This is a genomic window from Sulfitobacter sp. 1A13368, from assembly GCF_043557275.1.
Classification (GTDB): domain Bacteria; phylum Pseudomonadota; class Alphaproteobacteria; order Rhodobacterales; family Rhodobacteraceae; genus Sulfitobacter; species Sulfitobacter faviae.
The window spans coordinates 221,589-444,909 of record NZ_JBIFFR010000002.1 but is presented as its reverse complement, the minus strand read 5'-3'; the positions used below and the strand labels follow the sequence as shown (position 1 = coordinate 444,909).

The 223,321-nt window shown below is 63.3% G+C and carries 213 protein-coding genes, 3 tRNA genes and 1 riboswitch (2 of these 217 only partly in view); of the genes, 94 read left to right on the top strand and 122 right to left on the bottom strand.

Translation table 11 applies throughout. From position 1 onward, the window contains the following. Together ACGYK4_RS05710 and ACGYK4_RS05705 are read right to left on the bottom strand one after the other, a co-directional pair. Positions 1-814 carry the 5' portion of a lysophospholipid acyltransferase family protein gene (locus ACGYK4_RS05710; protein WP_394431837.1) on the bottom strand. 59 nt of this gene lie to the left of the window's left edge, so the window shows 814 of its 873 coding nt (coding positions 1-814); its start codon is at positions 812-814; the stop codon falls past the left edge of the window. Positions 815-871: 57 nt separating this feature from the next. Continuing rightward, a complete protein-coding gene (locus ACGYK4_RS05705) occupies positions 872-4,288 on the bottom strand; it encodes an indolepyruvate ferredoxin oxidoreductase family protein (protein ID WP_394455528.1) in 3,417 nt (1,138 codons plus the stop codon). A gap of 169 nt (positions 4,289-4,457) precedes the next feature. Here ACGYK4_RS05705 and ACGYK4_RS05700 point away from each other — a divergent pair, with 169 nt between their 5' ends. Further along, the gene (locus tag ACGYK4_RS05700; RefSeq protein ID WP_067260717.1) at positions 4,458-5,369 is read left to right on the top strand and encodes a LysR family transcriptional regulator; all 912 of its coding nucleotides are present in this window, start codon (positions 4,458-4,460) and stop codon (positions 5,367-5,369) included. 283 nt (positions 5,370-5,652) lie between these two features. Further along, the gene (gene purL / locus ACGYK4_RS05695; RefSeq protein ID WP_394455527.1) at positions 5,653-7,812 is read left to right on the top strand and encodes a phosphoribosylformylglycinamidine synthase subunit PurL; all 2,160 of its coding nucleotides are present in this window, start codon (positions 5,653-5,655) and stop codon (positions 7,810-7,812) included. Between the two features lie 211 nt (positions 7,813-8,023). Here purL and ACGYK4_RS05690 read toward each other — a convergent pair whose 3' ends face one another. Beyond that, complete coding sequence (locus ACGYK4_RS05690) at positions 8,024-9,283, bottom strand: VWA domain-containing protein (protein WP_394455525.1); 1,260 nt, start codon at positions 9,281-9,283, stop codon at positions 8,024-8,026. A 5-nt stretch (positions 9,284-9,288) separates the two neighbouring features. After that, complete coding sequence (locus ACGYK4_RS05685; protein WP_394455523.1) at positions 9,289-10,197, bottom strand: AAA family ATPase; 909 nt, start codon at positions 10,195-10,197, stop codon at positions 9,289-9,291. 185 nt (positions 10,198-10,382) lie between these two features. Here ACGYK4_RS05685 and ACGYK4_RS05680 point away from each other — a divergent pair, with 185 nt between their 5' ends. The 8 genes from ACGYK4_RS05680 (at position 10,383) to ACGYK4_RS05645 (ending at position 19,642) form a co-directional block, all read left to right on the top strand. After that, positions 10,383-11,402 (top strand): glycosyltransferase family 2 protein, encoded by a 1,020-nt coding sequence (locus ACGYK4_RS05680; protein ID WP_394455521.1) that lies wholly within the window; start codon positions 10,383-10,385, stop codon positions 11,400-11,402. After that, a complete protein-coding gene (locus ACGYK4_RS05675; RefSeq protein WP_394455519.1) occupies positions 11,399-12,025 on the top strand; it encodes a sulfotransferase in 627 nt (208 codons plus the stop codon). The genes ACGYK4_RS05680 and ACGYK4_RS05675 overlap by 4 nt, the downstream gene beginning before the upstream one ends. Beyond that, positions 12,025-14,379 carry a glycosyltransferase family 2 protein gene (locus ACGYK4_RS05670; protein ID WP_394455517.1) on the top strand — a complete coding sequence of 785 codons (2,355 nt, stop codon included), beginning with the start codon at positions 12,025-12,027 and terminating at the stop codon, positions 14,377-14,379. The genes ACGYK4_RS05675 and ACGYK4_RS05670 overlap by 1 nt, the downstream gene beginning before the upstream one ends. Positions 14,380-14,382: 3 nt before the next feature. Continuing rightward, positions 14,383-15,078, top strand: a complete 696-nt coding sequence (locus ACGYK4_RS05665) for an FkbM family methyltransferase (RefSeq protein ID WP_394455516.1) — start codon at positions 14,383-14,385, stop codon at positions 15,076-15,078. Positions 15,079-15,221: 143 nt separating this feature from the next. Continuing rightward, positions 15,222-16,181 carry a phosphoadenosine phosphosulfate reductase gene (locus ACGYK4_RS05660; protein ID WP_394455514.1) on the top strand — a complete coding sequence of 320 codons (960 nt, stop codon included), beginning with the start codon at positions 15,222-15,224 and terminating at the stop codon, positions 16,179-16,181. A gap of 46 nt (positions 16,182-16,227) precedes the next feature. Next, entirely contained in the window at positions 16,228-17,259 is a 1,032-nt protein-coding gene (pyrC, locus tag ACGYK4_RS05655; protein WP_394455512.1) for a dihydroorotase, read from the top strand. A gap of 55 nt (positions 17,260-17,314) precedes the next feature. Beyond that, on the top strand, positions 17,315-17,992 hold the full coding sequence (locus ACGYK4_RS05650; protein WP_394455511.1) for an orotate phosphoribosyltransferase: 678 nt from the start codon (positions 17,315-17,317) through the stop codon (positions 17,990-17,992). A gap of 150 nt (positions 17,993-18,142) precedes the next feature. Then, on the top strand, positions 18,143-19,642 hold the full coding sequence (locus ACGYK4_RS05645) for a replicative DNA helicase (protein WP_394455510.1): 1,500 nt from the start codon (positions 18,143-18,145) through the stop codon (positions 19,640-19,642). Positions 19,643-20,069: 427 nt separating this feature from the next. On the opposite strand, the gene ACGYK4_RS05640 is transcribed toward ACGYK4_RS05645, so the two are convergent. Further along, complete coding sequence (locus ACGYK4_RS05640) at positions 20,070-21,377, bottom strand: alpha/beta hydrolase family protein (protein WP_394455773.1); 1,308 nt, start codon at positions 21,375-21,377, stop codon at positions 20,070-20,072. A 100-nt stretch (positions 21,378-21,477) separates the two neighbouring features. Then, the gene (locus ACGYK4_RS05635) at positions 21,478-22,203 is read right to left on the bottom strand and encodes a sterol desaturase family protein (RefSeq protein WP_394455508.1); all 726 of its coding nucleotides are present in this window, start codon (positions 22,201-22,203) and stop codon (positions 21,478-21,480) included. Positions 22,204-22,332: 129 nt separating this feature from the next. On the opposite strand from ACGYK4_RS05635, the gene alr reads away from it, so the two are divergent. The 5 genes from alr (at position 22,333) to purF (ending at position 28,229) form a co-directional block, all read left to right on the top strand. Further along, a complete protein-coding gene (gene alr / locus ACGYK4_RS05630) occupies positions 22,333-23,376 on the top strand; it encodes an alanine racemase (RefSeq protein ID WP_394455506.1) in 1,044 nt (347 codons plus the stop codon). Between the two features lie 280 nt (positions 23,377-23,656). Then, on the top strand, positions 23,657-24,454 hold the full coding sequence (locus ACGYK4_RS05625; protein WP_394455504.1) for a DNA repair protein: 798 nt from the start codon (positions 23,657-23,659) through the stop codon (positions 24,452-24,454). 105 nt (positions 24,455-24,559) lie between these two features. Then, entirely contained in the window at positions 24,560-25,927 is a 1,368-nt protein-coding gene (gene radA / locus ACGYK4_RS05620) for a DNA repair protein RadA (RefSeq protein WP_394455502.1), read from the top strand. A gap of 29 nt (positions 25,928-25,956) precedes the next feature. Then, positions 25,957-26,511 carry a CvpA family protein gene (locus ACGYK4_RS05615; protein WP_394455501.1) on the top strand — a complete coding sequence of 185 codons (555 nt, stop codon included), beginning with the start codon at positions 25,957-25,959 and terminating at the stop codon, positions 26,509-26,511. 233 nt (positions 26,512-26,744) lie between these two features. Then, the gene (gene purF, locus ACGYK4_RS05610) at positions 26,745-28,229 is read left to right on the top strand and encodes an amidophosphoribosyltransferase (RefSeq protein WP_209217844.1); all 1,485 of its coding nucleotides are present in this window, start codon (positions 26,745-26,747) and stop codon (positions 28,227-28,229) included. Positions 28,230-28,313: 84 nt separating this feature from the next. On the opposite strand, the gene ACGYK4_RS05605 is transcribed toward purF, so the two are convergent. Then, positions 28,314-28,583: a hypothetical protein gene (locus ACGYK4_RS05605; protein WP_394431809.1), complete on the bottom strand. Its 270-nt coding sequence runs from the start codon at positions 28,581-28,583 to the stop codon at positions 28,314-28,316. 199 nt (positions 28,584-28,782) lie between these two features. On the opposite strand from ACGYK4_RS05605, the gene infC reads away from it, so the two are divergent. After that, positions 28,783-29,331, top strand: a complete 549-nt coding sequence (infC, locus tag ACGYK4_RS05600) for a translation initiation factor IF-3 (protein WP_209217843.1) — start codon at positions 28,783-28,785, stop codon at positions 29,329-29,331. Between the two features lie 112 nt (positions 29,332-29,443). Here the strand turns inward: infC and ACGYK4_RS05595 are convergent, their stop codons facing one another. From ACGYK4_RS05595 to ACGYK4_RS05570, 6 genes are all read right to left on the bottom strand, one after another. Continuing rightward, positions 29,444-31,390: an OmpA family protein gene (locus tag ACGYK4_RS05595; RefSeq protein ID WP_394455499.1), complete on the bottom strand. Its 1,947-nt coding sequence runs from the start codon at positions 31,388-31,390 to the stop codon at positions 29,444-29,446. A 162-nt stretch (positions 31,391-31,552) separates the two neighbouring features. Then, positions 31,553-32,341, bottom strand: coding sequence for an FAD binding domain-containing protein (locus ACGYK4_RS05590; RefSeq protein WP_394408260.1), 789 nt, complete (start codon positions 32,339-32,341; stop codon positions 31,553-31,555). Between the two features lie 65 nt (positions 32,342-32,406). Further along, entirely contained in the window at positions 32,407-34,782 is a 2,376-nt protein-coding gene (locus ACGYK4_RS05585) for a xanthine dehydrogenase family protein molybdopterin-binding subunit (protein ID WP_394455497.1), read from the bottom strand. A 106-nt stretch (positions 34,783-34,888) separates the two neighbouring features. After that, positions 34,889-35,374, bottom strand: coding sequence for a (2Fe-2S)-binding protein (locus ACGYK4_RS05580; protein WP_067268228.1), 486 nt, complete (start codon positions 35,372-35,374; stop codon positions 34,889-34,891). An 86-nt stretch (positions 35,375-35,460) separates the two neighbouring features. After that, entirely contained in the window at positions 35,461-36,462 is a 1,002-nt protein-coding gene (locus tag ACGYK4_RS05575; protein WP_394455496.1) for a molybdopterin-binding protein, read from the bottom strand. After that, positions 36,459-37,418, bottom strand: coding sequence for an XdhC family protein (locus ACGYK4_RS05570; protein ID WP_394455494.1), 960 nt, complete (start codon positions 37,416-37,418; stop codon positions 36,459-36,461). Before ACGYK4_RS05570 ends, ACGYK4_RS05575 begins: the two co-directional genes overlap by 4 nt. A gap of 145 nt (positions 37,419-37,563) precedes the next feature. On the opposite strand from ACGYK4_RS05570, the gene ACGYK4_RS05565 reads away from it, so the two are divergent. Genes ACGYK4_RS05565 through grxD form a run of 3 tightly spaced genes read left to right on the top strand, consistent with a single transcriptional unit; the run spans position 37,564 to position 38,511 of the window. After that, a complete protein-coding gene (locus ACGYK4_RS05565) occupies positions 37,564-37,800 on the top strand; it encodes a BolA family protein (RefSeq protein ID WP_067268222.1) in 237 nt (78 codons plus the stop codon). Positions 37,801-37,802: 2 nt separating this feature from the next. Further along, positions 37,803-38,147, top strand: coding sequence for a hypothetical protein (locus tag ACGYK4_RS05560; RefSeq protein ID WP_394455493.1), 345 nt, complete (start codon positions 37,803-37,805; stop codon positions 38,145-38,147). 1 nt (position 38,148) lies between these two features. Next, positions 38,149-38,511, top strand: coding sequence for a Grx4 family monothiol glutaredoxin (gene grxD, locus ACGYK4_RS05555; RefSeq protein ID WP_209217636.1), 363 nt, complete (start codon positions 38,149-38,151; stop codon positions 38,509-38,511). A gap of 80 nt (positions 38,512-38,591) precedes the next feature. Here grxD and rpiB read toward each other — a convergent pair whose 3' ends face one another. From rpiB to ACGYK4_RS05535, 4 genes are all read right to left on the bottom strand, one after another. Further along, a complete protein-coding gene (gene rpiB / locus ACGYK4_RS05550; protein WP_394431793.1) occupies positions 38,592-39,041 on the bottom strand; it encodes a ribose 5-phosphate isomerase B in 450 nt (149 codons plus the stop codon). 153 nt (positions 39,042-39,194) lie between these two features. Further along, positions 39,195-39,530 carry an MliC family protein gene (locus tag ACGYK4_RS05545; RefSeq protein WP_394431791.1) on the bottom strand — a complete coding sequence of 112 codons (336 nt, stop codon included), beginning with the start codon at positions 39,528-39,530 and terminating at the stop codon, positions 39,195-39,197. Further along, complete coding sequence (locus ACGYK4_RS05540) at positions 39,527-39,919, bottom strand: cell division protein ZapA (RefSeq protein ID WP_168613525.1); 393 nt, start codon at positions 39,917-39,919, stop codon at positions 39,527-39,529. Before ACGYK4_RS05540 ends, ACGYK4_RS05545 begins: the two co-directional genes overlap by 4 nt. Further along, on the bottom strand, positions 39,919-40,506 hold the full coding sequence (locus ACGYK4_RS05535; protein WP_394455491.1) for a hypothetical protein: 588 nt from the start codon (positions 40,504-40,506) through the stop codon (positions 39,919-39,921). The genes ACGYK4_RS05540 and ACGYK4_RS05535 overlap by 1 nt, the downstream gene beginning before the upstream one ends. Before the next feature lie 331 nt (positions 40,507-40,837). Between ACGYK4_RS05535 and tkt the strand changes: the two genes are divergently transcribed. Further along, positions 40,838-42,853, top strand: a complete 2,016-nt coding sequence (gene tkt / locus ACGYK4_RS05530) for a transketolase (protein ID WP_394455490.1) — start codon at positions 40,838-40,840, stop codon at positions 42,851-42,853. A 79-nt stretch (positions 42,854-42,932) separates the two neighbouring features. Here the strand turns inward: tkt and ACGYK4_RS05525 are convergent, their stop codons facing one another. Then, a complete protein-coding gene (locus ACGYK4_RS05525) occupies positions 42,933-43,907 on the bottom strand; it encodes a DUF808 domain-containing protein (RefSeq protein ID WP_394455488.1) in 975 nt (324 codons plus the stop codon). A 219-nt stretch (positions 43,908-44,126) separates the two neighbouring features. On the opposite strand from ACGYK4_RS05525, the gene gap reads away from it, so the two are divergent. Both gap and ACGYK4_RS05515 read left to right on the top strand, forming a co-directional pair. Beyond that, entirely contained in the window at positions 44,127-45,128 is a 1,002-nt protein-coding gene (gene gap / locus ACGYK4_RS05520; RefSeq protein ID WP_271691494.1) for a type I glyceraldehyde-3-phosphate dehydrogenase, read from the top strand. Positions 45,129-45,186: 58 nt separating this feature from the next. Then, positions 45,187-45,330, top strand: a complete 144-nt coding sequence (locus tag ACGYK4_RS05515) for a hypothetical protein (RefSeq protein ID WP_394431782.1) — start codon at positions 45,187-45,189, stop codon at positions 45,328-45,330. Between the two features lie 136 nt (positions 45,331-45,466). Here ACGYK4_RS05515 and coaD read toward each other — a convergent pair whose 3' ends face one another. The 3 genes from coaD to ACGYK4_RS05500 form a co-directional block, all read right to left on the bottom strand. Then, positions 45,467-45,964: a pantetheine-phosphate adenylyltransferase gene (gene coaD, locus ACGYK4_RS05510; RefSeq protein ID WP_067265450.1), complete on the bottom strand. Its 498-nt coding sequence runs from the start codon at positions 45,962-45,964 to the stop codon at positions 45,467-45,469. 124 nt (positions 45,965-46,088) lie between these two features. Then, a complete protein-coding gene (locus tag ACGYK4_RS05505; RefSeq protein ID WP_394431780.1) occupies positions 46,089-46,523 on the bottom strand; it encodes a CBS domain-containing protein in 435 nt (144 codons plus the stop codon). Positions 46,524-46,584: 61 nt separating this feature from the next. Then, positions 46,585-47,505: a LysR family transcriptional regulator gene (locus ACGYK4_RS05500; protein WP_271687086.1), complete on the bottom strand. Its 921-nt coding sequence runs from the start codon at positions 47,503-47,505 to the stop codon at positions 46,585-46,587. Between the two features lie 110 nt (positions 47,506-47,615). On the opposite strand from ACGYK4_RS05500, the gene ACGYK4_RS05495 reads away from it, so the two are divergent. The 5 genes from ACGYK4_RS05495 (at position 47,616) to mmsB (ending at position 53,436) form a co-directional block, all read left to right on the top strand. After that, positions 47,616-49,115: a CoA-acylating methylmalonate-semialdehyde dehydrogenase gene (locus ACGYK4_RS05495; protein ID WP_394455487.1), complete on the top strand. Its 1,500-nt coding sequence runs from the start codon at positions 47,616-47,618 to the stop codon at positions 49,113-49,115. 55 nt (positions 49,116-49,170) lie between these two features. Then, positions 49,171-50,280 (top strand): carboxylate-amine ligase, encoded by a 1,110-nt coding sequence (locus ACGYK4_RS05490; protein WP_394455486.1) that lies wholly within the window; start codon positions 49,171-49,173, stop codon positions 50,278-50,280. Positions 50,281-50,361: 81 nt separating this feature from the next. Beyond that, a complete protein-coding gene (locus ACGYK4_RS05485; RefSeq protein WP_394455484.1) occupies positions 50,362-51,504 on the top strand; it encodes an acyl-CoA dehydrogenase family protein in 1,143 nt (380 codons plus the stop codon). A 7-nt stretch (positions 51,505-51,511) separates the two neighbouring features. After that, the gene (locus ACGYK4_RS05480) at positions 51,512-52,555 is read left to right on the top strand and encodes an enoyl-CoA hydratase/isomerase family protein (RefSeq protein WP_394455483.1); all 1,044 of its coding nucleotides are present in this window, start codon (positions 51,512-51,514) and stop codon (positions 52,553-52,555) included. Next, positions 52,552-53,436: a 3-hydroxyisobutyrate dehydrogenase gene (gene mmsB, locus ACGYK4_RS05475; RefSeq protein WP_394431770.1), complete on the top strand. Its 885-nt coding sequence runs from the start codon at positions 52,552-52,554 to the stop codon at positions 53,434-53,436. The genes ACGYK4_RS05480 and mmsB overlap by 4 nt, the downstream gene beginning before the upstream one ends. Positions 53,437-53,472: 36 nt before the next feature. On the opposite strand, the gene uvrA is transcribed toward mmsB, so the two are convergent. The 8 genes from uvrA to ACGYK4_RS05435 form a co-directional block, all read right to left on the bottom strand. Further along, positions 53,473-56,358: an excinuclease ABC subunit UvrA gene (gene uvrA / locus ACGYK4_RS05470; protein WP_394455482.1), complete on the bottom strand. Its 2,886-nt coding sequence runs from the start codon at positions 56,356-56,358 to the stop codon at positions 53,473-53,475. A gap of 66 nt (positions 56,359-56,424) precedes the next feature. After that, on the bottom strand, positions 56,425-57,600 hold the full coding sequence (locus tag ACGYK4_RS05465; RefSeq protein ID WP_394455481.1) for an MFS transporter: 1,176 nt from the start codon (positions 57,598-57,600) through the stop codon (positions 56,425-56,427). A 6-nt stretch (positions 57,601-57,606) separates the two neighbouring features. Next, the gene (locus tag ACGYK4_RS05460; RefSeq protein WP_394455480.1) at positions 57,607-58,170 is read right to left on the bottom strand and encodes a methyltransferase domain-containing protein; all 564 of its coding nucleotides are present in this window, start codon (positions 58,168-58,170) and stop codon (positions 57,607-57,609) included. A gap of 72 nt (positions 58,171-58,242) precedes the next feature. After that, positions 58,243-59,637, bottom strand: a complete 1,395-nt coding sequence (lpdA, locus tag ACGYK4_RS05455; protein WP_394455479.1) for a dihydrolipoyl dehydrogenase — start codon at positions 59,635-59,637, stop codon at positions 58,243-58,245. A 97-nt stretch (positions 59,638-59,734) separates the two neighbouring features. Next, entirely contained in the window at positions 59,735-60,334 is a 600-nt protein-coding gene (locus tag ACGYK4_RS05450) for a DUF924 family protein (protein ID WP_394455477.1), read from the bottom strand. 65 nt (positions 60,335-60,399) lie between these two features. Beyond that, positions 60,400-61,734 carry an MFS transporter gene (locus tag ACGYK4_RS05445; protein ID WP_394455476.1) on the bottom strand — a complete coding sequence of 445 codons (1,335 nt, stop codon included), beginning with the start codon at positions 61,732-61,734 and terminating at the stop codon, positions 60,400-60,402. A gap of 72 nt (positions 61,735-61,806) precedes the next feature. Next, positions 61,807-62,871, bottom strand: a complete 1,065-nt coding sequence (gene queA / locus ACGYK4_RS05440) for a tRNA preQ1(34) S-adenosylmethionine ribosyltransferase-isomerase QueA (RefSeq protein ID WP_394455474.1) — start codon at positions 62,869-62,871, stop codon at positions 61,807-61,809. Between the two features lie 40 nt (positions 62,872-62,911). Further along, on the bottom strand, positions 62,912-66,241 hold the full coding sequence (locus ACGYK4_RS05435; RefSeq protein ID WP_394455472.1) for a DUF3971 domain-containing protein: 3,330 nt from the start codon (positions 66,239-66,241) through the stop codon (positions 62,912-62,914). 108 nt (positions 66,242-66,349) lie between these two features. On the opposite strand from ACGYK4_RS05435, the gene ACGYK4_RS05430 reads away from it, so the two are divergent. From ACGYK4_RS05430 to ACGYK4_RS05415, 4 genes are all read left to right on the top strand, one after another. Further along, entirely contained in the window at positions 66,350-66,823 is a 474-nt protein-coding gene (locus tag ACGYK4_RS05430; RefSeq protein WP_394455470.1) for a peroxiredoxin, read from the top strand. After that, the gene (locus ACGYK4_RS05425) at positions 66,820-67,638 is read left to right on the top strand and encodes a ferritin-like domain-containing protein (RefSeq protein ID WP_209217615.1); all 819 of its coding nucleotides are present in this window, start codon (positions 66,820-66,822) and stop codon (positions 67,636-67,638) included. Before ACGYK4_RS05430 ends, ACGYK4_RS05425 begins: the two co-directional genes overlap by 4 nt. A gap of 193 nt (positions 67,639-67,831) precedes the next feature. Next, positions 67,832-69,160: a DUF5930 domain-containing protein gene (locus ACGYK4_RS05420; protein ID WP_394431753.1), complete on the top strand. Its 1,329-nt coding sequence runs from the start codon at positions 67,832-67,834 to the stop codon at positions 69,158-69,160. Further along, positions 69,150-69,650, top strand: coding sequence for a polymer-forming cytoskeletal protein (locus ACGYK4_RS05415; RefSeq protein ID WP_394431751.1), 501 nt, complete (start codon positions 69,150-69,152; stop codon positions 69,648-69,650). Before ACGYK4_RS05420 ends, ACGYK4_RS05415 begins: the two co-directional genes overlap by 11 nt. 226 nt (positions 69,651-69,876) lie before the next feature. Here ACGYK4_RS05415 and ACGYK4_RS05410 read toward each other — a convergent pair whose 3' ends face one another. Both ACGYK4_RS05410 and ACGYK4_RS05405 read right to left on the bottom strand, forming a co-directional pair. Further along, positions 69,877-70,431: a peptidylprolyl isomerase gene (locus tag ACGYK4_RS05410; protein WP_394455469.1), complete on the bottom strand. Its 555-nt coding sequence runs from the start codon at positions 70,429-70,431 to the stop codon at positions 69,877-69,879. After that, positions 70,424-70,930: a peptidylprolyl isomerase gene (locus tag ACGYK4_RS05405; RefSeq protein WP_174858656.1), complete on the bottom strand. Its 507-nt coding sequence runs from the start codon at positions 70,928-70,930 to the stop codon at positions 70,424-70,426. The genes ACGYK4_RS05410 and ACGYK4_RS05405 overlap by 8 nt, the downstream gene beginning before the upstream one ends. A 127-nt stretch (positions 70,931-71,057) precedes the next feature. Between ACGYK4_RS05405 and ACGYK4_RS05400 the strand changes: the two genes are divergently transcribed. The 5 genes from ACGYK4_RS05400 (at position 71,058) to ACGYK4_RS05380 (ending at position 76,632) form a co-directional block, all read left to right on the top strand. Then, complete coding sequence (locus ACGYK4_RS05400; RefSeq protein ID WP_394455467.1) at positions 71,058-72,236, top strand: phosphoglycerate kinase; 1,179 nt, start codon at positions 71,058-71,060, stop codon at positions 72,234-72,236. 121 nt (positions 72,237-72,357) lie between these two features. Beyond that, positions 72,358-72,657, top strand: a complete 300-nt coding sequence (locus ACGYK4_RS05395; protein WP_067265383.1) for a septum formation initiator family protein — start codon at positions 72,358-72,360, stop codon at positions 72,655-72,657. A gap of 205 nt (positions 72,658-72,862) precedes the next feature. After that, positions 72,863-73,870, top strand: coding sequence for a pyruvate dehydrogenase (acetyl-transferring) E1 component subunit alpha (gene pdhA, locus ACGYK4_RS05390; RefSeq protein WP_271689898.1), 1,008 nt, complete (start codon positions 72,863-72,865; stop codon positions 73,868-73,870). A gap of 4 nt (positions 73,871-73,874) precedes the next feature. Continuing rightward, positions 73,875-75,266, top strand: a complete 1,392-nt coding sequence (locus tag ACGYK4_RS05385; protein WP_394431744.1) for a pyruvate dehydrogenase complex E1 component subunit beta — start codon at positions 73,875-73,877, stop codon at positions 75,264-75,266. Between the two features lie 10 nt (positions 75,267-75,276). Further along, positions 75,277-76,632 (top strand): pyruvate dehydrogenase complex dihydrolipoamide acetyltransferase, encoded by a 1,356-nt coding sequence (locus ACGYK4_RS05380; protein WP_394431742.1) that lies wholly within the window; start codon positions 75,277-75,279, stop codon positions 76,630-76,632. 71 nt (positions 76,633-76,703) lie between these two features. On the opposite strand, the gene cysE is transcribed toward ACGYK4_RS05380, so the two are convergent. The 24 genes from cysE to fabD form a co-directional block, all read right to left on the bottom strand. Continuing rightward, positions 76,704-77,516 carry a serine O-acetyltransferase gene (cysE, locus tag ACGYK4_RS05375; RefSeq protein WP_209217607.1) on the bottom strand — a complete coding sequence of 271 codons (813 nt, stop codon included), beginning with the start codon at positions 77,514-77,516 and terminating at the stop codon, positions 76,704-76,706. A 98-nt stretch (positions 77,517-77,614) separates the two neighbouring features. Next, positions 77,615-81,544, bottom strand: a complete 3,930-nt coding sequence (locus tag ACGYK4_RS05370; RefSeq protein WP_394455465.1) for a glycoside hydrolase/phage tail family protein — start codon at positions 81,542-81,544, stop codon at positions 77,615-77,617. Next, positions 81,544-81,990, bottom strand: coding sequence for an NlpC/P60 family protein (locus ACGYK4_RS05365; RefSeq protein WP_394455463.1), 447 nt, complete (start codon positions 81,988-81,990; stop codon positions 81,544-81,546). Before ACGYK4_RS05365 ends, ACGYK4_RS05370 begins: the two co-directional genes overlap by 1 nt. Then, positions 81,987-82,874 (bottom strand): DUF2163 domain-containing protein, encoded by an 888-nt coding sequence (locus ACGYK4_RS05360; protein ID WP_394455461.1) that lies wholly within the window; start codon positions 82,872-82,874, stop codon positions 81,987-81,989. Before ACGYK4_RS05360 ends, ACGYK4_RS05365 begins: the two co-directional genes overlap by 4 nt. Beyond that, positions 82,874-83,506 carry a TIGR02217 family protein gene (locus tag ACGYK4_RS05355; RefSeq protein WP_394455459.1) on the bottom strand — a complete coding sequence of 211 codons (633 nt, stop codon included), beginning with the start codon at positions 83,504-83,506 and terminating at the stop codon, positions 82,874-82,876. The genes ACGYK4_RS05360 and ACGYK4_RS05355 overlap by 1 nt, the downstream gene beginning before the upstream one ends. A 27-nt stretch (positions 83,507-83,533) precedes the next feature. Further along, a complete protein-coding gene (locus ACGYK4_RS05350) occupies positions 83,534-84,193 on the bottom strand; it encodes a phage tail tape measure protein (protein ID WP_394455457.1) in 660 nt (219 codons plus the stop codon). Further along, the gene (locus ACGYK4_RS05345) at positions 84,186-84,398 is read right to left on the bottom strand and encodes a rcc01693 family protein (RefSeq protein WP_394408364.1); all 213 of its coding nucleotides are present in this window, start codon (positions 84,396-84,398) and stop codon (positions 84,186-84,188) included. Before ACGYK4_RS05345 ends, ACGYK4_RS05350 begins: the two co-directional genes overlap by 8 nt. Continuing rightward, entirely contained in the window at positions 84,395-84,709 is a 315-nt protein-coding gene (locus ACGYK4_RS05340) for a gene transfer agent family protein (RefSeq protein WP_168612779.1), read from the bottom strand. The genes ACGYK4_RS05345 and ACGYK4_RS05340 overlap by 4 nt, the downstream gene beginning before the upstream one ends. Before the next feature lie 2 nt (positions 84,710-84,711). Continuing rightward, positions 84,712-85,134, bottom strand: coding sequence for a phage major tail protein, TP901-1 family (locus ACGYK4_RS05335; protein ID WP_067263135.1), 423 nt, complete (start codon positions 85,132-85,134; stop codon positions 84,712-84,714). 35 nt (positions 85,135-85,169) lie between these two features. Further along, complete coding sequence (locus ACGYK4_RS05330; RefSeq protein WP_394455455.1) at positions 85,170-85,580, bottom strand: DUF3168 domain-containing protein; 411 nt, start codon at positions 85,578-85,580, stop codon at positions 85,170-85,172. Beyond that, positions 85,577-85,915 (bottom strand): head-tail adaptor protein, encoded by a 339-nt coding sequence (locus ACGYK4_RS05325; protein ID WP_394455454.1) that lies wholly within the window; start codon positions 85,913-85,915, stop codon positions 85,577-85,579. Before ACGYK4_RS05325 ends, ACGYK4_RS05330 begins: the two co-directional genes overlap by 4 nt. Beyond that, positions 85,912-86,511, bottom strand: coding sequence for a head-tail connector protein (locus tag ACGYK4_RS05320; protein WP_394455453.1), 600 nt, complete (start codon positions 86,509-86,511; stop codon positions 85,912-85,914). Before ACGYK4_RS05320 ends, ACGYK4_RS05325 begins: the two co-directional genes overlap by 4 nt. A gap of 166 nt (positions 86,512-86,677) precedes the next feature. After that, positions 86,678-87,856: a phage major capsid protein gene (locus tag ACGYK4_RS05315; protein ID WP_394455451.1), complete on the bottom strand. Its 1,179-nt coding sequence runs from the start codon at positions 87,854-87,856 to the stop codon at positions 86,678-86,680. Positions 87,857-87,891: 35 nt separating this feature from the next. After that, a complete protein-coding gene (locus ACGYK4_RS05310) occupies positions 87,892-88,500 on the bottom strand; it encodes an HK97 family phage prohead protease (protein ID WP_394431720.1) in 609 nt (202 codons plus the stop codon). Between the two features lie 23 nt (positions 88,501-88,523). Beyond that, positions 88,524-88,751 carry a hypothetical protein gene (locus ACGYK4_RS05305; protein WP_394374191.1) on the bottom strand — a complete coding sequence of 76 codons (228 nt, stop codon included), beginning with the start codon at positions 88,749-88,751 and terminating at the stop codon, positions 88,524-88,526. Further along, a complete protein-coding gene (locus ACGYK4_RS05300) occupies positions 88,741-89,919 on the bottom strand; it encodes a phage portal protein (RefSeq protein ID WP_394455449.1) in 1,179 nt (392 codons plus the stop codon). The genes ACGYK4_RS05305 and ACGYK4_RS05300 overlap by 11 nt, the downstream gene beginning before the upstream one ends. 131 nt (positions 89,920-90,050) lie before the next feature. Further along, positions 90,051-91,421 (bottom strand): DNA-packaging protein, encoded by a 1,371-nt coding sequence (locus tag ACGYK4_RS05295; protein WP_394455772.1) that lies wholly within the window; start codon positions 91,419-91,421, stop codon positions 90,051-90,053. After that, the gene (locus ACGYK4_RS05290) at positions 91,330-91,674 is read right to left on the bottom strand and encodes a hypothetical protein (protein ID WP_067261859.1); all 345 of its coding nucleotides are present in this window, start codon (positions 91,672-91,674) and stop codon (positions 91,330-91,332) included. The genes ACGYK4_RS05295 and ACGYK4_RS05290 overlap by 92 nt, the downstream gene beginning before the upstream one ends. A gap of 222 nt (positions 91,675-91,896) precedes the next feature. Further along, positions 91,897-93,081, bottom strand: a complete 1,185-nt coding sequence (mltG, locus tag ACGYK4_RS05285) for an endolytic transglycosylase MltG (RefSeq protein WP_394455447.1) — start codon at positions 93,079-93,081, stop codon at positions 91,897-91,899. Further along, the gene (gene fabF, locus ACGYK4_RS05280; RefSeq protein WP_394455446.1) at positions 93,082-94,341 is read right to left on the bottom strand and encodes a beta-ketoacyl-ACP synthase II; all 1,260 of its coding nucleotides are present in this window, start codon (positions 94,339-94,341) and stop codon (positions 93,082-93,084) included. Positions 94,342-94,483: 142 nt separating this feature from the next. Next, positions 94,484-95,017, bottom strand: a complete 534-nt coding sequence (locus tag ACGYK4_RS05275; protein ID WP_394455444.1) for a GNAT family N-acetyltransferase — start codon at positions 95,015-95,017, stop codon at positions 94,484-94,486. Between the two features lie 159 nt (positions 95,018-95,176). Then, positions 95,177-95,410, bottom strand: coding sequence for an acyl carrier protein (locus tag ACGYK4_RS05270; RefSeq protein ID WP_067261852.1), 234 nt, complete (start codon positions 95,408-95,410; stop codon positions 95,177-95,179). A gap of 202 nt (positions 95,411-95,612) precedes the next feature. Then, a complete protein-coding gene (gene fabG / locus ACGYK4_RS05265) occupies positions 95,613-96,350 on the bottom strand; it encodes a 3-oxoacyl-[acyl-carrier-protein] reductase (RefSeq protein ID WP_394455443.1) in 738 nt (245 codons plus the stop codon). Between the two features lie 69 nt (positions 96,351-96,419). Next, the gene (gene fabD, locus ACGYK4_RS05260; protein WP_394431705.1) at positions 96,420-97,352 is read right to left on the bottom strand and encodes an ACP S-malonyltransferase; all 933 of its coding nucleotides are present in this window, start codon (positions 97,350-97,352) and stop codon (positions 96,420-96,422) included. A gap of 236 nt (positions 97,353-97,588) precedes the next feature. Between fabD and rpsF the strand changes: the two genes are divergently transcribed. The 6 genes from rpsF (at position 97,589) to ACGYK4_RS05230 (ending at position 101,932) form a co-directional block, all read left to right on the top strand. Next, on the top strand, positions 97,589-97,942 hold the full coding sequence (rpsF, locus tag ACGYK4_RS05255) for a 30S ribosomal protein S6 (protein WP_067261847.1): 354 nt from the start codon (positions 97,589-97,591) through the stop codon (positions 97,940-97,942). Between the two features lie 28 nt (positions 97,943-97,970). After that, positions 97,971-98,198 carry a 30S ribosomal protein S18 gene (gene rpsR / locus ACGYK4_RS05250; protein ID WP_005852865.1) on the top strand — a complete coding sequence of 76 codons (228 nt, stop codon included), beginning with the start codon at positions 97,971-97,973 and terminating at the stop codon, positions 98,196-98,198. An 11-nt stretch (positions 98,199-98,209) separates the two neighbouring features. Then, positions 98,210-98,836 carry a 50S ribosomal protein L9 gene (rplI, locus tag ACGYK4_RS05245; RefSeq protein ID WP_067261846.1) on the top strand — a complete coding sequence of 209 codons (627 nt, stop codon included), beginning with the start codon at positions 98,210-98,212 and terminating at the stop codon, positions 98,834-98,836. A 161-nt stretch (positions 98,837-98,997) separates the two neighbouring features. After that, positions 98,998-99,288 (top strand): hypothetical protein, encoded by a 291-nt coding sequence (locus ACGYK4_RS05240; RefSeq protein WP_168612589.1) that lies wholly within the window; start codon positions 98,998-99,000, stop codon positions 99,286-99,288. A 127-nt stretch (positions 99,289-99,415) separates the two neighbouring features. Next, the gene (locus ACGYK4_RS05235) at positions 99,416-99,901 is read left to right on the top strand and encodes a transglycosylase SLT domain-containing protein (RefSeq protein WP_394455441.1); all 486 of its coding nucleotides are present in this window, start codon (positions 99,416-99,418) and stop codon (positions 99,899-99,901) included. Between the two features lie 72 nt (positions 99,902-99,973). Beyond that, complete coding sequence (locus ACGYK4_RS05230) at positions 99,974-101,932, top strand: bifunctional 2',3'-cyclic-nucleotide 2'-phosphodiesterase/3'-nucleotidase (RefSeq protein WP_394455439.1); 1,959 nt, start codon at positions 99,974-99,976, stop codon at positions 101,930-101,932. A gap of 293 nt (positions 101,933-102,225) precedes the next feature. Here the strand turns inward: ACGYK4_RS05230 and tig are convergent, their stop codons facing one another. The 3 genes from tig to ACGYK4_RS05215 form a co-directional block, all read right to left on the bottom strand. Next, positions 102,226-103,557, bottom strand: coding sequence for a trigger factor (tig, locus tag ACGYK4_RS05225; RefSeq protein WP_394455438.1), 1,332 nt, complete (start codon positions 103,555-103,557; stop codon positions 102,226-102,228). Positions 103,558-103,711: 154 nt separating this feature from the next. Further along, on the bottom strand, positions 103,712-104,629 hold the full coding sequence (locus ACGYK4_RS05220) for a calcium/sodium antiporter (RefSeq protein WP_394455436.1): 918 nt from the start codon (positions 104,627-104,629) through the stop codon (positions 103,712-103,714). 129 nt (positions 104,630-104,758) lie between these two features. Beyond that, a complete protein-coding gene (locus ACGYK4_RS05215; RefSeq protein ID WP_067261835.1) occupies positions 104,759-105,043 on the bottom strand; it encodes a DUF2312 domain-containing protein in 285 nt (94 codons plus the stop codon). Between the two features lie 108 nt (positions 105,044-105,151). Here ACGYK4_RS05215 and ACGYK4_RS05210 point away from each other — a divergent pair, with 108 nt between their 5' ends. Further along, positions 105,152-105,391: a hypothetical protein gene (locus ACGYK4_RS05210; protein ID WP_168612596.1), complete on the top strand. Its 240-nt coding sequence runs from the start codon at positions 105,152-105,154 to the stop codon at positions 105,389-105,391. 67 nt (positions 105,392-105,458) lie between these two features. Further along, positions 105,459-105,881, top strand: a complete 423-nt coding sequence (locus tag ACGYK4_RS05205; RefSeq protein ID WP_394408411.1) for a TIGR01244 family sulfur transferase — start codon at positions 105,459-105,461, stop codon at positions 105,879-105,881. A gap of 32 nt (positions 105,882-105,913) precedes the next feature. On the opposite strand, the gene ACGYK4_RS05200 is transcribed toward ACGYK4_RS05205, so the two are convergent. The 4 genes from ACGYK4_RS05200 to ACGYK4_RS05185 form a co-directional block, all read right to left on the bottom strand. After that, positions 105,914-108,613: an ATP-binding protein gene (locus tag ACGYK4_RS05200; protein ID WP_394455434.1), complete on the bottom strand. Its 2,700-nt coding sequence runs from the start codon at positions 108,611-108,613 to the stop codon at positions 105,914-105,916. Continuing rightward, a complete protein-coding gene (locus ACGYK4_RS05195) occupies positions 108,613-108,903 on the bottom strand; it encodes a hypothetical protein (protein WP_394455433.1) in 291 nt (96 codons plus the stop codon). Before ACGYK4_RS05195 ends, ACGYK4_RS05200 begins: the two co-directional genes overlap by 1 nt. 6 nt (positions 108,904-108,909) lie before the next feature. Then, positions 108,910-109,278 carry a response regulator transcription factor gene (locus tag ACGYK4_RS05190; RefSeq protein WP_067261826.1) on the bottom strand — a complete coding sequence of 123 codons (369 nt, stop codon included), beginning with the start codon at positions 109,276-109,278 and terminating at the stop codon, positions 108,910-108,912. 117 nt (positions 109,279-109,395) lie between these two features. Next, complete coding sequence (locus ACGYK4_RS05185) at positions 109,396-110,688, bottom strand: helix-turn-helix domain-containing protein (protein ID WP_394455431.1); 1,293 nt, start codon at positions 110,686-110,688, stop codon at positions 109,396-109,398. A gap of 234 nt (positions 110,689-110,922) precedes the next feature. Between ACGYK4_RS05185 and ACGYK4_RS05180 the strand changes: the two genes are divergently transcribed. The 8 genes from ACGYK4_RS05180 (at position 110,923) to aat (ending at position 118,882) form a co-directional block, all read left to right on the top strand. After that, positions 110,923-112,269, top strand: a complete 1,347-nt coding sequence (locus ACGYK4_RS05180; protein ID WP_394455430.1) for a substrate-binding protein — start codon at positions 110,923-110,925, stop codon at positions 112,267-112,269. Between the two features lie 101 nt (positions 112,270-112,370). Next, entirely contained in the window at positions 112,371-113,399 is a 1,029-nt protein-coding gene (locus ACGYK4_RS05175) for a branched-chain amino acid ABC transporter permease (protein WP_271689857.1), read from the top strand. 3 nt (positions 113,400-113,402) lie between these two features. Next, on the top strand, positions 113,403-114,608 hold the full coding sequence (locus ACGYK4_RS05170; RefSeq protein ID WP_209218747.1) for a branched-chain amino acid ABC transporter permease: 1,206 nt from the start codon (positions 113,403-113,405) through the stop codon (positions 114,606-114,608). A 10-nt stretch (positions 114,609-114,618) separates the two neighbouring features. Next, the gene (locus tag ACGYK4_RS05165) at positions 114,619-115,383 is read left to right on the top strand and encodes an ABC transporter ATP-binding protein (RefSeq protein WP_394431691.1); all 765 of its coding nucleotides are present in this window, start codon (positions 114,619-114,621) and stop codon (positions 115,381-115,383) included. A 33-nt stretch (positions 115,384-115,416) separates the two neighbouring features. Next, complete coding sequence (locus ACGYK4_RS05160) at positions 115,417-116,169, top strand: ABC transporter ATP-binding protein (protein ID WP_067261816.1); 753 nt, start codon at positions 115,417-115,419, stop codon at positions 116,167-116,169. Between the two features lie 196 nt (positions 116,170-116,365). After that, positions 116,366-116,878 carry an acetyl-CoA carboxylase biotin carboxyl carrier protein gene (accB, locus tag ACGYK4_RS05155; RefSeq protein ID WP_394455428.1) on the top strand — a complete coding sequence of 171 codons (513 nt, stop codon included), beginning with the start codon at positions 116,366-116,368 and terminating at the stop codon, positions 116,876-116,878. Between the two features lie 9 nt (positions 116,879-116,887). Further along, positions 116,888-118,240: an acetyl-CoA carboxylase biotin carboxylase subunit gene (accC, locus tag ACGYK4_RS05150; RefSeq protein WP_394455426.1), complete on the top strand. Its 1,353-nt coding sequence runs from the start codon at positions 116,888-116,890 to the stop codon at positions 118,238-118,240. A gap of 6 nt (positions 118,241-118,246) precedes the next feature. Then, on the top strand, positions 118,247-118,882 hold the full coding sequence (gene aat, locus ACGYK4_RS05145; protein ID WP_394431685.1) for a leucyl/phenylalanyl-tRNA--protein transferase: 636 nt from the start codon (positions 118,247-118,249) through the stop codon (positions 118,880-118,882). Here the strand turns inward: aat and ACGYK4_RS05140 are convergent. The 14 genes from ACGYK4_RS05140 to ACGYK4_RS05075 all read right to left on the bottom strand — a co-directional run bounded on the left by ACGYK4_RS05140 (position 118,846) and on the right by ACGYK4_RS05075 (position 130,285). Beyond that, positions 118,846-119,208: a DUF2155 domain-containing protein gene (locus ACGYK4_RS05140; protein ID WP_394431683.1), complete on the bottom strand. Its 363-nt coding sequence runs from the start codon at positions 119,206-119,208 to the stop codon at positions 118,846-118,848. The genes aat and ACGYK4_RS05140 overlap by 37 nt on opposite strands. A 55-nt stretch (positions 119,209-119,263) precedes the next feature. Further along, positions 119,264-119,647, bottom strand: coding sequence for an NADH:ubiquinone oxidoreductase subunit NDUFA12 (locus tag ACGYK4_RS05135; protein WP_394431681.1), 384 nt, complete (start codon positions 119,645-119,647; stop codon positions 119,264-119,266). Between the two features lie 103 nt (positions 119,648-119,750). Next, entirely contained in the window at positions 119,751-120,119 is a 369-nt protein-coding gene (locus ACGYK4_RS05130) for a Rid family hydrolase (RefSeq protein WP_394431679.1), read from the bottom strand. Between the two features lie 67 nt (positions 120,120-120,186). Then, a complete protein-coding gene (gene clpX / locus ACGYK4_RS05125) occupies positions 120,187-121,455 on the bottom strand; it encodes an ATP-dependent Clp protease ATP-binding subunit ClpX (RefSeq protein ID WP_271689851.1) in 1,269 nt (422 codons plus the stop codon). A gap of 124 nt (positions 121,456-121,579) precedes the next feature. Then, positions 121,580-122,236: an ATP-dependent Clp protease proteolytic subunit gene (locus ACGYK4_RS05120; protein ID WP_067267539.1), complete on the bottom strand. Its 657-nt coding sequence runs from the start codon at positions 122,234-122,236 to the stop codon at positions 121,580-121,582. 121 nt (positions 122,237-122,357) lie between these two features. After that, positions 122,358-123,416, bottom strand: a complete 1,059-nt coding sequence (locus ACGYK4_RS05115; protein ID WP_394455424.1) for a c-type cytochrome — start codon at positions 123,414-123,416, stop codon at positions 122,358-122,360. After that, complete coding sequence (soxC, locus tag ACGYK4_RS05110; protein ID WP_394455423.1) at positions 123,400-124,662, bottom strand: sulfite dehydrogenase; 1,263 nt, start codon at positions 124,660-124,662, stop codon at positions 123,400-123,402. The genes ACGYK4_RS05115 and soxC overlap by 17 nt, the downstream gene beginning before the upstream one ends. A gap of 73 nt (positions 124,663-124,735) precedes the next feature. Continuing rightward, positions 124,736-126,436 carry a thiosulfohydrolase SoxB gene (gene soxB / locus ACGYK4_RS05105; protein WP_394455421.1) on the bottom strand — a complete coding sequence of 567 codons (1,701 nt, stop codon included), beginning with the start codon at positions 126,434-126,436 and terminating at the stop codon, positions 124,736-124,738. Between the two features lie 87 nt (positions 126,437-126,523). Beyond that, positions 126,524-127,375, bottom strand: a complete 852-nt coding sequence (gene soxA, locus ACGYK4_RS05100) for a sulfur oxidation c-type cytochrome SoxA (RefSeq protein ID WP_394455420.1) — start codon at positions 127,373-127,375, stop codon at positions 126,524-126,526. Positions 127,376-127,419: 44 nt separating this feature from the next. Further along, entirely contained in the window at positions 127,420-127,749 is a 330-nt protein-coding gene (gene soxZ / locus ACGYK4_RS05095; RefSeq protein ID WP_394455418.1) for a thiosulfate oxidation carrier complex protein SoxZ, read from the bottom strand. Between the two features lie 31 nt (positions 127,750-127,780). Next, complete coding sequence (soxY, locus tag ACGYK4_RS05090) at positions 127,781-128,200, bottom strand: thiosulfate oxidation carrier protein SoxY (protein WP_394455416.1); 420 nt, start codon at positions 128,198-128,200, stop codon at positions 127,781-127,783. Positions 128,201-128,321: 121 nt separating this feature from the next. After that, positions 128,322-128,798, bottom strand: coding sequence for a sulfur oxidation c-type cytochrome SoxX (soxX, locus tag ACGYK4_RS05085; RefSeq protein ID WP_197471006.1), 477 nt, complete (start codon positions 128,796-128,798; stop codon positions 128,322-128,324). Positions 128,799-128,934: 136 nt separating this feature from the next. Continuing rightward, positions 128,935-129,519: a thioredoxin family protein gene (locus ACGYK4_RS05080; RefSeq protein ID WP_394455414.1), complete on the bottom strand. Its 585-nt coding sequence runs from the start codon at positions 129,517-129,519 to the stop codon at positions 128,935-128,937. Positions 129,520-129,547: 28 nt separating this feature from the next. After that, positions 129,548-130,285, bottom strand: coding sequence for a cytochrome c biogenesis CcdA family protein (locus ACGYK4_RS05075; protein WP_394455413.1), 738 nt, complete (start codon positions 130,283-130,285; stop codon positions 129,548-129,550). Between the two features lie 98 nt (positions 130,286-130,383). On the opposite strand from ACGYK4_RS05075, the gene ACGYK4_RS05070 reads away from it, so the two are divergent. The 4 genes from ACGYK4_RS05070 (at position 130,384) to ACGYK4_RS05055 (ending at position 134,228) form a co-directional block, all read left to right on the top strand. After that, positions 130,384-130,755 carry a hypothetical protein gene (locus ACGYK4_RS05070; protein WP_394455411.1) on the top strand — a complete coding sequence of 124 codons (372 nt, stop codon included), beginning with the start codon at positions 130,384-130,386 and terminating at the stop codon, positions 130,753-130,755. Next, positions 130,752-131,090 carry a helix-turn-helix transcriptional regulator gene (locus ACGYK4_RS05065; RefSeq protein WP_271691560.1) on the top strand — a complete coding sequence of 113 codons (339 nt, stop codon included), beginning with the start codon at positions 130,752-130,754 and terminating at the stop codon, positions 131,088-131,090. The genes ACGYK4_RS05070 and ACGYK4_RS05065 overlap by 4 nt, the downstream gene beginning before the upstream one ends. Further along, complete coding sequence (locus tag ACGYK4_RS05060) at positions 131,083-132,141, top strand: YeeE/YedE family protein (RefSeq protein WP_394455409.1); 1,059 nt, start codon at positions 131,083-131,085, stop codon at positions 132,139-132,141. Before ACGYK4_RS05065 ends, ACGYK4_RS05060 begins: the two co-directional genes overlap by 8 nt. Positions 132,142-132,206: 65 nt before the next feature. Continuing rightward, positions 132,207-134,228, top strand: coding sequence for a PhoX family protein (locus ACGYK4_RS05055; RefSeq protein WP_394455407.1), 2,022 nt, complete (start codon positions 132,207-132,209; stop codon positions 134,226-134,228). Between the two features lie 100 nt (positions 134,229-134,328). Here the strand turns inward: ACGYK4_RS05055 and ACGYK4_RS05050 are convergent, their stop codons facing one another. Further along, positions 134,329-135,504 carry a zinc ABC transporter substrate-binding protein gene (locus ACGYK4_RS05050; RefSeq protein WP_394455405.1) on the bottom strand — a complete coding sequence of 392 codons (1,176 nt, stop codon included), beginning with the start codon at positions 135,502-135,504 and terminating at the stop codon, positions 134,329-134,331. An 83-nt stretch (positions 135,505-135,587) separates the two neighbouring features. On the opposite strand from ACGYK4_RS05050, the gene ACGYK4_RS05045 reads away from it, so the two are divergent. The 3 genes from ACGYK4_RS05045 to ACGYK4_RS05035 are packed head-to-tail and all read left to right on the top strand — an operon-like array spanning position 135,588 to position 137,621. Next, a complete protein-coding gene (locus ACGYK4_RS05045; RefSeq protein ID WP_067267520.1) occupies positions 135,588-136,067 on the top strand; it encodes a Fur family transcriptional regulator in 480 nt (159 codons plus the stop codon). Further along, entirely contained in the window at positions 136,064-136,822 is a 759-nt protein-coding gene (locus ACGYK4_RS05040) for a metal ABC transporter ATP-binding protein (protein WP_394455404.1), read from the top strand. Before ACGYK4_RS05045 ends, ACGYK4_RS05040 begins: the two co-directional genes overlap by 4 nt. Further along, positions 136,815-137,621 (top strand): metal ABC transporter permease, encoded by an 807-nt coding sequence (locus tag ACGYK4_RS05035; RefSeq protein ID WP_209218728.1) that lies wholly within the window; start codon positions 136,815-136,817, stop codon positions 137,619-137,621. The genes ACGYK4_RS05040 and ACGYK4_RS05035 overlap by 8 nt, the downstream gene beginning before the upstream one ends. Positions 137,622-137,639: 18 nt before the next feature. Here ACGYK4_RS05035 and ACGYK4_RS05030 read toward each other — a convergent pair whose 3' ends face one another. The 14 genes from ACGYK4_RS05030 to ACGYK4_RS04965 form a co-directional block, all read right to left on the bottom strand. Continuing rightward, the gene (locus ACGYK4_RS05030) at positions 137,640-138,038 is read right to left on the bottom strand and encodes a RidA family protein (RefSeq protein WP_394455402.1); all 399 of its coding nucleotides are present in this window, start codon (positions 138,036-138,038) and stop codon (positions 137,640-137,642) included. A gap of 23 nt (positions 138,039-138,061) precedes the next feature. Beyond that, positions 138,062-138,751: an ABC transporter ATP-binding protein gene (locus ACGYK4_RS05025; RefSeq protein ID WP_394455400.1), complete on the bottom strand. Its 690-nt coding sequence runs from the start codon at positions 138,749-138,751 to the stop codon at positions 138,062-138,064. After that, positions 138,748-139,503 carry an ABC transporter ATP-binding protein gene (locus ACGYK4_RS05020; RefSeq protein ID WP_394455398.1) on the bottom strand — a complete coding sequence of 252 codons (756 nt, stop codon included), beginning with the start codon at positions 139,501-139,503 and terminating at the stop codon, positions 138,748-138,750. The genes ACGYK4_RS05025 and ACGYK4_RS05020 overlap by 4 nt, the downstream gene beginning before the upstream one ends. Then, entirely contained in the window at positions 139,496-140,479 is a 984-nt protein-coding gene (locus tag ACGYK4_RS05015; RefSeq protein WP_394455396.1) for a branched-chain amino acid ABC transporter permease, read from the bottom strand. The genes ACGYK4_RS05020 and ACGYK4_RS05015 overlap by 8 nt, the downstream gene beginning before the upstream one ends. Before the next feature lie 3 nt (positions 140,480-140,482). After that, positions 140,483-141,400: a branched-chain amino acid ABC transporter permease gene (locus ACGYK4_RS05010; RefSeq protein WP_136720382.1), complete on the bottom strand. Its 918-nt coding sequence runs from the start codon at positions 141,398-141,400 to the stop codon at positions 140,483-140,485. 96 nt (positions 141,401-141,496) lie between these two features. Continuing rightward, positions 141,497-142,642: an ABC transporter substrate-binding protein gene (locus ACGYK4_RS05005; RefSeq protein ID WP_394455394.1), complete on the bottom strand. Its 1,146-nt coding sequence runs from the start codon at positions 142,640-142,642 to the stop codon at positions 141,497-141,499. 87 nt (positions 142,643-142,729) lie between these two features. Further along, positions 142,730-143,917, bottom strand: a complete 1,188-nt coding sequence (kynU, locus tag ACGYK4_RS05000) for a kynureninase (protein WP_394455393.1) — start codon at positions 143,915-143,917, stop codon at positions 142,730-142,732. Beyond that, on the bottom strand, positions 143,918-144,745 hold the full coding sequence (locus ACGYK4_RS04995; RefSeq protein ID WP_394455391.1) for a tryptophan 2,3-dioxygenase: 828 nt from the start codon (positions 144,743-144,745) through the stop codon (positions 143,918-143,920). Next, the gene (locus ACGYK4_RS04990) at positions 144,742-146,364 is read right to left on the bottom strand and encodes an AMP-binding protein (RefSeq protein WP_394455389.1); all 1,623 of its coding nucleotides are present in this window, start codon (positions 146,362-146,364) and stop codon (positions 144,742-144,744) included. Before ACGYK4_RS04990 ends, ACGYK4_RS04995 begins: the two co-directional genes overlap by 4 nt. Beyond that, positions 146,361-147,512 (bottom strand): acyl-CoA dehydrogenase family protein, encoded by a 1,152-nt coding sequence (locus ACGYK4_RS04985; protein WP_394455387.1) that lies wholly within the window; start codon positions 147,510-147,512, stop codon positions 146,361-146,363. Before ACGYK4_RS04985 ends, ACGYK4_RS04990 begins: the two co-directional genes overlap by 4 nt. 44 nt (positions 147,513-147,556) lie before the next feature. Then, positions 147,557-148,357, bottom strand: a complete 801-nt coding sequence (locus tag ACGYK4_RS04980; RefSeq protein WP_394455385.1) for an enoyl-CoA hydratase family protein — start codon at positions 148,355-148,357, stop codon at positions 147,557-147,559. Further along, positions 148,347-148,808, bottom strand: coding sequence for a MarR family winged helix-turn-helix transcriptional regulator (locus tag ACGYK4_RS04975; protein WP_394455384.1), 462 nt, complete (start codon positions 148,806-148,808; stop codon positions 148,347-148,349). Before ACGYK4_RS04975 ends, ACGYK4_RS04980 begins: the two co-directional genes overlap by 11 nt. After that, complete coding sequence (locus ACGYK4_RS04970; protein WP_394455382.1) at positions 148,805-149,536, bottom strand: SDR family NAD(P)-dependent oxidoreductase; 732 nt, start codon at positions 149,534-149,536, stop codon at positions 148,805-148,807. Before ACGYK4_RS04970 ends, ACGYK4_RS04975 begins: the two co-directional genes overlap by 4 nt. Next, on the bottom strand, positions 149,533-151,824 hold the full coding sequence (locus ACGYK4_RS04965; protein WP_394455380.1) for a bifunctional salicylyl-CoA 5-hydroxylase/oxidoreductase: 2,292 nt from the start codon (positions 151,822-151,824) through the stop codon (positions 149,533-149,535). Before ACGYK4_RS04965 ends, ACGYK4_RS04970 begins: the two co-directional genes overlap by 4 nt. 90 nt (positions 151,825-151,914) lie before the next feature. Between ACGYK4_RS04965 and ACGYK4_RS04960 the strand changes: the two genes are divergently transcribed. After that, entirely contained in the window at positions 151,915-152,883 is a 969-nt protein-coding gene (locus ACGYK4_RS04960; protein ID WP_394455378.1) for a 2-dehydro-3-deoxygalactonokinase, read from the top strand. Positions 152,884-152,907: 24 nt separating this feature from the next. On the opposite strand, the gene hpaR is transcribed toward ACGYK4_RS04960, so the two are convergent. Continuing rightward, complete coding sequence (gene hpaR / locus ACGYK4_RS04955) at positions 152,908-153,378, bottom strand: homoprotocatechuate degradation operon regulator HpaR (RefSeq protein WP_331710992.1); 471 nt, start codon at positions 153,376-153,378, stop codon at positions 152,908-152,910. A 186-nt stretch (positions 153,379-153,564) separates the two neighbouring features. Between hpaR and ACGYK4_RS04950 the strand changes: the two genes are divergently transcribed. Then, positions 153,565-154,965 carry a pyridoxal phosphate-dependent decarboxylase family protein gene (locus tag ACGYK4_RS04950; RefSeq protein ID WP_394455376.1) on the top strand — a complete coding sequence of 467 codons (1,401 nt, stop codon included), beginning with the start codon at positions 153,565-153,567 and terminating at the stop codon, positions 154,963-154,965. On the opposite strand, the gene ACGYK4_RS04945 is transcribed toward ACGYK4_RS04950, so the two are convergent. Further along, complete coding sequence (locus tag ACGYK4_RS04945; protein WP_394455375.1) at positions 154,962-155,837, bottom strand: hypothetical protein; 876 nt, start codon at positions 155,835-155,837, stop codon at positions 154,962-154,964. The genes ACGYK4_RS04950 and ACGYK4_RS04945 overlap by 4 nt on opposite strands. Before the next feature lie 127 nt (positions 155,838-155,964). On the opposite strand from ACGYK4_RS04945, the gene ACGYK4_RS04940 reads away from it, so the two are divergent. Next, positions 155,965-156,040, top strand: a tRNA-Thr gene (locus ACGYK4_RS04940). A 128-nt stretch (positions 156,041-156,168) separates the two neighbouring features. On the opposite strand, the gene purU is transcribed toward ACGYK4_RS04940, so the two are convergent. Together purU and ACGYK4_RS04930 are read right to left on the bottom strand one after the other, a co-directional pair. Continuing rightward, positions 156,169-157,053: a formyltetrahydrofolate deformylase gene (gene purU, locus ACGYK4_RS04935; protein ID WP_394455373.1), complete on the bottom strand. Its 885-nt coding sequence runs from the start codon at positions 157,051-157,053 to the stop codon at positions 156,169-156,171. 234 nt (positions 157,054-157,287) lie between these two features. Continuing rightward, positions 157,288-162,507 carry a GEVED domain-containing protein gene (locus ACGYK4_RS04930; RefSeq protein ID WP_394455371.1) on the bottom strand — a complete coding sequence of 1,740 codons (5,220 nt, stop codon included), beginning with the start codon at positions 162,505-162,507 and terminating at the stop codon, positions 157,288-157,290. A gap of 271 nt (positions 162,508-162,778) precedes the next feature. Here ACGYK4_RS04930 and ACGYK4_RS04925 point away from each other — a divergent pair, with 271 nt between their 5' ends. Further along, positions 162,779-165,298 (top strand): heavy metal translocating P-type ATPase, encoded by a 2,520-nt coding sequence (locus ACGYK4_RS04925; protein WP_394455369.1) that lies wholly within the window; start codon positions 162,779-162,781, stop codon positions 165,296-165,298. Between the two features lie 9 nt (positions 165,299-165,307). Further along, positions 165,308-165,703, top strand: coding sequence for a Cu(I)-responsive transcriptional regulator (gene cueR, locus ACGYK4_RS04920; RefSeq protein WP_394420094.1), 396 nt, complete (start codon positions 165,308-165,310; stop codon positions 165,701-165,703). A 75-nt stretch (positions 165,704-165,778) separates the two neighbouring features. On the opposite strand, the gene choV is transcribed toward cueR, so the two are convergent. The 14 genes from choV to dctP form a co-directional block, all read right to left on the bottom strand. Next, a complete protein-coding gene (choV, locus tag ACGYK4_RS04915) occupies positions 165,779-166,798 on the bottom strand; it encodes a choline ABC transporter ATP-binding protein (protein WP_394455368.1) in 1,020 nt (339 codons plus the stop codon). Further along, positions 166,795-167,628 (bottom strand): choline ABC transporter permease subunit, encoded by an 834-nt coding sequence (gene choW, locus ACGYK4_RS04910; protein WP_067260944.1) that lies wholly within the window; start codon positions 167,626-167,628, stop codon positions 166,795-166,797. Before choW ends, choV begins: the two co-directional genes overlap by 4 nt. A gap of 87 nt (positions 167,629-167,715) precedes the next feature. Next, entirely contained in the window at positions 167,716-168,636 is a 921-nt protein-coding gene (locus ACGYK4_RS04905) for a choline ABC transporter substrate-binding protein (RefSeq protein ID WP_394455367.1), read from the bottom strand. 128 nt (positions 168,637-168,764) lie between these two features. Further along, positions 168,765-170,381, bottom strand: coding sequence for a caspase family protein (locus ACGYK4_RS04900; RefSeq protein WP_394455365.1), 1,617 nt, complete (start codon positions 170,379-170,381; stop codon positions 168,765-168,767). A 118-nt stretch (positions 170,382-170,499) separates the two neighbouring features. Further along, positions 170,500-170,895, bottom strand: coding sequence for a monovalent cation/H(+) antiporter subunit G (mnhG, locus tag ACGYK4_RS04895; protein ID WP_394455364.1), 396 nt, complete (start codon positions 170,893-170,895; stop codon positions 170,500-170,502). Further along, entirely contained in the window at positions 170,892-171,179 is a 288-nt protein-coding gene (locus tag ACGYK4_RS04890) for a K+/H+ antiporter subunit F (protein ID WP_067630872.1), read from the bottom strand. The genes mnhG and ACGYK4_RS04890 overlap by 4 nt, the downstream gene beginning before the upstream one ends. After that, entirely contained in the window at positions 171,176-171,676 is a 501-nt protein-coding gene (locus ACGYK4_RS04885; protein WP_394455362.1) for a Na+/H+ antiporter subunit E, read from the bottom strand. The genes ACGYK4_RS04890 and ACGYK4_RS04885 overlap by 4 nt, the downstream gene beginning before the upstream one ends. Position 171,677: 1 nt before the next feature. After that, positions 171,678-173,222, bottom strand: coding sequence for a monovalent cation/H+ antiporter subunit D (locus ACGYK4_RS04880; protein ID WP_067260933.1), 1,545 nt, complete (start codon positions 173,220-173,222; stop codon positions 171,678-171,680). Then, positions 173,219-173,566: a Na+/H+ antiporter subunit C gene (locus ACGYK4_RS04875; protein WP_067260931.1), complete on the bottom strand. Its 348-nt coding sequence runs from the start codon at positions 173,564-173,566 to the stop codon at positions 173,219-173,221. Before ACGYK4_RS04875 ends, ACGYK4_RS04880 begins: the two co-directional genes overlap by 4 nt. Before the next feature lies 1 nt (position 173,567). After that, positions 173,568-176,426, bottom strand: a complete 2,859-nt coding sequence (locus ACGYK4_RS04870) for a monovalent cation/H+ antiporter subunit A (RefSeq protein ID WP_394455361.1) — start codon at positions 176,424-176,426, stop codon at positions 173,568-173,570. A 176-nt stretch (positions 176,427-176,602) separates the two neighbouring features. Beyond that, positions 176,603-178,120: a malonyl-CoA synthase gene (locus ACGYK4_RS04865; protein WP_394455360.1), complete on the bottom strand. Its 1,518-nt coding sequence runs from the start codon at positions 178,118-178,120 to the stop codon at positions 176,603-176,605. 175 nt (positions 178,121-178,295) lie between these two features. Next, positions 178,296-179,600, bottom strand: a complete 1,305-nt coding sequence (locus ACGYK4_RS04860) for a TRAP transporter large permease subunit (protein ID WP_394455359.1) — start codon at positions 179,598-179,600, stop codon at positions 178,296-178,298. 13 nt (positions 179,601-179,613) lie between these two features. After that, positions 179,614-180,096: a TRAP transporter small permease gene (locus tag ACGYK4_RS04855; RefSeq protein ID WP_394455357.1), complete on the bottom strand. Its 483-nt coding sequence runs from the start codon at positions 180,094-180,096 to the stop codon at positions 179,614-179,616. 19 nt (positions 180,097-180,115) lie between these two features. Then, positions 180,116-181,087, bottom strand: coding sequence for a TRAP transporter substrate-binding protein DctP (gene dctP, locus ACGYK4_RS04850; RefSeq protein WP_394455356.1), 972 nt, complete (start codon positions 181,085-181,087; stop codon positions 180,116-180,118). A 227-nt stretch (positions 181,088-181,314) separates the two neighbouring features. Here dctP and ACGYK4_RS04845 point away from each other — a divergent pair, with 227 nt between their 5' ends. Further along, the gene (locus ACGYK4_RS04845; protein WP_394455354.1) at positions 181,315-182,550 is read left to right on the top strand and encodes a putative DNA modification/repair radical SAM protein; all 1,236 of its coding nucleotides are present in this window, start codon (positions 181,315-181,317) and stop codon (positions 182,548-182,550) included. Continuing rightward, positions 182,550-183,980 (top strand): UdgX family uracil-DNA binding protein, encoded by a 1,431-nt coding sequence (locus ACGYK4_RS04840; protein ID WP_394455352.1) that lies wholly within the window; start codon positions 182,550-182,552, stop codon positions 183,978-183,980. Before ACGYK4_RS04845 ends, ACGYK4_RS04840 begins: the two co-directional genes overlap by 1 nt. Here the strand turns inward: ACGYK4_RS04840 and ACGYK4_RS04835 are convergent. Next, positions 183,977-184,615 carry an SOS response-associated peptidase gene (locus ACGYK4_RS04835; protein ID WP_394455351.1) on the bottom strand — a complete coding sequence of 213 codons (639 nt, stop codon included), beginning with the start codon at positions 184,613-184,615 and terminating at the stop codon, positions 183,977-183,979. The two genes, ACGYK4_RS04840 and ACGYK4_RS04835, sit on opposite strands and share 4 nt — an antisense overlap. 137 nt (positions 184,616-184,752) lie before the next feature. Between ACGYK4_RS04835 and ACGYK4_RS04830 the strand changes: the two genes are divergently transcribed. The 13 genes from ACGYK4_RS04830 (at position 184,753) to ACGYK4_RS04770 (ending at position 197,952) form a co-directional block, all read left to right on the top strand. Then, positions 184,753-185,487: an ImuA family protein gene (locus ACGYK4_RS04830; RefSeq protein ID WP_394455349.1), complete on the top strand. Its 735-nt coding sequence runs from the start codon at positions 184,753-184,755 to the stop codon at positions 185,485-185,487. Next, positions 185,435-186,922: a Y-family DNA polymerase gene (locus ACGYK4_RS04825; protein WP_394455771.1), complete on the top strand. Its 1,488-nt coding sequence runs from the start codon at positions 185,435-185,437 to the stop codon at positions 186,920-186,922. The genes ACGYK4_RS04830 and ACGYK4_RS04825 overlap by 53 nt, the downstream gene beginning before the upstream one ends. Beyond that, positions 186,922-190,251 (top strand): error-prone DNA polymerase, encoded by a 3,330-nt coding sequence (locus tag ACGYK4_RS04820; protein WP_394455347.1) that lies wholly within the window; start codon positions 186,922-186,924, stop codon positions 190,249-190,251. The genes ACGYK4_RS04825 and ACGYK4_RS04820 overlap by 1 nt, the downstream gene beginning before the upstream one ends. Before the next feature lie 111 nt (positions 190,252-190,362). After that, positions 190,363-190,459: riboswitch (TPP riboswitch) on the top strand. A 67-nt stretch (positions 190,460-190,526) separates the two neighbouring features. Next, a complete protein-coding gene (thiD, locus tag ACGYK4_RS04815; protein WP_394455346.1) occupies positions 190,527-191,330 on the top strand; it encodes a bifunctional hydroxymethylpyrimidine kinase/phosphomethylpyrimidine kinase in 804 nt (267 codons plus the stop codon). Beyond that, positions 191,323-192,303 (top strand): FAD-dependent oxidoreductase, encoded by a 981-nt coding sequence (locus ACGYK4_RS04810; protein ID WP_209218694.1) that lies wholly within the window; start codon positions 191,323-191,325, stop codon positions 192,301-192,303. Before thiD ends, ACGYK4_RS04810 begins: the two co-directional genes overlap by 8 nt. After that, positions 192,293-192,490, top strand: a complete 198-nt coding sequence (gene thiS / locus ACGYK4_RS04805; protein ID WP_394455344.1) for a sulfur carrier protein ThiS — start codon at positions 192,293-192,295, stop codon at positions 192,488-192,490. Before ACGYK4_RS04810 ends, thiS begins: the two co-directional genes overlap by 11 nt. Positions 192,491-192,493: 3 nt before the next feature. Then, positions 192,494-193,255: a thiazole synthase gene (locus ACGYK4_RS04800; protein ID WP_394433015.1), complete on the top strand. Its 762-nt coding sequence runs from the start codon at positions 192,494-192,496 to the stop codon at positions 193,253-193,255. Beyond that, on the top strand, positions 193,252-193,848 hold the full coding sequence (locus tag ACGYK4_RS04795) for a thiamine phosphate synthase (RefSeq protein ID WP_394455343.1): 597 nt from the start codon (positions 193,252-193,254) through the stop codon (positions 193,846-193,848). Before ACGYK4_RS04800 ends, ACGYK4_RS04795 begins: the two co-directional genes overlap by 4 nt. Further along, a complete protein-coding gene (locus ACGYK4_RS04790; protein WP_394455342.1) occupies positions 193,845-194,807 on the top strand; it encodes a ThiF family adenylyltransferase in 963 nt (320 codons plus the stop codon). Before ACGYK4_RS04795 ends, ACGYK4_RS04790 begins: the two co-directional genes overlap by 4 nt. Positions 194,808-194,844: 37 nt before the next feature. Continuing rightward, positions 194,845-195,792 carry an ABC transporter substrate-binding protein gene (locus ACGYK4_RS04785; RefSeq protein WP_394455340.1) on the top strand — a complete coding sequence of 316 codons (948 nt, stop codon included), beginning with the start codon at positions 194,845-194,847 and terminating at the stop codon, positions 195,790-195,792. Then, on the top strand, positions 195,789-196,472 hold the full coding sequence (locus ACGYK4_RS04780) for a TenA family protein (protein ID WP_394455339.1): 684 nt from the start codon (positions 195,789-195,791) through the stop codon (positions 196,470-196,472). Before ACGYK4_RS04785 ends, ACGYK4_RS04780 begins: the two co-directional genes overlap by 4 nt. A gap of 50 nt (positions 196,473-196,522) precedes the next feature. Beyond that, positions 196,523-197,206, top strand: a complete 684-nt coding sequence (locus ACGYK4_RS04775) for an ABC transporter ATP-binding protein (protein WP_394455337.1) — start codon at positions 196,523-196,525, stop codon at positions 197,204-197,206. Then, positions 197,206-197,952, top strand: a complete 747-nt coding sequence (locus ACGYK4_RS04770; RefSeq protein WP_394412804.1) for an ABC transporter permease — start codon at positions 197,206-197,208, stop codon at positions 197,950-197,952. The genes ACGYK4_RS04775 and ACGYK4_RS04770 overlap by 1 nt, the downstream gene beginning before the upstream one ends. 259 nt (positions 197,953-198,211) lie before the next feature. On the opposite strand, the gene ACGYK4_RS04765 is transcribed toward ACGYK4_RS04770, so the two are convergent. Continuing rightward, entirely contained in the window at positions 198,212-198,559 is a 348-nt protein-coding gene (locus ACGYK4_RS04765) for a GNAT family N-acetyltransferase (RefSeq protein WP_394408618.1), read from the bottom strand. A gap of 551 nt (positions 198,560-199,110) precedes the next feature. Between ACGYK4_RS04765 and hemN the strand changes: the two genes are divergently transcribed. From hemN to ACGYK4_RS04745, 4 genes are all read left to right on the top strand, one after another. Continuing rightward, entirely contained in the window at positions 199,111-200,466 is a 1,356-nt protein-coding gene (gene hemN / locus ACGYK4_RS04760; RefSeq protein WP_394455336.1) for an oxygen-independent coproporphyrinogen III oxidase, read from the top strand. A 159-nt stretch (positions 200,467-200,625) separates the two neighbouring features. Beyond that, positions 200,626-200,970, top strand: a complete 345-nt coding sequence (locus ACGYK4_RS04755; protein ID WP_394455334.1) for a DUF3140 domain-containing protein — start codon at positions 200,626-200,628, stop codon at positions 200,968-200,970. A 356-nt stretch (positions 200,971-201,326) separates the two neighbouring features. Next, positions 201,327-202,280 carry a TAXI family TRAP transporter solute-binding subunit gene (locus ACGYK4_RS04750; protein WP_394432995.1) on the top strand — a complete coding sequence of 318 codons (954 nt, stop codon included), beginning with the start codon at positions 201,327-201,329 and terminating at the stop codon, positions 202,278-202,280. Positions 202,281-202,341: 61 nt separating this feature from the next. Further along, positions 202,342-204,126 carry a TRAP transporter permease gene (locus ACGYK4_RS04745; RefSeq protein ID WP_394455332.1) on the top strand — a complete coding sequence of 595 codons (1,785 nt, stop codon included), beginning with the start codon at positions 202,342-202,344 and terminating at the stop codon, positions 204,124-204,126. A gap of 386 nt (positions 204,127-204,512) precedes the next feature. Here the strand turns inward: ACGYK4_RS04745 and ACGYK4_RS04740 are convergent, their stop codons facing one another. The 8 genes from ACGYK4_RS04740 to ACGYK4_RS04705 form a co-directional block, all read right to left on the bottom strand. Then, positions 204,513-206,051: an acyl-CoA synthetase gene (locus tag ACGYK4_RS04740; RefSeq protein WP_394455331.1), complete on the bottom strand. Its 1,539-nt coding sequence runs from the start codon at positions 206,049-206,051 to the stop codon at positions 204,513-204,515. A 1-nt stretch (position 206,052) separates the two neighbouring features. Then, a complete protein-coding gene (locus ACGYK4_RS04735) occupies positions 206,053-207,069 on the bottom strand; it encodes an NAD(P)-dependent alcohol dehydrogenase (RefSeq protein WP_394455330.1) in 1,017 nt (338 codons plus the stop codon). A gap of 3 nt (positions 207,070-207,072) precedes the next feature. After that, a complete protein-coding gene (locus tag ACGYK4_RS04730) occupies positions 207,073-208,194 on the bottom strand; it encodes an acyl-CoA dehydrogenase family protein (RefSeq protein ID WP_394455328.1) in 1,122 nt (373 codons plus the stop codon). Beyond that, positions 208,191-209,144 (bottom strand): branched-chain amino acid ABC transporter permease, encoded by a 954-nt coding sequence (locus ACGYK4_RS04725; RefSeq protein WP_394449869.1) that lies wholly within the window; start codon positions 209,142-209,144, stop codon positions 208,191-208,193. Before ACGYK4_RS04725 ends, ACGYK4_RS04730 begins: the two co-directional genes overlap by 4 nt. Next, the gene (locus ACGYK4_RS04720) at positions 209,144-210,001 is read right to left on the bottom strand and encodes a branched-chain amino acid ABC transporter permease (protein WP_322329523.1); all 858 of its coding nucleotides are present in this window, start codon (positions 209,999-210,001) and stop codon (positions 209,144-209,146) included. Before ACGYK4_RS04720 ends, ACGYK4_RS04725 begins: the two co-directional genes overlap by 1 nt. Positions 210,002-210,075: 74 nt before the next feature. After that, the gene (locus ACGYK4_RS04715) at positions 210,076-211,278 is read right to left on the bottom strand and encodes an ABC transporter substrate-binding protein (protein ID WP_394455327.1); all 1,203 of its coding nucleotides are present in this window, start codon (positions 211,276-211,278) and stop codon (positions 210,076-210,078) included. Positions 211,279-211,306: 28 nt separating this feature from the next. Then, on the bottom strand, positions 211,307-212,008 hold the full coding sequence (locus ACGYK4_RS04710; RefSeq protein WP_394455326.1) for an ABC transporter ATP-binding protein: 702 nt from the start codon (positions 212,006-212,008) through the stop codon (positions 211,307-211,309). Position 212,009: 1 nt separating this feature from the next. Then, entirely contained in the window at positions 212,010-212,777 is a 768-nt protein-coding gene (locus ACGYK4_RS04705; RefSeq protein WP_394455325.1) for an ABC transporter ATP-binding protein, read from the bottom strand. A 147-nt stretch (positions 212,778-212,924) separates the two neighbouring features. Between ACGYK4_RS04705 and ACGYK4_RS04700 the strand changes: the two genes are divergently transcribed. Beyond that, positions 212,925-213,839 (top strand): LysR family transcriptional regulator, encoded by a 915-nt coding sequence (locus ACGYK4_RS04700; RefSeq protein WP_394432977.1) that lies wholly within the window; start codon positions 212,925-212,927, stop codon positions 213,837-213,839. 222 nt (positions 213,840-214,061) lie between these two features. Here ACGYK4_RS04700 and ACGYK4_RS04695 read toward each other — a convergent pair. Further along, positions 214,062-214,151, bottom strand: a tRNA-Ser gene (locus ACGYK4_RS04695). A 247-nt stretch (positions 214,152-214,398) separates the two neighbouring features. On the opposite strand from ACGYK4_RS04695, the gene ACGYK4_RS04690 reads away from it, so the two are divergent. From ACGYK4_RS04690 to ACGYK4_RS04660, 7 genes are all read left to right on the top strand, one after another. Further along, positions 214,399-215,298, top strand: coding sequence for an SPOR domain-containing protein (locus ACGYK4_RS04690; RefSeq protein ID WP_394432975.1), 900 nt, complete (start codon positions 214,399-214,401; stop codon positions 215,296-215,298). Between the two features lie 22 nt (positions 215,299-215,320). Further along, on the top strand, positions 215,321-216,511 hold the full coding sequence (locus tag ACGYK4_RS04685) for a D-alanyl-D-alanine carboxypeptidase family protein (RefSeq protein WP_394408803.1): 1,191 nt from the start codon (positions 215,321-215,323) through the stop codon (positions 216,509-216,511). Then, on the top strand, positions 216,508-217,152 hold the full coding sequence (gene tmk, locus ACGYK4_RS04680; RefSeq protein ID WP_394455324.1) for a dTMP kinase: 645 nt from the start codon (positions 216,508-216,510) through the stop codon (positions 217,150-217,152). The genes ACGYK4_RS04685 and tmk overlap by 4 nt, the downstream gene beginning before the upstream one ends. Positions 217,153-217,204: 52 nt before the next feature. Beyond that, positions 217,205-218,317, top strand: coding sequence for a DNA polymerase III subunit delta' (locus ACGYK4_RS04675; RefSeq protein WP_394455323.1), 1,113 nt, complete (start codon positions 217,205-217,207; stop codon positions 218,315-218,317). 13 nt (positions 218,318-218,330) lie between these two features. Continuing rightward, the gene (locus tag ACGYK4_RS04670) at positions 218,331-219,137 is read left to right on the top strand and encodes a TatD family hydrolase (protein ID WP_394455322.1); all 807 of its coding nucleotides are present in this window, start codon (positions 218,331-218,333) and stop codon (positions 219,135-219,137) included. After that, entirely contained in the window at positions 219,137-219,946 is an 810-nt protein-coding gene (locus tag ACGYK4_RS04665; RefSeq protein ID WP_394455321.1) for an MBL fold metallo-hydrolase, read from the top strand. The genes ACGYK4_RS04670 and ACGYK4_RS04665 overlap by 1 nt, the downstream gene beginning before the upstream one ends. Positions 219,947-220,008: 62 nt before the next feature. Next, a complete protein-coding gene (locus ACGYK4_RS04660; protein ID WP_067266328.1) occupies positions 220,009-220,938 on the top strand; it encodes an AEC family transporter in 930 nt (309 codons plus the stop codon). Between the two features lie 49 nt (positions 220,939-220,987). Here the strand turns inward: ACGYK4_RS04660 and ACGYK4_RS04655 are convergent. Next, positions 220,988-221,071 (bottom strand) — tRNA-Leu (locus ACGYK4_RS04655). Positions 221,072-221,205: 134 nt separating this feature from the next. Here ACGYK4_RS04655 and ACGYK4_RS04650 point away from each other — a divergent pair. Beyond that, a complete protein-coding gene (locus ACGYK4_RS04650) occupies positions 221,206-221,727 on the top strand; it encodes a Hint domain-containing protein (protein WP_067266333.1) in 522 nt (173 codons plus the stop codon). Here the strand turns inward: ACGYK4_RS04650 and ACGYK4_RS04645 are convergent. After that, the gene (locus ACGYK4_RS04645; RefSeq protein ID WP_394455319.1) at positions 221,724-222,578 is read right to left on the bottom strand and encodes an NAD(P)H-hydrate dehydratase; all 855 of its coding nucleotides are present in this window, start codon (positions 222,576-222,578) and stop codon (positions 221,724-221,726) included. The two genes, ACGYK4_RS04650 and ACGYK4_RS04645, sit on opposite strands and share 4 nt — an antisense overlap. 211 nt (positions 222,579-222,789) lie before the next feature. Here ACGYK4_RS04645 and ACGYK4_RS04640 point away from each other — a divergent pair, with 211 nt between their 5' ends. Together ACGYK4_RS04640 and glnA are read left to right on the top strand one after the other, a co-directional pair. Beyond that, on the top strand, positions 222,790-223,128 hold the full coding sequence (locus ACGYK4_RS04640) for a P-II family nitrogen regulator (protein WP_067266338.1): 339 nt from the start codon (positions 222,790-222,792) through the stop codon (positions 223,126-223,128). Positions 223,129-223,177: 49 nt separating this feature from the next. Continuing rightward, positions 223,178-223,321: the beginning of a type I glutamate--ammonia ligase gene (gene glnA, locus ACGYK4_RS04635; RefSeq protein WP_168613076.1), read on the top strand. It continues 1,263 nt past the right edge of the window; 144 of the gene's 1,407 nt are visible here — the first part of the coding sequence; the start codon lies at positions 223,178-223,180; its stop codon lies off the right edge, out of view.

The following is a 223,321-nucleotide window of genomic DNA, read 5'->3' as shown; positions in this document are numbered from 1 at the left end:
GCTTTGGTGACAACTCATAGGTGGCTTTGCGCAGGAAATCCATCATCGCTTTTGCGTCCCCTGCGAGCGGGTCAAGCGCGGCGCGCGGGATCGGCGCGCCGATGACCACGCGCACGGGCGTATCGACGCGGGCGCGGAACTCTTTGATCAGCAGGCCCATGCGCAGGTTGGCGTGCAAATGGCTGGCGATTTGGAACAACCGGCTTGTGTGACCGTCAAAGTAGATCGGCACCACCGTCGCATCAGATTTGGCAATCATCCGCGCGGTAAAACTTCGCCAGCCGGGATCCATCGGCTGCGAGAAGGGCCGCGCGGCGGTGCTGACCGTGCCGCCGGGAAAGATGCCAATCGCTCCGCCCTGCGCCAGATAATTCAACGCGGTCCGGCGGGTGGCGAGGTTCAGCGCCAGTGCCGCGCGATCTTCGTCAAAGCTGATCGGCAACAGATGATGCGCCAGATCCGGCGCTTGGCTGAAAACCGCATTGGCCATGATGCGAAAGTCGCCGCGCGTCTGGCTGAGGATATGGCCCAGCATCAGCCCGTCCAGAATGCCGTAGGGGTGATTGGCGATCAGAATGACCGGCCCCCGCGTCGGGATATCGGCCAAAGCGCCGCGCATCACGTCCAGCGTCAGGCCACAGCGCTGCACCATCGCATCGAAGAACCCAAGCCCCGCGGCCAGATCGTCTTCGTAGCCTTCGGCCCGTTTCAGCAAAGAAACGCGCCCGGTGGTGTTTTCCATCAATCGGATGAGCGCCCTTCCACCCCGGGTTCGGGCGGAATGGGCATAGCTTATGTCACGGGCGTAGGTCACATCTCGGCCTCAGGATCGTCTTGGTGCAGACCTTAAGGCAGAGATGTAACAGCGATATTACTCCGCCGCCTTCGCCGTGGCGGTGCCGCCCGCGCGGATCACCGCCAGCAGTTCCTCGCGGCGTTTTGCGGCCTTGGCCTCATTGGCTTGTTTGACCGGCCCGAATCCACGAATTTGCAGCGGCAGTTCGGCCAGCGCCACGATGGCGTCGCGGGTCTGGTCGGTCAGCTTTGGCAGCACCTCGGCCATATCGGTCTCATACTGCTTGATCAACGCACGCTCCATCTTGCGTTCGGCGGTATAGCCGAAGGGATCGAGCGGCGTGCCGCGCAGCCCTTTGAACTTTGCCATGACCCGCAGCGGCCCTTCCAGCCACTGGCCGAACTCACGCTTCTGCGGGCGGCCATTCGGCCCCATCTTCGAGATCAGCGGCGGCGCCATGTGGAAGGTCATGTTGAAGTCGCCATCGAACTGCGCGCGTGCCTTGTCGCGGCTGGTGATCAGCAGGCGGGCGACCTCGTATTCGTCCTTGTAGCTCAGGAGTTTATGATACCCCAAGGCCACCGCCGCCTTGACGTCGCGGTCCTCGATACCATTAAGCATCTTGGTGTAGCGTTTGGCCAACCCCTTGCCCTGATAGTCGGTCAGGTGGTTCTCACGGAAGGCGATCTTTTCCCCCAGCGATTTGGGCAGTTCGACCACATTATCGGGCTGGCTCACCTTCCGCGCGTCCTCAGGATAGAGCACGGCCCAGCGACCGATCTCGAAGGCGCGCTTGTTGCGCTCCACCGCCGCGCCGTTCATCTCGATCGCCTGCATCAGGCTCTCGAACGTCAGCGGCAGCAGGCCGCGCTGCCACGCGGCACCGAAGATCATCATGTTGGAGAAGATCGAGTCGGCCAAAGTTGCCTTGGCGAGATCAGAGGCATCGAACATCGCCACGTCGTCCTTCAGCCGCGCCTCAAGCGCGAGGCTCAGCCGGTCGTAGGGCATCTGGAACTCGGTGTCGCGGGTGAAGTCGCCGGTGATGATCTGGTGCGAGTTCACCACGGCACCGGTGCGCCCGGCGCGGGTCAGCCCCAGCGTCTTGTGGCCAGCAGAGACCACCAGATCGCCGCCGATCAGCGCATGCGCCTCCCCGGTGGCCACGCGGATCGCGCTGATGTCTTCGGGGCGTTCGGCCAGACGGCAGTGGATATGCACCGCACCGCCCTTCTGGGCGAGGCCCGCCATCTCCATCATGCCCGCGCCCTTGCCGTCCAACTGTGCCGCCTGCGCCAGCAGCGCGCCGATAGTCACGACGCCGGTGCCGCCCACGCCAGTAATAACGACGTTATGGGTGCCGTCGATCTTCGGCAGATCGGGCATCGGCAGGTCGGGAATGCTGAGATCGGTGGTCGGATCTTTGCGGATCTTGGCGCCTTCCAGCATCACGAAAGAGGGGCAGAACCCGTCGAGGCAGGAGAAGTCCTTGTTGCACTGCGACTGGTCGATGGCGCGCTTGCGGCCGAGCTCGGTCTCGTTCGGCACCACGGCCACGCAGTTCGACTGCACGCCGCAATCGCCGCAGCCCTCGCAGACGTCTTCATTGATAAAGACGCGCTTGTCGGGGTCCGGGAACAGCCCGCGTTTGCGGCGGCGGCGCTTCTCGGCAGCGCAGGTCTGGATGTAGACAATAGCGCTGACGCCCTTGTGCTTGCGGTAGGCCTTTTGCACGTTCGGCATCTCGGCCCGTTCGTGGATTTCGACACCCTTGAAGCGTGTCAGGTCTACGTCTTCCTTCTGGTCGTAGACAACCGCGACGTTCTTCACGCCCATCCCCTTCAACTCTTCGACGATGCGGTAGGCGTCAAGGTCGCCTTCGTTGTGCTGCCCGCCGGTCATGGCAACCGCATCGTTGTAGAGAATCTTGTAGGTGATGTTCGTCCCCGCCGCGATGGCAGCACGAATGGCCAGCACGCCGGAGTGGTTGTAGGTGCCGTCACCGAGGTTCTGGAACACATGCTCGGTATTCGAGAACGGCGCCTCCCCGATCCAGTTCGCGCCCTCGCCGCCCATATGGGTAAAGCCCGTGGTCTCCCGGTCCATCCACTGCACCATATAGTGACAGCCGATGCCCGCATAGGCGCGCGAGCCATCGGGCACTTTGGTCGAGGAGTTATGCGGGCAGCCCGCGCAGTAGTACGGCAGGCGCGCGGCGATATCTTCGGCATTGTCCGAACGGCGCGCCTCGTTCAGCGCTTCCAGCCCGGCGCGGATGCCATCGGTCTCGCGCCCCTCTTCCAACAAGATGCCGCCGATCTTCTCGGCAATCAGGATCGGGTCGAGCGCGCCGCGGGTCGGGAACAGTTCTTCGCCATGTTCCATCCCCGCGCCACCCTTGTGCCAGCCGTAAACGCGGCGGTGGGTGTCATTGAAGAGCGCTTCCTTGATCTGGATCTCGATCAGTTTGCGTTTCTCTTCGACGACCACGATCAGGTCCAGACCATCGGCCCAATCGTGGAACCCCTGCATGTCGAGCGGAAAGGTCTGGCCGATCTTGTAGGTCGTGATCCCCAGACGCTCCGCCTCGTTCTCGTCAATGTTCAACAGGCTCAGCGCATGGACCAGATCGAGCCAGTTCTTGCCCGCCGCGGCAAAGCCGATCTTGGCCCCGCGCTTGCCCCAGACACGTTTGTCCATCTTGTTGGCATGAGAGAACGCCTCGGCCGCGAAGCGCTTGTAGTCGATCATCCGCGCTTCTTGCAGGTGCGGCGTGTCGTTCAGACGGATCGAAAGCCCGCCATCAGGCATGTCGAAGTCAGGCGTGATCAGCTTCATCCGGTTGGGATCGCCGTTGACCACGCTGGTCGCTTCCACCGTGTCCTTCATAGTCTTGAGACCGACCCAAAGACCCGAGAAACGGCTGAGCGCCCAGCCGTAAATCCCATAGTCGAGAATTTCCTGCACACCAGCAGGAGACACGACTGGCATATAGGCATCGACCATCGCCCATTCCGACTGGTGCAATACGGTAGAGGATTCGCCGGTATGGTCATCCCCCATGGCCATCAACACACCACCATGGGGCGAAGTGCCCGCCATATTCGCATGGCGCATCACATCGCCGGTGCGGTCCACCCCCGGCCCCTTGCCGTACCACAGGCCATAAACGCCGTCGTATTTGCCCTCCCCGCGCAGTTCCGCCTGCTGGCTGCCCCAAAGCATAGTCGCCGCGAGGTCTTCGTTCAGACCCGGCTCGAAGCGCACGTTGTAGTCAGTCAGGAACTTCTGCGCGCGCTGCATCTGCAGGTCCACGCCCCCCAGCGGGCTGCCGCGGTAGCCGGTCACATAGCCCGCGGTATTGAGCCCCGCCGCCCGGTCGCGCGCCGATTGCATCATCATCAGGCGCACCAGCGCCTGGGTGCCGTTTAGCAGCACCGGGCTCTTGTCGAGGTCGAAACGGTCGTTCAGTGAAATCTTTTGCGTCGTCATGGCGGGCCCTCCCTAGCACGTCAGTCTTGCATGATTGCCCGGATTATAGGTCACAGTTGCTGACCTGTATAGCAGTTATTCCGCAACGGCAGTCCCGCAGGCGACGGTTTGTGCTGTTTTCTCCCGGCTATTAAGGTAGGAGAAAGGCTGGGCAAGGAAAGTACGGGCCATGGATTGGGACAAACTCAGAATTTTTCACGCCGTGGCCGATGCGGGGTCGCTGACCCATGCGGGGGACAAGCTCAACCTGTCGCAATCCGCCGTCAGCCGACAGATTCGCGGGCTGGAAGAGCAGCTTAACACCAACCTCTTTCACCGGCATGCGCGCGGGCTGATCCTGACCGAACAGGGGGAGCTTTTGTTCGACGCAACCTCGGCCATGGCCAAACGCCTTGACGCCGCCGCGGCGCGCATCCGTGACAGCGAAGAAGAGGTTTTTGGCGAGCTGCGCGTCACGACAACGACCGGTTTCGGCACCCTCTGGCTGGCCCCGCGCCTGCCCAAACTCTACGAGCAATATCCCGACCTCAAAGTCGACCTGATGCTCGAAGAACGCGTGCTCGACCTGCCGATGCGGGAGGCCGACGTGGCGATCCGCATGAAGGAACCAAGCCAGGCCGATCTGGTCCGCAAACGGCTGATGTCCGTGCGCATGGGCCTCTACGCCAGCCCGGAATACCTCGAAAAACACGGCACGCCCGCGCGTATGGAGGATATGACCGATCACCGGCTGATCTGTCAGAACACCGACAGCGATCAGGTCGGCGCGGGGCTGCAACTCGTCAAAGAGTTAATGATGTACGACCTGCGCTCGCTCTTGACCGTGAACAACTACTTCGGCGTGCTCCAAGGCGTGGTGCACCATCTTGGCCTCGGCGTGCTGCCCAATTACCTGATCCAAGACTTCCCCCATATCGTGCAGGTCATGCCCGATATCGAATCCGCCGAAGTGCCGGTCTACCTCGCCTACCCAGAAGAACTGCGCCAATCCAAACGCGTCGCCGCCTTCAAGGATTTCGTTCAGGAAGAGATCATCACCTACCGCAAACAATGGCGCGAACGGGTGGAGGGCGAAGGCTAAACCGCAGCTTATGGCCAGCCATGCAATAGGCGCATATCGGCCATGATGACTTGCGATGTTAAATAGCCTTGATTTGGGCAGCCCTGCCTCCTATTTCACCATCATGAAGATTGACAGCCTGAGGGCGCGTCGCTTCATACCTCCCTGTTGGACTTGGCCGAGCTTTTAGCTCGGCCTTTTTTTTGGCCCATCGCCTTCTTTCAGGCCGCAGGCGGCCAAAGCCACTTCCCCCCCGGCACTTCCCCTTGTATGAGGGCGCAAACGCGCCAGCCGGGGAATTTCCATGCAAGATCCAGCCATCACGCCCGACCTTATCGCCAGCCACGGGTTCACCCCCGAGGAATACGCCGAGGTCGTCAACATCCTCGGGCGCGAGCCGAACTACACCGAGATGGGCATTTTCTCGGCCATGTGGAACGAACACTGCTCCTATAAATCCTCCAAGAAATGGCTCCGCACTTTGCCCACCGACGGCCCCCAAGTGATCTGCGGCCCCGGCGAGAACGCGGGCGTGGTCGACATCGGCGATGGCCAAGCGCTGGTTTTCAAGATGGAAAGCCACAATCACCCCTCCTACATCGAACCCTACCAAGGTGCGGCCACCGGCGTCGGCGGCATCCTGCGCGATGTCTTCACCATGGGCGCGCGCCCGATCGCCGCGATGAACGCGCTGAGCTTTGGCCGCCCCGACCACCCCAAGACACGCCAGCTTGTGCACGGTGTCGTCGAAGGCGTCGGCGGCTATGGCAACTGTTTCGGCGTGCCAACCGTCGGCGGCGAAGTGCGTTTCGACAAAGCCTATGACGGCAACTGCCTCGTCAACGCCTTCGCGGCGGGCCTCGCCGATGCCGACAAGATCTTCTACTCCGCCGCCTCCGGCGTGGGCATGCCCGTGGTCTACCTCGGTGCGAAAACCGGCCGCGACGGCGTCGGCGGCGCCACCATGGCCAGTGCCGAATTCGACGACACCATCGAAGAGAAACGCCCAACCGTTCAAGTCGGCGACCCCTTCACCGAAAAGCGCCTGATGGAAGCCACGCTCGAGCTGATGGCCACCGGCGCCGTGATCTCGATCCAAGACATGGGCGCTGCGGGCCTCACCTGCTCTGCCGTAGAAATGGGCGACAAAGGCGGTCTCGGCGTGCGTCTCGACCTTGAAAAGGTTCCGACGCGCGAGCCGCATATGACCGCCTATGAAATGATGCTCAGCGAAAGCCAAGAGCGGATGCTCATGGTCCTGCGCCCCGAGCTTGAGGCCGAAGCCAAAGCCGTCTTCGACAAATGGGACCTCGACTTCGCCATCGTGGGCGAAACCCTCCCCGAAGACCGCTTCCTCATCTGTCTCGATGGTGAGGTCAAAGCCGACCTGCCGCTGTCGAAACTCGCCTCCACCGCGCCCGAATACGACCGCCCTTGGGTGGAAACACCCGCCGCCGCCGCGCTGACCGATGCGCCCAGCATCGACCCGATCGAAGGCCTGCGCGCCCTGATCGGCTCCGTGAACCACGCCTCCAAAGACTGGGTTTACGAACAATACGACACGATGGTCATGGGCGACACGGTCCGCCTGCCCGGCCTCGGCGCAGGCATCGTGCGGGTGCATGGCACCGACAAGGCGCTGGCCTTCACCTCCGACGTGACCCCGCGCTACGTCAAGGCCAACCCCACCGAAGGCGGCAAACAGGCCGTCGCCGAAGCCTACCGCAACCTCTGCGCCGTGGGCGCCAAACCGCTGGCGACGACCGACAACCTCAACTTCGGCAACCCCGAAAAGCCCGAGATCATGGGCCAATTCGTGGGCGCCATCAAAGGCATCGGCGAGGCCGTGGGCGCGCTCGACATGCCCATCGTTTCCGGCAATGTGTCGCTCTATAACGAGACCGACGGCAAGGGCATCCTGCCCACGCCCACCATCGGCGCGGTCGGCCTGATCGACAGCCTCGATCAGGTCATCAGCAACCAATTGCGCGACGGCCATGTGGCTATCCTGATCGGCGCGACTGGCAGCCACCTCGGCCAATCCGCCCTGCTCGCCGAAGCCTTCGACCGGGCCGAGGGCGACGCCCCCCATGTCGACCTCGCCACCGAACGCCGCCACGGCGAATTCATCCGCGCCCAAGCCAGCCAAATCTCCGCCTGCACCGACCTCGGCGACGGCGGCCTCGCCCTCGCGGCCTTTGAGCTGGCTGAAACCGCAGGGATCGGCGTCGAAATCGAAAGCGAAGACACCGCCACCCTCTTCGGCGAAGACCAAGCCCGCTACCTCGTCGCCTGCACCGCCGACGCCGCGGAAACCTTGATCGCCGCGGGCAAGGAAGCGGGCGTAGCGGTCACCGCCGTCGGCGCCTTTGGCGGCGACAAGATCAGCTTCGGCAACACCTCCGCGCTCCTGTCGGACCTGCGCACGATCTACCGGACCACTTTCGCCCAGACCTTCGCCTGAACCTCTGGTTTCGGAGCCGCCCTTGCTTGAGACCAAACGGTCGCGCGCAGGGCGGCGGGGCAAGCTAAATCGCCGAGGGGCCCCTTTAGGGGATACGGCTATTTCGCTTGAACCGACGACAGGCGGGTGACAGGCCGGGATCAATCAGGGGAGGGTCCGAAACCCCTCTGGTTTTGGAGAGACCCGCAGCCCTCCGCCTGCCCCTCATTGGCTAAACCTCTGCGTTCAACCCCGCCAACATCCGCGCCTTCTCCCCCACATCATCGGGGCGCGAGATCGCCTCGGCCAGCGCTTCCAGAGACGCAATCGAATGCCCGGCGCGAAAACTATCGACATGGGGCAGCATCGCACGAATGCCCGCCGCCTTGGCCGCGAAACCGTCCCAACGAAGCAGCGGGTTCAGCCAGATCACCCGCCGCGCGGTCAGCTGCAACCGCTGCATCTGCCGCGCCAATTCCGCCGGGTCGTCCCGGTCCAGCCCGTCGGTGATCAACAAGACCACCGCCCCCTGCCCCATGACCCGCCGCGACCAGTCGCGATTGAAGGCCGCCAGCGCCGCGCCGATGCGCGTGCCGCCCTCCCAGTCCTGCGCCTGCGCCCCCGCCGCGGCAAGCGCCGCATCCACGTCGCGGGTGGCAAGATGGCGGGTGATATTGGTCAGCCGGGTGCCAAAGGTGAAACCGTGCACCTGCGCCCAGCCTTTGCCCTTGCGGTTGGCTACCGCATGCAAAAAATGCAGGATCACCCGGCTGTATTGGCTCATCGAGCCGGAAATATCGCACAGCACGACGAGGTTCGGATAGCGCGCGCGCGGTGTCTTCCGATAAAGCCGGTCCGCCTCTCCCCCCCGCCGCAGCGCCGCTTTCATCGTGCGCGCCACGTCGATCCGCCCCCGCGCCGCCGCCACATTGCGGCGGCTCGGCATCGGCGGCACCGGCAAGTCGAGCTTGGCCAACATCCGTTTCGCCTCAGCCATTTCCGCAAGGCTCATCTGTTCGAAATCCAATGTCCGCAACCGCTCCCGCGCGGACATGGTCAGGCTCGCATCCACCTCGACGAGGGTCTCCTCGGGCTGAGGCGCGTTTTCCCGCTCCGGTGCCTCCGCCCCGTCCAACAGGGCCTCCGCCGCACGTTTCTCGGCTGGCGTGGCGGGGCGATCCTCTTGGACGCCGCGGATCGCAGGCAGCATCGCGGCCATCATATGCTCCAAATACCGCGGGTCACGCCAATAGAGCCGGAATATCTGCGCAAAGACCCGCGCCTGTTCGGGGCGGCTTACGAAACAGGCGTGGAGCGTCCAATAGAAATCGCGGCGGCTGGTGAAGCCCACGGCGGCGACGGCCTCCACCGCCTCTACCACCCGCCCGGGCCCGATTGACAGCCCCGCCCGGCGCAGGGCGCGGGCGAAATGGGTGATATTCCCGGCCAGCTTGGGGTCGTCCGGCAGGTCCAAAGGCAGGTCTTCGGCCATCGCGCTCAGGCAGGCGCCAGCGATGCGCGGGCCTGATCGAGAATGCGCGCCGCCTCAGAGCCTTGCAGCTTGGCGATGTCATCTTGATACTTCAGCACCGCCCCCAGCGTATCGGCGATAACCTCGGGGCTCAGCGTGGTGACATCCAAAGCCAGCAGGCATTTCGCCCAGTCAATCGTCTCCGCCACGCCCGGCTTCTTGAAGAGATCCTCGGTCCGCAAATGCTGGACAAAGGCCACCACCTCGCGGCTAAGCGCCTCTGCCGCCTCAGGCGCACGGGCAGCAAGGATCGCCATCTCGCGCGCCACATCCGGGTAATCGACCCAGTGGTAAAGACAGCGGCGTTTCAGCGCGTCATGCACCTCACGCGTGCGGTTCGAGGTCAGGATCACAATCGGCGGCTCGGGCGCGCGGATCGTGCCAAGCTCGGGGATGGTCACCTGAAAATCGCTCAACGCCTCCAACAAGAACGCCTCGAAAGGCGCATCGGTGCGGTCCAACTCGTCGATCAGCAGCACCGGGGCGCCCTTCTCATCCGGGCGCAGCGCCTGCAACAGCGGGCGTTCGATCAGGTAGTCGTCGCTGAACAACTCCTGCGTCAGCGCCCGCCGGTCCGCACCGCCGCCTGCCTCCGCCGTGCGGATCGCCACCATCTGAGCGGGAAAATTCCATTCGTAAACCGCGCTAGAAGCGTCGAGCCCCTCATAGCATTGCAACCGGATCAACCGCCGCCCCAGACCGGCAGCCAGCGCCTTGGCGATCTCGGTCTTGCCGACGCCCGCCTCGCCCTCCAAAAACAGGGGCCGCCCCAGCGTGAGGCTGAGGAAAACCACGACCCCAAGCGCGCGGTCGCAGACATAGCCCTCAGCGCTCAGCATCTCTTGGACCGCGTCGATCGTATCAATGTTTTTCATGGCCCCAGTGGTGCATTCCCACCCCGCCCCGTCAAGAGGGCAGACCGCGCGGCGGCAGATTGACGGGATTTCCCCGCGCTGGCATAGTCCTGCGCAATAAACGACGGCTTCCGGCAACAAGGGGGCCACAGGGGCGGATATGGGACAGAGCATTATCATCGCGATCCGGCGCGGCGGGGTCTGACATGCGCATCACCGCTGTCACCTGCGTCAAGAATGAAGGCCCGTTTTTGCTGGAATGGATCGCCTTCAACCGGGTGATCGGGGTCACGGATTTCCTATTCTACTCCAACGCTTGTAGTGATGGCACCGATGCCCTGCTCGACGCGCTTGCCCGCCACGGTATCGTCACCCATCTGCCCAACCCGGCCACCAATCGAAACTACCAGATGCAGGCGCTCAAGGATGCGCGGCGTCACCCCATCGTCACGCAGGCCGATTGGGTCTGGATCGCCGATGTGGATGAGTTTCTGAACATTCATGTCGGCGACCACCGCCTGCCCGCCCTGATCACGGCCTGCGGCAACCCGCAGGCGATCTCGCTGCATTTCCAGTTCTTCGCCAATGGCGGGATCGAGGATTTCACCGACGCCCCTGTCATCGCGCAATTCACCCATAGCCATAACCCCGACATCTGCTGTGCCGATACGGCGATTGAGGTTAAGACCTTGGTTCGGCACGACTTTCCCTTGGGCTACTACGGGGCGCACCGGCCTTTCCACGACGACACGAAGCACCAGCCGCATTGGACCGATGGCGCAGGCCGACAGGTGCCTAAGCCCTTCCGCAGTGCCGCCACCAAACGCCGCATCCGCGCCTTTCCCGCCCGCGGCGCACGGCGCTTTGCCACGCTGAACCACTACGCGCTGCGCTCGCTCGACAGCTATCTGGTCAAGAACGACCGTGGCGACGTGAACCGCGAACACCGCGCTTTTGATGACAGCTATTGGCGCGACCGGAACGATGCAGCTTGGGAGGATCGCTCGATCCAGCGCTACCTGCCCGCCTTGCACGCCGAAATCGACCGCCTGAAAGCGCTGCCCGGCGTCGCCGATCTGCATGCCGCTTCCGTGGCCGCCCACCGCGCGCGCCGCGACGCGCTGCTGACCGATCCGAGCTACCGCGAAATGCAGGCCCAACTGCGCGCAGCCAGCCCGTTCTGCGCCGCCGAGGCCCGGATCCGCGCCGAGATCGGCCTCACATGACGGGGCCGCGGATCGTCAACCTCGGCCTGCCCAAGACCGGCACCACCACGCTCACGGATGCGCTGCGCCACGCCGGGCTCAAGGTCGCGGATTGGCGCATTCGCAAGGGCCAAAGCAACTCGCCCGAGATTACCGGCGCGCATGTAGGGCGGATCATCTATGCCGATTACTTCGCCAGCGGCGACCCGCTGGCGCGGCTGCATGAGTTCGACGTGATCAATGAGATGAGCGCCGTGCGCCATGACCGCAGCCTTTGGCCGCAGACCGATTGGGGTGTGCTGAGCGCCATCCAGCACCACCACCCCGAGGTCAAGTTCCTACTCTCGCACCGTGATCCGGCCAGAACGGCCAACAGCATGATGCGCTGGAATAACCTGGGCCGCCGACGCTTGCCACAGGCCGATGTGCCGGGGCTGCCCCGCGGCTTTGGCCGCGACGAGGCCGAGCTTGCCCGGTGGATCGCAGGGCATTTCAGCTTCTGCCGCCGCGTCTTCACCGGCTGTGCCAACTTTCTGGAGTTCGACATCGAAGACCCCGAGGCGCGCAACAAGATCGCAAATTATCTTGAGATCGACTTGCCGTGGTGGGGCCAAAGCAACACCGGCAAGGCGGAGGCCGGGTGATGCGGCTGACCCTCTTCATCGGCCCGACCGAACGCGCTGCCGCCCGGCTGCGCAACATCCTGCAACAGCAAAAGGACGCGCTGCTCAAGCAGGGGGTTCTGGCCGCCGATTGGAACCACGTGCGCCTCTATGCCGCCTGCGCCGCCCCGGAGGCGGTGGGGCTGCTACGGCACCGCCGCGGCTTGGACAGCCCCCTGATCGGCACCACCCTGCGCGATGAATTTCACGCGCTGATCCCCCATGAGCTGGCCGCGACCCGCGCCGATCATGTGGTGCTGAGCGCGGCGCAACTGGGCAATCTGCTGTCCCGGCCCGAGGAGCTGCGCGCCCTACACGATCTGCTGCGCCCCTATTTCGACGACATCCGCGTGGTCGCCCATCTGGATGAACAGGCGCGGACGCTGGTTGCGCATTACGGATTTGCCGTGGCCGAAAGCCGCCGTCATCCGCTAACGCAGGAACTGGCCTTGGCCGAGCGCGACGACTGGTGGCATGGCGCGCTTGCCCAGAGAGAGACCACGCCGGACTTCGGCCTTTTCCCCGAGGTGCAAGCCCCTCCCTTTTGGCTCGATTATAAAGCGCTGCACGCCCATTGGGCCGCCGCCTTCGGCGCAGAGAAGATCACCTTTCGCGCCCTCGACCTGCCCCATCTTATGTCTAAGGCCGGGGCCGGCGAGATCACCGAAAGCCTCGGCCTTTCCACGCCCCTCGGCCCCGTCGATCCCGGCCGCGCCCTCGCAGCCCTGCCCGCGCCTTGGCTGACGCGGATGCGGCAGTTCAACAATGTGCTGATCCGCTACCAACAGGCCCATGACCTCGCCTGTCCGCGCAGCACATGGAGCCAGATGTTGCAAGCGCTGCAAATCGGCGGCCCCGTGATCAAACCGGGGAGCCTCGCCGCGATCTCCGACCATTTCGCCCGCGACAACGCAGCGCTCATCGCCCGTTTTCCCGGGCTGGATCAGGCGCTTACCCCCGACGCGCCGGAGGCCCCGTGGCAAGAAGCCGACCCCCAGTTCGGCTTTCGCGCCACCCAATACCTCGCCGCCTTCGCCCACCGCATCCGCAGTACCGCGACCCCGCTCGCGCAAAAACGCGCTGAGACCGAGGAGGCCCGCCGCTCTGCCGCGAGGTTCGAGGCGCTGTTGCACGATCCCGACGCCCCCGAAGAGACGCGCGCCGCCAATGCCCGGCTCCTCACCCGGCTGAAGGTCAACCACGAAACCATCCTGCGCGGCCCCTTCCGCCCCCACAACGGCGCAGCCCCTGCGGGCGAAGACCAACCCGCGCCCGCCTACACCGCCGTGCCCCCGCGCGCATTGCCGCCCGGCAACAGCGGCAATGTCATCGTCGCCTGCATGAAGAACGAAGCGCCCTATATCGTCGAATGGGTGGCCTATCACCGCGCCGTGGGAATCGATAACTTCCTGATCTACACCAATGATTGCAGCGACGGCACCGATGCCGTTTTGGGACGGCTGCAAGATATGGGCATTCTCCAGCACCGCAACAACGACGATTGGAAAGGCAACTCCCCCCAACAACACGCGCTGAACCAAGCTCTGGAGGAACCGCTCGTCCGTCAGGCGGAATGGATCGCGCATATCGATGTGGACGAATTCGTCAACATCCGCACCGGCAACGGCAGGCTCGAAGACTTCTTCGCCGCCGCCCCCGAGGCCACGAATATCGCGATGACGTGGCGCCTCTTCGGCCACAACGATGTGACCGCCCTGTCGGAGGCCCCCGTGATCGGCCAATTCGACCACTGCGCGCCGAGCTTTTGCCCCAAACCCCATACCGCATGGGGGTTCAAAACGATGTTCCGCAACCTCGGCGCCTATGGCAAACTGTCCTGCCACCGACCAAACAAATTGGACGAGGCCGCGGTATCCGAGGTCAAGTGGGTCAACGGTGCGGGCCACGACATGACGCGCGACGCGCTGCGCAATGGCTGGCGGTCCTCGCGCAGCAACATCGGCTATGACCTGCTACAGTTAAACCATTATGCCCTCCGGTCAGCCGACTCCTTCCTTATCAAACGCCAGCGCGGGCGCGCCCTTCACGTCGACCGCTCCATCGGGGTCAACTATTGGATCCGGATGGACTGGAATGACCACCGCGACCTGTCGATCCAGCGCAACCTGCCCCGCCTGCGCGCCGAGATGAACCACCTCCTCACCGACGCCCAACTCCGCAAACATCACCAAGCGGGCCTCGACTGGCACCGCGCCAAGGCCGAGGAACTGCGCCAGACACCGGAGTTTCGTGATCTCTACCGCCAAGCGCTTAACATCAAGTTAACCGCAACCGAACGCGCTGCCTATGCCCTTGCCCTCGATATGGAAAGCTGACCCGTGACACAGGCCGCGCCCCCGTCTGAACCCAATTTCATCCACTCCCGCGGCATGAAGTTTCCCGACGATCCGGCGATCCTGCACGGGCGGATCCGCAAGCTGCTGCGACAGAACGCCTATGAAGCCAAGGAGAGTGAGGCCGCGCTGCGCGTCGTCCGCGAAGGCGACAGGGTGATCGAACTGGGCGGCGGGGTTGGCTATATGTCGACGCTGGTGGCCAGCAAACGCAATGTCGCCTTGGTCCATAGCTTTGAGGCGAACCCCAACCTCATCCCCTATATCCGGCGGGTCCACGCAGCCAACGGGCTGTCCAACGCCCATGTCACCAACGCGATCCTCGGCCCCGCCCCCGGCAAGGCGGATTTCTATGTGCGCGACCGCATCCTGTCGTCTTCCCTGACCCGTTTCAAAGACGAAGACCCACCTGAAACCCATCAGATCGACGTGCTCGACGCGGCCCAAGTCTTTGCCGATCTCACCCCAAACGTATTGATCTGCGACATCGAAGGGGCCGAGGTCGATCTGATCCCCAATCTGCCCCTCGACACCCTCCGCGCCGCGATCATCGAATTGCACCCGCAATGGATCGGCCCCGAGGGCGTCAACAAGGTCTTCGCCGCCTTCATGCAGGCAGGCATGGCCTATTATCACCGCGGCTCGCACAACAAAGTCGTGGCTTTCCGCCGTAGGTGGTAACGCCCCTCCGACAGCCGCGCCCCCGGAAAACCGTCACATTCTCTTCAATTTCTCACGGATTTTCCGCATTTTCGCCCTAATATCCAGCTACACCCAGCTGAAACGGCGGTTCTGCCCCGCCCCGACAAGCCCGAGGATGCCCGATGCCGCGCGAGACGCCCACGATCGAAAGCTCACTGGCCGATATGCCCAAACGCAAATGGCTGCGCGCGATTGAGGCCGTCGCCGAAGAAGACGGCTATTTCCAATCTCTGGGGAAAAGCCACTTCTCAGCCTTCATCGAGCGTGAGACGACCCTGCTCGTCACCTTCGAGACCTATCAAGGCATGCATGCGCTCTCTGACAAGGCGCAGCCCTTGGGCTGGGACATGGTGCGCAATCATGATTGGTCGCATCTGTGCCTTGCCAGCGACGGAGACACATGGTTCCGCGCCGAAGAGGTCTATGCCTATTTCGACCGGCTGATCGACGACGGCTTCTTCGACGAATTCGATCAAGTGCTCTTCTATGGCGCGGGCCCCTGCGCCTATGCCGCCGCCGCCTATTCCGTGGCCGCCCCCGGCGCGGCGGTGGTGGCGATCCAACCGCAGGCCACGCTGAACCCGCGCATCACCGAATGGGATGACCGGTTCGCCGATATGCGCATCCTCGATTTCACCTCCCGCTATGGCTATGCGCCCGATATGCTCGAAGCCGCCGAACGGGTCTTCGTCCTCTACGATCCGCGCGAGAGGCTCGACGCGATGCATGCGGCGCTCTTCACCCGCGCCAATGTCACCAAATTGCGGATGCCCTTCATGGGCGATGCGCTGCAAACCGACCTGCTAGAGATCGACCAACTTGACCCGCTGCTGCAAGCCGCCGCCGAAGGCACGCTGGACGCAGCCCGCTTCGCCGCCCTCTACCGCGCGCGGCGCGATTACCTACCCTATCTGCGCAACCTCAGCCAAGCGATCAACACCCAAGGGCGCGAACTGCTGCTCGAAGCGCTCTGCGCCAATGTCTCGGCCCGGATGAAAGCCCCCCGCTTTGCCCGCCGCCTCGAACGCATCCGCGCCAGACGCAAGGCCCGCGTGGCCGAGGCCGCGAACGCCACCGGATAGGTTTTCAATCTGGCGCGCGGCCCCGCTCTGTGCTAGCCCCGCGCCCATGACACAAAGCCTCACGATCCGCCGTCCCGATGACTGGCACCTGCACCTGCGCGACGGCGACATGCTGCGCGCCGTGGTCCCGCACAGCGCCCGCGATTTTGCCCGCGCCATCATCATGCCCAATCTCGTGCCCCCCGTGGTGACAGGCACCCAGGCTGCCGCCTACCGCGACCGGATCATGGCCGCCCTGCCCGAGGGCGCGGATTTCACGCCCCTGATGACCCTCTACCTGACCGAGGAGACGGACCCCGACGATGTCGCCCGCGCCCACGCCGAAGGGCTGATCCACGCCGTCAAACTCTATCCCGCAGGCGCCACCACCAACTCCGCCAGCGGCGTGTCGAACTTCGACAATGTCGCGCCGGTGCTCGACCGGATGGCCGAAATCGGCCTGCCCCTTTGCACCCACGGCGAGGTTACCGACAGCGAGGTCGACATCTTCGACCGCGAAGCCGTCTTCATCGACCGTGTGCTCGACCCGATCCGCCGCGCCCACCCCGCGCTGCGCGTGATCATGGAACATATCACCACCGCCGAGGCCGCCGACTACGTCCGCAGCAACGACAGCGGTCTTGCCGCCACGATTACCACGCACCACCTCGTGATCAACCGCAACCACATCCTCGCCGGCGGCATCCGCCCGCATTATTACTGCCTGCCGGTCGCCAAACGCGAGACCCACCGCCGCGCCCTGCGCCAAGCGGCCACCTCCGGCGATCCGCGCTTCTTCCTCGGCACCGACAGCGCGCCCCATACCGATGGCGCCAAGCTGCAGCCCTGCGGCTGCGCGGGCTGTTTCACCGCGCCCAACACACTGTCGATCCTCGCTCAAGTGTTCGAAGAAGACGGCGCGCTCGACAAGCTCGAAGCCTTCACCTCGCTCAACGGCCCTGCCTTCTATGGCCTGCCCCCGAACGAGACACAGATCACCCTGCGCCGCAAAGCGCCCCAACACCTCGACAGCATCGACACGCCCGACGGCCCGGTCACGGTCTTCGACCCCGGTTTCGATCTGCACTGGACCACCTGATCTTCATCCTTTCTTAAATACCGCTCCGACCTCTCCCCACCCAAGGACGCCTGCCATGATCCCCACCAGCCACCCAAGCCCCCAAGAAATGGCCCGCCTCACCGCGCGCATGTTGCTGGAGATCGGCGCGGTGCATTTCAACGCGGAGGAGCCCTTCACGCTGGCCTCGGGTCTGCCATCGCCCACCTATATCGACTGCCGCAAGCTGATCTCTCACCCGCGCATCCGGTCCACGCTGATGGATTTCCTCGCCGTCACCGTCATGCGCGACGCGGGCTTTGAGGCCTTCGACAATATCGCCGGGGGCGAGACGGCGGGCATCCCCTTTGCTGCCATGGTCGCCGAACGGATGGCCCTGCCGATGACCTATGTGCGCAAAAAGCCCAAAGGCTACGGTCGCAACGCGCGGATCGAAGGTGAAATGACGCCGGGGCAACGCGTGCTGCTGGTCGAGGACCTGACCACCGATGGCGGCTCGAAACTCAGTTTCGTCGACGCGATTCGCGAAACCGGGGCGACCTGTGCCCATACGGCGGTGATCTTTCACTACGGCATCTTCCCCCAGACCGAAAAGACCCTTGGCGACCATGGCGTTACGCTCCATGCGCTCTGCACATGGTGGGACGTGCTGGCCGAGGCCCGCGCCCAAGGGGCCTTTGACGCGGCCACGCTGAGCGAGGTCGAAGCCTTCCTGAACGCCCCGCGCGATTGGCAGGAATCCCGCAAAAGTTAACCGAATTTTCGCAAGATGTTGACCGAAGGCCCCACCACAAGGCAAAATGTGGTGGGGCCTTTTGTCGGTAAAGATATCCACAAAAGATACAATTTGCGCCGGACGAACCCACTGGCTATGAGGTCCATCTGGGTAGAAATGGGTGAGGTCATGAACGAGATTACATCGCTGAACGCGAACCAATTGGCCGTGCAGGCACCGGAATCGATGCCGCATTCGATCGAGGCCGAACAGCAGCTTTTGGGCGCGATCCTGACCAACAATGACGTCTACGACCGTGTCGCCTCGGTCATCGGGCCCAAGCACTTCTACGAGCCGGTCCACGCCCGCATCTTCGACATCGCGGCCCAGCGGATCGCCAAGAACAACCTCGCCTCGCCGGTCACGCTCAAGGCCTTCATGGAGGACGATGATGGGCTGAAGGAGCTGGGCGGCCCGGCCTATCTCGCCCGCCTCGCCGGTGCGGCGATCAGCGCCTTCGCCGTACGCGACTACGCGCAGATGATCTACGACCTCGCCGTGCGCCGTGATCTCATCCAACTGGGTCGCGACATCTCGGCCAAGGCAGCACAGGTCGACGTCTCCTCCGAGCCGCGCGAGCAGATCGTCGAGGCCGAGCAGGAGCTTTACAAGCTAGCCGAACAGGGTCAGGTGGAAAGCGGTTTCCAGTCCTTCCTGAAGGCCGTCACCGACGCGGTGAACGTGGCAAATGCCGCCTACCAGCGTGACGGGGGGCTTTCGGGCGTCTCCACCGGTTTGATCGACATGGACAAGAAGCTGGGCGGGTTGCACCGCTCTGACCTTCTGATCCTCGCCGGGCGTCCTTCGATGGGTAAGACCTCGCTCGCCACCAACATCGCCTTCAACGTGGCCAAGGCCTACAAGCGCGGGATGAAGCCCGACGGCACCGAGGGCGCCATCGACGGCGGCGTCGTGGGCTTTTACAGCCTCGAGATGAGCGCCGAACAGCTTGCCTCGCGGATTCTGTCGGAAGCCGCCGAGATCCCCAGCCACCAGATCCGCTCGGGCGACATGACCGAGGCCGAGTTCCGCCGTTTTGTCGACGCCGCCAAGGCGCTCGAGGCCTGCCCGCTGTTCATCGACGACACGCCTGCCCTGCCGATCAGCCAGCTTGCCGCGCGCGCACGGCGCCTGAAGCGGACCCACGGGCTCGACGTGCTGATCATCGACTACCTGCAGCTGGTGCGCGGCACCGGCAAATCCGAGAACCGGGTGAACGAGATTTCCGAGATCACCATGGGTCTCAAGGCCATCGCCAAGGAACTCGACATTCCGGTGATCGCCCTGTCGCAGCTCTCGCGTCAGGTGGAAAGCCGCGACGATAAACGCCCGCAGCTCTCGGACCTTCGGGAATCCGGCTCGATCGAACAGGACGCCGACGTGGTGATGTTCGTGTACCGCGAGGAATACTACAAGGAGCGCGAGAAACCCGGCGATCACGAGCTCGACAAGATGGCGGTCTGGCAGGAAGAGATGGAGCGCCTGCACGGCCGCGCCGAGGTGGTGATCGGCAAGCAGCGTCACGGGCCCATCGGCACGGTGGACCTCAGCTTCGAGGGCAAGTTCACCCGCTTCGGCAACCTCGTGCAGCCTTGGCAGCAGGGCGGCGGGGACGATCAGGAGTTCTGAGGGCTGGCGCCTTCCGTTTCCCCTGACCAGCGATCTTAAAGAACTTAGGGCCATCGCCTGCCCGCGGGTGGGCGATGCAACAGAAGTTCGGTACCACTTTATCCTTCAACCATGATGTGCGTTCCGCGAGGTCTCACCCAGCCTCGCCAAATCGCCTACCCGGTCGCACCAAAGGTGCGCCGATCATAATCCGGCACGCCTCCGGCGTGACAGGGCGGGCAGGCGATGGCCCGGCGCCTGCGGCTTGATTCCGGGCTGCGTGGCAACCTCGACTGGTGCTTTTGCCGCCATGATCGGTCTTAAGGAACGCCATGCCGAACTTCACCTAGTAGCCCCCCTTTCGCCAAGCAGGCTATGGCCCGGCGCCTGCGGCCTGAATCCGGGCCCGGTGGCAAAAGGGCCCGGCAACGCTACCGGGCCACGCGTTTCACTCTGCCGCCGATTTCACCTCATACATCAGCCCCTTGGCGGTCCCCTCCGGAAAACCCTTCCAGTAGCTGTGGTCCTCCTTCTCGGTCCCATCCTCCTCGACCGACCAGACGCCGTCGTTCGAGTTCTCTACCAGATCGAGATAGGCGGCCTTGGCCCCCTCACCCTTCAAATGACTGTCCATCCACGCGGTCACGAAATGCTGCGCGATATTGTTCATCCGCGCCGTGTCCCAGACCGCGTCGGTGTAATGCTCGGAAATGTTGAAGCCCTTGTCCTCGCTAAAGTAATAGGCCTCCTCCGGCGCGGGCATGGGCGCGCCCGCGTTGTGGCCCGCGTTCATGTAGGTCAGCAGCGCGCGGTCTACGTTCGAGGTGTTCTCCCAGATCGCCCGGATGCCGTTCTCGTAGAGCGAGGTATCGTCCTGCGAGCCTGCGATGAACAGCATCGGGATCTTCACGCCCGCCAGCCCCTCTGCATCCCAGAAGCCGCGGTTCATGCCCCAAGGGCCGAAAGCCACGGCGGTCTTGATGCGCGGATCGGGCAGCGCGTCATGCGTCTCCGACCCCGCCTGATGAATGCCCAGCGTTCCAAGCGGACCGCCCCATGTATAGCCAACCGATGCCTCCGTCACCCCGCCCCCGGCGGTGATGATCGCGCCGTAGCCGCCCATGGAATAGCCGATCAACCCAGTGTTCTCGGCGTCATAGAGCCCCGCGAAATCACCGCCCTCCGCGGCCTTCTGCGCCATCTGCTCTAGCACGAAAAGCTGGTCCAGCGAGCGGTTCACCAGCGTCGAGCCAAAGGCCGCCTGCGTGCGGTAGGTGCTGTCGGTATGGTCGATCGAGGCCACGACATAGCCCTTGGAGGCGAGGTTCTCTGCCAGATGCGACATGAGGTACCGGTTGCCCGGATAGCCGTGGCTGATCAGTACCAGCGGGAAGGTCTCGCCCGTCGCCGGATCGACGTCGCGCATGGCCTGCCCCTCAAGCGTGACCTCTGTGGTGCCGTCGCGGAGATAAGTCTTGAAGGAGGTCTCGCCCTCCGCCCCCACGGCGGCGGGGTAATACATCTCAACCGTGAGCGGCCGGTCATAGCGCGGCATCTCCTCAGGCTTGTCGGCGGCGGGGTCGATGGCGAGGATGTCGATCTGGCCTGGGTTGACCATCTCCAAAGTGCGCACCCCCACGGCATGGTCGCCATAAGCCGCAAGTTCGGGCGCATTCGGCAATTGCCGGTCGATCCGGTTTTCCGCCTGCGCCGCGCCAGCGGTAAGGCCCGCGGCAAGCAGGGCTGTGGTGGTCATATGTCGGTGCATGGTTCGTCCTCCCTTGAATTGGGCCAAGCCTACCCGCGCCACGGGGACAGGCAAGCACCCTTCGGGTAACGTCACGGAAGTTTCACACCTACCCCCGCGCGGCTCGGGCCACTTCGGCCTCGCTCAGCCCGTATTTCCCAGCGAACCGCGCTCGGGCGGCCAGCAGTCTTGGATCGTCGGGCTGCATCCCCAAGGTGCGGATAAAAGCCACCCGCTGCTGCTGTTTCAAAGCCTCGGTGTCGATATCGGTGCCCATGGCCCGGTCAATGATCTCCCCGCCCGGGCTGACGTGGAACCACTTGTTGAAGTCGCGAAAGTGATGCTGGTTGTGCAGCCGGGTGACATGCAGCTCCACCGCCGTTTTCGGCACCGTCAGATGCGCCGTCATGTGAAACCACTCATAGCCCAAAAAGGTCAGCACCCCGCCCAAGGGCACGATCGCCGTGGCGATCCAGATGCTGGCCTCAAACCCCAAAAGCGCCGCGATGCCCCAGACCAGAAGGAAATTCCCCACGAGCATCGGCAGCGCGACCCAGACCGGCACGAAGAACAGCCCGTGATTGGTCGGGAAGTCATGGTGCCCGTAATGCGCGCGGTACAGCAGATCGAAGGCCCACTGCCGCTTGGGCGGGGCAAGGTGAAAGACATGCCGGTGCAGGTTATACTCATTAAGCATCTGCGCCGCGACCCCCAGCGGCACCAGCGCCCAGCACCACAGCGGCGCCCCCCAAAGCATCGCAACAAAGGCCACCACAGCGGCCAGCGCCATGAGCGACACGCCCGCATGGCCGAAGATGATCTTGATCCGTGACATCCGTCTGACCTCCCCATCCTGCGCATCCGGTAGGCAAAACTGTAACAAATCCCCCGCCTGCCTGTCGCGCATGACGTTAGGTGCCCTTGGCCGCTTGACCTCCCCCCTCATTCCGGCCCACATCCGCGCATGAGCAAAGCGACCCTGACCATCGACCTACAAGCCATCGCCGACAACTGGCGCGCCCTCGACCGTATGACAAAGGCCGAGACCGCCGCCGTGGTCAAAGCCGACAGCTATGGGCTGGGCGCCGCCCGTGTGGCCAAGACTTTGGCCGAGGCCGGTGCGCGGCAGTTCTTCGTGGCCCTGACCGAAGAGGGCGTGGCCCTGCGCCAAGCCTTGGGCGAAGGCCCGGTGATCAATGTCTTTTCCGGTCATATGCCGGGCGATGCAGAGGCGATTGCCGGTGCCGCGCTGACGCCGATGATCAACTCGACAGAGCAGCTGTTGCGCCAGTTTGAGACCCTTCCCGGCCATGCTTTCGGCATCCAACTCGACAGCGGGATGAACCGGCTGGGGATGGAGCCTGCGGAATGGGCAGCCCTGCGCGACATCGCGCTGAGCCAGAACCCCACGCTCATCATGTCGCATCTGGCCTGCTCGGACGCGCCGGATCATGAAATGAACGATGCGCAACTGCGCAGTTTCAGCGACATGACCCAAGGGGTCGAGGTGCCGCGCTCGCTCTCCGCCACGGGGGGCATTTTGTTGGGGCCGGAGTATCATTTCGACGTCACCCGCCCCGGCATCGGTCTTTACGGCGGGCGCCCTTTCACAGAGGCGCGGCCCGTGGTCACCCTCGACGTACCAGTGATCCAGAGCCGCAGCGTCACCCCCGGGGAGACTGTGGGCTATGGCAACACATGGACGGCGGAGAGCACCGTGACGCTCGCCACCGTGGCCGCGGGCTACGCCGACGGCCTTCTGCGCGCGATGGGCAATGCGACCAGCACCGCCTGCTTCCAGCATGAGAGTGTTACCCTGCCCATCCTCGGGCGCGTCTCAATGGACCTGATCACGGTGGATGTCTCCGCATTGGAGGAGGTGCCCGCGACCTTGCAACTGCTGGGGCAAAGCCAAGGCGTTGACGATTTGGCGGATTGGGCGGGCACGATCGGCTATGAGGTGCTCACCTCTTTGGGCGCAAGATATGCGCGAAACTACGCCGGTTAGGTCGGCGATTTTCCCCGCGTCGCAGCACGCCGCCGCGAAAGATGCTGCGCGACTCACTGCCATTTCCCCATGGTACGCATCGTCCCTGCCCTGCGCTGCCGATCACGAAATTGCACTGCGCAGGCGCAAATAACTTCCGAAAAACCTGCGGTTGTGCCATAATCTTGGCAAAACTACGTTAAATCCTCAGCATAATCCCGCAGGGAATGGGAACAAAGAAGGATAAGGAGGCGTTGGTCGGCAGAAACTTGCTTAGTAGCTCTTCCAGGGGGGAGAAAGTATGTCCCAGCTTCGTTCCTTTGCCTACCTCATCCAATTCGCCTTTCAGCGGCTCGCCGTTGTGGTCTTTGCCCTTGCGGCGATTGCCCTTACCGGTGCCAGCATCATGGCGGCCCTCGGCCTGTGGAATTGGATCAGCCTTGATCTGCAATACGGCGGTGAGCCTGTCGAAAACGCCGGGATGTACGCCCAACTGGCGCTGACCGTCCTTGCTGTGGGCCTGTGCTTTTTCCTGCCCACCAACCGCCGTGTCATGCAGCTTGAGACCTCGCACCGTCAGTTCAATGTCGGCATGCAGGACGTGGCCCGCGCCTATGCCGCCGTGCACGCCGCCGACCGGGCCGAAACCTTTCAGATGAGCTCGGAATTCGATTCGGTGCGCGAGCGTCTGGCCTATCTGCGCGATCATCCCGACCTCGCCACGCTGGAGCCTGCCGTGCTGGAAATGGCCGCTCAGATGAGCCATGTGGCCCGCGATCTGGCCGAAGTCTATTCGGATGAGAAACTGGCCCGCGCCCGCAGCTTCCTCAAGCAGCGTCAAGAAGAAGTCGAGCTTTTCAACAGCCGCCTCGATCAGGCAAAAGCGATTTCGACCGAGATGAAACATTGGCTGCATGAAGTCGAACTCGAAGAAAGCGTCGCCGTGGCCCAGCTTGAGCGTCTGCGCGAGGAAGTGCGTGAGATCATGCCAGAGCTTGGCCTTGAACGTGTGGTCCAGACCGAAACACCCGAGCGCAAGCCTGAGACGACATCGCTCGACAATATCGTGATCGACCTGCCGCCCAAAGCCGCTGAGTAATTCCAGCGGCGGCATCCGGCCCATTGGGTTCCCCCCCCGGGATCATCGCCCAATGGCCGGATGCTTTTCCTTTGACGCCATCGGGCACCTGCGCGAAAAGGGCCCATGGCCAAATCCTCCTCCAGTTTTTCCTGCGCCGAATGCGGCGCGAAACATTCCAAATGGTCCGGGCGCTGTGACGCCTGCGGCGCTTGGAACTCCATCGTCGAAGACAAAGGCATCTCCGCAGGCCCGCCCAGCAAATCCTTGGGCGCAAGGCGCGGCTCTGCCATTGAGCTCACCGATCTTGCCACACAAGAAACCCCGCCCCCGCGTGCACAGTCCGGCATTGCGGAGTTGGACCGCGTGTTGGGCGGCGGGCTGGTGCCTGCTTCGGCGATCCTCGTGGGCGGCGATCCCGGCATCGGGAAATCGACCCTTCTGCTGCAAGCCGCCGCGCATTTCGCCAACTCCGGCCTCAAGACGATCTATGTCAGCGGGGAGGAAGCCAGCGCCCAAGTCCGCATGCGCGCGCAACGTCTGGGGCTTTCCGAAGCGCCGGTGAGACTGGCCGCGGAAACCAACCTGCGCGACATCCTAACCACGCTCGAGGCCGAGCGCCCGCAGCTTGCCATCATCGACTCGATCCAAACCATGTGGGCCGACAACGTCGAAAGCGCGCCCGGATCGGTCAGTCAGGTCCGCGCCGCGGCGCATGAGTTGACCAGTTTCGCCAAACGCCGCGGGGTCGCGGTGATCCTCGTGGGCCATGTCACCAAGGAAGGCCAGATCGCTGGCCCCCGCGTGGTGGAGCATATGGTCGACACCGTGCTCTATTTCGAAGGCGAGCGTGGCCACCAGTTCCGCATCCTGCGCGCGGTGAAAAACCGCTTCGGCCCGGCGGATGAGATCGGCGTCTTCGAGATGACGGGCGGCGGTCTGTCAGAGGTGATCAACCCCTCGGCGCTGTTCTTGTCGGAACGCGGGCAACCCTCCCCCGGTTCGGTTGTCTTTGCGGGCATCGAAGGCACCCGGCCTGTCTTGGTCGAGCTTCAGGCGCTGGTGGCCCCCTCGCCCCATTCTCAAGCACGCCGCACGGTGGTGGGCTGGGATTCGGGGCGTCTGGCGATGATCCTCGCGGTATTGGAAGCGCGGTGCGGAATTCCTTTCGCGGGGCTGGATGTCTACCTCAATGTGGCGGGCGGGATGAAGATCTCCGAACCCGCCGCCGATCTCGCCGTGGCCGCCGCGATCCTCTCGGCGCGGGAAGACGCGGCCCTGCCCGCCGAAACCGTTGTTTTCGGTGAGATTAGCCTCTCCGGTGCGCTGCGCCCCGCCAGCCAGACGGAAAACAGGTTGAAAGAGGCGCAAAAACTTGGTTTTACGAGCGCTATTGCACCGCGCGGCGGCAAGGCTGTGGGTGTGACCGGAATTGCGCTGAATACGATGAGCGATCTGACCGGATTTGTTGGCGAAATTTTCGGGGCGGGCTGATCCCCCCTTAGACGAGGGCGAGAACGCGCATGGACGGTTTTACCATTATTGACGGGGTGGTCGCGGTTGTGATCGTGCTATCGGCTCTGCTGGCCTATGGCCGCGGGCTGGTGCGCGAACTGATGGCGATTGTCGGCTGGATTGCAGCGGCGGTTCTGGCCTTTCTCTTTGCACCGCAGGTCGAACCACTGGTGCGCGAACTGCCCTATGTGGGCGAATTTTTGGCCGATAGCTGCGAATTGTCGGTGATCGGTGCCTTCGCGCTGGTCTTTGCCGCGGCGCTGATCGTGGTCTCGCTCTTCACGCCGCTCTTCTCCTCGCTTGTGCACCGCTCGATGCTGGGTGGCGTGGACCAAGGGCTTGGCTTCATCTTTGGCGTCGTGCGCGGCGTGCTGCTCGTCGCGATTGCCTTTTTTGTCTACGACACGGTCATCACCGGTGAGCGGACCACCATGGTCGAAAACAGCCGCTCCGCCGCCGTATTCTCGCGCTTCACCGGCCAGATCGAAGAAAAAGACCCGCAAGAGGCGCTCGGCTGGATCACCAACCGCTATGAGGCGCTGGTGGGCAAATGTAGCGGCTAAGGCCTTCATAATCTCTTAACACAATCCTTTTAGACAGGCGGCCAGAGCATCATGGCCGCCTGTTTTGCGTTTGGGCTTGGCAGGTTACGGGGGCCGCCTCCTTGGCGGGCAATGCGGCGCTTTATCCTGCCTCATGCCCCCCGCAGGCGACATGCGGGGTGACAGCCGCTTACGAAGCCCCTACATAGGCAGCGACCTCACCCGGATTCGGAGTTGCCCCGTTGTCCAAGCACATGCCGCCCGCCCATCCCTTTGACACTTCCTATCTGCGCGACAGCGGAGATGAGGATAAACTGAAGGAGGAATGCGGCGTCTTTGGCGTGGTTGGCGTTGCCGATGCCGCCACTTTCGTGGCCCTTGGCCTGCACGCCCTCCAGCACCGTGGACAAGAGGCTGGCGGCATCGTCAGCTACGATCCCGCCGCCGGTTTCCAATCGGCCCGCCGCTTTGGCTATGTTCGCGACAACTTCACCTCGCAGGATGTGATGCAGACCCTGCCCGGCGAGCTGTCCATCGGTCACGTCCGCTATTCGACATCCGGTAACAAAGGCCCCACCGCGATCCGCGACGTGCAGCCTTTCTTTGGTGAGTTCGCCATGGGCGGGGCCGCGATTGCCCATAATGGCAATATCACCAATGCCAACGCCCTGCGCCGTGAGTTGATCGAGCGGGGCTCGATCTTCCAATCCTCCTCCGACAGTGAGTGCATCATTCACCTGATGGCCCGATCCTTGCAGCAAAACATCCCCGAGCGGATGGAAGATGCGTTGCGCCGGGTCGAGGGGGCTTTCTCGGTCGTTGCCATGACCCGTACCAAGCTGATCGGCGTGCGCGATCCGCTGGGCGTGCGCCCGCTGGTGCTGGGCCGTGTCGGCGATGGCTGGGCGCTGAGTTCGGAGACCTGCGCGCTCGACATCATCGGCGCGGAATTCGTCCGCGAGATCGAACCGGGCGAGATGGTGGTGATCACCGAGAAAGGGGTCGAAAGCCACTTCCCCTTCCGCCGTGTCGCCTCGCGTTTCTGTATCTTCGAGCATGTCTACTTTAGCCGCCCCGACAGCATTCTCGGCGGTCGCTCGGTCTATGAAACGCGTGAGAATATTGGCCGCGAACTGGCCAAGGAAAGCCCTGTGGAAGCCGACCTCGTCTGTCCCGTGCCTGATAGCGGCACCCCGGCGGCGATTGGCTATAGCCTTGAATCCGGCATTCCCTACGCGATGGGCATCATTCGCAACCAATATATGGGCCGGACCTTCATCGAGCCGACCGAGCAGATCCGCAATATGGGGGTCCGTCTCAAGCTCAACGTCAACCGCGCGCTGATCAAGGGTAAGCGGGTGATCTTGGTCGACGACTCGGTGGTCCGCGGCACAACCTCGCGAAAGATCAAAGAGATGATCCTCGACGCGGGCGCGAAAGAGGTGCACTTCCGGATCGCCTCCCCCCCCACGGCTTGGCCCTGTTTCTACGGCGTCGACACCCCGCAGCGCGAAAAGCTATTGGCGGCGACCATGTCCGAGGATGAGATGCGCGACCACTTGCAGGTCGACAGTCTCAAGTTCATCTCGCTCGACGGTCTCTACCGCGCGGTGGGCGAAGCCGAAGGCCGCAACGCCGACTGCCCGCAGTATTGTGACGCCTGTTTCTCGGGCGACTACCCGGTGACCCCTGCCGATCAGGTTAAGGAAGGTTTCCAGATGAAGCCCGCCGCCGAGTAACCCGCCAGACGGATCAAACCAAAGCAAAGGCCGCGCCCGGTTCCCCGGACGCGGCCTTTGCTTTTCCGCATTGCGCGGAGCCGCTTAATTCTGCGCCGCAGGCTCCGCCGCGTCATTGGCGCTCTCGGTTGCGTCATCCACGGCATCGCTGATCGCCTCCCCGGCGGCATCCACGCTGCCTGCGATTGCATCAGCGGCGTCTTCGGCGGCGTTGGTCATATTATCGGCCACCTCGGGCGCATTGATCGCCTCAGAAGCTTCGATGGCCACTTCCTGCGGCCCCTTGCCGGTGAAAAGCATATAGCCCGCCAGCGCAATCAGCGCCGCCACGACCAACCAGACCAGATTCTTCATTCCATTCCCCTTAATCTACGCCCCGCGAGGTTAAAGATTTCCCCCGGGGCCGCATAGCCGTGAATTGCGCCACAATCGCCCCAGATCAAGGGTAAATCGCCCCAAACCCCACGCATAGCGTGATTTTGCGACTTGAAGATGGCCCCACGCGGGTTTACCTTGCATTCTCGAATTAGGTAACAATCAAAGGACCATCACCATCGCTCGCAGACCTCATAACGCGCCGCCCCAACGTGACACCGGCCCGCGCGTCAACGACAAGATCCGTGCCCCCGAAATCCGCCTGATCGGTGCCGATGGCGAAAACGTCGGCGTTGTCTCGCCGCAGCGTGCCATGGAAATGGCCGATGACGCCGGCCTCGACCTTGTTGAAATTTCGCCCAATGCCAAGCCGCCCGTGTGCAAGATCATGGATTTCGGCAAGTTCAAATATGAACAGCAAAAGCGCGAGAGCGAAGCCCGCAAGAAACAGAAGATCATCGAGATCAAAGAGGTCAAGTTCCGTCCCAATACGGACAAGAACGACTACGATGTGAAGATGCGCAATGTCTTCAAGTTTCTTGAAGGTGGCGACAAGGTGAAGGTTACTCTCCGGTTCCGTGGCCGTGAGATGGCGCACCAGAACCTCGGTCGTGAGCTTTTGGAGCGCGTCGCTGCCGACACCAAAGAGATCGGCCGGGTGGAGAACTTCCCCAAGATGGAAGGCCGCCAAATGGTCATGGTGATCGGGCCCCTGCCCAACAAGTGATCAGGCTCAATCGGGTCCGCATGACGGGTCCGACTGGCACCTTCACCATCCAATAACGCAAAACGCCCCCGGATCGCTCCGGGGGCGTTTTCTGTTTTGGGTGTTAGTCTGCTTAGCGCAGCAGACCTGTAATGTTCCGTACCACGGCACGACGGTTCGCGGGTTCCGCCGACGTGGTCGGCACGCGCAGCTGGCTCTCGCCATAGCCTTGCGTGATCAGATTGGCGGGCGGCACATCGAAGTACTCGGTCAGCGCCAAAGCCACGGTCTCTGCACGGCGGTCCGACAGGGCGAGGTTATAGCTCGCATCGCCAACCGCATCGGTGTGACCTTCGACGAGGATCACGGTGCGCGGGTCCTTCTGGATCAGGTCACGCAGTGTGGTGCCGATATTAGCAAGCGCGCGGGCCTGTTCAGGCTGGATCGCGGCGGAGCCGGTGGGGAAGCGCACGGCATCAAGTTCCAGTTCGGGCGCGAGGGAGCGTACCTCACGGATTTCACGCACCTGACGCAGGGAGAATGTCCGCCCCTGATCGTTGCGCATCTCAGCTTGCAGGGCCTGACGCAGCGCGGCTTCGTCTTGGGTGCTGGCGCGCTGTGCCTGCTGAGTTTGCTGGACCTGCGGCAGATCGTTCACGACAACTTCGCGCTCTTCCACGAGGTCATCGACCAGCACATATTCACGGCCCTGCGCATCAAAATTCGTCCGGCGCAGCACGGTGCCATCGCGCGAGCGGATGGTCTCGACCCGGCTGCCGTCGCTCTTGGTCACGATGGTCCGGGTGGAGCCGTCGTCGAAGGTCTGGGTCTGCACCTCGTCACCGGGGCGGCGGAGTAGAGCGTTGTCATCCTTCAGGACGCGCAACTCGCCCGTGTCGTCTTGCACGACCACACGGTCACCGGAGCGGCTGACGATTTTCTCACCATTGTTCAGAACCGAGCCGACAGCCACGGCCCCAAGGCCGAGCAGCAGCGCTTTTTCGAAGTCCGACATCCCGCTGTCGTCGTCCTCAGCGGCGGCGGCATTGGCGTCACCTGCGGCAGTCACTTCGGTTTCGAAGTCTTCGTCCGAGCTGCGCACGTCTTCTTCGGTAACTTCTTCGGTCACGACTTCGGCGTCCGCATCGCTTTCGGCAGCAGCGGCGGCGGCAGCTTCACGCTCGGCGCGGCGTTGCTCACGGCGCTCTTCGCGGCGTTCGGCACGGCGGGCTTCGCGGCGCTCTTCACGGGCTTGGATCTGCTCTTCGGTCAGACCGGCGTTGTCTTCCTCGCCGACTGCTTCGCCGCTGGTTTCGGATTCCATTTCGGGATCGGCTTCTTCCAAGGTCTCGACGGCAGTCTCATTGGCTTCCGCGTCAGCCGCAGCTTCGGCGTTGTCCTCGGTCGCTACATTCTCGATAGCCTCAGCATCGGCTTCGGCGGTTGCTTCGGCTTCAGCTTCCACGTCCTGCGCGGTCTCAGCCTCTACCTCGGCGTCTTGTTCGATCTCGGCCTCGGCCTCTTCCTCAACCTCGACTTCGCTTTCCTGCTCGGCTTCAACTTCCGCCTCGGTCTCAACCTCTTCCTCGACTTCGACCTCGCTCTCAGCCTCGGCGGTCATTTCGGCTTCGGCCTCGGCGGCTTCTGCTTCCGCTTCGCTTGCGGTTTCCTGTGCCGCCTCGGCTGCGGCTTCAGCCTGGGCCTCTGCTGCATCGGCGGCCTCTTCGGCCTGTTCGGTCACGTCATTCACGGCAGCCGCAGCAGCGTCCCCCGTGGCTTCAACCGCGCCGGCCGCCTGATCCAGTAGCGAACCCGCCTCGGCTTCGGTTTCCGCCTCGGCCTCGACTTCTGCTTCACCTTCCGCTTCGACTTCCGCCTCGGCCTCACCGCTCAGCCCGTCCATAACACGAAGCTCTTCGGCACTTTCTACCGTCTGATCGTCGAATGCGCAGGGGAATTCGGTCGCTTCGCCCACGGGGCCGCATTCATTCAGATTTTGCTCCTGCGCAAAGGCGCCATGCGGGAAAGCCAAGGCAAGGCTCAGACCCAGCGAAGTCGTAGATCTCAGTAGGTTTTTCATGTTCACGTCCTCATCATTACGGGAACGCCGTTCGGGCAGCGCTTGTCACCCAACGCATGATGGGGGCGCTGGTTCCGCTATCCAATATCAAGAGCTTACCCCATGAAAACACCGCGCCCCCTCTGGGGACGCGGCAAAGGTTTACGCTGCTGTTATCGGCTATCAGGCGATGGCGGCCACGGCGCGGCGGGTCATTACGCCGCACAGATGGGCGCGGTAGGCGCCGCTGCCGTGCAGATCGCTGATCATGTCACCCGCGTCGAGGGTCAGCCCCTCCAACGCCTCCGGCGCGAACCGTTCCGACAGGGCAGTTTCGGCTTCACTCCAGCGGAAGACACCGTCGTTCGACGCACCCGTGATCGCCACGCGCACCCCATCGCCGAGGCGCGCGACATAGGCCGCGACCAGCGGGAAGCGCGAGGCGGGCTGAATGAATTTCTCGTAATGTGCGGCCTTAGGAATGGGGAAACGGACGCCGGTGACGATCTCCCCCTCCTCCAACGCGGTGGTGAACATGCCTTGGAAATAGTCATCCGCGGCAATCTCGCGGCGGTCGGTCTCAATCGTCGCGCCACTGGCCAGAGCGCCCGCCGGGTAGCAGGCAGAGGGGTCGTTATTGGCGAGCGATCCGCCGATGGTCCCCCGGTTGCGCACCGCCGGGTCGCCGATCCGTGCGGCGAGGCTGGCGAGCGCCGGGTAGCTCTCCGCCGCCTCGCGCATGACCGTGGCATGGGTCGTGCCGCCACCGATCCACAGCGCGCCATCGCGCATCTCAACCCCTTTGAGCGCATCGATCCCCGCCAGCGACACCAGAACCGAGGGCATCGCCAGCCGCGCCTTCAGCGTGGGGATCAACGTCTGACCGCCGCTGAGCGGTTGCGCATCCTCCTGCCCCAAAGCCTTGACCGCATCCGCCACGCTGCTGGGGCGCTCTACTTCGAAATCATACATCTTTCATCCTTCCCAGAGGCCGCCCGAGCGTCGCCTCTTTTCTCAAACCAATCTTCAGCAGGCCCTTAGCCATTCATCGCCTCCCAGATTCGCGCGGGGCTGACCGGCATGTCAATATGGCCGATGTCCTTCCCGCCCGAGCGCATGGCGTCGAGCACCGCGTTAACCACCGCAGGCGGGGAGCCGATGGCCCCTGCCTCCCCACAGCCTTTCACGCCCAAGGGGTTGTGCGTGCAAGGCGTCTGGCAGGAATGATCCACGTCATAGAACGGCAGATCACTGGCGCGCGGCATGGCGTAATCCATGTAGGACGCGCTGAGGAGTTGGCCGTCTTCATCGTAAGCGCAGTTCTCTAAAAGCGCCTGACCGATGCCTTGGGCCAAACCGCCATGGACTTGGCCGGTCACGATCATCGGGTTCACCACATTGCCGAAATCATCGGCGGCGGTGAAACGTTCGACGGTGACATGGCCGGTCTCGGGGTCCAACTCGACCTCGCAGGCATAGGCCCCCGCCGGATAGGTGAAGTTCGACGGGTCGTAAAAGGCGGTTTCCTCAAGCCCCGGTTCAATCTCTTCCAACGGGTAGTTATGCGGCACATAGGCGGCGAGTGTCACATCGCCCCACGCCACGGATTTATCCGTGCCCGCAACGCTAAAGGCCCCATCCTTCAACTCGATATCCCCTTCCGAGGCCTCGAGCAGGTGGCTTGCGATCTTCTTGGCCTTGGCGATGATCTTTTCGGTTGCGCGCACCATGGCGCTGCCGCCCACCGCGAGCGAGCGCGAGCCATAGGTGCCCATGCCCATCGGCACCTTAGAGGTGTCGCCATGGACGATCTCGACCATATTCTCGTCGATGCCGATCATATCGGCCACCACCTGCGCGAATGAGGTCTCATGCCCCTGCCCGTGGCTGTGGCTGCCGGTCATCACGACCAGCCCGCCGGTGGCGTTGACCCGCACCGTCGCGCTTTCATAGAGCCCCGCGCGCGCGCCGAGTTGGCCCACAAGGTTCGACGGTGCAATGCCGCAGGCCTCGATATAGCAGTTCACGCCAAAGCCGCGCAGCTTGCCCTTCGCCTCACTCTCACGGCGCCGAGCTTCAAAGCCCGCGTGGTCCGCGATCTCTTCGAGCTTGTCCATCGTGGCGTTGTAATCGCCCGTGTCATATTCCACTGCCACCGGTGTGGCATAGGGAAACTCCGTCACGAAGTTTTGGCGGCGCAGCTTGATCGGGTCGACCTGCAACTCATGCGCGGCCTTGTCGATCAAACGCTCCAACTGATAGGTCGCCTCGGGCCGACCGGCCCCGCGATAGGCATCTACTGGCACGGTATTGGTAAAGACCGCCTTAACATTGACATAGATCAGCGGCGTTTTGTAATTCCCCGCCATGAGCGTGCCGTGCAGCCATGTCGGCACCGAGGGCGCGAAGGTCGACAGATAGGCCCCCATATTGGCATAGGTATCGGTGCGCAGGGCGGTGAAGTTGTTCTCTGCATCCAGCGCCAGTTCGATCTTGGTCACATGGTCGCGGCCATGGGCGTCGGACATGAAGGCTTCCGAACGGCTCGAGGTCCATTTCACCGGACGCCCCACCGCCTTGGCCGCGAAGGTGCAAAAGGCCTCTTCCTGATAATGGAAGATCTTGGTCCCGAAACCGCCGCCGACATCGGGGGCCACCACGCGCAGCTTGTGCTCGGGGATACCCAGCACGAAGGCGCCCATCAGCAAGCGGATCACATGCGGGTTCTGGCTGGTGGTATAGAGCGTATGCTCCCCGTCCGAGCGGTTGTAATCGCCGATGGCGACGCGCGGCTCCATCGGGTTGGCGACGAGGCGGTTGTTGACCAGTTCCAACGTGGTGACATGGGCGGCCTCGTCAAAGGCTTTGTTCACCGCCTCCTTATTCTCTTCCACGAAACCCCAGTCGTAGCAGAGGTTGCTGGTCAGGTCGTCATGCACCTTGGGCGCATCGTCTTTCACCGCGTCTTTCATGTTCACCACGGCGGGCAACTCGTCGATATCGACGACAATCGCCTCGGCGGCGTCACGGGCCTGCGCCAACGTCTCGGCCACGACGGCGGCGATGGGCTCGCCCACATGGCGGACCTTTTCATGGGCCAGCACGGGGTGTTTCGGCTCCTGCATGGGTTGGCCGTGTTTGTCGGTGATCTGCCAGCCGCAGGGCATCCCGCCCACTTCGGCGAAATCCGCGCCGGTGAAAATCTTCAGCACGCCGGGCATGTCTTCGGCGGCAGAGGTATCGACCCCGGTCAGCCGCCCATGGGCCACATCCGAGCGCAGGAAAAACACATGGGTCTGGCGGCGCAGGTTGATGTCATCGGTATAGCGCCCCGCCCCGGTGAGAAAGCGCACATCCTCCCGTCTTTTGCTGCTGGCCCCAATACCGCTCGTCGGTTCAAAATCCTTTGGCATAATATCCTCCCGTTTGGTGGCGGTGCGGATGCACCTGATCCGTCACGCGGCCTCCGGTTCTGGCGGTCCTCCCTCCGCCATCACCGGCCTGCCCGGCGTGACGCCGTTACTCTGCCGCCAGCGCGCTGACCTCTTGGCCGCTGGCCGCCATGATCGCTTTGACGATATTGTGGTAGCCGGTGCAGCGGCAGATGTTGCCGTCAAGGTAATGGCGCACCTCGGCCTCCGAAGGTTTCGGGTTTTCCTTGAGCAGCGCCGCTGCCGACATCACCATGCCCGGCGTGCAAAAGCCGCATTGCAACCCGTGGTGATCCTGAAACGCCTGTTGAATGGTGCTGAGCGTGCCATCGGGGGCCGCCTGCCCTTCGATGGTCTCGACCTCGGCGCCATCGGCCTCGACCGCGAACATGGTGCAGGCTTTGACCGCATTGCCGTTCACATGCACCACGCAGGCGCCGCATTGGCTGGTATCGCAGCCCACATGGGTGCCGGTCAGTTCCAGATCATCGCGCAGGAAATGCACCAGCAGCGTGCGGCCCTCGACCTCTCCCGACGCGGGTTTGCCGTTCACGGTCATCTTGACCTGTGTCATGTTCTTCCTCCCAGTCTGACGCTTGTTGAGATCAGTTAAGCACGACAAGCCCTAGTTGAGAACATATATTTTCCTAAGGTTTTGCCTCAGCCGTTGCCCGCGCTTTTGCCGGGGTTGCGCGGCTGCGGGCGCGTTGGGATCTCTTTCAGCAAGCCGCCCACCCCCATAGCCGCGATATCCGCACTGGTGACAGGAATGCCGCAAACCAGCCGCGACAGCACCCAATCGGCCCCGTTGAGCGCGGGCGAACGGGCGCAGCCCGGCAGGCCGATCACCGCGCGGGTGCCAAGCTGGCCGAGAAAAAGCAGATTGCCCGGATCGACCGGCATGCCAAAGCGCGTCACCTCGCCCCCCGCCGCGCGCAGGGCGGAGGGGGCGACGTCATTGATGTCCGACGTGGCGGAGGCGGTGAGGATCAGGACCAGATCGGTCTCTGCCGCCGCAATCGCCTCGGCCAGCGGGGCGCTGCGATGGGGGACGGTTACGACATCGCGAAGGGTCACATTAAGCGCCGTCAGCCGCCCCTCCACCGCGGCGCGGCCCTTGTCACCGGCGCCGCCGGGCACGTCGGTAATAATCAGCGTGGCATCGCGCAGCACAGGCGGCGCGAGGCGCAAGGCGCCCTCTCCCGCCGCCGCGCAGGCGGCCTCGACTGTGCTTTCAGACAGGGCGTAGGAGATGATCTTGATCGTCGCCACCATGCCGTTTTCGCCCATCTGCTGATAGGGTGGCACGGTGGCCAGCGTGATCATCGGGTCCACCGCATTGACCGCCTCAAGCGCCGCGCGGTCCATCACCACCACCCCCGGCCCATCGGCCAGCAGGTTCACCCGCCCGGTGAAGGGTTTTGACATTCGCAGCCCCGCACCGCAGAGGCTTTCGGCCAGCCGCGCAGCGCCTGCGTTCTCGTCAATATCACCGGGGTCGAGCCGGGCAACGATCACCTCTTCGATGCCCGCGCCGTCCAGCGCTGCGATATCCTCTTGGGTCAGCACGCGGCCCTTGCGCAGCCGCCCCTTTTCAACCGCAACGGAATGGGCCAGCGTCGCGCCCAAAGCCGCGCTCAAAGGGACCGGGCCAAACCTCATGGCCGGCGCAGGCTTTGGATCATCTGGGCAAGGATCGACACGGCGATCTCAGCCGGGCTGGCCGCACCGATATCGAGGCCGACCGGCCCGTGGATACGCGCCGCCTGCTCTGCCGCCACACCTGCTTCCGCCAGCCGATCAAGCCTACTGGCCTGCGTCCGGGTCGAGCCGAGCGCGCCGATATAGAAAGCCTCGGACCCGAGCGCCACATGCAGCGCCGGATCGTCGAGTTTCGGGTCATGGGTCAGCAAGACGACGGCGGTGCGCGCATCAACCCCGATCTCGCGCAGGGCGGCATCGGGCCAATCGTTCACCACTTGGCAGTCGGGGAAACGGGCGGGTGAGCCGAAAGCCTTCCGCGGGTCGACGACGATCGGATCGAACCCCGCCTCTGTCGCCATGCGCACCAGATGCTGCGCGATATGCACGGCGCCCACGATCACCAACCGCAGCGGCGGATTGTGGATGGCGATGAACCGCCCTGATTCATCCTCCACACCTGAGCGGTCGCGGCGAAAGCGGTCATCATGCCCCGCCTCTGACAGCCGACGGTCGCTGCCGTCCAACGCCACCTCATAGGCCACCGGCTTACGGGCCGCGCGCCGTGCCACCAACTCGCGCAGCATCTCGAGGCTTAGCGCCTCCGGCCCCACCGGCTCCACCAGCACCTTAATCGTGCCGCCGCAGGCCAGCCCTACGGCAAAGGCATCGCCATCGCTGACGCCATATTCCAACAGCCGCGTGCGGCCGTCCTCCAGGGCCTCCAAAGCCTCAACCACCACGGCCCCTTCGACGCAACCGCCCGAGACGGACCCCATCATCGTGCCATCGCCCGCCACGGCCAGTTGCGCGCCAGCGCGCCGGGGGGCGGAACCCCATGTTTCCACCACCGTGGCAAGGGCCACAGGCTGTCCGGCTTCAGCCCAGTCGAGCGCTTGTTCGGGGATCCGGTCCATCGGTTGTCCTTTCAACGTGAGGGCGCAAAGTGTGTCGCAATAGGGGCAAAGGTCAATGGCCGATCCGGCGTTCGGCTTCGCCTTGCACGCCGTGGCCAGCGGCACTACATCTAGCCTAAGCACTCACAACAGCCGGAGCCACCCCATGCCCATGCAAGCCAGCGAAATCGAAGACCTGATCCGCGCGTCCTTTCCGGATGCCAAGATCACCGTCGAAGGCAATGATGGCGTGCACATGGCGGCCATGGTCGTGGACGAAAGCTTTCGCGGCATGAACCGGGTCCAGCAGCAGCGCGCCGTCTATGCGGCCCTTAAGGGCAAGATGGACGGGTCAAACGGCGAATTGCACGCGCTGGCGCTGACCACCCGGACCCCGGACTAATCATGTGGAGCTGGGTCGCTGCGGCTGTCGTGGGCGGGATCGCCGCCACCGCCTATGCCCAGCACCGCGCCCGGCGCGGCCAGCATGTGCCGCTGTCGCAGCGCCAGCCACCCCGGCCTGAGACCGGCAAGGTGCCGCTGGGGATGGAGGCGCTGGATTTGGATGCCGTGGCCAGCACCGCGCGGCGCAACGAGAGCCTGGAGCGCGGGCATACGAATTGGACCAAGAAGCGGGGCGGCTTTTTCCTTGGCGGGGCCGAGGTTGAGGTCAAACCCTGGGCCGACGACGAAACCTATGCGCGGCGCTATCACGCTGCGTTCAAGAAACCAGATACGAAGGACGAATGACATGAGCGATGCCGCAAGCCAGATTAAGGAACAGATCACCGAGAATGACGTGGTTCTGTTTATGAAGGGCACCAAGGAAATGCCGCAGTGCGGCTTCTCCAGCCGCGTGGCCGGAGTGCTGAACTACATGGGCGTGAACTACAGCGACGTGAACGTGCTGGCGGATGAGAACCTGCGTCAGGGGATCAAAGATTTCTCCGACTGGCCGACCATCCCGCAGCTTTACGTCAAAGGCGAATTTGTCGGCGGCTGCGACATCATCACCGAGATGACGCTGTCGGGCGAATTGGACACCCTGTTCGACGAGAACGGCGTCGCTTTCGACAAGGAAGCCGCCGATAAGATCCGCGAAGCCAACGGCTAAGCCGGGCGCCCGCGTCAAACAAAACACCCCGGAGCGGTTTCGCGCTCCGGGGTGTTTTTGTATGTAAGGCCGGGGGCAGCTCAGTCTTCGATGGCCGTGATCATATCGACACGGCGGCCATGCCGCCCGCCTTCGAATTCGGTGTCGAGAAAGGCATCCACGATCTCAAGCGCCAGACCGCCGCCGATCACCCGCGCGCCCATCGACAGCATATTCGCGTCATTATGCGCCCGGATCATCTTGGCCGAGAAGGTATCGCTGCAAACGCCGCAGCGGATGCCTTTGACCTTGTTGGCGGCCATCATGATGCCCTGCCCCGTGCCGCAGATCAAAATGCCCAGATCGAATTCCCCCGCCGCGATGCGCCGTGCGGCGGCTTCGCCATGTTTGGGGTAGTCGGTGCTTTCCGCCGTCGCGGGACCGATGTCTTCAACCGTGAACCCGCGTTCGGCCACATGGCGCGCGATGTCTTGGCGCAGGGCGATGTCGGCGTGGTCACTTGAGATGATGATGCGGGGTTTGGTGGTCATTCTGAGGGCGTCCTGATTTTGCGTCATGGAGTGTCGCGCCGTAGGGGCGCGTTTGTTGGTCGCCCCGTAGGGGCGCGTTTGGTGGTCGCGCCGAAAGGGGCACTTTTCGCGCCCCCCAGAGCATATTGCAGCTCGCGCCGCAATCCCGCCCCTTCAATCTTGCGGCAAACAGTCAGTGTAGATCGGGGTCACTTCGCCATCGGTCGTTGCCCGCCAAGCCAGCGAAGCGCGGCCCTGATGCTCCCACCACTCATAGCCCGCGCCGTCCGAGGGCCAGCCATAGCGCGCGCCAGAGGCGGACGGCAGGCGGCCCAACTGGATCAATCGCCCCTCGACATAGAGCACCACCACGCCCGGATCGGCACCGGGCACATAGACCACCGGCACCGAAACCCCGCGCTCACAAATGTAGGTAACGGCGGAGGTTTCGGCGCCCGCAGGCGCGGCCCAGAGCAGCGCGCAAAGGGCTGCTCTGAGGACCCGGCTCATTTGCCCGCCTTCTCTTCGATCTCGGCGGCCAGCGCCTCGGCCCGGGCGGCGATTTCGGCGAGGGTGTCTTTCACCCCCTGCGGCACCACCGGCACTTCGATCCGCTCAGGCTCGACCTTGACGTTGCGCAGGCTGGTGAGTTCGGCCTCACGCTCGGCCAGTTCCGCGCGCAACTCTGCGATGCGATCCTCGACGCTTGCGGTCTTGTCGGCCAGAAGCAGGCCCGCCATCAGCAACATCCGCGCCTCGGGCATGCGGCCCACCTGATCGCTCAGCACGCGGGCTTCGTCGTCCAGCATCTTGGCGGCGGATTGCAGATAGCTTTCTTCACCCTCCTGACAGGCGACTTCGAAATGGCGGCCGCCAATGGTGATCCGTACCTCGGGCATCAGTCGGCCCCTCCTGACTTGGGTTCTTCTTCGGCGCCGTCGTCTTGCGCAGCGCACTCAGGCGCGGGCGCTTCGGCTTTGGCCTCTGCCCCCGTTTCATCCGCAGCTTCAACTTCCGGCTCGCCCTCTTCGACCAAGGGGGCCAGCGCGGTCAATACCGCGTCGATCTCGGCCATCTCGATCGCGCGGGTGGCGCGCAGGCTCTCCAACTCTGCAATCACGGCGGTGTCGATCAGCTTGGGATCGGCCAGCCCCTCGGCATTGGCCAGCCGCAACTGCTCACAGGCCGCCGACAGCTGCTCATTCGCCTGACGCAGACGCTGCACGTCCATATCAAGCTGCGTCACCCGGTCGTTGTTGAAGTCCATCTGCGCGCGCAGGTCGTTCAATTCGTCCTGATGGCTTTCCTTCAGCGTCTTGACCCGGTCGGTTAGCTGAGCGTTGGCTTGCCGCTCCTCTTCCAAGGCCTGCACGATATCTTCATCCGGTTCTGCGGGCGCGGCGCTCAGCCGGTCCACCCCCTTGGCCATCTGGTCCATCGCGGCCGTGATGCGGCGCTGATAGTCTTCAAGTTCACTCATCCGCATGAATTCTCCTCACTCGTCCTGCTCTCTCGGCGGCGTTTTCGCCTGCCGTGCCCCGGGCTGCGCCCTGTTGCGGCGGCCCGTCCCGCAGATAGCGCGCGCCCCGCCCAATGTCACGCGCGCGAATCGCCCGTATCAGCCGGTTTTCGCAATCCTAGCCAAAGCGCGCTCAAATTGCGCCCCCCTTTCGTTTCAGCGACTTGAGCCGCCAAGTTCACTCTCGCCCCCGCTACGGGCCGCCCCGGACCCGCCCGCGCACCCCAGTTGTGCTTGAACTTTGCCCCATCGCTGGTATGCACGAGCCCAATCTGCCACAGCCCCAAAGGAAGCCCCCGTGGATCTGACAGCCCTCGCAAGCGCAAACCCCGACCACTGGTCCAAGGCCACCGCCATTCGCGCGCTGACCCTCGACGCCGTGGCCGCCGCCAATTCCGGCCATTCCGGCATGCCGATGGGCATGGCCGATGTCGCCACCGTCCTTTTCGAAAAGCACCTGAAGTTCGACGCGTCCAACCCGCTTTGGCCCGACCGCGACCGCTTCATCTTGTCGGCAGGCCACGGCTCCATGCTGCTTTATTCGCTGCTGCACCTGACGGGCTATGAGCAATTCCCCATCGAAGAGTTGAAGAACTTCCGCCAAATGGGCGCGCGCACCGCGGGCCACCCGGAAAATTTCCTCGCCGATGCGATTGAGACCACCACCGGCCCGCTGGGTCAAGGCATCGCCAACTCCGTCGGTTTCGCCATGGCCGAAGAGATGCTGCGCGCGCAATACGGCGCAAAGGTCGTGGACCATTACACCTATGTCATCGCTGGCGACGGCTGCCTGATGGAAGGCGTCAGCCAAGAGGCAATCACGCTGGCGGGCCGCCACAAGCTGAGCAAGCTCATCGTGATGTGGGACAACAACAACATCACCATCGACGGCCCCGTCACTCTGTCGGACACCACCGATCAGGTCACCCGCTTCAAGGCCGCAGGCTGGCATGTGATTGAGATCGACGGCCACAACCCCGATGAAATCGACGCCGCCCTGACCGAGGCGAAGGCCTCTGACCTGCCCTCGATGATTGCCTGTAAGACGCATATCGCGCTCGGCCACGCCGCGCAGGACACCTCGAAAGGCCACGGCGCGCTGACCGACGCCGAGCAGATGGCCGAAGCCAAAGCCGCCTATGGCTGGACCACCGGCCCCTTCGAAGTGCCTGCTGACGTGAAAGCCGCGTGGGAAAGGATCGGCAAACGCGGCGCCGACGCCCGCCGCGACTGGGAAGAGCGTTTCGACAAGATGCCCCGCGCCAAGCGCGAGACGTTTAACCGCGCCTTGGCTTTGGACGCGCCCAAAAAGATGAGCGCGACCGTCAAAGCCTTCAAAAAGCAGATCACCGAGAGCGCGCCCAAGATGGCGACACGCGCGGCAAGCGAGAAAGCCCTCGAAGTGCTGAACCCGATCCTGCCGGAAACCGTTGGCGGCTCGGCGGACCTGACCGGTTCGAACAACACCAAGACCAGCGATCTCGGCATCTTCGACGTCGACAACCGTGGCGGGCGCTATGTCTACTGGGGCATTCGCGAACACGGCATGGCAGCGGCGATGAACGGCATGGCGCTGCACGGCGGCCTGCGCCCCTATGGCGGCACCTTCATGTGCTTCACCGACTACGCGCGCCCCGCGATGCGTCTGGCGGCCTTGATGCAAATCCCCACGGCCTTCGTCATGACCCATGACAGCATCGGCCTTGGCGAAGATGGTCCGACCCACCAGCCGATCGAGCATCTGGCGATCAGCCGTGCCACGCCCAACACCTACGTCTTCCGCCCCGCCGACGCGGTGGAAACGGCAGAGGCTTGGGAAATCGCCTTCACCGCGAAAACCACACCGTCGGTCCTGTCGCTGACCCGTCAGGGCCTGCCCACCGTGCGCCTGGAGCACAAAAACAACAACCTCACCGAAAAAGGCGCCTATGTGCTGGCTGATGCCGAGGGCAAACGTCAGGTGATCCTGATTGCCACCGGCTCTGAGGTGCATGTCGCATTGGCCGCGCGCGACCTGCTCCAAGCCGAAGGCATCGGCACCCGCGTCGTCTCCATGCCTTGCATGGAACTCTTCGCCGCGCAGGACGAAGCCTACCGCAAGCGCGTCCTGCCAGGTGGCGCCGTGCGCGTCGGGATTGAGGCCGGTGCCCGTCAGGGCTGGGACCAGTGGCTCTTTGGCGAGCGTGGCAAATACGGCAAGGCGGATTTCGTCGGCATGGACCGTTTCGGCGCCTCCGCCCCGGCGGAAGAACTCTTCGAGCGCTTCGGCTTCACCGCAGAGAACGTGGCAGAGAAGGCCAAAGCGCTGCTCTGATCTGCGGGTCATACAATACAAAAAGGGGGGCGACGGTTCATCCGTCGCCCCCTTTTTCATTTCCCAGACAAGGTCGCTCTTAAACGGCGGCCTTATGAAACACCTTGCGCCAGATCGGCGTCACGATCTTCTCACCGATCGGGATCAGCACCAGACCAAGCGCCAAACCAAAGAGCCCGTCGATCCCCGCCGTGGTAATCCATTCAGCCGCTCCTTCGAACTGGGCCGGAACCGCATGGCCCACGGTCACGGCGATGTCGTGAATCCATTTATAGGGGGCGGCAAAGCCCATCTGCTCCAACCCGTGAATGATGATCGACCCGCCGACCCAAAGCATGGCCGCCGTGCCAACGATGGTGAGCAGCTTCAAAAACCCCGGCATCCCGCGCACCAGCGCCCGGCCAATGCTCCGCGTTAGGCCAAAACGCCCCTTGTTCGCCATCACCAGACCCACATCGTCCATTTTGACGATCAGGGCGACAGAGCCATAGACCGCAACGGTGATCATGACCGCCACCGCCGCAAGCGTCGCCGCTTCCATCCAAAAGTTGCTTTCGGGGATCGCAGAAAGGGCAATGGTCATGATCTCCGCCGACAGGATAAAGTCAGTCTTGATCGCGCCTGCGGCCTTCTTCTCCTCCAGCTGCGCAGGGTCTTCGACCACCTTCTCCTTATCGGGATAATCCTCATGCCCATGCCCCCAACCAAGCGCATGGGCGACCTTTTCGGCCCCCTCGAAACACAGGTAGGCCCCGCCCAGCATCAAAAGCGGCGGGATCGCCCATGGCGCAAAATTCGCCAAAAGCAGACCCACGGGCAGCAAATACACAAGCTTGTTGCGTAACGACCCCTTGGTGATCCGCCAGATCACCGGCAATTCACGCTCGGCCTTGAACCCATGCAGATATTTCGGCGTCACGGCGGCATCGTCGATCACCGCGCCCGCGGCCTTGGAGCCCGCCTTGGCCGCCTGCCCGATCACGTCATCCACGCTCGCCGCTGCAACCTTGGCGATCGCCGCCACGTCATCCACAAGTGCCAGTAAACCGCTCATTCCATGCCCCTTTTTGCGTGCTGCTTCCGAAGTAGCATGTGCAGCCCATCTGGCAAGTCCGAAGCCGCTGCGACCTTTACCGCTAACATGCAAGTTTAACGCTAACATATGGAAATCATTTGGTTTTGCCCCTTTCCCCTGACCGCCCCTGCCGGATATAGAACCCGCGACCCCGACATACGGCCCCCCACCCGCGCGGCCCGAGACAAGGAATGCACCATGACCATCAAAGTTGGCATCAACGGATTTGGCCGCATCGGCCGCTGCACGCTCAGCCATATCGCCGCCTCGGGGCGCGATGATATCGAAGTGATCAAGGTCAATGCCACCGGCCCGCTCAGCACCGCGGCGCATCTCATCAAATACGATTCCGTCCATGGCCGCTTCCCGGGCGAGGTGCAGATCGACGACGGCTACATGAACCTTGGCCAAAACGACATCGAGATGATGTCGACCTACAACCTCGAAGAGCTTGACTGGTCCGGCTGCGACGTGGTGCTGGAATGCACCGGCAAGTTCAACGACGGCAACAAAGCAAACGTACACCTCGAAAACGGCGCAAAACGCGTGCTCCTCTCGGCGCCGGGCAAGAACGTCGACAAGACCATCGTCTACGGCGTCAACGACGACCAACTCGAAGTCTCCGACCGGATGATCTCCAACGGGTCCTGCACCACCAACTGCCTCGCGCCGCTGGCCAAGGTGATGCACGAAGCCGTGGGCATCGAAAGCGGCCTGATGACCACGATCCACAGCTACACCGGCGACCAGCCGACGCTCGACCGCCGCCACAACGACCTCTACCGCGCCCGCGCCGCCGCCATGGCGCTGATCCCCACCTCTACCGGCGCCGCCAAGGCCCTGGGCGAAGTGCTGCCGGCGCTGAAAGGCAAGCTCGACGGCACTGCCATGCGCGTGCCCACCCCCAATGTCTCGGCTGTCGACCTCACCTTCCAAGCCAGCCGCGACGTGACCGTCGAGGAAATCAACGCCGCCGCCCGCGCCGCCGCCGACGGCCCGATGAAACGCGTGCTGGCCTATGACCCCGAGCAGAAGGTCAGCATCGACTTCAACCATACCGAAGAAAGCTGCATCTTCGCCCCCGACCAGACCATCGTCGTGGCGGGCCGCACGGTGCGCGTGCTGGGCTGGTACGACAACGAATGGGCCTTCTCCGTGCGCATGGCCGATGTGGCCGTGGCCATGGGCCAGTTGGGCTAAGGCTTGCACGGCGGGGACGTGCCTGTAATATCAGGCCATCCCCGCCCGGAGCCACACCATGACCAATCCCATCGCCATCGTGCTGGCCCTCGTCATTGCCGGGGCGATGATGATTGACCTCTATGTCTATGGGGCCGACCATATGATCTATCTCGGCAAGAAACTCTTCGCGCTGATCGAATGGATGGCCTTCTGGCGGTAACCTCCCCCCAATCGCTCCCGTCACAGAATCCAAAAAAGACGCGGCCGCCATTCAAGCGCCACGCCCCTCCCCTTTCATCCTTTTAAAAATACCTCGCAGAACCGTGCCTCACACGGCCCACTCACCACTCCAGACGCTACCTCTGCGAAAACCGCTCAATCAGCACCTTATTCACCGCCGGCGTCACGAATTTGCTGACATCCCCATCCAACCGCGCGATCTCTTTCACCAATTTGCTGGCAATTGCCTGATGCGTGGCCTCGGCCATCAAAAAGACCGTCTCGATGGAATCGTCCAACTGCCGGTTCATGCCGACCATCTGGAACTCATATTCGAAATCGGACACGGCGCGCAGGCCGCGCACGATGGTCTGGGCCCCGACATCGCGCGCACAGTCGATCAACAGGTTCTCGAACGGATGCACCACGATCTCGACGCCGGTCTCTTCGGCAAGTTGCGCGCATTCCGCTTCGATCAAGGCGACCCGTTCTTCGAGGGTGAACAACGGCCCCTTGTCGCGGTTGATGGCCACGCCGATCACCAGCCGGTCGACCATACGGGCCGCGCGGCGGATGATGTCGATATGCCCCAGCGTGATCGGGTCGAACGTACCAGGGTAAAGGGCTATGCGCATGTAATTGTCCTGCGTATCTGCTGCGTTGCGGCACAGCCAATCATTTCACCGCCCCAAGCGCAAGTCGGTTAGCGGTAGCATTGCCCCGCCGTCAGTCGGCGGGGGCCACAGTTTAAAGGCCGCTTCAGTGGCCCATGATCATGCCTTCAAGGGCCTGTTTCTCCATCGACAGCTCTTGCAATTGTGCTTTGACCACATCGCCGAGGGAGATCAGCCCAACCAGTTCGCCGTTCTCAAGCACCGGCATATGGCGGAACCGTCCATCGGTCATCTTTTGCAGCACCGCATCGGACCGGTCGTCGCGGCTACAGGTCACCAATTTCCGGGTCATGAGGGTTTCGGCCGCCTGCTCCAGACAGCCCGCGCCCGCGCGGCCCAGCTCGCGCACGATGTCCCGCTCGGACAGAATCCCATCCGGCGTCTTACCATCCGCCGAGATCACCAGCGTCCCGATCCGTTTCTCGGCCAGCATCGCCGCCGCCTCGGAGATCGCCAATCCGGGTTTGGCCGTCACCACCTTGTCATCGGGCTTGGTCTTGAGAATCTGCGATACGAGCATCTGGCGCCTCCTTGGGTACAGGGCAAAGTCACCTCCAGCGTCACCGCGAAATCCTTTTCTGTCAAGCTTTTGGCGCAGTCCGGCCCGAGGTCAGCGCCTCCAGCCGCGCGGTCTCGGCCCGCAGTCCGGTGGCCAGCGCCTCGGCAAAGGCCGCCAACCGCGCGTTGCGGCGGTCATCGGCGTGGCGGATCAGATAGAAGGCGCGTTTGAGGCTCACGGCATCGGTAAGGATGCGCCGCACCCCCTGCGTCGCGGCGAGCGAGAAGTCATGCGCGACCCCAATCCCCCCGCCCTGCTGGATCATCCGCACCTGCACGGAGACGGAATTCGACGCCAGCGCCACCCGGCTGATGCCAAGGTCCGCAAGGTAATCCAACTCACGGTCAAAGATCATATCGGGGATATAGCCGACCATCCGATGCCCTTGCAGATCGCCCACGGCGGTCACCTCGGGGTGCTGCGCCAGATAGCTTTCCGCGGCGGCGAGATGGAGGTGGTAGTCCGTCACTTTTTGCACCACCAGCCGCCCCGCCGTGGGCGCACTCACCCCGATGGCCATATCCGCCTCGCGCCTGGACAGGTTGAAGACGCGCGGCAATGCGATGATCTGCACGTCCAGATCGGGGTTCTTCGCGGCAATGGCCGCACAGACCTGCGGTAGCAGATAGTTCGCCGCCCCATCGGGCGCGCCGACACGGATCTGCCCCGAAAGCTGATCGCTTTGCACCTGCACCCCGGCGGTGGCCGCGCGCATCGCCTGTTCGGCCCGCTCTGCCCGTTGCATGAGGTCTCGCCCCGCCTCGGTCAGCATATAGCCCTGTGGCGATTTCACGAAGAGGACGGTTTGCAACGCCTTTTCTAACCGTGCCATGCGGCGGCCCAGCGTCGCTGGATCGAGCCGGAGCAGCTTACCCGCGCCTGACAGGCTTTCCTCTCGTGCGACGGCCAGAAACAGCCGCAGGTCATCCCAATTCTGATCCATCTACCTGCCCTCTTACGTTTTGCAAAAATGCAAGACGGTTTTGCCATCCTTCCTCTGTTCCGGTTCTTTTTGCAAGGCTATCGTGCCGCCAACCATAGAGGAGACCGATCATGCAAGAGATGACGCATTACCTGAACGGCGAACATGTCAAAGGCACCTCCGGGCGCTTTGCCGATGTGATGAACCCCGCCACTGGCGAGGTGCAGGCCAAGGTGCCGCTCGCCAATGGCGACGAGTTGAACAAGGCCGTGGAATACGCCCAAGCCGCGCAGCCGAAATGGGCGGCCACCAACCCGCAGCGTCGCGCCCGCGTGTTGATGAAATTCGTGGCCTTGCTGAACCGCGACATGGACAAGCTGGCCGAGGCGCTGAGCCGCGAGCACGGCAAGACCCTGCCCGACGCCGCCGGCGACGTGCAGCGTGGCCTCGAAGTGGTGGAATACTGCATCGGCGCGCCGGAACTGCTGAAGGGTGATTTCACCGACAGCGCCGGCCCCGGGATCGACATGTACTCCATGCGCCAGCCCTTGGGTGTTACCGCGGGCATCACGCCCTTCAACTTCCCCGCCATGATCCCGATGTGGATGTTCGCGCCCGCCATCGCCTGCGGCAACGCCTTCATCCTCAAACCGTCCGAGCGTGACCCCTCCGTCCCGCTGATGCTGGCCGAACTTCTGGAAGAAGCCGGTCTGCCCAAGGGCATCATCCAGGTCGTCAACGGTGACAAAGAAGCGGTCGACGCGATCCTGCACCATGACGTGATCCAGTCCGTCGGCTTCGTCGGCTCCACCCCGATCGCCGAGTACATCTATGCCACCGGCTGCGCCAACGGCAAACGCGTGCAGTGCTTCGGGGGTGCCAAGAACCACATGATCATCATGCCCGACGCCGACCTCGACCAGGCCGCCGACGCGCTGGTGGGTGCGGGCTACGGTGCCGCGGGCGAACGCTGCATGGCGATCTCGGTCGCAGTGCCGGTGGGCGAGGAAACCGCCGACCGCCTGATCGAGAAGCTGGTGCCGCGCATCGAGAAGCTAAAAGTCGGCCCCTACACCGCGGGCAATGACGTGGACTACGGCCCTGTGGTCACCGCCGCCGCCAAGGCAAACATCGAGCGTCTGGTGCAGACCGGTATCGATCAGGGCGCGGAACTGGTCGTCGATGGGCGCGACTTCAAACTGCAGGGCTACGAGAACGGCTATTTCGTCGGGCCGCACCTGTTCGACCGCGCGACCAAGGACATGGACATCTACAAGCAGGAAATCTTCGGCCCCGTGCTGACCTGCGTCCGCGCCAAGGACTACGAAGAGGCGCTTGGCCTTGCGATGGACCATGAATACGGCAACGGCACGGCGATCTTCACCCGTGACGGCGACGCGGCGCGGGACTTCGCCAACCGCATCAACATCGGCATGGTCGGCGTGAACGTGCCGATCCCGGTGCCGCTGGCCTACCACACCTTCGGCGGCTGGAAGAAATCCGTCTTCGGCGATTTGAACCAGCACGGGCCCGATGCGTTCAAGTTCTACACCCGCACCAAGACCGTGACGGCCCGCTGGCCGTCGGGCATCAAGGAGGGTGGCGAGTTCTCCATCCCCGTGATGGAGTGATCCATCACGCCGGCTGCCCCCGTGGCAGTCGGCTCCAATGAACGAGGCCAGCGCCATGCAAAAAGAATTCACCATCGGTATCGAAGAAGAGTACCTTCTAGTCGACAAGGATTCACTGGCGCTGGCCGACACGCCCGCAGGGCTGATGGAGGATTGCCGCAAAGACCTTGGCGATCAGGTCAGCCCCGAGATGCTGCTCTGTCAGATCGAGATTGGCAGCAAACCCTGCGCCACTGTGGCCGAGGCCCGCGACGATCTGCGCCACTTGCGCAGCACCATTGCCAAACATGCCGCGAAACATAACCTCGCCCCCATCGCCGTGTCCTGCCATCCGTTTTCGGACTGGAAGAACCAAGAGATCACCCACAAGAAACGCTACGCCAAGATCGAGAACGAGTTGGAAAACGTCGCCCGCCGCATGTTGAGCTGCGGGATGCATGTGCATGTGGGGATCGAGGGCGATGACCTGCGTGTCGACCTGATGCCGCAGTTCTCCTATTTCCTGCCGCATCTGCTGGCGCTCTCGGCCTCTTCGCCCTATTGGCAGGGCGAAGACACCGGGCTGGCCTCCTACCGACTTGCGGTGATGGAAAGCATGCCGCGCACCGGCCTGCCGCCTCTGCTCCATAGCTGGGGGGAATATGAACGCAGCACGCAGGCGTTGATCGACCTCGACATCATTCCCGATCAATCGAAAATCTGGTGGGACCTGCGCCCCTCGACCCATTACCCCACGCTGGAAAGCCGCATTTGCGATGTGCAGCCGCGCCTGTCGCATGCGCTTGGGCTGGCGGGTCTGACCCAGTCTATCGCGCGCTTCCTCCTGCGCCTGCGCGACGGCAACCTGCGTTGGCGCGAGTATGACCGTTTCCTGATTGAAGAAAACCGCTGGCGCGCGCAGCGCTACGGGGTGAACGAGACGCTGATCGACTTTGGCGGGCCGACCCTCAAACCCTTCGACCAACTGTTCGAAGAGATCATCGGCCTGATCGCCGAAGACGCTGAGGCGCTCGGGTGTTTGGACGAGGTCTGCGCCCTGCGCGATGTCGTCAAACAGGGCACCTCCGCCGACCGGCAGCGCAAGGTCTGGGCCGACGCCCCCGAGGGCAAAGGCGGCGAAGCGGTCGTGCGCCAGTTGATAGAGGAATACCACGCCGATCTGTGACGCTTGTTGTCGCTCCTTTCGGCTGATAGAATTAAACAAGTGTTCAGTTCCAAGGGCACATGACTTCAGGGAGGAGCCGCGATGGATTTCGCATTGAACGAGGAACAGACCGCCATTTTCGACATGGCCCATGCCTTTGGGCAGGACAATATCGCCCCCCATGCCCATCAGTGGGAAAAGGATGGCACCATCCCCAAGGAGTTGTGGCCGCAGATCGGCGAGCTGGGCTTCGGCGGGCTCTACGTCTCGGAGGAAACCGGCGGCGCGGGTCTCACGCGCCTCGACGCCACGCTGGTCTTCGAGGCGCTCTCGATGGCCTGCCCCTCGGTCGCGGCGTTCCTCTCAATCCATAACATGTGCGCCAAAATGCTCGACACTTTCGCCAGTGACGAGATGAAAGAGCGCGTCATGCCCAAGGTGCTGACCATGGAGACGGTGCTGAGCTACTGCCTGACCGAACCCGGCTCCGGCTCCGACGCGGCGGCGCTGAAGACCCGCTGCGAGCGCAGCAATGAGGGCTACACGCTGAACGGCACCAAGGCCTTTATCTCGGGCGGCGGCTATTCGGATGCCTATGTCACCATGGTGCGCACCTCCGACGACGGCGCGCGCGGGGTTTCGACCGTCTATGTCGAGGACGGCACCCCCGGCCTCAGCTTCGGCGGGTTGGAAGACAAGATGGGTTGGCGCAGCCAGCCGACGGCGCTGGTGCAGTTCGACGATTGCAAGATCGGTGCCGAGAACCTCGTCGGCGAAGAGGGCAAGGGCTTTAAATACGCCATGGCCGGCCTCGACGGCGGGCGGCTCAACATCTCGGCCTGCTCACTGGGGGCCGCGCAGACCGCGCTCAACAAGACGCTGGAATACATGGGCGACCGGAAGGCCTTCGGCCAGACCATCGACCAGTTCCAGGGGCTGCAGTTCCGCCTCGCCGATATGGAGATCGAGTTGCAGGCCGCGCGCACCTTCCTGCGCCAAGCGGCATGGAAGCTCGACACCGGCGCGCCGGACGCCACCAAGTTCTGCGCCATGGCCAAGAAATTCGTGACCGAGACCGGCAGCAAGGTCGTCGACCAATGTCTGCAACTGCACGGCGGCTACGGCTACCTTGCCGATTACGGGATCGAGAAGCTGGTGCGCGACCTGCGCGTGCACCAGATCCTCGAAGGCACCAACGAGATCATGCGCGTGATCGTTGCCCGCGACATGCTCAAGAACCGCTGAGGCCCCCATGAGTGACATCGACATCCGCAAAACGGGGCGCGCGGGCCGCATCACGCTGACCCGGCCCAAAGCGCTGAACGCGCTGAGCTACGACATGTGTATCGCCATCGAGAAGGCCATTGATGCTTGGCGCGACGACCCGGAGGTCGCGGTCGTCGTGTTGGACGCGGAGGGCGAGAAAGCCTTCTGCGCTGGCGGCGACGTCGCGCAACTCTACCAGACCGGCAAGGAGGGCGATTACGATTTCGCCCGGCAGTTCTGGGCCGATGAATACCGGCTCAACAACAAGCTGCATGGCTACCCCAAGCCGGTGATCTCCTTCATGCAGGGCTTCACCATGGGCGGCGGCGTCGGCATCGGTTGCCACGGCTCGCACCGCGTCGTGGGGGAGGCGAGCAAGATCGCCATGCCGGAATGCGGCATCGGACTGGTGCCAGACGTGGGCGGCACGCTGCTGCTGGCGCAAGCGCCGGGGCGGATGGGCGAATACCTCGGCCTCACCGGGGCGCGCATGGGTCCGGCGGATGTGCTGCACGCGGGCTTTGCCGACTACTTCATCCCCGAGGACCAATGGCCCGAGCTAATCGCGCAACTGGAAGAGAACGGCGATCCCTTCATCCTCGACCGCGCGGCGACGACCCCGCCCCCATCTAGACTGGCCGAGGTTCAAGATGAGGTGGATCACCTTTTCGCCCCGGAGAATTTGGAAAAGATCGAAGCCACCTTTTCCATATCGGAAAGCGCCTTCGCCGCCGAGACGCTGAAGACCCTGCGCCGCAGCTCCCCCCTGTCGATGGGCTGCACGCTGGAAATGCTCCGCCGTCTGCGCGGCCCGGGCATCGGCATGGTCCCGGCGCTGCAACAGGAATACCGCTTTACCGCGCGGTCACTGGAGAAAGGCGACTTCATCGAAGGCGTGCGCGCCGCGATCATCGACAAGGATCGCAGCCCCAACTGGCAACATGCCGATTGGAACGTACCGCAGGCCGATGTCGAAGCCATGCTCGCCCCCTTGGGCGACAACGAATTGAAGTTGGAGGAAAATTCATGAGCAAACTCACAATCGGTTTCATCGGACTGGGCAACATGGGCGGCCCGATGGCGGCCAACCTCGCCGCCGCGGGTCATACGGTGCGCGGCAATGACGTGGCTGGCACCACCGCCGAAGGGGTAGCCGAAGCCAAGACCATCGCCGAAGCGGTGACCGACGCCGATGTCGTCATCACCATGCTGCCCAATGGCGCGATCCTGCGCCAAGTTGCCGAAGAAGCTGTCGCCCATATGGCCCCCGGCGCGCTGCTGATCGACTGTTCCACCGTCGATGTGGAAAGCGCGCGTTTCGCGGCAGAGGCGGCGCAGAAAGCCGGGCTGCTTTTCGTCGACGCCCCCGTCTCCGGCGGCATCGGCGGCGCACAGGGCGGCACGCTCACCTTCATGGCAGGCGGTGCGGAGGCGGCCTTCGAGAAAGCCAAACCGCTCTTCGACATCATGGGTCAAAAGGCCGTACACTGCGGCGACGCAGGCGCTGGCCAAGCCGCGAAGATCTGCAACAACATGATCCTCGGCGCCACGATGATCGCCACCTGCGAAGCCTTCGCGCTGGCCGACAAGCTGGGCCTAGATCGGGAGCGGATGTTCGACGTGGTCAGCACGTCCTCCGGCTATTCATGGTCGATGAACGCCTACTGCCCTGCCCCCGGAGTCGGTCCGCAGTCGCCTGCCGACAATGACTACAAACCGGGCTTCGCGGCGGAGTTGATGCTGAAAGACCTTGGCCTCGCGCAGCAAGCCGCTGAAATGGCCAATGCCGACACGCCCATGGGCGCACTGGCGAAAGAGCTCTACACCCGCTTCGTCGAAGAAGAAGGCGGCAAGGGCAAAGATTTCTCCGCCATGCTCCCGCGGTTCGAACAGCGCGGATATAAGGGCTAAGCCCCTAACATAACTGACACGGTGAAGTGGCGGCGGTTATTCCGCCGCCACTTTCGTCTCCTTGCGCAACATGGGCTTGAGGTACTTCCCCGTGTAGCTCTCAGCCACTTCCGCGACCTTTTCGGGCGTACCCGTGGCCACAACACGGCCCCCGCCATCACCGCCCTCGGGACCGATATCGATGATGTGATCCGCGGTTTTCACCACGTCGAGGTTGTGCTCAATCACCACGACGGAGTTGCCCTGATCAACCAATTCATGCAGCACTTCCAAAAGCTTACGCACGTCTTCAAAGTGCAAACCGGTGGTTGGCTCATCCAGAATGTAAAGCGTGCGCCCCGTCGAGCGTTTGCTCAGCTCCTTGCTGAGTTTCACCCGCTGCGCCTCACCGCCCGAAAGCGTCGTCGCCTGTTGACCCACCTTGATATACCCTAGGCCGACCCGCATCAGCGCGTCCATCTTCTCCCGGATCGACGGCACCGCGGCAAAGAAGTTCTGCGCATCTTCCACAGTCATATCAAGGACATCTGCGATGCTCTTGCCCTTGAACTTCACCTCGAGCGTCTCACGGTTATAACGCGCGCCCTTACAGGTCTCGCATTCCACGTAGACATCTGGCAGAAAATGCATCTCAATCTTGATGACCCCATCGCCCTGACAGGCCTCGCAACGCCCCCCTTTGACATTGAAGGAGAAGCGCCCGGGCTTATAGCCGCGCTCCTTGGCCTCCGGCAGACCGGCAAACCAATCGCGGATTGGGGTGAAGGCCCCGGTGTAAGTCGCTGGATTCGAACGCGGAGTTCGCCCAATCGGGCGTTGGTCAATGTCGATGACCTTATCGAGATGCTCCAACCCCTTGATCGTTTGACATGGCGCTGGCGTCTGCCGGGCCCCATTCAGATTCATCGAAGCGGTCTTGAACAAGGTTTCAATCGTCAGGGTCGATTTGCCGCCCCCCGACACGCCCGTCACGCAGACGAATTTCCCCAGCGGAAAGTCCACCGTCACATTCTGCAAGTTGTTGCCGGTGGCCTTTACCACCTGCAACTTCTTCTTATTCCCCTTGCGCCGCTTCGCCGGGACGGAGATTTCGCGAACGCCGGTAAGGTACTGACCCGTAACTGAATTCGGATCGGCTGCAACCTCTTGCGGCGTGCCATGGCTGATAACCTGTCCGCCGTGGACCCCAGCCCCCGGCCCAATATCAAAGACGTAATCCGCCTCGCGGATGGCCTCCTCATCGTGCTCCACCACGATCACGGTGTTCCCCTGATCGCGCAGGTTCTTCAATGTATCGAGCAGACGGTCATTGTCGCGCTGGTGCAAGCCAATCGATGGCTCATCAAGAACATAGAGAACCCCCGTCAGCCCCGAGCCGATCTGGCTCGCCAAACGAATGCGCTGGCTCTCACCGCCACTTAACGTACCACTTGAACGTGACATCGTAAGGTACTCAAGACCAACGTTATTTAGGAAACCAAGACGTTCCCGGATTTCCTTCAAAATGGCCCGGGCAATCTCGTTCTTCTGATCGGTCAGATGGTCTGGCACCGTCTTGCACCAGTCGAAAGCCTCGCGGATCGACATCTCGACCACTTTGCCGATATGCAGCAATTCATCTTCACCACCGTCGCGCGGGCCAATCCGCACCGCCAGCGCTTCGGGCCGCAGGCGATAGCCGCCGCAAGTGCCACAGGGGCGGTTATTCTGGTAGCGTTCGAACTCCTCGCGCACCCAATTACTATCGGTTTCGCGGTAGCGCCGCTGCATGTTGGGGATGACCCCTTCGAAAACCCGCTTCACCTCATAGACGCGGCCGCCCTCATCATAACGGAAGGTGATCTCCTCCTTACCGGAACCATGGAGGAAGACGTTCTGGACCTTTTCAGGCAGGTCTTTCCAACGGGTCTTCTGATCAAAATTATAATGTTTCGCAATGGCTTCGATGGTCTGCTTAAAGTACGGAGACTTCCCCTTACGCCAAGGCGCCAGCGCACCATCATAGATCTTCAGGTTTTGATCCGGCACCACCAAACGTTCATCGAAGAAAAGCTCGACCCCAAGGCCGTCACAAGACGGGCAAGCCCCGAAGGGCGCGTTGAAAGAGAACAGCCGCGGCTCAATCTCGGGGATGGTGAAACCACTGACGGGACAGGCGAATTTCTCGGAGAACGTATGGCGTTCCGGCTCACCTTCGCTGGGGGCCGTCTCTAGCACAGCGATCCCGTCGGCAAGGTCGAGCGCGGTGCGGAGCGAGTCCGCAAGCCGCGTCTCCAAACCCTCGCGCACCACGATCCGGTCGACGACGACGTCGATGTCATGACGGAATTTCTTATCCAAGGTGGGCGGCTCATCCAGATCGTAGAAGTCGCCATTCACCTTGACCCGCTGGAAGCCCTGCTTGCGCAACTCAATGAATTCCTTGCGGTATTCACCTTTCCGGTCGCGGATGATGGGGGCCAGCAGATAGGCCCGCGTGCCCTCTTCCATCGTCATGATCCGGTCGACCATGTCCTGCACCTGCTGGGCCTCGATCGGCTTGCCGGTGGCGGGGCTATAGGGCGTGCCAACGCGGGCGAAGAGCAGACGCAGGTAGTCGTAAATCTCGGTCACCGTGCCGACGGTCGACCTCGGGTTCTTCGACGTTGTCTTTTGTTCGATTGAAATGGCGGGGCTGAGGCCGGAAATGTGATCCACATCCGGCTTTTGCATCATATCAAGGAACTGCCGCGCATAGGCCGAGAGCGATTCCACATAGCGCCGCTGCCCTTCGGCATAGATCGTGTCGAAGGCAAGGCTCGACTTGCCGGAACCAGAAAGCCCGGTGATTACAACCAGTTGGTCCCGTGGAATATCCACGTCGATGTTCTTCAAATTGTGCTCGCGCGCGCCGCGCACTTCAATATTCTTCAGCTCAGCCATCACATGCCCCTCTTAACGATTTGTACATAGGTGCTGATGCAGTGTTTTCCAACGGAAAAGTGAGAACTAAACAGGAACGTGCCGCCTGCGACGTCGGGCCGCACCGAGGAGGAGATGTGCCACAAGCCCCATAACGAAGGCCCCGCCCGCAAGTAACGGCAGCGCCGCGGCGCCGAAACTTGCCAGACCGAAGGCCATGACCGGCGTGCCCAGGCTGTTGCCGAGGTTGCCCATCTGCGCCACCGCGCCGTTGGCCTGCGCCTGCGCGGCAGGGCCGGTGTTCAGCTGCGCCACAGCGGTGAAACTTGCCCCTTGGATCAGCCCCATGGCCCCAGCAAGCGCCAGACAGGCCAGCGGGGTGCCGGGGGCGAGCCAGAGCCAAACCATGGAAAGGGCCGAGAGGCCAAAGCCCGTTTGCACGACGTAGACCGCTGGCAGGCGGCGCAGCAGCGCCACGCCGACGGTCATCGACACCGCGATGCTGGTGAGCGGCATGGCTGCCATGGTAACCGCCCGCCATGCCTCGGGGAGGTAGGGCGGCAAGACAGTGAGGATGGAGACGAAGCTGAATGTATAGAACAGCCAACCCGCCGCCGGGGCGGAGAGGAAGGGTGACCGGTAAATCGCAAGGTGATCGCGGAGTATCTGCGGCAGGGAGAAAGGCGGCTGCGCGCCCTCCTCCGGCAAGCTGCGCAGACTGGCGGAGAGCACCAGCGCGCAGCCCGCCATATAGGCGGCGTGAACGGCGAAAAGCGCTGGCACACCCAAGGTCAAAGCGAGCGGACGGCCAAGAAGCGTCAGGACCGCGAAGGCGACGCCAAAGAAGGTGCCCCAGAGGGTCAGGGTAAACCCGCGGTCTTTCACAGCGCTAAGCTGCGCGATGAGGGTCGGCGCGGCGACGACGATGGCCAGATGTGACAGCCCTTCGACCACCCGGCTGGCCAGCATCCAGCCAAAGCCAGGCAAGAACGCCTGAAAAGCCGACACAACCGCGCCAAGCCAAAGGGCGAAGAGAAGCGCGCGGCGATAGCGGACCCGGGCGACCACCAGCCCCGCCACGACACCAAGGAGGATACCGACACCACCCACCGAGGAGACCAAGAACCCAAGCGCCGCCCCGGCCTGCGGGTAGATATCCGGCAGCAGGTCGAAGATGACACTCATCTTGCCATATTGCGCAGCCGCCCCCAGCCCCGCGGCCCAAAGCGCAAAGACGCGCAGAAAGGAGGTGTGTTCAGCCATCTGCCCTCAAGCCTTCTGGGCCAGCGCCCATGCGCAGAGCGGCATTTCGGGATCATTGGTCAGATCATCTATGGCCTTGTCGAAAGCCGGGGGCCAGTCAGGCTCCAGATTGCGTGCGGCGGCGGCGCGGTTGCCCCATTGTTTGGCGTTGATCCGGTGCGCGTCGAACCCGGCCTCGATCAGCAGGTTCTTCAGGCCCCGGGCGGACCAACGGGAGTTGTCATTTGGGGCCGCATGAAAGGGGATGAAAAACGGCACGGCGATCCAGAAATATCCCCTCGGCCTGAGCATCTGTTGAACATGGCCCAGTGCCGTATAGGGCCGGTCGAGATGCTCCCAAACCTGATTGGCGAGGATCAGATCGAACTGCCGCACGGCACCGCTCGCCGGATCGGTGAAGGGACCTGCGCAGATGTCATAGGTCGGATAGGCGAACTGGGTGTAGCTCTGGAACGTGAACCGTTTGCCGAACTTGCCGGAGATTTCGGCGGCGTCCAGCGTTTCAGGGTTCAAACGGTCAATCATCCGGCGGGTGCTGCGGTGCATGACGACACGGTTTAGGCTGACCACGACATGGCTCCCAACGGTTTGGCCGAAGTGCGACGGGGCAAGGCGCGTTGGGCGCGCCCTGCCCCGCGCGCCTTACATATGGATCACGCGGTCGAAAGCGTCGAGCACGGATTCATGCATCATCTCGCTGAGCGTCGGATGCGGGAAGACGGTGTTCATCAGGTCTTCTTCGGTGGTCTCCAACTGGCGGCCTACGACATAGCCTTGGATCAGTTCCGTCACCTCGGCCCCGACCATATGCGCGCCCAGAAGTTCGCCGGTTTTGGCGTCGAAGATGGTTTTCACCAGCCCCTCAGGCTCCCCCAAAGCCACGGCCTTGCCATTGCCGATGAAGGGGAAGCGCCCGACCTTGATGTCATAGCCCTGCTCTTTGGCCTTCGCCTCGGTCAGCCCAACGGAGGCGACTTGGGGGTGGCAATAGGTGCAGCCGGCGATGCTTTCGGGTTTGACGGGATGGGGTTTCTGGCCCGCGATCAGCTCGGCCACCATGACGCCCTCGTGGCTGGCCTTATGCGCAAGCCAAGGCGCCCCCGCGATGTCGCCGATGGCAAAGAGCCCATCGATCCCGGTGCGGCAATATTCATCCGTCACGACATGGGTGCGGTCAACCTTGACGCCAAGCTCTTCCAGCCCCAGCCCTTCGGTATTGCCGACGATGCCAACGGCTGAGATCACGGTGTCGAACTCAAGCTTCTCGACCTTGCCGTCTCGTTCGATATGGGCGGTGACTTTGTCGTCGGCACGGTCGAGTTTCTTGACCGTGGCCTTCTGCATGATGGTCATGCCCTGTTTTTCGAATGCCTTTTTGGCGAATTTCGAAATCTCTTCATCTTCGACAGGCAGCACGCGGTCCATCACCTCGACCACCGTGGTATCGGCGCCAAGGGTGTTGTAAAAGCTCGCAAATTCGATGCCGATGGCACCGGACCCGATGACCAGCAGTTTCTTGGGGTCGTGCACAGGCTGAAGGGCATGTCGGTAGGTCCAGACGCGTTTGCCGTCCGCCTCTAGCCCCGGCAATTCGCGGGCGCGCGCGCCGGTGGCGAGCACGATATTCTTGGCCGTCAGCTCCTCGCCGCCCTTGTCGGTTTTGACGGAGACCTTCCCCTTCGCGGGGATCGAGGCTTCGCCCATGAAGACTTCGACCTTGTTTTTCTTCAGCAGGTGTTTGACCCCGCCTTCCATCTGTTTGGCAACGCCGCGCGAGCGTTTGACCACGGCGGCAAGATCATAGTCGATCTTATCCGCCGCCAGACCGAAATCCTTGGCACGGTGCATCAGGTGGAACACTTCGGCAGAGCGCAGCAACGCCTTGGTGGGGATGCAGCCCCAGTTCAGGCAGATGCCGCCGAGGTTCTCCCGTTCGACCACCGCGACCTTCAGGCCAAGCTGGGCGCCACGGATCGCGGCGACATAGCCGCCCGGCCCCGCACCGATCACGATCAGATCAAAGGATTTGGCAGCCATGGCAAGGACCTCGCGTTAGGGTTTGCAAATATAGTTTACCGCTAAACCATATTTGCAATCGCCACAACCACGCGTGTTGCCCCGGCCTGCCCAAGGCTCAGGCCGCTTGAAGTTCCGCGCGCAGGTCCTTGACCGTCCGCCCATAGCCGCCCGCGTCGAGATAGGAGGTCTCCTGCGCCGTGAAACTGCGTGACAGCGCCGCGTTGCGATAGGGAAAGCGGCCAAACTGGCGGATCACTTCGCGGTGGGCGCGGGCATGCAACAGGTTGCTGCCGTCGCTTTTCGGCATCCGGTCGCACATCAGACGCACGCAGCGGTCCTGATCGCAGAGGTTCTCGGAATGCATCAGCGGCAGGTAGAAGAACTGCCGCGCGGGCGCCTCAACCCGCATGTCCCAGCCTTTCTCAATCGCCAGTTTTGCCGCCGCCAGCGCGATACGGTCGCTGGAAAACGCCTTGCCCGTGTCGCGGAACATGTTGCGCGGGAATTGATCGGTCAGGATCAGAAAGGCCAGCGCGTAGGTGGGATTGGTCAGCCAATGGTTCAGCTTGCCAGCCTGCGCCTCATCCCAAAGCCCCTCGAAACGCGCGCGGATATCGGCATCCAGCGTTTCGGAACTGTTGTACCATCCGGCCGGACCTACGTCTTCGAGCCAGAAATTCAGTACATCTTGGGGTTCTGCATTTGTGGCAGCCATCCCGCACACTCCTTTGCCGCATCTGGGCCGTTTCGTTAAAGTTAAGAACGTCTTACAGTAAAAGCCTAGTCACGTTTTATGTCATCCGCGACATCGTTATCGCTATCAGGGGCGTTTTTATCCGCTTCGGCGCTTTCTTGGGCAGCCTCTTCGGCGGCTTCCTGTTCCGTTTCAATGATATACTCCTGCGCGATCTCCACAGCCACGGCAGTGGCCGAAGGGTAGATCGGCACGTAGTTGCCTGTCTCGTCGACCGGCACCGCGGCACGCTGTGTCTTACGGTAGGAGGCATAGGCGGCCAGAGCGGCGAAAAGCACGGCGGTGAACAGATAAAAGCCCCCCGGCCCGAGCGCCGTGCCCATCATCCAACCGGTGATCACCGGACCCAGAACCGCGCCCAAGCCGTTGATAAATATCATCCCACCCGAGGCCGAGGCCATGTCCTCATGCTCAAGAAAGTCGTTGGTGTGGGCCATGAGCAGCGAGTAGAGCGGGTTCGACATGCCCCCCACCAGAAAGGCCGTGGCCAGCAGGATCGGGAAGACATGGCCCAGCGTCATACCGATGACCGAGCCGATGCCGCCGAGCGTGGCGACGATGACGATGAGGCTGCGGCGGTCCATGCGGTCCGAGATCCAGCCGATGGGATATTGCAGGATCACGGAGCCGACGAAGAACATGGCCACGAAAAGTGAAATCTGGCCGACGCTCAGCCCGGCTTCGGCGCCGTAAACCGCCGCCATGCCGAACTGGGCCGAGAAGACGCCGCCCAGAAGGAACATGCCGACACAGCCCAAGGGCGAGAAATCCATCAACTCGCGCAGGCTCATCGGCTTGGTGGTATCAAAAGGCGGTGTCGGGCTGATCGACAAAAGGATCGGAGTCACCGCGATGCTCACCAGCACCGAGGGGATGACGAAGAGCACGAAGCCCGAGGGGTCGGCGGTCAGCAAGAGCGCCTGCGCGATCACGATCCCCAGCGTTTGCACGATCATATAGGCCGAGAGCGCCTGCCCTCGGTTTTCGTTCGTGGCGGCGTTGTTGAGCCAGCTTTCCGCTGTGACGTAGACGGCGGAGAAGCAAAAGCCGATCAGCACCCTGCCCAGCGACCAGACGATGGTATTGGGGAAGGTCGGATAGATGATCATCACCGCCGAGATCAGCGAGGCCAATGCCGCGAAGACCCGCACGTGGCCGACCCGGCGGATCATCCCCGGCGCCATGCGCGACCCGCCAAGGAAGCCCACGAAATAGGCCGACATGACGATCGACATCTGGAAGGTCGAAAACCCTTCGATGCCGCCGCGGATACCCAGCAATGTGCCTTGCATGCCGTTGCCGACCATCAACAGGCACATGCCCAGCAAAAGCGCCCATGCGCTTGAAACCACTTGAATCATCAGTCAATTCCTTGTTCGCCCAAGCCCTCCCATGGACGGCAATCGCAGGCTAGTCACCCCCTAGTGCGACATTCAAGCGGGTTTTTGCGCCTCAGGCAGCAGAAGGGAGGAATCGCCGTAGGAGAAAAAGCGATAGCCCTCGCCGATGGCATGGGCATAGATGTCTTTCACCCGCTGCACCCCCATGAGGGCCGAGACCAGCATCATCAGCGTCGATTTAGGCAGGTGGAAATTCGTCATCAGCCCGTCGGCCACGTTGAACTTGAACCCCGGCGTGATGAAGATGTCGGTGTCGCCTTCCCATGCGGTGATCTCACCCTCGCGCGCCGCCGTCTCAATCAGGCGCAGGGCGGTGGTGCCCACGGGGATCACGCGCCCTCCGGCGGCGCGGGTGCCGGCAATCTCTTCAGCGGCCTTTGCGCTAACCCGGCCCCATTCGGCGTGCATCTTGTGTTCCGAGATGTCGTCGACCTTGACCGGCAGGAAAGTGCCCGCGCCGACATGCAGGGTGACATGGCTAAAACTCACGCCCTTCTCGGCCAGTGCTTCGAGCAGCGGCTCGTCGAAATGCAGCGAGGCCGTAGGCGCCGCGACCGCGCCCGCGTGGCGGGCAAAGACGGTTTGGTAATCGGTCATGTCCTGCGCATCGGCGGCGCGTTTGGCGGCGATATAGGGCGGCAGCGGCATCGCCCCCGCGGCATTGAGCGCCGCGTCGAAATCATCGCCCGCGCAGTTGAACCGCAGATGCCCCTGCCCGTCCTCCACCGCCTCCAAGGTGGCGCGCAGATCATCGGAAAAGACGACCTCTTCGCCGATCTTCAGTTTGCGCAGCGGTTTGATCAGCGCCGACCAAGTGCCGTCGCCGCGCGGCTCCAACAGGGTGACCTCGATCTTGGCCTGCACCGCCCCTTGGGCCGAGGTGCGGTGGCGAATGCCGCTCAGCCGCGCGGGGATCACGCGGGTGTCGTTCAGCACCAATCGGTCGCCGGGGCGCAGCCAGTCGGTCAGATCGGTCACGCGCCGGTCGTGCAGAGCGTCGCCCTCGGCCACCAGCAACCGCGCGGAAGAGCGCGGGTTGGCGGGACGTGTAGCGATCAGGGTCTCAGGAAGGTCGAAATCAAAATCGGAAAGCTTCATCGGCGCGGCTCCGGGTCTGGCGGCAGGGTCGCTTCGGCGCTTAGCGTTCCTCCGGCACCCGGGCAACCGGATTCGCTTGGCCCTGCACCTGTGGCGGCTGGGGCGGCGGACGGCGAAACAGCTCGCGGAACATGCCGGGGGTGAGCGCCGAGAGCGGGTTGACCGAAACGCTGGGGTCTTTCGCGGCCCCCGTGAGCCGGTAATTGAACCCGATCAGCCCCTCGCCCTTGCGGGTAAAGAGCGACCCGATCCCGTTGAACATATAGACCGGAGAGATCACCCCTTGCATGTCGATCAATCCGCTATCCAGCGCATAGACCCCATCCATCGACAGGCCCAAGGAAGCGCCCACCGCGCTGGCCTCGGTCAAGGTCAGGCGGTTCGGGGTCAGGCGAAAGTTCGCCTCCACATCGTCAAAGTAAATCCCGTCGCCGTTAAGCTCGTTGATTAGCCCGACGACCGAGATGGCATTGACCAGCGCCGCGATCCCCGGCGCGTCGCGAATGGCGACATCGCTGACCGTAAGCTGCCCGTCAAAGGCGCCGCCCGAACCCACGGGCAGCAGGGTGAGCGACAGGTTCCCCCCGACCACCTGTTTCACCAACCCGGCCGAGCGCAGAACCCCGCCCGCGTCGTCCGAGACCACGCGTACCGCGCTGCGCCCCGCTTGGGGCAGCACCCGCCCCTGCACCGGCGTGCCGCCATTGAGCCGGGCGGTAAAGGCGCCGTCCATCCCCTTGGCGGTGTCGAATGTGCCCGAAAGATCGGTCAGGTAAATCGTGTCGGTGATCTGCAACCGGTCCAGTGCCACGCGCATCGGCGGCCCGGCTTGGCCCCCGGACGCGCCGAACTCGGCCCGGCGCATGTCAAGCGTGCCGCCGCCCAGCACCACCTGCACCGGGTTGCCCTTGCCCTGCCCGATCAGTTGCAACGGGATATCCAACCAGTCGCCCCGCCGCAGCCGGTCGATCCGCACCCGCTCCAATGCGCCGCCGGGGGCAAGGTCGATGGAGCCCGCCACCCGCAGCCCCGGCGCGTTCAATTGAAAGGCGTCGATATTCGGCGTCTCGCCCAAACGCCCTGCCAGTCGCAACTCGCCCTTGGTGCCCGGCGCCTTGCTCCATGACAGTTGCGGGACGGAGACGCCCAAACCCGCCAGATCACTTTGCAGGGTGAAGCGCGGCGCTTCGCCCTTCTTGAGGTCCACGGCAATCTGCCCGCGCCCCTCGCCGCGCAGGCTGCCGGGGGGCAAGGCCACGCCAAAGGCTTCGAGCCCCGCCGGGGTCAGCGCCACCTGCGCGGTCAGGCGGCTTTCATCCGAGCCGGGGCCGATCGCCTGCGACCATTCCCCGTCGAAGCCCACCCCGTCGATACGCCCCGCGCCGCCGATGCTGATGCGTTCATTGTTCGCGGTGATGGACAGTTTGCTGGCCTGAAGGCTGCGGTCTTTGACCAGCGTATCGGTCGAGGGCGCCAGCAGGTCCCCCGCGAAGTGATAGCGCACATCTTCGGGCTTGCCGCCCTTTTTCAACGGCAGCGCCAGCGTGCCTTTCAGCACCGCCTCCCCATCCGCGAGCGTCACGGGCAGCCCGGCCTTTTCCATCACCCGCATCGGCGGCTGGTTCAGCAGCGACAGCGCCGCGGTCAGGGTGGAGCGCGTGTTGAGCCGGATCACCGAGGGGCTGCCGTCTTTCACCCGCACATCGGGAATGATGAAAGAGGACCCATCCAGCGTCACCGCCCCGCCCTGCGGCGCGATGACCTCGCCCGCGTCCACCGTGACGACAAGGCGGTTGTCGAGCAGGCTCATATGGCCGCTGCCATCGGTGATATGCGGCAGGGTCTTCAGAAACCGCACCTCGGCCCCGGCATAGTCGAAGGCGACATAGGTCTGCGGCGCCTGCCCCGGCGCCATGCGCAGCGCCAGATCGAGGTTGCGCATCCGGCCCGCGTGAAGGTTCTCATCCAGCCATTTGCGGGTCTTGGGCTTCACCCCCTCGGGCCAGAGCGCCAGAAGGCGTTCGGGGCTGAGCCGGTCCATCCGCCCATCGAGAGACAGGTTCCAGCCCTCCGCCTCGGCCACCAACGCGCCATCAAGGCGCAGGTTGCGGCCCTGATCGCTGATCTCCAGACGGCCCAGCTTCAGGCGAAACGGATTAAGGCTGAGTTCAAAGTCGATATCCGCCTGATCCAAGGCCACCGTTTCGGGGTAGACCTCCGCCGGATTGGCCCGAAGATCGCGCAGACTGAACTGCCCCACCATCCGCCCCGGAATGCCGCCCGTGACATCGCCCAGTTGCGAGCTGCCGGTGATATTGCCCGAGACCCAAGGGCTGTCGAGCGACATCTCGTCAAAGCGCAACAGCTGGCGCGCGGGGTCGTAGCTGAAATAGCTCTGCGCCCCATCGAAGGGGATCGGCTTGGTCTGCAAGACGCCCTTGCCGATCTGCAAAGAGGCGTTGATCGGCGCGAAACGGCCCGTGCTGTCGATGCCGCTGCGCACCGCGCCCGAGATATTGGTCCGCAGCACTTCGAGCCACGAAAAGGCAGGCCCCTGCGCCGCGATGTCGCGCGCATCGACCCCGTCGAAGGTCACGCCAAAGGTCGCGGCATTCTCACCGATTTGGCTGCTGTAATTGGCGGTGAGCGTGGCCACCCCCGCGCCCCCGCTGAGCACCGCGAGATCGGCGGAGAGGTCAAGCGCATCGCCGCTACGCGACAGGCGCAGCCGCCCGCCATCTCCGGTCCAAGCGCGGCCCGCGCGGGCATCCTCGAACCGCAACGTCAGCGCGCGCAGCTCGACCGAGCGCAGGGCGGATAGCGCGGGGGCGGCCAGCACCTCGTCGATCTGGCCGATGAGTTGCGGCAGGGTCGCCGCCTCCCGCTCGGGTGGCGCAATCCCGGCCCCGGCGCTCAGGCTCACCCGCCCATCCGCCCCGCGGCGCAGGTTGGCCACCACGCCCGAAAGCGAAATCGCCCGCGGCTGCGCCACACCGCGCAGCAGGGACCGCATCGACAGGCTGGCCTTGAACTCATTGAAACTGACGATCTCATCGCCCTCGGGCGTGGTGACAAAGATGTCTTGCAAACGCACGCGGGGGCGCCACCCCTCGTCAACGACGAATTCCATCGCGCCGAAATCCACCCGCGCCTGAGGCAGGGCGCTCGCGATCCGCGCCTCGATCCGTGTCTGCACCCAAAGCGGCGCCGGAATCGGACGCCCGGTGAAATAGACCGCCGCCCCGGTGGCCAGCGCCGCCAAGAGCACCAGCACCACAGCCGAGACGATCCCCGCGCGGCGGCGCGACCGGCGGCGCGGCGGCCCTTCGCCATCTGGCGCAGGGGGGCTGGAAAGGGACGGGTCGCGCATCGGGCTCCGGTTCGGATAGGGCGGCTTTCTGGGGCGGCTTTGACGTTGTCAAATCAGATGCAGTATGACAGCCCTGAACGACCCTTCACAAGCCAAAGGAACCGCCCCATGTCGCAGATCGGACCCCAACCCGGCCAACCGGCCCCGGATTTCACCCTTCCCGTGACCGGCGGTGGCGAGATCACGCTCTCTGCCTTGCGCGGCGAGCCGGTGGTTCTGTTCTTCTACCCGCGCGACGACACGCCCGGCTGCACCAAGGAATCGATCGGCTTTTCCGAGCGTTTGTCTGACTTCGCCGAGGCAGGCGTGCAGGTCTTTGGCATTTCGCGCGACAGTATGGACAAACACGACAAATTCGCCGCCAAACATGCGCTGACGGTGCCGCTTTTGTCTGACACCGACGGCGCGGTGACCGAAGCCTATGAGGTTTGGGTCGAAAAGAACATGTACGGCAAGAAATCCATGGGCATTGAACGCGCGACCTATCTGATCGACGCCGAAGGGCAGATTGCGCAGGTCTGGCGCAAGGTTAAGGTGCCGGGCCATGTGGATGCCGTGCTCGACGCGGTGCGCGGCGCATGATGCCGCTGGCGGAAATGGCCGAGGCGGTGCTGCGCACGGCGGATGGGCGCGAGAAGACGGCGCTGTCGCGGAAATATGCGGCGCAGTGGCTCTCGGCCCGGGAGGCCGGTGAACGCCCCGAGGTGGGCCGCGCCGACCCGCCGCTGCACCCTGCCCGGCCTGCACAGCCCGAGTTGCTCTCGCCCCGCGACGTCCCGCGCCGCCGTCCCGGCACGCCCGAAGGCCGCGCCGCGCTGCTCCATGCCGTGGCGCATATCGAGTTGAACGCCGTTGACCTGCATTGGGATGTGATCGCCCGCTTCTCCCATGTCCCGCTGCCCTTGGGCTTTTATGACGATTGGGTCAAAGCAGCGGATGACGAATCCAAACATTTCAACCTGATGTGCGATTGTCTTGAGGAAATGGGCAGCCATTACGGTGCCATGCCCGCCCATGCCGGCATGTGGCGCGCCGCCGAAGACACGGTGGACGATCTGATGGGCCGCCTCGCCGTGGTGCCGATGGTGCTGGAGGCCCGCGGCCTTGATGTGACCCCCGGCATGATCGAGATTTTCCGCAAAGCAAAGGCCGACAGCGCCGTGGCCGCGCTTGAGACGATCTATGCCGAAGAGGTTGCCCATGTGGCCTATGGCAGCAAGTGGTTTCACTTCCTCTGTGGCCGTCATGACGACGACCCAAAGGACCGTTTTCATGCCCTCGTGCGCAAGTATTTCCACGGCGATCTCAAGCCGCCGTTCAACGAGGAAAAGCGCGCCGAGGCGGGAATCCCGCCCGATTTCTACTGGCCCCTGACCGCGGATGGCGGGCCAAGCTGAACCGGGCCTGACGCAGCAAGTGTTTGGTATCGGCGGATTTTTGCCAATGAAAAAGCGCTTTTTTGGACGAATGGGGGAATGCCGCGCAGGCGCGGGTCAATAGGGTTGCCCCATTCGCGGGCACTGGCTATTGACGTTGGGCGCGGATGGGGCGAGCCCCCCGCGCCGACGGGACGGGACAAAGGACGACAACGTGCGCACACGGATTGCCATCAAGACGCATGCTCTGCTTGAGCATTACTTTCCCGAACGCCGCGTCTTTTTGAAATCCGACAGCGACACCCGTTTCATCCGCCTGCGGCCCGGCACGCAAATCGTTGGGTTGGCAGGATCGGCCTTTCTGGTTTCATGGGCCATCATCGCCACCGCGATCATCTTGATGGATAGCATCGGCTCCGGCAATTTTCGCGAACAGGCCAAACGCGACCAGCGCACCTATCAGGCCCGGCTGAACGAGCTTTCCGCGCAGCGCGACCTGCGCGCCGAAGAGGCGCTTGCCGCCCAAGACCGCTTTAACGCCGCGCTCACGCAGATTTCCGTCATGCAGTCCGAACTGCTGGCCTCTGAAACCCGCCGCCGCGAATTGGAAACCGGGATCGAGGTGATCCAATCCACCCTGCGCGACACGATGAAAGACCGCCAGAAGGCTAGGCTGAAACTGGCCGAACTGGAAGGCAGCCTTGAGAATGGCGAGGCAGGCAGCCTGCGCGCCGATGCCGATCAAGCGCCGGTCGATTTCCTTGCCCAAGCCCTCGCCCGGACCGCGGCGGAGCGCGACAAGGTCGTGGTCGACGCGCAGGATGCGCTGTTGCAGGCCGATGAGATGGCGCAGGAAATCGCGCTGATGCGCGACCAGAACGACGCGATCTTCCGCCAGCTTGAAGAAGCGATGAGCGTCTCTGTCGCCCCGCTTGACAAGATGTTCCGCAGCGCGGGCATGCCGACCGACCGTATCCTCGCCACCGTGCGCCGTGGCTATTCCGGCCAAGGTGGCCCGATGACGCCGCTCTCCTTCACCACCCGCGGCGAAGAACTGAGCCCCGACACGCTGCGCGCGAACAAGCTGCTGGGCCAGATGGACCGGCTGAACCTCTACCGGATCGCCGCCGAAAAGGCGCCCTTCGCGAACCCGGTTAAAAACGCTTTCCGCTTCACCAGCCAGTTCGGCTATCGCCGCGATCCCAAGACCGGTGGCCGCCGCATGCACAAGGGCGTCGACTTTGCCGCCGGGATGGGCACGCCGCTTTATGCGACCGCCGATGGCGTGGTGATTCACGCAGGCTGGTCCTCGGGCTATGGCCGTCTGGTCAAGATCCAGCATGAGTTCGGCATTGAGACCCGTTATGCCCACATGTCCAAGCTGCGCGTGAAAGTTGGTCAAAGAGTCTCGCGCGGGCAACATATCGGTGATATGGGTGCCTCAGGACGGGTCACCGGAGTTCATCTGCACTATGAAGTCCGCGTAGGTGGCAAAGCTGTCAATCCCATGATCTATATCAAGGCTGCAAACGATGTTTTCTAAAAGCAAAATCAACGATCCCGCCCCTCAGGATGCAGATGTGTCCAAACCGGCACCCTCCGGTGCATCCTCGGCCCCCCCGCCCTCTAAGCAGAGCGAATTCAAGGCCAGCGCGCCCAAGGCCAAGCCCCCTGCATCCGTTCTGTCTTCGGACCTGCATGTGACCGGCAACATGAAAACGACGGGCGACGTTCAGGTTGAAGGCACCGTCGAAGGCGACATTCGCGCCCATCTGCTGACCATCGGTGAGACGGCGACGATCAAGGGCGAAGTGGTTGCCGATGACGTGGTGATCAATGGCCGCATCGTGGGCCGCGTGCGTGGCCTCAAGGTGCGCCTGACATCGACCGCGCGGGTCGAGGGCGACATCATCCACAAGACCATCGCGATCGAATCCGGCGCGCATTTCGAAGGCTCCGTGCAGCGTCAGGACGATCCGCTGAACCCCGGCGCGAAATCCGCACCCGCGCAGAAGCCGAACCCCGCGTCCTAAGATTTCGGCAGGCTGAACATTCGCAGGCGTCGCAGACAATGCGGCGCCTGTTTGCTTTTGGGGGGGACAGTCTACGCTGCACCCTGCCCGCTTCGCCAATATCAGTAGTTCGGAATATGCGCTGCGCTGATAGCAGACCACTGGCGAAAACGCTCATTTCATCACGGCCTGAACTGGCCGATGCGTGGGGTGAGCGAAACCACCCCACGCGATGCTAGTCGGGACGTTACTCGGTCACCGTGACCGTTTTCATCACGTCCGGCGTGCCCACGACGGCGCCGTTCGGGCCGGTGCCGCGCTTGATGGCATCGACCACGTCCTGCCCTTCGGTGACCTTGCCGACAACGGTGTACTGACCGTTGAGGAAAGGTGCTTCGTCGAACATGATGAAGAACTGGCTGTTGGCGCTGTCGGGGCTCTGGCTGCGGGCCATGCCGACGACGCCTTTCTCATAGGCGATGTCCGAGAATTCGGCCTTGAGGTCGGGCTTCTCGGAGCCGCCCATGCCCGCGCGGGCAGTGTCGCCATCGGCGCGGCCGAACTGCACGTCACCGGTCTGGGCCATGAAGCCGTCGATCACGCGGTGGAAGACCACCCCGTCATAGGCGCCTTCCTCGGCCAGTTCGGTGATCTGCGCCACGTGGTTGGGCGCGACGTCTTCGAGCAGGTCGATCTTGACGGTGCCATTGGCCTCGCCCGCGACCTCGATGTCGAGCCCGGTGGCCATCGCCGCCGAGCCGAGGAGCGCCAGAAGCGCGCTGGAGGTGGCGATCTTACGCATCGGCGGCCACCTTGACGGAGATCATGCGGTCGGGGTTCGCAGGCGGCTCGCCACGGGTGATCGCATCGACATGCTCCATGCCGGAAATGACCTGCCCGTAAACGGTGTATTGACCGTTGAGGAAGTCATTGTCCTTGAAGTTGATGAAGAACTGGCTGTTGGCGCTGTCGGGATTGGCCGAACGGGCTGCACCGATGGTGCCGCGGGCGTGCGGAACCTTGGAGAATTCTGCGGGCAGGTTCGGCAGGTCCGAGCCGCCAGTGCCCGCCGCGCGCAGGTTGAAGTTGTCTTCCATGTTGCCGTTGGCCACGTCGCCGGTCTGGGCCATAAACCCTTCGATCACGCGGTGGAAGGCGACATTGTCGTATTTCCCGGCGCGGGCCAGTTCCTTCATCCGCTCCACATGTTTGGGCGCAAGGTCGGGCATCAACTCGATGGTGACGGTGCCGCCTTTCAGTTCCATCAGGATGGTGTTCTCGGGGTCTTTGATCTCGGCCATGGGGCAATCCTTTGATTTGTCTTTGCCAGATACCTAAGGAGCTTGGCCGCGATTGCCAAGCCGCGCATTGACCTGAGGCCAGATAACAGCAAAACACAGCGCAAGAGATTGGATTGGGAGAAGACCGATGGGCTGGAAATCACTGGACGATATGGAACTGGACGGCAAGCGCGTGCTCTTGCGGGTCGACATCAACGTGCCGGTCGAAGAGGGCCGCGTCACCGATGCCACGCGGATCGAGCGGATTGCGCCCACGGTGGACGACATCCTGTCGCGCGGCGGCAAGGTGACGCTGCTGGCGCATTTCGGACGGCCCAAGGGCAAGGTCGTCGAGGAAATGTGCCTGCGCCAAGTCCTCCCCGCGCTGGAAAAGGCACTGGGCCGCGACGTGGCATTCCTGCCATCGCTGGACGCCGCAGGCGACGCGCAGGCCGATCTGCAACTCATGGAAAACATCCGCTTCTACCCCGGTGAGGAGGCCAATGACGAAGATTTCGCCCGCCAACTGGCCGCGCTTGGCGATATCTATTGCAACGATGCCTTCTCTGCCGCGCACCGCGCCCATGCCTCGACCGAGGCGCTGGCGCGGCTGCTGCCTGCCTGCGCGGGGCGCTTGATGCAGGCGGAGCTCTCGGCGCTGGAGGCGGCACTTGCCAAGCCCGAACGCCCGGTGGGCGCTGTCGTGGGCGGGGCCAAAGTCTCGACCAAGATCGCGCTTTTGGAAAACCTCGTGAACCGGCTCGACGTTTTGGTCATCGGCGGCGGCATGGCGAACACCTTCCTCGCCGCACTCGGGGCCGATCTGGGCAAATCGTTGGAAGAGCCGGACTACTACGACACGGCCAAGGACATCATGGCGCAGGCCGAGAAGGCGGGCTGCCGGGTCATCCTGCCGGTCGACGGTCTGGTCTCGCGGGAGTTCGCCAAGGGTGCGGCCCATGAGGTCGCCCCGCTTGGCCCCGATGCGAAGCTCGCGACAGATCAGATGGTGCTCGACGCGGGCCCCGAGACCGTCGCATTGGTCGAGACCGCCTTCGCCGAACTGCGTACCCTGATCTGGAACGGCCCCATGGGAGCCTTTGAAATCCCGCCCTTCGACACCGCCACCGTCGCCGCGGCCCAAGCCGCCGCCGCCAAGGCCCGCGAGGGCACGCTGACCTCGGTCGCCGGGGGCGGTGACACGGTCGCGGCGCTGAACCAAGCGGGCGTGGCGGATGACTTCACCTATATCTCCACCGCCGGGGGCGCTTTCCTTGAATGGATGGAAGGCAAGACCCTGCCCGGCGTCGCAGCTTTGGGCGGCTAAGTCGCGCAAAAACGCGATTTACCGCTAAAAACAACGGGTTTCCCGCAATTGTGGGATTCCCATAACGAATCGCCTGTGTCATACTGATGTCACGTCCGCCAAGAGACGCAGAGGCAGAACCATGACACGCAACACCCGACCGGCTTTCGGCACATTGCTGTTCTTCGCAATCGCTTTCGCGCTGAGCCTGTATTTCACCTTCGCCGCCGTGCAGGGGGATTTCGGCCTGTTCCGCCGGACCGAGATCGTGGCCGAGAACCAAAAGCTGAGCGACCGTTTGGCCGAGGTCCGCGCTGAGGTGGCCCGGATGGAAAACCTGACCCGCCGCCTGTCGGACGACTACCTCGACCTTGATCTTCTCGACGAACGTGCGCGCAAAGTGCTGGGCATGGTCCGTACCGATGAGATCGTCATTCGCTAAGCTTTCGCGGCTTATCGTCTATCGGCCCCTGCCCTGCGCCTGCGGCCTTGCAATCACACCAAATCTCTGGCCTCCTTCGCCTTGTCAGCCGTGGTGCGCGCACCACTTCACAAAGTCTCTCGCAATCCATTCTGGAATGCGTTAGGGAATAGTTTAACGCTAAACTACTTTTGGCACCTGACCAAAGCCGACGGAGGAGACGTCCATGGCCGCGAGGAAATCGAGCAAGAAACCCAATGTCTCGGCGGAGGAGCTGACCAGCTACTACCGCGACATGCTGCTGATCCGGCGGTTTGAAGAGAAAGCCGGACAACTTTACGGCATGGGGCTGATCGGGGGGTTCTGTCACCTCTATATCGGACAAGAAGCGGTCGTTGTTGGGCTTGAGGCCGCTGCTGAGGAAGGCGACAAGCGCATCACCTCCTACCGCGACCACGGCCATATGCTGGCCTGCGGCATGGACCCTAACGGCGTCATGGCCGAGCTGACGGGCCGCGAGGGCGGTTATTCCAAAGGCAAGGGCGGCTCAATGCACATGTTCTCGAAAGAGAAGCATTTCTATGGCGGTCACGGCATTGTGGCGGCACAGGTGCCGCTTGGCGCGGGCCTTGCCTTTGCCGATCAATACAAGGGCAACGGGCGCGTCACCTTCACCTATTTCGGCGACGGTGCGGCGAACCAGGGCCAGGTCTACGAGACCTTCAATATGGCCGCTCTGTGGAAACTGCCGGTGATCTTCGTGATCGAGAACAACCAATACGCCATGGGCACCTCGCAGCAGCGCTCGACCTCCTCGGCCGAGATCTGGGAACGTGGCCGCGCCTTCGGCATCCCCGGTGAGGCGGTCGACGGCATGGATGTGCTGGCTGTCAAGGAAGCCGGTCAGAAGGCCGTGGAACACGCCCGCAAGGACGGCCCCTATATTCTGGAGATCAAGACCTACCGCTACCGTGGTCACTCCATGTCCGACCCCGCGAAATACCGCACCCGCGAGGAAGTGCAGAAGATGCGCGACGAACGCGACCCGATTGAGGCCGTGCGCAGCCTGCTGTTAGAGGGCAACCACGCGAGCGAGGAAGATCTCAAGGCCATCGACAAGGAGATCAAGCAGATCGTGAACGAAAGCGCCGATTTCGCCAAGGAGAGCCCGGAGCCCGACCTCGACGAGCTCTGGACCGACATCTACGCAACCGAAGTTCCGCAGGAGGCCTGAAGCAATGGCAACCGAAATTCTCATGCCCGCCCTCAGCCCCACCATGGAAGAAGGCACGCTGGCGAAATGGCTGGTCAAGGAAGGCGACGAAGTCTCCTCCGGTGACATCCTCGCCGAGATCGAAACCGACAAGGCCACGATGGAATTCGAGGCCGTGGACGAAGGCACCATCGGCAAGATCCTGATCGAAGAAGGCACCGAAGGCGTGAAGGTGAACAGCCCCATCGCCGTGCTGCTCGAAGAAGGCGAAAGCGCCGACGACATCGAAACCGCGAAATCCGCCCCCGCCGAGGACAAGGGCGAAGAGGCTAAGCCCGCGCAGGTTAAATCCTCGGACGATGACCGCGAAGCGCCTGCCGAGGGCAAGAAGCAGCCCGAGCCCGACACCAGCCCCGACTGGCCAGAGGGCACCGAGATGAAGCAGCAAACCGTCCGCGAAGCGCTGCGCGACGCCATGGCCGAGGAAATGCGCCGCGACGAGAACGTCTTCCTCATGGGCGAAGAAGTCGCCGAGTACCAAGGCGCCTACAAGATTTCCCAAGGTCTGCTAGACGAATTCGGCGCCAAGCGCGTGATCGACACGCCGATCACTGAACATGGCTTTGCCGGTATCGGCGTCGGCGCGGCCTTCGGCGGTTTGCGCCCCATCGTCGAGTTCATGACCTTCAACTTCGCCATGCAGGCAATGGACCAGATCATCAACTCGGCAGCGAAAACACTCTACATGTCCGGCGGCCAGATGGGCGCGCCCATGGTCTTCCGTGGTCCCAACGGTGCCGCCGCCCGCGTCGGCGCGCAGCACTCGCAAGACTACGCCGCGTGGTTCATGCAGATCCCCGGCCTCAAGGTCGCGATGCCCTATTCGGCTAGCGATTACAAAGGCTTGATGAAGACAGCGATCCGCGATCCGAACCCGGTGATCTTCCTTGAGAACGAAATTCTCTACGGTCGTAGCTTCGATGTGCCGGACCTCGAGGATTACACCGTCCCCTTCGGCAAGGCCCGCATCTGGCGCGAGGGTTCGGATGTCACCATCGTCAGCTTCGGCATCGGCATGACCTATGCGCTGGAAGCGGCCGAGAAACTGGCCGAGGACGGTATCGAGGCCGAGGTCATCGACCTACGCACCCTGCGCCCGATGGACACCGAAACGGTGCTTAAATCCGTGATGAAGACCAACCGCTGCGTGACGGTCGAAGAAGGCTGGCCGCAGGGCTCGGTGGGTGGCTACATCAGCGGCGTGATCATGCAGGAGGCGTTCGACTACCTCGACGCCCCGGTCATCACCTGCACCGGCAAGGACGTGCCCATGCCCTATGCCGCCAACCTCGAAAAACACGCGCTGGTTACCACCGACGAGGTGATCGAAGCCGTGCGCAAAGTCACCTACCGGTAAGGAGCGGATCATGCCCACAGAAATTCTCATGCCCGCCCTTTCGCCCACGATGGAGGAAGGCACGCTCGCCAGATGGCTGGTCAAGGAAGGGGACGAGGTCGCCTCGGGTGACATCCTCGCCGAGATCGAGACCGACAAGGCCACGATGGAGTTCGAAGCCGTCGACGAAGGCACCATCGGCAAAATCCTGATCGAAGAAGGCAGCGAAGGCGTGAAGGTAAACACGCCGATCGCCGTGCTGCTCGAGGAAGGCGAAAGCGCCGACGACATCGACAGCGCCGCCCCGGCCAAAGAAGAGAAACCTCAGGCCGAGGAAGCGCCCAAAGCAGCCGAGGCCGAAACGCCCGAAGCGGGCTATGGCCGCGGTGCGACGGATGCAAATGACGCGCCGACCAACAGCGACGCCAAAGCCCCCGCCGCGCCCAAGGACGACAAGGGCGGGCGCATCTTCGCCTCCCCCCTCGCCCGCCGGATCGCTGCGGACAAGGGGCTGGACCTCACCCAAATCGAAGGCAGCGGCCCGCGTGGTCGGATCGTCAAAGCCGATGTGGAAAGCGCCCAGCAGACGGCTGCCAACACCGACAGCCCCGCCGCCGCCAAGGACGCCGCGCCGGTGACACAGCCTGCTCCCGCCGGCCCCTCCTCCGACGCCGTGCGCAAGATGTACGAGGACCGCGAGGTCGAAGAGGTCAAGCTCGACGGGATGCGCAAGACCATCGCCGCGCGCCTCACCGAGGCCAAGCAGACGGTCCCGCATTTCTACCTGCGCCGCGACATTCAAATCGACGCGCTGCTCTCCTTCCGCAGTGATCTGAACAAGCAACTCGAAGCGCGCGGCGTGAAGCTCTCGGTCAACGATTTTATCATCAAAGCCTGTGCGCTGGCGCTGCAATCGGTGCCGGATGCCAACGCCGTCTGGGCCGGGGATCGTATCCTGAAGCTCAAGCCATCGGACGTGGCCGTGGCCGTGGCCATCGAAGGCGGGCTGTTCACCCCCGTGCTACAGGACGCCGACACCAAGTCGCTCTCGACCCTCTCGGCGCAGATGAAAGACCTTGCCACCCGCGCCCGCGACCGCAAGCTGGCACCGCATGAGTATCAGGGTGGCAGCTTCGCCATCTCCAACCTCGGCATGTTCGGGATCGACAATTTCGACGCGGTCATCAACCCGCCGCATGGCGCAATTCTCGCCGTGGGGGCTGGTGTCAAAAAGCCCATCATCGGCAAGGACGGTGAGATCACGGCGGCAACGGTAATGTCCGTGACCCTCTCGGTCGATCACCGCGTGATCGACGGGGCGCTCGGGGCCCAACTGTTGAATGCGATTGTCGAGAACCTTGAAAATCCGATGATCATGCTGGCCTAAGGGCGGCACCACCCAAACGAAGAAAGCCGGGGCATGCCCCGGCTTTTCTATTGCGATACTGGCATCTGCCGTTATTCGGCGTCTGGCCCGAAAAGATGGTTCATCGACATCGACGGCTGATCGCAGCCCGCCTCCCCAACGATCCGCGCGGGGATCCCGGCGACGGTTTTGCAGGCGGGCACAGGCTCCAGCACAACCGACCCCGCCGCGATGCGGCTGCAATGGCCGATAGAGATATTGCCCAGAACCTTCGCGCCTGCGCCAATCAACACGCCATTGCCGATCTTGGGGTGACGGTCCTCTTCCTCTTTGCCGGTGCCGCCAAGGGTCACCGAATGCAGCATCGAGACGTTGTCGCCCACCACCGCCGTCTCACCGATGACGATGGAATGCGCGTGGTCGATCATGATGCCCTTGCCCATCTTGGCCGCCGGGTGGATATCCACGCCAAAAATCTCGCTCACCCGCATCTGGATGAAATAGGCCAGATCGCGCTTGCCCTTAGCATAGAGGTAATGGCCCACGCGGTAGGCCTGCACCGCCTGATAGCCTTTGAAATACAGAATCGGCTGCAACAACCGGTGGCAGGCCGGGTCTCGGTCATAGATGGCCACCAGATCCGCACGCGCCGCGGCGACGAGATCAGGGTCTTCGGCATAGGCTTCTTCGACCATCTCGCGCACGACCATCATCGACATCTCGTTCGACGAAAGCTTGGCCGCGATGCGATAGGAAAGCGCATTCTCGATAGATTTATGGTGCAGGATACAGGCATGCACAAAGCCGCCGATCAACGGCTCATCACGCACCGCATCCTCAGCCTCTTGCTGAATCTGGTCCCAGACCGGGTCCACTTTCGAGATATTTCTGCGTGTCTGCGCCATGGCACGGGCTCCTTCACTCTGCCGTAAGGGTAGCTCATGCAATAGCGTAGGACCATTTGTAAATCCGCACATGCTCAAAATCGTGATAACGCGCGGGCCTATCCGGGGACGGTCAAACCTGTAGTCGGCCCCGCGCCATATGTGGCCGAGACCTGCGCCACCGTCACGTCAAACGCCCCGCTGACGCCATCCGCCGCCCGTGCCGCAGTGCTATAGATCCACCGCGGCGTATCGATCAGCACCTCCCGCCGCTGCTCGCCGCCTTCGTAAACGCGTAAGAGATAGCGTTCACTTTCCTCGCCAAGCGGCACCTCCGGCCCCTCCCAAGCGTCGCCGTCGATCCGCGTTCGGCGAATCCAGCTAAGGGTGATATCGCCACTGGCCCCAGCCTCGGCCCGCAGATGACAGAGGCTGTAGGGCCGCAGACCATTCCCGTCAAAGGCATGAACCTGATGCAGGTAAGAGGGGTCATCCACCGGTCGCCGCGCAGGCCCGATGCGGTAATGCTGCGCCACGCGGCGCAAGTGCGGGCTCAGCTCGACCTGCTGTGGCGTCCCGTTCATCAGCACAAAGCGCGACCCGGTGGGCCAAACCTCGGGCATCAACCCATCGCTGCCTGCCTGCCCGCGCAAGCGACCCGTCAGCCAATAGGTCATCGGGGCGACAAGCTGCGCCTCCTCAAACTGGAACAACTCCCAACGGTCCGCGCTCCCATCCCCAATGGCGGCAAGGTTCGCCCCATTCAAAAGCGCCTCTCTGCTAACGGACTGAAGGCTGCCGCTGGTTAATTTGACCTCCAGCACCGGCCCCGCGTCAATCAACCCTGGTCGTGCCGCGCTTAGCGGCGTTTGGGTAACGCCCATGATCGACCGGTTCGCCACGATGGCGTTCAGCGCATAATCCGAATCCATGGCAGAGCGGTAGACCGCGACGGACCCCGGCCAAGGGGTCGCCGTCACCGCCAGATGCGGCGCATGGGGCACCTCATCCCCGCGCAAAAGCGGCAGGTCCATGAACTGCGGCAGAACCGGCAGCGGCGGGACGAAGGGGCGCAGCGCTGCAAGTTCTTCATCAAGCGGTGCGGGATCATAGACTTCGGGCTCAATCCGAACGCCGTCGATCAGCAGGGAGCCGGCCTGTTCCACCCGGTCGACGCGGTAGCGCCCCGGCCCCTCCGCCCCATCGCCCGGCAGTTCGATCACATCCCCCGCCCCGACAGCCATCCGCGACGGCGGCAATGCCAGCCGCAGCGTCTCACGCGCGACACGCGCTTCGGTCAGCCAGCGTTCGGCCACCTGCCGCCCCTCGCCCCGGGTCAAGGCCATGTTCAACTCGGTCCCGGTGACCGCATGGGTCGCCTCATCTGCCAGAACCGCCTCTTCGGCAATCGGGTCAAAATCCGCATCGGCCTGAATGAACCGCAGCCGCACACGGCCCGAGACTTCGGCCTCCGCCTCACGCAACTGCTCGGTCAACCCGCTCAGGTCGGGGTGAACCGCCAAGTGATCGGGGTCGAGGGGCAACGCATCCGTCCCGTCACGCATCCGAAACTGCAAGACCCCGTCGCGTTCGATCGCGTCAAACCCATAACGCAGCATCAGCGGTTGCAGCGCGGCCCGCGCCTCGCCAACCTCGGCTACCATATAGCCGCGCACATAGCCGAACAGCGCGGAGGGATCGAAATGCGCCACACCCGCGCGGCGGCAAATCTCTCCCACGACCGAGGCCAGCGACCGCGCCGAGGCGCGCCCGTTCAGCCAGTGGCCCCGGCTGTAATTCTCCCCATCGCTCCAGAGATCGACATCGTTGGGGAAGAAGGGAAACGGCCGCGTGTCCCATGCCCAGACAAAAGCGCGCGTCATATCCAGCATCGGCGCACCATATTCCTCCGAAATCGGATTATGCGCCGGATCGCGCCAGTAATCCGAGATCGCCCGCAGATATTGCATCTGCATCAGATCGTCCCGCGCGCCAGTGGAATAATGCGGCAAGGCGCTTTCCGAGCTCTTCAGATCGAGGAACTTGTTGGGCTGGTTCGCCCCTTTGTCGATGGCCGCGCAGCCGTATTCCGTGAACCAGATCGGTTTCGACATCGGCTGCCATTCCGTTGGAGCGGCTTGCCGCTGCCAGCCGATACGCGGGTGGTGCGGGCTCTCCCACCAACGGCGCAGGTCTTTGTAGCGGTACACCCAAGGCTCATCATGCGCGCCATCGGTGATCGGCGTGCGGATCTGCGCGTCGCGGGCCTCGGGCGAATGGTAGTACCAGTCATAGCCCTCGCCGCCTTCGATGTTGGATCTCAGATAGCCGACATCGTAGATTGCGGACCAGTTCTCGCCGTCCAGATGCCCTTCCTCATCGCGCCAATCGGCTAGCGGCATGTAGTTGTCGATCCCGATGAAATCGATCTGCGGATCGGCCCATAGCGGATCAAGGTGAAAGAAGACATCGCCGCTGTCATCCTGCGGGTGATAGCCGAAATACTCGGACCAATCAGCGGCATAGCTGATCTTAACCTCCGGCCCCAACAAGGCGCGCACCTCTCCGGCCAAGGCCCGCAGCGCGGCCACCGCGGGAAAGCTGTTGCCTGCCGCGCGTATCTGGGTCAGCCCCCGCATTTCGGAGGAAATGTAAAACGCCTCGACCCCGCCTGCCGCGGCGCAAAGCGCGGCATAGTGCAAGATAAAGCGCGACAGGGTCCATTCCTCGGGGCCGTTGTAGATGACCGAGCCTTCGCCCACCGCGAAATCCGCAGCCGTGACGGTTCCGAAAAACGCCGCCACCTCGGCTTCTGCCACCGCCGTACCGTCCGGGCTGCCCGGTCGCCCCGGGGCCACCGAAAGCGTGATCCGCCCACGCCACGGCAAGCGGGGCTGGTCCTCGGCATCGCTATAGGGGTCCGGCAGGCCGTTTCCTTCGGTCTGATCCATCAAGATGAAGGGATAGAACATCACCGCCTTGCCCGCTGCCTTCAGCGCGTGAATGGCCTCAACCACCGCGGCATCGGCTGGCGTGCCGCCGTAGATCGGGCGCGCGTCTTGCTGGGTGATCACCTGTGCCGCGCCACGCGTCACGCCAGAGACCCGCCAAGGCATGTTCTCCCCATCGATATCCGGGTCTTCGACCTTGGGCCGCAGGCGACAGTCGCCGCAGCGCAGATCGCCGCCAAACCACGACACGACGAGAGAGGCCGCTTCCAACCGTGGCAATTCCTCGGTCAGGCTTTCCAAGGACACCGCAAAATCGGTCTTGGCGGCGGGCGAATTCACATTCGCGCTCCACCGGCTGCCGGGGCCGTCGGTGTAATGCACCGGGGTCGTCGCCAGCGCATATTCCCCCGTGCCGGGGATCAGGGCGACGCCCTGTACGCCATAGGCGGGCGCATGCTCCCACCCCGGCGCTTGCGGCTGTTCGGGGCGCATCACCTCGAAAGAGAACTGCGGCACCCGGTTGCCAAATTGCGCAAGCGGGAGGTCTTCCATCACCACATAGGCTGTGCCGCGATAGGCCGGCACCCGGTCCGCGCCCTCGATCGCGGCGATGGTCGGGTCGGGCTGCTGGTCCGCCGCGCCTCGGTAAACGCGCATGTTCAGATCGTCCGGGGCAATCTCCTCCCCATCCGCCCAGATACGCCCGACGCTAGTGATCTCCCCTTCGCAGAGCGCGATGGCAAGGCTGACGGTATAGCTGTACTCGGTGGTCTTTGGCGTCGGCGGGCCGCCCTTGCCGCCGCCGCTGACTTCGGTGACCTCTTGGAACTGCGAGGTCCAGATGACATGCCCCGCCAGTCGCATCCGCCCGTAAAGCTGCGGGATCGCCGCCCCCTCGCCCGAGCCTGTCAGGCGAAAGCGATCAACCTTACCGGTCTCGACCGCCTCTCCGCCTTGGCCCAGCAGGCGTTGATCCACCAATCGCCCAAGGCTCGCTCCCACCGCGCGGCCCACCGCGACCGAAGACAGCCCCGCCAGCGTGCCCCCGATGGAGCCGCCAACCGCCGCCCCCGCTGCCGAAAGAACAATCGTCGCCATCAGGAGACCTCCTCAGGAAATACAAAACGCGCCACGATGCGCCGCTGCCATGGCGGGCTGAGCGGGCTTTCCACCACCCCGTGCCGCGCATAGGCGTGGATGAAACTGGCGCTGGCCCCGACGCGCGCCTGCAGCCCGAGGTGCTTTGCCACCGCACCCTGCCGCATTCGGAAAAGCAGCACGTCACCGGGGGCCGCATCACCGCAGTCTTTCATCGCCATATGACGCAGCCCCGCCGCCCAGAGCCGCTCCTCCCCCTGCGGCTCGGACCAATCCATCGAATAGGGTGGCACCGCCTCAGGCTCCGCGCCCAGCAACTCCCGCCAAAGCCCCCGGATCAGCCCCAGACAATCGCAGCCCGCCCCCTTAGTCGCAGCCTGATGCACATAGGGCGTGCCGATCCATCCGCGCGCGGCCTGCGCCAAGCGCTCTCCCGTAGCACTCATCGGCGTGACCCGCCGCCATTCGCACCGTCCGACCGGGGCACCGCCATCATCCAATCCTCCCCCGGCAAATCGGGAAAGCCCCGATAGTTCAGCAGGTTGTTGAACTTCAGCCGACAGGTCTCCATCCGCTTGTCGCAGCCTGCGGTAAACCGGACACGGGTGCCCGCCGCCACCGCCCCGCGGATCGGCTGCCAAAGCTCGATCACGCGCTGCCCGTCCTCATGGTAGTCACGTTTGACCATGCCCCAAAGCCCCGCCGCGGGCCCCTCCAGCACATCAAGCCGCCCCCGGGCGAACCAACCTTCATCGTAGCCCGGGAACGCGGTCCAACGGAAATACTGCGCCTCCGACACTGTCTCGACCACACGCGTCTCAGCATAGCCGGGCGCGGTGAGATCGAACCGGCAATCGCTATCCCCCAACACCGCCGAACAGGGCTTTTGATAGACCCGCCCCACAGGCCGGTTGAGCGGTTCCGTCAGCCCGCGCAACTCGGCACGAAAGCTGCCCCCCGCGCGGTGCAACTCACCGATTGAGCCGCGAAATTGCAGCCGCCGCTGCGCGGGCTCCGCCCAGTTCACCAGCCACGCCTGCACCTCGGCGCCATCAAAGCGCCCCTGTTCGATTTCATCCTCGCGGATCGCATCATCGCTGAGCGCGCCAAGCGCCTCTGTGTTATCAACCGACAACCCGTTGGTCTGGTCCAGCGCCCTCGCGCTCAGCCCTGTATCGGCGCGAAAGGTGACCCCGTCGAACACCAGCGGCATGTCATGATCGGTAAAGGCAAATACCGCCCCATCCGCGCGCGTCACCTGCCAGCAATGGCAGAGCGTCGTCACACCCTGCGCGATATGGGCTGCAAAGCCTCTGTCCAGCCCCGCCATCAGACCCGCACCTCGATCACCGGCACGTCGGGCACCTGTCCGGCCTGAAAACTCTCGACCGAGACCAGAATGCGGTCGGTATCAAAGCGCACCGGCACGTCGAACTCGAAGCCCGCGAAAATCTCGATCTCAGGATCAGGCGGATGGGCAAAGGTGATGATCCCGCTCTCTGCGTCGACCTCAAATTCGACGCCCTCGCGCAGCTCATCCTGCTCCAGCCCCACGCGCACGGTCCCGGCCACCGGTTTGGTGATCGGACGGCGATAGGATTGCGCCCCCGAGCGGTAGGTCTTGGTCAGTTGAAACGCCGCCTGAACCCCATCCCCATAGCCGATGCTCTGGTCGTCGAAAGCCACCGGAAGCGCCATTTTGCCCGACTTATAATCGGCCCAATCCTTCCAGCGAAACCCGTACATCTGCCCCATGCGCGCCTCAAAAAAGGCGATCAGCACCTGTAGATCGTCGATCGAGCGCATCCCCAACCCGGCATCATAGACCCGCCGCGAATGGGCCCAAGGCGTGTTACGCTCCTCATGGCCGTTGGCCAAGGTGACCACATCTGTCTGCCGTTGCGGCCCCCCGACAGAGCCAAAGCTTAGCGACGGGGGAAATCTGACCTCGTGAAACTGCATGATCTGCTCCTTTATCCGCCGCGCGGCCTATCGGTTGCGGTTGCCGGTGCTGAGGGCACGGCTCAACTGTGCGGCGATCTGGCTTTGGCTGCGCTGAAACCCCTGTACATCGGGGGTAGTGATGTTCATCACGATGGTCGTCGCGCCGCCGCCGTTGCCGCGCACGCCCAGCTTGCCATCCGCCCCCCGCGCCAAGGGCATGATTGCCTCCGGCCCGGCCTCACCCATCAGCCCCGTGCCGCCGCGCATGGGAAAGGCGGTCGCCGAGTTGACCACCCCACCCTGCGCGAAGGGCATGACCTTACCTTGCGAGAAAGGCGCGCCATCGGCGAAGGGCAATATCCCCTCCACAATGCTGCCCACGCCCTCGCTGATCAGCCCGCCGAAATGGTCCGTCACCGGGCGCATCGCGGCATTGTAAGTCGTGCGGATCATCGACTGCGCCAAGTCGCTCAGCGCGTCCGAGAGTTTGGCCCCGTCAAAGACCACCCCATCAAAGGCCCGCCTCAATCCACGGCTGAGCCCTTTCTCAAGGGTCGCCACGTCTTTGCCCGTCGCGGCGAGCGCGCCGCGCATTCGCCGCAGCTCACCGTCGAACCCGGCCACCAAACCGCTGGTCTGCGCCAGCGTCTCATTCAGCCCCTCGGCCCGGCTCTCAAGGTTCTCGAAATCGTCAAAGTCAGCCATCACCGGCCCCTTTCGTCTCATCTGGATAGGCCGCCATCAGCGCGGCGAGACCGTCGCTCAGCAGCGGCGTGGGGCCAGACTTCGGCCCCAGCATCAACTGCAACTCCGCCGGCGTCAGCGCCCAGAATTGATCCGGCAGCAGCCCCAATCGCGACAGCCCCACCCGCAGCAACGCGGGCCAGTCAAGGCCGCTTGCCGCGCTCACGCCTGCACCGTAAAGGCCCGCGCCAGCAATTCCGCCGCCGCCCGCGCCGCCGCCATTGGCCCGCCCTCGATCTGCGCGTGCTCAAGCGTGGCGGCATCCATCTCCGCCCCGCCTCCGCGCAGCCCGGCGAGCAACAGGGCCAAGACATCGCGGCTCGAAAAACGATTGCTTTCAAACCGCTCTACCAGGGCCACAAGGCTGTCGGCCTGCAACGCGGCCTCCAACTCGGCCAAGGCCCCAAGGGTCAGCCGTGCCTCATGACGTTCACCATCAATCACGAGGCTCACCTCGCCGCGCCACGGGTTCGTCATGCTCATACCACCACATCGGGGGTAAAGATCAGCTCCCCCGCCGATTGCAGGCTAAGCTCAAAGGTGGCCTCCCCATTCAGCGACCCCGCGTATTCTAGAGCAGAGACCTGAAACGGCCCCTGCACCACGCCGAAATCCGGAATGATCACCTGAAAATCCGGCGTCAGCCCGTTAAAGAACAACTGCCGCGCCCGTTCATCCGTGCCCGCATCGCGAAACACCCCCGACCCGCTGATCGCGGCCGAGCGGACACCGGCACCCGCCAGCAATTCCCGCCAACCGCCGCTTGAATCGAGCGAGGTCACATCCACCGTTTCGGCGTTGAAACTCACCCGTTTGGCCCTGAGCCCGGCAATCGTCTCGAACTGCCCATCGCTGGTCATATCCACTTTGACCAAAAGGTCCTTGCCCGCTTGAACTGCCATCACTGTCTCCTCGCACCAATCTGAAATCTAAAGTCTTATGCGTCCGCGACCCGGGCGCGGAATTGCAGGTCGATCCGCCGGGCAGAGGCCCCGTCGATCCGCCGCGCCGTCGCTTTGAGAAAGGCCATATCCACCACGCGCCCCCGGCTGAGCGCCGGCTCCGCCCCATGCAGCAGGTCTGAGATCACCGCCGCGCAGCCCTTCGCCGTGCTGAACCCCGGCGCGCTGGTGACCACCGACAGGGTCAGGCGATGCTCCGCCCCCGCGCCCTGCGGGTCCGACAGGTCCTTCGCCACCTCTTGGCCCAAGAGCACATAGGTCTCTGGCAGGCTCCCCCCCGGCACCGCGTCAAAGACCGCGTCACCGATCAGCACGGTGAGGCCCGGATCGCTCTGCAACAGGTCATAAACCGCCGCCTGCAAAGCCCCTGAAAGCGCATAGGTCATACCGCCACCTCCTCATCGGCAAAGCAGATCAGATAGCGCCCGCCCGCATCGCTCTCGGCCACGGCCCGGACCACGAAGACCCGCGTGCCCTCGCGAAACCGCTGCTCGGGGGTTGGTCGCTGCGGGGTACCTTCCGGCGCCGCCCGCACTGTGATCTTGACCCCCATCCGGCTGACGGCCACCCCGCCCTGCGCAGTCTCCCGCCCCGTCCGCGCGCGCACATCGGCCCAGAGAGTGCCCAAGGGCTGCCAGACCTCGCGATGCCCTCCCGCGCCATCGCTCACGCGCTGCGGCGCTTCCAATACAAGGGGCCGGTTCAACTGCGGGCGGCTCATGCCGTCCCCCCAAAGCCGAGGCGCACCCGGCGGTAGCGTTCGATCAGGCTGCTGACACCAAAAGGCATGCACCCTTCGCCAAGCGCCGTGTCGTCGCGGTATTCGTAGTAATGCGCCGCCAGCAGCATCACCGCTTGGGCCAAATCATCCGGCAACCCGCCCCAATCAGCGGACATGCCCGCATCGAAATTGATCAGCGCGGCCCCCGCGCTTGGGATGCGCGGCAGGGCGGCGGTGCTGGCCCGAAGACGCGGCGTTTGCGCATCGCGTTCCAGCCAATAGCGCTCGGGGTCCACCGCCGTCTCCACCCCGTCCCGCGCCACAAGCGCCACCCGCGCGATCTCTTGCACAGGGGCCACGGGCAAGACCTGCGCCGCCGCATCCCGCCAAAAGGTCAGTGACAGGGCAAAACGCCGAATGATCAGCACCTTGCCCGTCCGCGCTTCCACCGCCGCCATCGCCGCGCGCAGGAAGCTGCGCAACACCGGGTCTTGAAGGCCGTCCTGCGCAAAGCCGGTGCCAAGGCGCAGATGCATTCTGAAGGCCTCAACCGGCAAGACCGCATCCGGCACATTTGTCTCTTCGATCAACATCATCGAACGTCTCCAAAAATCGCTCCCGCGCCCCTTGGGGCCATGCGGTTATTCCCGGACGCGCACCGGTTGCATTGCTCGGTCGGAGGGGAGCAGCTAGACAACGCAACCTCGCAGGCGCACGTCCGGGCCGGGGCCAAGTTGCCCCGGCCCCGGCTTCGGCACCGGCTTACGCCAGGCCGAATTTCATCAGCTTGATCGCCGCGAAATCGCTCACGTCGCCGCCGACACGTTTGGTGGCATAGAACAGCACATGCGGCTTGGCGCTGAACGGGTCGCGCAGGATCCGCAGATCGGGACGTTCGGCCACGGTGTAGCCTGCGGAAAAGTCGCCAAAGGCGATGGCCATCGCATCGGTCGCCGGATCGGGCATGTCCTCTGCCACCAGCACCGGATAGCCCATAAGCCGCGCAGGCTCCCCCGCCGCCAACCCGTCGGACCACAGAAACCGCCCATCGGTGTCTTTCAACTTGCGCACCTTGGCCGTGGTCTTTGAGTTCATCACGAAGACCGCATTCTTGCGGTAAGCCGCGCCAAGGGCATAGACCAACTCGATGATCGCGTCGGCCTCGGGGTTGGCGTTGGTGCCGCTGGGGACATAGCCCAGATTGCCCCAGGTCCAGATGTCGTTGTCCACCGCAGGGTGGCTCAGAAAACCGGTAGGCTTGTCGATGCCGTCACCGCTGACAAAGGCCGCCGCTTCGGCCCGTGCAAATTTGTCGGCGATACGCCCCGCCAGCCAACCTTCGATATCAAAGGCGCTGTCATCCAGCAGACGTTGGCTCGCCTTGGGCAGCGCGCTCAGCTCATGCAGCGGCACGGTGATCCGGTCGATCTGGGGCGTGTCCGTCTCGGCTTGCGCCCCGCTTTCGGTCGCCCAACCAGCGCCCACATCGGCGTGATCGACCAGCACGTCATAAGACGTGGCCTCCACCTGCACCACCGAGGCAATCGCGCGGATCGACGCCCCCGCATTCAGCACAGATTGCACCCGGTCGGCAGTTTGCGGATCCACCAGATAGCCGCCGTCCGAATTGACCGCCGTCGACATCGATTTGCTGTCCAATTCCAGCCCCCGCAGCCCATCGTCATCGCCGTTGCGCAGATAGGCGTCAAAGGCTTTCTTATGCGGCGCATCGTGATCGATCGCGCCGCTCAAAGGGCTGCGGGCAGGCAGGGTCATCTTGCGGTCCATCATGGCAATTCGCTCTTCTGATTGTTGAAGTTTCGTATTAATCTCGGCCCGAAAGCCGTTGAAGTCACTGACAAAACCGCTCACGGCCTGCCGCACTTCCTCCGCCGGAGACAGGTCTTTGCCCGCCTTTGTGCTCATCTCATTCTTGGTCATCGCTTTTCCTTCGATCTGCTCAGTCAAACTCAGGCTCAGCCCCGCGCCATCTCGGCCCGCGCGGCATCAAAGGCCGCCGCCATCTCGCGCAGCACATGGCCCACGGCCCTGAACTCCCCCTTGGCCCCGACCCGCGCCCAGGGCAGCATCGGAAAGGTCACCAAAGACACCTCCCAAAGCTCCAGTTCCGACAGCAGCCGCTGCCCCTTGGTGGTCTTGCCTGCTTTCACGGTGCGGTAGCCGATGCTGAGCCCGTCGATGGCCCCCGCCTCGATCAGCGCCGCCGCCTCCCGGCCCTTGGCCACAGTGCTAAGGATGCGCCCCTTGACCCAAAGACCCCGGCCATCCTCGCGCACCTCGTCCCATACCCCGATGGGCTGGGCCGGGTCATGCTGCCACAGCATCTTGACGCTGCGCCCCGCCTTCGCGACCGCCGCAAGGCTCACCGCATAGGCCCCCGCCTCGACCACATCGCCGCCCTGATCGACCGCGCCAAAGAGGCTGGCATAGCCGCTGATCTTCAGCCCATCCTCCACCGATGTCACGCTGCCGAAGCGTGCAAATTTATGCTCCAACCCGCAGCCCGTAGGCGCAACTTCCCCGTTCTCCGGCCAGCCGCCGAAGGCGTCCAATTGATAAGTCATCGTATTTTCCCTCGTTCAGCCCACTACGGCGCCACCGCCAGAAAGGATTGCACCGCCTGTGCCAAGATCACCGCCACCACGCCGTAGACCGTCAGCCACAGCCGCCGTTCCAACCGCTCCATCATCTGCTCGATCCGGTCGAGCCGCTTTTGCATGTTCTCGCGATGCACCGCGCTGAGCGTCTCATGCGCCTGAAGCCGCAACCCCGGCGCACATTCGAAGCGCTCGATCTCACGCAGCTCAGGCATCATCGGCCACCGCTGGAAGCCCCAATAGGCTGCGCTTCTCCGCATCGCTCAGGAACGCCGCCGCAGACACCCGCGCCCATTGCGCATCACGCTCCGCCGCCAATGTAGGCACTTGGTCAAGGTCCGGCTTCACCATCACCGCCGCCCCCAGATACCCGCTCAGCCACTCCGCCAGCGCCGCCGTCACCCGCGTCGCCAGCGGCAGCACCGTCAGACGATAGAACGCCCGATGCGCCTCCTGATAGTTTGCGTAAGTCGCGTCCCCCTGCACCCCGATCAGCATCGGCGGCACCCCAAAGGCCAGCGCAATCTCCCGCGCCGCACTCTCCTTTGTTTTCTGAAACTCCATATCAGAGGGCGAAAAGCCCATCGGCTTCCAGTCGAGCCCGCCCTCCAGCAGCATGGGCCGTCCCGCATTGCGCGCCCCTTGATGGTGGCTCTCCATCTCACTCACCAGCCGGTCATACTGATCCTCACTCAGCTTGCCCTGCCCCTCAGCCCCGCGATAGACAATCGCCCCCGAGGGCCGCGCCGCATTGTCCAGCAGCGCCTTCGACCAGCGGCTCGCCGCGTTATGCACGTCCATCGCCATCGCCGCCGCCTGCATGGGGCTAAAACCATAGTGATCGTCCTGCGGGTGAAAATTCCGGATATGACAAACCGGCGTCGCCGTCCCACTCGCGTCGAAACGGTGCTTGCGCCCACCCACCGCATATTCATAGGCCACCGGCCAGCCATCCGCCCCCGGCACCACGCTCATCCGGTCCGACCGCAACACATGGAGCTCAACCGGCAAACCACCCTCGCCGCCCACCGCTTCGACATAGCCATCCCCGCTCAGCAGCATCTGTCCATAAAGCGCCTCAAGCAACTCTGCCCGGCCTTGCCCCGCATTCGGGCGCCGCATCAGTTCCATGAGCGGGTGTTCGTCATAGCGCCGCGCGCTATCCTGCACGACCAGCGGCAGCGCCGCCGCAGCCTCGGCGATCAGCTTGACCGAACGAAACCCCACCGGATTGCCGCAAAAGCCCGAGCGCGTCAGGCTCACGCTATCGCGCGGGCTCCAGGCTACACGGCCCGAGGTCTGATAGGCGACGACCGACCCGGTGGCCGAAGCCTTGCGCTCCGCTGTTTCAACCGCCGCGCCCCGCCGTAGAAAATCGAATACCATGTCGTCGCTCCTCATTCTGCCCGACCCCGGCGGCGAATACCTGCCCCGCATTGCCCGGCGTTGTCAGACTTTCCCTGAAATCCCTTAACGCTGGAGAAACCCACCGTGCGCTGTCCCACGCAACAGCCCGCTCACAGGCTCCGCACCCCCGGGCTGCGCCACTGCGCGGCAGGTTCGATCATCAGCTCATGCAGCGCCCAGACCAGCGCATCGACCCGGTCCGGGCTGCCCTTGCCCTCATAGCCGCGCGCCGTCATCAGACACATCTGATCCTCCAGCGCATCCAGCCCCGGCAAATGGCACACCCGCCCCTGCTCATAAAGCGCGGCCACTGGCTCCGCCCGCGCCACCTTGCCCCGCGCCGCATGAACGGTCTTGAGCGAGACCAGCGGATCGACCTGCCGCAACACCTCAGCCACCAACTGCCCGCCCTGATTGACCTCAGCCACCAACCGATCCGCCCCATAGCGCGTCATCGCCGCAATCGCCGCCTGCGCCCAGCCCATGGGCGTGGCCCCCTGCACCGTGCAATCAGCCAGCACCACCGCCCGCCACTCCTGCGGCGGCCCCTTTGTCTGCGCCCCCACCACAACAATCCCGCACTCGTCCGAGCCCGCCCCACTCGTCGTCGCCGGGTCCAAACCCACCACGATCCGGTCCAGCTCCGGCGCTTCTCGCACCCGCCCCGCCTCCAACAAGGCCGAGGTCCACAACGCCCCATCGGCATCGGCCAACAAAACACCATCCAACTCCTGCCGCCCCAGCCGCGTGCCGCGATACCGCGCCCGCACCTCTTCAAGGAACGACCCTGCCAGATTGGCCGCATTCGCCTCCGTCGGCGCATGGGTCGTGACCGTCGAGGGCGCGGCCAAAAGCGCCTTCAACACATCCACATTGCGCGGCGTCGTCGTCACGCAGACCTGAGGCCGCTCCCCCAATCGCAGCGCAAACTGCAACTGGTCCCAAGCCTCCTGCCCACGCTTCCACTTCGCCAGTTCATCCACCCAAGCCGCATCAAACTGCGGCCCGCGCAGTCCTTCTGGGTCATGCGCCGTATGCACCGTGGCAATTGCGCCATTGGGCCAGACCAACCGCTTGCGCGTCGCCTCCCAATCGGGCCGCCGATCCGGCGGGCTACAGGCCAGAATGCCGCTGTCGCCAAAGATCATCACCTCGCGCACCTGCTCGATGGTCTCCCCGACCAGCGCCACGCGGCTGCACGCACCGGGGTCGAGCGGTCGGCTCCCCTCAACCTTGCTGCGCACCCATTCCGCCCCGGCCCGGGTCTTGCCCGCGCCGCGCCCGCCCATGATCACCCATGTCCGCCAATCGCCCTCAGGCGGCAGTTGGTGGTCCAGCGCCCAGAACTCAAACAAAAAAGGGAGAGCCAGAAGCTCTCCCTCACCGAGGTCATTCAGAAACTGCGCCTGGGTCTGAGCATCGGCGCAGGCGATCCAGCTTGCACCCGATGTCAGCCCGCGCTTTGTCCATGTCGAGGGCATAGCCCCCGCGCGCGATTCCAGCTTGTCGGTTTCGACAGTCATTCAGCGTGTTCTCCGCTTTCAGGCAATGCGCCAGCAGTCCTGCCACTTTGGACGTTTTGCCAGACACCGCAGTTTCCTTGAGTTCCCCCCCGGACCGGGCCTGTTCCGTCAGACCTTCGATTTCCCGACGCAGCGCGCCGATTGCTTCTTGGAGACCGCGCAGGATTTCCGCGCTGTCTTCCGTCTCTTGCTCCGGGGTAATGATCGTCATCGCTTTACCTCTTGTTGGTTATCCCCAACCGAGCAGACACAAAAAAACGACCACCGGGTCACCCCGGGGCCGTTCGCCCATGTCCTCTAGCGTGCCACAAGTCCTACGTCAGACCGTGCGCAAAGTCAAGAAAAACTGTGTTAACAACACCTTACAGCGCCGTGCGGCAAAGCACCCGCGCAAATAAAAACCCCGCTGTCTCCAGCGGGGTTTTCAGTGGTCTCAGTTTCCGCCGGTTGAGGCATTGCCCGCCGCTTCCGCGCCGCGCTGCGCCTCGATCTGACGCCAGCGCGCAACGTTGCGGTTATGCTCGTCCAAGGTTTCCGCAAAAGCGTGCCCACCGGTGCCATCCGCCACGAAGAAGACGTAGTCCGTCTCCGCCGGTTGAGCTGCGGCCATCAGGCTCGCCCGGCCCGGGTTGGCAATGGGCGTGGGCGGCAGACCGTCGATCACATAGGTGTTCCACGGCGTCTCTGCCCGCAGTTCCGAGCGGCGCAGCCCGCGGCCCAGCACGCCCTTGCCCTCGGTCACCCCGTAGATCACCGTAGGGTCGGTCTGAAGCCGCATCCCTTGGTTCAAACGGTTCACGAAAACGCTCGCCACCTGCTCACGTTCGGCGGCGACACCGGTTTCCTTTTCGATGATCGACGCAAGGATCAGCAGCTCCTCGGGCGTCTCAATTGGCAGATCGGGGTCGCGCGCCTCAAAGGCTTCGGCCAAGAGCACCTCCTGCGCCGCGGCCATCCGTGCAATCACCTCGGCGCGGTCGTCGCCCGGACGCACCTCATAGCTATCGGGCGCGAGGCTGCCCTCTGCTGGAAGCTCCGCAACCTCGCCGGTCAATTGCTCGACCTGCTTCAGCGCTTCGACAACCTGCCAGCTGGTCACCCCTTCGGCCAATGCCACGCGGAACCGCGTGTCATTCGCACTCGAGATTTCGGTATAGGCTTCGGGAGCCTCTTCCTCACTCGGGGTGAATTCCGCGCGTTCAACAAAACGGCTGGTGACCGGGTCCAACTCACGGACCTGCACGCTCACCCGGTTCACCCCGATGCGATAGACTACCTCAGTACCGCAGGTGCTGGCCCCGCCTTGGGTCACGATATCCACGATCCCCTGCATCGACGTGCCGGGCTGAACAAGAAAGCTGCCCGCCTTCAGGCTGCTCGACTTCTCCTCGTAATCCGCGCCCATGCGAAAGATCGCGGGCGAAGAAACCGCGCCCTGTTCCTCAAGGTTCTGGCTGACCTGCCGCATGTTCGAGCCGCGCTCGACCTGCACACAGATCGCCTGTTCCAACGGACCCTCAGAGACATAGGTCGACTTGCCCCAGAGGATGATCCCCCCAAGCAGGAACAGGCCGACCAACAGAAACGTCACGGCGTTAGAGGCGATATGACGCCACATTTAGCTGACTTTCCCGAACAGGACCGATGCGTTGGTGCCGCCGAAACCAAAGGAGTTGCTGAGCGCCACGTCGATCTTGCGCTCGACCTTTTTGTTTGGTGCCAAATCAATCGGCGTCTCAACCGCCGGGTTATCAAGGTTGATCGTCGGCGGCGCCACCTGATCGCGGATCGCGAGCATGCAGAAGATCGCCTCGATCGCGCCCGCAGCCCCCAAAAGGTGCCCGGTGGCGGATTTGGTCGATGACATCGTCACATCGCCCGCAGCCTCGCCCATCAGCCGCTCGACCGCACCCAGCTCAATCGTGTCGGCCATGGTCGAGGTGCCATGCGCGTTGATGTAATCCACATCCGCAGGCTCCAGCCCCGCATTCTTCAGCGCCGCACGCATGGAGCGTTCGCCGCCCTCGCCGTCCTCGGAAGGGGCGGTGATGTGATGCGCATCGCCCGACAGGCCATAACCCAGCACCTCGGCATAGATCTTGGCACCGCGCGCCTTGGCGTGTTCATACTCTTCCAGCACCACGATGCCCGCACCCTCGCCCATGACGAAACCGTCGCGGTCCACGTCATAGGGGCGGCTGGCCTTTTGCGGATCGTCGCCGCGTTTGGTCGAGAGCGCCTTGCAGGCGTTAAAGCCCGCCATGCCGATCTCACAGATCGCCGCCTCGGCACCGCCTGCGATCATCACATCCGCATCACCGTATTTGATCAGCCGCGCCGCATCGCCGATGGCATGGGCGCCGGTCGAACAGGCGGTCACGACCGAGTGGTTCGGCCCCTTGAAACCATAGCGGATCGACACCTGACCCGAGATCAGGTTGATCAGCGCGCCCGGCACGAAGAAGGGGCTTACGCGACGCGGGCCCTTCTCATGCATCATGACGGCGGTATTGGCGATGGAGTTCAGCCCCCCGATGCCCGAACCGATCAGAACGCCGGTGCGTTCCTGATCTTCCTGCTCGGTCGGCTTCCAGCCCGAATCCTCAACCGCCTGCTGGGCGGCGGCCATGCCAAAGAGGATGAAGGTGTCGACCTTACGCTGCTCTTTCGGCTCCATGTATTTATTGGCGTCGAAGGTGCCATCGCTGCCATCGCCCAAGGGCACTTCGCAAGCGTATTGAGTCACCAGTTTGCTGGCATCAAAGCCGGTGATCGGCCCGGCCCCGGACTTCCCATCAAGGATCCGTTTCCAGCTTTCTTCCACGCCGTCCGCGAGCGGGGTAACCAAACCCAAACCCGTTACTACAACTCTGCGCATCTCAGTGCCCCTTGCCGATAATGTCTCGGCGAACCTCTTACCCTGCAAAAGCCTGTAGGCACAAGCATATCGGCGGGGGTCCGCAGGCAGAGCGCAAAAATGCCGATGGGTCGAATCTCAGGGGCCTTCGTGGCGCATAAGCTCAGCCCGGCGGGCCGCGCCGGGTCATCAGATGCACCGCACCGCCCGCCGTCTTGACGTCGCGCAGCCCCTGATAGCCAAGCGCCCCCGCGATCCGCAAAGCGGCCTCATTCCCCGCCGAGATCATACAGACCGTGCGGCCCGTGATCACCCGATCAAACCACTCATGCGCCGCCCGGGCGGCCTCGGCCCCAAGCCGCTGGTCTTGGGCCTGAGGGGCCAAGACCAGCCGCGCCTCGGGGTAAGTGTCGAAATCCTCGCCGAAATTGCGGGTGCCAAAGACGAAACCGGTCTGGCCCAACACCTCGCGCTGGCGATGGAGCTGCACCGCCCACTGCCCAAATCCCGTAATCTGCCAATGGCCCGCGTTGCGCAGAAAAGCATCCCATGACTGCCCCTTGGGCCGGGGCTGATCGAGGATCCGGTCCGCCACATCGGGCATCGCCCAAATCTCGGCATAGCGCTGAAAATCCTCGGCGCGCATGGCGCGCAGGGTCAGTCTAGCGGTGTTGATGGTCGGGATCGTGCGGGACATGGGGTGAATTGCCTTCACGCTTGAAACTTCTTGGCGCAGACATGCGACCTCAGCTCCAAAGGGACAAGCCCACCCCGTTCAGACAAATAAAAACGGCGTCATTCCGCTAGGAACAACGCCGTTTCCAAAACTCAAATCCGCCGGTTGCCCGGCAAAGCCTTAGGAGGCTTCTTTGATGAACTTGACCGCATCGCCAACGGTCTGGATGTTCTCAGCCGCGTCATCGGGGATCTCGATGCCGAACTCTTCTTCGAACGCCATCACCAGTTCCACGGTGTCGAGGCTGTCTGCGCCGAGATCGTCGATGAACGACGCATTCTCAGTCACTTTGTCCTCTTCCACGCTCAGGTGTTCTACAACGATCTTTTTCACGCGGTCTGCGACGTCGCTCATAATAAGTCCTCATGTCTTCGGGCCATTCAAGGCCCCTTTTGGTTTCCGCCCGCCGGTAATCGGCGTTTGGAGGATGCCCCAAAAGGGGCGGCTATTTCCTTGTTCGCACAAGGCGCAGGGGGTGATCAAGCACCCTCCGTTTCGATTCTGCGCCCCCTTTAGCACATGCGCCGGGCTTGGCAAACGCTATTGAGGCGCAGGGTCACAACATGGCCATACCGCCGTTCACATGCAAGGTGGTCCCTGTCACGTAAGCGGCCTCGGGGCTGGAAAGATAGACCACAGCGGCGGCGATCTCATCCGGGTCGCCCATGCGGCCTGCTGGGATTTGCACCATGATTCCAGACTTTTGCTCATCCGTCAGCTTGTCGGTCATGGCGGTGGTGATAAAGCCCGGCGCCACGGCGTTCACGGTGATCCCGCGGCTTGCCACCTCATAGGCCAGCGACTTGGACATGCCCACGACACCCGCCTTGGAGGCCGCGTAATTCGCCTGACCGGGGTTGCCCGTGGCGCCCACTACACTCGAGATATTCACGATCCGGCCCCAGCGTGCCTTCATCATGCCGCGCATCACGCCCTTGCAGAGCTTGAAGGTCGCCGTGAGGTTCACATTCAGGACCGAGTTCCACTCTTCGTCCGACATCCGCATAAACAGGTTGTCGCGGGTGATGCCAGCGTTGTTCACCAGAATATCGACCGACCCCATCGCTTCCGCCGCCTGCTTCGGCAGCGCGTCGACAGCTTCCATATCGCTCAGGTTGCAGGGCAGCACGTGCGCGCGCCCACCCAACTCGGCCTTCAGCGCTTCCAGTGGTTCAGTCCGCGTCCCCGACAGGCCGACGGTCGCCCCTCGGGCATGCAGCTTGCGGGCGATGTCAGCACCAATGCCGCCCGAGGCGCCGGTGATCAGGGCATTTTTTCCTGTAAGATCGAACATGTCTCTTCCTTTATTCTCTCAAAGGGCGCGAGGCCCCGACGCGGCGGGAATGCCGCTTATTTTCATGCCTCAGGCGTCAGACGCGGCCTTAACCTCATCCGGCGTGCCGATGCTGCGGGTGGCGACACTTTTGTCGATGCGTCGGATCATGCCCGAAAGCGCCTTGCCCGCGCCGATCTCCCACGCCTCTGTCACGCCCTGCGCGGCCATCCACTCGATCGAGGAACGCCAGCGCACTCGGCCCGTGACCTGTTCGACCAGCAACTCGCGAATGCGGGCGGCGTCCGACACCGCCTCGGCGGTGACATTGGCCACCAACGGCACGGCGGGATCGTTAAAGGTCACCTCGCCCAGTGCTTTTGCCATCTCTTCCGCAGCCGGCCCCATCAAGGGGCAATGGAAAGGGGCGGAGACGGGCAGCAGCAACGCGCGCTTGGCCCCGGCCTCTTTCGCCATGGCAACGGCCCGCTCTACCGCGGCCTTTTCGCCGGAGAGCACGTTCTGGCTCGGGTCATTCTCATTGGCGACCTGACAGACCGCGCCCTCGGCAGCGGCTTCGGCCAGTTTCTCGGTCTCTTCGATGCCGAGGCCGAGAATCGCCGCCATGGCGCCCTCACCCACCGGCACGGCGGCCTGCATGGCCTTGCCGCGGATGCGCAGCAGCCGCGCGGTGTCAGCCAGCGACAGCGCGCCCGCAGCACAGAGTGCCGAGTATTCACCAAGGCTGTGCCCGGCCACGAAGGCCGCTTTCTCGACACTTACACCCTCGGCCTTCAGCGCGGCCATGGCGGCCATCGAAGTCGCCATCAGCGCGGGCTGCGCGTTCTCGGTCAGGGTCAGCGTCTCGATGTCGCCTTCCCAGATCAGGTCAGACAGCTTTTCGCCCAGGGCCGCGTCGACCTCGTCAAATACGGCGCGGGCTTCAGGATAGGCTTCGGCCAAATCGCGGCCCATGCCGATGGTCTGGGCGCCCTGCCCGGGGAAAACGAATGCGATGCTCATGGTTGCAGCCTCTTATTAGCGATTTGGCCTGATGTATCGCGTCCCGTGCCGTAAGGGCAAGCCTTGCGCCGCACCGCCGGTCTCTGGCGCGGCGGGCATCGGGGCTTGCCGTGGCCGGGAAACCGTGTATACGGGCGCTTCCTTGCACAGCATATGAACCGCGCAGACTCTCGTGGTGGGGAGCAAGGATAAACGCCCCGCCTATGAAATGCGCCTTGATACAAATAGGAGTGCACATGCCGCTTTATGAGCATGTTATGATTGCGCGTCAGGACCTGTCCAACACGCAAGCAGAAGGCCTCATCGAACACTTCGGCACCGTTCTCGCGGACAACGACGGCAAGCTCGTCGACAGCGAGTACTGGGGCGTCAAAACGATGGCCTACAAGATCAACAAGAACCGCAAGGGCCACTATGCCTTCCTGCGTTCGGACGCACCCGCGACCGCCGTGCAGGAAATGGAACGCCTGATGCGCCTGCATGACGACGTGATGCGCGTTCTGACCATCAAGGTCGACGAGCACAAGGAACTGCCCTCGGTGCAGATGCAGAAACGTGACGAACGCGACAACCGTCGCGAGCGCCGTTGATCAACGCTTGAAGAAGAGGACTTAAATCATGGCTGCAAAACCATTTTTCCGCCGCCGCAAAGTCTGCCCCTTCTCGGGCGACAATGCACCTGCGATCGACTACAAGGACACACGTCTGCTGCAACGCTACATCTCTGAGCGTGGCAAGATCGTTCCTTCCCGCATCACCGCCGTATCGGCCAAGAAACAACGCGAGCTGGCCCGTGCCATCAAACGCGCCCGTTTCCTCGCCCTGCTGCCCTACGCCGTCAAGTAAGGAGAGAGCACATGCAAGTTATCCTTCTGGAACGTGTGGCCAAACTGGGCCAGATGGGCGAAGTCGTGGACGTAAAGCCCGGCTATGCCCGCAACTACCTGCTGCCGCAGGGCAAGGCGCTGTCGGCCTCCAAGGCCAACGTCGAAGCCTTTGAGGGCCAGAAAGCCCAGCTTGAAGCACAGAACCTCGAGACCAAGAAAGAAGCCGAGAAACTCGCCGAGAAGCTGAACGGTCAGCAGTTCGTCGTGATTCGCTCCGCTTCCGACGCCGGCGCGCTCTACGGCTCCGTCACCACCCGTGACGCCGCCGAAGCCGCGACTGCCGAAGGTTTCTCGATCGATCGCAAGCAGGTCGTTCTGGGCAACCCGATCAAGGAACTGGGCGTGCATGACGTGCGCATCATCCTGCACCCCGAAGTCGACGCCACAATCGAGCTGAACGTTGCACGTTCGCCCGAAGAGGCCGAGCTTCAGGCATCGGGCAAATCGATTCAGGAACTGGCCGCCGAAGAGGAAGCCGCCGCTGAATTCGAGATCTCCGAACTCTTCGACGACATCGGCTCTGCCGCTGACGAAGACGGCGACTCGGACGTGGTGCGCACCCCCGAGGGCGACGCACAGGACGACAGCAACAGCTGATCCGGCCTGTCCGATCTGACATGAAACGCCGCGCGGTCCTCCGCGCGGCGTTTTCTTTTGCGCAGCCCCTCCAACCGCCCCGCACGCGCCTCTGACGCAAACCCCTGCAAAAACAGCGCGATTTATGCTAAGATACCTCCATTCAGCATGGAGGATGACACATGCGTTACATCACCATCACCACTTGGGAACTCGCCGATGGGGCGGATTACGACGTGGCCCTGCGCGCCATCGAAGAAAAGCGCCTACCCGCCCTCAAGGGCTTTGGCGCCAGCCGCATCACCGTGGTCCGCACCTCTGAGCGCACGAGTGCCGCAATCACCGAATGGCCCGACAGGGCCACGCGCGACGCCGCCGAACTCAAGATCGACGAGGTCCGCCGTTCGGTAAAACGCGAAGATCAGAGCCGCATGACCGGCGAAATGAAAGGCGAAATCGTCGCCGATGTTTAAGCATGGCGAAAAGCCGCGCCTGAGGGTCCAATGCTTGGGCAAGGGGCCGCGTATCCTGCGCCTGCGCTCTTGCCCGATGCCCCCCTTGGGGCGATCCTCGGGGCGAAATAACAAGCCCCGGTGCATCATGCCTCAGACCACACGCCGCATGTTCCTTTCCCTCATCGCCGCCAGCACGCTCACCGCCTGCAACGCCGCGCCCGAAGTCTCCCCCACGCCGCCGCAGCGCCCCGCCCTGCCGCTGCACCCGAATGAGACGCCCGAGTTGCGGCGCAAGATCAACCACTGGGCCGACTTCTACGACCTGCCGCGCCCCTTGGTGCATCGTCTGGCCATCCGCGAAAGCACCCATAATCCCCGCGCCCGCAACGGCCCCTATTACGGGCTGCTGCAAATCCTGCCCGCCACCGCGCGGTCTATGGGGTTCCGGGGCAAACCTTCCGATCTCTTGGACGCCGATACCAATCTGAAATACGCGCTGAAATATCTGCGCGGCGCCTGGCTCCTGTCGGACGGTGACCATGGCACCGCCATCAAATGGTACGCCCGCGGCTACTATTACGAGGCCAAGCGCCGCGGCATGCTTGTGGAAACCGGCCTACGGGACGGGTGATTAATTTTCGGGCTTGCGCGGCCTCTCGCTTCGCCTCAGGTAGGTGTTAATCACGTCAAGAAGGAACGCCGCATGACCCTCCGCCTTAACCGCCGTCACTTCCTCGCCGGCACTGCCGGATTGCTGGCCCTCCACCCCTTTTCTCTCCGTGCCGCGGCCAATCAGGCGCATCTGCGGCTGATGGAGACGACGGACCTGCATGTGCATGTCTTTCCTTACGACTATTACGCCGACAAAGAGGTCGACACCGTGGGCCTTGCCCGCACTGCCAGCATCGTCAAATCGATCCGCGCCGAGGCGACCAATACCCTGATGCTCGATAACGGCGACTTTTTGCAGGGCAATCCGATGGGCGATTACATCGCTTATGAGCGCGGCATGAAAGAGGGCGACATGCACCCGGTGATCCACGCGATGAACGCGCTTGGCTATGACGCCTCGACCCTTGGCAACCACGAGTTCAACTACGGGCTCGACTTCCTGATGAAATCCCTCGCCGGGGCCGACTTCCCGGTGGTCAGTGCCAATGTCGTAAAGAAGATCGGCGCCAAGCCGAGCGACGATGAAACACTGGTCAAACCCTATGTCCTACTCGACCGGATCTTGACCGATGGCGCGGGTGAAACGCATCCGATCAAGATCGGCATCATCGGCTTCGTTCCGCCCCAGATCATGAGCTGGGACCGCCGCCATCTCGAAGGCAAGGTGCAGGCCCGCGATATCCTTGAGAGTGCCCGCGCATGGGTGCCCCAGATGAAAGAGGCAGGCGCGGACATCATCATCGCGCTGTCGCACTCGGGCATCGGTGCGGCCAAGGAAGAGGATATGATGGAGAACGCCTCCGTCCCCCTCGCCGCCGTTGAGGGGATCGACGCCATCATGACCGGACACAGCCACCTCGTCTTCCCCTCGGGCAGCTATGCGGACTATCCGGGCGTGGACGTTAGCGCAGGCACGATCCACGGCAAACCCGCCACCATGGGCGGCTTCTGGGGCAGCCACCTCGGCCTGATCGACCTGATGCTTGAGCGTGACGGCAGCGGCTGGCGCATCGCCAGCCACAGCGCCGAGGCCCGCGCGATTTCGCAGCGCAACGAAGACCGCTCTGTGATGCCGCTGGTGGAAAGCGATGCCGAGGTGCTTGCCTCCGTCCAGCAGGAACATGATGAGACGCTGGCCTATGTCCGCCGTGCCGTGGGCAAGACCGACGCCAATCTGCACAGCTATTTCGCGCTGGTGGCGGATGACCCTTCCGTGCAGGTCGTCTCCAACGCGCAGCGCTGGTATATCGAACAGATGCTGAAGGGGACCGAACATGAGGGGCTGCCGATCCTCTCTGCCGCCGCCCCCTTCAAGGCCGGTGGCCGTGGCGGGCCGGAGTATTACACTGACGTCCCGAAGGGCGATGTGGCGATCAAGAATGTCGCCGACCTCTACCTCTACCCCAACACCGCCCGCGCGGTGCGCGTGACCGGGGCGCAGGTGAAAGACTGGCTCGAACGCTCTGCCGGCATGTTCAACCAGATCACCCCCGGCAAGGCCAACCAGCCGCTGCTGAACCCCGAGTTCCCCAGCTATAATTTCGATGTGATCGACGGGGTGACCTATCAGATCGACCTTAGCCAGCCTTCGAAATTCGGGCCCAAGGGCACCGTTGCAAACCCTGAGGCAAGCCGGATCGTAAATCTTGAGTTCGAAGGGCAACCCCTTGATCCTAAATCCGAATTCATCATCGCCACCAACAATTACCGCGCCAGCGGCGGCGGGGCTTTCCCCGGCGCGATGGGCGATACCATCGTGTTTGAAGGGCCCGACACCAACCGCGATGTGATTGTGCGCTATATCGTCGAAAAAGGCACCATTAGCCCCCGCGCCGATGGCAACTGGCGCTTCGCGCCGTTGGAGGAAACGAGCGTGATGTTCGAAACCGGGCCAAAGGCGGCGGACTACGTCGATGAGGTGACAGGCGTAGAGATGGAACAGGTTGGCGACACGGAAGACGGCTTCGCCCAGTTCCGGATTACTTTGTGACGTACCCGGTGCGTACCAGCATCTGACACTGCCACAAAGGGCAGCGCCCTCCCTGGGGGGCGTTGCAACGATGGTGGCCTGCGGTCGCCCCCATCGCACACAACTGCTGCGAATTTTCGAGACCTTGAAAATCGCCCCCCGGAGTGCCCCCGGGCGGGACGTCGACAGTAGGGTCGGTAATCCTTCACGCCCATCCAGAGTGACAGGCAAAGGCCACGCTTCGCGTGCAGCCCCAACAAAACAGGGGCGACGGTTTCCCGTCGCCCCTGCTCCAAAATCCGATCCCGTAAGACTTATTCGTCTTCCAGTTCTTCAACAGCTTTCTGAAGCTCTTCTTTCGAGATCTCTTTCTCGGTCACCTTGGCCTGTTCGACCACATGATCGACAACCTTGTCCTCGAAGATCGGCGCGCGCATCTGCTGCTGCATCTGCTGGTTCTGCTGCACGAATTCAAAGAACTGACGCTCCTGACCCGGGTACTGACGCGCCTGGTTCATGATCGCTTGGGTCATCTCGGCGTCGGTCACCTGAACGTCGGCTTTCTGGCCCAGCTCGGCCAGCAGCAGGCCCAGACGGACGCGGCGCTCGGCCAATGTCTTGTGCTCGTCGGTCGGCTCGATCTCGGGGTGATCGTGGCCTTCCACATCGGGGTTTTCCTCGTGCCACAGCTGATGCGCGATCTGCTTGGCTTCGGCGTCAACCAGCGACGGCGGCAGGTCAAAGCTGACCTCTTTGTCCAGCGCGTCCAGCAGGTTACGCTTCATCACAGCGCGCGAAGCACCGGCATATTCCGCTTCCAAACGCTCAGCGATCTGACCTTTCAGCGCGCCGAGATCCTCGGCACCGAATTTCTTGGCCATCTCGTCGTTTACTTCAGCAGCAACAGGCTCTTTCACTTCTTTCACGGTGCAAGCGAAGGTCGCTTCCTTACCGGCCAGATGTGCGGCCTGATACTCTTCGGGGAAGTTCACGACGACCGATTTCTCTTCGCCCGCTTTCACGCCAACCAACTGCTCTTCGAAGCCGGGGATGAAGGAGTTGGAGCCCAGCACCAGCGGGTAATCTTCCGCCGCGCCGCCTTCGAATTCTTCGCCGTCGACGGAGCCTTTGAAGTCGATCACAACCTGATCGCCATCTTCTGCCTTGGCACCTTCTTCGCGGGCTTTGAAGTCCTGCGCGGTTTCGGCAAGGCTTGCCAGTGCTTCTTCGACAGCAGCATCGTCAGCTTTGACCACCATCTTTTCCAGTTCGATCTTGCTCAGATCAACTTCGGGAATCTCAGGCAGTTTTTCGTAGGACATGGAGACTTCGACGTCGTCGCCTTCTTTCCAGTCCTCATTGGTCATCTTGACCTCGGGCTGCATCGCGGGGCGGTCGCCGGTCTTTTCGAAGTGCTCGTTCATGGCGCCGTCGATGCTTTCCTGCATTGCTTCGCCCATGATCCGCTGGCCGAACTGCTTTTTCAGCAGCGCCATCGGCACCTTGCCCTTGCGGAAGCCCTTCATCTCGACTTCGGGCTGCGCTTCGGCCAGCTTCTCGTTGACCTTGGCTTCAAGCTCATCGGCGGTGACGGTGATGTTGTAACCGCGTTTCAGACCTTCGTTCAGCGTCTCGTTGACCTGCATGTGTGCTCCATAGGGTAAGGCCGCGCGGCGGGGGCGCGGGCGAAAATTTGTGTCCTTCTATGGGTGTTGAACCGCCTGCGCAAGGGGGTCCGCGGCCCATCGCGCCACATCCGCAGAAATCGCCCCCACCCCCGCCGGGCAGCCCAGTGCCGGGCTAGACTAAAAGCACGGCGACATAGGCCACATAGGCCAGCGCAAAGAGCGCCCCCTGCCCGCGTGTCACGCGCCCGCCAAAGGCGCAGGCGATCAGCGCCACCGTGGCCCCCAGCATCACCCAAATGTCCAGCGTGGCGATCTGCGCAGCCACCCCCACCGGCTGGATCAGCGCGGTGATGCCCAGAACGGCAAGAATGTTGAAGATGTTGGAGCCGACCACGTTGCCCAATGCCACATCGCTCTGCCCGCGCCTTGCGGCGATGACCGACGTGACCAGTTCCGGCATGGAGGTGCCCACGGCCACGATGGTCAACCCGATCACCGCCTCCGACAGCCCCACGGCCTGTGCGAGCGCTACAGCCCCAGTGACCAGAAACCGCGCCGAGAGAATGGTCAGCAAAAGCCCACCCAGCAGCCAGACGAGCGCTAGCCAAGACGGCGCTTGATCCGGCAGCGGCTCCATCGCCTCTGCCCCGCTTCGATCGCTGCGAAAAGTGTAAATCAGATAGGCAGCCAGTCCCACGAGCGCGACGCCCCCCGCAAGCCGATCCACCTGCCCCAGCAGCACAGTGCCGAGGCAGAGCAGGCTCGCCGCCAGCATGACCGTCCCGTCCCGCGCGAAACTACGTCCGGAGATGGCCACCGGGGCGATCACCGCCGCAAGGCCGAGAATCAGCAGGATATTCGCGATGTTCGATCCCACGACATTCCCAAGCGCGATGTCCGGCGCGCCCAGCAAAGCCGCCTGAACCGAGGTCACCAATTCAGGAGCCGAGGTGCCAAAGCCCACCACCGTCAGCCCGATCACCAAGGGCGACATGCCAACCCTCTGCGCCAGCACCACGGCGCCGCGCACCAGATACTCACCACCGAGCACGAGCCCCAGCAGACCACCAAGGACAAACAGAATGTTCACGGGAAAAAAAACTCACCGGCCTCAGACCATCGGGCGCCGCGGAGACCGCGCAGACGCCCGATGCAAATGGGGATGGGCCGGAGGCATTCAAGGCCGCGCGGAAAATTCAGTCCCGCCGCGGCAGGGCGCTCACATGCCCAAGGCTTCTTTGTACATTTCCATCACCGCTTCTTCTTCGGCGATGTCGTCCTTGTCGCGCTTGCGCAGGGCGATCACCTTGCGCAGCACCTTGGTGTCGTAACCGCGCGATTTCGCTTCGGCCATCACTTCTTTTTGCTGTTCGGCAAGGTCTTTCTTCTCGGCGTCCAAACGCTCGATCCGCTCGACGAACTGGCGCAGCTCATTGGCGGTGACCCGGTAGGTCGCATCACCTTGGGATTCGACGACATCGGGATTGGTGCTGGTATCGCTCATGGGAAGTCCTCACGGAATGGCTGGCTCTGGCGGGTTTGACTACAGGCTGCACGCCCAGCCCGCAAGCGGGACTTGCCCCCCTTGGCGGTTTGGCGTAGCTCTGCCGCCATGGAAAGCGCAAACACATCTATTTTCGATCTCATGGTCTGGGGCGGCGCCGGTCTGTCCCTCTTGGGATTGCTCGGTCTGGGCTGGTGCATCATCAAGGTGAGCCGTGCAAAACGCGCGCAGCTCGACGATGAGGAGATGCGCGTGGTGCTGCGCAAAGTCGTGCCGCTGAACATGGGCGCGCTGTTTCTCTCCGTGATCGGCCTGATGCTGGTGATCCTTGGGATTTCGCTGGGCTGATCGGCGCGTTTGACCAGCCCGCTCCGGCGGTGCTGGACAGGGCCGCTGCATCTGCTTAAATCGGCCCATGGATATTCGCCAAATCACCCCCCGCTATTTCGTCGCCCCGCAGATCGAGCCCGGTGACATGGAAAGCCTGCGCGCCCAAGGCATCACCCGCATCCTGTGCAACCGCCCCGACGCGGAAGTGCCGCCCAGCCATCAGGCCGCCGCCATGCGCAGCGCGGCCGAGGCCGCGGGGATTGCCTTTGCCGAACAGCCGCTGACCCACCAGACCATGACCCCAGATGTCATCGCCAAGAACCGCGCCCTCGGCGTGGAAACCGATGACACCGTGCTGGCCTATTGCGCCTCGGGCACCCGCTCCACCATCGCTTGGGCCTTGGGCCAAGCCGGTGAGATGGACAGCGACGCGATCATCGAAGCCGCACGTCAAGGCGGGTATGACCTTGAAAACATGCGCCCCATGCTGGGGCAAAGCTATACCTGAGGTCTCTGCCGGTCCCATTGGGGGCCGGTATTCTACGCCGCCGCGGTCAGGGCGCGGGCGGGCAGTTGCACACGGAAGGCCGTGCCGGGCACATCCCGCAGAAAGCTGATCTCTCCGCCCAAGCGGCACATGATTTCACGGCAGATGGCAAGGCCAAGCCCCGCGCCATCGCCCTCCCCCGTGATGCGCGAGAACTTCTCGAAAATCAGCGCCTCCGACCCTGCGTCGATCCCATGGCCGTTGTCGACGAAATCAATCACCAGCCCCTGCGCCGTCACCCGCGGCGTGATCACCAGTCGCGGGTCATCCGCAGCGCAGTATTTGCGGGCGTTGGTGACGAGGTTGATAAAGACCTGCACCAGCCGGTCGAGATCGCTGGTCAGCATAATATCCTCGGCCTGCGGATCACGCAGCACCTTGAGCGGCCGCGTGGCCCCCGCCTGCGCCGTGGTCACCGCCAGATCCAGCAGATCGCGCAGGTTGCCTTCGCGTTGGTTCAGCGTCACCTGCCCGTTTTCCAGCACCGAGAGATCCAACAGGTCATCCAACAGCCGCGTCAGACGGATCGTCTCGCTATGGATGATCGTGGCATAGCGGTTCTTGTCGGCATCCGTGAGACCGGGCGCATCGCGCAGGATCTCGGAAAACGAGCGGATCGAGGTCATCGGCGTGCGCAATTCATGGCTGATCTGACTGAGGAAACTGTCCTTTTGCAGCGACAATTGCGTCAGCTTCTCATTCGCCGCGCGCAGCTGCGCCGCCGTCTCGGTCAACTCGCGCGACTTGGCCTCCAACTGGCTGGAATACTCCAGCATCTGCGCGGATTCGTCGGCCACAGCCAGCAGGTCTTGGACCGAGACCGAGGCCCCGCCGACGATCTGCGCCACCATCGCATGGGCCGTGGCCGCCCCGACTGAGGCCGCCAATTCCCGCTCCAAGGCTTGCACGAATCGCGGCGTGGGTTCCGGCAACCGCCGCCCCTGCCCCTGCCGTTCGGCCTCGCGGGTGAAAAACGCCTGCGCCTCCGTCGCGCCCAAGATGCGCTGCGCCATGATCATCAAGTCTTCGCTACCCGCGACCGAGGCCGTCCACCCCCGCGCCGGGCCGGAATGGTCAAAGACATTGACGAATTGCGCGCCCTGAAGCCGCTCCAACGGCGTGGGGAAGCTAAAGAGAGAGACCACCACGAAAACCAGCGTGTTGAGCGCGATGCTCCAGACCACCGCATGCACCGTCGGGTCGATCCCCGCGATGCCAAAAAGCGCCTCGGGGCGCAGCCATGCGAGGCCCCAAAGTCCCTGCTCCAAAGTCTCGGTCGATAGGGCCACATCCGCGCCGAAACTTGGCAGCAACATGGTAAAAACCCAAAGCACAAAGCCCGTGCCGAGCCCGCAAAGCGCACCCGTACGCGTGGCCCCGCGCCAAAGCACGCCGCCCAGCATCGCGGGCAGAAACTGCGCCACCCCGCCGAAGGAAATCGTGCCAATCGCGGCCAGCGCCCCGCTGCCGCCCGAGGCGCGATAGTAGAGATAACCCAAGCCCACCACGCAGAAAATCGACAACCGCCGCGCAAGGATGACGATATTGCGCACATCCCCCGACTGCGTCGCCCCATCGCGGCGCAGCGCCAGCCAGATCGGCATGACGATATGGTTGCTCACCATGGTCGAGAGCGCCAGCGTGGCGACGATCACCATCGAGGTCGCCGATGAGAAACCGCCCAAGAAAGACAGCATTGCCAGCCCGTTCTGCCCTTGGCTGAGTGGCAGGCTCAGCACGAAAAGATCGGGGTTCGCGCCTTCGGGCATCAGGTCTAGCCCCACCACCGCGATGGGCACGACGAAAAGGCTCATCAGCATCAGGTACAGCGGGAAGGCCCAGCTTGCGATTTGCAACTGCCGCTCGTCGTCGTTCTCGACCACCATGACCTGAAACATGCGCGGCAGGCACAAAAGCGCGGCCCCCGAAAGCACGGTCAACGCGGCCCAACGGCTGCCCTGCACTTGCCATTGGCCGATGTCGGAGGCGTCGATCCGCGCCAAGGTCTCGCCCAAGCCCCCGGCCAGGCCCCAGATGACGTAGACCCCCACCGCCACCAGCGCCAAGAGCTTGACCACGGCCTCCACCGCGATGGCGATGACCACGCCGTGATGCCGTTCGTTTACGTTCAGGTTCCGGGTGCCGAAAAGCACGGTAAAGAGCGTCAGCCCCGCCGCGACCCAAAGCGCCGCCTGCCCCCGGTTGATCACATCGCCCCCCGCCTCGGCCAGCGGCACGTCGGCGGCGGCGAAGATCGACAGCGACAGGATAACCGATTGCAATTGCAGCGCGATATAGGGCGTCACACCGATCACGGCCATCACCGTCACGACGATCGCCAGCGTGTTGGACTTGCCATAGCGCGATGAAATCAGGTCCGCGATCGAGGTGACGCGATGGCTTCGCCCGATCCGCACCAAACGCCGCAGCCCCCACCACCAGCCGATCATCACCAGCGAAGGGCCGAGGTAGATGGTCACATATTCCAGCCCCGAGCGCGCCGCATATCCCACCGCGCCGTAAAAGGTCCAAGCGGTGCAATAGATCGACAAGGACAGCGTGTAGACCAGCGGCGAGCGCAGCAGCCAGCCGCCCTGCCCGCGCAGGGCCGCGCGTTCGGCGGCGAAGGCCACGATGAACAGCCCCGCCACATACATCAGGCAGACCACCACCAACTGGTTGAGCGATACCATCAGCGCGGCCCGTCCGGCTGTGCTGCATCCTCATCCGAGGCCACATCCCGGGTCCGCCGCCAGAGCGCCCATGTCCCCAAGATCAGCAACGCCCAGACCCCAAAGAGATAGCGCAGCGCCACGCTCATCGGGATGGTCGGCGCGGTGGGGTCTGGGCTGCCCGCTGGGACGGGCCAAAGCAGAGGCACCATCCACAGCATCAACCCCAGAAACGGCAACAGGCGCACCGCATCCATCATCCGCCGCTGACGGTAGCCGCGTTTTTCCAGAAAGATCGGCCTACGGGGCATGGCAGGTCAACTGGCGATCAGGTCGCGCACCGCGTCCAGCATCTCGGCATTCGAGAACGGCTTGGTCATGAAGCGGCTGACACCCGCCTTTTCGGCCATGGCGCGGTCCCGGCTTTGGCCCCTCGCGGTCAGCATCAGCACCGGCAACGCGCCGGTTTCGGGGTCACCCCGCAGCTCATCCAATATCTCGAAACCGCTCTTGCCCGGCAGCATCACGTCGAGCATCACCAGATCCGGCGATGCCTTGCGGATCACCTCCACCGCGCCTGACCCATTGGCCAAGGTCTCCACACGCCAACCCTCTTGGCTCAGCAAAAAGCGGATGGCCTCGGCGATATTCACCTCGTCCTCCACCAGAACTACGAGTTTGCTCATCGGCAAAAAGTCTCCCCCCTCGGTGTGCGGCCGCCCCGTCTTGCTGCGGGGTCTCGCGCACCGGGGGGAGCATGCATCGGTTTGCCAGCCCTGTCAAAAACTGCCTGCTGCGCCGCCTCAGATCCCCTCGCGCAGGATCGAAGGCTCGCGCCGCGCGCGGCATCCTTCGACCGGGCAAATGCGACAGGTCGCCCCCACCGGCTGCGCAGGCGCTGCCCCCGAGGGGACCGGCAAGAGCAGCATGACCGATTGGCTGAGCGGCGGCGTGTTATAGGCAGCCGCAGCTTGCACTTCGCAGGTGGCAATCGCCTCGAACTCCGCCTGCCCGCGCCCCATCTGCATGACGCGGGATTTCATCACCAGCCCCGGCTGCCCCTGCACCGCAAAGAGCGGCCAAAGCGGGCAACAGGCGCCAAAGCGCGGCACGGTGAACCCTTCGATCGACTTGGCGAATGTCACGCTGCCAGAACGGTCACAGACCACCAGCCCCGCGCCGAGGTCAGGCAGTGACGCCAAGCGCCGCAGCACCCGGCCCATCGGCTGGTCGAGTGCCTGCGCCAATTCGGCAGGATCGTGACCTATCTCCCCCGCCGCCCGCTCCAGCCGCGCCAAAGGCAGCGCCGCCGCATCGCGGGCGATCTGTTGCAACACCCCCGTCGCGATATGCTGCGCGGCCTTGGTCTTGAGCGTATCGGCCTGTTCGACCAGCGCCGCAATCGCCGCCTGCGGGGCGCGCGCCTCTTCCAAAGGGTCGAAACGGTAGTCATGCGCGGCGAGGAAACTCTCAACCTCGGCCTGGGGCGAATGGGCCACCTCGCGGGTCTCGGCGGCATTGTCGAAATAGGTCACCAGCGCCTGCGCACTGTCAGATAGGCGGCGGCTGTCTTGGTGGATATTGGCGTGAAACCTATCGCGCCATTCCGCTTGCAAACTGTCCGTTTCTGCCAGAATCGCGGCAGTCGACCGGATCGCCGCGGCGGTACTCAATAGCTCATGCATGGAGGTGGCAAGCTGCGGGTCATGGGCCAAACGGTCCGAGAGCGCCTCGACCGTCTGCTCCAATGCCGCGATGCGGCGCTGGCTGTTGGCCAGCACCTTGGCCCAGCCCGGAAACCGCCCCGCGAATTCATCCGCCCGGTCGCTCTCTGGCCCGGTCAGCCCCGCATCCTCTGCCGCCTCGCGCAGGGTGGCGATCAGCGCGGCTTCGGCCCCTTCGGTCAGCGCCTGCGGCTCGACCCCAAGCGCATGGGCGATGTTGAGCAAAAGCTTGCCGCCGATTCTGCGCCGATTGTGCTCGATAAGGTTGAGATAGCTGGCCGAGATGCCGCTTTGCTGCGCAAGCTCCGCCTGTTTCAGCCCCGCCATCACGCGCCGCTCACGGATGCGGCTGCCGGTCAGCCCTTCACGCATGGGACGGCCCGGAGGGATTTTTCACCCGTTGTTTCAAGGTCTTTCTGCGCCGCAATATCATATTCTTTACAGATCCACCGATGCGATTGCGAATATATTTACAAAAAAATCGTTACGATCAAGCGCCTTATTGATCGGTTTTCATTTTCCACGCCATAGTTTCTTTGCACTATTGCGTGTTGTGGCATCGGGGGGAGGTTCCGCTGCCGCGACTTACAAAAATGGGAGGACTTCATGTCGTTTACGAAACTGACACGCCGCGGGCTGATCCAGACCGGCGCGGTTGCCGGTGCAGGGTTGGCGCTGCCGACCTATCTGCGCGCGGAAAATCACGCGGGCTTCACCAATGCCCCCACGGGCAGCACCGTGACGCTTGGCTTCAACGTGCCCCAGACCGGCCCCTATGCCGAAGAAGGTCTGGACGAGCTGCGCGCGCAGGAACTTGCGGTCGAACACCTCAATGGCGGGGGCGACGGCGGCATGATGAACACCTTCAGTTCCAAGGCGCTGAAAGGGAACGGCATTCTGGGCAAGAAGGTCGAATATGTCACCGGCGACACCCAGACGAAATCCGACGCGGCCCGCGCCAGCGCCAAGTCGATGATCGAAAAAGACGGCGCGGTGATGATCAACGGCGGCTCGTCCTCGGGCGTGGCCGTGGCCGTGCAAGACCTTTGCCAATCGGCGGGCGTGATCTTCATGGCGGGTCTGACCCATGCCAATGACACCACCGGCAAGGACCGAAAGGCCAATGGCTTCCGGCATTTCTTCAACGCCTATATGTCCGCCGCCGCCCTCGCCCCGGTGCTCAAGAACGCCTATGGGTCTGAGCGCCGCGCCTATCACCTGACGGCGGATTACAACTGGGGCTGGACCCAGCAGGAATCCATCGCCGCCGCGACCGAGGCGATGGGCTGGGAGACCGTGGAGAACGTGCTGACGCCGCTCGCCTCGACCGATTTCTCCTCCTATATCGCGCCGGTGCTAAACTCGGGCGCCGATGTGCTGGTGCTGAACCACTACGGCGGCAACATGGTGAACTCGCTCACCAACGCGGTGCAGTTCGGCCTGCTCGACAAACAGGTCAACGGCAAGAAGTTCGAGATCGTCGTGCCGCTCTACTCCGAGCTGATGGCCGCCGGTGCCGGGGCCAACGTGCAGGGCGTGATCGGCTCGATGAACTGGAACTGGCAGTTGCAAGACGAAGGGTCCAAGGCCTTCACCAAGTCGTTTGGTGAGAAATATGGCCGCCCGCCCTCGAACTCCGCGCATACCTGCTACGTGCAGACCCTGCTCTATGCCGATGCGGTGGAACGGGCGGGCTCGTTCAACCCCTGCGCCGTGGCCGAGGCGCTTGAGGGTTATGAGTTCGACGGGCTGGGCAACGGGCCGACACTCTACCGCGCCGACGATCACCAGTGCTTCAAAGACGTGCTCGTGATGAAGGGGGCAGAGAACCCGACCAGCGAATACGACACGCTGGAGATCGTCGAACAGACGCCCCGTGCACAGGTCGAATATGCCCCCGATCACCCGATGTTCGCGGGCGGTGATCTGGGCAAATGCAACCCCGGCGCGTGATCCGCTGACATCAGATGGCGCGCGGGCCTGATCCTGCGCGCCCTTTTTATCGCTGCAAGCGGCCAAGCCGCTTGTAAACGCTTCCCTTACAGGTGGGGACCATGGACGCAATCCTTCTGCAAATACTCAACGGCCTCGACAAAGGCTCGGCCTATGCGCTCATTGCGCTCGGGCTGACGCTGATCTTCGGCACCCTTGGCGTGGTCAATTTCGCCCATGGGGCGCTTTTCATGATCGGGGCCTTCTGTTCGGTCACGCTGCAACGCATTCTGACGCTGAGCGTCGAGACCATCGACGAGACCAAGAAGGATTTCCTCGGCAATCCGCTGAAGGTCAAAACCCCCTATGTCGAACAGTGGTTCGGGCCGGAAACGGGACAGGCGATTATCGATTGGTCGGTGCCGCTGGCGATCCTCTTTGCGATCCCGGTGATGCTGCTCATTGGCTTCATCATGGAACGTGGGCTGATCAAACATTTCTACAAGCGCCCCCATGCAGATCAGATCCTCGTGACCTTCGGCCTCGCCATCGTTTTGCAGGAAGTCGTCAAATATTTCTACGGCGCCAACCCAATCCCCACCCCCGCGCCTGAGGCCTTTGTCGGCAGCTTCGATTTCGCGCCGCTCTTGGGTTTGGACACGTCTTTGGCCTACCCCTATTGGCGCTTGGTCTACTTTGGCTTTTCGACCCTCATCATCGCCGCGGTCTTTGCTTTCTTGCAATTCACCACTTTCGGCATGGTGGTCCGCGCAGGCATGGCGGACCGTGAGACCGTGGGCCTTCTGGGCATCGACATCGACCGCCGCTTTACCATCATGTTCGGCATCGCCGCCGCCGTGGCGGGGCTTGCGGGAGTGATGTACGCGCCGATCAACTCGCCCAATTATCACATGGGCATGGACTTTCTGGTGCTGAGCTTTGTCGTCGTCGTGGTCGGCGGCATGGGTTCGCTGCCGGGCGCGGTGCTGGCGGGGTTCCTTTTGGGCATCCTCGAAAGCCTCGCGTCCATGAATGAAATCAAAAGCATCATCTACGGTATCGACCAGATCATCATCTACGTCGTTGCCATCGTGATCCTGCTGGTCCGCCCGCGCGGTCTGATGGGGCGCCGCGGCGTGATGGAGGAATAAGACATGTTCGGACTGGAAAAACGCGATACGCTTCTTTTGGGGGTTGTGATCGTTCTCACGCTCTTCGCCCCCTTCATCCTCAACCCCTTTCCGGCGGATTCGGGCCTTGCACAGTTCAACGCGGGCTACCCCGACCTGATGCAACGCTTTGTGATCTTTGGCATCTTTGCCATTGGGTTCAACATCCTCTTTGGCCTGACCGGCTATCTCTCCTTTGGCCATGCGGCCTTTCTGGGGGTCGGTTCCTACTCTGCCGTCTGGATGTTCAAACTGCTTAGCTACAACGTCGTGCCCGCGCTGGTGCTGGCCGTTATCATGGCGGGGCTGTTCTCGGCACTGATCGGCTACATCAGCCTGCGGCGCTCGGGCATCTACTTTTCAATCCTGACGCTGGCCTTCGCGCAGATGTCCTTCAACCTCGCCTATTCAGTGCTGACGCCGATCACCAATGGTGAGACGGGGTTGCAGATCTACACCTCCGATCCGCAGTACCTCCAATCCGTCGACGCGCCTTCGTTTCCGAATCTCTTCGGTGCCGCGATGAACTCCTCGACGACGCTGTTCTTCGGCGGTTGGACCTTCACCTTCTCGGTCGGCTACTATTTCTGCGCGGTCTTCCTGATCCTCGCCTTCTATCTGGCGATCCGCATCTTCCGCTCGCCCTTTGGCATGATGCTGCGGGCGGTGAAATCGAACCAGCAGCGGATGAACTACACCGGGCTGAACACGCGGCCTTATACGCTGGCGGCCTTTGTCATCTCTGGCATGTATGCCGGGCTTGCGGGCGGTCTGCTGGCGGCGATGGACCCGCTGGCGGGGGCCGAGCGGATGCAATGGACCGCATCGGGCGAAGTCGTGCTGATGACGATCCTTGGCGGCGCGGGCACCTTGATCGGGCCGGTGCTGGGCGCGGGCTTCATCAAGTATTTCGAGAACATCTTCGCCAAGATCAACGACAACGTGCTGCACGGCTGGTTCGCCTTCATGCCCGACGGAATCGAAGACGCGATGGTCGCGATCATCCACCCCTTCGTCGGCAAGGGCTGGCACTTGACCCTTGGCCTTCTGTTCATGCTGGTCGTGATCTTCCTGCCCGGTGGGCTGGTCGAGGGCGGGCAACGTCTGGGCCGGGTCTTCCGCCGCCGGGACAAGAACGCAGGCTCGGTCGAGGCCGACGCCGCCCAACAGCGCAGCGAAGCCGCGGAATAGGAGAGACATCATGGCCATTCTCGAAGTCAAAAATGTCGGCAAGCGCTTTGGCGGGTTGCAGGCGCTGAGCGATGTGAACCTCAGCGTGGCGGAGAACTCCGTCCACGCCATCATCGGCCCCAATGGGGCAGGCAAATCCACCCTGCTGAACTGTCTGGTGGGCAAGCTCATCCCCGATACCGGCTCTGTCATGTTCGACGGGCAGTCTGTGCTGGGCCGCAAACCCTATGAGATCAACCAGATGGGCATTTCCCGCGTGTTCCAAACGCCCGAGATCTTTGGTGATCTGACGGTGATGGAAAACATGCTGATCCCCTGCCTTGCCAAACGCGACGGGGCCTTTCAGCTCAACGGCTGGTCCCGCGTCGTGGGCCAGCAGGACATGATCGACAAGGCCGAGGAAATGCTGCGCGACATGCGTATGATCGACAAACGGCACATGCCCGCAGCCTCCATGTCCCGCGGGGACAAACGGCGGTTGGAGATCGCCATGTGTCTCGCCCAAGACCCCCGTCTGCTGCTCTTGGACGAACCGACCGCCGGAATGGCGCGGGCCGACACCAATAACACCATCGACCTGCTCAAACAGATCAAGGACGAGCGCGACATCACCATCGCCATCATCGAACACGACATGCATGTCGTCTTTTCACTGGCCGAGCGGATCACCGTGCTGGCCCAAGGCACGCCGCTGGTCGAAGACACGCCCGACCGGATCAAGGGCCACCCCAAGGTGCGCGAAGCCTACCTCGGCGAAAGCCAAGACGCCGCCTGACCCCCTCCCTTTGCCGCAGATCTAGGACAGCATATGACCACCAGCACGCTCGACAAAAACGCCAACCACGCCCAAACCGCCCCCGCTTTCCTCTCGGTCTGGGACATTCACGCCTATTACGGCGAAAGCTACATCGTGCAGGGGGTGAGCTTTAACGTCCATGAAGGGGAGATTCTCGCCCTGCTGGGCCGCAACGGGGCGGGCAAAACCTCGACCCTGCGGGCCATCGCGCGGGTGAGCGACCCAGAGCTGAAACGTGGCGAGGTCTGGCTCGACCATCAGCCGCTCCACAATATGGCCAGCCACCAAGCCTCTGCCGCGGGGCTGGCGCTGGTGCCCGAGGATCGGCGCATCATTTCCGGCCTCACGGTCGAAGAGAACCTCAAACTCGCCCAGATCGCCCCGCCCATCGGCTGGTCGCTCGACCGGCTCTATGACCTCTTCCCCCGCCTGCGCGAGCGGCGCCATCAAGAGGGGGTGACCCTCTCCGGCGGGGAGCAGCAAATGCTCGCCATCGCCCGCGCTTTGGCCCGTGACATCAAGGTGTTGCTACTCGATGAGCCCTACGAAGGGCTGGCGCCGGTGATCGTGGATGAGATCGAGAAAACGCTGGGGCTGATCAAAGCGCAGGGCATCACCACGATTCTGGTCGAACAAAACGCGGTGCGGGCGCTGAAACTGGCCGACCGGGCGGTGATCCTCGACACCGGCGGCGTGGTCTTTGACGGCACCGCCGCCGAGGTGCTGGACAACGCGGAACTGCGCGCGGAATACCTCGCGATCTGACCTAAGGTCACTCAGGTCCGGCGCGCGCGGCTGAGGCCCAGCCTCATTCTCGCGCCCGGACTGCTTTGCGCGACAAAAAACCGATCCTACCCCCTAGACAACAGTTGGCTTTTCATGGCTTTGCCCATGCCCTATAAGCGTGCCAATCAATCGCGCAGCGACGGGCCGCAGGCCTGCCGAAATCTTCGAGGATCCAATGACAAACAAAACCCATGACGCTGACGTGGCCTTCATCAAGGCCCTCGCCGAGCTGCTGAATGAAAACGACCTGACCGAGCTTCAGGTGAAACGCGACTATGCCGAGGATGACAGCCTGAACGTGCGCGTCAGCCGCAAGCCGCCGCAGCAGGTCATGGCCGCCCCCCAGCAGCAGTACCAAGCCGCCCCGGCGCCTGCCGCCGCACCGGCGCCCGCCGCTGCCGCCCCCGCCGCTTCCGCACCTGCCCCTGCCGCAGACGCCGATCCTGCAGATCACCCCGGCGCCGTGACCTCGCCCATGGTCGGCACCGTCTATCTGCAAGCCGAGCCGGGCGCGCCCGCCTTCATCTCCGTCGGGGCCTCGGTCTCCGAAGGTGACACGCTTCTGATCGTCGAGGCGATGAAGACCATGAACCACATCCCCGCCCCCCGCGCCGGCACCGTCAAACGCATCCTCGTCGGCGACGGCGATGCCGTGGAATTCGGCGCGCCGCTGGTCATCCTGGAATAAGGGCCGGACATGTTCAGCAAAATCCTAGTCGCCAACCGGGGAGAGATCGCGCTGCGCGTCATCCGCGCGGCCCGCGAGATGGGCATCCAGACCGTCGCGGTGCATTCCACCGCCGACAGTGACGCGATGCACGTGCGCATGGCCGACGAATCCGTCTGCATCGGCCCGCCCTCCTCGACCCAATCCTACCTCTCGATCCCCGCCATCATCGCGGCCTGCGAGATCACCGGCGCCGAGGCGATCCACCCCGGCTACGGCTTCCTGTCCGAGAACGCGAATTTCGTGCAGGTGATCGAAGATCACGGGCTCACCTTCATCGGCCCCACCGCCGAGCATATCCGCGTCATGGGCGACAAGATCACCGCCAAAGACACGATGAAAAAGCTCGGCGTGCCCTGCGTGCCCGGCTCCGACGGCGGGGTCACCTCGCTGGAAGAAGCCAAGCGCATCGGTGAGGAGATCGGCTATCCGGTCATCATCAAGGCCACCGCCGGTGGCGGCGGCAAGGGCATGAAAGTGGCCCAGACCGCCAAGGACATGGAAAAGGCCTTCCAGACCGCCCGCGCCGAGGGCAAATCGAACTTCGGCAACGACGAAGTCTATATCGAGAAATACCTCACCACGCCGCGCCACATCGAGATTCAGGTCTTTGGTGACGGCAAGGGCAATGCCGTGCATCTGGGCGAGCGCGACTGCTCGCTGCAGCGCCGCCACCAGAAGGTGTTTGAGGAGGCCCCCGGCCCCTCCATCACCGAGGAAGAGCGTGCGCGCATCGGCAAGGTCTGTGCCGACGCCGTGGCCAACATCAACTACATCGGCGCGGGCACCATCGAGTTCCTCTACGAGAACGGCGAGTTCTATTTCATCGAAATGAACACCCGCCTGCAGGTGGAACACCCGGTGACCGAGGCGATCTTTGGTGTCGATCTGGTGCGCGAGCAGATTCGCGTGGCCGAAGGGCTGCCGATGTCCTTCACGCAGGATGATCTGCAGATCAATGGCCATGCCATCGAGGTGCGCATCAACGCCGAGAAACTGCCGAACTTCTCGCCCTGCCCGGGCAAGATCACGCAGTATCACGCCCCCGGCGGTCTTGGCGTGCGGATGGATTCGGCGCTCTACGACGGCTATTCGATCCCGCCGTTCTACGACAGCCTAATCGGCAAGCTCATCGTGCACGGTCGCGACCGGCCCGAGGCGCTCGCGCGTCTAGGCCGCGCTTTGGGCGAGTTGATCGTGGACGGGGTCGACACCACCGTGCCGCTGTTCCACGCCCTGCTGGCCGAAGAAGACATCCAATCGGGCGGCTACAACATCCACTGGCTTGAGCATTGGCTGGAAACCAACCTCGGCGACGGCTGACATGACATGTCGGATCTGACGCCAGAGATCCTGCTCCACGGCTATTCCATCGGGATTTTCCCCATGGCGGAACACCGCGACGACCCGGAAATTTTCTGGGTCGATCCGCGGCGCCGTGGGGTGATGCCGCTCAACGGTTTCCACATCTCGCGCTCTCTGGCCCGCGCCATTCGGCGCAGCACGTTCCACCACACGATCAACCGTGATTTTCAAGCTGTCGTCGCCGGTTGTGCCGACCGCGAAGACACATGGATCAATGCCGAGATCACCGCGCTCTACACTGCGTTGCACCGCGCGGGCTATGCCCATTCGCTTGAGGTTTGGGACGGTGACGCGTTGGTGGGCGGTGTCTATGGCGTCACGCTGGGCCGGGCGTTTTTCGGCGAGAGCATGTTTTCGCGCCGGACCAATGCGTCAAAAATGGCGCTGGCAGCGCTGGTGGATCGGCTGCGCCGCGCGGGGTTCACCCTGTTCGATACGCAGTTTCTGACCGATCACCTCGCCTCTCTCGGGGCGGTGGAGATTTCGCGGGCAGAATATCACGCGCAGCTCGATGTGGCGAAACGCGGCAATGCGCGGTTCAGCGCGCCTAAGTTGGACAGTCTTCAGGACGTGCTGCAGCGCATGACCCAGATGTCATAGCGGAAATGCTCCAGCGCGTGCAGCGCGGGGGCCGAGGCGATCATCCAACCGGAAAACAAGGCGCTGTCGCTGCCCTCTTCGGTGATCTCAAGCGCGGCATAGGCATTGGCCGCCGGATCCCCCGCCGGATAGCGGCAATCGACCATGGTGATCTGCAAATTGCCCAAGGTCAGCCGGTCGCCCTTGGTGATCTCCAGATCGGTCGTATCGCCCGAAATCTTGTCTAAGGCACGCAACACGCCACCCGAGGCGCTGGCGACCTGCCCCCCCTCTTGAGCGTGAAGCGGCGCGGCCAGCAAAAGCGCGGCCAAGAGAAGCTTTTTCATGGGTACACCCGGATTGCGTGAGCTTTGGGGCCGCGCGAAAGGCGCGGCCAACCGATCATTCAGGCTGCCAGGCCTCGTAATCCTTACGTTCGATAGGTTCGGCGCGGCGCAGCGACCCGGCGGGCGCATAGGCCATGGCGGTGCCGGTGCGATTCTCCACATGGGCCTTTTCCCATGGCTTATGCGCCAGCGGCTTGTCGGTCGGCGGCTCGTCCCATGTGCGGTGCAGCCAGCCATGCCAATCGGGGCTCACGCGGCTCGCCTCGGCCTCACCGTTGAAAATGACCCAGCGTTTGCTGTCGTCGGCGTTGCGGTAATAGACGTTGCCCTGCGCGTCTTCGCCCACCTTGCTGCCCTTGCGCCAAGTGAAAAGCTGGGTGTTCAGCGTCTGGCCGTTCCACCATGTGACACTGCGCAGAAGTGAATTGAGAATGCCCATTGAGGTCTCCGTTCCTGTTGCCCGTTATATGCACCATGGAGGCTTTGGCGTCCAGCCTCACCGCGCAGGAGGTTCCACGCGCGGCAGGATTCGCCGCCGAAAATCAGCCATCTGCCGCCGCGCGCAAAAGGGCCGTGCATTCGATCTCAATCCGGTATTTCGGGTCGATCAGCCCGCATTCGATCATCGTCGCCGCGGGCGGATGCGCGCCGAAGGCCGAGCGTAGAAGCGGCCAGCAAGCTTCGAACTCCGCCGCGTCGGTTAGCATATAGGTGACGCGCACCACATGGGCGAAATCACTTCCTGCCTCGGCCAAGGCCGCCTTGATCGTTGCCAGTGCCGCCGCGCATTGCGCCGTCACCTCTGCCCCCTCACCCACGGTGCCGGAGACATGGACCATGCCCCCCGCCACCACAGCGCGGCTGTAGCCGATCTTACCCTCATAGATGCCGCCAGATGAAATGCGCTGCATAAAGCCCTCTCCCGAAACGCAAAAGGGCGGACCAGATGGCCCGCCCCTATGACTTTGCCTTACGCGCTTAGCCCGCGCTGGCTGGTTCTTTGCTTTCGCTGTCGGCGTGGATCATCAGCGGCTTGGCCTCCGATGTGACGGCCTCCTCGTTGACGACCACTTCGCTCACCGTCTCCAGCCCCGGCAGTTCGAACATCGTGTCGAGCAGGATGTCTTCGAGGATGGAGCGCAGACCGCGAGCGCCGGTCTTCCGCTCGATCGCGCGTTTGGCGATGGCTTGCAGCGCGTCATCGGTGAAGGTCAGCTGCGTGTCCTCCAATTCGAACAGACGCTGGTACTGTTTGACCAGAGCGTTCTTCGGCTCGGTCAGGATGGTGACCAGAGCGTCCTCATCCAGATCTTCGAGTGTTGCCAGAACCGGCAGACGGCCCACGAATTCCGGGATCAGACCGAACTTCAGCAGGTCTTCGGGCTCAAGATCGGTGAAAATCTCACCAATGCCGCGAGCGTCATTGTCACGCACGTCGGCGCCAAAGCCCATGGCAGAGCCTTTGCCACGCTGCGCGATGATCTTGTCGAGACCGGCAAACGCACCGCCGCAGATGAAGAGGATGTTCGTGGTGTCCACCTGCAGGAACTCCTGCTGCGGATGCTTGCGCCCGCCCTGCGGCGGCACGGAGGCCACGGTGCCTTCCATCAGCTTCAGCAGCGCCTGCTGCACGCCCTCGCCCGACACGTCGCGGGTGATCGAGGGATTTTCAGACTTGCGGGTGATCTTGTCGACCTCGTCGATATAGACGATGCCGCGCTGCGCGCGCTCGACGTTGTATTCCGACGCCTGCAACAGCTTGAGAATGATGTTCTCCACATCCTCGCCCACATAGCCGGCCTCGGTCAGCGTGGTCGCATCGGCCATGGTGAAGGGCACATCGAGGATGCGCGCCAGCGTCTGCGCCAGCAACGTCTTGCCGCAGCCAGTGGGGCCGATCAGCAGGATGTTGGATTTCGCCAGTTCTATATCGCCGCCCTTCTGGGCGTGGTTCAACCGTTTGTAGTGGTTGTGGACCGCCACCGAGAGCACGCGCTTGGCCATCGCCTGACCGATCACATAGTCGTCCAACACGCCGCAGATGTCGCGGGGCGTGGGCACGCCATCGGTCGCCTTGAGGCCCGAGGCTTTGGTCTCTTCTCGGATGATATCCATGCACAGCTCGACGCATTCGTCGCAGATGAACACGGTCGGCCCCGCAATCAGCTTGCGCACCTCGTGCTGGCTCTTGCCGCAGAAGCTACAGTAGAGCGTATTTTTGCTGTCGTTGCCGGAATTATTCGCCATCTCAAACCTTTCAGGTCTGTCGTGTATGTCCGCCCCGGTCTTGGGGCCGCGAGATTTGGCCTCGAGCTTAGGCCAGTGACCCCGGCGCTACAATCGCAAAATATGCAGCGCCGGGCCCCTTCGATTACTTGTCTTTCTTGTCCTTGCCACCGGCGGCAGCCTCATCGGCTTTGCCACGGCTTTCGACGATCTCATCGAGATGGCCCCATTCCTTGGCTTCCTCGGGCGTCATCCACAGATCACGGTCGAGGGCTTTTTGAACGGTTTCCAGCGGCTGGCCGGAGTGTTTGACATAGAGCTGATACATCCGCTCACGGGTGCGTTCGATGTGGCGCGCCGAGATCAGGATATCTTCGGCCATGCCCTGCGAGCCGCCGGAGGGCTGGTGGATCATCACTTCGGCATTGGGCAGCGCGAAACGCATGCCCTTCTCGCCGCCGATCGCGATGACCGACCCCATAGAGGCCGCCATGCCGCAGATCAAGGTCGAGACCTTGGGCTTGATATATTGCATCGTGTCGTAGATCGACAGGCCCGCCGTCACCTCGCCACCGGGCGAGTTGATGTACATACTGATTTCCTTGGAGGGGTTCTCGGCCTCAAGGTGCAACAGCTGGGCGACGACCAGATGGCTCATCCCACTGTGGATCGGGCCGTTGACGAAGATGATCCGCTCTTTCAACAGACGCGAGAAGATGTCGTAGGACCGCTCGCCCCGGCTGGTTTGCTCAACCACCATCGGGACAAGCGTGTTCATATAGGTGTTGATCGGATCGTTCATGCGTGCCTGCCTCAGTTCCTGTTCGCGGGACCATACCCGCAAAACTGTTACCCAGAGATTAGTCCCCCCGGTATGGGGGTTCAAGGGGGGCAGGCACGACAGTCTACGCGAATCGCGCCGATCACTCCGACGCGTCGCGCAGGTAGGCGATCAACGCGTCGATATCCTCGGGCTTGCGCACACCCCGGAACGACATTTTAGTGCCTTTCATGAAGCCCTTAGGGTCCGCCAGAAAGGCGCTCAACTCATCGTGAGACCAGACCAACCCCTCTGCCGCTGCGGCCTGCATGGCTTTGGAGTAGCGGAAGCCATCGACAGCACCCGCCGGGCCATCCACGATGCCGTTCAGCATCGGGCCGACACGGTTCTTAGCCTTGGCGCCGATCTGATGGCAGGATTTGCATTTGCGAAACGCCTTCTCCCCGGCCTTGATCAGCGCGGGATCGGCGGCGGGGGCTTCGGCCACCTCGACCAGCGCGGGGGCTTCTTCGGGTGCAGGTTCCGCCGCGGCTTTGGTCTCTTCGGCCTTAGCCTCTTCGGCTGCGGCCTTGGCGGCGGTCTCCTCGGGCGTCACGTCCAGCACGGCTGCGCGCATGGTGATCTCGACCGAGGATTTGCAATCGCTCATGCAAGGCTCTTGCTTGAAGGACGCAAACTCCACCTCCGCCCGGTCATCGGGTTTGAAGGCCGCCTCATTCGGCAAGCGCAATTCAGCGAAGTTCTCTGACGAGAGCACGAAATCCTCATCCACCTCGTCATTGAGATAGAGCAGATAAGCGGTGATCGCATAGACCTCATCATCGCTCAGCGACTGCGCATCGCCGAAGGGCATCGCCCGGTTCACATAGTCGTAAACCGTTGAAAGGTATGGCCAATAGCTGCCGATCGTTTTGACGGGGCGCATGTCGGTCAGGCTGCCCTGCCCGCCCGCGAGGACCGGCCAACGGCCTGTGCCCTCGCCAAAGACGCCGTGGCAGGAGGCGCATTTCGCGGTGTAAATCTCATCCCCGGTCATCACGTCGCCACGGCCCTCGGGCAGACCTGTGCCGTCAGGGCGCACGTCGATGTCCCACAGCGCCACTTCCTCGGGGGTGGCGGCGCGGCCAAGGCCCAAAGGCTCGGCGGCCAGCGGGCTCGCCAGCGCGGTGGTCAGGAGGGCAGCTTTAAGAAATTTCGACATTTTCGGCCTTTCCGTCTGCATCGACCGCCCAGGTCTGGATGCCGTTATTGTGGTAGATCGAATTCTCGCCGCGCACTTCGCGCAGCGCATCCTTGGTGGGCTGGACGTAGCCGGTGCTGTCATGCGCGCGGCTTTGCAGCAGCAGGGGTTTGCCGTCCCATTCGAAGTCAAAGTAGAAGCGGTGCAGCGCCTTGGGCGTGCTCGGCCCGTCCATCCGCGCCTGATGCCACGTGATGCCACCGTCGAGCGTCACATCCACGCGCGGAATCGTACCGCGGCCCGACCACGCGAGGCCGGTCAGAACGGTCGGCCCCGGGCCATGGGTGATCGGCGCCTGCGGGCTGGGGTTGGTGATGACTGATTTCGCGTCCATCTCCCAGGTAAAGCGCCGCGCGACGCCGTCGGCCATGAGGTCGGTGTATTTGCTGGTCTCCTCGCGGTGGTGCCAAGGCTGGTCGCCGACTTCGAGCCGGCGCAGCCATTTAACCCACATGTTGCCCTCCCAGCCGGGCACCACGAGGCGCACCGGGTAGCCCTGTTCGGGGCGCAGCGCTTCACCGTTCATCTTGAAGGCCACGAGGCAATCGTCGAGCGCCTTTTCCATCGGGATCGACCGGCTCATCGCCGCGGCATCCGCACCCTCGGCCAGCAACCACTTGCCCTCGGGCTTCACACCGGCTTCCTCCAGCACCAGCCGCAGCGGCACGCCGGTGTATTGCACGTTGTGGATCATGCCATGGGTGAACTGGCAGCCATTGAGCTGCGATCCGCGCCATTCCATGCCGGAGTTGGCGGCACATTCGAGGAAGTAAACGTGGTTCTCGCGGGGGAAGCGGTGCAGGTCGTCCATCGTCAGCACCAGCGGCTTGTCAACTAGCCCGTTGATCATCAGCCGGTGCTTTGCCGGGTCGACCTCGGCCACGCCCGAATGGTGCCGCTCGAAACACAGCCCGTTTGGCGTGATCGTGCCGTCGAGGTCATGCAGCGGGGTGAAGTTGATCGAGCTCACCGGGTCGGCGGTCAGCCATTCCACGGTGCGGCGTTTCACATCCGCCTCATGCGGCGAGGGCATGCCGTAGGGGGCGACATCGACGCCGTCCCCTAACTCTTGCATCCATGGATGGATCGCGATGCCCGGATCGGTCTGCGCGGCACTGGCTTGGCCCGCCAGCGTCCCCGCGGCCGCCGCCCCTGCCCCCGTCAGAAAGGCACGGCGCGATGGCCCCTTGTGGTTCTCTTCTGTCATGTCGTGGCCCTCACATATTCAAATTCATTTTATTGAATTTGTATCTATGTGAGAACCCCTATTCTCATTTTTCTTACTTTGGCAGAACGATTTTCACCGGGGTCCGGGCGCCTTCGCCCACGGTGTTCAGTTTCGAGATATGGCTTTCCACCACGTCCCAGATCGGCGGGCCTTCGGTGCCCTCGTTGACCGAGGCCCAGCCGGCCACGACATAGCTGCGCTGCGGATCAATTGGCTCTCCAGTGCTAAGCAAGGTCATCTCGCTGATCCGCTCGCCCTGCGGCTTGGCGATGTCCATCTTGAAGCCCATGCCACCGACGCGCACCATGTCCCCGCCCTGCTGGTAATAGGGATCGGGGTTGAACAGGTTGTCGCCCACGTCTTCTAGCACGACTTTCAGGAATTCTCCTGTCATTTCGGTGCGATAGGCATTTGGGTAGGTCATCGAGGTGACGTTGAAGATATCCTCGCGGGTGATGTCCTGCCCCGGCAGGATTGACGGCCCCCAGCGGACGCCCGGGCTAAGCGCGATCTCGGCGTCGCGCTCGCTCAGCAGCGCGTCGCAGATGAGGTCATCCCAAGTGCCGTTGAAGTTGCCCCGGCGATAGAGCAGCGCATCGCTCTGCCCCACCACATGGGTGAGATCCTCAAGGAAGGGCGCGCGCTGCGCCTCGATCAGCTTGGCCACCTCCGCGTCCGGCGTGATCAGGTCCGAGAAGATCGGGATGAGCTTGTGCCGCAGCCCCATCATCTTGCCGTCGCGCACGTCCAGATCCACGCGGGAAACGAATTTCCCGTTCGAGCCGGAGGCGATGATATGGGTCTCGCCCACCAGCACAGGTTCGGGCAGCGCGTCGTGGGTGTGACCCGATAGGATCACGTCGATCCCCTTGACGATGCCGGCCATCTTCTTGTCGACGTCAAAGCCGTTGTGGCTGAGGCAGACGACCAGTTCGGCCCCCTGCGCGCGCACCTCGTCGACCATCTGCTGCATATGCTCGTCGCGGATGCCGAAGGAGTATTCGGGGAACATCCAGCCGGGGTTGGCGATGGGCATATAGGGAAAGGCCTGCCCGATGACGGCGATCTTCACGCCGCCGCGCTCGAAGAACTCGTAAGGCTTGAACAGCTCCGCCGGCTCGTCCCATTCGCGGTCGAAAATGTTCTGGCCGAGGGCGGCAAAGGGCAGCCCTTCGACGATCTCCTGCACCCGTTCGGAGCCCAAGGTGAACTCCCAGTGGAAGGTCATCGCGTCGGGCTTCAGCGCGTTCATCACGTTGACCATGTCCTGCCCCTCGGTCTTCAGGCAAGTCATCGAGCCGTGCCATGTGTCGCCGCCATCCAAGAGCAGCGCGTCGGGACGGTCGGCGCGGATGGCGTTCAGCACGGTGGCCACGCGGTCGAGCCCGCCGACCTTGCCGTAGGCCTGTGCTTGGGCCACGAAATCGTCGTAGGTCAGGGCATAATCCAGCGGCGTGCGACCGCCAATGCCGTAGCGGACGCGGAAATCCTCGCCGGTGATATGGGGCACCTTGCCGCGGTTGTCGCCCACGCCGATGTTGACCGACGGCTCGCGGAAATAGATCGGCTTTAGCTGGGCATGGATGTCGGTCACATGCATCAGGGTGACATTGCCGAACTTCTCGAACTCCAGCAGCGCGTCCTGATCGAACTTGTCCTGCGCCGCGAGCCGCGCCCAGTTGCCGAAGCCCGAGCCGCCATAGATAGAGGCCGCGGCCATGGACATTTGCAGAAAATCACGGCGAGACAGCATGTTACGCTCCAGCACTTGAAAACAGGGAAAGGCCCCGCCCCCATGCGGGGGGCGGGATCAGGTCAGGCGAAACGCCCGGAAATTAAATCAGTTACGCACCGAGGGGGCTTCGACCGACAGGCCGTTGCCGCGGCTGGCGACGTAGAGTTCCAGCGCCACGAACTCGGGGCTGCCGGGGCTGAAGGTCTCGGCCCGCGTGTCGCGCACGCAGCCCTTGAAACGCGCATGGGCGCTGTTGAGCTTGGTGTTTTTCAGACGGTAGACCGGGAAGCCGTTGATCTGGCCCTGGCTCAGGTGGTCGGCCCGGATCATGTTGCCGTAGTTGTCTTCGTGACAATTGGCGCAGCTCAGCTCAAGCTGGCCGTAGCGGGTGTAGTACATCTCCTTGCCCTGCTCCCACGTGCTCTGGGCCGGGCCGTCGATTGCCACGTTGACCGGCATGCCGCGCGACTGGACCGAGATCAGCGCCTCCATCGCCGTCATCTGGCTGCCGGTGTATTTGTAGGGCTCCGCGCCCATCTGGTTCTCGCGACAGTCGTTGATCTGCTGCGCCAGCGTGCGCACTTCACCGGCCTCTTCGTTCCACTTCGGATAGACCGCCCGGACGCCCTTCATCGAGGTTTCCACGTCGTTGTGGCAGGAGGCGCAGGACTTGCCCTCGCTGCCCTCGGCCGTGTCCCAGGCGGCTTGGGCCTGATCGACGAAGATCATGCCCGAGTTGTCGAAGTCGTCCATCTGGAGGGCTTGGGTTTCATCCGAACGGAAACGCCAGCCCGACATGATCTCCGGCAAGGCGCCTTCGAGATGCGCAGGCGGTTCGGTCTTGGTCACCATCTCGATCTCACCGTTGACGACAAGCTCGGCCTCCTCATCGGCCGCTGCAAAGGTGGGGGCCGCCACCAAAAGCGCCGCGACTGCGGTCATTGCCTTGAATTTCATGTCTTTCCTCCCTGTTCCAAGCGCGCTGCGGCTGCCCCGAGGGGTCAGCCGATCGCGATGGATTTGACTTCTTCGTAGACCGAGCCGTCGTCATCGTACCACGTGAACTTGAACTCGCCGGCCTCGGGCACCGTGGCGTCGAACTCGAAATAGGGGTTCGTGGACATCGCCGGCTCCATCTTCACGTCGATCACGTTCTGGCCGTTGAACTCGGCCGTGAAGCGATTGATGATCGAGCGCGGGATGACATTGCCGTCGCTGTCCTTGCGCTGGCCCGATTCCATCGGGTGGCTGATCAGCGTCTTGATCGTGATGACCTCGCCGGCCTCGGCCTTTTTCGGCACTTTGACGCGGGGTGTTACACCTTCTGCCATTTTCTAAACTCCTGATTTGGGGCGCGCGGGCTTAGCCGCCGCAGCCACCGATTGTAACTTTGATCTCTGCGCTGGTGCGGGCGAACGTGCCGTCTTCCAGCTTGGCGATGGCGATGACGTCTTGGGTCTGCGCCAGCCGGATGCGGGTGGAGGCGCTGCGGCTGCCCGCCAGCGGGCCGAAGTTGAAGGTGCCCACGGGCGGAGTCGGGTTGCCCGCAGCCAGCACCATGATCGCCGAAGCGCCCGGTGCCTCGACCGAGATTGGCACGGTGTTGCCATTCTCGGCAATTTCAGGCGCGGTCAGGGTCACGCCGGTGTCGGCCATATCGGCCCCGCCAGTGAATTCCGCGATCAATTCGTCCACCGTGGCGGCCGAAGCCCCCACCGGCAGGATGGTCAGCGCCATGGCGCCAAGGCCGAGGCCCAGAGTTTCACGTCTTGAGAAGTCCATCTCTCATCTCCTTGTTCGTCGGCGGCGCAGCGCGCCGTCATTCCATTCCGCGATGCGCTGATCGCGATCTCTTGCACCGGTCCACCGCCGCCGCCTGCTCTCGCAGGGCGGCGGGGCCGCGTTACTCTTCTTTAAGCGTCGCCAGAAAGGCCACGACATCTTCGATTTGCTGCGCGTCCAGCAGCGGCGGCAACGGTTCGGTCCCCGCTTTGCCGGTGAAGCCGTCGCCGGGGCGGATATAGCCGCTGGTCTTGTAATAGGAAGGCATCATCGAGCCTTCGAAGGTCATCTTGCTATTGGCCACGATGCCGCGCAACTCGGCCTCGTTCCAGCGGTCGCCAGCCCCGTCAAGCATCGGACCGATTTCGCCCTGAAAGGGAACCTCGCTAAGTGCGCTGATCTGGTGGCAGGCCACGCAGTTGCCCGCCTTCTTGCTGCCGACGATGGCCGCACCCTTGGCGGCATCGCCGGGTGTCCCGGTCAAGGATTGTTCAACCGAACCATAGTCATCATAGGTCACGTCGGCAGGTGCCACGGTTTCAGCGGCGGCCAGAACGGGCGCGCCCGACACAATTGCGGCGGCGATCCATCTCATCATCGAAAACTTCCTCCCAGTGCCGATCACGGTGATGTGTGATCCGGTTTACCTGACCCTAAGACAGGGATGCGGCGCGGCGCAACAACAAATTCAAACTTTTGAATAGCTTTACATGCGCAGCGCCGCTTTTCCTCGGTCAATCCGTGCTGCCATTGTTGCGCTCTTGGATCATCCGCGCGTGGTAGCGTTGGAAATCCTCGGCCCCCTCGAGCGCATAGCGCTCCTCGTTCACCCATGTGAGCATATCAAGCGTTGTGCCCTTGCCGAACGCCCCCGGCATCACCGCCACCGCCGCCTGTGGCGCGGTCGCCTCTTCGGGTACCTCCTGCGGCAGGAACATCAGCGTCGGGGTAAAGAGAATCCCCCATTTGCGCGCCATCTGCTTTTCTGAAAGCGTCTCGCCATCGAAATCGGTCACTTCGATATCCCCATGCAGGTTCAGCTGCACGACAAAGTAATTCTCTTCGATGTAATTGGCGATCTCGGGGGTGGGAAAAACCTCTTCGTGCATCTTGGTGCAATAGATGCAGCCGCGCTGTTCGAACATCAGCATCAGACGTTTGTCCTCGCCCCTGGCCTCCTCCAGATCCTCACGCAGGTCTTTGAAGGTGTCGCGCATCCAGGGCGTCTTGTGCAGCCCGTCGTCGCCCAGTTCCGCCGCGGCCAAAGGCCATGCCAGCATCGCCGCCGCCACCGCGGCTCCTATCCTCGATCCGATCATCTTGGCGTCCTCCTCCTGATTGTTGCGTCTATCCTAGCGTCGTGAAGCTGGGGAACCAACGGATCATCGCATCCGCGATCAGTTGCACCCCGCCGGTCACGATCAGCACGGCAAAGAGGATCAGCATCACCCCCATCGCCTTTTCCACCTTTTGCACTAGCGCCATATGCCGCGCGGCCCAATTAAGAAACGGTTTGGCGAAAAGCGCGGCCACCACGAAGGGCGCGGTCATCCCCGCGCCATAGGCGGCCAGCAACAGCCCGCCCCGGGCGATATCGCCCATGCCTGAGGCGATCATCAAAATCGCCGCCAGCGCGGGGCCGACGCAGGGGGTCCAGCCAAAGCCGAAGGCCAGCCCCATGACATAGGCGCCCCAGACCGAGGTGAGCGTGCCGCCCCCCTCCAACCGCGCCTCGCGGTAGAGCAGCGGCACTTTGATCACGCCGAGGAAGTGCAGGCCAAAGACCGTCAGGATCGCGGCCGCCACCCAGCTCAGCGGCTCAAGGTACTGGGTGAACACCTGCCCGATGGCCGTGGCACCCATGCCGAGCAGCACGAAGATCGTCGTGACCCCAAGCGCGAAGAGCAGCGAAGACAGCACCAAGCGCCGCTGCGCCCCCGGCGCGATTGCACCATCGCTGCGCAATTCGGTCACGCTGAGCCCCGCCATATAGCTAAGGTAGAATGGCACCATCGGCAGAATGCAGGGCGTAAAGAAGCTGAGCAGCCCTGCGAAAAGCGCGCCTGCATAGGTGATGTCGAACATGTTACCCCCCCGCCCGCGCCGCGCTGGTCCGCCGCGCTTGAATAATTCACATATTCAAATTACGTTGAGTGTCGTCCAAACGTCAATCAGGCAAGCCGATGATCCGCACACTGACCGCCCTGAGCCTTGCGGCGCTGACCGCCCTGCCCGCCCGGCCCGTCGAGGCGATGGAACTGGTCATGGTCGAACAGCCCGGCTGCATCTACTGCCAGCGTTGGGACGAAGAGATCGCCCCCGCCTATCCCAAGACCGCCGAAGGGGCTTTCGCCCCGCTGCGCCGCGTCGATATCTCCGCCGTGGAAGAGAGCGTCACCCCGCAGCGTGCGGTGATCTTCACCCCGACCTTTTTGCTGGTCGAAGACGATGTCGAATTGGGCCGCCTCGAAGGCTACCCCGGTGCGGAGTTCTTCTGGCCCATGCTTGATACGCTCTTGCACGACAAGACCGATTTCGAGGACCCGACCGAATGACAAGCCTGCCCGTGATGACCCCCGACATGTCCCAAGAGGACATGGACCGGATGCTGACCAATGCCGTGACCGCGTCGAATTTCCTCAAGGCGATCAGCCATGAGGGGCGGTTGATGATCCTGTGTCACCTCGTTTCGGGAGAGAAGTCGGTGAGCGAGTTGGAGGCCCTGCTCTCGACCCGGCAAGCCGCCGTATCGCAGCAACTGTCGCGCCTCAGGCTCGAAGGGCTGGTGACTCCGCGTCGGGACGGTAAAACGATCTACTACCGGCTTGCCGATGACCGGCCCCGCAAAATGCTGGAACTGGTCTACGAATTGTTCTGCAAGGATGATTGAGCTTTGGGGCCAGCCGCTGACCGCCGCCCTTCTGGGCGGGCTGGGCGGCGTGTTGCTAGGCCTCGCCGCACGATTGGGGCGGTTTTGCACCCTGGGCGCGATCGAAGACCTGCTCTATGGCGGATCGGGCGACCGAATGCGGATGTGGGGGCTGGCCATCGGGGTAGCGATGCTGGGCAGTTTCACCCTTGCCAGCTTGGGGCTGATCAACCTCGACCGCGCCTTTCACCTGACGATTGCCTTCTCATGGGCGCCTGCGGTCTTTGGCGGGCTGATCTTCGGCTATGGCATGGCGCTGGCGGGCACCTGCGGCTTTGGCGCTTTGGCGCGGTTGGGCGGCGGGGATCTGCGCGCCTTCGTGATTGTCTTGGTCATGGGACTTGCGGCCTTTACCGTACTCTCCGGCCCCCTCGCCCCGGCACGCGCCCTGCTCTTCCCGCGCCAGATGAACGCCGGGCCGCCCGATGGGATCGCCCATGCGATCGCCGCGCTTACCGGCGGATCGGTGGCGCTGATCGGCATTCTACTGGGCCTTGCGGTCTGCCTGCTGATGCTCAGCGCCCGCACCTTTCGCCGAGATCTGCGCAAAGTGGTCTGGGGCGCCGTGGCCGGGCTTGCCATCACCTCGGGCTGGGCGGGCACGGCGTGGCTGGCGCAGACCGGTTTTGGCGCGCAAACGCTGATGTCGCATAGCTATGCCGCCCCCGTGGGAGAGACGCTGCTCTATGCGATGCAGGGCTCGGTCCGCCCGCTGAGTTTTGGCATCGGCTCGGTTGCCGGAGTCTGGGTCGGGGCCTTTCTGGGTTCGCTTTGGCAGGGGCATTTCCGCTGGGAAGCCTGCGAAGACCCGCGCGAACTCCGCCGCCAGATATTCGGCGCGGGGCTGATGGGGGCGAGTGCGGTGATCGCCATGGGCTGCACCATCGGGCAAGGCATCTCGGCCATCTCGGTGCTGGCCTTCAGCGGGCCGGTGACCCTCGCCGCGATCTTTGCGGGCGCGGCTTTGGGCCTGCGCCAACTCATCGTAGGATTTCGCCGCAGCACAGTCTGACGCGTCATAAAACCGTGACAGTCATGATGCAAATGGAGGCCAGCCAAGTCACCTAAGGAAGCATGATGACCCGCCGCGAGATTCTCAACGACCCCGCCATCGGCAACAAGGCCGAAGCCTTTGAGGCATTCGACGACATCCCCACCAATGCGAACCTGTCACGCACCATCGGCGATGTGATCAACGCCCGCTATGGCCGCCGTGACATCCTGCGCGGCATGCTTGGGGTGTCGGCCACCACCGCCCTTTTCGGCAGTGCCGCCGCCATCGCCCCGTCCAAGGCCAGCGCCGCCGAGAGCCGCTATGTGTTTGACGAGCTGGCATGGGGCAATGACGAAACCCACCACGTTGCCCCCGGTTATGACGCGCAGATCCTGCTGCGGTGGGGCGATCCGATCACCGCCGATGCGCCGGAATTCGACGTGATGAACCAGACTGCCGCCGCGCAGTCGAAACAGTTCGGCTATAACAACGACTACGTGGGCTTCGTGCCCCTGAACGACGACGGCAGCCGCGGGCTGCTCTGCGTGAACCACGAATACACCAACGAAGAGGTCATGTTCCCCGGTCTTGGCCGTCAGGACAAGGTGAACTTCAAAGGCATGACGCCTGAGTTGATCGACATCGAAATGGCCGCCCACGGCGGCTCGGTCGTCGAGATCGCCCGCGACGCGGCGGGCAAATGGCAGGTCGTGCGCGACGGCAAGATGAACCGCCGCATCACCCCGCTCGACACCGCGATGACGCTGAGCGGCCCCGCCGCCGGTCACGCGCGGCTGCAAACCAACGACGACCCCAGCGGCACCAAGGTCATCGGCACGCTCAACAACTGCGCGGGCGGGCTGACCCCTTGGGGCACATGGCTGATGGCCGAAGAGAACTTCCACGGCTATTTCTGGACCGACAAGCTGGATGCCGACGGCAAGCCCGACATCGCCGGTGCCGCGGAAGAGAAATCATGGGACCGTTACGGCGTGCCGGGCATGTGGTACGCTTGGGGCCAGAAACACGACCGTTTCAACGTGGACGCCGAGCCGAACATGCCCAATAAGTTCGGCTGGGTGGTCGAGGTTGACCCGATGGACCCGACCTCAACCCCCGTCAAACGCACCGCTCTGGGCCGTTTCCGCCATGAGGGCGCCGAGACCACGGTGAGCAAAGATGGCAAGCTCGTGGTCTATATGGGCGACGACAACCGCTTTGATTATCAATACAAATACGTCTCCGCCGGGATCGTTTCCGATGATCCGGCGGCCAATGGCACTCTGCTGGACGATGGCACGCTCTACGTCGCGCGGTTCGAAGAGGACGGCACGATCAACTGGCTGCCGCTGGTGCATGGCACCGGGCCGCTGACCGCCGAGAATGGGTTCAACGACCAAGGCGACGTGATGATCGACACCCGTCTGGCCGCCGACCTGCTGGGCGCCACCCCCATGGACCGCCCCGAAGACGCGCAGCCGCGCGGCGATGGCACGGCCTATATCCTGCTGACCAACAACACCAAGCGCAAGCAGGGCGACACCAACGCCGCCAACCCGCGCCCGGAAAGCAGCTTTGGCCATATCATCGAGATCAAGGAAGCGAATGCCGACCACGCCGCCACCAGCGGTACTTGGTCGATCCTCGTGCAATGCGGTGATCCGAAGGTGGCCGAGGTCGGCGCCCAGTGGAACCCCGAGACATCGGAGAACGGCTGGTTCGGCAGCCCCGACAATGCCGCGATGGATGCCGACGGGCGCCTCTGGATCAGCACCGACCAGGGCAGCAGCTGGGGCAAGACCGGCAAGTCCGACGGGCTTTATGCGCTTGAGACCGAAGGCGAAGCGCGCGGCACCTCGAAGCTCTTCTTCCGCTGTCCCGTGGGCGGTGAGATGTGCGGCCCCTACTTCACCGAGGATGGCGAGACGCTCTTTGTCGCGGTGCAGCACCCGGGCACGGATGGCACCAAGGACATCCCCGGTTTCGAGCGGGAAAGCACCTTTGAGGACCCGGCCACCCGCTGGCCCGACTTCGACCCCAAGATGCCCCCGCGCCCTGCGGTGGTCGTCATTACCAAAGAAGGCGGCGGTAAAATCGCCGTCTGATCAGAATTCTACAAAAGTTATTTTAGCATGTAAGATGTGGTGCAGCTTCCCCGGCTGCACCACTTTTTTATTGGGCTGCTTCTATTAGCCAGCGCCTAAATCAATCCGACAGGCAGTCAGACATGCTCTGCGCCATGCCGCGCAGCAGATCGGGGTAGAAAGAAACACCCAGTTCCAGATCCGCGCCGATCGGGTCGAGCGTGCCGGTCCCGGTCTCCTGCCCCTCAGTCACGGCGGCAATCAGGCCGGGGTTGAACTGCGGCTCGGCAAAGACGCATTTCGCGCCGCTCTCGGCCACTAGGTCGCGCAACTCTGCCACACGCGCAGCCCCCGGGGCGCGGGCGTCATTCTCGCTGATGGCACCACGGGCTTCGATGTCGAAACGCGCTTCGAAATAGTGGTAGGCGTCATGGAAGACGATGAAGGGGCGGTCTTTGACCGGGGCGAGAGTCTCGGCGATGTCTTCCTCCAAGACCGCAAGCTCGGCTTGAGCGGCCTCGGCGTTCTCACGATATTGCGCGGCGTTCTCGGGGTCTAGTTCCGCCAGCGCCTCGGCGATCTGGCCCAGCCAAAGCTGCCCGTTGCGCGGGTCGAGCCAGATGTGGGGATCATCGCCGTCATGGGCGTGATCGTGACCTTCATGGCCGTGGTCGTCGTGGGCGTGGTCGTCGTGATCCTTCTCGCCATGGCCATGATTGTCATGATCCCCGTGGTCATGTCCTTCGTGGTCATGCGCCTCGTGATCGTGGTCGTCGTGGTCATGCTCCTCGTGATCGTGGTCGCCGTGGTCATGCTCTTCGTGGTCATGCCCCTCGTGGCCGTGGTCATCATGCCCATGCGCGTCGTGGTCATGCCCTTCCTCGGCGTGATCATGGCCCTCGTGACCCTCATGCCCCTCGTCACCGTGGCTATGCGGCTCAAAGGTCGCCCCTTCGCGGAAGGCCAGAACCCGTGTGCCGGGCTGCTCCATCAAGGCCAGATGGCTGGCGCTGCTGGCCAGCGATTGCAGCGGATCGGCCAGCCATGGGGTCAGCGACGGGCCTACCCAGACGACCAGATCGGCCCCGCTCAGCGCGCGTGCCTCGGAGGGGCGCATGGCATAGCCATGGGGCGAGCTGCGCGGCGGCACGATGAGGTCGGGCGTGCCGACTCCCTCCATCACCTGCGACACCAGCCCATGCACCGGGGCAATATCTGTCGCAACGGCGGGGACATCCGCCCAAAGCGGCGACGCGGCAGCGGCGAGAACGGCGGCGGGGAGCGTGAAACGATACATGACAGACCTTCAAAATGTTATAGTATCACCTTGCTAACACCGCTGTTATAACATATCAATACCGAAACGAATTGAGGTTCCCCATGCGCCCCATAGGATTCAGTGATCATGACCACGCCGCCTGCGTGCGTAGCACCATGCAGGTGGCCGAAGCGCAATGCGCCGAACGCGGGCTGCGGCTGACCCCGGTGCGCCGCCGCGCGCTGGAGATCCTGCTGTCGGAACACCGCGCCTTGGGCGCCTATGACCTGCTCGCCCGCCTGTCAGCCGAGGGGCTGGGCGCGCAGCCCCCCGTGGCCTATCGCGCCTTGGATTTTCTGGTGAAAGCCGGGCTCGCCCATAAAATCGAAGCGCTCAACGCCTATGTTGGCTGCGTGCACCCGGGCGAGGATCACGCGCCCGCCTTTCTGATCTGTCGCAGCTGCCGCTCGGTGGCGGAGGCCGATACAACCCCGAACAAAAGCCGCCTTGGCGATGCCGCCCGCGCTGCCGGGTTCCGCATCGAGCGCAGCGTGGTCGAGGCCGAGGGCCTCTGCCCCGCCTGTCAGGAGCCCGGTGCATGAGCCTGATCAATACGCGCGGCCTGACCCTGCGCCACGACGGTCAGATCGCCCTGCGCGACGTGAACTTCAATATCGACGCTGGTGAGATCGTCACCATCGTCGGCCCCAACGGGTCGGGCAAATCCAGCCTGCTGCGCGCGCTGATCGGCGCGCTGAAACCGGCTGCGGGCAAGATCACCCGCAAACCGGGGCTGCGCATCGGCTATGTGCCGCAGAAGCTGCAAATCGACGCGACCCTGCCGCTCACCGTGCGCCGTTTCATCAACCTGCCCCGCCGCCAGAAGCCCGAGGCGATCCGCGGCGCGCTGGCCACCGCTGGCGTGCCGGAACTGGCAGAGCGGCAGATGGTCGACCTGTCGGGCGGGCAATTCCAACGCGTGCTGCTGGCCCGCGCCCTGCTGGAAAGGCCCGATCTGCTGATCCTCGACGAGGCGACGCAGGGGCTGGACCAGCCCGGCTCCGCCGCCTTTTACCGCCAGATCGAAGCCGTGCGCCAAGACCTCGGCTGCGCCGTGCTGATGGTCAGCCACGATCTGCATGTCGTCATGGCGGCCAGCGACCGTGTGCTCTGCCTCAACGGCCATGTCTGCTGCGAAGGCACGCCCGAGACCGTCTCCGAAGCGCCCGAATACCGCGCCCTCTTTGGCAGCGGCACCCAAGGGGCGCTGGCGCTCTACCGGCACGATCACGACCATCACCACCACCATCACGGCGCCGCCTGTGACGGCCACCACCAAGAGATTGAGAATGCTTGACGATTTCATTCTGCGCGCCGCCCTCGCGGGCCTTGGCGTAGCGCTGGCCGCCGCCCCTTTGGGCTGTTTCGTGATCTGGCGGCGCATGGCCTATTTCGGCGATGCCACCAGCCATGCTGCCCTCTTGGGCGTGGCACTGGCGCTGGCGACCGATCTGCCGATCACCGCGGGCGTGCTTTTGGTGGCGCTCGTCATGGCGCTGGTGATCAGCACGCTGTCGGGCCGCAATGTCAGCGCCGACGCGCTTTTGGGCGTGATGGCCCATTCCGCGCTGGCACTTGGCCTCGTGGCCGTGTCCCTGTTGCCGGGGCAGCGGGTCGATCTGTCGTCCTACCTCTTTGGTGAAATCCTCGCCGTGACGCGCTTTGACCTTGGCGTGATCTGGGGCGGTGCCGTGGCGGTGGCACTCCTGCTGGCCTGGCGCTGGTCGGCGCTGCTGGCGGCGACGCTGAACCCCGATCTGGCGCAGGCCGCAGGTGGCAATCCGCGGCGCGAGCAGTTGATCCTGACGCTGGCGCTGGCAATCATGGTGGCCGTGGCGATCAAAGTGGTCGGCGCGCTGCTGATCGCGGCGATGCTGATCATCCCGGCCGCCACTGCCCGCCCCTTTGCCCGCACGCCGGAAACCATGGCTTTTTGGGCCATGGGTCTGGGCGCGGTAGCGGCCCTCGGGGGGCTGCTGGCCTCATTGGAGTTCGACACACCGACAGGGCCGAGCATCGTCAGCATCGCGGCGGGTCTCTTTGCACTTTCCTCCGCCTTTTCGGCGGCCCTTCCGGCGCTGCGCCGCCGGGGGTGACCCCGACGGCGGCTTGGCTTAGCGCGGGATCACCGCGTCGGCTTCGATCTCAAGCTTGGCCTCATCCTCGACCAGACCGGCGACGACCACCATCGCCATGGCCGGGAAATGCTTGCCCATGACCTCGCGATAGGCCCGGCCCACGTCCTTTTGCGCAGCGAGATATTCTTTCTTATCCGTGACATACCACGTCAGCCGGGTGATATCCTCGGGCGTGCCGCCGGCGGCTTCGACCACCTCGCGGATGTTTTTCAGCGCCTGTTTCATCTGGCCGATGAAGTCATGGCATTCGAACTTCTGCTCCGCGGTCCAGCCGATCTGACCGCCGACGAACAGATGGCCATCCGCGCTCAGCACGCCGTTTGCATAGCCTTTCGCGGGGGCCCAGCCTTCGGGCTGAATGATTTGATGCGACATGTCGTGTTCCTTTTTGTTAACAGTCACACGCCGAGGAATTGGTCGGCGATTTGAGTATCGAGCGCGGGCATCGGACCGGACCAGACCGAGCGGCCCCGTTCGAGGATAACGGCGTGATCGGCGACGCGCCGCAGCTCGGCGAGGGATTTGTCCACCACCAGAAGCGCCAGACCGCTGTCACGTTTCAGCTGCGCCACGGCGGCCCAGATTTCCTGACGCACCACCGGGGCCAAACCCTCGGTCGCCTCGTCGAGCAGCAAAAGCTGCGGGTTGGTCATCAGCGCACGGCCAATCGCCAGCATCTGCTGCTCCCCGCCCGAGAGCGAGCCTGCCGCCTGATCCCGCCGTTCGCCCAAGCGGGGGAAGAGCTTGACCACCCGCGCCTCGTCCCACGGGCCGGGGCGCGCGGCGGCGATAAGGTTTTCATGCACCGTCAGCGTCGCGAAACAGCGCCGCCCCTCGGGCACCAGCCCCACGCCAGCCTGTGCAGCGCGAAACGACGGCAACCCCGCAATGTCGCGCCCATTCAGACGCAGGCTGCCGCTATCGTGTTTCAGCATCCGGCAGATCACCTTGATGGTGGAGGATTTGCCCATCCCGTTGCGCCCCATCAGCGCGCAGACCTCGCCCGCCTTCAGCGCCAGATCGACGCCGAAAAGCGCCTGTGTCGGCCCGTAGGAGGCGGTGATGTCCTTCAGTTCCAGCAGGCTCATGCCGCGTCCTCCTCGCCCAGATAGGCCACGCGGACCTGTGGATCGGCCTTGATCTCGGCTGCAGTGCCGCTTGCGATGATGCGCCCGTAGACCAGCACCGAGATGCGGTCGGCGAGCGCGAAAACCGCGTCCATGTCATGCTCCACCAGCAGGATCGGCGCCTCGGCCCGAAGACCGTCGAGAAAACCGGTCATCTCGCGCGACCCACTTGCGCCAAGCCCGGCCATCGGCTCATCCATCAGGAAGACCTTGGGCCGCAGCGTCAGCGCTACCGCGACCTCGAGCTGGCGGCGTTGGCCGTGCGACAGGTCCGATGTGCGCTTGGCCGCGTGATCGTCCAGCCCCACCAGTTCCAGCGCGCGCATCGCCTCGGCCCGCAACTCGGGCTGTTTCATCACCGGCGCAAAGAAGCGCATCACCCGGCCCGACTGGCCAAGCGCGCCCAGCACAGCGTTCTGCAGCACCGTGTATTCCATCGCCAGCGAGGAGATCTGGAAGGTCCGCCCCAGCCCTGCCCGCGCGCGCTGCACGGTGCTGAGCGGCGTCACATCCTGCCCCGCAAAATGCACTGTGCCGCTGTCCGAGCGCAGCCCGCCCGCGATCTGCTTGATCAGCGTCGACTTGCCCGCCCCGTTGGGGCCGATCAGCGCATGGATCTCGCCCGGGCGCAGGGTGATGGATACATCGTCGGTCGCCTTAAGCGCCCCGAAGCTTTTGTGCAGGTTGCGCACATCCAAAAGCACATCAGTCATGGGCCACCTCCCGTCCGGCGATGAGGCCGATCATGCCGCCCCGCGCAAAGAGCACCACCATCAGCAAGAGAAAGCCGAGGTAGATGTGCCAGAACTCCGACAGCCCGCCCAGGACATGCTCCAACAGGATGAAAAGCGCCGCCCCGGCCACCGGGCCAAAGAGCCGCCCCACCCCGCCAAGGATCACGAAGATCATGATCTCGCCGGAGGTCTGCCAAGAGAACATCGTCGGGCTGACGAAACGGTTGAGATCGGCAAAAAGCGCGCCCGCAAGCCCGGTGACCGCGCCCGAAATGACAAAGGCCACCAGCCGCAGACGGAACGGCGCGAGACCGACGCTCTCGACCCGCTCGGCGTTTTGCCGCGCCGCCGAGAGTGCGAGGCCGAAGGGCGCCCGCGCCAGACGGCCCGCGAAAAGCAACACCAGCGCCAGCACGGCAAAGGCAATGGCAAAGAAGGTCAGCGGGTCCAGCGTGTTCAGCCCCGGAAAGCCGTTGCGCACGTAGATCGACAGCCCGTCCTCGCCGCCATAGGCCGGCCAGGAGATCGAGAAGTAGAAGAGCATCTGCCCGAAGGCGAGCGTGACCATGATGAAATAGACGCCCGAGGTGCGCAGGGAGAGCGCCCCGATCAGCAGCGCCGCCAGCGCGGAGACCACGATCGCGACCAGCCAGATGATGGGCATCGACTTGGTGCCCTCGATCAGGAAGGGGCTCTCCATGATCGGCGTATAGCTCTGCGCATGCGCCGCGAGGATGCCCATGGCATAACCGCCCAGCCCGAAGAACGCCGCGTGACCGAAGCTGACCAACCCGCCGAGGCCGAGCGCAATGTTCAGCCCCACGCCTGCCAGCGCGAGGATCGCGGCCTTGGTGGCCAGCGTGATGATGAAAGGCTCGTCCAGCGCGAAGGCCGCCAGCGCCGTGACAGGCAGGAGCAGGAAGAGAAAGACGTTTACAAGTGTTTCGCGCATCATGGCTCAGGCCTCCCCAAACAGGCCAGTGGGTTTGAACAGCAAAACCCCCGCCATGAGAATGTAGATCGACATGGAGGCGAGCGAGGAGCCGACGGAGGTGGCCGCCGAAGCCTCCATGAAATTGGCAAAGAAGAGCGGCAGCAGGACCGAGCCCAGCGTATCCGTCAGCCCCACCAGCAGCGCGCCGATGAGCGCACCCTTGATTGAGCCGATGCCGCCGATGACGATCACCACGAAGGCAAGGATCAGCACCGGCTCGCCCATGCCCACTTGCACCGACTGGATCGCGCCCACCAACGCCCCGGCGAGCCCCGCAAGGGCGGCCCCGAGCGCGAAGACCAGCGTGTAGAGCTTGGCGATATCGACGCCGAGCGCCGCGATCATCTCGCGGTCGGCCTCGCCCGCGCGGATCTGGATGCCGATGCGGGTGCGGGCGATCAGCAGGAAGAGACCGGCGGCGATGGCAAGACCCACGCCGATGATGACAAGGCGGTAAAGCGGATACTGGATGCCGCCCGGCAGCGTCACCGGCCCCGCCAACGCGGCGGGAATGTCGAGAAACAGCGGGAAGGAGCCAAAGAAGAAGCGCGTGCCCTCGGAGAAAATCAGGATCATCGCGAAGGTCGCCAGAACCTGATCGAGGTGGTCGCGGTCATAAAGGCGGCGGATCACCGTCATCTCGATCAGGCAGCCCGCCAATGCGGCAGCGGCAAGTGCGGCCACCAGCGCAAGAAGGAAAGACCCCGTAGCCGCCGCCACCGCCGCCGCAGCAAAAGCGCCGACCATGTAGAGCGACCCATGGGCGAGATTGATCAGCCCCATAACCCCGAAGATGAGCGTAAGCCCGGCGGCCATGAGAAACAACATGACCCCGGATTGGACCCCGTTCAGCACCTGTTCGACGAGCAGGATGAATGACATTTGGCAAAGCCTCCCGGCGCGCCGGACGAAGCCCGGCGTGAAAGCGTTAGTTTGTCGGCCCCGGGCGACCGAAGTCAGCGCCGGGGCCGCGCGGGATTACATCTTGCAGTCGGCCGCGTAGGCGTCAGCGTGATCCGTCAGCGAGGGGCCGATGAGCTTGTTGGTATAGACATCGCCCTCCTTGACCACTTCGCGCACGTAGTAGTCTTGGATCGGGTGGTTGTTGTTACCAAACGAGAATTTGCCCCGTACGCTGTCGAAATCAGCCTCTTTCAGCGCCGCGCCAAAGGCCTCGGCATCCGACACATCGGCCTTTTCCATCGCGCTCAGCAGCAGGTTCGCGGTGTCATAGCCCTGGCTCGCGTAAAGCGAGGGCAGACGGTCGTATTCCTCCTTGAAGGCTTCGACAAAGGTCTTGTTGGCCGCGTTGTCGAGATCTTTGTTCCACTGGCTGGTGTTCTTGATCCCAACAGCGGCTTCGCCCACGGCCTGAAGGATGCCCTGATCAAAGCTGAAGGCCGGACCCACCACGGGGAGTTCCACGCCTGAGTTCGCGTATTGCTTGAGGAAGGAAATCCCCATGCCGCCGGGCAGGAAGAAGAACACGCTGTCAGCACCGGAGGCACGGATCTGCGCGATCTCGGCGGCGTAGTCGGTCTGGCCCAAATCGGTATAGACCTCGCCCGCCGCTTCACCCTCATAGGTGCGTTTGTAACCGGTCAGCGCGTCCTTGCCCGCCGGGTAATTCGGCGCCAGCATGAAAGTGTTCGCGTAGCCCGCGTCGTTCGCATAGGCGCCCGCGGCCTCATGCAGGTTGTCGTTCTGCCATGCCACGTTGAAGTAAAGCGGGTTGCAGCCCTTGCCTGCCAGCGCGGAGGGACCGGCGTTGGGCGAGAGGTAGAATTTGCCCTGCGCTGTCGCCGCTGGCACCACAGCCATGGCGAGGTTGGACCAGATGATACCGGTCATCACGTCGACCTTCTCGGACTGGATCATCTTGTCGGCCAGTTGCACCGCGATCTCGGGCTTGCGCTGGTCGTCCTCGACCACAACCTCAAGGTTCTCGTTCCCGGCCAACTTGGTGGCCAGCAGGAACCCGTCGCGCACGTCAATGCCGAGGCCCGCGCCGCCGCCCGAGAGCGTGGTGATCATGCCGACCTTCACCTTGCCCTCTTCGGCCCATGCGCCGCCTGCCGCCAATGCCGCGACCGAGGCCGCCATCACCAGTGATTTCATCTTCATTTCAGTCTCCCTTGGTTGGTTTGGGCCTCTTTGCCGGGCCCGTTTTGTTGGATCGTTTTGCCAGCTTAACGCCTGCGCCTGATACTGTCAGGTCACCCGCGCGCGGGTCTTGTATTTTTCGTTGTCCCAGAGGCGGTTCTCCATCACGTCGCGGATGATCCCGACCGCCTTGAAGACATCCTCGGCGTCCAGATAAAGTGGCGTGAAGCCAAAGCGCATGATGTCGGGCGCGCGGAAGTCGCCAATTACGCCGCGGTCGATCACCGCCTGCATCGCGGCATAGCCTTCCTCGAACCGGAAGGAGACCTGACTGCCCCGTTCGGCGCTGTTGCGCGGGCTCGCCAGCGTCAGCTGCGGCACGTCGCGCTCGATCTCTTCGATGAACTGCTCCTGCAACGCCACCGAGGCCTCGCGCAGTGCCTGCATGTCGACATCGGCCCAAAGCTCCATCGCCACTTCCAACGCGGTGAGCTGAATGACCGGCGGCGTGCCGACGCGCATCCGCTCGATCCCCTGCCCGGGCTGGTAGTTTTGCTCAAAGGCAAAGGGCTGGCGATGCCCAAGCCAGCCCGCAAGCGCCGGTTGCACCGCGTCGGCCAGATCGGGGCGGACGTAGATGAAGCCCGGCGCACCCGGCCCGCCGTTGAGGTACTTGTAGGTGCAGCCCACGGCGAATTCGCAGTTGGAGCCTGCAAGGTCCACCGGCAGCGCGCCCGCGGAATGCGCCAGATCCCAGATCATCACCGCGCCATTGGCATGGGCCAGTTCGGTGATCGCCTTCATGTCGTGCTTGCGGCCGGTGCGGTAATCGACCTCCGTCAGCATCACGGCGGCGATGTCCTCCCCGATGGCTTCCGTCACTTCCTCGGGCGCCACGGTGCGCAGTTCATAGCCCTGCTCCAACAGCCCCACCAGCCCCTCGGCCATATAGAGGTCCGACGGGAAGTTGCCGTTGTCCGACAGGATCACCTTGCGCCCGGGCCGCAGCTTCAGCGCCGAGGCCAGCGCCTGAAACACCTTGATCGAGAGCGTGTCGCCCATGACGACCGAACCCTCGGGCGCGCCGATGATCCCCGCCACCATATTGCCGACGCGGGCGGGCTGTTCCATCCAAGCGGCCTTGTTCCAGCCGCGGATCAGCATCTCGCCCCATTCGTCCGTGATCATCTCCTGCACCCGCGCCGCGGCGGCCTTCGGCAGCGGCCCCAGCGAGTTGCCGTCGAGGTAGATGACACCCTCCGGCAGGACAAACTGATCTTTTCTCAAAACAGACACTTACAGTGCTCCTCTCACATGCCAAAGCTCGGGGAAGAGCTCCACCTCGAGCATTTTGCGCAGATACGTCACACCCGAGGTGCCGCCCGTGCCGCGTTTGAATCCAATGATGCGTTCCACGGTGGTGACGTGGTTGAACCGCCAGCGGCGGAAGTAATCCTCAAGATCGACAAGTTTCTCGGCCAATTCGTAGAGCTCCCAATGGGTTGCCGGGTCTTCATAAACCTTTTTCCAGAGGTCCTGCACCTCTTGCTTAGCCTCCCATGCACGCGGCTCGGGCTGGCCCGCGAGCGAGGGCACCCCCATCCGGTCACAAAGCAGATCGACCGCCACCTGATAAAGGCTCGGCTGCTGAATCTCCGCCACAAGCGCCGCGTGCGGCTCGGGCGTATGTTCGTGCAGCTTGGTCAGCGCGGCGATGCGGTTGCCCAGAAGATATTCGATCAAGCGATACTGATAGGACTGGAAGCCCGAGGACGCGCCAAGGTAGGGGCGGAACTGCGTGTATTCGCTGGGCGTCATGGTGCGCAGCACGTCCCAGGCGGAATTGAGCTGTTCAAAGATCCTTGCCACGCGGGTCAACATCTTGAAACTAGGCCGCAAATCGCCGGCCTGCAGGGCCTCTCGACAGGCCGTCAACTCGTGGATCGCAAGCTTCATCCAAAGCTCGGACGTCTGGTGCTGGATGATGAACAGCAGCCCGTCATGCGCCATGTCGAGCGGGTTCTCGGTGGTCAGGATCTGGTCCAGCCCGAGGTAATCGCCATAGGACTTGTCCTTGGCGAAATCCATCTTGGCGCCCTTGGAGGCTTCGTCGAACGTGCTCATTTGCCCTCTCTCAGCGCGAAACGCTGGATCTTGCCGGTGGCGGTCTTGGGCAGTTCCTTGATGAACTTGATGTCGCGCGGGTATTTGTAAGGCGCAATCGTCGCTTTAACATGATCCTGCAACGTCTTGATGGTGTTGGCATCTTCTGGCGTACCCTCGCCCAGAACCACATGCGCCTGCACGATGGAGCCGCGGGCCTCGTCGGGGGCGGCGACCACGCCGCATTCGCTGACCCAAGGGTGGCTTAGAAGTGCGGCTTCGACCTCCGGTCCCGCGATATTGTAGCCCGAACTGATGATCATGTCGTCGTTGCGGGCGGCGAAATGCAGGTAGCCGTCTTCGTCCATGATGAAACTGTCGCCGGTGATGTTCCAGCCGTCCTTAACGTAATCGGCCTGCCGTTTGTCGCCCAGATAGCGGCAACCGATGGGCCCGCGCACCGCTAGGCGGCCCACCTCGCCGCGCGGCACCTCGTTGCCCTCCGCGTCGATCACCTTCGCCTCGTAGCCCGTTACCGGCTTGCCGGTACAGGCCGCACGGTGGTCATCGAAACGGTTGGAGATGAAGATATGCAGCATCTCCGTCGCCCCGATCCCGTCGAGCATGGGCTTGCCGGTTTTTTCCTGCCATTCATGGTAGACCGGCGCGGGCAACGTCTCGCCTGCCGAGACGGCGGCACGCAGGCTGCTGAGGTCCGCGCCCTCCTCCATCGCCTGCATCATGGCGCGGTAGGCGGTGGGGGCGGTGAAACAAACGGTGGCTTTGTACTTCTCGATGATCTCGATCATGTTGGGCGGGCTGGCGGTCTCCAAAAGGGTCGCTGCGGCCCCGAAGCGGAGCGGGAATACGGCAAGACCGCCAAGGCCGAAGGTGAAGGCCAGAGGCGGCGAGCCCACGAAGACGTCCTCGGGGGTGACGCTGAGCACCTCGCGCGCATAGCCATCCGCGATGATCAGAAGATCACGGTGAAAATGCATTGTTGCCTTGGGGTTACCGGTGGTTCCTGATGTAAATCCGAGGAGTGCCACATCATCCTGCGCGGTATCCACCGCCTCAAAATGAACCGGCTTTTCAAGCGCCAGACGGTCCAACTCGGCGTCGTGATTGCTGGTACCGTCGAAGCCCGCGACGGTCTTGAGGAATTTCGAGGTCTTGGCGCAGGCCGTCATCTCGTCCATCAGCCGCGTGTCGCAAAGCGCATGGGTGATTTCGGCCTTGTCGACGATGGCCGAAAGCTCACCCGCGCGCAGCATCGGCATGGTGTTCACGACCACCGCGCCTGCCTTGGTCGCCGCCAGCCAGCAGGCCACCATCGCGGGGTTGTTGGCCGAGCGGATCAAAACCCGGTTGCCCGGCTTCACGCCCAAGTCCTCAACCAGCGCCGCGGCCAAACGGTTCGTCCAGTCCGACAACTCTTTATAGGTACGCCGCCGCCCGTTGCCGATCAGCGCGGTATGGTCGCCGAAACCTTTTTCCACCATTTTATCAGTGAGTTCGACGCCGACATTCAGGCGTTCGGGATAATCGAAGCCCTCCAACAACAGATCCGGCCACTGGTCGAAGGGCGGCAGGTTGTCGCGGGCGAATGTGTCTTCATGTCCGGTCGGGTGCAGCTTCATGACATGGCTCCCAAAGTCTGTCGAGCGATGACAACACGTTGCACGTCCGAGGCGCCCTCGTAAATGCGCAAGGCCCTGATTTCACGGTAAAGTCGCTCGACTGCCTCCCCATTGCGCACACCATCGCCGCCGTGTAATTGAACGGCCTTGTCGATGACCTTTTGCGCCTGATCGGTGGCGAAAAGTTTGGCCATCGCCGCCTCACGGGTGACGCGCGGCGCGCCGCTGTCCTTGGTCCATGCGGCGCGGTAGACGAGCAGTGCTGCCGCATCAACGTCGAGCGCCATATCCGCGATATGGCCCTGCACCATCTGCAATTCGCTCAAGGGCGCGCCCTGCACCTGACGGCTGGTCACGCGCGTGAGCGCCTCGTCCAGCGCGCGGCGGGCAAAGCCGAGGGCCGCGGCCGCCACGGTGGAGCGAAAGACGTCGAGCACCGACATGGCGATGGCGAAGCCGCGCCCCGCCTCACCCAGAAGCGCCGAGCCGGGCAGTTTCAGGCCGTCGAAATGCAGCGTCGCCAGCGGGTGCGGTGCCATGACCTCGAGCCGTTCCTCGACCTTGAGCCCCGGCGTGTCGGCGGGCACGATGAAGGCGGAAAGCCCCTTGGCGCCCGGCGCCTCCCCGGTGCGCGCAAAGACGGTGTAGACATCCGCGATGCCGCCGTTGGAAATCCACGTCTTGCGCCCGTCGAGCACATAGCCGTTGCCATCCGGCGTCGCGGTCATGGTGGAATTGGCCACGTCCGAGCCGGACTGCGGCTCGGTCAGGGCAAAGGCCGAGATCGCCTGCCCCGAGCGGGTCTTGGGCAGCCATTCGGCCTTCTGCTCATCGGTCCCGAAGAGCGAGATCGCCCCGGTACCAAGTCCCTGCATCGCAAAGGAGAAATCCGCCAGCCCGTCGTGGCGGGCCAGTGTTTCGCGGATCAGGCAGAGGGTACGGACGTCGAGCATCTCGTTCCCCTCGGCCCCGCTGTGGCGCAGCCAGCCGTCCTGCCCCATCATCGTCACCAGATCGCGGCAAGCCCCGTCTGTGTCGCCGTGATCCACGTTTTTCAGTTCGCGCTTGGCCCAGTCGTCGAGCTTCAGCGCCAGTTCCTTGTGGCGCGGCTCGAAAAAGGGCCAGTCGAGAAAACTTGTGTCAGCCATGGTTACGCCTCCCCGCGTGTTATCTTTTGGCTTTCGTATTTGGCTTAGTCCCCTTCGAAGACCGGGCGTTCCTTGGCGACGAAGGCGTTGTAGGCGCGCTCGAAATCACCCGTTTGCATGCAGATCGCCTGCGCCTGCGCTTCGGCCTCGATCGCCTGTTCGATCGACATGGCCCATTCCTGCGCCAGCATCGTCTTGGTCATCATATGCGCGAAATTGGGGCCGGCCTGGATTTTCTTGGCCAGTGCCATGGCCTCTTCCTCCAGCGTCTCGCCCGTCACCAGACGGTTGTAGAAGCCCCAGCGTTCGCCCTCTTCCGCCGACATGGCGCGGCCTGTGTAGAGCAGTTCCGCGGCCCGCGTCTGGCCGATGATGCGCGGGAGGATCGCGCAGGCGCCCATATCGCAGCCGGCAAGGCCCACGCGGGTGAAGAGGAAGGCCGTCTTCGCCTCCGCCGTCGCCAGCCGCAGGTCCGAGGCCATAGCGATGATCGCGCCCGCGCCGACGCAGACACCGTCGACGGCGGCGATCACCGGCTTACCGCAATTCACGATGGCCTTGACCAGATCGCCGGTCATGCGGGTGAATTGCAGCAACTCTTTCATGTTCATCTTGGTCAAAGGGCCAATGATATCATGCACATCGCCACCGGAACTAAAGTTACCCCCGTTGGAGCCAAAGATCACCACATCGACGTCATCGGCATAGACCAGATCGCGGAACCAGTCGCGCAGCTCGGCGTAGCTGTCGAAGGTCAGCGGGTTCTTGCGGTCGGGCCGGTCGAGCCGCACGGTGGCGATCCGGTCTTTGATCTCGCATTGAAAATGCGTCACATCACTGCGCATTGGCTTTTTCCTCTTCTTCCGTTTGGGCGGCGAAGGCTTGTAGGCGGGCCGCCATGGCGCGGGCTTCCTCGGAGGAGATTCCGCGCAGTTTTTCGTTGATCCAGTCTTCATGCGCCTGCGCTTGGCGGGCGAATTGCGCCGCCCCCTCAAGCGTCAGCCGCAGCATCATCGCGCGCCGGTCGCCCGGCACGGGGATGCGCTCCACCAGCCCCTCTTCGCTGAGGCGGTCGGCGATGCCGGTGACATTGCCGTTGGACACCCGCAGCACGCCGGAAAGCTGGCTCATCTTCAGCCCCTCGGGATGGCGCGAGAGGGCCGACATCACGTCGAAACGCGGCAGCGTCGTGTTATGCTCGCGCCGCAGCCTGTCGCGCAGCTCCTGCTCCAGCCCGCGCACCACCTTCAGCAGCCGCAGCCAGAGCCGGACGCGATCCTTGGCCGCGTTGCTCACACCTCGCCCCCCGATAGCGCCAGCGCGTGGCCGTTGACCGAGGCCGCGGCATCTGAGAGCAGATAGAGCACGGCACCGGCGACCTCGGAGGTCTCCACGAAGCGGTTCTGCGGGCTGGCGCGTTTCAGCAGGGCGCGGGCCTCCTCGGCGTTCTTGCCGGTGGTTTTGGTGATATTCCCGACCGAGCGTTCCAGAAGCGGCGTGTCGATGAAACCGGGGCAAATCGCGTTCACGGTGATGCCCGTGCGCGCCAGTTCCAGCGCCAGCGCGCGGGTGAGGCCGACGACACCGTGTTTGGCCGCGACATAGCCCGCGACATATGGGTAACCCTTGAGGCCCGCGGTGGAGGCCACGGCGATCAGCCGCCCCTGCCCGGCCTCCTTCATCTCCGCCAGTGCCGCCTGCCAGACGTTGAAGACGCCGGTGACATTGACCGCCATCATGTCGGTCATGTCCTGCGCGGTGATCTTGTGGAAAGGCGCGGAATGGGCAGCACCCGCATTGGCGACGACGCCGGTGATGGGGCCATTCTCAGCGCGCGCGGCGGCGAAGGCGGCCTGCACCGCTTCCGGATCGGTCACGTCGCAGGTCTGGAACGGCAACCCTTGCTCGCGCAGGGGCGCTTCGCGGCGGCCCATGATGGTCACCTTGGCGCCGGTGCCGGCCACCGCATGGGCGATCTCGGCCCCCACGCCGGTGCCGCCGCCGGTGATGACGATATGGCTCATACCTTCTCCATTTCCGCCGCACGGTCCGCCAGACGCCATGCCTGATCGCGGCCCGGGCCGTAGGGCAGCGGCCAGTCGGCGTGGCGGTCGCCGATGGCGGTGGCGGCGTGCAGGGTCCAATAGGGGTCGGCCAGATGCGGGCGGGCGAGGCAGACCAGATCGGCGCGGCCCGCCATGAGGATCGAGTTCACGTGGTCGGCCTCGTAGATATTGCCCACGGCCATGGTCTTGATCCCGCCGTCGTTGCGGATGCGGTCGCTGAAAGGCGTCTGGAACATGCGGCCATAGACCGGCTTGGCCTGTTTCGAGGTCTGGCCCGCCGAGACGTCGATGATGTCGGCCCCGGCTTCACTGAACATGCGCGCGATCTCGACCGCTTCCTCGGGCGTGACGCCGTCTTCCTCGACCCAATCGTTGGCCGAGATACGCACCGCCATCGGCCTTTCCTCGGGCCAGGCGTCGCGCATGGCGCGGAAGACTTCGAGCGGATAGCGCATGCGGTTCTCGAGGCTGCCGCCGTATTTATCTTCGCGCTGGTTCGACAGGGGCGAGATGAACGACGAGATCAGGTAGCCGTGGGCCGCGTGCAGTTCGATCATGTCGAAATTGGCGCGCTCCGCCATGCGGGCAGCCTCAACAAATTCGTCGCGGATCTGGTCCATATCCGCGCGTGTCGCTTCCTTCGGCACGGCGTTGTTTTCCGACCACGGGATCGGCGAGGCCGAGATTATCTCCCAATTTCCCGCTTTCAGCGGCGCGTCCATTTCTTCCCAGCCGAGCTGGGTCGAGCCCTTGCGGCCCGAGTGGCCGATCTGGCAGCAGATCTTGGCGTCGGTCTCGGCATGGACGAAATCCGTAAGCCGCTTCCACGCCGCCTCGTGCTCGGGCGCGTAGAGGCCGGGGCACCCCGGCGTGATCCGACCCTCGGGGGAGACGCAGGTCATCTCGGTATAGACCAGCCCCGCGCCGCCCTTGGCGCGTTCGGCGTAATGGATGAGATGCCAGTCGGTGGGGCAGCCGTCGACGGCCTTGTACTGCGCCATGGGCGAGACGACGATGCGGTTGTTGAGCTTCATGTCGCGCAGGCGGAAGGGCGCGAACATCGGCGCACGGATCGGGCCATTGGTGTCGGCGCCCGCCTGTTCGAGGAACCATTTCTCGGCCCCCTCAAGCCACTTCGGATCCCGCTCGCGCAGGTTCTCGTGGCTGATCCGCTGGCTGCGGGTCAGCATGGAGTAGTTCAACTGCACCGGGTCGAGGTCGAGGTAGCGCTCTACGTCCTCGAACCATTCGACCGAGTTGCGCGCCGCCGATTGCAGGCGCAGCACTTCGAGGCGGCGGGCCTCTTCGTATTTTTCGAAAGCCGTGGGCAGATCGACGTCGTCGCTGACGTGTTTCGCCAGCGAGATCGCCGATTCCAGCGCCAGTTTCGTGCCCGAGCCGATCGAGAAATGCGCCGTGGCCGAGGCATCGCCCAGCAGCACGACGTTCTCGTGGCTCCACTTCTCGCAAAGCACGCGCGGGAACTTGATCCAAGCCGAGCCGCGGATGTGGCTGGCGTTGGTCATCAGCTTGTGCCCGTCAAGGTGGTCCTTGAAGATCTCCTCGCAGATCGCGATCGTCTCCTCCTGCGTCTTCTCGCCGAAACCGTAGGCGTCGAAAGTCTCCTGGCTGCATTCGACGATGAAAGTCGCCGTGTCCTTGTCGAATTGGTAGGCATGAACCCAGATCCAGCCCTTGTCGGTCTTCTCGAATATGAAGGTGAAGGCGTTGTCGAACTTCTGATGCGTGCCGAGCCAGACGAAGGGGCAGCGGCGCACGTCGATGTCGGGCTTGAAAGTGTCCTCGAACTCCATCCGGGTCTTGGAGTTCAGACCGTCCGAGGCGACAACCAGATCGTAGTCGTCCATGTATTCCGAAGCGGCCTTCACCTCGGTCTCGAACTGCAGGTTCACGCCCAATTCGCGGGCACGCTCCTGCAGGATCAGCAGCAACCGCTTGCGCCCGATGCCGCAGAAGCCATGGCCGGAGCTGAGGATCGTGTTGCCCTTGTGGTGCAGCGCGATGTCGTCCCAATAGGCGAAGTGGCTGCGGATTTCCTTGGCCGAGACGGGATCATTGGCCTCGAGATTGTCCAACGTCTCGTCCGAGAGCACGACGCCCCAGCCGAAGGTGTCATCGGGGCGGTTGCGCTCAAGCACGGTGACATCGGCCTCGGGCTGGCGCAGCTTGAGAGAGATCGCGAAGTACAGCCCCGCAGGACCGCCGCCAAGACAGATTGCACGCATCGAAATTCCCCTCTGGTTCGCTTTGGAAGGGATCCTAGGGCGAGTCGCTTTTTCATTCAAGAATAAATATTTTAGGCTTGAAGCAAATTGGTGGTTCGTCTTTTTGCGTCCAGCGGACGCGTTGAACCCGCAGGCCATTGGGCCTATGCCGTTGAGACATTCCACGACGAGGGCAGCACGATGACGGGTTTGAGCAATGCAGATTGGCTGGCGGTAGAGGTTCACGAGGCGCGTTTGCAGGTCTGGGCCATGCAGGGCGGATCAGCGCTTGAGAGCGCCACGAGCGAGAGCGAGACTGCCGAACCCGACGGCCTCGCGGCCTTCGACGCCGCGCTCGCTAAGCTGACCGCGCCGTGGCAGCTGCCTCGCCTGCCGGTTTTCGTCGCTGGCTTGCCCGCAGGCAGGACCGATGCCGCGCCGCGCATGGTGCCCTGCTCCGCCGCGGCTGAACGCACAACGGCTGTCGCCACCGACAACTTCGACCTTCAGGTCATCCCACCCCTGCGCCAGCAGACCCCCAGCGGTCTGCTGCAAGGGGCCGAAACGCGCATCGCGGGGTTTCTGAGCCTCAACAAAGACTGGGACGGGGTGATCTGCCTGCCCGGAGCCACGTCAGTCTGGGCGCAGATCAGCGCGGGCGAGGTGGTGAGTTTTCAGACCTTCCTGACCGGGGAATTGCTGGCCCTCTTAGGCGATGGCACCCCTGCCGAGGGCACGGCGCTGGACGACACGGCTTTTGACGACGCGCTCAGCGATGGGCTGTCGCGGCCCGAGCGTATGGCGGGGCGGCTTGCCTCCATCCGGGCCGAACTGGCCTTGCAAGACATCCCGCCACCCACCGCAGAGGCGCGGCTGGCGGGCACATTGATCGGGGCGGAACTGGCGGCGGCGCGGGCCTATTGGCTGGGGCAAACGCTGGCGGTGATCGGCACGGGCGGGGCTGTGCCGCTCTATCTGCGGGCGCTGTCGCAACAGGGTGCACTGGCGACCGAGGCTGATGGCAGCCGCATGGCGCTGGCGGGGATCTGCGCGGTACGGCGGGCGGTTAACGGGGGATAGCCCTGCCCGCCAACACCTTTCCCGTCAGTCTTTCTTTTGCCCGTCGGTCTTTTTCTGCATGTCCAGATTGACGAGATCTTCGAGCATATCGAGCAGGTCTTCCATTCGCTGCTTGCCGAAACGCGCCTCGAAGTCAGAGAACAGCGCCGCCGCATCGCCCGCGTGGTCTTGGATCACCTGACGGCCCTGATCGGTGATCGTGACGATGGATTTGCGCCCATCATCGGGATCGCTGGCACGGCTGAGCAGCCCCTCCTCCTCCATCGCGCGCAACATGCGGGTCAGGCTCGGCAGCAGCAGACAGGCCTGCTGCGCCAGTGCGGTCTGCTCCATCGGGCCGGATTCCTCGACCACGCGCAGCACGCGGAACTTCTGTTCCGAGATGCCGCTTTCGTTCAAGATCTCGCGGATCGGCCCCATCACCCTTTCCCGCGCGCGCAAAAGCGCAATCGGAAGGGAGCGGGCAGTGCGGCGCAGGGGGGGCATTGGGGCCATTCTTGACGGTTTCCTGATCGCTACTTACCAAGTCAAAGACCGCCCAAAAGGGCGTGACGACCACCATAGCCGCTGCGACAACATTCTTGAAGAGGTCAAGCTCAGCGGAACAACAGTGAGACAATACAACAACATGGGGCAGGAAATGCGGATGACAACCAGAATTCCACAGCAAGGGAGCGGCGCATGAATTGGGAGGATTTCCGGCATTGGGGCCGCCGCGCCGCCGATTGGGCTGCCGATTACCACGCGGGTCTGCGCAACCGCCCGGTGCGCGCGCAGGTGGCCCCCGGCGCGGTGCTTTCCGCCCTGCCCGATGCCCCGCCCGAAGGGGCCGAGGCGATGCAGGCGATCTTCGACGATTTCGAACAGACCCTCATGCCCGGCATGACCCATTGGCAGCACCCCCGCTTCTTTGCCTATTTCCCGGCCAATGCTGCGCCGGTCTCGGTGCTGGCGGAATATTTCGTCTCTGCCATCGCGGCGCAATGCATGCTGTGGCAGACCTCTCCGGCCGCGACGGAGTTGGAGACCCGCGTTTGCGATTGGATGCGTCAGGCGATCGGCCTGCCGGATGGCTTTACCGGGGTGATCCAAGACAGCGCCAGCTCCGCCACGCTTTGTGCCGTGCTGACAATGCGCGAACGCGCGCTTGATTGGCAGGGCAACCGCGCGGGGCTGTCGGGCCAGCCGCGCCTACGGGTCTATTGCTCGGACGAGGTGCATACCTCGGTCGACCGGGCCATTTGGATCGCGGGGCTGGGCGAAGAGAACCTTGTCCGCATTCCGACTCAAGGCGCGACCCGCGCGATGGACGCCGAAGCGCTGCGCGCCGCCATCGCCGCCGACCGTGCGGCGGGGCATCTGCCTGCGGGCATCATCGCCTGCACCGGGGGCACCAGTGCGGGGGCCAGCGATGATATTGCCGCCGTGATGGATGTGGCCGACGCCGAAGGGCTCTACACCCATGTCGACGCCGCTTGGGCCGGGTCGGCGATGATCTGCCCTGAATTCCGCAGCCTTTGGGCCGGGGTCGAACGGGCCGACTCGGTGGTGATGAACCCGCATAAATGGCTGGGGGCGCAGTTTGACTGCACCACGCATTTCCTGCGCAATCCCGACGATCTGGTGCGTACCTTGGCGATTCAGCCGGAGTACCTGAAGACCCATGGCGCGGATGGCGTGGTGAACTATTCCGAATGGTCCGTGCCGCTGGGCCGCCGTTTCCGCGCGCTCAAACTGTGGTTCCTGATCCGCGCCCATGGGCTGGAGGGGCTGCGCGAAATGATCCGCAACCATGTGACATGGGCGCAGGATTTGGCTGCACGGCTTGAGGCGACGGAGGGGTTCGAGATCGTGACCCAGCCGATGCTCTCGCTCTTCACCTTCCGCCATCTCGGAGCCGAAGATCTCGATGCCCATAACCAAGACCTGCTGAACCAGATCAATGACGACGGGCGCATTTACCTGACCCAGACCCGGATCGACGGGGCATTCGTGATCCGCTTTCAGGCAGGTGCCTTCACCGCCACGGCCGAAGATGTGGCCATGGCCTATGACGTGATCACCGACTTGGCCGGGACTTAGGGTGCGATCAGCGTGACGCCCGGCATGGCGCGGATGACCTCGACATCCGCGTCATAGATCGCCGTCATCCGCTCGACCAATTCTTCGGTCCAGCCGGGCATGTCGAGCTCTTCTTCGATTTCTTCCTCCAGCGCGTATTTGTCGAGGAACGCGGTGATCACGCGGCGCTTCTGCGCCTCGGACATATCGGGATGTGTGTCGAGATAGCCGCGAAAGCGTTTCATCCCCTCCTCCGACATGATCGTCTGCAAAAGATCGAAACCGCCCTTGATCTTGGTTTCGGGCGCCAGCCCCGCCATCTCCCGAATGATCTGCGCCCAGATCAGCGGCGCGTCTTCATTGCACCACAGGGTGATGGGAATCCCCGGCGCCGCCTCGCGCAGTTGGCCAATCGTCTCGGACCAGCGCAGGTCCTCCGGCCCCCGCTCCCCCCAGAACGCCGCCGAGGTTTTATCCGCCGCTTTCTCATAAAGCACCGGCACGAGGGAGGCGGGATTGCGGATCGCCATAAAGATGCGCATCTCATCTTCGGGGAAAAGCTGCGCCATGCGCAGCATGCGCACGGCGGCGGCGGGATAAAGTACGCCTTCTTGCAGGGCCGTGGCAGGGGAGCGGAAGAAATTCGCATCCGACAGGATCACCCGGCTGGCTGTCCCATCATCGAGGATCGCGTCCAGCAGAACATCCCGCGCCACCTCCGACGGCTCCGCCTTATGCATCGCGTTGAGCGTGTCACGGAACAGGTTGCGATAGGTGCTAGGCCCGGGCACTTTGACGCCCGTCTTGGCGAAATCGTCCTGATTGCGCAGCAGGCATTTCAGCAGCCGCTCGTCTTCCGTGAAATGGACACCTGTGTGCAAAACGAGCTGCATGATACTCTGCTTACCCTTGAAAATCTCGGCGTTGAATAGCCCGTCCCGGCGCGCGTGTAAAATCCGAAAGAATCTCGCATTTCCCCTCTTGCACCCCCCGGCTCCTTTCTCTAAATGAGCCCTCAGTGCCCCTATAGCTCAGCTGGTAGAGCAACTGATTTGTAATCAGTAGGTCCGCGGTTCGAGTCCGTGTGGGGGCACCACTTCTCTCTTTAGATCATGCGCTGATCCGCTGCCGTTGCGTGCTAGTTTACGCCTGCCTACAGGCTCGGCCAAGCCGCCCGATGGCCCCGCGCCCCCGCCGCATTCGGCAGACGCGGGGCCGTGGCCCCTAACCCATTCGCTTGGAGCTGTAGCTGCCGGGCGATGCGGGAAAGACCACGGTTTTATTGCCGTTCAGAAACACCCGGTGGTGGGCATGGGCGTGAATCGCGCGCGCCAAGACGCTCGCCTCCACATCGCGACCGAGCGAGACATAATCCGAGGCGCTTTGCGCATGGGTGATGCGCACGATGTCCTGTTCGATGATCGGCCCCTCGTCCAGATCGGCGGTGACGTAATGCGAGGTGGCACCGATCAATTTCACGCCCCGTTCATAGGCCTGCTTGTAAGGGTTCGCCCCCTTGAAGGACGGCAGGAAGGAATGGTGAATATTGATGATCCGCCCCGACATCTTTTGGCACATGGCGTCAGACAGAATTTGCATGTAGCGCGCCAGCACGATCAGCTCGGCGCCGGTTTCCTCGACCACTTCCATGATCCGCGCTTCGGCCTGCGGTTTGTTCTCCTTCGTCACCTTGATGCAGTGAAATGGAATGTCGTGGTTCGCCACGACCTTTTGATAGTCCATATGGTTCGAGATCACGGCGACGATCTCAATCGGGAGCGCGCCGATGCGCACACGGTAGAGCAGATCGTTCAGACAGTGCCCAAAGCGCGAGACCATGACCACGACCTTAATCGTGGTGTCTTGGTCGTGGAATTCATAGGTCATGCCAAAGGGTTCCGCGACCGCTGTGAACCCCTCGCGCAGGGTCTCGAGCGTGGCGCCGGTTTCGGCCTCGGCGCTGATGCGCATGAAGAACTGGCCGTTTTCGGTGTCGTCGAACTGCGCGCTGTCGGTGATGTTGCAGCCGGTTTCGGCGATGTAATTGGCGATGGCGGCAACGATCCCGCGTTGCGAGGTGCAGGTCACGGTCAGGCAGAACTTGGTCATGGGCGGTCCTTAGGGGGGTTGGTCGGGGCGGCAGGGCTTGCGTCGCTTACTCTACCGTTTGCAGGCTCCGCGGGGGAAGGCAAGCGATAGCGCACGTATGACGGGGGTCGCCCATGCCTAGATCAACAGCCCTGCCTAGGTGCCGTTTTCCGATGCGCATCAATGTTGATCATCCGCCAAAAAACGGGCGGCGGCGCATCAAAATGCACCGCCACTCCGATAAGCACTATCGACCTATTGAATGCCGACCCTGAATTGCACGGCCCCGGTCTGCCCCGGCAACATCTGGCCCGTGCAATTCCACTCGATTGCCCCGGCATAGCTGGCCACATTGCTTGCCGGCACCACCAGATCACAGCTGAGGTTGGGCGAGACCTGTTGCGGATCGACGATAGGCTCCGACAGCTGCGTATAGGGCGGGGTTCTATCGTAGATCTTGACGTTCGACGCCTGCGTGGTCGCGTTGTTTTGCAGATAGATGCGGTACAGAAGGATATCGTTCACACTGCCAAGGTTGGTGGTGGCCTCCCCAGTGCCTTGGGTCTCATTCTCGACCGTTTTGCGCAGTTCGATCTGGGTGGAACGCCCCCCGACCAAGACCTCATCGGTATTGCTGGCCGAACTGGTCACCGTGGTCCGGGCGAATGCCGTGGTCGCCAGCACCTGATAGACGTAGGTACTACCCTGCCCAGCGCCCGAACCGGCGGACACCCGTGAGACGATACAGATGGCCTGCCCCGTGGTGACGGCGATGGGACCGGTGATCGGCCCATCGATGCTATCGTCACAGCCGATATCTTGGAACAGCGCCGCGCTGAACGCGCCTGTGGGGGTCGAGGTGGCACCGGCGTAGGAGAAGGTCACCTGCCCGTCTGAGGTGGCGGTATAGATATGCGGCAGGGTCGCAACCTGCCCCTGTGCGACGGTCGTGGTCCGGTCGTTGGTCAGACTGGGCAGTTGCAGCAGTCCAATATCCAGCCCCATGCGATTGCCGAAAGCCTCGGGCGTGAAGGTGAATTCACCGTCATGCGGGTTGGTGTCGACCAAATCGGGCAGCCCGGTCGTCGCTTCCGAGATCGCCCGGTAATCATTCGCCGGGATCGCGCGGATCGTGATCGGCCCGCTGTAGCTGCTAGAAAGCCCATAGCTCCAAGTGCCATCCGTCGCGAGACCGGGGGTCGCCAGTACCGCACCGCCGCTGTCGAGGATCTCCAACACCGCCGAGGATGCCCCCCCTTCGCTGCCGTTGCGCAGCGCGTCATGGGCGGTGCCGCCGCCTGCCCCGTTGTCGATGAAAACACGGCCCGTCAAGATCCGTTCCCCTGTGACGAGGTTCACGGAATAGGAAGCCTCATCGTCATCGGGCAGTTGGTCGAACAGGTCATCGGTCAGCGGCCCCGTGCTGGGGTCGCTGTCGGGATCGGGCAGCGAGCTATAGATGATCTCGGCCTGATTGGTGAAATCACCGCTGCCCAGCACCGTGGTGGTGATCGTCAGGGTCTCGCTCTCTCCGCTGAGCAGTTCATCCACGAACCACAAGCCTGTGTCGGGGTCATAGGTATCCCCCGTCGCGGGCGCATCGTCCGAGACATAGGCGAAACCGCTTGGGATCTGGTCAATCACTTTGACCCCCGAGGGCGAGCCACCGCTGACATTGGTAATGGTGATGATCCAATCGATGGTATCCCCTTCTGACACATTGGTAATCAGTGTCGTCGTCCCTGTAGCGGCGGCGATTTTGCTGAGTTCGAGGTCACTGCCTGCGGGATCGAAGCCAAAGTCTTGGTCACTGGTCACGCTATTGCCGGAGACAGGAACCCCAAGCAGCGGGTTGGACGTGCCGATGGTCAGCCCCGAAGGCAGATCGGGGTCCGCCTCGTCCAATGCGACACGGTAGGTCGTGTTCACCATCAACTCCCCAACCGCATAGGTGCCATCGGCCAAGGTCTCCGTGGTTACTAGAAAGATGTCATCGGCGGTATTGGCCGGGGTGCCATTGTCGGCATAGACCGAGATGCCCACGCCCGCGCCGAAATTGGTCTCCCCATTGTCTTTCACGTCCGAAGCATCCGCGTCTTCATAGATGTTGCCCGAGATGCCCCCCAGTGGGATCGGTGCAGGCCCCCGGCAGGAGATGCCATCGCTACGCCCGCCCTCATCTACCGGAATGCCGGATACCAGTTGCGGCACACCTGTCGCCGTTGAGATGACAAAGAGGTTGTTGGTGGTGTTGGAATAGCCATAGAGCCTGCCGTCACGGTCGAACCACAGCGCGTCGAACATGCCCGCATAGACGGCAGGGCCGATCGCTTGGGGTGTCACGTTTCCAGGGGTGCCGTTGTTGACCGCCGCGCGGAACAGGAAGCCTGAGTTTCTGTCGATTCCATACATGATGCCGTCCACGGGGTTGAAGGCGAGGTCTTCGGGATTGACGCCGATAGAGAGGTTGATCTCGCCCAGAGCGATGGGCGTGGCGGGATTGGTCAGATCGACGATCTGCCATGTATTTTGATCCACTTCGTAGATCAGCCGCCCATTCGGCAGGATATCCCCGGCATTCAACGCATCCTCCGCACCAGAAATATTGCCGAAATCCGTGATATCCCCCGCCCCGTCGATCCGGTAGAGCCGCCGACTGTTCTCATCCACGCCGTAGATATAGCCGTCCAGCGCGTTATAGCCCCAGGCGCCGTCGCGGTTCTGTCCGGTGCTGCCCGAGGTCTCAACCGTTGTGGCATAGCTCCCCCCACCATCGCGGAAGGTCATACGCCTCAGCGCAGAGGGGCTGTCGACGATGGCATAGAGCGAAGCATCGCAGACCAGCGGCGGCGGATCGCTTGAAATGGTGAGCGTATAGTCCTCCACCTCCCCCTCAAAAGCTGTGACAAGGCCAGTGCTGTCGGTCGACCAGCGAAAGCGGGCATAGGTAGGCAGTGTCGTGGCCCCCGCGGGCACCGCCACTTCGAAAAGGATCGTGCCATTGCTGAAGCCGTCCTTATCCTGCGGGCCGCCGTCTTGCAGGTTCACCGCCACCTGCTCCCCGGCTTGGTTGAAGGTGCCATCGCCATCGAAGTCGATAAAGGCCTGCAGATAGGACGACCCCGGCGCGGCAATCAGATCACTGACTGTCACCGTGATCTCGGCCAGACCGCCACGGTAGAACTGCGGCAGGATCACCCCGTCTTCATCATCCGACCCGTCGGCATCATCCCCCGTGGCCCCGATGGAGTTCTGCGTCAGCAGATCGATATCCGGCGGGGTGCTGCCCAGATAGATCTCAGGCGCGCCCGGGCCTTCGATGATATGCTGCGGATCGCCATAGCTCGCCGGGGCGTCGCCCCGGTCGGCGTCGGGCGGTGTCTTGCTGGTAATGCCATAGTCTTCGACCTCCCCATCCGGGGCGGGGGTGATCGCATCAAGCCCCGCGGTCGAGGACCAGCGCAGCCGGACGAAGGTCGGGGTCAGAACGGCGGTAACCGGCACGCTGACGGGGAATGAAATCTCTCCATTCACCACCCCGTCGAGGTCTTGCGCCCCGCCGTCTTGGATATCCGTCGCGACCTGATCGCCAAGGAAGAGGCCATCGCCGCCGAAATCGACGAAAGCCTGCAGGTAGCCAGTGCCGGGGGTGGGTTCGTTTACGACCACGGTCACCGTGCGGGTCAGATCACCGTAGAGCTGGGGAAAGCTCTCTTCGCTTTCGTCATCCTTCCCGTCGAGGTCGTCGCCGGTGCCATCGACGGAATGTTGCGCCGAACCATCGCCGTCACCATTCAGCGCGCCGATCCAATATTGCGCGGTGTCCGCATGTTGCGGATCGCCGTAGGTGACCGGCGCATCCCCCCGGTCGGGGCCTGAGCCTGCGTAGATCGTCGTGGGGTCATCGCGCCCTTCGCCCGGCCCGTTCGACGCCACACCATCCCCGTCACCGGGGTTCTCGGAATCCGACAGGTCCGAGACTGCTGTCCCCCCCGGTGTCTCAGCCGTGACCTGCGCTTGGTTGCTGATCGTGGTGTCCAAATCCTCAGGCACCAGCGTGTAGGTCGCCGTATAGACGGCCTTCTCCCCGACCAGCAGCGTGCCTTCGGGCGACAGCGACGTGGCGGCCTGAAAGGTGATCACCGGGGGCACGCCCTTGCCGCTGAACTGCGTCTCGGCAAGCTGCACATTGGTCAGATCGACATTGCCGAAGTTTTCAGCGGTAAAGACATAGGCGATCGTCTCACCCGGATCGGCGTAGCCGTTAAGGTTGGTATCGACCAATTGCGCCAGTTTCAGCAGACCGACAGAGCCCACATCGATCGAGACCTGCGCGGGCGCGGAATAGGCCCGCGGCTCATTCGGCAGGATGATGGGCGATTGATAGCGGTAGCTGATTGGCGTCGGCGCGGCAAAGAAGGCGACGAAGGGGGTGAAGGTCAACTCCCCGGTCAGGTCGTCATAGCTCCATGTGCCCTCCCCCAGAATGTCAAAACCCACCCGATGGCCTTCGGAATCGGTCACGATGTTCTGCGCCCCGGCAGGTGGGATCAGATCGACAGCCTGTTTTGCATATTCGCTGGGCTGGCCCGAATTATTGGCCGGCGCATTGTTGTTTTCCGTCGCGACACTGTCGTTGAACAGGATGTTGACCACCACAGGCTCGCTCAGCACCTGTTCTTTCAGATCGTCCTGCAAAACGGGTGCTTTGAAGTCACCGCATTGCAGGTCATAGGTCTGCGCTTCGTCATAGGTCGGATTGGCGAGCCGGACGAGGAAGCCACTGTTGGCGGTCCGACCAAAGCGAAAGGTCGAGGTCTGCGGGTAGAAGATTTCAAGCCCCGATACCGGCTGGTTGCTATAGTTGCGGTCCCCGGCAAGATAGAACACCTCTGTCCCGAGGTTTGCATCCGGCCCTTCGATATAGCCCCGATAGGTCGTCGCGCTGCCGTCAATGCGGACATATTCGACCGTGCCGTCGCAGACGTTCACATAGACCTGCTCATTCAACGGACCGTCGATGTCATTAATCTGAAAGAAAACATCCGCCACCACCGGCACCCCGCCAGTATTGGTCGTGATGTTATGGGTGCCTGCCTCATAGAGGTAGAAATCCATGAAATGCGGGTCTTGCCCGGTCGAGGTAATCTGGATTTGCCCATTGCCCGAGGCGAAAATATGATCCCGCCCGGCAAAGGCCATTTCACCGACGATATCGACCGACACCCCGCCAACCGTACCTGCGTTGCGCCACAAGGCCCGCTCGCCCACACCTGCCCCGACCACGGTGGGCGCGGCGACGGGATTGAGAATGAGCTGCTGCGCCAAGGCGGCTCTGGTCAGCAAAGCCAACAAGAACAATGTCCAAAACGATGCCGCGATCATCCGAAGCCAAGGCCCCTGCCCTGCCAAGGCCGAAAGGCGGCGCAAGTGCTGCGCCGTGAACGTGCCGAGAAAATAAGTGTAAAAATGCATATCTTTGCTCACAACCTTTTAAGACACAGCCTAGCGACGAAGCGGGTTCTGAGGACTTACGCAGAAAGGTATTAAGATATGCTTCCGGTTATAGGGGCGGTGAAGGGATAGGTGGTGGTCGCTCTTGTGCATATGCCTCTGTGCCTTAGCAGGCCGCAAAGCTGCCGCGCCTGTGCCGCCGTGCTACCAAATCAATTTTCCGAAAATGACCACTTGACCCTCCAGCAACTGGAAGCCCCATATTCAGCCCAAGACGAATAGAGGGCGTGAAATGGGCAAAGCGGAAACACTCACGTTTGGCGTGCAGAACATGAGCTGCGCGTCCTGTGTGGGGCGTGTCGAAAAAGCGCTAAACGCGCTGGAGGGGGTCGACGAGGCCCGGGTGAACCTTGCGGCAGAAACCGTGCGCGTGACGGCAAACCCCGCGTTTGACGCAGGCGAGCTCGATGCCGCCTTGGCGCAGGCGGGCTACCCGGCGCGCAAAACCACCCATCGTTTGCGGCTATCGAACATGACCTGCGCCTCCTGCCTGGGCCGTGTGGAACGCGCGCTGCTTGCGGTGCCGGGGGTGCTCTCGGCCACGGTCAACCTCGCCAGCGAAGAGGCGCGGGTCGAAATCTTGGAAGACGCCGATCTTTTGCCCGCCCTGCACGATGCGGCGGCAAAGGCGGGCTATCCCGCCAGCGTCGACACGCCCGAGGTGGGCACCCCCGGCGCCGCGACGCGCAAGGAAGCGGAGGCCATCCACCTCAAACGGATGACCCTGCTGGCCGCCGCGCTCACCCTACCCGTCTTTGTGCTTGAGATGGGCGGCCATCTGTTGCCCGCATTCCACCATCGGATCGCGGCGACCATCGGGATGGAGACAAGCTGGCTCATCCAGTTCCTCCTCACCACCCTCGTGCTGGCATGGCCGGGGCGGCATTTCTATAGCAATGGCCTGCCTGCGCTGGCGAAGGGCGCGCCGGATATGAACTCGCTCGTGGCACTTGGATCGGGGGCGGCGTGGCTCTACTCGGTCACCGCGCTCTTCGCGCCGGGGCTGTTGCCCGAAGGCAGCCGCGTGGTCTATTTCGAAGCCGCCGCCGTGATCGTCACGCTGATCCTGCTGGGCCGCTATCTTGAGGCCCGCGCCAAGGGGCGCACCGGGGCCGCGATAGCCAAGCTCATGGGCCTGCGCGCCACCAGCGCACGGGTGGAGCGGGACGGCGCCGTCATCGAACTGCCCTTGGAAAAGATCGAAACCGGCGACATCATCTACCTCCGCCCGGGCGAGAAGATCGCCACCGACGGCATCGTCGTCGAAGGGCAATCCTATGTCGATGAAAGCATGATTACCGGTGAGCCTGTGCCGGTGGAGAAAACCGGCGGTGCGGCTCTCGTCGGCGGCACGGTCAATGGCACCGGCAGCCTGACCTATCGCGCCACCAAGGTGGGCGGTGACACGGTTCTGGCGCAGATCATCCGCATGGTCGAAGAGGCCCAAGGCGCGAAGCTCCCCATTCAGGACTTGGTCAACCGCATCACCCTGTGGTTCGTCCCCGCGGTCATCGCCGTGGCGCTGGTGACCTTTGCCGGCTGGCTGGCCTTCGGCCCCTCGCTCAGCCATGCATTGGTGGGGGCGGTAGCGGTGCTGATCATCGCCTGCCCCTGTGCCATGGGGCTGGCCACGCCCACGTCGATCATGGTCGGCACCGGGCGGGCGGCGCAATTGGGCGTGCTGTTCCGGCAAGGCGATGCGCTGCAAAGCCTGCAGGGCGTCACGACGGTTGCCTTGGACAAGACCGGCACGCTGACCAAGGGCACGCCAGAACTTACCGACCTCGTGTTGATGAACGATATGACCGAGGAGACGCTGCTGCCCCTGATCGGCGCGGTCGAGGCCCGCTCAGAACATCCCATCGCCCAAGCCATCCTGCGCCGGGCCGAAGCGGCTGGCCCCGTGCCGCGCGAGGTAATCGATTTCCAATCCCATACCGGCTACGGCGTTAGCGCATTGGTGGCGGGCCGCCGTGTCACGCTTGGCGCGGACCGGCTGATGACCCGCGAGGGGATTGATCTGGGCAATGCCCAGCGGATCAGCGCGGATCTGGCCAAGGACGGCAAAACCCCGCTTTTCGCCGCGATCGACGGCAAACTAGCGGCGGTCATCGCCGTGGCGGACCCGATCAAACCCGGCACGCCCGAGGCCATCGCCCGGCTGCACGACCTCAACCTCGAAGTGGCGATGATCACCGGCGGCAACCGCGGCACGGCAGAGGCCATCGCGGCGCAACTGGGCATCGACCGCGTCGTCGCCGAGATGCTGCCCGATGGCAAAGTGGCCGCCATCGACGACCTGAGAAAAGGCGACAACCACATCGCCTACGTGGGCGACGGGATCAACGACGCGCCCGCGCTTGCGCAGGCCGATGTCGGGCTGGCCATCGGCACCGGCACCGATGTGGCGATCGAAGCGGCGGATGTGGTGCTGATGTCGGGCGATCTGCGCGGCGTGGTCAATGCCATCGACGTAAGCCAGCGCAGCATGGCGAATATCCGGCAAAACCTCTTCTGGGCCTTCGGCTATAACGTCCTGCTGATCCCCGTGGCCGCTGGCGCCTTCTACCCGCTGACCGGTTGGCTCTTGTCGCCCGCGCTGGCTGCCGGGGCAATGGCTTTGTCGAGCGTTTTCGTTCTCAGCAATGCCCTGCGCCTGCGCTGGATCGCCGCCCCTCTGACTGAGAGCGCCACCCCATCCCACGGCCCCCGGGCCGCCGCCCCCGTGGCCGCAGACGTAGCCGCAGAATAGGATCGTCCCATGAACATCGGAGAAGTCTCACAACGCACCGGGTTGCCGCCCAAAACCATCCGCTATTACGAGGATATCGGGCTGGTCAAACCCCTGCGCGACGCCAATGGCTACCGTGCCTTCCGCGAAAGCGAGATGCACAAGCTGGCCTTTCTGGGCCGTGCCAGAACGCTGGGGTTCAGCATCGAAGATTGCCGCAACCTGTTGGCGCTTTGGGAGGACAAGAACCGCGCCAGCGCCGATGTGCGCGCCATCGCCAAGGACCATCTGGCCCAGATCGAGGCCAAGATCAGCGGCCTGCAAGAGATGCGCGACACGCTCAGCACGCTGGTCCGCGATTGTGCGGGCGATGACCGGCCGGATTGTCCGATCCTAAAGACCTTGGGCACCGCAGCGGCCATATAACCACCGCTTTCAATAGCAAAAGGGGCCGCCCAGCCAAGCCGGGCGGCCCCTTTTGCGTTCAAGTCAGAGCAAAGCCTAGGCTTTGAGACGGTCCACGATACTATGCGCGGTGACGGTCCCGATCTGAGCGCCGTCTTCCATAACGGCAATCGCGGCATCGGCCCCACGCAGACGGTCCATCAATTCGCGCACCGGGGTCTCGGCTGTGGTCTCGCCTTGGGTGGCAGCACCATCATCCGCACCCATCACGTCGCGCGCGGTCAGAACCTCCAGCGGGTTCATATTGGCCACGAATTCCGCCACATAGTCCGAAGCGGGGTTCGAGAAAATCTCGCGCGGGGTGCCGATTTGCACGATGCGCCCGCCTTCCATGATGGCAATTCGCCCGCCCAGTTTGAATGCCTCATCAAGGTCATGGCTGACAAAAATAATCGTGCGGTTAAGATCGCGTTGCAGGTCCAACAGCTCATCCTGCAAGCGCGTACGGATCAGCGGATCGAGCGCCGAAAAAGGCTCATCCATCAGCAGGATCGGCGCTTCGGTGGCAAAGGCACGGGCAAGGCCCACACGCTGCTGCATTCCGCCCGAAAGCTCCCCCACCTTGCGGTCAGCCCAATCGCTGAGCCCCACCAGCTTCAACTGCCGCTCGGCCCGCTCCAACCGCTCGCCCTTGGGCACATTGGACAGTTCCAGCCCAAGCGCCACATTGTCGCGCACCGTGCGCCAGGGCAGCAGGCCGAACTGTTGGAACACCATCGACACGCCTTCACGGCGCACCCGGCGCAGCTCTCCCGCGTTGCTCTCATGCACATCGCAGGACCAGCCCTCGGCATGAACCCGCACGGTGCCGCGCACCATCGGGTTCAGCCCGTTCACCGCCCGCAACAGCGTTGATTTGCCCGAGCCCGACAGGCCCATCAGCACAAGGATTTCGCCATTCTCAACGGTGAGCGAGCAATCATGCACGCCCAGCACCTGCCCTGTCGCCGCTTCGATCTCGGCGCGACTTTGGCCTTCGTCCATCAGCGGCAGAGCCTTCTCCGGCTTGTCACCAAAGACGATGGACACATTGTCAAATTCTACTGCTTTACTCATTTCCGTCCCACCCGCAGGATACGGTCGAGCATGATCGCCACGACAACGATCACCAACCCGGATTCAAATCCCAAGCCTGTGTTGACTTGGTTCAGGGCACGCACCACCGGCACGCCCAAACCGTCTGCGCCCACCAATGCTGCGATCACCACCATCGACAGCGACAGCATGATGGTCTGGTTCAGACCCGTCATGATCTGCGGCAACGCATAGGGCAGTTCGATCTTCCACAGTGTCTGGCGCGGCTTGGCGCCGAAAGCCTGCGCGGCCTCTAGAAGCGCCTTTGGGGTCGAGGAGATGCCAAGCTGCGTCAGCCGGATCGGCGCGGGCAAAACGAAGATCACCGTAGCGATCAACCCGGGCACCATGCCGATGCCGAAAAAGACAATCGCGGGGATCAGATAGACGAAGGTCGGCAGCGTCTGCATCAGGTCCAAGACCGGGGCCACCCATGCGTAAAGTCGGGGCCGATGCGCCACGGCGATGCCAATCGGCACGCCCACGCCCATGCAGACCACACAGGCCGAGAGCACGAGCGTTAGGCTTTCCATCGTCTCTTCCCAGTAATCTTGGTTCAGAATGAACAGGAAACCCAGCACCACGAAGGCCACGGTTTTCCAATTGCGCTGAATGGCCCAGGTGATCGCGGCAAAGACGGCGATCAGGATCAGCGGATGCGGGGTTTGCAGCACCCAGAGGATCGCCTCGATCAGCCGTTCCATCAGGTCCGACAGCCCGTCAAAGAACCACGCCCCGTTCGTTTGCAACCAATCCAGCGCGTCTTCGGCTACATCGGCCACGGGGATCTTGTTTTCTGTCAGCCAGTCCATGTCAGTCCTTCAGGATTGGAGAATTGCGCATGAGAATGACCCGCCCCATCGATCTGGAGCGGGTCTTGTCCATCAATAGCGTGTGGATCACTTCAGCGAAGCGACAGCTTCCATCGCATCGCCGCCATCGACGGTGGTCACACCGTCCAGCCATGTGTCGAGCACGTCAGCGTTCGCCTTGATCCAATCGGCGGCGGCCTCTTCCGGCTTTTCGCCATCATCGAGGATCGCGCCCATGATCTCATTCTCCATCTCAAGGCTGAATTCGAGGTTCTGGAGGAATTTACCGAGGTTCGGGCATTCTTCGACGAAACCGGCGCGGGTGTTGGTGTAAACCGTCGCACCGCCCAGATCGGGGCCAAAGTAATCGTCACCACCTTCAAGATAGGTCAGGTCGAAGTTGGCGTTCATCGGATGTGGCTCCCAACCAAGGAAGACAACAGGCTCTTCCTTGCGGCTGGCGCGCTGCACCTGAGCGAGCATCCCCTGTTCGGAGGATTCGACGACTTCGAAGTCGCCCAGTTCAAAGGCATTCTCGTCGATCATCGACTGGATCAGGCGGTTGCCGTCATTGCCCGGCTCGATGCCGTAGATCTTGCCTTCCAGCGCACCGGCATTGGCAGCGATGTCGGCGAAGGTTTTGATGCCCATATCGGCGGCGGCCTTGTTGACGGCCAGCGTGTATTTCGCGCCTTCAAGGTTCGCGCGCACGGTGTCAACGCTGCCCTCTTCGCGGTACTTGGCGATATCGCCTTCCATCGTCGGCATCCAGTTGCCCAAGAACACGTCGATGTCGCCGGACGCCATGGAGGTATAGGTCACCGGCACGGCGAGGATTTTGGTCTCAGTGTCATAGCCAAGCGCGTCGAGCACGACAGAGGCGGCGGCGGTGGTGGCGGTGATGTCGGTCCAGCCGACGTCGGAGAAGGTGACTTCGCTACACTCGGCAGCGGCCAGCGATGTCGCAGCGACCGTCGCCAGAGCGGATGTCATAAGCAGTTTTTTCATTGGTGTTCTCCCCAGAGAAGTTTTTATTGACTGATGCGCCAATCAAAAGCCATCGGCCGCGATATTGCAACCGGATTAATTTTGCCAACTTACTGGAGGGCAAATTGCAATACTACTTGTTTCAAAACTCACTCCCGCGCGGCCTGTTTGGGACGCAGAACCGGGGTGACATTTTCCCCCGCGCCGGGCTCTGGCTCGGCGTTGATTTCGGGGGCATCCTCGGCTTGGGTTGTCGACTCTTGGTCAGGCTCCCCCTGCGGCGTCTCGGATGCTATCGGAGACGTTTCCGACGTCTCGCCCTCCGCCGTTTCCTCATTCGTTTCAGTGGCTTCGCCCGGAAGCGCGCCAGCCTCCATCCCAAATGCCGCGCGGATCGCGGCTTGGGTGCCATCGCCATAAAGCCCGTCGATCGCACCGTCGTAGAACCCGGAATCCGACAGCTTGCGTTGCAGTGCTTTACGGGTGTCGCTGTCGAACAAACGCGGCTCCTCCTGCATCAGCCCCAGCAAGGTGCCATCCCCCGCCCGCAGCGCACGATAGAGGTAGAGCGCGGCATCCGCCGCCCCGCGCCCCGGCACTTTGTCATCGTCGATCATCGCAGCAAAGTTGAACATCGCAGCAGGGTGTCGCCTGTCGGCTGCACGGCGGAAGTAATCGAGCGCCAGTTCGGGGTCGGCCTTCTGCCCCAATTCGCCCTGCAAATGGATGAAGCCCAGATCGTTCAACGCCCCGGCATGGCCCCGCTCGGCAGCGTCGCGATAAAGCTGCATCGCGCGGTCCTCGTCGGGCTCTACCCCTCGGCCCTCTTCGTAAAGCTGGGCCAGTTGATACCGCGCCTCGGCTGAGCCGGTCTCAATCGCGCGCATGAGCTGCGCCGCCGCATTCTGCGGATCATAGCGCGGATCGTCGGGATCGCTTTGCAGGGCGGCGAGGCCGAGTTGTGAGCGGGTATCGCCCTGCCCCGCCAATTCGGCCAAACGCTGGCCCTGTGTCTCGTTCAAATCGGCCCAGCCCCCCGGGGCCGCCTCCCCGTCACCGCTGCCGAGGAAGAATGGCATGGGGTTCAGCCGCCCATAGCGCCGCGCTGAGAGGCTGCCACCGCTGCGGCTGCGCAAAACCGCGCGGAAATCATCCAGCATGGCCCCGACCTCGACCTCCGGCTGGACCAAAACCTCGGCCAGCGTTTCGGCGAAAAGGCCCGCGTTTTCACCACCCTCATCACAAGCGCCCACCTCGCCAGAAGTCACGACCAAGGTGCCAAGGCGTGGCTCAGGCGGTGGCAAGGGCGCGGTGGCTTGCTGCGGGGCGGCGTGGCAGTTGTCGAGCAGAACAAGCCGTATCTGCCGGGCCTTGCCCGCCGCACGCAGGAGCGCAGGCAGGGCCACCCCCTCGCGCCGCAGTGCCGAGGCCGGGGCCAAGGGCGCGTCGACCGGGATCAGATAGCTCTGCCCGCCGGAGGCGACACGGCGGCCTGCGTAGTAAATCAGGGCGATATCCGCTGTTTCGGCCTGAAAGGCAAAGTCGGAAAGCGCTTGTTTGAACGCCGCGCTCTCAGCGTCGATCAGCGTGGTGACGTCAAAGCCCTGCCCCTCCAGCGCCTTGGTCAGCCGCACCGCATCCGCGCGCGGACCGTCAAGCGCGGCGGCATCCTCATAGGCCGAGTTCCCGATGACCATCGCCACACGGTCTTGCGCTGCCGCGGCGAAGGGCAGGAACAACATCAGCAGAAGCGCGGTCAGACGCATATGGCAGGATCCTTTCGGTCAGCTTCGGTTGGGCAGCGCCGCCCATTGACCTATGCTGGCAGGAAAAGGTTTCCACCATCGTAACAGTTTGAAATGAATCCGACCTTGGCCCACCCCCTCAGGCGTTGGGCCAAGTCTCTTCGATCTCGCGGTCTTCTTCCGGCACGTTCAATGTGGCCCAAGTATCCCCATCCGGCAGTTCGGGCGGATGCGGCAGGCAATCGCGGCGGTGGATATTCGCCTTGGCCATGAAATTGGCCGAGACCGGCGCGGTGACAAAGATGAAGGCCATGATCAGCAGCTCATGCAGCGACCCCGTGCCCGAAAGGAAAGAGTTCACCATGGCCGCCAGCAGATAGGCCCCGATCCCCAGCGTCGCGGCCTTGGTCGGCGCGTGCAGACGGGTCATGGGATCATTCAGCTTGAGCAGGCCAATCCCGGCGACAAGCACAAAGAAACTGCCGATCACCAGCAGCGCGATAACGAAATAGGTGGCGATGACGTCGGGGCTCATTCGATGATATCTCCGCGCAGAACGAAACGGGCATAGGCCACGGTCGAGACGAAGCCGAGCATGGCGATGATCAGCGCGGCCTCGAAATAGATCTGCGTGCCCTGTAGGATGCCCAGCAAAACGATGATGCCGATGGCGTTGATGAACATCGTGTCCAGCGCCAGAATGCGGTCCCCGGTGCCAGGGCCGATCCACAAACGGATCATCGCCATGAACTGCGCGATGGCGACGAGGGTCAGCGCGCCGTAGAGCGCCAGCGTCAAAAGGTCGGTCGCTTGGGTCATACGAAAATCTCCTTCAAGCGGCGTTCGTAGCGGTCTTTGATCTCATCACGCACCGCGTCGGGGTCGCTCGCGTCCAGCGCGTGTACCAAAAGGTAGCGCCCGTTGTCCGACAGGTCCGCCGAGACGGTGCCGGGGGTCAGCGTGATGGTGCCCATCAGGATCGTGATCGCCTCGGGTTCTTTCAGGTCCAGCGGCACGACAACCCAAGCGGGCGACATGCTGGCGTTGGATTTGGTCAGGATGATCCAGGCCACTTGAATATTGGCAATAACGATGTCCCAGATCACCAAAAGCACATAGGCCAGCATCCGCAGCGGGCGGATGCCCTGCGCGCGGTCGGTCCACCAGCGCGCGGTCAGGATCGGGATCACGATGCCAAGGATCAGGCCAAAGACCAACATGCCTGCGCTGAACTTGTTTTGCAGCAGGATCCACACCGCCGTCAGCAGCAGGGTCAGAAACGGGTGCGGCAAAAGCCAACGGATCGGTCGCATCATGTCAATGGGCCTCCTCTTTGCCGTCCGACAGTTTGCCGGGGGTCTCCAACACGGTGGTCAGGTAACGTTCCGGCCCGAACAATTGCTTTGAAATCGCGGTGGCATATTGGGTGGCCGGTCCGGCCAGCAGGGTATGTGCCACCAGCAGGGCCAAGAGCCCGCCCACCGCGACATAGCTCAGCGCCGAGGGGCGCTCGGCCGGGGTTGCCCCCTCCTCCGGCGTGACGCTGCGCGCTTTCCAGAAGACCACGCTGCCCGCGCGGCCAAAGCCCACGAGGCTCAAAAGGCTCGCGCCCAAGATAACGGCCCAGATCCAGACCCAAGCATCACTGGCGGCGGCGGCATCCATGATCAGCAGCTTGCCCAGAAAGCCCGAGAGCGGCGGCACGCCGACCATGGCGATGGCGGCAACAAAGAACAAGGCCGAAGTCAGCTTGGCCCCCGCCACCTGCGGCTGCGCCGTCAGGTCAAGGTTGTCGCGCCCTGCCCGCGCCAGATCGGCAATCAGGAACAGCGCGCCCGCGGCCAGTGTCGAATGCACGATATAATAAAGCGCCGCGGCGATCCCCTCGGGCGTGAACAGCGCGATCGAGATCATCACCATGCCCATGGAGCCGATGACGGAAAAGGCCACCATACGGTCCAACTGTTTGGCCGCCAGTACGCCGATCATGCCAAGCGCCAGCGACAGCAGTGCGGCAGGTAGCAGCCATGTCGTGTGCAGATCCGCCGTCACGGCCAGTTCTGGCGGGAAGATCAGCGTATAGACGCGGATGATCGCATAGGCGCCGACCTTGGTCATGATAGCGAAAAGCGCCGCCACCGGGCCGGGCGCTTCGGCATAGCTCGACGGGAGCCAGAAATGCAGCGGCACCACAGCGGCTTTGACCGCGAAGACCATCAAGAGCAGCACCGCCGCGATGCGGATGCCCACGGTCGCGCCTGCGTCGATCAGGGCAACGCGCTGCGCCAGATCGGCCATGTTGAGCGTTCCCGTCTCGGCATAGATGGCGCCAAGCGCAAAGAGAAACAGCGTCGAGCCCAGCAGGTTATAGAGCACATATTGCACCCCCGCCCGCAGGCGCGGCGTGCCACCGGCGTGGATCATCAACCCGTAGGAGGCGATCAGCAGCACTTCGAAAAAGACGAAGAGGTTGAAAAGGTCGCCCGTCAGGAAGGCGCCCATGATCCCCATCAGCTGGAACTGGAACAGCGCATGAAAATGCCGCCCGCGTTCGTCCCATTTGGAGCCGATGACATAGAGCAGTACAAACAGCGCCAGCACCGCCGTCAGCGTGACCATCAGCGTCGACAGGCGGTCGCCGACCAGCACGATGCCAAAGGGCGCGGCCCAATCGCTGAGACGGTAGAGCATGACATTGCCGCTCGCCGCCTCGACAGAGAGGCCAAGCCCCACGACGACCAGCGCAAGCGCGCCAAACAGCGACAGCACCCGCTGGATGGTGATGTGATAGCGTGCGGCCAGAATGATGAAAGGCGCGATAAACGCAGGCAGCACGATGGGCAGGATCAGCCAATGGGTCATGTGCGGTCCTCCGCCTTGGTATCGGTCAGCGGCTCGTCCACATGATCGTCCTTATTGCCCAGATAGGCCCCGAGGGCGATCATCACCACCACGGCGGTCATGCCAAAGGAAATCACGATGGCGGTCAGCACCAGCGCTTGGGGCAGCGGATCGGTATAGCGCGCGGCATCGCTCAGGATCGGCGGCGCGCCCACGGTCAAACGGCCCGAGGCAAAGAGAAAGACGTTCACCGCATAGGTCAGCAGCGATGTGCCCATGATGACGGGAAAGCTCCGCAAGCGCAGCACGAGATAGAGGCCAGAGGCCGTCAGGATGCCGATGGCGGATGCGACGAGAAGTTCCATGCTATGCCTCCGCCTTGGTGTTGTCTTCGCGCGATGGGTCGATGTCCATCGGGTGATCGGCCTCGGGCACATGCGCCCGGCGCGCCAGCCGCGAGAAGCTTTCGAGCGACAGCATCACCGCCCCCACTACGGCAAGGAACACGCCCAGATCGAACAGCGCCGCCGTCGCCAGTTCGAACTTGTCGAAGGGCGGGATGCGCACATAGGTGAAGTCCGACGTGAGGAAGGGTTTGGCAAAGAGCCACGATCCGATCCCCGTCAGCCCCGCGATCAAGACGCCGGTGCCGATGATCCCATGATAGGGATAACGCAGCCGTGCCGAGGCCCAGGCAAAGCCGCTGGCCATATATTGCATCACCACAGCGATGGAGACGATCAGACCGGCGATGAAACCGCCGCCCGGCTCGTTATGGCCGCGCAGGAAGATGTAGAAACCCACCATCAGCACCACCGGCATGATCACGCGGGTCATCACCACCATCATCATCGGGTGCCGGTCGCCCGCGCGCGGCTGGTCGGGCTTGCGGTTCAGCAAACGCGCCCGCACCGGGCCCGAGAGCAGCGTCTCGGTCAGCGCGTAGATCAGCAGGGCGGCAATGCCCAGCACGATGATCTCACCATAGGTGTCAAAGCCCCGGAAATCGACGAGGATCACGTTCACCACATTGGTGCCGCCGCCGCCCTTGTAGGAGTTGGCGAGGTGGAATTCGGAAATGCTCGGCGCCACGGTGTCGCGCAGCAGGTAGTGATAGGACAGTGCCATGGTCGCCGCCCCCGCCGCGAGGGAGACGACAACGTCCCGCGTCCGGCGCAGCACGCTGCTTTCGATCGGTGTGCGGTTGGGCAGGAAGTTCAGCGCCAAGAGCAGCAGGATGATCGTCACCACCTCGACCGTCAGCTGGGTCATCGCCAAGTCAGGCGCGCTGAAGAAAACGAAACCAGCCGATACGATCAGCCCGACGATGCCGATCAGGATCAGTGACAACAGACGGTTGCGGTGCAGGAAGACAAGGCCGCAGGCCGCCGCGACCAGCATCAGCCAGCCCGCGATCTGCACGGCGTTCGTCGGTTGCAGCGCGCGGCTCGCCGCGCCCACCGTGCCGGTGGCCCAAGCGTAATAGCCCACGCCCACGACGGTCACCGCCATCACGGCGGCATAGCGTGAGAAAGCCCCGTTGTGCAGCCGCAGCGATACCGCCTGCGACAGGCCGACAGACGCCGCGATGATCCGGTCAAAGATGCGCTTGGCTTCGGGCCGGGGTGCGGCATCCCAGACGCGCAGCAAGGGGGTGAAGAGCGCAAGCAGGATCAGCCCGCCCACGACCGCGATGATCGACATATAAAGCGCCGGACCCAGCCCGTGCCAGATTTTGAAATGCGCAGAAGACATCTCGGCCGCATCGCCAAGGACAGAAACGGTCACCAGCTTGACGAAAGGCTCGGCCAGAAACGGCGCGAGGCCGATCACCACCACGGGGATGATCAAGAGCGCTGGCGGCAGCCAGAGGCCGGGCTTGGGGTCATGCGGATGGTCGGGATAGTCGTCGCGCTCTTTGCCAAGGAAAGTATGGCCGATCAGCCGGAAGCTATAGGCCGCAGAGAAGAGCGCGCCAAAGGTCGCAAGCGCAGGCACCAGCCACGGCAGATCGAAAAGCGTGGTGTGCAGCGTCTCTTCCAGCATCATCTCTTTCGACAGGAAGCCATTGAACAGCGGGATTCCCGCCATCGAAAGCGACGCCAGCGTGGCGATCACGAAGGTCACCGGCATCAGATGCCGCAGTCCGCCCAAACGGCGGATGTCGCGCGTATGCACCGCGTGATCCACGATCCCCGCCGACATAAAGAGTGCCGCCTTGAAGGTCGCGTGGTTCAGGATGTGAAACACCGCCGCCAGCGCGCCAAAGGCCGTGCCAGTGCCCAGAAGCATGGTAATCAGACCAAGGTGACTGACGGTCGAGAAAGCCAAGAGCGCCTTCAGGTCATGTTTGAACAGCGCGATCACCGCACCCAGCACCATGGTGATCAGCCCCGCCGTGGTGACGATGACGAACCACTCCGGCGTGCCCGAAAGCACCGGCCACATCCGCGCCATGAGGAAGATCCCCGCCTTCACCATCGTGGCGGAGTGCAGATAGGCCGAGACCGGCGTGGGCGCGGCCATGGCGTGGGGCAGCCAGAAGTGGAAGGGAAACTGCGCCGATTTGGTGAAACAGCCCAGCAGGATCAGGATCAGCGCAGGCAGATAGAGCGGCGAGGCTTGGATCGCCTCGCGGTTTTCCAAGATCACGCTCAGGTCATAGCTGCCGACGATCTGCCCCAGCAGCAGCATGCCACCGATCATGGCAAGCCCGCCCATGCCCGTCACGGTCAGCGCCATCCGCGCGCCTTGGCGGCCTTCGGGGAGATGCTTCCAATAGCCGATCAGCAGGAAGGAGGACAGCGAGGTCAGCTCCCAAAAGATCAGCAGGATCAACACGTTATCACTTAGAACGATGCCGACCATCGCACCTTGGAAGAGCAAGAGATAGGTGAAAAACTCACCCATATGATCGTCGCGCGACAGGTAAGAACGCGCATAGGCGATGATGAGCAGACCGATGCCAAGGATCAGACAGGCAAAGAAAAAGCCAAGACTGTCGAGCATCAAGGTCAGGTTCAGACCAAGCTGCGGAATCCAATCAACCCGCGCGGTCAGCACTTCTCCGGCCAGCACGGCGGGCAGATGGGTGAGCAGGCCCACAAAGGCCACGAGGGTAACCATGAAGGTGACCCCGGCGCAGGCTTGGCGCCCTGCGGAATTCATCAGTCCGGGTAGCAAAGCACCAAGGAAAGGCAAGGCAACGATAAGGAAGAGGGACACGCGAACTCCTGATCTAGCGGACTGAAAGGTCACCACGTTCTGTAGAAATTTTCCCGGCACCTCAAGCGAAACCGGGTATTAAACGCCAGATTGTCGCAGGTTACGCCCCCCCGCCCTGCCCCGTGGGAGGGGGATGCCCGTGCCTTTGCCCGTCCGACAGTCCCCCTCGGGCCGTGTCACTCCGGTTGGAAGAGGTCCCGGTAGTTTTCGCGCAGCACGTTCTTCTGCACCTTGCCCATCGTGTTGCGCGGCAGTTCCGGCAGCACGATCAACTTTTGGGGCTGTTTGAACTTGGCCAGCGATCCGGCCACGTCGGCGGCGATCTGCTCCAGATCCAGTTCCACACCCCGGCGTGCCACCAGCACCGCCACGACGCTTTCGCCGAAATCGGGGTGCGGTACGCCGATCACCGCGCTTTCCAACACGCCCGGTTGGTCGTCGAGCAGCAGTTCGACCTCCTTGGGGTAGATGTTATAGCCGCCTGAAATGATCAGATCCTTGTCGCGGCCCACGATGGTGACATAGCCATCCGCATCGCGCCGCCCCAGATCGCCGGTGATGAAAAACCCGTCTTCGCGCAATTCGGCGGCAGTCTTCTCGGGCATTTGCCAATAGCCCTTGAAGACATTCGGCCCCCGAACTTCGATGCTGCCGATCTCGCCATCCGGCAGGGTCGCACCGGTTTCGGGGTCGGTGATCTTCAACTCCACATCCGGCAGCGGCAGGCCCACGGTGCCCGCACGGCGCTCGCCCTCATAGGGGTTACTGGTGTTCATATTGGTCTCGGTCATGCCGTAACGCTCAAGGATACGGTGGCCAGTCCGGGTCTCGAAATCCACATGGGTTTCCGCCAACAGCGGGGCGGAGCCCGAGATGAACAGCCGCATATTCGCCGCCGTCTCGCTGGTAAAACGCGCGTCGTCCAACAGCCGGGTGTAGAAGGTGGGCACCCCCATCATCGCGGTGGCATGGGGCATCCGGTCGATCAATCGGTCGATGTCGAGCTTGGGCATAAAGATCATCGCGCCCCCCGCCACCAGCGTCACATTGGTCGCCACGAACAGCCCGTGGGTATGGAAGATCGGCAGCGCATGGAGCAGCACATCCGCATTGGTAAAACGCCACAGATCGGCCAGCGTCTGCGCGTTGGACAAAAGGTTCGCCTGCGTCAGCATTGCCCCCTTTGAGCGCCCCGTCGTGCCGGAGGTATAGAGGAAGGCCGCCAGATCATCAGCCCCACGCGCGACGGTCTCGAACTGATCGGGGGCCGAGGCTGCGCGGTCCGCAAAGCTGCCATCGTTTTCGGTGCCCAGCGTCTCAAGCTGGCAGCCCGTGTCCTTGGCCAGCGGCGCCATCTCATTGCGCCGCGCAGGCTGGCAGACGAAAGCCGCCGCCCCGCTGTCGGTCACGAAATAGCGCACCTCATCCGCCGTATAGGCCGGGTTCAGCGGCAGAAAGATCACCCCCGCCTGCACGCAAGCGGCATAGAGCGCCAGCGCATCCGCGGATTTGTCGATCTGCACCGCGAGCCGGTCACCCGGCTTCACCCCCAGCCCAGACAGCACATTGGCAAAGCGGCCCGCCCGGCTCAGAAAGCCCGCATGGGTCAGCGTCACCCCGCCCTCAAGGTGCAAAAAGGCGGTCGTCTTGCCAGCGTGACGGCCAAACAGAGTGTCATAAAGGGGGTTTGCCATCACGGTGCTCCTCACGTGTTGTTCTTGGGAAAGCCGATTGCCTCCTCGCCGGATTACAATCGTATTACGCAGGGTAATGCAAGCGGGCGGAGGGCTGCGTGCGGCTGCGGTGAGGGGAAATGTTGAACCGAGGCAATAGCTTGTAGGGCGACGCTCGGACGCGTCGCCCTGCGGATTAGCGGCCCATTAAGCCCGGCAACCAAGTACCGATGCCCGGCAGCCAGACGACCAGCGCCAGCACGAAGAGCTTGATTAACAAAAAGGGCATCACCGAGGCATAGATTTGCGGCATCCGGATCTCTTCGGGCGCCACGCCCCGCATGACGAAGAGAAGCAGCCCGAAAGGCGGAGTCAGCAGACCGATCTCCATGGTCAGTAGGTAAACCACGCCGAGGGTCAGCTCGTTGATCTCCATCGCGCCCGCCAAGGGCACGAAAACCGGGACCGTCACCATCAACATCGACACTTGATCGATGAAACACCCCAGAAACAGCAGGATCGCGATCATCCCCAAAAGCACCATCAAAGGCGTCGGATCGACGGCGTTGATTGCATTGATCAGCCCGTTGGTCGCGCCAGAAAAGCTTAGCACCTGCGCAAAGGTCTGGCTCGCCGCAATGATGAACAGGATCATCACCGACAGTTTCAGCGTCTCCATCAGAGCACGGCCCATCTTCTCCCAACTCAAGGCCCGATAGGCTGCCCCGATGATCACCGCCGTGATACTGCCCAGCGCAGCGCTCTCCGTGGGTGTGGCGATCCCTGCCAGCAAAGAGCCGATTACCACCGCGAAAAGTACCGTCAGCGGCAAGACATAGATCGCAAAAGGCGTCCACCGGTCGCGCAGCGACATATCCTCGTAAACATCGGGCGGCGCGACCTTTGGGTCCAATACACTGCGCCCCACCACATAGGCCACAAAAAGCACCGCCAGCAGCAGGGCCGGAAGTACCCCCGCGATCAGCAGCCCCGCGATAGAAATACCGGCGAGCGAGCCCACCAGAACCGCCAGCGCCGACGGTGGGATCAGCATCGCAATCGCCCCCGAAGCCATGATCGGCCCCATGGCCATCGACGGGTGGTAGCCGCGTTTCAGCATCCCCGGAAGCAGCGTGCCGCCCAGCATCGCGGTATTGGCGATGGTCGAGCCTGAGAGTGCCGCAAAGATCGTGCCGCCAAAGATCGTCACCACTGACATGCGGCCCGGGATCCGCGTCACCACCCGCTCGATGGCGTCGATGGCGCGGTGCGCCACCCCGGTCTGGAAGAGAATCTCCCCCATCAGGATGAACAGGGGTATCGGGGCAAGCTGGAAATTCGCCACCGATTGCGCCGAGTTGCGCGCCAGCTGCAGAATGCCACGTTCGCCACCCAGCACGAAGTATGCGCCCACGGTGGTCACGGCGATAAAGGCAAAGGCGACCGGCAAGCCGATCAGCAAAAGCACCGCGAGGCTGCCCAGCATGAGCGTCAGGATCAAAGCCCAATCCATCTCAAAGACCACTCAGACTACGCTCGGCCGTTTCCGGATAGAAAAGGCGGCGGATAAAAATAATCGTGCAAAGCGCCAATGACAGCGGCACAAAGGCCAGCATCCACCATTCCGGGATGACGAATGACGTGCGGATCATTGACCCCCGGGCGGCCGACGCCAGCACCGCTTGCAATCCGTACCACCCCAACACCCCCGCCGTGACAGCGCCGATGGCGCTAGTAAGACGGGTGAGCACATAGGCCGTGCGTGGCGCAAGATTGCTGGTGATCAGATCGACCTTCACATGGCCACCGATCGACAGCACCCAGGGCGCGCCAAGGAGGGTGGCGATCATCAGCGCGTATTGGATAGCATCCAGCGCGCCATAGACCACCGGCAGGCCAAGATTGCGCAGCACAACATTGAGAGCGATGAACACCGCGATCACCCCGAGGATACCAGCCGAAAAGACGGCCAGCCCCCGGAGTGTCCGGTCAAACATTCTAGAGATCATTGGAGGATCACTTGGTCATGCAGGCGCGCATCTGCTGCGCAAGATCGGCATCGACCTCTTCCACCGCGGCCCAACCGGCATCGCGGGCGGCAGCGATCCAAGTCTCGGCATCGGCCTCGCCGAAGGTGATCGTCTCGATACCCGCCTCGGCCTGCGCCGCATATTCCGAGGCGTTGCGATCCGCGTTGTCGTTGTTCAGCTCTTCCATCCAAGCGGCACCTTCGGCCAGCTTGGCGCGCTGCGCCTCCGTTAGCCCGTTCCAAGTATCAAGGTTCACCAGCACGTTGACATCGACGTTGTAAAAGCTCGGGTCGACACGGTATTTCGTCTGCTCGTCCCAACCAAGGTCCAGCACCCCCTGCGAGGGCCAGCCGTAGCCGTCAATCGCACCACGCTCCAGCGCGCTGTAGACCTCGCCCGGCGCGGTCCGCACGAGGTTGGCACCAAGCTGCGTAAACATCGCTTGGTAAACCGGCGTGGTGCGGATGGTCAGACCGCTCAGATCCGGCCCCTCGACCGGTTTGGTGAGATAGAGGTGATAGCCGATCCCGTCGCCCGCATGGGCGAGGTATTTCACGTTCATCTGCTCTTGATGGATACGGTCGACCAGTTCATAGCAGCCATTGGCGCGCTGGTCTTGAATGGTGTTCTCGGCCAGATGCAGTGCGTCGCCGGTGGGCAGCAGGTTGGGGTAATAGGCCGTGGTGTTGTTGGCGATGTCGACGACGCCGGACTGCACCGCATTGCCCAGTTCAAAAGGCGGCACGGCCTCAGGACCGCCGACCAGATTGATCTGCACGACCCCCTTGCCGTTCTCGTTGATCCACTCGACAAAGGACTCGAACTCGCGGCTAAAAGCGGTGCCAAGGGTAAAGGCCGAAACGGCGCGCAGGGTCACTTCTTCGGCCTGAGCGATGCTGCCGGTGGCAAATGTGCTGACGGCAAAGACCGCCGCGCTAAGCGTGGTTGTTGTTTTCATGGTCGTCTCCCAGTTGTGATCAAAAGCCCGCGATCTTTGCCTCGGTGCCCTCGCATGCAAATGCATAATATGTATCTGCATATAATTGGTAGCGACTAGATCTCCCTACGTCAATTTAATCTCGGCGCCACGGGGCTACCCCGCCCCCTCAGCAGCCCCCCGCGCAAATTGTCGCGGCATTAAGATAGATTAATGACGCCGCCCCGTTGAGAACATATATAGAACGCATGACCAAACAGACCCTCGATCAGAAACTGGCGATTCTCAGCGACGCGGCGAGATACGACGCCTCCTGCGCCTCCTCGGGCTCCACCAAACGCGACTCGCGCGATGGCAAGGGGCTGGGCTCCAATGAAGGCAGCGGCATCTGCCACGCCTATGCCCCGGACGGGCGGTGCATCAGCCTGCTCAAGATCCTGATGACGAATTTCTGCATCTACGATTGCAGCTATTGCATCAACCGCGTCTCCTCGAACGTGGAGCGCGCGCGCTTCAGCGTGGACGAGGTGGTGAAACTCACCATCGAGTTCTACCGCCGCAATTATATCGAGGGGCTGTTCCTCTCCTCGGGCGTGATCCGCTCACCCGATGCCACGATGTCGGACATGGTGCAGATCGCCCGCAAGCTGCGCCACGAGGAGAATTTTCGCGGCTACATCCACCTCAAGACGATCCCCGACGCCTCGCCTGAGTTGATCGAGGAAGCGGGCCGACTGGCCGACCGCCTGTCGATCAACGTGGAGCTGCCCACCGACAGCGCGGTGCAGCAATATGCGCCCGAGAAAAAGCCCGAGCAGATCCGCCGCGCCATGGCCAACGTGCGGATGACGAAAGAGGCGAGCAAAGATCAATCCTTCACCGGCAAGCGCCCGCCGCGCTTCGCGCCCGCGGGCCAGTCGACGCAGATGATCATCGGCGCGGATGGGTCAAACGATGCCACGGTGCTGGGGCAATCGACGCGGCTCTATTCCAGCTACAAGCTGAAACGGGTCTATTACTCCGCCTTTTCGCCCATTCCCGACAGTTCGTCGAAACTGCCGCTGATCCGCCCGCCCCTGCAACGCGAGCACCGGCTTTATCAGGCCGACTGGCTGCTGCGGTTCTACGACTTTCAACTGGATGAGATCACCTCCGTCACCCGCGACGGCAACCTTGATCTTGAGGTCGACCCCAAGCTCGCCTGGGCGCTGGTGCACCGCGAACACTTCCCGCTCGACGTCAACCGCGCCAGCCGCGAGATGCTGCTGCGGGTGCCGGGGTTCGGGGTGAAGACCGTCAACCGCATTCTCGCCGCCCGTCGCCATCGCGCGTTGCGCTACGAAGACCTGACCCGCATGGGCGCCTCGATGAAAAAGGCCCGCGCCTTTGTCACCGCGGGGGGCTGGACCCCCGGCGGCCTCACCGACAGCGCCGATCTGCGCGCGCGTTTCGCGCCGCCGCCCGAGCAATTGACCCTGTTCTGATGCACCGCGTCTCCCTGCCCCCCATCGGCACCGCCAAGGCATGGCGCGAGGCGGCGCGCGGCTTTCTGGCCGCGGGCGTGCCGCCCGAGCAGATCCTCTGGGGCAACCATGCCGCCGCCCCCGACCTGTTTGGCGAGGAAGCCGCGCCGACTACCAAGGGCCGCGTCGCGGTGCCGCGCAGCTTCGTGTCGATGGCCGAAACGGCGGTCTGGCACAGCGACCCGGAGCGTTTCGCGCGGCTTTATGCCTTCCTCTGGCGCGTGAAGGACGCGCCGCATCTGATGTCCGACCGGGGCGATGCCGACCTCGCCGTGCTGCGCGGGATGGAGAAGAACGTCCGCCGCTGTCAGCACAAGATGAAGGCCTTCGTCCGCTTCCGCGAGATCGGTGATCCAAACGCCCCGCGTCGCAGCTTCGCCGCATGGTTCGAGCCCACGCATCACACGGTGGAGCCCACGGCGGATTTCTTCGTGCGGCGGTTTTCCGACATGGACTGGCGCATCCTGACGCCCGATGTCTCGGCCATCTTCGAGGGCGGCAAGCTCAGCTTTCAGGAGGGCCACGCCAAGCCCGACCTGCCCGAGGACGCGGGCGAGCAGCTTTGGATCACCTACTTCCAGAACATCTTCAATCCCGCCCGCCTGATGGTGAAGGCGATGCAGTCGGAGATGCCCAAGAAATACTGGAAGAACATGCCCGAGGCCGCCTTCATTCCCCAGATGATCGCCGAGGCCCCGGCCCGCGCCCGGGCCATGGCCGAGGCCGCCCCGACCCTGCCGCCCGCGCGGATGGACCGGGTGCAGGCGCAGCTTTCGGCTTTTGAGTCCGCTTGGGACGGCCCGATGGAAGAGCTTCCGTCCGCGATACGCGCCTGCACCCGCTGCCCGCTGCATTGCCACGCCACGCAGGCCGTGCCCGGCGAAGGGCCGACGCATGCTGACCTGATGGTTGTGGGCGAACAACCCGGCGATCAGGAAGACCTCGCGGGCCGTCCCTTCGTCGGGCCGGCGGGGCAGATGTTTGACCGTGTGGCCGCCGAGGCTGGCCTCGACCGCGAGGCGGCTTTCGTCACCAATGCCGTCAAACATTTCAAATTCACCGCCCGCGGCAAACGCCGTATCCACCAGCGCCCCGAGACGCCCGAGATCGACCAATGCCGCTGGTGGATGAACGCCGAGGTGGCGCAGGTGCAGCCCAAGCTCATCCTCGCCATGGGCGCCACGGCGGCGCAGAGCCTGACCGGCAAGGGCGCGGGCATCCTGAAACGCCGCGGCACGATCGAGGCGGGGCCGGAGGGCATTCCGGTGCTGATCACCCTGCACCCCTCCTACCTTTTGCGCGTGCCCGATCCCCGCGTGCGCGAGGAGGCCGAGGCGCAGTTCCGCTCGGATCTGGCGATGGCAGCACGGATGATGGCGGAGGCGGCTTAATCCTCGGGGTCGATGACCTGCAAGGCACCATCCGGCAGCGGACGTTGCAACGTCGCAAGGTCGGCGGTCTCGGCGCTGAGCCACGTCTGCACCTCATTGGGCGTGGTCAGGATCACCGGCATCGCCTTGGGGTGCACGGCGGCGACCTCGGCATTGGGCTCGGTCGTCAGGAAGCCATAGAGGTTATCGGTGGTCTCCCCGTCCTTCAGTTTTCGCACGGAGGTCCACTGCGTCCAGACCCCGGCGAAAAAGGCCAGCGGGCGGTCCTCGCCAAGCGCGAACCAGACCGGGCGCGAACGCTCCCCGGGGCGGTTCAGCGGCTCGGAAAAGGCGGTGAAGGGCACCACGCAGCGATGCTCCCGCACCAGCCAGCGCCGCCAATGCGGTGAGGCGATGTTGCGGATGTTGGTGACGCCGCGGTCGGTCTTCTTGCCCTTGAGCGCGAAGGCCGGGGACGGCATGCCCCACCGCATCATCTCCAGCACCGGGCCGCTATCGCCATGGCGCACCACCGGGGCGGGGTAATCGGGGTAGATGCCGGGCATGGGCGGCAGATTGCCCGCCTGGTCGTCGATCCCGTCGAACCAGCCGCGGATCGCGTCCTGCCCCTTGGTCAGGGAATAAAGATTGCACATCGGTTGGCCCCCTTGCCGCCGTCGTCGGCTTATTAGATGCGGTTTTGCCCGCCCCCGGCAAGAGGCCACAGGAACTTTGACAGCACCGCAGTTCGTGATTTATAAATAGAACAAAATGTGAACATATGGAGTCGTGCATGACAACCGATTCTACATATGGGCAGGTCCTTACCCTGCCGCGGCGCAGGCCGTCGACACCGCTCGAACCGGGGGTTCTGGCCACGCATGCGCCGCTGACGGATGTCTTTCCGCAGGCCTTCGCCAGTGCTTCGGCCAGTGGCTTCGTCCTGTCGCTGCTGCCACGCGGCAAGGGGCCGGTGCTTTGGGTGCAGGACTTCCTGTCGCGGCGCGAAAACGGCGCGCCCTATACCCCGAGCCTTGCAACTTTCGGGCTGGAGCAGCCGGTGCTGCTGGTCACCGCCAGCCATCCGCGCGACGTGCTCTGGACGATGGAGGAAGGCGCGGCCTGTGCCGGCCTCTCAGCCGTGGTGGGCGAGGTGCATGGCGGGCCGGAGGTGCTGGATTTCACCGCCACCAAGCGGCTGTCGCTCCGGGCCGAGGCTTCGGGGGTGCCGCTCTACCTCATCCGCAGTGGCGACCCCGGGGGCCTGAGTGCGGCGCGGATGCGTTGGCGCATTGCCTCCCTGCCCGCGCAGGCGCATCCCGACGATCCGCAGGCCCCGGGCGCGGCCCGCTGGGATCTGGAGCTGTTTCGCGCGCGCGGCCATGCGCCCGGCCGCTGGGTGGCCGATCATGAGCCCGACAAACGCCACAGCCCCCGCGCCGCGGATCGTCTCCGTCTGGTTCCCCGATCTGACGATGGAGCGTTGGCGCCGGGTGATCAGCCAATACCGCAGCGTTCCGGGGGATGAGGTCCCCGTTGTCCTGTCGCGTGACGGGACGCACGGGCCGGTGGTCCATGGGCTGAGCGCCGCCGCCCGCGCCCGGGGCATCGAGACGGGCGCGCGGGTGGTCGACGTGCAGGCGATCCACCCCGATCTGCATGTCGAGCCTGCCGATCTGGACGGCGATATCGCCCTCATCAAGCGGCTGGTGCATTGGGCGCGGCGCTGGTGCCCCTGGACCGCGCGGGACGTCGATCACGGGCTGCTGCTCGATGTGACCGGCTGCACGCATCTTTTCGGCGGCGAGGCGGCGATGCTGCGCGACATCCGCAGCCGCTTTGCCCTGCAGGGGCTGACCGCGCGCTGCGCCATGGCCCCCACCCCCGGTGCCGCGCAGGCGCTGGCGCGTTTCGGCTCCGGCGCGCAGATCTGCACCGCCGAGGACGTCGGCGCCGCCCTCGCCCCCCTGCCCGTCGCCGCCCTGCGGCTCGACGCCCAGACCACGCGGCTGCTGGACCGGCTTGGCCTCAAGACCATCGGCGCGCTGAGCGATCTGCCCCGCGCCGCGCTGATGCGCCGCTTCGCCAGCCTGAAGCCCGAGCGCAACCCGCTTATCCTGCTGGACAAAGCGCTCGGCAAGGCCGCCGATCCGCTCAACGCCCCGCCCGATCACCGTCATTTCATGGCCCGCAGCCGCCTGCCCGAACCGGTGCTCGACCCCGCCCCGCATCTGCCCGCGCTGGTCGAGGACCTCTGCGCGCAACTGGCCCGGGCGGAACTGGGCGCGCGGCGGCTGCGGCTGACCGTCTACCGCATCGACGGCGACTGGCGCGGCCTCGACACCGCCACCGCCCGCGCCAGCCGGGACGCCGCCCATCTGCGCCGGCTCTTCGACGGCAAGCTGGAGAATATCGACAGCGGCTTCGGCTTTGATCTTTTGACGCTGGAGGCGCTGGCCAGCGAGCCGCTGCCGCTGATGCAGGACCACCTCGACGGCAAGCGCGATCCCTCGGCCGACGTGGCTGGGCTTCTCGACCGTCTGGTGGCGAAACTGGGCAGCGACAAGGTGAACTGGCCGCAGTGGCGCGAGACCCACAAGCCCGAGGCGGTGGAGGAACGCGCCCCGGCGCTACAGGCCACCCCCACAGCCGCGCCGGTGCTGCTGCGCGAGCGCCCGCTGCGCCTCTTGACCCCGCCCGAGGAGGTGCGCGTGATCTACGCCGTGCCCGAAGGCCCGCCCTCGCAGTTCAACTGGCGCCGCGTCACCTACAAGACCACCCGCCACGCGGGGCCTGAGCGGATCGCCCCCGAATGGTGGCGCGACCGCCCCGGCACCCGGCTGCGCGATTACTATAAAGTGGAGGTCGCGGGCGGCCAGCGCTTCTGGCTCTACCGCGAGGGCGTGATCCACGACGGTCGCGGGGCCGAGCCGCGCTGGTTCCTGCACGGGATGTTCGCCTGATGCCGCAGCAGGAGGGACATAAGCGCCGCACCTTGGGCGAGGACGGTTTCGCCGCCCCCGCCCGCGCAGAATATGTGGAGTTCGGGCTGGCCAGTTGCTTTTCCTTCCTGCGCGCCGCCTCGGACGCCGTCGATCTGGTCGAGACGGCGCATCACCACGGCTACGACAGCCTCGGCATCGCGGATCACAACACGCTGGCGGGCGTGGTGCGGCTGCATGTAGAGGCCGAAAAGGCGCATATCCGCCCCCTGATCGGCGCGCGTCTGGTGCTGCTCTGCGGGACCGAGATCCTCGCCTATCCGCAGGACCGCGCCGCCTATGCGCGGCTCTCGACGCTTCTGTCGGCGGGCAAGATGCAATCGGTCGACGGCGAATGGCAGCAAAAGGGCGAGACCCATCTGACGCTGGAAATGCTGCAGGGGCATGCCGAAGGGCTGCACCTGATCGTCATGCCGCCCGAAAACCTCGACCTCTTCGCCGCGGGCCTGCCGCGGCTGCTGAAAGCGCTGCCGGGGATGCGCCATATCGGGGCGAGCTTCCTCTACCGCGGCGATGATCGCGCGCGGATCAACCGGCTGGATGCGCTGGCCCGCGCCCATGGGCTGAGGCTGCTTGCCACCAACGACGTGCTCTACCACGCCCGCCACCGCCGTCCGCTTCAGGACGTGATGGTGGCGATCCGCGAGGGCGTGATCGTGCCCAAGGCGGGCTACCTGCTGGCCGCCAATGCCGAGCGGCATCTGAAATCGCCTGAGGCGATGATCCGCCTCTTCGCCGACTGGCCCCATGCCATAGCCGAGACGCGCCGCTTGGCGGACAAGATCGACTTCCGCCTCACCGATCTGGCCTATGAATACCCCCATGAGATCGTCCCCGAAGGCCGCCCCCCGATGGAGGAACTCGCCCGCCTGACATGGGAAGGCGCGGCCCGGCGCTACCCCGAAGGCGTGCCCGAAGCGGTGAAAAAGACCATCGAGAAGGAATTCGCCCTGATCTCCTCCAAGAAGATCGCGCGCTATTTCCTGACCATCTACGACATCGTCCGCTTCGCCCGCGAGGAGGCCGAGCCGCCGATCCTTTGTCAGGGGCGCGGCTCGGCGGCCAACTCCGCCGTCTGTTTCTGCCTCGGCATCACCTCGGTCGACCCGGCGGTGCATGACCTGCTCTTCGAGCGGTTCCTCAGCGAGGAACGCGACGAGCCGCCCGATATCGACGTCGATTTCGAGCATGAGCGGCGCGAGGAAGTCATCCAGTACATGTACGGCAAATACGGCCGCCACCGCGCCGGGCTCTGCGCCACGGTGATCCACTACCGCCCGCGCTCGGCCATCCGCGAGGTCGGCAAGGCGATGGGGCTTTCCGAAGACGTGACCTCGAAACTCGCCGGCACCGTCTGGGGCAGTTTCGAGGGTGAGATGGATGATGCCCGCGCCCGCGAGGCGGGGCTGGACCTGTCGGACCCCTACCTGCGCATGGTGCTGAAACTCGCCTCCCAGATGATCGGCATGCCGCGGCACCTGAGCCAGCACGTCGGCGGCTTCATTCTGACCGAACGCCCCCTGACCGAGATCGTGCCCATCGGCAACGGCGCCATGCCCGAGCGCAGTTTCATCGAATGGGACAAGGACGACATCGACGCTTTGCAGATCTTCAAGGTCGATATCCTCGCGCTCGGCATGCTGACCTGCATCGCCAAGTGCTTCGACCTGATCGAGGCGCATTACGACCGCCCGCTGGAACTGGCCACGGTGCCGGTGGAGGATCACGAGGACGACGCCACGGGGCGACCGACCTACGACATGCTCTGCCGCGGCGACAGCCTTGGTGTCTTTCAGGTGGAAAGCCGCGCGCAGATGGCCATGCTGCCAAAACTGCGCCCCCGCGTCTTCTATGATCTGGTGATCGAAGTCGCCATCGTCCGCCCCGGCCCCATTCAGGGCGACATGGTCCACCCCTACCTGCGCCGCCGTCAGGGGTTGGAGAGCGTCGTCTACCCCGCCCCCGGCCCGGCCTATCCGCAGGACGAGTTGTTCAGCATCCTCAGCCGGACGCTGGGCGTGCCGATCTTTCAGGAACAGGCGATGAAAATCTCCATCGACGCGGCGCGGTTCTCCCCCGCCGAGGCCAACGAGCTGCGCAAGGCCATGGCCACCTTCCGCTCGCGCGGGACGATCGAGAAGCTGCAGGACAAGATGGTGGGCCGCATGACCAAACGCGGCTACGATCCGGTCTTCGCGCAGCGCTGTTTCGACCAGATCAAGGGCTTCGGCGAATACGGCTTTCCCGAGAGCCATGCCGCAAGCTTCGCCAAGCTGGTCTATGTCTCAAGTTGGATGAAATGCCACTACCCGGCGGCCTTTGCCTGCGCGCTCTTGAACTCGCAGCCGATGGGCTTCTACGCGCCGGCGCAGATCGTGCGCGACGCCCGCGAGCATCAGGTCGAGGTGCGCGATGTCGACGTGAACCTCTCGGACTGGAACTGCACGCTGGAGCCTTGTGGGGACGGTTTCGCCCTGCGGCTGGGGCTGCGCATGGTAGACGGGCTGCAGGAAAAGGCCGGCGCGCGGATCATGGACCGGCGCGACGCGCCTTACGCGGATGTCGAAGATCTCAAGACCCGCGCAGGCCTCGATGCCAAGGCGATCCGCCAGCTTGCCGCCGCCGACACGATGCGCAGCATGGGGATCGACCGGCGCCAAGCGCTCTGGCAGGCCCAAGGGCTGCGCGACGCGCCCGCCTTGCCGATCTTCGACCATGTCGAAGCCTCGGCCCGCGGCCCGGAGCCGGAGGTGCATCTGCCGGTGATGCCGAAGGCCGAGCAGGTGGTCGCCGATTACCAGACGCTGCGCCTGTCGCTGAAGGCGCATCCGATGTCCTTCTACCGCGGGAGCCTCGCCGCGCAGGGGTTCTCCTCGGCCCGGGACCTTTCGCGCATGGGCCACGGGCGGCGGGTAAAGCTGGCGGGGCTGGTGCTGGTGCGCCAGAAACCCGGCAGCGCCAAGGGGGTCTGTTTCATCACGCTGGAGGATGAGTTTGGCGTCGCCAACCTCGTGATCTGGCCAAACATGTTCAAGCTCTACCGTCCCACGATCATGTCGTCGCGGCTTCTGGTCGTGGAGGGCCGCGTGCAGACCGACGGGCGGGTGATACATGTGGTGGCCGAGCGGCTCGAGAACCGCTCTGACCGGCTGGCCGCGCTCTCGGAAGCACCGATGCCCGGCATCACGACGCGGGGCGATCACCCGACCCATCCGCTGCCCGGTCAGGTGGCCATGCACGGCCACCCGCGTGATGCCAAGGTGATCCCCAAATCGCGGGATTTTCATTAACGAATCCTCATGCAATGCATGAGGTACGCACCGCAACTAACGGATATAAAACGAAACACAATAAATAACCGATCCCCTGTTGACCCTATGAACGCCCCTCGCTAGCCTGCCGGAAATCCGTTGGGGTGCCGCAAGGCTGAGAGGTGAAAACCGACCCATCGAACCTGATCCGGGTCGTACCGGCGTAGGGAACGGAAGCAAGCATCAGCCCCATCTGGGCGCTCGTTTACCCCGTATCTCCATGCCCTTGGCCCATCTAACGAATGGGGGGCCGAATGGCGTTTCAAGCACTGACGATTGCGGGGTCCGACAGCGGCGGCGGGGCGGGGATTCAGGCCGATCTCAAGACCTTTAGCGCGCTTGGCGCCTATGGGGCCAGCGTGCTCACCGCCGTGACCGCGCAGAACACCCGCGCCGTCACCGCGGTCGCCATGATCGCGCCTGCGATGATCCGCGCGCAGATGGCGGCGGTCTTTGACGATCTGGCCATCGGCGCGGTCAAGATTGGCATGTTGGGCGACCCGGCCACGATCTCCGCCGTGGCCGAGGAGCTGGCCGACTGCGCCGCGCCCGTTGTGCTCGACCCGGTGATGGTGGCGAAATCCGGCGATGCGCTGCTCTCTGCCGAAGCGGTGGAAACCCTGCGCGACCGGATGCTGCCCCGCGCCCATGTACTGACGCCGAACCTGCCCGAGGCCGCACGGCTGCTGGACACAGAAGAAGCCACCGACGAGGCCACCATGCTCGTGCAGGGCCGCGCGCTGCTGTCGCTCGGCCCCCGCGCGGTGCTGATGAAGGGCGGCCATGGCAAGGGCGAAACCTGCGTCGATCTGCTGATTTCCAAGGCCGACACCCTGCGCCTTTCCGCGCCCCGCCAGCAGACGGCGAACACCCATGGCACCGGCTGCACGCTCTCTGCCGCCATTGCCGCCGGTCTGGCGCGGGGCCTGCCTCTGCCGCAGGCGGTGGGAGCCGCTCATAGCTATCTGCAACGCGCCATTGCCGCGGCGGACGCCCTCAACATCGGCCATGGCCACGGGCCGGTCCATCATTTTCACGGCGTTTGGCCCCATGAGTGATGTCACCATCATCGGCGCGGGCGTGGCAGGGCTTTGGGCCGCGCGGGCCTGTCTGGCGCAGGGGCTGCGGCCCCGGCTCGTTGACCGCAAAGGCCCGCCCGGGCCGCACGGCTGTTCGTGGTGGGCGGGCGGCATGCTCGCCCCCTTTTGCGAAGGCGCGCTGAGCGAGCCTGCGGTGGTAACCCATGGACGGCGTGCCGCGGCGCTATGGGGGGAGATCACGGAAGTCACCCATCGGGGCACGCTGGTCCTCGCCCCCGAGCGGGACCGCGCGGAATTGCAGCGTTTCGCCGCCCGCACCGAAGGCCACAGCGACTGCGACGCCGAAGCCATCGCTGCCTGTGAGCCGGACCTCGCCGGGCGCCATCGCCGCGGGTTGTTCTTTGCCGAGGAAGCGCATCTGAACCCGCGCCAAGCGCTGCAAGACCTGACCCATGCGCTGGCCGCCGAGGGCGTGACGGTTGAGACCACGGCCCTCACCCCTTCGGAGGTCACAGGCCCGGTGATCGACTGCCGCGGCATGGTGGCCCGCGACGCTCTGCCCGGTTTGCGTGCCGTGCGCGGGGAGATGATCCTGCTGCGCGCGCCCGAGATCGCCCTCACCCGCCCGATCCGCCTGCTGCACCCGCGCCACCCGCTTTACGTCGTGCCGCGCGGGCAAGGCATCTACATGCTGGGCGCGACCCAGATCGAAAGCGCCAGCCGCAGCGGCATGACCGCCCGCTCGGCGCTGGAACTGCTCTCAGCCGCCTATGCGCTCGACCCGCGCTTTGCCGAGGGCGAGATCATCGAGATGGGCGCCGACCTGCGCCCGGCTTTCGCCGACAACCTGCCCGGCATCGTACAGCGCGGGGCGGTGCTGCATCTGAACGGATTGTTCCGGCACGGCTTTCTCATGGCGCCCGCCTTGGCCGAACAGGCTGCGGGCTTTCTGGCAACAGCGACAACGGGGGATTTATTCCGTGAAGATTGAAGTGAACGGCAAGACGCGTGAGGTCGCGGCCTCCCAGCTTAACGCGGCATTGGCAGAGCTGGGTTGGGGCGAGGCAAAAGTCGCCACAGCCCTCAACGGCAGTTTCGTTCCCGCAGGCGCGCGGGGCGAGACCATGCTGAGCGACGGCGACCGGCTCGAAGTGCTCAGCGCCATGCAGGGGGGCTGAGTGATGCGCGATTTCTACGGCACCACCCTGCCCCTGCCGCTGATGCTGGGCACCGCGCGCTACCCCTCGCCCGCGGTGATGGAGGCCGCCTTTCGCCAAAGCGCCGCGCCGGTCGCCACGGTTTCGCTGCGCCGCGAACAGGGGGCGGGACAGGCGTTTTGGGACATGGTGCGCGGCTTGGGCGTGCATCTGCTGCCCAATACCGCCGGCTGCCATTCCGCGCGCGAGGCGATCACCACGGCGCAGATGGCGCGAGAGTATTTCGGCACCAATTGGATCAAGCTCGAGGTCATCGGCCATGCCGACACCCTGCAACCTGACCCCTTCGGGCTGGTCGAGGCTGCCGAGGCGCTCTGCGCCGATGGGTTCGAGGTCTTCCCCTATACCACCGAGGATCAGGTGCTGGCCGCGCGGCTGGTCGATGCGGGCTGCCGGGTGCTGATGCCATGGGGTGCGCCCATCGGCTCGGGGCTGGGGCTGAACAACCTGCACGGGCTGCGCAGCCTGCGGGCGGCCTTTCCCGATGTGGCGATGGTGATCGATGCAGGTCTCGGCCTGCCCAGCCATGCGGCACAGGCGTTGGAGATGGGGTTCGACGCGGTACTGCTGAACACCGCCGTGGCCGAGGCCGCAGACCCCGCCGCCATGGCCGAAGCCTTTGCACTGGCCTGCCGCGCGGGCGCGCTTGCTGCCGCTTCCGGCCCCATGGGCCAGCGCGACATGGCCGTGCCCTCCACCCCCGTCATTGGAAAGGCTTGGCTATGAGCTTGCCGCGTTTCTACCCCGTCTTCGATAGTGCCGCATGGGTCGCGCGGGCCGTGCCCTTGGGGGTGAAGCTGGTGCAACTGCGCATCAAGGACGCGCCCGAAGAGGTGCTGCGGGCCGAGATCACCACCGCGCTCGACCTCTGCCGCCAGCACGGCGCACTGCTGGTGGTGAATGACCACTGGCAACTGGCGATTGAACTGGGAGCCGATTGGCTGCATCTGGGGCAAGAGGATTTGGACAGTGCCGACATCCCCGCGATCCGCGCCGCCGGGCTGAAGCTGGGCCTGTCGACCCATGACCATGCCGAGCTTGACCGCGCGCTGGCCCTCGCCCCCGATTACATCGCCCTCGGCCCCGTCTATCCGACCATTCTGAAAAAAATGAAATGGACCGAACAGGGCCTCGACCGGCTGACGGAATGGAAAGCGCGGATCGGGGACATTCCGCTTTGCGCCATTGGCGGCATGTCTGTCGCCCGCGCGCCGGGGGCCTTTGCTGCCGGGGCCGATACGGTGGCGGCGGTCACGGATATCACGCTGCACGCAGACCCCGAAGCGCGGATGCGCGAATGGCTTGAGGTGACGGCATGAGCCGCTATGTCCGCCAGACGGTTCTGCCGCAGATCGGCGCCGAGGGGCAAGCGCGGCTCACGGCGGCGCATGTGCTGGTCGTCGGTGCCGGAGCGCTGGCGGTGCCTGTGCTGCAATATCTCGTCGGGGCCGGTGTCGGGCGGATCACATTGGTCGACGGCGATCAGGTGGCCTTGAGCAATCTGCACCGCCAACCGCTCTACCGGATGGACGGTATCGGCAGCCCCAAGGTCCGTGCCGCCGCCGAGGCGATGGCGGCGCTGAACCCCGAGGTAACGCTTGTGCCGCGTGCCGAATGGCTCACCCCCGCCAATGCGCCCGCCCTGCTGGCGGACTGCGATATCGCGCTCGACTGCGCCGACACTTTCGCCGCCAGCCTGACCCTGTCGGACGAAGCCCGCGCGCAGGGCAAACCGCTGATTTCAGCCTCGGCCCTTGGGCTGTCGGGCTATGTCGGCGGTTTCTGCGGGAGTGCCCCCTCGCTCCGCGCTGTTTTCCCTGACCTGCCCCAGGCGGCAGCGACATGTGACACGGCGGGCGTCTTGGGGCCCGTGGTCGGGATGATCGGCGCGGCACAGGCGCAGATGGCGCTCTCGGTCCTGCTGGGCCTCACGCCCTCCCCGCTGGGGCAACTCTTGATCTGGGACGCCGCGCAATGGCGCATGTCGGGCTTTCGTTTCGACAGCGCGCCCGAGCCTGCGCGCGCCGCGGGTTTCATCGCCGAAAGCCAGATCGCCTCGCGCGATATGGTCATCGACCTGCGCGCCGAAGCGCCCGCGCCTTTCTCAGACCAAGCGCGCCATGTCCCGCCCGAGGCGCTGCCGGACTTGCCGTTGCCAGCCGATGCACCCCGCATCGTGCTAGCCTGCCGCACCGGCCTGCGCGCGCATCACGCGGCCAACACCCTTCGCCCCCGCTGGCCGGGCGAGATCGCCCTACTCGCCCTCCCCGGCGCCTGACCCTTTTCCCGCATAAACGATATACTGGAGACCCTTCGTGAAAAACATCCTCGCCCCCCTTGCCCTGACGCTGATCACAGCCCCTGCCTTGGCCCAAGACAAGATGACCGTCATGCTCGACTGGTTCGTGAACCCCGACCACGGGCCGATCATTCTGGCGCAGGAAAAGGGCTATTTCACCGATGCGGGGTTAGAGGTCGAACTCGTCTCCCCCGCCGACCCGAATGAGCCGCCGCGCATGGTGGCGGCGGGCCGGGTCGATCTTGCGGTCTCCTATCAACCGGAACTGCATCTCGCCCAGCGCGAGGGGTTGGACCTGCGCCGTGTGGGCACGCTGGTCGAAACCCCGCTCACCTGCCTCGTGGTCCGCGCCGACGGGCCGGTGCAGGAGATGGCGGACCTGAAGGGCCGAAAGGTGGGTTTTGCCGTGGCGGGCGTGCAAGAGATGCTGCTGGATGCGATGCTGAGCCACAATGGCGTGGCGCCTGCCGAGGTCGAGCAAATCAACATCGGCTGGTCGATCTCGCCCGCGCTAATGTCGGGACAAGTCGACGGGGTGATCGGCGCGTTCCGCAATTTCGAGCTGAACCAGATGCAGATCGAGGGCCATGAGGGCCGTTGCTTTTACCCCGAAGCCGAGGGCGTGCCAGCCTATGACGAGTTGATCTATGTCGCCCATGCCGAAGAGATGGACCGCGACATGATCGCCCGCTTCCTGCGTGCCACCGAACGGGCCGCCGCCGATATCGTGAACGACCCGGCCGCCAGCGGAGAGGTCTTCTTTGCCTCCGACGTCGAGCTGCGCAACGAGCTGAACACCCGCGCATGGGAAGACACATGGCCGCGTTTCGCCACCCGCCCCGCGGCCGTGGACCACGGGCGCTATGACCGGTTCGAGACCTTCATGAAGGAAAGCGGCGTGGTGGAAACCGTGATCCCCGCCGCCGATCTGGTGGTCGACGTCACAGCGCAGGCGAAACCATGACGGCGCCCGATTACGGCAAGGCCTTCGCAGCATGGCGCAGTGGCGCCGGAGAGACATGGTGGGCCTATACCCGCCATGACTTTGTCGAACAGTTGGGCAACGGCAGTCTGCCACAGGCCAGCTATTTGCATTACCTGCGGCAGGACTATGTTTTCCTGATTCACTTCGCCCGCGCTTGGGCCCTTGCCGCGGCCAAGGCGGAAACGCTGGATGAAATGGCCGCCGCGAGTGCCACGGTCCATGCGCTCGTGCATGTGGAGATGCCCCTCCATGTAGAGACCTGCGCAGGCTATGGCATCGACCGCACCACGCTCGAGTCCACGGCAGAGGCTCCCGGCAACCTCGCCTATACGCGCTATGTTTTGGAGGCGGGCTATTCCGGGGATTTCCTTGACCTGATGGCCGCCCTCGCCCCCTGCGTTCTGGGCTATGGTGAGATTGGGTTGGCCCTGCGGGGCAATGACGGCCCCTATGCCGATTGGCGCGCGGTTTATGGGGGTGAAGAGTATCAAGCACTGTGCCGCGATGTCGGCGCGCTGATCGACGGCGCGCTAGCGCGGCGTCTGGGCGCGGATTGGCAAACCCTGCCCCGAGCCAAGACCTTGCAAGAGCGGTTCAACACGGCCACGGCGCTTGAGGTTGGCTTTTGGGGCATGGCGCTGTCGCCCGCGGCAGCATGACCGCCCCTGCGGTGCATCTATCGGGCGCGCTTCACGGCGCTGCGGGCCCTTTGATCGACCATTTTGATCTTACCCTCAAGGCCGGGCAATGGAACGTCTTGCTCGGTCCCTCGGGTGTGGGGAAAACCTCGCTGCTGCGGCTGCTTGCGGGTCTGCCCACTTTGGCGCGGCTGGAGGGCCGTATTGCTACGGATGACGACCGTCCCATCGCCCCCCGTGTTGCGATGATGGCGCAGGACGATCAACTGCTGCCTTGGGCGAATGCGGTTGAGAATGTCACCATCCCCGCCCGGCTGCGCGGAGAACGGGCGGACCCTGACCGTGCCGCCGCGCTTTTGGCCGAGGTCGGGCTTCGCGCGGAGCTGCGCCGCAAACCTGCCCAGCTTTCCGCTGGCCAGCGCCAGCGCGTCACCCTTGCCCGCACGCTGTATGAAGACCGCCCCATGGTCTTGCTGGACGAACCTTTTTCTGCCCTCGATGTGGTAACCCGCCTTAAAATGCAGGATCTAGCGGCGCGGCTGCTTTGCGGGCGAACCGTCGTGCTGATCACCCATGACCCGGCGGAGGCCCTGAGGCTCGCCGATCACGCTTGGATCGTGAGCCGCCATGGGGCCGCCCCCTGCCCCCTGCCCAAAACGCCGCCACCGCGCCGGATCGACGCCCCCGAGACCCTCGCCGCTCAAGCCGATCTGCTGCGCCGCATGGGGCTGGCCTCACCCGCACAGGTCGCCTGATGGTATTTACGCTGCATAAATTATGGCGTGGCATGGTCTGCTTCGCCCTCGCCGTCGCGATATGGCAGCTTGTTGTCACCCTCAGCGGCGTGCCGCGTTTCATCCTGCCGGGGCCTTGGCTTGTCTTACAAGCGCTGGGCGGGAATGCCGCGCTGCTTTGGCAGAATGCGCTGTGGTCGGCGGGCAATCTTGCACTGGGCCTAAGTTTAGGCATTTTCCTCGGCATCGAGACGGCGCTGTTGCTGACCCTGTCGCGCCGCGCGCGCTGGCTGCTGCGCCCGATGCTGGTGGTGGCTCAGGCCGTGCCTGTCTTCGCCCTCGCCCCGGTCATCACCCTTTGGCTCGGCTACGGGATGCCCTCTAAGATCGTGACCATCGCGCTGGTCACCTATTTTCCCATCGCCTCGGCCCTCTTCGACCGGCTGATGGCGCTGCCCCCGGGCCTGCGCGATCTGGCGCATCTTTCGGGCGCCAACCGCTGGCGCGAAACACTGCTGCTGCGCCTGCCCCACGCCGTGCCCGGCCTGATCTCGGGCCTGCGTCTGGCGGTGGTCTACGGCCCCCTCGCGGTGCTGATCGGCGAATGGGTCGGCTCCTCCCGCGGGCTGGGGCATCTGATGCTGATGGCCAATGGCCGCGGCCAAACCGCGCTCATGTTCGCGGCCCTGATCGTGCTCGCAGCGCTGTCGCTGCTGCTCTGGTCCGCGGTCGAAGCGCTCGCCCGCTGGACGGCACGGCGGTTTTAGGTGCTTTGGAACCCCATGGATAGCGTGTTGCCCTTATGCGGCACGGCATGGCAATCCGCGCTCCAGCGTCCAAGGATATCCGGGCACCGCCAATGATATCGGCTATGTGAAATGGTAGATCGATGAAACCGACCCCGTCGGGCGCGGGTTCACCATCACCAAAAAGCTAAGACGTGAAAATTGGCCGCCTCAACCTAGGTGACGGCCATTCACCTGATAGCCAGAGGCAGATTCCACATGTTTCTCTCAAATTTTCCGGTCAGTTCAACGACAGCTGCGCGACACATTCGCCCCCACGGCAACGTATCTCTCCCCCTTCTTCGATGCAGAGCTTTTTGATCGCGATATTGCTGCGTAAGAAGTTCACATCCACCGTCTCAATATTTCGCGCGCGCGCTTCGGCCAGACCGCGATGGAAGAGCCTCCGGCCATAGCCGCGCCCTTGATAGGCGTCTTCAACCGAAAGCCCGATCTCCGCATGGGTGCTGTCAATGCAATGTAGCTCCAGTATCGCACGCAAAGCATCATCGCATTCGACGCCGAGCGTCAGGTCGGGGTTGGAGCCCCGAACCACGCGCAGCAAGGCATCATCGTTAAGCTGGCCCATGAATCTCAGCTCGCGCGAAGCGGGGCTAAGCCTTTGGTAATGTTCGCATAGAGTCTGCTTTAGAAGCGGGAGGGGAACGGAAAGAGGTTCTGGAACGGCGGTGTGCATGATGTCTCCAATCTCAATTCCAAGATGGGAAGCCGACCCGCCCGGAGTAGATATCGAACAGGGCAGGAGAAATGCGCTGTTTGCATAGGTTGCCGGCACGTTTGTTAATCCAGCCTGTGGCGCGCGCCGAGGGGATAGTGCGTTGCCGCCCTCGTCATCCTGTTGCACTCCGTGCAGTTCCGGGAAACCGCAGGCGCGGCGTGCATCAATCCCGCGACGGCCTATACCCCCCTCCACTTCCGCTCTCAGCCGATGCGCTGCCCCGCCGGGGGCGGCACCCAAGACGGCGACCCCGCGGTAGAAGATCGGTGTCAGAAAGAGCGTAAAAACCGTAGCAAAGCCCAGGCGGCCGACGATCCCCCAACCGACGGCAATGCGCAGTTTTTGCGTCCGAATTGATCCAGCGCAAAGACCGCAGGACGGCGGCCCCCTAGACTGGTGCCATGGAACAGATACAGATGCTTGAGGCTCTCGGCCTCTTCGACGCGCGCGTGCCGCGCTACACCTCCTATCCCACCGCGGCGGCTTTCACCCCCGCGGTCGGCGCCGCGTTTCAGCGCTCAGCGCTCGGCACGTTGGACCCAGGCGTGCCGGTCTCGGTCTATGTCCACATCCCCTTTTGCGAGCGCCTGTGCTATTTCTGCGCCTGCCACACGCAGGGCACCAAGACGCTCAGCCCTGTCGAGCGCTATATCGAAGCTCTTGAGGCCGAGCTTGAGCTTCTGCGCGCCGCGATGCCTGCGGGCATACGGATGGGGCGGATGCATTGGGGTGGCGGGACACCAACCATCCTACCGCCCGCCCTCATTGACCGCCTGAACCGCGCCCTTCATCAGCTCTTCACGCCGACCGAGGATTTCGAGTTCTCCGTCGAGATCGACCCCACCCAGATCGACCCCGCCAAAATCGCCGCCCTGCGCGCCGCGGGCCTCACACGGGCCTCTATCGGCATTCAAGATTTCGACCCTGAGGTGCAGCAGGCCATCGGGCGCCTCCAGTCCTTCGAGGTCACGCGCCGCTGTGTCGACCAGTTGCGCGCCGAAGGGGTCACCTCGCTCAATACTGACTTGGTTTACGGCCTGCCTCATCAGACCATGGCGCGGCTGGAGGATACGATTGACAAGACCCTGTCCCTTGCCCCGGATCGCGTGGCGCTTTTCGGCTATGCGCATGTGCCATGGGTCGCGAAACGGCAGAAACTCATCCGCGAGGCGACACTGCCCGACGCGGTCGCACGCTATCACTTCGCCGAGAAGGCCGCGGCACGCTTTGCCGCTTCGGGCATGGAGGCAATCGGCATCGATCATTTCGCCACGCCGCAGGATGGGCTGACCCAAGCAAAAAACAACCGCCGCCTGCGCCGGAATTTCCAAGGCTACACCGATGACAATTGCCAAACCTTGATCGGCCTCGGCGCCTCGTCAATCTCGCGTTTTCCGGGGGGCTACCTACAGAATGCCCCCGCGACGGCGGCCTACACCGCGCGTATCGCCGACGGCGACTTGCCCGGAACGCGCGGCTACGCCTTGGACGATACGGACCGCCTGAACGCGCGGGCGATCGAATGTCTGATGTGCGACTTCACCCTTGACCTGAACGCCTTGGCAGAAACCTTCGGCGCGCGGGCCTTCGATCTCGCGCCCGAGTTGAAGGCCATTTCAACCCGCTTCACGCCATTCGTGCGCTTGTCCGGAACGCGCCTCGACATCCTGCCCGAAGGTCGCGCCCTGACCCGCATGATCGCATCACTGCTGGACCGGGAGGTACCGGAGGGCATGCGCTATTCGCAAGCTTCCTGAGCTTTCACCGGCTCGCCCGAGGCTCGGGCCGTTCGGACACTGACCAGATAACGGCAGACAGATCGGCGCGCGCCTCACCGACCGTGGCGGACCGCTGTGACCCATCGGAACAAAGCGCGCGCGGGCCGGTTTCTTCCCAGTAGTGGAATGGGAAAGAAAATGTCTTCATCGAAATCGAAGGACGAAATCTGGGGCGAGTGGCGCGATCTGGTCAACATGGCACCTGCGGAGCTTGAGGACTGGCTGGAGACCGAGGACTCGAAGTCCGTGGGCGACCGCGGAAGCGGTGAAAGCACCGGGCACAAGTCCGGCCGCCGGATCGTCAAGATCAAACGCACCAACAAGGACGACCTGACCGACGATCAGTGGGATCACATGGCAACCGTCGTTGGCTATATCAAACGGCACCTCTCCCAAGGCGGGCCGAAGGATGGCGTTGAAGACTCGAAATGGCGCTATTCGCTGATGAATTGGGGCCATGATCCTCTAAAGGGCGATAGCTGACGAACTGCGCCTTGCCCGAGTGATAAGGGTATGGACTTTTGATCGGGCTTCGACCTTGGCGGAGGAGCGCAGACAGTTGCGCTTCTTCGCAACTCAAGCGTCGATATCTCTCGCCCCCTATGGTCTCCGATCCGCGCATCGCAGAACTGGTTGCGGGGCGCAGCGAACCTGCCGCCTCTGCCCTCTTCGCCCCCGCGAGGCCGAAACGGCCCACCGTATTGCTCTGCAAGAGCCACCCAACAGCGAAACCCCATTCTCGACAATGCCGTAGTGTGCTGCCACAAAGTCACACAAAGGCAGTCCCGCACCTGTTTCGCCGGGAGAACGTTCGCCTTGCGCTTGGAGGAGGAAAAACCATGAATGCATTAAGACAAACTATTTGCGCGGCATTGGCCCTGGGGCTTGTGGGGGGCGCCGCAAGCGCCGAGACCCGTGTGACCTATAAGTCGGCCAAATCGGGCTCGTCCTACTATCAAATGGGCGTGGAGCTTGCCGAAGCCATGAAAGCGGGCAGCGGCGGAGACATCTCGGTTACCGTGGAAGAGAGCCAAGGATCGGTTCAGAACGTCATGGAAGTCCGCGCGCGCGGGGCCGACTATGTCTTCACCACCCCGCCCTCGCTCGTTGGTCTGGCCCAGAACGGCAAGGCCATGTTCGAAGGCAAGACCGCACCTGCTTTCGATGAGATTCGCGCGCTCTTCCCGATCCCATCGCTGACCATGCATTTCGTGATGTCTCGGGACAGCGGCGCCACCGCGCTCGCGGATTTGGAAGGCAAGAGCATCCTGCTGGGCAAAGGGTCTTTCGGCGCGACCGAAGGCGCGAAGTATCTGGATATGTTCGGGCTGGCAGACAGTGTGGAGATCGCGGATGCGGAATTGAGCAACGCCGTGGCCGCTTTGAAGAACGGGCAGATTGACGGCTTTGTCACCGCGGGTTCATTCCCGGCGCCAAATGTCGTCGAAGCCGCCGCTTCCACCCCCGTTACCGTTGTCCCGTTGTCGGACGAGCAGATCACCCAATCCAAACGGACCCGCATTGTCATTCCGGCGGGCACCTATGCGGGCCAAGAACAGGATGTGACCACAACGTCCCTGCCCGTCGCCGCTTTCACGACAACCAAGATGGACGATGAAACGGCTTATCAGCTGACAAAGACCTATTGGGAAAACAAGGCCAAGATGGCCGATACTTCGCCTTGGTGGGGCAATGTCACGCCTAAGTTGATGGCCAATATCACCACTGAACTGCACCCCGGCGCGCTGCGCTATTACGAAGAAGCTGGGATCGCGACAGAGACCTCGCAATAAAAGGACGCGCGGCGCGGGTTTTCCGCGCCGCGCTTGCCCAGCCAAAGCCGGACCCCCATAGATGACAAACCTCCCCGAAAGCCGATTGGCGGCGAGTTTCTGGATCGCGCTGGCCATCGCGCTGGTTGGCTATCACTTGGCTCTGGTGTTTTCGGGTCTGGTGCCGAACCTGATCAGCAGGCCGCTGCATATGGCCTTCATCCTGCCCTTCGCATTGGTCTTTGACGCGCAGACCCCGCTGCGCCGGATCACTGGCAGCATCTTGGCCGCATTGGGCATCGCCGCAGCGCTTTGGGTGGCCTTCAACAGTGATGCGCTTGGCGATCAATACGGGTTCATCGAAAGCAACTTCCAGCTCGCCGTGTCGGTAACGCTGCTCTTGGTGGTGCTGGAAACGGCGCGGCGCGTGATCGGTTGGCCCTTGCCACTGGTTGCGGCACTCGCCCTGCTCTACGGCCTGTTCGGGCAGCATATTCCCGGCGAGTTCGGCCATTCCGGCACGCCGATCGAAAGCTATTTCGGAACACTAACCATCGCCGAGGGCGGCATCTGGGGAACGCTCACCGGTGTCTCCGTTTCTGTCGTGGCGATCTTTGTCATCTTCGGCGCAGTTCTGAACGCTGGCGAAGCCGGGCAAGGCTTCATGAATGTCGCCGCCGCCGCGGCGGGGCGGCTGAAAGGCGGCGCGGCGAAGGTGTCTGTTTTGTCGTCGGCGCTCTTTGGGTCGATCTCTGGCTCAGCCTCCGCAAATGTCGCTTCCACCGGCGCGATCACCCTGCCCGCGATGACCAAGCTTGGCTACCCCAAACGCCTCGCCGCCGCGGTCGAGGCCGTGGCCTCCTCAGGCGGGCAGATCATGCCGCCCCTGATGGGCGCAGGCGCTTTCGTGATGGTTGAGCTGACCGGCGTGCCCTACACCGGCATCATGGCTGCCGCCGCGCTTCCGGCGGTGCTTTACTTTGTGGCGGTCTGGGCTGGCATTAACGCCTACGCGCAGCGCTTCTCCCTCAAAGGGATCGCAGAAGCGGATCGCCCTGCATTGCGCGACGTGGTTGTCACATCGCTCTTCTTCCTCGTCCCCTTCTCGGTCCTGCTATGGGGGATGTTCGTCGCGCAGTTCACGCCGGAATATGCGGCGGCTATGGCGATCCTCGCAGCGGCGCTGCTCTTGTTCTTCAACGCGCAGCTCACTTTCGAGCCGCGCCAGATCGCCACGCGAATGGCAAGTGCAGTTCTCAATGCCGCGCGGCAGGTTGCCCTGATCGCCTCCATCATCCTTTGCGCCTCAATCATCATCGGCGTGCTGTCGATCACCGGGCTCGGCGTGAAAATCACCTCTCTCATCCTGGCGGGGTCTGGGGGGCTTCTTTGGCCGTCCCTGCTGCTGACGGCGCTTGCCTGCCTCATCCTGGGCATGGAGGTGCCCACCACGGCGGCCTATGTGATTTGCGTCTCCGTCGCCGGGCCTGCGCTGATCGAATTGGGCCTTTCGCCGCTTCAAGCGCATCTCTTCGTCTTTTGGTTCGCGCTTCTCTCGACAATCACGCCCCCGGTCTGCGGCGCTGTTTTTATCGCCGCGGGAATGATTGGCGAGAATTGGTTGAAGGTCGCTCTGACAGCGATGGCGCTTGGCATTGGGCTCTACATTATCCCGCTGGGCATGGTCGCGAACCCGGATATGCTAAGCCTATCGGACGCCCCATTCGCGGCTCTCTTGGCGGCTGGTCGTGTCGCATTGGGGCTGACCCTGCTTTCATACGGTTTGATCGGCGCACGACGCCCCTTGCCGACGCTCGCGCTTTGCGCAGGTGGGCTGGCTGTTGTGTTTTCTGGCCTGTGGTTTTGAGCGCGCGGCGTTAGAGTAGGCGATTGGTCATGTTGATGGTTGGCAGCAGACGCGCGAATTAATTCGCGCTCTATTGGAGGCGTGACCTGCGCCTGAACTTCCCTCCAGCCGGACCCAGAGCCCGATTAGTCTTTGCAATAGATGGCGCAGCTTGAGCGATCGCCGCACGGCGCTTCCATTTTTCGCAGAGGAGCGAGTGACTGTAATAGTCAGGGTTCGCGCGTAATTGACCGGGGTCAGAACACACAATGCCGAATGCCGGCGTTCAAACATGGTCTCATCAAGCAATTCACCCCGCTTCCCTCCGTTGATACTCACTAAGGAGGACGTTCTGTATCCGCTAGCCGGGCGCGGCCTAGTGTCATTCAACCTTTTGGTCTGATTAGTTATCTTGGCGCCAAATACTCATCTCTTAGGAGCCTCTTGTGCAGCTTCCCCGTCTCTGTCCGGGGCAACCTCTTGCGGAACTCGATACTCCGTGGGCATTTGATCGAAGACAGCTTTGTTCGGCAAAATTCAAACAAGGCGTCACGCAGTTCATCTGAAGCGTCGACATCTGGCAGCAACTGCACGACAGCATGAACAGCTTCACCAAAATCCTCATGTGGAATGCCGATAACGGCTGCGTCGAGCACGGCCGGATGGTTTAGCAGCGTATCTTCAGTCTCTTGCGGATAAACGTTCACTCCGCCCGAAATGATCATGAAAGATTTGCGATCCGTCAGGTAAAGATAACCTTCCGCGTCGACCCGACCGATATCCCCGAGGGTTGTCCAGCCTTTTTCATTAGTGGCACGCCGGGTTTTTTCCGGGTCTTTATGATAAGCGAACTGATGGCCATTCTCGAAAAAAATCTCTCCTTCTTGTCCAACTGGAAGCTCTTCTCCAGTCTCGCCGCAGATATGGATGACCCCCAGTTTGGCCCGGCCCACTGAACCGGGATGCCCCCGCCACTCACGGCTTGTTATCGCAGTGAAACCGTTATTCTCCGTACCAGCATAATACTCGTGGATAATATCCCCCCACCACGCCAGCATCTCGTGCTTGACCTCAATCGGACAGGGAGCCGCGGCATGTACAGCCATCTGCATGGAGGAAAGGTCGTATTTCTCACGTACCTCCTGAGGTAGTTTCAACAGGCGCACGAACATGGTTGGCACCCATTGGCTGTGGGTAATGCGATGTTCTTCAATAAGTCTTAGCGCCTCTTCGGCGTCAAAGCGGTCCATGACAACCGCAGTACCACCCGATTTGATCGTGACCATTGAGTGGCGTAATGGGGCTGCATGGTAAAGCGGCGCAGTGGACAGGTATCGGGTATCCGGCCCGTAGCCGAAAAGATCGGTTAGCAGATCGACCAGCATCGTGCGCGTTCCAAGCGGCGCGGACTCCAACGGCCATTTAATACCTTTTGGCCGCCCAGTCGTTCCTGAGGAATAGAGCATATCAAGCCCTTGGGCCTCGTCTGGGATTGGCGTGGTTGGCTGATCCGCGACGCCATGATCCCAACTTGGCAATCCTTCCGCCCCCCCGCCTACGACGCGCACAGCGAAGGCTTTGCCAAAATCCGCCTGTAATTTTGCGATTATTCCCGCAAACCGATCGCTTGTAATTAGCAGCTGAGCATCGCAATCGTTGAGGATATAGGCGATCTCTTCCGGCCCCAGATGGGTACTGATGGTCGTGTAATACACGCCGGCACGATCTGCTGCGAAACAGACCTCCAGCATTTCGCGACGGTTCTCCATCAGAATGGCAATATGCGCACCCGTTTCGATGCCCATAGCGCGCAACAAATGCGCGCCTTGATTTGCCCGGGCTTCGAGCGCAGCAAAGCTGACACTTTCGCCTGTGGCGGCCATGACGAAGGCTGCCTTGTCCGCCGGATGGTGGCGAGGCTGCCAAGAAGTATCAATGTCGGACATGTTAGAACTCGATGAGGGTTTTGCCAAAGTGGCCGCCGGCGCGTAAATGCGTTAGGGCCTCTTTCAGTTGATCGAACTTGAAGGTCTCTCCCAGAACGGGACGCATGTTATGCTGGGCCATGGCGCGCAGCATCGCTTCAAACCCGTCGCGGTGGCCCACGGTGACGCCTTGGAGGCGGACCTGCCGGGCGACAATCGGACCCAGTGAGGCTTCGATGTTCAGCCCCGAAAGCACCCCAATCATGGACAACGTCCCGCCGGGCCGCACGGCCCTCAGAGACAGAGGCAATGTTTTCGCGCCGCCTAATTCGATAATATTGTCATAGCCACCGCGGTCGGCGGTGATGGGTCGGCTGGCACGAGCCCAATCTTCTTCGCTGCGGTAATTGATCGTCGCGTCTGCGCCCATTTCAGAGACTTTGGAGAGCTTATCATCGCTGGAGGAAATTACAGTGACATGCGCCCCCTGCATCTTGGCAAAGGCCAAGGCGAAGAGCGCGACACTGCCGGTGCCTTGGACCAGCAGCTTGTCCCCGGCGCGGGTTTGGCCGTGGGTGATGACCGCGCTCCATGCCGTGAGCGCGGCGCAGGGCAGTGTCGCCGCTTCGGCGTCGGTCAGGTAGTCAGGAACCTTGACCACCCCTTCTGCAGATAGGCAGATGCGGTCCGCCATAACCCCATCAAGCGGCCCGCCCAAGGCAGACGCGAAGCGCTCAGGGCTCGGCGCGCCCGCGGTCCAATTTTGGAAATAGGTCGGGCAGACACGGTCCCCGACGGCAACCCGGGTCACACCCGGCCCTACTTCGACAACTTCACCCACACCGTCGGACACAGGGATCAAGGGCAGTTCACCCGTCGCTCGGCCATAGCCCCGTTCGGGCACGATCAGATCGCGTGAGTTGAGCGACGCCATCCGCATCTCGACAATGACCTTTCCCGGTCCGCAGCTTGGGTCGTCGCGCTCTGTCAGTGTGAGGTTGTCGAATCCCCAGTCGCCTTCAATCTGGAATACACGCATGGTTCAGCTCTCCTTCCGGGCGGTCAAACGCGCCACCCTGTCTTTGAGGATATTTGTTGCCCCATCGGTGAAGCCCGCCATCTGTGCGGCGGCGATGTGGCGGGTAAAGGGGTGCTCCGGGCGCAAGCCTTCGGCCCCCATCAGTTGCAAAAGTCTTGGCAGTTGGGTCTGCGCACAGGAGACCGAACTGATCTTGGCCTCAGCAGCCGCAAGTTGGGCATCCGCGCCTTGTGCCACCTTTTCGACGGCCTGCTCCGTAGCGCGTCGGGCCTGCATCAAGGCGACTTGCGTGGCCTCGAACTCTGTCTGCCAGCGTGGAATGGCATTCAGAGGTTTACCGAAGCTGCAACGCTCAGCGCCATAGGCCGCAGCACTATCCAGTGCTGCTTGCACCATGCCGTTGCACATTGCGGCAACATAGGTCCGCGCGGCATTGATCTCTTTCAGGATCGCTTTGAAAGCTGTGCCGGGTGCAGCGAGCATGGCTTCATGTGGCAGTTTAACCCCCGAAAGGTAAAACCCGCCGGTGCCCAGACTGGTCTGCGAAAAGGCACTGTCGATGGCATAACGGGTGACACCCGGCGCATTCAGATCAACGAGGAAGGCTGCGATGCCATCGCTGTCGCCCACCTCTGCGCATTGCGCATAAACGATCGAAAGCCCTGCCTGCCGCCCGTTGATAATCCATGCTTTTTCCCCCTCGATCTCCCAGCCGCCTGCAACCTGCCGCGCGGTGGTGCGAATGGCAGCGAAATCGCTGCCGGTGCCGGGTTCGGTCAAAGCGGTGCAGGCGTGCATCCGGCCAGAAAGCAGGTCGGGCAGATATTGTGCGGCGGCATCCTGTCCTACTTCACAGAGCCTGAGGGCAATGTTGTGCGTATTGACCAGAGACATTGCAAAACCGAAATCTGCTCCGGCCAACACCTCCAAAGCTACAGCGCGGGTGGCAAAGCCGAAGCCCCTGCCTCCCATTTCCTCTGGCACCTCAATACCCAGAAGCCCCAAAGCGGCGGCCTCATGGTAAAGCGCGGGCTCCGGCGCGGCGCCGATGGACCATGCTGCCGCCTCCGCGGCAACACGTCCCTTGGCGAAGTGCGTGACCTGATCCAGAAAAGCTTGGCTCATGTCCGGCCCCGACGTTTTTCCATCAGGTCGCGGGCGATACCGGCAATGCCGCGCGGCATGAAGATCGTCGCCAGTACCAGCACCAGCCCATAGAGGATCAGCCGGAAACTATCGGCAAAGCGCAGGTATTCAGGCAGGAAGACCACGAAGAACGCGCCGATGATTGGCCCGGCAATGGTGCCCGATCCGCCGATGATGACCGCGAGGATCGCATCAAGCGACTGCGCAATACCGAAGATCTCCGGATTGATGAAGCTCTGGTAATGCGCATAGATCGCACCGGCGAGGCCCGCGAACATCGCGGAGGTCACGAAGGCAAAGAGCTTGTATTTCCAAGCCGCGATACCAACCGCGCCGACGAGGTCTTCGTTCTGGCGGATCGCCACGAGGATTTGCCCGATACGCGACCGCACGATCAGTGCCGCTAACCCCGTCATCAATGCCGCGATGATCAGTACGAAGTAGTAATACGTCTCCCGGTCGCGCCAATTGAACAGTGCGTCCTTGCCACCGGGCTTCGGGATGCCGGTGATGCCGGCCTCGCCTTGGGTAAGCTCGTGGAAGTTCATCAGGACGATGAAAATCACCATGTTGAACGCCAGCGTGACGATGGCGAAGTAGTGCCCTTTGACCCGAAGGCTGGGGTAACCTGTCAGCAGCGCGAAGAAGGCAGTCACAAAGGGCGCGAGGATGATCGTCAGCCAGACCGGCAGATCAAAGTGCATGCCCATCAGCGCCGTCGAATAAGCCCCAATCCCCATGAAGCCGGCCTGCACGATGGAAACATAGCCGGTGTAGCCTTGGATCAAGTTCTGCCCTTGCGCTGCGATGACCCAGATCAAGGCCAACACGCTCAGGTGGATATAGTATTTCACAGAGATGAGCTGCGGCAACAATACGAAGCCAACCAGTGCCAGCCCATAAAGGATGAAGGTGCGATTACGAGCCATTATGCTTTCCCCATCAAGCCCTGAGGCCGGAACAACAGAACGCCGATCATCACCACGAATGCGATCACGTCCTTATAAGCGGATGAAATGAAACCGGCGGCGAGCGCTTCGGTGATGCCAAGCACGAGCCCTCCCACCACGGCGCCGGGGATCGACCCCAGACCGCCCAAGATGAGCACGGCAAACCCCTTGACGACCAAGCCCTCGCCAATGCCCGGCGCGATCGCAAAAAGCGACCCGACCATGACCCCGGCGCAGACACCAAGCGCAGTCGAGATCGCAAAGACCACCAGCGGGATCGTCTTGACGTTGACCCCCATAAGGATCGCAGCGTCGCGGTTCTCGGCCACGGCGCGGATCGCTTGGCCCGTTTTGGTGCGTTCGACAAACACTGTCATTGCGGCGATCAAAAGCGCGGCGGCAAGGATCACATAGAGCCGCAGCTCGGGAATGGTGACACCGCCGATGTTGAAGACGCGGGAGAAGTCGGTCGGGATGACGACTTGCTCATGCCCAAAGAGTTCGAGATTGATCCCCTCAACCATCATGGTCAGTCCAAGCGCCACGATAAAGGCGTTGATGTGATTGGCATCTCGTACCGGGCGATAGGCCAGAAGTTCGATCAATACGCCAAGGGCAAGCCCGACCAAAAGCGCAATCAGGATCGCCAGTAGCAAGGGTATGCCCCAACTGGTGACGAAAAAGAACGTAAGATAGCCCCCGAACATAGAGACCGATCCATGGGCAAAATGCGCGATGCCGAGGATTCCGAAAACCGTGGTCAGCCCCAGTGCGATCAGCACATAGACACCCCCGATGGCGATGCCGTTAATAATCTGTTGAAGTACCTCAACCATGCCGCACCCTGCGAATTAAAGAAGATAGAAGAATGGGGCGCAGGAAACCTGCCCGCGCCCCGCCCGGGGAGGGATCAGTCGTCCAGCGTGCTCAGGAAAGCTGAATACGCGGCGGCGTCAGACGGCAGGTCTTGCACGAAGACCCAATTGCCGCCTTGCCATTGAAAGGCACCGTTCGAAGTGTAGGCCTGCCCGTTTTGATCGAACATTTTGTCATCGACAGGCAGGTATTGCATGACAACCTCATCCGGCACCGCAATCTCGCGCAGCGCCTCAGCCACAGCCTCAGTGTCGTCTACGGTCCCGGCCGCCTCGATGGCATCCTTCAAAGCATAGGTTTGGTCATAGGAATAAGGTGAGCTTGGTGAGGGCGCGATGCCGTACTCTTCGGTATAGTTGGCGTGGTAGGCCTTGCCGTTTTCAGATGCCGAAAGCAGCGTCAACTCTGTCGGGCGCAGGTCCCAAACGCCTTCCATCTGCTCCGAAGTGGCCACACGGGTAAACTGCTCTTCGCTACCGGAGGTGAAACCATAGCGCGGCACGTCGATGCCAAGCTCGACTGCCTGACGGTAGATAAAGGCTGCTGGCTCCACATAGCCGACGACAAGGATCGCGTCAGGCTCTTGGCCGCGGATTTTGGTCAACTGCGGAGACATGTCGCGGTCTTTCAGACCAAATGCTTCCCGGCTCACGATCTCTCCGCCCGCTTTTTCCAACTCCTTTTCAAAGGCATCGACGTAGCTGGCGTAGAACCCCACATCCAGCGCGCCCAAGACGGCAACCCGCTTGTGGCCCTTTTCGGCGACAAAGGTACCAGCCGCCGCACCAGTATAATCTGCTGGTGGACGCGTGCGCGTGAGGTTCGGGATTTCGCGGGTCGTGATCGACCGCTCAGCGGCATTGCCCACGAGCATCACCGCATCTTCATATTCGATGAAAGATGCCACCGCCCCGGTCGCACCCGAGCAGCAGAAACCAAGAATATACTTAACGCCATCTCGGTCGATCAGTTTGCGTACGGCGTTGGAGGCCTCGGTCGGGTTGGCCTTGTCGTCATAGGCGATGACGTTGAGCATGTAGGTGTCTTCGCCCACCTTGATCCCGCCACTGGCGTTAATCTCTTTCGCGGCCAGTTTCACCGCATTGGTCTGCGGCAGTCCGTAAACGGCCCCGCCCCCGGTCAGCGCATCGCTAACCCCGATGTCGAGCGTCTTTTCCTCGGCCCATGCGGCACCCGCCGTCATGACCATTGCAGCTGTTATTGCTGTCAGTCTCATGTTCTGTCTCCTCCCAGAAACGTTTGTATCAGTGGCCCAGATACGCCTTTGCGACATCTGGATGTGATTGCAGCTCCGCGCCCGTCCCGCTCAGCAGGATCTCTCCGGCTTCGAAAAGATAGGCCCGGTCGGCAAGCCGCAGCGCCATGGCCGAGTTCTGCTCGACCAGCAGGATGGTTTTCCCCATCTCTTTGACCCTCGCGATAGTCTCCCCCACCTCCGCGACGATTTTCGGGGCGAGCCCCAACGATGGCTCATCAAAGATGCAGAGCTTGGGCCGCGCCATAAGCGCCCGGCCAATGGCCAACATCTCCTGCTCACCCCCCGACAACGTGCCCGCCGCCTGGCTGGCGCGGTCGCGCAGGATAGGAAACATGTCCATCATCTCTTCAACATCGGATGCCTGCTCTGCATCCTTACGCGGATAGGCTCCCATCCTGAGGTTCTGCAGCGTTGTCATTTGCGGAAAGACCTGACGCCCTTCGGGACACATGGTGATCCCCGCTTTGACGATGGAGTGGCCGCTTTGGTTGGTGATATCTTGGCCCTCGAACTCAATGGTTCCTGCAGTAGCCGGAACCAGCCCGCAGATCGCCTTGAGCGTAGAAGACTTGCCCGCGCCATTCGCGCCAATCAGCGCGACGCATTCGCCCTGATTGACCTGCAAGTCGATGCCGTGGATGACTTCGATCGCGCCGTAGCTGACGCGGAGGTTGGATACGTTCAACATGTCAAGCCGCCTCGCCGAGATATGCGTCAATGACGACTGGATTGTTGCGGATTTCCTCAGGTGTGCCCTCGGCGATCTTTTGGCCAAAGTTGAGCACGACGATCCGATCGCAGACCTCCATGATCAGCGCCATGTGGTGTTCGATCACCAGCACAGAAGTCCCCAAATCGCGGATCTTCTTGATCAGGTCGCTTAAGCTCTTGCGCTCATGCGAGACCAGCCCGGCGGCGGGTTCATCCAGCAAGATCACTTTGGGATTTGAAGCCAGTGCCGTTGCGATCATCAGGAAGCGTTGTTGGGCCGAACTAATGGTGCCCACGCGGTGATCCTGTACCGGCGCAAGGTCAGTGATCTCGAGGATCCGGTCGACACGCGCGGCCAGTTCCTCTTCCTCGCTGGATTTCCGGCCCATGCCGAATACAGACGCCAGCGGATGCGACGTGCGCGTTACGTTGCAGCCCAGCACGATATGGTCGCGTACCGTGAATTCCGTGAATGTACTGGCTGTCTGAAAGGTCCGCGACAGACCCTTCGCCACACGATCATATTCAGGCAGATTATCGATCTTGGCGCCGGCCAAGCTAATTGCGCCGGATGTGATTGGGAACAACCCCGCCAGACTGTTCACAGTGGTCGACTTTCCGGAACCGTTCGGTCCAATCAAGCCGAGGATTTGCGCCTCGTTCACATTAAAGGACAGGTCTCGGATCGCATGCACGCCGCCAAACGACTTGCACAGAGATTCGACCCTCAAAACAGGTGTCGCCATAATATACTCCCCTCCCCGCTCCTCCTGCGGTTCGAGAAGCGTAGCGACGCCCCATGGCGCAAATCAAATTCAAAGATTCCGCTTGGATATCTAATTTTTAGATGGTTAGGTCTCGAAAGGGCGAAGACTTCGGAGGAGTTCGGCACCGTGAAACCGATCAGGAATATCAATTCTGTACAGGTGTTTAGCCTCACCGCCGAGACTCGGAATGTCACCCGCGCCGCGCAACTCTTGAACATCGGCCAAAGCTCAGTGAGCTATCACATTAAAAAATTGGAATCGGATCTTGGCTACCGGCTCTTCCACCGCACCGGACAAGGGCTGACCCTCACGGACGAGGGCGTCGAGCTTGCGCAGCATGTTGGGCGGGGGCTTGAGATGATCCAAACGGGCCTTGAACAGTTATCAATACGGGCCGGCGCGATCCGTATCGCGCTCTTGCCGATGTTTTCCAGCCGCTGGTTGTCGTCAGAGTTGGGTGACTTGATCGAACAATATCCTGACGTGCGCCTATCCATGCACAACCACAACAATAACTATGCCTATATGCCCGAGCCCGGGAGCTTTGCGGACATCGGCATTCAATGGGGAAAGGGCGACTGGAATGGCTTTGAAGTCCACCCCCTTTGGCCCGAAAAGATGGCATTGGTCTGCAGCCCTGAGTATCTAGAAAGACATCCGATCACCGAACCAAAGGATGTAACAGGCTGCACCCTATTGCATGTAGACGATACCGGGATGTGGGAAGAATGGTTCGACTTGAACGGGATGAAGATGGTCCATAGCCAGCCGCAAATGATGCTTGAAGATCGTCATTTTCAGCTCAGCTCGACCATCAATGGTTTAGGGGTATCTCTTTTTGCCTCCTGGCTAGTGCAGGAGGAGTTGGAAAGTGGTGCGTTGGTTAGTCCTTTCTGCCGAGATTTCGAAACATCATATGCTTATCATCTTATCCTGCCGCGCTTGAAAGCTTCATCCCCTGCAGCGCTGCGGTTCCGTGATTGGCTTCTTGAAAACCGTTCCAAGGCAGATCGGTTACTGTTGTCACCTTCAGAAGCGTAATTGCGTGATAGCGCAAAGGCGCATCGGCTTGTCGCTGAAATACAGCTCCTTCTGAGAGCCAGGCAGGGCCATTCCCAAAATACCACATTCCGTACCAGTCAGTGGAAGGATTGAGGCGCGTCCGAAAGAAACACAAGAGAAACGATAGGCAGCTATATTTCTCTGCAACCACTACAACAGGTCGCCGAACGCGGCCCATTCAAATCAAATAGGAATGCATGGTGGCGGAGGAGGTGGGATTCGAACCCACGGTACGCTCTCACGCACGCCGGTTTTCAAGACCGGTGCATTCGACCACTCTGCCACTCCTCCGCAGCACGCTCCTCCTAGAGCGCCGGGATCGATTCGGCAAACGCACATTTTCGCGGCCAGCCCCCCGCACCCCTTTGGGGAAATTCGCCGATCTGCCCTGCGCGGTCTTTTCAAGCGCTGCCCGGTCGGGTTACTCTGCGCCAAAGCCCCTTTCAGAGGGGCGCAGGGCGTGCCGATCCAACGGCGCGACATTCTCGCGGGACATGGGTCGCGGCGCGCGACGACAGCAGGCAAGGACATCAAGGGCATGAGCAGGGACAATCAACCGTTGCGCATCAAGAAAAGCCGCGCGGCGGGCTTGGGCGTGGGCATTCTGGCAGTTGGTTTGCTGGCCGGTTGCGAGGGTGGCGATTTCAAACTCCCTTTCGGTGCAAACGAAGGCGCCAGCGCGCCGCGCAGCACCTCGACCAAATTGGTGGAACGTGATGTCGAAGCACCTGAGGTCTTCTCAGCCACGGACGAGGGTCTTTGGGACGGGCGCCCCTCGCTCGGCGGGGTCTGGGTGGCGCATCCGGACGTCACCGAACCTGAACGCGTGATTGTGCGCAATGAGGCGAACGGCAAATTCGTCATCGGTGCCCTGTTCCGGCGTGAGCGCGAATTGCCCGGACCCAAACTGCAGATCTCTTCGGATGCCGCCGCTGCGCTTGGCATTCTGGCGGGCGCCCCGACGCCGCTGAATGTGACCGCCCTGCGCCGCGAGGAAAGCGCCGCCCCGGAAGAGAGCTTTGAGGCCGAGAATAGCGGTGACGCTGCAGCTACTCTTGCGAGCCCTGCCCCTGTCACCGCCACGGCGCTGGCCCCTGCGGCAACGGCCAGCACCGCTGCCCCTGCCACCGCGAGCGCCAAACCGGCAGCCAAACCGCCCGCCCCGGCGGCCCCGAAACCGGCGCGCCCTGCGGCTGGTGCGAAACTGTCCAAACCCTACGTGCAACTGGGCATTTTCAGCGTGGAGGCCAATGCCACTCGCACCGCCAAACAGATGCGCGGCGCGGGCATGGTGCCCACCGTCAAGCAAAGCGCGATCAATAACAAACCCTTCTGGCGCGTGGTGATCGGCCCCGCCACCAGCAAATCCGAACTCGATACCCTTCTCAAGAAGGTCAAGGCCGAGGGCTTTACCGACGCCTACGCCGTGTCGAACTGACAAACCGGAGGAAATGCTTCCTATGATCCGCCTTTTTGCCGCCGCCGTGGCACTGGTGCTGACGCTCCAGCCCGCCGCCGCCTTCGATACCCGCGCCACCGCCGCCTATGTGTTGGACCAGACCACCGGCACCGTGCTGCTGGCCAAGAACGCGGATGAGCCGCTGCCGCCCGCCTCCATGTCCAAGCTGATGACGCTCTACATGGCCTTCGAGGCCGTGGAGCGTGGCAAGCAGAACGGCGGGCTCGATTTGGTTGAGAAACTGCCCGTGTCCGAACACGCCATGTCCTATGGCGGCTCGACCATGTTCCTCGACACTACCGACCGCGTCTCGGTCGAAGACCTGATCCGCGGGATCATCGTTCTGTCGGGCAATGACGCCAGCGCCGTGATTGCCGAAGCGCTGAGCCCCGATGGTACGGAATACGGCTTTGCCCGGCTGATGACACAGCGCGCGCAGCAGATGGGGATGACCAATTCCACCTTCGCCAATTCCAATGGCTGGCCGCAGGCGGGGCATCTGATGTCGGTGCGCGATCTGGGGCTGCTGGCCAACCGGATCATCACCGATTTCCCGCAGTTCTACCCGCTTTTCGCCGAACGGGAGTTCGCCTTTGATGGCCGCGCGCCGCAGAACAAGACCAACCGCAACCCGCTTTTGGGCCTTGGCATCGGCGCGGATGGCCTGAAAACCGGTCATACCAATGAGGCGGGCTATGGGCTTGTCGGTTCGGCCAAACAGGGCGACCGCCGGGTGATCTTTGTGCTTTCCGGCCTCGACAGCGCCGCCGCCCGCGCGCAGGAGGCTGAATCGGTGGTCAATTGGGCCTTCCGTCAGTTCACGCAGCGCGATCTGGGCGAAGCGGGCACCCGCATCGCCGAAGCCCCCGTGGCCCTTGGCACGACCCAGTCGGTGGGGCTTGAGCTGAAGGACGATCTGTCGATGCTCGTGCCCGTCACCGGCGGCGATGAGGTCGAGGCCGAGGTGATCTACACCGGCCCGTTCCAAGCGCCGATCAGCAAGGGCGATGAATTGGGCGAACTGGTGGTCGACCGGGGCGAATTGCCTGCCATGCGCGTGCCGCTGGTGGCCTCGGCCTCCATCGCGCCGGGGGGGTTCATGGTCAAGATGACCGCCGCCGCGCTGCATCTGATGAACCGCCTCAACGCCGGGCCGCAGGCGGCCCCCACCGTGGAAGCGGAAGCTTCGTGACCAGCGCAGAGAAGGCCCGCGCGCCGGGACTCTTCGTCACTTTCGAAGGCATTGATGGCTCTGGCAAATCCACCCAAGCGCGGCTTTTGGCGGATCATCTGACGGCACAGGGCCATGACGTGGTGCTGACCCGCGAACCGGGCGGCAGCCCGGGGGCCGAGGAAATCCGTGCGCTTGTCTTGCAGGGTGATCCCGACCGCTGGTCGGCGCAGACGGAAATCCTGCTCTTCACCGCCGCCCGCCGCGATCATCTGGAACGCACCATTCGCCCCGCGCTCGACGCCGGAAAGGTCGTGATCTGCGACCGTTTCGCCGACAGCACGCGGATGTATCAGGGCCTTTCGCGCGGCGATCTGCGGCAGATGGTGGACGATCTGCATACGCTGATGATCGGCGTCGAGCCTGACCTGACCCTCTTGATCGACATGGATCCGGCCCATGGCCTTGAACGCGCCCTCTCGCGCCAGACGGCAGAGGAGCGGTTCGAGGATTTCGGCGTGGAACTTCAAGCCAAGATGCGCGGGGGCTTTCTGAGCCTCGCCGAGGAATTCTGCGACCGCTTCCATGTGATCGACGGGGGCCGCGACATCGACAGCGTGGCCCGCGACGTGACCGCGACCGTCACCGCGCGTTTGGGCTGATCCACGCGCCCTGCCCGCTTCCCTCTGCGGCGAAACATGCTAGATCGAGGCCATGACAGACGACGCCCCCCAGCCAGACCGTGTGGAAGGTGCCCGCCACCCGCGCGACACGCCGAAACTGATCGGCCAAAGCGCCGCAGAGGCTGCCTTTCTCAACGCTTTCAACAGCGGCAAACTGCACCACGCATGGATGCTGACCGGCCCGCGCGGGGTGGGCAAGGCGACGCTCGCATGGCGCATCGCACGGTTCCTTCTGGCGACCCCCGACCCGGATGGCGGGATGTTCGACCTGCCCCCGGCTGAAACGCTTGAGATCGACCCAGAACACCCCGTCGCCCGCCGTGTGGCCGCCGGGTCCGAAGCGGGGCTGAAATCCGTCACCCGCACGCTGAACCCCGACACCAAGAAGATGCGCAAGCAGATCGTCGTTGATGACATCCGCGCGCTGAACGGCTTTTTCCAGATGTCCGCCGCCGATGGGGGCCGCCGCGTGGTCATCATCGACGACGCGGATGAGATGAACCCCAACGCCGCCAACGCGCTGCTGAAGATGCTGGAAGAGCCGCCGGAGCGCGCCGTTTTGCTGCTGCTCAGCCACCAGCCCTCCAGCCTTTTGCCCACCATCCGCTCGCGCTGCCGCACTCTACGCCTCGGCACGCTCGACGCGGCTCAGATGGCCGAGGCGCTGGACGGCTCGGGTGTGGAGGTTGAAGACGATCCCGCCGCACTGGCCGAGCTTTCCGGCGGGTCGGTCGGCGGGGCGCTGCGCCTGTCGCTAATGGGCGGGGTCAAAACCTATGCCGATCTCGTCGGGCTGATCTCTTCGCTGCCGCAACTCGACCGGGGCCGTGCCATCAAACTTGCCGAAGCAGCCGCTCAGCGCGGGGGGGAGGCGAAGCTCGACCTGCTCTTCACCCTGCTCGATCTGCTGCTGGTGCGTCTGGCCCGCACCGGGGCCACCGGTGCGCCGCCTACGCGCGCCGCCTGCGCCGATGAGATCGCCGTGCTGCAACGCCTTTCGCCCAACCCCGCACAGGGGCGCGCATGGGCCGACGCGGCGCAGCAGATATCCGACCGCGCCCGTCACGGGCTGGCGGTGAACCTTGACCCTGCCGCGCTGGTCCTAGATACCCTGCGGCAGATAGGCCAGACGGCGCCAAGATAGCCGAAAGGACAGCATGACCGACACGCCCCAAATCACCGACAGCCACTGCCACCTCGATTTCGAGAGCCTGCAAGAAGACCTGCCCGGCGTCATCACCCGCGCGGCGGAGGCTGGCGTTACCCGCATGGTCACCATCTGCACCCGGCTAAAGAACGAGCCCAGCGTGCGGGCCATTGCCGAGGCGCATGAGCCGGTGTTCTACGCCGCAGGCACCCATCCGATGTCCGCCGCAGAAGAGCCGATGGCTTCGGTCGACGACCTTCTGACCCTTGCTCAGCACCCCAAGATGGTCGGTATTGGTGAGACCGGCCTCGACTACCACTACACCGCCGAGAGCGCCGAGGTGCAAAAGACCTCCCTGCGCATCCATATCGCCGCGGCGCGGGAAAGTGGCTTGCCGCTGATCATCCATGCCCGCGATGCGGATGACGACATGGCCCGCATCTTGCGCGAAGAACATGCGAATGGCGCTTATAGCTGCGTCATGCATTGCTTCTCCTCCTCCGCTGAACTGGCCCGTGCGGCGCTCGATCTGGGGTTCTACCTGTCGATGTCCGGCATCACCGCCTTCCCCAAGTCGCAAGAGCTGCGCGAGATTTTCGCCGCCGCCCCGCTCGACCGTATTCTGGTGGAAACCGACGCGCCCTATCTCGCCCCGCCGCCGCATCGCGGCAAAGCGAATGAGCCTGCCTTTACCGCCCATACCGCCCGCCGCGCGGCTGAGACCCTTGGCCTCGACTACGCCGATTTCGCGGCCCGCACGCAGGAGAATTTCGACCGTCTCTTCGCAAAAGCCGCTGCTTGGGAGCCTGCGCGCTGATGGCCGATCTGCGGGTGACCATATTGGGCTGCGGCTCTTCCGGGGGTGTCCCGCGGATCGGCGGCCACTGGGGCGATTGCGACCCGAATGAGCCCAAGAACGCCCGCCGCCGCTGCTCGATCCTTGTGGAGCGGGTGACGGAGGCAGGCACCACCGCCGTCTTGATCGACACCTCCCCCGACATGCGCAGCCAGCTGTTGGACGCAGGCATCGGGCGGCTCGATGCGGTGATCTACACCCATTCCCACGCGGATCACGTTCACGGGCTGGACGATTTGCGCATGGTGGTGATGAACATGCGCGCGCGGCTGCCGGTCTGGGCCGATGCGCCCACGCGGGACGCGCTGATCGAACGGTTTGGCTATGCCTTCGTGCAGCCCGAATGGTCAAGCTATCCCCCCATCCTCGACATGCATGAGATCACCGGCGAGGTCAGCATCGACGGCCCGGGTGGCATGCTGAAATTCGCGCCCTTCACCGTCACCCATGGCAATATCGACGCACTCGGTTTTCGCTTTGACGATATCGTCTATCTGCCCGATGTCTCAGCCATCCCCGAGGACTGCTGGCCGATGATGGACAACCTGCGCTGCTGGATCGTCGACGCCCTGCGGCGGGAGCCGCATCCGACCCATAGCCATCTGGCGCAGACCCTTGGCTGGATCGACCGGGTGGCGCCGCAGACGGCGGTCCTGACCAATATGCACAACGACCTTGATTACCACACCGTCGCCGCAGAGACGCCGGATCACATTCAACCGGCCTATGACGGGCTGACCCTTCATTTCCCCCTTCCCCATTCAGACTAGGCAGCGCCGGGCGCGGGCCTGAGGGTCAGCGCCCCCGCCGCACCCCATAAGGCTCCTTTTAAGTGCAAACTCTTTTAGACGTCATTCTGCCGGTCTTTCTGGTCATCGGCTTTGGTTATGTTGCGGTCTGGCGCGGGCTCTTCCCCGTCTCTGGCATCGACGGGGTGATGAAATTCACCCAGAACTTCGCGATCCCCTGCCTTCTGTTCCAAGCCATCGCCCGCATTGACCTATCAAGCAGCTATGACCCGCGCCTTCTGGGCAGTTTCTACGGCGGCGCGGCGCTGTGTTTCGCGCTTGGCATCCTTGGCGCGCGGCTCTTGTTCCGCCGCGATTGGGAAGACAGCGTGGCGATCGGGTTTTGCTGCCTGTTCTCGAACTCGATCCTGCTGGGCCTCCCGATCACCGAACGCGCTTACGGGCCCGAGGCGCTGGCCGGGAACTATGCGATCCTGTCGTTCCACGCGCCCTTTTGCTACGGTTTGGGCATCACGGTGATGGAATTCGTGCGCAACCGCGGGCAATCGGGCCTGTCGCTACTGCGCAACGTGAGCCGGGCGATGTTTCGCAACGCGCTGGTTCTGGCGATCCTCGGGGGCTTTGCCGTTAACCTCAGCGGTCTTCCGATCCCCGGCGTGGTGGATGACGCGCTGTCGCTCATCGTCCGCGCCGCCCTGCCCGCCGCGCTCTTCGCGCTTGGCGGCGTGCTGCTGCAATACAAGCCCGAAGGCGACATGAAAGCGATCCTCATGGTCTGCGCCATCGCCCTTTTGGTGCACCCCGCGCTGGTCTGGAGCTTTGGCACCATGCTGTCGCTGCCGCAGGCCGGTTTCCGGTCCGGCGTGCTGACCGCGGCCATGGCACCGGGGTTCAACGCCTATATTTTCGCCAATATGTACGGCCGCGCGCGCCGTGTGGCGGCCAGCTCCGTGCTGATCGCGACGGGCAGTTCGATCCTGACGGTATGGCTTTGGCTCACGGTGCTGGGCTAAGCGAGTCACGCGCGAAAAGCCTGCGATATCTTTGATTTACCGGGTAAAGTGGTGCGGGTGAAGGGACTCGAACCCCCACGCCAAAGGCGCCAGAACCTAAATCTGGTGCGTCTACCAATTCCGCCACACCCGCACTGCACCAACCGGTGCCCGCGCTGATTAGCAAACCCGCGCGGCAGATGCGAGAGCAAAAAAGCACAAGACATTAACCGGATGTTTGCATATGGTTGGTGATACCTGAGGCAGGTACAATAGAAAGAGACGCCCATGAAACCGAATACGGTCGGGTGCGTAGGCGGCAAAGATCGCCATGGGGGGCAGTTTTCCCCATTCGCTGCGCTGGACACCGGTCTTGTGCAGGGCGCCCTTATTTTGACGCTGGATGGTGAAATCCCGGTTGAGTATCTCTCGGTCGGGGATCGTGTCATTACGCGCGACAGTGGCTTTGCAAAAATCCTTCATATTCAACGCACGACCCGCAGTGTGCGGCGCATCGCGCTGGCGGCGGGATCGCTGGGCCACACGCGGCCCGAACGCGACGTCGCCCTCGCCGGGGATCAGATGGTGCTGGTACGCGATTGGCGCGCGCGGGCCCTTTTCAATTCCGAACGCGCCTTGGTCGCGGCGCGGGCCTTGGTCGACGATGAATTCATCACCGATCTGGGGGAGGAAGAAACGACCCTGATCCAGATATTCTGCGACGGCCCGCATGTGATCTACGCCGATGGGCTGGAGCTTGGCACCGCCGATGCCGCCCGCGCCCGCGGCGCGGTGTTGCACGCGGCCTAAACCCCCAAGTCCCGCAACACCTGCGGCATCAGGTCGGGCAGGTCTTCGGCGATCAGCCCCGGCCCATGCAGCAGCGCTGCCTCGGCATGTATCCATGCCGCGGTGGAGGCTGCTTCGACCGGGGCGTTCCCCCGCGCAAGCAGCCCGGTGATAAGCCCCGCCAAGACATCGCCCGCCCCTGCAGTGGCCAGCCAAGGGGTCGCACGGTCTTGGGTCGCGCTATGGCGCCGCACTTCTCCACCGGGCGTCGCGATGATCGTTTCCGGCCCTTTCAACAGGATCACGCAGCCGAACCGCGCGGCAGCCTCGCGCGTGGCCTGCGCCTTGGCCCCCTCCTCCTCGGCCTTTGCCGCCTCGGCCAAATCCGGGGCCAGCCGAGCAAACTCCCCCATATGGGGCGTCAGAACGCAGCCTTCATGCAAGGCGTCGCGCAGGTCGGCATCTCGCGACAGCAGGGTGATCGCATCGGCGTCCAAGACGATATGCGGCGCGGCGAGGGCTGCTTTGACAAGCCCCGCTGCGCGCGCGCCCAATCCCAAGGCGGGCCCGAGGCAGAGCGCGTTGATCCGGCTGTCTTCGAGCGTTTCGGACAATGCCGCGCCATCCGGTATCCGCTGCAGCATGACCGCCGTGAGTTGCATCGCCGCTTCAAGCTGCGCGGCGGGCGGCACGCCCAAGGTCACGGCCCCTGCCCCGATCCGCAGCGCCCCGCGCGCCGCCATACGCGCGGCCCCGGTCTGACCCGGCCCGCCGGATAGGACGAGCGCATGGCCGTGGTCATATTTATGCCCCGGCTCTTTGCGCAGTAAATCGACGTTCAGGCTCTCGCGGGTGATCTCGGAAATACGCATGTAAGGGGATCTAGCAACTGGCGCCCAAAGGTACAGCCCGGAGCCGATTCACCAATGCTCATTTTTTAGGCACGTTGCGCAAATTATCAGCGGCCCTTGGCAAATGCATTCGCCGCGCCATGTTACCCCCTGCCCGGCGCTGGACGTTACGCGGGCGGGATGCTCTGTCGAAACCAGAGCATAAATGCGCGGGAATTGTCAGGGGATTACCATGAAAAAGATCGAAGCCATCATCAAGCCGTTCAAACTCGACGAAGTCAAAGAAGCCCTCCAAGACGTGGGTGTTCAAGGTCTGAGTGTGATTGAAGTGAAAGGCTTCGGCCGCCAGAAAGGCCACACCGAGCTCTATCGCGGTGCGGAGTATGTTGTAGATTTCCTTCCCAAAGTGAAGGTCGAAGTGGTATTGGATGACGATCAGGTCGATGCCGCTATCGAGGCCATCGTCGACGCCGCCAAGACGGAGAAAATCGGTGACGGCAAAATCTTCGTTTCCCCTGTTGAACAAACAATTCGCATCCGTACCGGTGAATCCGGTTCAGACGCGCTTTGACAACGGCCCTCGGGCCCAGACTACGAATAGACCATAAAGGACCTACACGATGGATACCCAGGAATTCCTGAGCAAAATCAAAGATGAAGGCATCGAATATGTCGACATCCGCTTTACCGACACCCGCGGCGCCTTGCAGCACGTTACCATCGTGAGCGATCTGGTCGACGAAGACTTCCTCGAAGAAGGCTTC

What these genes read in the sequence shown, in the direction of transcription:
- ACGYK4_RS05705 (WP_394455528.1), bottom strand. Translation starts at nt 4,288, where the DNA reads ATGACGACGCAAAAGATTTCACTGAACGACCGTTTCGACCTCGACAAG.
- ACGYK4_RS05700 (WP_067260717.1), top strand. Translation starts at nt 4,458, where the DNA reads ATGGATTGGGACAAACTCAGAATTTTTCACGCCGTGGCCGATGCGGGG.
- purL (WP_394455527.1), top strand. Translation starts at nt 5,653, where the DNA reads ATGCAAGATCCAGCCATCACGCCCGACCTTATCGCCAGCCACGGGTTC.
- ACGYK4_RS05690 (WP_394455525.1), bottom strand. Translation starts at nt 9,283, where the DNA reads ATGGCCGAAGACCTGCCTTTGGACCTGCCGGACGACCCCAAGCTGGCC.
- ACGYK4_RS05685 (WP_394455523.1), bottom strand. Translation starts at nt 10,197, where the DNA reads ATGAAAAACATTGATACGATCGACGCGGTCCAAGAGATGCTGAGCGCT.
- ACGYK4_RS05680 (WP_394455521.1), top strand. Translation starts at nt 10,383, where the DNA reads ATGCGCATCACCGCTGTCACCTGCGTCAAGAATGAAGGCCCGTTTTTG.
- ACGYK4_RS05675 (WP_394455519.1), top strand. Translation starts at nt 11,399, where the DNA reads ATGACGGGGCCGCGGATCGTCAACCTCGGCCTGCCCAAGACCGGCACC.
- ACGYK4_RS05670 (WP_394455517.1), top strand. Translation starts at nt 12,025, where the DNA reads ATGCGGCTGACCCTCTTCATCGGCCCGACCGAACGCGCTGCCGCCCGG.
- ACGYK4_RS05660 (WP_394455514.1), top strand. Translation starts at nt 15,222, where the DNA reads ATGCCGCGCGAGACGCCCACGATCGAAAGCTCACTGGCCGATATGCCC.
- pyrC (WP_394455512.1), top strand. Translation starts at nt 16,228, where the DNA reads ATGACACAAAGCCTCACGATCCGCCGTCCCGATGACTGGCACCTGCAC.
- ACGYK4_RS05650 (WP_394455511.1), top strand. Translation starts at nt 17,315, where the DNA reads ATGATCCCCACCAGCCACCCAAGCCCCCAAGAAATGGCCCGCCTCACC.
- ACGYK4_RS05645 (WP_394455510.1), top strand. Translation starts at nt 18,143, where the DNA reads ATGAACGAGATTACATCGCTGAACGCGAACCAATTGGCCGTGCAGGCA.
- ACGYK4_RS05640 (WP_394455773.1), bottom strand. Translation starts at nt 21,377, where the DNA reads ATGACCACCACAGCCCTGCTTGCCGCGGGCCTTACCGCTGGCGCGGCG.
- ACGYK4_RS05635 (WP_394455508.1), bottom strand. Translation starts at nt 22,203, where the DNA reads ATGTCACGGATCAAGATCATCTTCGGCCATGCGGGCGTGTCGCTCATG.
- alr (WP_394455506.1), top strand. Translation starts at nt 22,333, where the DNA reads ATGAGCAAAGCGACCCTGACCATCGACCTACAAGCCATCGCCGACAAC.
- ACGYK4_RS05625 (WP_394455504.1), top strand. Translation starts at nt 23,657, where the DNA reads ATGTCCCAGCTTCGTTCCTTTGCCTACCTCATCCAATTCGCCTTTCAG.
- radA (WP_394455502.1), top strand. Translation starts at nt 24,560, where the DNA reads ATGGCCAAATCCTCCTCCAGTTTTTCCTGCGCCGAATGCGGCGCGAAA.
- ACGYK4_RS05615 (WP_394455501.1), top strand. Translation starts at nt 25,957, where the DNA reads ATGGACGGTTTTACCATTATTGACGGGGTGGTCGCGGTTGTGATCGTG.
- purF (WP_209217844.1), top strand. Translation starts at nt 26,745, where the DNA reads ATGCCGCCCGCCCATCCCTTTGACACTTCCTATCTGCGCGACAGCGGA.
- ACGYK4_RS05605 (WP_394431809.1), bottom strand. Translation starts at nt 28,583, where the DNA reads ATGAAGAATCTGGTCTGGTTGGTCGTGGCGGCGCTGATTGCGCTGGCG.
- ACGYK4_RS05595 (WP_394455499.1), bottom strand. Translation starts at nt 31,390, where the DNA reads ATGAAAAACCTACTGAGATCTACGACTTCGCTGGGTCTGAGCCTTGCC.
- ACGYK4_RS05590 (WP_394408260.1), bottom strand. Translation starts at nt 32,341, where the DNA reads ATGTATGATTTCGAAGTAGAGCGCCCCAGCAGCGTGGCGGATGCGGTC.
- ACGYK4_RS05585 (WP_394455497.1), bottom strand. Translation starts at nt 34,782, where the DNA reads ATGCCAAAGGATTTTGAACCGACGAGCGGTATTGGGGCCAGCAGCAAA.
- ACGYK4_RS05580 (WP_067268228.1), bottom strand. Translation starts at nt 35,374, where the DNA reads ATGACACAGGTCAAGATGACCGTGAACGGCAAACCCGCGTCGGGAGAG.
- ACGYK4_RS05575 (WP_394455496.1), bottom strand. Translation starts at nt 36,462, where the DNA reads ATGAGGTTTGGCCCGGTCCCTTTGAGCGCGGCTTTGGGCGCGACGCTG.
- ACGYK4_RS05570 (WP_394455494.1), bottom strand. Translation starts at nt 37,418, where the DNA reads ATGGACCGGATCCCCGAACAAGCGCTCGACTGGGCTGAAGCCGGACAG.
- ACGYK4_RS05565 (WP_067268222.1), top strand. Translation starts at nt 37,564, where the DNA reads ATGCCCATGCAAGCCAGCGAAATCGAAGACCTGATCCGCGCGTCCTTT.
- ACGYK4_RS05560 (WP_394455493.1), top strand. Translation starts at nt 37,803, where the DNA reads ATGTGGAGCTGGGTCGCTGCGGCTGTCGTGGGCGGGATCGCCGCCACC.
- grxD (WP_209217636.1), top strand. Translation starts at nt 38,149, where the DNA reads ATGAGCGATGCCGCAAGCCAGATTAAGGAACAGATCACCGAGAATGAC.
- rpiB (WP_394431793.1), bottom strand. Translation starts at nt 39,041, where the DNA reads ATGACCACCAAACCCCGCATCATCATCTCAAGTGACCACGCCGACATC.
- ACGYK4_RS05545 (WP_394431791.1), bottom strand. Translation starts at nt 39,530, where the DNA reads ATGAGCCGGGTCCTCAGAGCAGCCCTTTGCGCGCTGCTCTGGGCCGCG.
- ACGYK4_RS05540 (WP_168613525.1), bottom strand. Translation starts at nt 39,919, where the DNA reads ATGCCCGAGGTACGGATCACCATTGGCGGCCGCCATTTCGAAGTCGCC.
- ACGYK4_RS05535 (WP_394455491.1), bottom strand. Translation starts at nt 40,506, where the DNA reads ATGCGGATGAGTGAACTTGAAGACTATCAGCGCCGCATCACGGCCGCG.
- ACGYK4_RS05525 (WP_394455488.1), bottom strand. Translation starts at nt 43,907, where the DNA reads ATGAGCGGTTTACTGGCACTTGTGGATGACGTGGCGGCGATCGCCAAG.
- gap (WP_271691494.1), top strand. Translation starts at nt 44,127, where the DNA reads ATGACCATCAAAGTTGGCATCAACGGATTTGGCCGCATCGGCCGCTGC.
- ACGYK4_RS05515 (WP_394431782.1), top strand. Translation starts at nt 45,187, where the DNA reads ATGACCAATCCCATCGCCATCGTGCTGGCCCTCGTCATTGCCGGGGCG.
- coaD (WP_067265450.1), bottom strand. Translation starts at nt 45,964, where the DNA reads ATGCGCATAGCCCTTTACCCTGGTACGTTCGACCCGATCACGCTGGGG.
- ACGYK4_RS05505 (WP_394431780.1), bottom strand. Translation starts at nt 46,523, where the DNA reads ATGCTCGTATCGCAGATTCTCAAGACCAAGCCCGATGACAAGGTGGTG.
- ACGYK4_RS05500 (WP_271687086.1), bottom strand. Translation starts at nt 47,505, where the DNA reads ATGGATCAGAATTGGGATGACCTGCGGCTGTTTCTGGCCGTCGCACGA.
- ACGYK4_RS05495 (WP_394455487.1), top strand. Translation starts at nt 47,616, where the DNA reads ATGCAAGAGATGACGCATTACCTGAACGGCGAACATGTCAAAGGCACC.
- ACGYK4_RS05490 (WP_394455486.1), top strand. Translation starts at nt 49,171, where the DNA reads ATGCAAAAAGAATTCACCATCGGTATCGAAGAAGAGTACCTTCTAGTC.
- ACGYK4_RS05485 (WP_394455484.1), top strand. Translation starts at nt 50,362, where the DNA reads ATGGATTTCGCATTGAACGAGGAACAGACCGCCATTTTCGACATGGCC.
- ACGYK4_RS05480 (WP_394455483.1), top strand. Translation starts at nt 51,512, where the DNA reads ATGAGTGACATCGACATCCGCAAAACGGGGCGCGCGGGCCGCATCACG.
- mmsB (WP_394431770.1), top strand. Translation starts at nt 52,552, where the DNA reads ATGAGCAAACTCACAATCGGTTTCATCGGACTGGGCAACATGGGCGGC.
- uvrA (WP_394455482.1), bottom strand. Translation starts at nt 56,358, where the DNA reads ATGGCTGAGCTGAAGAATATTGAAGTGCGCGGCGCGCGCGAGCACAAT.
- ACGYK4_RS05465 (WP_394455481.1), bottom strand. Translation starts at nt 57,600, where the DNA reads ATGGCTGAACACACCTCCTTTCTGCGCGTCTTTGCGCTTTGGGCCGCG.
- lpdA (WP_394455479.1), bottom strand. Translation starts at nt 59,637, where the DNA reads ATGGCTGCCAAATCCTTTGATCTGATCGTGATCGGTGCGGGGCCGGGC.
- ACGYK4_RS05450 (WP_394455477.1), bottom strand. Translation starts at nt 60,334, where the DNA reads ATGGCTGCCACAAATGCAGAACCCCAAGATGTACTGAATTTCTGGCTC.
- ACGYK4_RS05445 (WP_394455476.1), bottom strand. Translation starts at nt 61,734, where the DNA reads ATGATTCAAGTGGTTTCAAGCGCATGGGCGCTTTTGCTGGGCATGTGC.
- queA (WP_394455474.1), bottom strand. Translation starts at nt 62,871, where the DNA reads ATGAAGCTTTCCGATTTTGATTTCGACCTTCCTGAGACCCTGATCGCT.
- ACGYK4_RS05435 (WP_394455472.1), bottom strand. Translation starts at nt 66,241, where the DNA reads ATGCGCGACCCGTCCCTTTCCAGCCCCCCTGCGCCAGATGGCGAAGGG.
- ACGYK4_RS05430 (WP_394455470.1), top strand. Translation starts at nt 66,350, where the DNA reads ATGTCGCAGATCGGACCCCAACCCGGCCAACCGGCCCCGGATTTCACC.
- ACGYK4_RS05425 (WP_209217615.1), top strand. Translation starts at nt 66,820, where the DNA reads ATGATGCCGCTGGCGGAAATGGCCGAGGCGGTGCTGCGCACGGCGGAT.
- ACGYK4_RS05415 (WP_394431751.1), top strand. Translation starts at nt 69,150, where the DNA reads ATGTTTTCTAAAAGCAAAATCAACGATCCCGCCCCTCAGGATGCAGAT.
- ACGYK4_RS05410 (WP_394455469.1), bottom strand. Translation starts at nt 70,431, where the DNA reads ATGCGTAAGATCGCCACCTCCAGCGCGCTTCTGGCGCTCCTCGGCTCG.
- ACGYK4_RS05405 (WP_174858656.1), bottom strand. Translation starts at nt 70,930, where the DNA reads ATGGCCGAGATCAAAGACCCCGAGAACACCATCCTGATGGAACTGAAA.
- ACGYK4_RS05400 (WP_394455467.1), top strand. Translation starts at nt 71,058, where the DNA reads ATGGGCTGGAAATCACTGGACGATATGGAACTGGACGGCAAGCGCGTG.
- ACGYK4_RS05395 (WP_067265383.1), top strand. Translation starts at nt 72,358, where the DNA reads ATGACACGCAACACCCGACCGGCTTTCGGCACATTGCTGTTCTTCGCA.
- pdhA (WP_271689898.1), top strand. Translation starts at nt 72,863, where the DNA reads ATGGCCGCGAGGAAATCGAGCAAGAAACCCAATGTCTCGGCGGAGGAG.
- ACGYK4_RS05385 (WP_394431744.1), top strand. Translation starts at nt 73,875, where the DNA reads ATGGCAACCGAAATTCTCATGCCCGCCCTCAGCCCCACCATGGAAGAA.
- ACGYK4_RS05380 (WP_394431742.1), top strand. Translation starts at nt 75,277, where the DNA reads ATGCCCACAGAAATTCTCATGCCCGCCCTTTCGCCCACGATGGAGGAA.
- cysE (WP_209217607.1), bottom strand. Translation starts at nt 77,516, where the DNA reads ATGGCGCAGACACGCAGAAATATCTCGAAAGTGGACCCGGTCTGGGAC.
- ACGYK4_RS05370 (WP_394455465.1), bottom strand. Translation starts at nt 81,544, where the DNA reads ATGGCGACGATTGTTCTTTCGGCAGCGGGGGCGGCGGTTGGCGGCTCC.
- ACGYK4_RS05365 (WP_394455463.1), bottom strand. Translation starts at nt 81,990, where the DNA reads ATGAGTGCTACGGGAGAGCGCTTGGCGCAGGCCGCGCGCGGATGGATC.
- ACGYK4_RS05360 (WP_394455461.1), bottom strand. Translation starts at nt 82,874, where the DNA reads ATGGCGGGGCTGGACAGAGGCTTTGCAGCCCATATCGCGCAGGGTGTG.
- ACGYK4_RS05355 (WP_394455459.1), bottom strand. Translation starts at nt 83,506, where the DNA reads ATGCAGTTTCACGAGGTCAGATTTCCCCCGTCGCTAAGCTTTGGCTCT.
- ACGYK4_RS05350 (WP_394455457.1), bottom strand. Translation starts at nt 84,193, where the DNA reads ATGGCTGACTTTGACGATTTCGAGAACCTTGAGAGCCGGGCCGAGGGG.
- ACGYK4_RS05340 (WP_168612779.1), bottom strand. Translation starts at nt 84,709, where the DNA reads ATGACGAACCCGTGGCGCGGCGAGGTGAGCCTCGTGATTGATGGTGAA.
- ACGYK4_RS05335 (WP_067263135.1), bottom strand. Translation starts at nt 85,134, where the DNA reads ATGGCAGTTCAAGCGGGCAAGGACCTTTTGGTCAAAGTGGATATGACC.
- ACGYK4_RS05330 (WP_394455455.1), bottom strand. Translation starts at nt 85,580, where the DNA reads ATGACCTATGCGCTTTCAGGGGCTTTGCAGGCGGCGGTTTATGACCTG.
- ACGYK4_RS05325 (WP_394455454.1), bottom strand. Translation starts at nt 85,915, where the DNA reads ATGAGCCGCCCGCAGTTGAACCGGCCCCTTGTATTGGAAGCGCCGCAG.
- ACGYK4_RS05320 (WP_394455453.1), bottom strand. Translation starts at nt 86,511, where the DNA reads ATGATGTTGATCGAAGAGACAAATGTGCCGGATGCGGTCTTGCCGGTT.
- ACGYK4_RS05315 (WP_394455451.1), bottom strand. Translation starts at nt 87,856, where the DNA reads ATGACCAAGAATGAGATGAGCACAAAGGCGGGCAAAGACCTGTCTCCG.
- ACGYK4_RS05310 (WP_394431720.1), bottom strand. Translation starts at nt 88,500, where the DNA reads ATGACTTATCAATTGGACGCCTTCGGCGGCTGGCCGGAGAACGGGGAA.
- ACGYK4_RS05305 (WP_394374191.1), bottom strand. Translation starts at nt 88,751, where the DNA reads ATGATGCCTGAGCTGCGTGAGATCGAGCGCTTCGAATGTGCGCCGGGG.
- ACGYK4_RS05300 (WP_394455449.1), bottom strand. Translation starts at nt 89,919, where the DNA reads ATGGTATTCGATTTTCTACGGCGGGGCGCGGCGGTTGAAACAGCGGAG.
- ACGYK4_RS05295 (WP_394455772.1), bottom strand. Translation starts at nt 91,421, where the DNA reads ATGCCCTCGACATGGACAAAGCGCGGGCTGACATCGGGTGCAAGCTGG.
- ACGYK4_RS05290 (WP_067261859.1), bottom strand. Translation starts at nt 91,674, where the DNA reads ATGACGATCATTACCCCGGAGCAAGAGACGGAAGACAGCGCGGAAATC.
- mltG (WP_394455447.1), bottom strand. Translation starts at nt 93,081, where the DNA reads ATGTGGCGTCATATCGCCTCTAACGCCGTGACGTTTCTGTTGGTCGGC.
- fabF (WP_394455446.1), bottom strand. Translation starts at nt 94,341, where the DNA reads ATGCGCAGAGTTGTAGTAACGGGTTTGGGTTTGGTTACCCCGCTCGCG.
- ACGYK4_RS05275 (WP_394455444.1), bottom strand. Translation starts at nt 95,017, where the DNA reads ATGTCCCGCACGATCCCGACCATCAACACCGCTAGACTGACCCTGCGC.
- ACGYK4_RS05270 (WP_067261852.1), bottom strand. Translation starts at nt 95,410, where the DNA reads ATGAGCGACGTCGCAGACCGCGTGAAAAAGATCGTTGTAGAACACCTG.
- fabG (WP_394455443.1), bottom strand. Translation starts at nt 96,350, where the DNA reads ATGTTCGATCTTACAGGAAAAAATGCCCTGATCACCGGCGCCTCGGGC.
- fabD (WP_394431705.1), bottom strand. Translation starts at nt 97,352, where the DNA reads ATGAGCATCGCATTCGTTTTCCCCGGGCAGGGCGCCCAGACCATCGGC.
- rpsF (WP_067261847.1), top strand. Translation starts at nt 97,589, where the DNA reads ATGCCGCTTTATGAGCATGTTATGATTGCGCGTCAGGACCTGTCCAAC.
- rpsR (WP_005852865.1), top strand. Translation starts at nt 97,971, where the DNA reads ATGGCTGCAAAACCATTTTTCCGCCGCCGCAAAGTCTGCCCCTTCTCG.
- rplI (WP_067261846.1), top strand. Translation starts at nt 98,210, where the DNA reads ATGCAAGTTATCCTTCTGGAACGTGTGGCCAAACTGGGCCAGATGGGC.
- ACGYK4_RS05240 (WP_168612589.1), top strand. Translation starts at nt 98,998, where the DNA reads ATGCGTTACATCACCATCACCACTTGGGAACTCGCCGATGGGGCGGAT.
- ACGYK4_RS05235 (WP_394455441.1), top strand. Translation starts at nt 99,416, where the DNA reads ATGCCTCAGACCACACGCCGCATGTTCCTTTCCCTCATCGCCGCCAGC.
- ACGYK4_RS05230 (WP_394455439.1), top strand. Translation starts at nt 99,974, where the DNA reads ATGACCCTCCGCCTTAACCGCCGTCACTTCCTCGCCGGCACTGCCGGA.
- tig (WP_394455438.1), bottom strand. Translation starts at nt 103,557, where the DNA reads ATGCAGGTCAACGAGACGCTGAACGAAGGTCTGAAACGCGGTTACAAC.
- ACGYK4_RS05215 (WP_067261835.1), bottom strand. Translation starts at nt 105,043, where the DNA reads ATGAGCGATACCAGCACCAATCCCGATGTCGTCGAATCCCAAGGTGAT.
- ACGYK4_RS05210 (WP_168612596.1), top strand. Translation starts at nt 105,152, where the DNA reads ATGGAAAGCGCAAACACATCTATTTTCGATCTCATGGTCTGGGGCGGC.
- ACGYK4_RS05205 (WP_394408411.1), top strand. Translation starts at nt 105,459, where the DNA reads ATGGATATTCGCCAAATCACCCCCCGCTATTTCGTCGCCCCGCAGATC.
- ACGYK4_RS05200 (WP_394455434.1), bottom strand. Translation starts at nt 108,613, where the DNA reads ATGGTATCGCTCAACCAGTTGGTGGTGGTCTGCCTGATGTATGTGGCG.
- ACGYK4_RS05195 (WP_394455433.1), bottom strand. Translation starts at nt 108,903, where the DNA reads ATGCCCCGTAGGCCGATCTTTCTGGAAAAACGCGGCTACCGTCAGCGG.
- ACGYK4_RS05190 (WP_067261826.1), bottom strand. Translation starts at nt 109,278, where the DNA reads ATGAGCAAACTCGTAGTTCTGGTGGAGGACGAGGTGAATATCGCCGAG.
- ACGYK4_RS05185 (WP_394455431.1), bottom strand. Translation starts at nt 110,688, where the DNA reads ATGCGTGAAGGGCTGACCGGCAGCCGCATCCGTGAGCGGCGCGTGATG.
- ACGYK4_RS05180 (WP_394455430.1), top strand. Translation starts at nt 110,923, where the DNA reads ATGTCGTTTACGAAACTGACACGCCGCGGGCTGATCCAGACCGGCGCG.
- ACGYK4_RS05175 (WP_271689857.1), top strand. Translation starts at nt 112,371, where the DNA reads ATGGACGCAATCCTTCTGCAAATACTCAACGGCCTCGACAAAGGCTCG.
- ACGYK4_RS05170 (WP_209218747.1), top strand. Translation starts at nt 113,403, where the DNA reads ATGTTCGGACTGGAAAAACGCGATACGCTTCTTTTGGGGGTTGTGATC.
- ACGYK4_RS05165 (WP_394431691.1), top strand. Translation starts at nt 114,619, where the DNA reads ATGGCCATTCTCGAAGTCAAAAATGTCGGCAAGCGCTTTGGCGGGTTG.
- ACGYK4_RS05160 (WP_067261816.1), top strand. Translation starts at nt 115,417, where the DNA reads ATGACCACCAGCACGCTCGACAAAAACGCCAACCACGCCCAAACCGCC.
- accB (WP_394455428.1), top strand. Translation starts at nt 116,366, where the DNA reads ATGACAAACAAAACCCATGACGCTGACGTGGCCTTCATCAAGGCCCTC.
- accC (WP_394455426.1), top strand. Translation starts at nt 116,888, where the DNA reads ATGTTCAGCAAAATCCTAGTCGCCAACCGGGGAGAGATCGCGCTGCGC.
- aat (WP_394431685.1), top strand. Translation starts at nt 118,247, where the DNA reads ATGTCGGATCTGACGCCAGAGATCCTGCTCCACGGCTATTCCATCGGG.
- ACGYK4_RS05140 (WP_394431683.1), bottom strand. Translation starts at nt 119,208, where the DNA reads ATGAAAAAGCTTCTCTTGGCCGCGCTTTTGCTGGCCGCGCCGCTTCAC.
- ACGYK4_RS05135 (WP_394431681.1), bottom strand. Translation starts at nt 119,647, where the DNA reads ATGGGCATTCTCAATTCACTTCTGCGCAGTGTCACATGGTGGAACGGC.
- ACGYK4_RS05130 (WP_394431679.1), bottom strand. Translation starts at nt 120,119, where the DNA reads ATGCAGCGCATTTCATCTGGCGGCATCTATGAGGGTAAGATCGGCTAC.
- clpX (WP_271689851.1), bottom strand. Translation starts at nt 121,455, where the DNA reads ATGGCGAATAATTCCGGCAACGACAGCAAAAATACGCTCTACTGTAGC.
- ACGYK4_RS05120 (WP_067267539.1), bottom strand. Translation starts at nt 122,236, where the DNA reads ATGAACGATCCGATCAACACCTATATGAACACGCTTGTCCCGATGGTG.
- ACGYK4_RS05115 (WP_394455424.1), bottom strand. Translation starts at nt 123,416, where the DNA reads ATGTCGAAATTTCTTAAAGCTGCCCTCCTGACCACCGCGCTGGCGAGC.
- soxC (WP_394455423.1), bottom strand. Translation starts at nt 124,662, where the DNA reads ATGACAGAAGAGAACCACAAGGGGCCATCGCGCCGTGCCTTTCTGACG.
- soxB (WP_394455421.1), bottom strand. Translation starts at nt 126,436, where the DNA reads ATGCTGTCTCGCCGTGATTTTCTGCAAATGTCCATGGCCGCGGCCTCT.
- soxA (WP_394455420.1), bottom strand. Translation starts at nt 127,375, where the DNA reads ATGAAATTCAAGGCAATGACCGCAGTCGCGGCGCTTTTGGTGGCGGCC.
- soxZ (WP_394455418.1), bottom strand. Translation starts at nt 127,749, where the DNA reads ATGGCAGAAGGTGTAACACCCCGCGTCAAAGTGCCGAAAAAGGCCGAG.
- soxY (WP_394455416.1), bottom strand. Translation starts at nt 128,200, where the DNA reads ATGGACTTCTCAAGACGTGAAACTCTGGGCCTCGGCCTTGGCGCCATG.
- soxX (WP_197471006.1), bottom strand. Translation starts at nt 128,798, where the DNA reads ATGATGAGATGGATCGCCGCCGCAATTGTGTCGGGCGCGCCCGTTCTG.
- ACGYK4_RS05080 (WP_394455414.1), bottom strand. Translation starts at nt 129,519, where the DNA reads ATGATCGGATCGAGGATAGGAGCCGCGGTGGCGGCGGCGATGCTGGCA.
- ACGYK4_RS05075 (WP_394455413.1), bottom strand. Translation starts at nt 130,285, where the DNA reads ATGTTCGACATCACCTATGCAGGCGCGCTTTTCGCAGGGCTGCTCAGC.
- ACGYK4_RS05070 (WP_394455411.1), top strand. Translation starts at nt 130,384, where the DNA reads ATGATCCGCACACTGACCGCCCTGAGCCTTGCGGCGCTGACCGCCCTG.
- ACGYK4_RS05065 (WP_271691560.1), top strand. Translation starts at nt 130,752, where the DNA reads ATGACAAGCCTGCCCGTGATGACCCCCGACATGTCCCAAGAGGACATG.
- ACGYK4_RS05060 (WP_394455409.1), top strand. Translation starts at nt 131,083, where the DNA reads ATGATTGAGCTTTGGGGCCAGCCGCTGACCGCCGCCCTTCTGGGCGGG.
- ACGYK4_RS05055 (WP_394455407.1), top strand. Translation starts at nt 132,207, where the DNA reads ATGACCCGCCGCGAGATTCTCAACGACCCCGCCATCGGCAACAAGGCC.
- ACGYK4_RS05050 (WP_394455405.1), bottom strand. Translation starts at nt 135,504, where the DNA reads ATGTATCGTTTCACGCTCCCCGCCGCCGTTCTCGCCGCTGCCGCGTCG.
- ACGYK4_RS05045 (WP_067267520.1), top strand. Translation starts at nt 135,588, where the DNA reads ATGCGCCCCATAGGATTCAGTGATCATGACCACGCCGCCTGCGTGCGT.
- ACGYK4_RS05040 (WP_394455404.1), top strand. Translation starts at nt 136,064, where the DNA reads ATGAGCCTGATCAATACGCGCGGCCTGACCCTGCGCCACGACGGTCAG.
- ACGYK4_RS05035 (WP_209218728.1), top strand. Translation starts at nt 136,815, where the DNA reads ATGCTTGACGATTTCATTCTGCGCGCCGCCCTCGCGGGCCTTGGCGTA.
- ACGYK4_RS05030 (WP_394455402.1), bottom strand. Translation starts at nt 138,038, where the DNA reads ATGTCGCATCAAATCATTCAGCCCGAAGGCTGGGCCCCCGCGAAAGGC.
- ACGYK4_RS05025 (WP_394455400.1), bottom strand. Translation starts at nt 138,751, where the DNA reads ATGAGCCTGCTGGAACTGAAGGACATCACCGCCTCCTACGGGCCGACA.
- ACGYK4_RS05020 (WP_394455398.1), bottom strand. Translation starts at nt 139,503, where the DNA reads ATGACTGATGTGCTTTTGGATGTGCGCAACCTGCACAAAAGCTTCGGG.
- ACGYK4_RS05015 (WP_394455396.1), bottom strand. Translation starts at nt 140,479, where the DNA reads ATGATGCGCGAAACACTTGTAAACGTCTTTCTCTTCCTGCTCCTGCCT.
- ACGYK4_RS05010 (WP_136720382.1), bottom strand. Translation starts at nt 141,400, where the DNA reads ATGTCATTCATCCTGCTCGTCGAACAGGTGCTGAACGGGGTCCAATCC.
- ACGYK4_RS05005 (WP_394455394.1), bottom strand. Translation starts at nt 142,642, where the DNA reads ATGAAGATGAAATCACTGGTGATGGCGGCCTCGGTCGCGGCATTGGCG.
- ACGYK4_RS04995 (WP_394455391.1), bottom strand. Translation starts at nt 144,745, where the DNA reads ATGAGCACGTTCGACGAAGCCTCCAAGGGCGCCAAGATGGATTTCGCC.
- ACGYK4_RS04990 (WP_394455389.1), bottom strand. Translation starts at nt 146,364, where the DNA reads ATGAAGCTGCACCCGACCGGACATGAAGACACATTCGCCCGCGACAAC.
- ACGYK4_RS04985 (WP_394455387.1), bottom strand. Translation starts at nt 147,512, where the DNA reads ATGGCTGACACAAGTTTTCTCGACTGGCCCTTTTTCGAGCCGCGCCAC.
- ACGYK4_RS04980 (WP_394455385.1), bottom strand. Translation starts at nt 148,357, where the DNA reads ATGCGCAGTGATGTGACGCATTTTCAATGCGAGATCAAAGACCGGATC.
- ACGYK4_RS04970 (WP_394455382.1), bottom strand. Translation starts at nt 149,536, where the DNA reads ATGAGCCATATCGTCATCACCGGCGGCGGCACCGGCGTGGGGGCCGAG.
- ACGYK4_RS04965 (WP_394455380.1), bottom strand. Translation starts at nt 151,824, where the DNA reads ATGCGTGCAATCTGTCTTGGCGGCGGTCCTGCGGGGCTGTACTTCGCG.
- hpaR (WP_331710992.1), bottom strand. Translation starts at nt 153,378, where the DNA reads ATGGCCCCAATGCCCCCCCTGCGCCGCACTGCCCGCTCCCTTCCGATT.
- ACGYK4_RS04950 (WP_394455376.1), top strand. Translation starts at nt 153,565, where the DNA reads ATGAATTGGGAGGATTTCCGGCATTGGGGCCGCCGCGCCGCCGATTGG.
- ACGYK4_RS04945 (WP_394455375.1), bottom strand. Translation starts at nt 155,837, where the DNA reads ATGCAGCTCGTTTTGCACACAGGTGTCCATTTCACGGAAGACGAGCGG.
- purU (WP_394455373.1), bottom strand. Translation starts at nt 157,053, where the DNA reads ATGACCAAGTTCTGCCTGACCGTGACCTGCACCTCGCAACGCGGGATC.
- ACGYK4_RS04930 (WP_394455371.1), bottom strand. Translation starts at nt 162,507, where the DNA reads ATGCATTTTTACACTTATTTTCTCGGCACGTTCACGGCGCAGCACTTG.
- ACGYK4_RS04925 (WP_394455369.1), top strand. Translation starts at nt 162,779, where the DNA reads ATGGGCAAAGCGGAAACACTCACGTTTGGCGTGCAGAACATGAGCTGC.
- cueR (WP_394420094.1), top strand. Translation starts at nt 165,308, where the DNA reads ATGAACATCGGAGAAGTCTCACAACGCACCGGGTTGCCGCCCAAAACC.
- choV (WP_394455368.1), bottom strand. Translation starts at nt 166,798, where the DNA reads ATGAGTAAAGCAGTAGAATTTGACAATGTGTCCATCGTCTTTGGTGAC.
- choW (WP_067260944.1), bottom strand. Translation starts at nt 167,628, where the DNA reads ATGGACTGGCTGACAGAAAACAAGATCCCCGTGGCCGATGTAGCCGAA.
- ACGYK4_RS04905 (WP_394455367.1), bottom strand. Translation starts at nt 168,636, where the DNA reads ATGAAAAAACTGCTTATGACATCCGCTCTGGCGACGGTCGCTGCGACA.
- ACGYK4_RS04900 (WP_394455365.1), bottom strand. Translation starts at nt 170,381, where the DNA reads ATGCGTCTGACCGCGCTTCTGCTGATGTTGTTCCTGCCCTTCGCCGCG.
- mnhG (WP_394455364.1), bottom strand. Translation starts at nt 170,895, where the DNA reads ATGAGCCCCGACGTCATCGCCACCTATTTCGTTATCGCGCTGCTGGTG.
- ACGYK4_RS04890 (WP_067630872.1), bottom strand. Translation starts at nt 171,179, where the DNA reads ATGACCCAAGCGACCGACCTTTTGACGCTGGCGCTCTACGGCGCGCTG.
- ACGYK4_RS04885 (WP_394455362.1), bottom strand. Translation starts at nt 171,676, where the DNA reads ATGATGCGACCGATCCGTTGGCTTTTGCCGCACCCGTTTCTGACCCTG.
- ACGYK4_RS04880 (WP_067260933.1), bottom strand. Translation starts at nt 173,222, where the DNA reads ATGACCCATTGGCTGATCCTGCCCATCGTGCTGCCTGCGTTTATCGCG.
- ACGYK4_RS04875 (WP_067260931.1), bottom strand. Translation starts at nt 173,566, where the DNA reads ATGGAACTTCTCGTCGCATCCGCCATCGGCATCCTGACGGCCTCTGGC.
- ACGYK4_RS04865 (WP_394455360.1), bottom strand. Translation starts at nt 178,120, where the DNA reads ATGGCAAACCCCCTTTATGACACTCTGTTTGGCCGTCACGCTGGCAAG.
- ACGYK4_RS04855 (WP_394455357.1), bottom strand. Translation starts at nt 180,096, where the DNA reads ATGTTTGACCGGACACTCCGGGGGCTGGCCGTCTTTTCGGCTGGTATC.
- dctP (WP_394455356.1), bottom strand. Translation starts at nt 181,087, where the DNA reads ATGAAAACAACAACCACGCTTAGCGCGGCGGTCTTTGCCGTCAGCACA.
- ACGYK4_RS04845 (WP_394455354.1), top strand. Translation starts at nt 181,315, where the DNA reads ATGACCAAACAGACCCTCGATCAGAAACTGGCGATTCTCAGCGACGCG.
- ACGYK4_RS04840 (WP_394455352.1), top strand. Translation starts at nt 182,550, where the DNA reads ATGCACCGCGTCTCCCTGCCCCCCATCGGCACCGCCAAGGCATGGCGC.
- ACGYK4_RS04835 (WP_394455351.1), bottom strand. Translation starts at nt 184,615, where the DNA reads ATGTGCAATCTTTATTCCCTGACCAAGGGGCAGGACGCGATCCGCGGC.
- ACGYK4_RS04830 (WP_394455349.1), top strand. Translation starts at nt 184,753, where the DNA reads ATGACAACCGATTCTACATATGGGCAGGTCCTTACCCTGCCGCGGCGC.
- ACGYK4_RS04825 (WP_394455771.1), top strand. Translation starts at nt 185,435, where the DNA reads ATGGAGCGTTGGCGCCGGGTGATCAGCCAATACCGCAGCGTTCCGGGG.
- ACGYK4_RS04820 (WP_394455347.1), top strand. Translation starts at nt 186,922, where the DNA reads ATGCCGCAGCAGGAGGGACATAAGCGCCGCACCTTGGGCGAGGACGGT.
- thiD (WP_394455346.1), top strand. Translation starts at nt 190,527, where the DNA reads ATGGCGTTTCAAGCACTGACGATTGCGGGGTCCGACAGCGGCGGCGGG.
- ACGYK4_RS04810 (WP_209218694.1), top strand. Translation starts at nt 191,323, where the DNA reads ATGAGTGATGTCACCATCATCGGCGCGGGCGTGGCAGGGCTTTGGGCC.
- ACGYK4_RS04800 (WP_394433015.1), top strand. Translation starts at nt 192,494, where the DNA reads ATGCGCGATTTCTACGGCACCACCCTGCCCCTGCCGCTGATGCTGGGC.
- ACGYK4_RS04795 (WP_394455343.1), top strand. Translation starts at nt 193,252, where the DNA reads ATGAGCTTGCCGCGTTTCTACCCCGTCTTCGATAGTGCCGCATGGGTC.
- ACGYK4_RS04790 (WP_394455342.1), top strand. Translation starts at nt 193,845, where the DNA reads ATGAGCCGCTATGTCCGCCAGACGGTTCTGCCGCAGATCGGCGCCGAG.
- ACGYK4_RS04780 (WP_394455339.1), top strand. Translation starts at nt 195,789, where the DNA reads ATGACGGCGCCCGATTACGGCAAGGCCTTCGCAGCATGGCGCAGTGGC.
- ACGYK4_RS04770 (WP_394412804.1), top strand. Translation starts at nt 197,206, where the DNA reads ATGGTATTTACGCTGCATAAATTATGGCGTGGCATGGTCTGCTTCGCC.
- ACGYK4_RS04765 (WP_394408618.1), bottom strand. Translation starts at nt 198,559, where the DNA reads ATGGGCCAGCTTAACGATGATGCCTTGCTGCGCGTGGTTCGGGGCTCC.
- hemN (WP_394455336.1), top strand. Translation starts at nt 199,111, where the DNA reads ATGGAACAGATACAGATGCTTGAGGCTCTCGGCCTCTTCGACGCGCGC.
- ACGYK4_RS04755 (WP_394455334.1), top strand. Translation starts at nt 200,626, where the DNA reads ATGTCTTCATCGAAATCGAAGGACGAAATCTGGGGCGAGTGGCGCGAT.
- ACGYK4_RS04750 (WP_394432995.1), top strand. Translation starts at nt 201,327, where the DNA reads ATGAATGCATTAAGACAAACTATTTGCGCGGCATTGGCCCTGGGGCTT.
- ACGYK4_RS04745 (WP_394455332.1), top strand. Translation starts at nt 202,342, where the DNA reads ATGACAAACCTCCCCGAAAGCCGATTGGCGGCGAGTTTCTGGATCGCG.
- ACGYK4_RS04740 (WP_394455331.1), bottom strand. Translation starts at nt 206,051, where the DNA reads ATGTCCGACATTGATACTTCTTGGCAGCCTCGCCACCATCCGGCGGAC.
- ACGYK4_RS04735 (WP_394455330.1), bottom strand. Translation starts at nt 207,069, where the DNA reads ATGCGTGTATTCCAGATTGAAGGCGACTGGGGATTCGACAACCTCACA.
- ACGYK4_RS04730 (WP_394455328.1), bottom strand. Translation starts at nt 208,194, where the DNA reads ATGAGCCAAGCTTTTCTGGATCAGGTCACGCACTTCGCCAAGGGACGT.
- ACGYK4_RS04725 (WP_394449869.1), bottom strand. Translation starts at nt 209,144, where the DNA reads ATGGCTCGTAATCGCACCTTCATCCTTTATGGGCTGGCACTGGTTGGC.
- ACGYK4_RS04720 (WP_322329523.1), bottom strand. Translation starts at nt 210,001, where the DNA reads ATGGTTGAGGTACTTCAACAGATTATTAACGGCATCGCCATCGGGGGT.
- ACGYK4_RS04715 (WP_394455327.1), bottom strand. Translation starts at nt 211,278, where the DNA reads ATGAGACTGACAGCAATAACAGCTGCAATGGTCATGACGGCGGGTGCC.
- ACGYK4_RS04710 (WP_394455326.1), bottom strand. Translation starts at nt 212,008, where the DNA reads ATGTTGAACGTATCCAACCTCCGCGTCAGCTACGGCGCGATCGAAGTC.
- ACGYK4_RS04705 (WP_394455325.1), bottom strand. Translation starts at nt 212,777, where the DNA reads ATGGCGACACCTGTTTTGAGGGTCGAATCTCTGTGCAAGTCGTTTGGC.
- ACGYK4_RS04690 (WP_394432975.1), top strand. Translation starts at nt 214,399, where the DNA reads ATGAGCAGGGACAATCAACCGTTGCGCATCAAGAAAAGCCGCGCGGCG.
- ACGYK4_RS04685 (WP_394408803.1), top strand. Translation starts at nt 215,321, where the DNA reads ATGATCCGCCTTTTTGCCGCCGCCGTGGCACTGGTGCTGACGCTCCAG.
- ACGYK4_RS04675 (WP_394455323.1), top strand. Translation starts at nt 217,205, where the DNA reads ATGACAGACGACGCCCCCCAGCCAGACCGTGTGGAAGGTGCCCGCCAC.
- ACGYK4_RS04670 (WP_394455322.1), top strand. Translation starts at nt 218,331, where the DNA reads ATGACCGACACGCCCCAAATCACCGACAGCCACTGCCACCTCGATTTC.
- ACGYK4_RS04665 (WP_394455321.1), top strand. Translation starts at nt 219,137, where the DNA reads ATGGCCGATCTGCGGGTGACCATATTGGGCTGCGGCTCTTCCGGGGGT.
- ACGYK4_RS04650 (WP_067266333.1), top strand. Translation starts at nt 221,206, where the DNA reads ATGAAACCGAATACGGTCGGGTGCGTAGGCGGCAAAGATCGCCATGGG.
- ACGYK4_RS04645 (WP_394455319.1), bottom strand. Translation starts at nt 222,578, where the DNA reads ATGCGTATTTCCGAGATCACCCGCGAGAGCCTGAACGTCGATTTACTG.
- ACGYK4_RS04640 (WP_067266338.1), top strand. Translation starts at nt 222,790, where the DNA reads ATGAAAAAGATCGAAGCCATCATCAAGCCGTTCAAACTCGACGAAGTC.